Consider the following 225,827-nt stretch of genomic DNA (forward strand, 5'->3'; position numbering starts at 1 on the left):
CGCAAGCATCCGCAGCAGGAGTTCCTGCAGGTGGATACCACCAACATCCTGTTCATCTGCGGCGGCGCCTTCTCGGGGCTCGAGAAGATCATCTCCGCCCGGGGACGTTCGACCTCGATCGGCTTCGGTGCATCGGTGCTCGCGCCGGAGGACCGCCGTACCGGCGAGATCTTCCGTCACGTCGAGCCCGAGGACCTCCTGAAGTACGGCCTCATCCCCGAGTTCGTCGGCCGTCTGCCCGTCGTGGCGACGCTCGAGGACCTCGACGAGACCTCGCTGAAGAAGATCCTGACCGACCCGAAGAACGCGCTGGTGAAGCAGTACCAGCGCCTGTTCGAGATGGAGAACATCGAGCTGACCTTCGCCGATGAGGCGCTTGGCGCGGTCGCCCGCAAGGCGATCGAGCGCAAGACCGGCGCGCGCGGTCTGCGCTCGATCCTCGAGGCGATCCTGCTCGAGACCATGTTCGACCTGCCGGGCCTGGAAGGTGTGGAGGAAGTAGTGATCTCCCGCGAGGTAATCGGGGGGACGGCGCGCCCGCTCTATATCTACGCCGATCGCTCCGATCGCCCGGTGGAAAGCAGCACCATGGCCTACTAACTCGACCGAACTAAACCACGGTGCCTTACATCATCCGACCCCTTCACCAGTTGTTTGTCCCCTCGTTACTGCGCGGGGCTTCGACGTCGATGTCAAGGAGACATGACCAGATGGAAGATTTTCTTAGTATAAGAGGAGTGAAGCATGGGTGAGGTTATTCGATTTGCTCCAAAGTCCGAGCGGGAGCGAACTCGGCTTATTCGAGAAGCCCGAGCGATCTACGACAGTGTCTTTCCGCCATCTGTCCGCGAGCAACCGGACGATGTATCCGCAAGCCATATGCTCATCGGTGCAGAAGTCGATCGCAGCGATGGAGTTCTATCATGATCGCGATCATCGCCGTGCTCTGCAGTTTGTCTTCTCCAGCAAATTGCCACGAGCAGACCGTCACCACCTCGAACTTCGCTGACGTCTCGATGCAATCCTGCCTGATGGGCGCACCGCAGCTCGCCGACTGGATGAATCAGCATCCGAGCGAGCGCCTTGCGGCATGGCGCTGTGTGTTCGGTAAAAAGGATGGCAGGGGAGCTTAGGAGCCCTAGGTCGTTTTGCTCCTAAAAAGACTCTGCGCGCGATGGCGAGGAGCAAATTTGCCTCGATCCGGGTAGGCCTTGAGGAAAATCCGCCAGGATGGGATGAGATGAGCGCGACCGAGTCCGAGCAAAGCAGTCATGATCAGTTTTTCAGAGCGGAGCGCGGTATTCGCCGTTGGCGGCGCGCCAGGCGGTCACATCAGCGAGAGACGTCGATCACCACCTGAGCGCCGGCCATGACTTCTTTGACTATCATTATGCTTCACTCTCCTTCGACAGTCGCGGGACAGGGGACTTCCGCTATGACCGTCAGGTCGATCGCCGCGAGCGCTTTCTCCCTCGCTGATGTGGCCTTGTCACCCCCGAGAAACGCGGTGGCCTGTACGGGGAGGAATTGCAGGGTTTTCAGCCCAATGGAGCCCAGCACAGCCGCAAGGTACGGCGTGAGAAAATCGGGCTGGTTGGCCCGGTCGCCGGTGAAGACACCACCGGAAGCGATGCCGATGAACACCGGACGATCACGGCCGCCTCGACTTCCTCAATGAGCATTTCGGAAAGATCCAGCGACCCCTTCAGCGGGGCCGCCAACGTGGCTGGCGACGACAGGGTACTCGCATAGTCGGGCGCGGCGTGCGGCAAACGGGCAGCCGCAAAATCTCGCCGGCTGATGCTCGCGCCAGGTGCGACCTCTAGGATCTTTTTGACGATCGCCCCCGAAAGCTGGCGGCTGTGCGACTCCGGGCGCGGGCTGCAATCAATATGGAGGATGCTCTTCATAATCTACTCTCCTCGGTCAGTGCCGTCACTTCGAGTCCGCGCTGCACCGCCGGACGCGCGAGGCCGCGGTCGAGCCACGCCTGCACATGGAGAAAGCGGTTGAAGCCGACGAGATCGCGTGCTTCGTAAAAGCCGATCAGGTTGCGCACCCGGCCGAGCAGCGAAATATCGGCGATGCTGTAGTCAGCGCCCATCACCCAGTCGCGGTCCGCGAGCCGTTCGTCGAGGACACCGAGCAGCCGCGCTGATTCGGCTGCGTAGCGGTCGCGCGGGCGCTTGTCCTCATAAGCCTTACCGGCGAATTTGTTGAAGAAGCCGACCTGGCCGAACATCGGCCCGACTCCGCCCATCTGCCACATCACCCACTGGATCGTTTCATAACGGGTGTTTGGATCGGCCGAGATGAATTGTCCGGTCTTGTCGGCGAGGTAGAGGAGGATCGCGCCCGATTCGAACAACGCGAGCGGCGTGCCGCTCGGCCCATCAGGGTCGTAGATTGCGGGAATCTTTCCGTTGGGGTTGAGTGCGAGAAAGGCCGGGTCGCGGGCTTCGTTCGCCATGATGTCGATCCGGTGCGACTCGTAAGCAAAGCTCGTTTCCTCAAGCATGATGCCGACCTTCACCCCATTGGGCGTGGGCGTAGAAAAGAGTTGCAGCCGATCGGGGTACTGCGCCGGCCAGCGCGTAAAAATTGGATGATCTATTGTCACGTTCTTCCTCCTAGATGAATGGGCCGAGCTGGGCCGGGACATCGCCGAATCCTCCACTTGGATGCGCGTTGAGCTGGCCCGCAGGCGCATCCAAAAAAGCAGGCAGCGATACGGCCGCGGTACACGCTTGTTTGCGATAGGCAGGGGGCACCCTGTGGATCCCCTCGGCGTCGCTGCATCAGTCGCTCATCGAACCGCCTCATCATGCGGCCTCACGAAACTTGGGCCGCAAGCGCCTGGTGGATCTGTGCGACTACCGCCTGCGCCTTCGCTGTTTCTTCACGGACGAACTCGGATGATCGTCTTCCCGCTGATCCGCCTTGTCGGATTGAAAGCGGCGACGGCCTCGTCGAGGGTCGCGATGTTGCCGATATTTGTACGCAGTCGTCCGTCCCGTACCCGCTTGACGATCTCACTCAGTTGGGCGCGATCGGACACCAGAACAAAGTCGATCGCCAAGCCGTCGGCGGGCCGCGCCTCGGTCGGCCCGGCGATAGTTACCAGCGTTCCTCCGGTTCGAATCAGGTCGGCGGACCGCTTCCCGATGTCGCCGCCGATGACGTCGAAAACCAGATGGACTCCGCCGACGTCTTCGAGAACGTCGTTCTCGAGGTCGACGAACTCCTGCGCGCCGAAGTCGAGCGCCTTCTGATGGTCGGCAGCGCGTCCGGTGCCGATAACGTAGGCGCCGGCCTCACGTGCGAGTTGCGTCACCATCGAGCCGACTGCGCCGGCCGCGCCGTGCACGAGAACGCTCTGCCCCGCCTGAAGGCGGCCGTGCACGAACAGTCCCTGCCACGCGGTCAAGCCGGGCATCGCCACGGCCGCACCCACTGAGAAGTCGACGTCGCCCGGAAGCGGCGCGAGGTTGCGTGCCTCCACGGCCACATACTCCGCCAAGGTGCCGCTGCGGTACGAGTCAGAGAGACCGAACACTCGTTGTCCCACCGACAGTCCGGTCGTGCCATAGCCGAGAGCGGTGACAACACCCGCCAGCTCCTGGCCGGGAATCGTCGGCGACCGGTCACGGTCGAGCCGATCGGTCCAGGTCGAAGGCCACGTCAGCTCACCCGAGGTGAATCCGGACGCATGAACCTGAACGACGACGTCGTTTATCGCTGCCTGCGGCTCGGGTCGCTCCACCAGCTTCATCCCGGCCGTTCCCCCAGCCTGGTCCGTCACAACGATCGCTTTCATGGGAATTGCCTCCTCGGTCATTTGTCTCTTTGCTGGATATGTTCCGGCGATAATCTGCGCTTCCATCCGGATAAAGCGACGCCCAAGACAGCGACGATCCTCACGACACTGTTCCCTGTATTGGTGAACCGGTAGCGTTCGAGCTGTCGCACGTGCTGTTCCCCGTCGTGTCGGTTTGCGGATTGCGTGCACCGAGAACAGTGAACAGGGTGGCGACGACGGCGAGCCCGCCGTATCCGAGCGCGATCTGCGGTAGCGAGAACGTGTTGGAAAGTTGGCCGGAGATGAGGCTGGGGAAGGCGGCGCCGCTGTAGCAGAGAAGGTAGATCGCGCTGAAGATGGGTGGCCGTTCGGCCAGGGTGCTGCCGTGCAGCAGGCCGCGTGTGGCGGCGCTGATGGCGATGCCTTGGCCGGCGCCGGCGACTATGGTTGCGATGATGAACAACATCAGCGTGCTGGCGGCGATCGCAATGCTGATGCCGATCATTCCGGCCCGGAAGGTGATCATACCGACGCGTTGGGCTACCGCGGATGTGAACCGCCCGCCGATGGGGGCGCCGAGGACGCTGGGGATCATATAGGCGGCGAACACCAGTCCGAGGATCAACGGGCTCCTCGTGTGGAGTTGATCCTCGACAAGCACAGGCATGAACGGTTGATAGAAGCCCCCGCTCGCCCAGGTGGCTAGGAACACCGCCGCCGCGACAGGGAGCAGATGCCTGACCCGAGCTGGTACGCTGACTCTGGGAAGCAGCGATCGCCAAGCGCCCGGCGTCGGAGTTGCTGTTTCCGGACTGATGACGTCGAGTGCAGCAGAAGGTAATAGGAAGCAGACGCAAACGAGGTAGATGAGGTCGCGTGCCCAGGGGCCGAACCGGACCAAGGCGCCGGAGGCGACGGCACCGACAGCGACGCCGAGCATCGGTCCTTGGCTGGAGACGAAAGACGCTAGCCATTCTGGTCTGCTGGGTGCGGCATCGACGATGTAGGAGGTCAGGCTGCTGCCGGCCAGCCCGGTACCGATGCCCACGATGAGCCGACCGGCCAGTAGGGTGCCGATATCGTGCACATTCAGCAGCAACAGACAGCCCAGCAGCAGAAGGCTGAGGCTGGTGATCGCAGTGAGTCTCCGGCTCAGATGATTGGACAGCCGTCCCAGCACCAACATTGCGGCGATGGTGCCGACTGCGTAGGCGACGATGGCCATCGAGATGCCGGCGTTTTTGAACTCGTCACCTGCCGGGTAGATGTTGTAAAGGGGGATTGGAGCGGCCGCCGCGGAAAACGAGACCACCAGGGAAAATACCGCAGATAAGAATGCCAGCCGGGGCGTTGCGCCCCGGTGCGCCCGGTTGATTACTGGTGCCAAGTTTTGCATCGAGCCGCGCATTCGTCGTTTTCCGGAGAATTCGTGCGCACAGATCCAAAATCTCCGACTAGTTGGTTTCACTAGGCGGCGGTGATCGTCGACGCCAAGCTGAAGGCGACACTGAGAGGTGCTGTGGCTCACATATGTCAGGCGGGGCTATCGCACCGCCGTCCCTTGGTTATTGTCGATCAGGTACCGCCATCGTCCATCCGCGCCGCGGCGCACGACATCGCTCGCCGAGCCTCCAAGATGCATGTGTTTGCCGTTGGGATCTGTGCCATCAATTAACCAGTCCTGCACGATCTGAGCGATATCGCCGGGAACGAACACATGGCGCGCCTTGGCCTTCAGCGGCAGACCATGCCTGAGATCGCGCTCGAGTCGGGCGGCGATCTCGGTGTGATCAGTGATGGTTCGTCCGTCATTTGCGATGAACACGGCCTCTGGGTCATACAATGCCATCATCGCGCTGACCTTGCCGGAGTGAAATCGCTCGAGCAGCGATGTGACACTGCCTTCGGGTTCAGTAGGGAGCGGATAGGAGTCGGACATCAGGGTCTCCTGTTCGTATCGGCTGAAACGCTTGCCCTGGGCGTTACTCGATGAAATCTGGGACAGTGACTCTCATTGGTCGCAGCGCGGGACGAAAGTTTCCAATGGCCGGTACTTATAGTTTCCATAGCGGCGCGGAATTGTGCGGCGACAGTCCTCACTTCCATTCAAAAATCAAGGCAAGTTGCTCAGGCCCCGACGGCGTGATGCCGCGCGGCGAGCGGCAATAACGATTGTCTATCGATTCGATGAAGAGTGGTGATTTCCCTCGGCGGTAACCGCCACGGTGTGAGCCCGCACTCCATCCCGACTTCTCGACGAAGAGAGCGCACGCAACGCACTCGTCACCGAGCAATTGATCCGTCTTCAGCGACCGCGGCGCCGTCGCTTCGGCTTACGACGGCGCTCGCGCCGCCAGCCGTATTGCCGTGTAATCGGCTAGTAGAGCTACCATCCCGATAGCCGACCGCAGCGCCGCGCAGCCGGCAAGATAGCCGCGAGAGTACCGGCAACAGTGGTGCGCGGGCGAGTCCTCGCGGATAAACGCGGCGCAAAGCTCCTGCAGCGGCGCTCAGTCGTTTCGATAACGGTCGGCTATCAACTCCATGGCGCGAGGTAATTTTCCTTTCCATCATCATGGATTCAATCTTCGATCCATCGTCGCCTGTATTTGGGTTGCGTGCACGTAAGAGGATAACATGAGCAGCCTCAAATTTCTGGGCGTAACGGTCGTTCTTTCCGCGCTCCTGCGACGCGTGGCATGGGAAGTTTCAGAGCCCGCCGCGCCCGCAGCCGCGGACCCGCCTTCTCCATCTATTCGAACGATGGCCGCGGATACTCCGCGTACGGGATGGTCTCGCGGGTACCACTCGGCGACGTGTCGGGATTGCATACGTTCGTACGGCCGCATCGCCGAAGACACACAGCGGACGTCAAGCGCTACTGAACAGGAGTTCACATCACGCACAATCACCCCGAATGTTATCTGATCGTGACGGCGCGGGTGGCTGGCTTCTGCGGGGCTCACTTCTGCCCGCGGCAACTGCTTTGCCGGTGTTTGGCGCCACTGCACCTATGTCGGGTAGCGCATCGCCAAGTTTTCTGGAATTGCTTGGTCCGAAGGGCACCTGGCTGAATCAGCGCTGGCGGTGATACGCGGGTTCGTCGGGATCGTGCAAGATCGGCGTCGAGACCAACGGCACGATCCTGCCTCAGCACGGACTCGACTGGACCTGCGTCAACCCGAAAGCGGGCGCCGAGCTCGTGCTGCGGCGCGGCCACGAGCTTAAGCTGGTCTATCCGCGGGAGAAGGCGATGCCGGATGCTTTCGAGGGCCTCGCCTTCGAGCACTTCTCGCTGCAGCCGATGGACGGGCCCGAGATCGGCGAGAACACGGTGCGCGCCATCGACTATTGCCTGCGTTATACGCAATGGCGGCTCAGCGTGCAGACGCACAAGACGCTCGGGATCAGATGAGCGGGCATCAAGACAGGACAGGCACATGGACGTATCAGCGATCGATGAACGCAAGGCGCGTGCGCACGCCTGGTTCGAGCGGCTGCGCGACGACATCTGCGCAAGCCTCGAGCGGCTCGAGGACGACGCACCGGCCGCGCTCTATCCGAGCGAGGCTGGCCGTTTCGTGCGCACGCCCTGGCAGCGCACCGACCACAGCGGTGCGCCCGGCGGCGGCGGCCTGATGTCGATCATGCAAGGCCGCCTGTTCGAGAAGGTCGGCGTGCACTGCTCGACCGTGCATGGCGAGTTCGCGCCGGAATTTCGCGCTCAGATCCCGGGCGCATCCGAGGATCCGCGCTTCTGGGCCTCCGGCATCTCGCTGATCGCGCATCTGCGCAATCCGAACGTGCCGGCCGTGCACATGAACACGCGCTTCGTCGTCACCACCAAAGCCTGGTTCGGCGGCGGCGCCGATCTCACTCCCGTGCTCGACCGCCGGCGCACGCAGGACGATCCGGATACGCTCGCCTTCCACGCCGCGATGAAGGAGGTGTGCTCAGGGCCGAACGGCGTTGCCGACTACGACAAGTACAAGAACTGGTGCGATGAATATTTCTTCCTGCCGCACCGGAAAGAGGCGCGCGGCATCGGTGGCATCTTCTACGACTGGCAGGACTCCGGCGACTGGGAGGCCGATTTCGCCTTCACTCAGGACGTCGGCCGGGCCTTCTTGAAGATCTATCCAGAAATCGTGCGGCGCAATTTTACGGCGCCGTGGACCGAGGCCGATCGCGGGGAGCAGTTGATCCGCCGAGGACGCTACGTCGAGTTCAACCTGCTCTACGACCGCGGCACCATTTTCGGGCTCAAGACTGGCGGCAATGTGGATTCGATCCTGTCGTCGCTGCCGCCAGAGGTGAAGTGGCCGTGACGATGATGCCGCCTTTGCCGCGTGCCATGCTGATCGACATGCTGACACCATCCTGTCGGCCTATGGCCGTCCCGAGATCGCCTGTAACCATGTCGCCGCCGAGTGCGCCGAGGAGTTCGGGCGATCCCGCCACGACAACCGTTCGTTGGGACATCGCCAACTGTTCTGGACCACTGCGCTCGTTGCCTGGCAATCGGCCAACATTGCTGCTCGGCGAATCCTTGCAGAGACGCGGCGCGCAGCCCCTGCGCTCCAGGCGCCATCAGTCATTTCGATAACGGTCGGCTATCGACTCCATGGCGAGGTGTGATTTTTCTTTCGACCGTCATGGACTTAATCTTCGATCCATCGTCGCCCGCTCTTGTGATCGGGCCGAAGCCGGCGTTCCGTTGAAGGATCGCAGGCCAGGAAGTCCGACATGCAGATCAAAGAGACAATTGGCGTTTCATTCCCCGGCTCTGTCGAAAGCCTGCCGCTAGAGGATATCGTCGTGCTCGTGGATGGTGCCGGCGTCGCGCTTGGAGTGCAGCGTGCGTTCAGCGCAAGGGCAGATCGCGTGCGCGATGGCGGTGGCGGCCTCATCGCGAGGTGCGTGGAGATCCCGCTCGTCGGGTCCGACGGCGAAGTCTGGGGATTTTGTGCCGCGCCAGTCCGCGGTCCGACGCGCGAGGTGTGGTCGCCGCTGGCGGGCGGGCGAAGGTGAGCGCGATGCCAGAGGCCATCGTGGACAAAATGCAGGAGGCAATCTCGCGAGGCGCGCTGCTTAGCCGACAGCTCCTCGACGCTGCGCGACCGCGTCCCACGTCCATCGAGGGGGTTGTCGCAGGCGGTCGCCTTGCAGCGATAGCGGGTCCGCTTGATCGGGCGTTGCGTCCGGACATCGCGGTCCGCACCCAGATCGCCCCTGACTTATGGGCCTTCAATGCCGACCCGGAAGAGCTGTACTTCGCTTTGCTCAACCTCTGCCGAAACTCGGCCGATGCTATGCCGGACGGCGGCGTGATCACCGTCGCGGCGCGGAACGTCGAATCTTCCTCTAGCGCGGCACGGGAATTCGTCGAGATTATCGTCGCCGACGACGGGGTCGGCATGCCCGAGGAGGTCCTGTCGCAGGCGTTCACCCCTTACTTCACGACAAAGGCCGCCGGCAGCGGCACAGGCCTCGGACTCGCCCAGGTCCGGCGATTCGCCGAAGGGCGAGGCGGTGCGATCGGTATAGAGAGCGAGCGAGGTGCCGGCACGCTGGTGCGCCTCTTTCTCCCGCGCGTCGCCGATGCGGCGGTACAGAGCAGTATCGTCGGCACGGAGATCGCGTGCGCGCCGTCACTCAACGGCAGAATATTCCACGTCGTCAACACGGCGTCGGGCTGCGCCGATGTCGTAGCGGGCGCGAGCGCCTGGAGACCGGTTCAGCGATGAAGCTCATGATCCCGCCCGGCCGCCTCGACCGTCCGGTCGACCACGAGAAGGACCACGTGCTCGGCCCCGCCGCCGCCGAGATCACGCTCGTCGAATACGGCAGCTACGCGTGCCAGCACTGCAGGGCTGCCAACGAGCGCATTGCGCAAGCGCGCGACCAACTCGGCGACCGCGTCTGCTACGCCTTCCGCCATAGGCCGCTCACGGACAACAGCCTTTCGTTTCGGGCCGCCGAGCTCGCCGAGCTTGCCCAGACGCCCGAAGCGTTCTGGTCCGCGCACATCAAGCTGATGACGAGGTCGATGCAGCTCACAGAGGCCGACCTCTTCGCGGTGGCCGCCGACCTCGGCGTGAACGCCGACTTTGTGCTCGGCGACAGCGACGCTATGCGGCGCGCGAGGGCGAGGGTGGAGGCGGACATCGCAAGCGCGCGCGCAAGCGGCGTGAGATTCACGCCGACTTTCTACATCAACCGGCGGCGCTACGACGGGCCGTGGGATGAGAGCTCTCTCGTCGATGCGATGCTTGGCACGCTCGGCCACCGCGTCCGTACGGCAACCCTGGACTTCGCGAGCTGGGGCCCGTCCGCCGGCTTTTTGCTCGTCCTCGCGACCGTGGCGGCGATCGTCTTGACGAACTCGCCGATCAGCCCGGCCTTCGAGGCGCTCTGGCGCCAGGAGCTCGGCGTGAGCCTAGGCAATGCAATCTTTCGGATGTCCATCCTTCATTGGGTCAATGACGGCCTGCTGACGGTGTTCTTCCTCGTCGTGGGCTTGGAAGTGAAGCGCGAGATGACAGTTGGCCACCTCGCGAGCCGCCGCTCCGTCGCGCTTCCGCTTGCCGCTGCGCTCGGCGGCATGGTCGTGCCGGCGCTTCTGTATGCGCTGGTCATTCCTGCGGGGCCGTGGTCGCGCGGGTGGGGTATTCCGATGGCGACCGACACCGCGTTCGCGATTGCCTTGATCGCCGTGATGGGCGTCCGAGTCCCCGTCGAGCTACGCATTTTCCTTACCGCAGCGGCCATCTTCGACGACATCGGTGCGATCGTCGTCGTCGCCGTGTTCTACTCTGGCGAGATCCATCCGGCCTATCTTGCCGCGGCCGCGGCTGTTGTGGTTGCGCTGGCGCTGCTGAGCCGATCGAAGGTCTACCTTCTCTCACCTTACCTCCTGTTGGGCGTCGCGTTGTGGGCTTTCGTCTACATGGGCGGCCTCCACGCTACGCTGGCCGGCGCGGTACTTGCGCTGTTCATTCCGACGCGGCCGCCCGCTGACTTGGCCGCCCTGATGACGCAAGCGAGCACCATCATCGCCTCCGAGGCCCGACATGAGGGCGAGGTGCTCAGGCACGGCCCCTCCACACCGGCACTGCACGCGCTCGATGCGATCTACGACAGACTTGAATCGCCCGCCGATCGGCTGCTACGGCGCGCCGGCGCGCGGTCGAGCTACGCGGTGCTTCCGATCTTCGCGCTGGCTAATGCGGACGTGACGATCGACCCGGGCGTCCTCGTTGGGCATGGCTGGCTGATGGCCGCGATCGTCGCCGGCCTCGCCATAGGAAAACCGCTCGGCGTCTTCCTCGCGGCCGCCGCGGCAGTGCGCGCGGGCATATGCGTCAAGCCGGCGGAGTACACGTGGCGGCAGTTGGCCGGGGCGGGAGCCCTCGCTGGCATTGGCTTCACGATGTCCCTCTTCATCGCCGGGCAGGCGTTTCCAAGCGCCACCGACTTCTCGGCCGCCAAGATCGCCGTGTTCGCCGCGTCGATTCTTTCGGCGGTCGTCGGGACTGCTCTGCTCTGGGGCGCTTCGCGCCAGGAGCTTTTCGAAGAGGCGCCGCAGAGCGCCGGCGTGCAAGTATCATAACCGGCTGGCGCGGAGCTATGCCCGACCGTGAACTGGAGGTTTTCCGATGATTCTACCCACCGGTGCGACAGTAGCATTCGCCGATGGCGAGACGGTCGGACTGTTCCACAATACGGGCGTGAAGCCTTGGGTGCACTTGATGGAGATCACGGCGGCTCCGCCTGCGCCCGTCTACTCAGGCTCGGGTGCGCTATTACACCGGATCTGCCAACCCCCATGGCAGGCGGCCCGTCGAGGCGGCTTCGCGGCCGCGACGGCCGCGTTCCTGAGCAAGCTCAGCCCGGACGGAACCACAGAACACCTGTCGTTGTCTGCGACCCCAGGCCCCCGGGGAGATGCGCAGGCACTTCCACAGCGATGTGAAGGAGGTTGAACATGACCCAGGTATATTTCCACTGCTCGAACACGAACAAGGTGTTCGTCGATCGCCGCGGCACCGTGGTGGAAGATCTTGCTGAGGCGCGCGATCACGCGACCCGTGTCGTACGATCCTTAACCGGCGAGCGCAGCCTCGAGGATTGGCGTGACTGGGTCCTGCATGTCAGCGACGACCAGGGCGATGAGCTCTTCGTTGTGCCATTCACTTTCGTGCTCGGTGAGCCGAATTGAGGTCGCTATGGTCCGGGCGATTCTTTGAGCCAAAGGTCCCACCTAGAAAGCAGGCAGTTGGGGCACCGCGAAGGCATCTCTTCAGCCTCGGCACCGCAAGGTCAATGAAAGCGCGCATCTTGGTCGGGGGAAACCTCGATCCCGTCAGCGAGCTGCGGGACCAGGCGCCCCGCAACTCAGCGAGCCATTGGGGCTCGTGATCAAGATCATTGCCGCGCTCCACAGTCTGTCTTCTTCTGCAAATTGGCACGAGCAGGCCGTCACCCCCTCCGGACTTCGCTGACGTCTCGATGCAGTCCAGCCTGATGGGAGCCCGCTCATCGGATGAAGTACCATTCGCCCGAGCGCCTTGTTGGCGTGGCGCCGTGCGATCGGCGAACAGGACGGCAGGGAGTTCAGGGTGAAAGCGATCGCTTCTCATGGCGAAAGTGGCCGATGCACTGGGATATGCATTTGCCACGATTTGTCGAGATATGGACTGCTTTACTCGCATCGATATCCCTCGTCGGATACCATTTTTCCTAGCGGATGGAGACAGCTTCCCAACTGCTTGGCCCCGGCGCGCCGTCCCTTCGCCGTGGGTCCCCGCGGCCGGTTCTTCCCTCCCGAGGACCGGCCGTCCCCTTCAGGCCCGATAGGGACGGCGCCTGAGCGGACCCAGGCACGGCGGCTCCTTGGATCGGAAGTCCCAATCGTTGAGCGCAAACTGGACGGAGATTTTGCTCTATAACCTATGATCATTCCTTTTCCGCCGTGCTTGCTCGCCTACGCGAGGAACGGCGCTACCGCATGTTTGCCGATTTCGAGCGCATCACAGGTCGTTTCCCGAACGCTACATGGCATTCTCCGGACGCCCGCGCAGGGGACCCGCATGGGTGCTGGCGCGGGCGGCCGTATCGACGCCGAGCCCCGCGAGCGCTGCGCGGCCTTAACCCATCCGGCTTGCGAGAGGTTTGCTATGCGCTTAAGCCGAGATGCAGCTTGACGCGCCCGACACGAATTGCGGCCGAGTGCTCGAGCTGGGCAGGCAAACGCGCCCGACAGCTTTGGTTTCGGGCGGTTGGGGCATGTTCGGGCTTTGCAACTCGTTTCTCTGAAATCGTATGCGGCGTTCTGGCGGTTTGCCAGCTATGCTGGTTTCCCAAGAACATAAAGTCGTCATGCTAGGTAGCGGATTCAGATTGGCCTTTGCTCTTCCACGGTACGGCGCGCAGCCTTCAATATCTCCTCCGCACCTTGCTGAAGAAGTTTGTGCCCGAGACTTCTGCCTATTGCATCGGCTTGATCGGCCAGACCTACGCTTTCATCGGCAATCTTCGTTTGGCCGTCCGGATGAGTCACCTGTCCTCGAAGTGTTAATGTGCCGGCGAGCCATGTGGCAGAGACCCCGACGGGTAGGCTGCAACCCGCATCGAGACTTCTCATTAATGCGCGCTCTGCATCCACTTCGGCGCGCGATTGCCGATCTTCAATCTCTTGAAGCAGCGCTATGAGCGCCGTATCCTCTTCGCGAGCTTCGACCGCGAGAGCCCCTTGGCCGACTGCGTACGGGAAAACATGCGCGTCTAAAATCTGTGAGGCCTCATGCAGCAACCCTAGCCGGGACAAGCCCGCCGCTGCCAATAGAGTCGCGTCTATTCCCTCTCGGTTCTTTGCCTTACGCAGCCTTGGAGAAACGTTCCCTCGGATGGGTCGAATATCCAGACCATTGCATAGAGCGAGAAGTTGAGCCTTGCGACGAATTGATCCAGTGCCGACGCGCAGCCCCGGTCGTAGCTGATCTAGTGTAACTCCGCAAATCGCGTCGCGAGGATCCCCTCTTTTGGGAACGGCTGCCAATACCAAACCGGGCTGCAATTTTGTCGGAAGATCTTTGAGGGAATGAACGACCAGGTCAACTTCGTTGCGTAGAAGCGTGTCTTCACTCTCGTTCGTGAATGCACCGATGCCGCCAATCTGCTGAAACCCCGACCGTCGATCTTTATCGCCAACCGAACTAATCAAGACCGTTCGTACCTCAGCGGCCGGTTCGACGCTACGAATAAGATCGGCGACGTGATTGGCTTGCCAGCGGGCCAAATCACTTCGCCTGGTACCGACCCGAATTTCCACGATCAAACCTCTTGCTTCTTGAGTGGTTCGCCGACTTCTGGTGCTGCGCAAGTAGCTATAAAATCGGCACCTGCTCGTTTAGCTGCACGGCAGAACTCCGGTGCGGTAGTCTTTGCATGAGCATCTTCCCTCGGATCATATTTCATCAATTCACTGTCGTCCGAAACGGAGAAGTAGGAAATAGGAGTCCCGGTTCGACGAGAATGGAGTTTGCGCCTTTGGATACAAGTGCGCCGATGCGTCCATGCATCCTTTCGAGTCGAAGGGGCGATCCGAAACGCCGGACGTGAGCTGCCGCCACGTGTGTTCAGAACGGAACGATAAGGGTAGTGGAACGATGATCGAAATATCATGTGCGGGACCACGCTACCCAAGAGAACCCTCAGTCGTCAGAGCCATAGCCCTCGATCAGATCGCGTCGCTTCTGATTACCTCCACGCAGTGTGTCATGAACGCGCATATTCGTCTTGACTCGCGGATATCCGGGTGAGTCAGTAGCCCCAGCTCATCGTTGAGCTCTTTGATCTCGGGGCGCGCTATTTGAATGGATGCATTGACGTGGAATAGGTTGGTGTTTTCGCGTAATCCGCTGGAACGTTCCAAAGCGTTGCGACATACCAGGCGGTCCAAGCAACGATCAGCAGGCTCAGCACCCACACCCAAACGGGGATCGGCGAGGGCGATTCGGCCCGGTGCGGCTCGAACGGCTCTTCGGCTCCAAACGCGTTGACCATGAAGCGCAGCGTACCGTGAACGACCGCCCCATCGCCAAGCCCGCTGACCGTGATCCCGGGGCCGTTACGGACCTGGAATCGAAGGCGTCGGACGCCGACCTGGCCGGTGGCGTCCTGGGCCTCGATGCGGAGGCCGTGCTCGCCGTCGGCAAGTCTCTTGGTGTCGAGCGCTATCTCTGTCGGTGGCCGCTGATCGGTGACGGGATCGGGCGCTTCGTCGAGGTAGATGCGGATGCGCGGGTCGGACACGTGTTGCATTCCTCTACCGGTCGGCATGCAGGACGCGATATTTTGGATGATTGGCATCCCGTTCGCCGGGGTCGATGAGCATCCACAGCGCCGCCACGATGCAGCTGAGGGTCACGAGCCCAGCCCCGCCCGCCACCAGCACGTTGCCGAGAAGTGGGCCGGCAAGACTATGATCGCCGGCGCCACCAGCGGTCGCAGGCGCAGTGCACAGGTAGCCAAGCGCCGAGAGTATCCAGGCGGTAATCGTATCGGTCATCATCGCCTCCTATTTGTTGGCGCGGAGCTTCGTGATGTCGGCGGGCGTCACCAACGGCCCTTGGTTACCCCATGAAGTTCGCTCGTGATTGATGATATCGGCTATCTGCTGATCAGAGAGTCTGTCGGCGAACGGCGGCATCTCTACCTCGTACTTCTGGCCGTTGATCGCCTTGCCACTAAGCCCGCGCAGCACGGTGGTGATGTGTTCGGCAGGGTCAGTGGCATTAACGACCTGATCGCCCGCAAGTGGCGGAAATGTGCCCGGCACGCCCTTACCCTCGGCGCCGTGACAGGCGGCGCAGTTGTCGGCAAAGAGCTTCGATCCTTCCGCGGCATCGAAACTCGGTGCAGGGGCCGCTACCGGCGAGACCTGTTCCGGCGACGTTGCCTGCTTCTGCAGTGGTTCGTTGGCTCGGGCCGCGACGACATCAGCCGCGCTGATCAAGGCACCACGATTGCCCCACGAGGAGCGCTCGTGGTTGATGATATCGGCGATCTGCTGATCAGCCAATTGATCGGCGAACGCTGGCATCTGCGCTTCATATTTTTGACCGTTGATCACCTTTCCGCTAAGTCCGTGCAGCACCGCGCCAATGTGAGCCGTGGGATTTGCGGCGTTAACCATGGGATCTCCGGCGAGCGGCGGAAACGTTCCCGGCACACCCTTGCCTTCCGCGCCGTGGCAGGATGCGCAGTTGTCGGCGAACAATGCTGCGCCCTTGGTGGCATCAAACCCTAGGGGTTCGCTCGAAGGACCCAAAGGCGCGGCGCCGGACTGCGTCGGAACGAGCGCGGGCTGCTTCAGCGACAACAGATAGGCCGCCAGCGCCTTGCCGTCGTCGTTGGGGACGACGACACCGCCTGGCGCGAACTGCGGCGGCAATGGCACCGCTTTCTCTCCGGGAGGTAATTTGTCCACAACCCTGAACAGCCAGGGAAAGGCCGGCATGATTGATTGCGGCACCACTGCGCGCGGCTGATAGAGATGGATGTACTGCCATATGCTGCTCGATTGCCGCGTGCCGATATTGCTCAGGTCGGGACCGGTGCGCTCCGAACCCAGCAATTCAGTGGTCTGGTAGGCATAATCGCCCGGCGCAGACGGACGGCCAAAGGGTTTATCTCCGGAGAGCGGACGTACTTGCTGGGTATGGCAATAGAAGCAGCCTTCCGAGACATAGACATCACGGCCTCGCGCCTCAAGTGGCGTGAGTGGCTTAAGGCCCGGCGTCGGAGGTACCTTCGATAGCCAGATCCCCGGCAGCACGCCCATAAGAATCGCTAATCCAGCGTAGATCAGCGTTGAACCGCCAGAAATTGCCAATGACCTGTTCATGCCGACACCGTCTTGGCTGCGGCAAGCTCGGCGTAGGACCTACCGTAGGTCATTGTCCAGACGTTGAAAGCGAAGACGAGATGGCCGGCGAACATCAGCGAGCCGCCGACGGAACGCCACAACCAATATGGCGCGGCATCTTCGACCGACTGGATAAAGGTGAGTCCTCGAAACCAATCGAGCCCCTGAATGGTGCCGGCGGCCGACAGCGCCGCAACGTAGATGACAACACCGACGGCAGACAGCCAGAAATGGATGCCCATGGCCAGGTTGTAGGGATACTTGCCGGTGGCGCGCGGCAACAGCGCATAGATCCCGCCCCAGATCGCGAAGGTGACGAAGCCATACATCGTCAGGTGCGAGTGCCCTACGGTGTAATTGGTCAGATGCCAGAGCTGCTGCAGCGAGCGGAATGCCTCGAGTGTGCCTTGCGTTGAACCCAGTAGATAGCCGTAAACGCCGACTAGGATGAACATCGCGGGCGAGCGATATATCCATTCGTGAGTCCCCCGGAAGGTGAGAAGGAAGTTCGCGGTGCCGCTCAGCACCGGAACCAGCATGGCCACGCTGAAGACGATGGCCGTAGTCTGCAGCCACCATGGTAGTGGACTGAATTCAAAATGATGAGCGCCGATGATCGGATAGAAGATGAGATTGGTCCAGAATGCAAAGACGCCGAGAGAATACGAATAGATCGGACGGTTCAGGAGCTTCGGCAGCGCATAGTAGGACACACCAAGCGATAGGGGTGTGAACCATAGTCCGACAGCGTTATGCATGAAGAAGGCCTGTACCGCGACCTGGCCCAGTCCGAACTGGTACCACGGCAGCATCGACACCACGACCATGACAATCGTCCACAGCGTGCCCCCGATAGTATACCAGTTGGAAATATAGATATGCTCGCCTTCCCGGTGCTCGACAGTGGCGATCATATTCAAGACCGCGGTGATCAAGCCAAGTCCAAGGATTACGCGAATCCACCACAGCCATTCGCGATACTCCTGGCCGTAGGTGAAGCCGAGATCGAGTGTGACCGTGCCCAGTACCGCGGCGAGATTAAGGAGTGCAAGGCTGATCCATGCGAGGCGCTCGCTGTAGAGCCTCGCGCCGGAACTACGCGCGGCGACGAACAGCGCAAGCCCGATCAGCGCCTGGCTCGCCCACGCATAAAATGTTCCGCTGGTGTGAATCGCACGCAACCGTCCGAACGACAGCGCCGGCGTGGTCGCGAAATCGGGATAGGCGAATTTGAAGCTGACTAGGAGTCCCACGGCTGTGCTGAATACGAGCCAGATTGCCGCCGACGCCACGTAAGCGGCGAACACCCGCGCCAGAACGCGGTCATCCGGAGCGCCTGTGCGAAGTGGAATGGCCGCAGCGCTGTCTGACATCATCCGCCTCTCCGTCTTCTCGGCGACGTTGTCCAGTTCGTTGCTTTGCACATCGAGCCTCCCGGCTTCACAATCTGGTATCGAGTCTGGGTGGCGACACTGAAAGTTTTGGTACGACGATGTTTTCGAGAATGATCTTGCAACGCCGGCGACGGAAATCACCTCTGGCCATAGAGTCGATAGACGATCGTTATTGCCGCCGCCGCGTGACGCTGTAGCGAGGAATGCCACCAGCCGAACCTGCGGAGATTTCGTTGACGCCCTTGGACCAATCGAGGTTCCGGCGTGCGTCGCGCGGGCGGGGCGGCGAGTGGGGGCGGTCCGCGATTGAAGCAGGCCAAGTCCGGCATGCCGGTCCGCGACGTCGCCGGGGCGTATGACTCAGTGGCGAAGACTTCCGCCGCTTCTTCGGTTGTGAGCACGACGGAACGAAGCTAACCGGCAGTTGCCTTTTGGCGAATGCCACCCAATCTCCGTGGCCGCGGCGACTCCCTCTTGCAGTCTGGGATGAAGAGTGCTGGACGCTCGGACACCGATTGGGGACCTCTGAGCAATGGGTTTGTTATACGATAAAGTCGAGCGAGGCAGGCAATCGGCCAACCTGCCAAGCGCTCAAATCTCTGGCGACGCGTCGCCACCGTTCATCAACCGCCGCGGCGGGGCATCGGAGTTGATAATCGGTTTGCGCAGCACTTCCTCTCGCTACGGCGCCGGCGCTCAGACCCTCCATTGGCTGACCGTCGTGCTGGTTCTCGCCGCGTATGTGCTGAGTAGGGGCGACGGCTATTCGCTCTATTCCGCCGCCGCGGACGGACTCCGCAGGATTCACGAGACGCTCGGAGTGCTGGTCTTCATGGTCGTCGTGCTGCGGCTGCTATGGCGGCTGATCGACAGCGCGCCCGCGAAGCAGCGGACACCGCGATGGAGGGCGGCGGCCGCTAAACTCGTCCAGTTCGCGCTTTATGTGCTCCTCATCGCGATTCCAGCAACGGCGGTGCTCGGTACCTGGCTCGAGGGGATTCCCGTCACCCTTCCCGGATTCGACATCGCCCCCCAGATCGCGAAGGCGCATGGACTGGGGCAGCTGATCATGGAAATACATACCACCCTCGGCAACGCTATCCTCTGGGTCGCCGGCGTGCATGCAGCCGCGGCCCTCTTCCACTACTTCTATCTGCGCGACGAAGTCTTTCAGTCGATGGCTCCGGGCTCGTGAATGATTAGTCCTGTGCCCCCTTCGACATGCATTCTTGCGGGGACTACGGGACTGTACGCATCGCGTGCGAAGGGAGTTGCTCGCTGATTGCCACCAATGCAGATAGCCTCCGGACTCAGCCGACGACCTTCCGACAGATTGCTGGCGAGCCGCGTCGAGAGCACCGGCCGCGATGATTGTCTTATCATCTGCCTTTTCACGCGGTGGAGACCTCTGGCGTGGGCATCGAAACGATAACTGACGATAATTGGCTAAATCGTCTCCCGTGTGATGCAATACTCATCGGCTTGCAGACGCCCTAATGGCACGGCCCTTCGTCGCGAGCCGCAGTCGGAAGTGAGCGAATTCCCTACCTGCAGGATGGCTTCGAGGAGATCGGAAATTTGAAGCTGAGCTTCACCCCCTACAGCAATCCCGGCAATTTCGTGCGTCTTGCCGCAAAGCTGGTGCCTTTGCTTTGGGGTTCGACAGCCTTCGCCTTCGCGCTTGGTCTATTTGGGACGTTCGTCGCGCCACCCGACTACCAGCAAGGCGAGACGGTGCGCATCATGTACGTCCACGTCCCAGCCGCCTGGATAGCGATGCTTGCCTACACGTTCATGGCAGTGTCTGCGCTCGGATCCCTAGTTTGGCGTCATCCACTCGCCGATGCAACTCAAAAGGCGGCTGCGCCGCTGGGCGCAGCTTTCACTTTCATCTGCCTCGTCACAGGCTCCCTGTGGGGCAAACCCATGTGGGGCACATATTGGGTCTGGGACGCACGGCTCACCTCCATGTTGGTTCTGTTTCTCATCTATCTCGGTCTGATCGCGCTCTGGCAAACGATCGAGGACCCGAGTAGGGCGGCACGAGCGGTTTCGATCATGACCTTGGTAGGCTTCATCAACATTCCGATCGTGAAGTTCTCGGTTGATTGGTGGAATACTCTCCACCAACCGGCTTCGGTTCTCCGGATGGAGGGTTCGGCGATTGCTGGCTCGATGTTGTGGCCACTAATCGTCATGGCGCTCGCATACACGCTTCTGTTCGCAACCCTCCACGTAATGGCGGTCCGTAACGAGATCATGCGACGCCGAGTACGGCGGCTTGCGATCACGCTGGCGGCCGCGGGCGAACCCGCGATGGCTCGCATGCTGGTTGCCGAAGTAGCCTCCTGAGCAGATCATCGTGCTGCATGGTGGATTCATCACGGCGGCTTTTCTGGTGACGGGCACCATTTTGGCCGGGATGATCGCGGCGGTCCTCATCGACTATCGCGTTCAGCTCCGGAGCTTGCGACGCCTGCTACCTGATCACTCGGATCCGAACAAACGCGCATGAGCAAAATTCCAGCCTCGATTCACCTCCCATCGAGCGCCGCGGCCCCTCGACGCGCGCTCGCCCGGCTGTGGGTGATTATCCCGCTTCTAGTCTTCTTCGGAATTGCGGCATTACTCTTGGTGCGGCTCGGCGCCGGAGACCCATCGCTCGTGCGCTCGGCCCTAATCGGCAAGCCAGCACCGCAGTTTGCGCTGGAGCCACTTGATGGGCTTTCGACGTCCGGTCCACCTGGCTTGTCGAGCGCGGATCTGCGGAGGGGACACGTGACCATCGTGAACGTCTTCGCGTCATGGTGTCTCGAGTGCCAGGAGGAGCAAGGGGCGCTGATGGCGTTGGCCAGCGACCGGACGTTGCAGCGACAGGGGGTGAAGCTTGCTGGCATCGTCTACAAGGACGTTCCCAGAAACGCGCTAGCCTATCTCGCCGCCAACGGGAACCCTTTTGCGCAGGTTGGCACTGACCGGTCCGGCCGAACGGGGATCGATTTCGGGGTCTATGGTGTCCCCGAGACCTATGTGATCAAGGGCGATGGCACAATCGCCTACAAGCTGGTTGGTGGCATCTCGGACGCAAGCCGACCTGGCTTGATGGCCGCAATTGCCGAGGCAGAACGTCCATGACGACTGCCTTACAAGCTGCCCTACTTACATTATTCAGGAGTGAACGATCGGACCATGGAAGCGCACACCCAGAAGCAGTCCGATTTTCAAGAACAGCGGATGCCCGACAACGTGGTGCGTTGCGCAGTAGCGAAAACGGACGGAGGCCTTGAAACGTGCTGTGGGCCGTCTTTGCAATGATGACGTCCGCGGTCGTGCTGGCGCTGGCCCGGTCGCTCTCTGAGCGGTGCGAGAGCTTTGGCGCTCACGATTCCGACGTGGATTTCTATCGCGGCCTTCTGGCCGAGGCGGATGATGACGTCCGCCGCGGACTCGTAGCGCCCGAGGATGCCGTGGCGACGCGTGCCGAGATCGAACGCCGGCTGCTCGCGTCACTCGACTCGCCGTCGGAGAGCCGGCTGCGCGCGTCGCGGCGCTGGCAGCCGAGGCGCGCTGCTGCAGCCTTGGCGATCGTCCTAGTGCTGCCACTCGTCGCGCTCGCGTCATACCTCAAGGTTGGCGCTCCCAGCCAGCCTGACATGCCGATCGCATCGAGGCGCACGGGTGGGGACGTCACCCTCGCTGCCGCCGTTCCTGACATCCACGCCGGCCACGCCCGGGCTGACATCGCAGCGCTTCCTCCGGAGCTGCGGAGCGACGCGATCCGCGGGATGGTGGGAGGGCTCGCCGATAAGCTCGCGAAGAACGGCCATGACCTTCGGGGATGGCTGCAACTGATTAGGTCTTACGTCGTATTGGGTGAACGCCAGGAGGCCGAGGCGGCCGTCGCAAGCGCACGTGCCCAATTAGCAGGCGATGCGCAAGCTGCAGCGCGCATCGATGAACTCGTCAGGCAGCTTGGTTTGAAGGGGTAGACGTTGACCAGAAAGGGCAGGCGCCTCGCTATCATCAGCGCAGCGGGCTTCACTTTAGCCATCGCAGCAGGGCTCATCCTGTTTGCGTTGCGTGATAGTATCGTCTTCTTCTACGGGCCGACCGAGATAGTCGAAAAAGCGCCGCCGCGAGGAACCCGTCTGCGCATCGGCGGCCTGGTGAAACCTGGCTCACTTACCTATGGTGGATCGTCGACTGTTGTCTTCGCAGTGACCGACCTGAAGCACGACATCAAGGTTAGCTACACTGGATTGCTGCCGGATCTCTTCCGTGAAGGACAGGGCGTCGTGGCCGAGGGCACGGTGGAGGGACCAGGCCTCTTTCAGGCTGATACCGTGCTCGCCAAACACGACGAGCGATACATACCCAAGGATGTAGCCGACAAACTTAAGCAACAAGGCACTTGGCGGAACGAAAGATCCGCGCGAGCGCAATAGCGCCGCCTTCCACGAAACATCACAACCGATGGGAGCGAAAGGATGATCGTCGAAACCGGACACTACGCACTCGCTCTGGCTCTCGCCGTCGCGTTGCTTCAGTCAGTTCTGCCGCTCTGGGGGACCCGTAGTGGTGATTCTGGACTCGCTTCCATTGCGGTCCCGGCTGCAATCACTCAGTTCCTGTTGTTGGGTTATGCGTTCGCGGCACTGACTTACGCCCATGTGGTGTCCGACTTCAGTCTCCTGACAGTCGCCGAGAACTCGCTCACCACCAAACCACTTGTGTACAAAATCGCCGGCGTCTGGGGCAATCACGAAGGATCCATGCTGCTTTGGGTTCTGATCCTCGCGACATTCGGAGCGGCAGTGGCGATTCTCGGGCGCGGCATGACGAAGGAATTGCGCGCCGATACGCTAGCGGTCCAAGGCTGGATCTCCCTTGCTTTTCTCTGCTTCATCCTGTTCACCTCCGATCCCTTCGTGCGACGGTTTCCGGCACCTTTTGAAGGCCAGGACCTCAATCCGCTGCTTCAAGATCCGGGCCTCGCGATACACCCGCCGCTTCTTTACCTCGGTTATGTCGGTTCCTCGATCGTGTTCTCATTTGCGGTGGCGGCGCTGATCAGCGGCCGACTAGACGCCGCTTGGGCCCGTTACGTTCGGCCTTGGATACTGATTGCCTGGATATTTCTAACGCTTGGCATCGCCATGGGCTCGTACTGGGCCTATTACACCCTAGGCTGGGGCGGGTTCTGGTTCTGGGATCCGGTCGAGAACGCGTCGCTCATGCCCTGGCTTGCGGGTACCGCGCTCGTGCATTCGGCTGCCGTCATGGAGAAACGCGAAGCCCTCAAGATCTGGACGCTGTTCCTGGCGATACTTACATTCTCACTATCACTGCTTGGCACATTCCTGGTGCGCTCGGGGGTGTTGACCTCCGTTCATTCCTTCGCCAGCGACCCGGCGCGCGGCGTCTTCATCCTGGTCATCCTGACCGTGTTCATTGGCGGTTCTCTCTCGCTTTATGCCTGGCGCGCACCTTCCCTGAGCCAGCGTGGTCTGTTCGCGCCCGTTTCACGCGAGAGCGCGCTCGCGGTCAACAACCTGCTGCTGACCACCTGCTGCGCTACGGTCCTGACTGGCACGCTCTATCCGCTCGCGCTCGAGGCTCTGACCGGGGACAAGATCTCGGTCGGCGCACCATTTTTCAATTTGACGCTCGGTCCGCTGGTAGCGCTGATCGTTCTGCTGATTCCGCTTGGTCAGTCGCTCGCCTGGAAGCGTGGCGACCTGCTCGGTGCGGCGCAACGGGTGACGGTCGCGGCCTTGGGGGGCCTCGTCGTCGCCCTTGTGCTCGTTGCTATCATCCGAGGCGGCCCCGTCCTCGCCCCGGTCGGTCTCGGCCTCGCGCTCTACCTCATCGTCGGTTCGTTCGCCGATGTGGCGTCGCGTATCTGGGCACGTGGGCAGCCCGCTCGGGTGATGCTGGCCCGAGCGGTCGGGCTGCCGCGTTCCGCCTGGGGGGCGGCGATCGTTCACGCTGGCCTTGGCGTGACACTCATGGGCTTGGCGGCGACCGGTTGGGGCGTGGAGCGGATCGCGACTGTCAAGCTAGGCCAGGGGATCGATCTCGGCCCCTATCAGGCCACCATCGAGAATCTTCGATCGCGACAGGGCCCGAACTATTCCGAAGTCCTGGCCCATACGGTCATCAGCCGAGGCGGCGCGGCCGTGGCCACCGTCGAGCCCGCCAAGCGTAGCTTTCCTGCACGACAGACCGCCGTCACCGAGGCAGGCATCGTGACGCTGGGTTTTGACCAGATCTACATTTCGCTCGGAGACCAGCACCCGGATGGCTCAATCGATGCGCGCATGTTCTGGAAGCCGCTTGTGACAGCCATCTGGATCGGCGCCGTCATCATGGCGTTCGGAGGGATTGTGTCGTTGTCCGATAGACGCCTCAGAATCGGCTTTGCGCGCCGCGCAGCTCGCGTCCGCCCCGCCGCCACCCCCGCAGCGCCGCAGCCCGCCGAATGACTTCGCTTTGTCGCATTATTCTGCTTTCGATCGTACTTGCAGGCCTCGCGCCCAGCTCGGCAAGGGCGGTGCAGCCAGACGAGGTTCTGCCCGACACGAAACTTGAGGCACGCGCGCGCGCTATTTCCGGCGGGCTGCGCTGCTTGGTCTGCCAAAACGAATCGATCGACGATTCGAAAGCAGAGCTCGCGCGGGATCTCCGACTGCTGGTGCGCGAACGACTTAAACTCGGCGAGAGCGACGAGCAGGTCCGCGCCTTTCTGGTAAAGCGCTATGGGAACTTTATCCTGCTGAAACCACCACTCAACTTGGAAACCGCCTTCCTCTGGGGAATGCCCGCTTTGATGCTCGCAGCGGGCGGCATCGCTCTCCTGTTCGGTTTGCGCCGCCTGCAGTCCACGCCGGCAGCGCCCTTAAGTCAAGCCGAGCGGGATCGGCTCGCGGCTCTGTTGGACACCGATACTCTGTTATAGGCATTTCCTGAGGGTCAAGCCGCCTCAACTTCGGAGACGTACGGAGTCGTTCCACGGCAGCGACCCCCGAAGCATCTCTTTTCGCTGCATGCGCTCGTCATTCTCCCGCGCCGCGAAGTGCTGCGGCTGCGGCGATTGGGGCGAGGGCGATGGATGCGAGGCCGAGCGCGCTGAGGACCAGAAAGGGCGTCAGAAAGGGCACTGTGCCACTCTGCGCCGACGAGACACCGAAGATCAGCACCGGTACGGTTAGTGGCACGACCAGGATCGACAGCAAAAGACCGCCGCGCCGCAGCGTCACGGTTAGGGCTGCACCGATTGCTCCTAGAAAGGTGAGAGCCGGCGTGCCAACCAACAACGTTGCTGCCACCGCCCTGAGCGCCGGGCCGTCCAAATCCAACATCAGGCCAAACAAAGGCGAGAGTACAACGAGCGGCAGCCCCGTGACAAACCAGTGGGCCACGCACTTCACCAGAACAATGAGTTCTAGGGGCGCCGGCGATAGCAACACCTGGTCCAGCGAACCGTCCTCGTGATCCGCCTGGAAGAGACGGTCAAGGCCCAATAGACTCGCGAGGAGCGCTGCTATCCATAGAATGGCTGGACCGATGCGCGACAGCAAGTGCAGGTCAGGTCCGATCGCGAAAGGTACGATCGTCACGAGACTGAGGAAGAAGACCAGGCCGAGAACCCCGCCTCCACCGATGCGGCGCGCCAGCATGAGGTCGCGAAGAAAAATGACAAGGAGAATACGGCTCATGGCCTCCGTCCGGCGTCACTATCGCGTCGAGACCGCTCCGGAGAAATCGGCAGAGGGGCGAGACCTCTTCTCTCCCGACCTCGACGGCTACGGGGGTAAAGGTTGCACCCCAACGGCACGACCCTCACATCGCTCCGAGCCTGACTTGGATTGTCTCCGGCAGACCGAGTGGTTCGTGGGTCGCGGCGAGCATCAATCCTCCGCTTCCTAGATGGTCGGCCACAATAACCTTCAGCAAGGCGCGTGCGTGCTGGTCGAGCGCGGTTAGCGGCTCGTCGAGCAGCCATAGTGGGCGATCGGCAATCAGGAGTCGGGCCAATGCGACACGGCGACGCTGCCCCGCGGAGAGATAGCCGACAGGCAGATCGAGAACGTGGGCTAACTCCATACGGTCCAGCGCCTCTAACGGGGTTAGCCGACCTCGGCCCAAAATTCCCAGCCCGATCTCGAGGTTTTCGCGGGCCGTCAACGCCGATTTCAGCCCGTCGAGATGGCCCACATAGTGGAGGCGCTCTGCCAGGGGCGCGGAATCCATGGCTTCGGACTCCACCCATGACATGCGGCCAGATCCCAGTGGCAAGAAACCGGCGATCGCCCGCAAAAACGTGGATTTTCCTACGCCATTGGGACCCGTCACTTCGGCGATTTCGCCCGAGCCCATTCGCAAAGACACGCCGCCGAACACCACGCGCTCGCCGCGCGCGACGGAAAGATCCTCGATCAGGAGATTGCACCGCTGCGTGATGTTCATTTTCATCTCCAGTTGCCCGTTGTCCCATTCGGATTGTTTTCGAATGCCAGGTTGGAGGGCCTATCGAAATGAACGATTCTGGATCAACGTGTTCGACCGAAAGGCGGCGCCGTTGGGGAGAACCGCTCAAGACGATGAGGAAGTTCAGTTCTTCGGCGCTGCCCACTAGAAGGATGCGAGCCCGATTGTGAACGTCGGCAGCAAGATATGCCACGTGATGACCCATGCGAACTGGCCACGTGATAGAAAGACTGAATTCGAGCGCATCGCCTCTCTTGTCCGGAAGCGTGTCGAAAATCGGCGGGTATGCCCTCAAACGGCTTTCTTTGGATGGTCGAGCGTCCCAACTTGGCTGCCTCTGCCGCAACCTGGGACACGCGACGCCTTCCCAGCATGATCTGCGCCCCCGGGTAGCCCACGCCCCTTCGATGCATAGTCCGGGGGGAGGCAGTTGCGAAGGCGACGCTCCCAAGTACGGCTCTCAGGCAAGAGAGAGGGTGTCCCAGGTCTCAACGAGCGCAGCTGTGAGTTCCGCTATCTGGTTATCCCCGTGATATGGCGACGGCGTGATGCGCAGACGCTCCGTCCCACGAGGAACGGTCGGATAGTTGATCGGCTGGATATAGATGGCGTGGCGCTCTAGAAGGCGATCGGCTGCCGCCTTGCACAATTCCGCATCGCCGACAATCACAGGCACGATGTGAGTTTCGGTCGGGAGGACCGGAAGCCCGGCGGCTCGGAGCGCCCGTTTCGTTGCAGCGGCTTGCCGCTGGTGTGCTTCGCGCTCGGCAGACGAATGCTTCAGATAACGAACTGACGCACGGGCTGCGGCAGCAATTGGTGGAGGGAGTGCTGTCGTGAAGATGAATCCGGGCGCGAAGCTGCGCACCGCGTCGCAGATCAATCGCGACGCCGAGATATAACCGCCAATGCAGCCAAATCCCTTGGCGAGGGTACCCTCGATCACGGTCACGCGGTGCATCACGCCATCACGCTCGCTGATCCCGCCCCCGTGAGCGCCGTAGAGACCGACCGCGTGAACCTCGTCGAGGTAGGTCATCGCACCATACCGGTCCGCAAGGTCGCAGATGGCGCCGATCGGGGCCACATCGCCATCCATTGAGTATATGGACTCGAACACGACAAGCTTAGGGCGGTCTCCCGCCTCGCGCAGCAACGCCTCAAGGTGACAGAGATCGTTGTGGCGAAAAATCCGCTTTTCGCAACTTGATTGACGGACGCCTTCGATAATCGAATTGTGGTTGAGTGCATCAGATAAGACCACGCAGTCTGGGATCAGCTTACCGATCGTCGAGATGCTGGCCTGGTTCGATACGTAGCCAGAGGTGAAGACGAGGCTCGCTTCCTTACGATGCAGGTCAGCAAGCTCGCCCTCTAAATCAACCAAGGGCGAATTATTTCCGGCGATGTTGCGCGTTCCGCCCGCTCCGGCGCCGCAGCGGTGTGCCGCTGCGGTCAGCGCGCTCACGACCTCCGGATGCTGTCCCATGCCGAGATAGTCATTTGAGCACCAAACCGTGATTTCTGTAACGGTTCCGTCAGACCGGCGCCATTTGGCGGCTGGGAAGCGGCCAGAGATGCGTTCGATGTCGGCGAAGACGCGATAACGCTGCTCCCCGTGCAGGCGCTCCAGAGAGTCGTGAAAATGACGTTCGTACCCTTGGGCCACGCAATCGTTATCGTCCGTCGCGAACGTCCCGTCGGAGGACGTCAACGCTCTTTGTCCCGACGCAATATCCACACACAAATGGCTATTACCGACGCTTACGTGCGTCGGATGCCTTCCTTGCCGCCTTGCCGATACGTCCAGATCGACCATCTCAATCACTCCTGACCGTAGCTCGACCATAGCTCATCACGCAGAGCACTTCGCACTCGTCTCAGTTATAATTTGCATGACCCCCGGTTATGGTCGGGCGCCGCCTGAGGCAGCTCATAAACACAGAGCGGTCCGAACTGCGGTCGCGCGACTTTCGACGGCAGGCACGGTTGGATGAAGCCTGAGGGACGCCTCACGGTCATGGCCGAAGCATGAGCGCGGTTATGCTGCTGCTCGATCCTCTTTGTCGGCCCCACGCATGAGGATCCTGAGCGCGTCATCCGGCAGCGGCCGCTGCAATGCCTTGGCCTCGTCCCACGGTGCGCGCATCCAAACAAAGCATCCTCATCACACGGCTTGGTCAGGTAGCAAATGATGCCATCAGCCAACGCACGAGCCCGAACGCTGTCGTCGAGGTAACCGCTCAGGATCGTTGGAACGGCATAGCCCGATTCCACCAACCGACGATGCAGCTCAATCCCGGTCATTCTCGGCATATGGGCGTCCACGATCAGGCAGGAGGTATTGCGAATTTTTGGGCAGGACAAAAAGCCAGCGCGGAGGGGAAAGCCTTGACCGTGAACCCCCGCGATTTCATCAGACGCGCTATAGCCTCGCATCGATGATCGAGATCAGGGTCTCCGTAGGCAATTCGGCCGCCTGCATCTTTCAAGAGGAGCACTGCGCATGGTAGTGCTCCTGGTGGGCGGGCAGCGTGAATTGAAAAATGGCACCTCGGGGCAGATTGGCGGTCACCCACAACTGCCCCCCATGGGCCTCGATGATCGACCGGCAGATCGACAGCCCCATCCCCATCCCGTGCACCTTGGTCGTAAACTGCGGTTTGAATATCAGATCGGTAGCGCTCGGCTCGACACCCTTCCCCACGTCTTCCACCGACACCATCAGACTGCCGGAGTCGTATACTTTAGACCTTAAGGAAAGTACCCGGTCCCCAACTTCAGTGGCCATTGAATCGATCGCGTTGGTGATCAAATTCACGAGCACCTGCTGCAGCTGAACCTGGTTGCCCTCTATCGGTGGGAGCGATTGGTTGTAGTCGGTTTGAACCGCTACCCGATGCGTCTGCAGGTCGTCGCGCACGAGCGCCAGAGCTTCGCGGATCAGATTGTTGACGTCGAGCAAGGTCCGGGTTCGCGCATCTCTCTTGAAGAGCGTCCGAATATTCTCGATCACCGCGTCCGCACGGTGCCCGTTGTTCACGATTGCCTGTAATGCGGCTTTGGCCTCATCGATGTTGGGCGTCGCGCGATCAAGCCAGCGCAGGCTCGTACTGGCGTTCATAATCATCGCCGACAATGGCTGCTTGATCTCGTGCGCAACGGTGGCTGCGACCGCATCCCCCGTCAGCAGACGCACCTCGCGCTCGCGGCGTTGGGCAAGGACTGCGCGCAGCAGTTCACCGTATAGCATCGTCACTTCTTTCATCAGGATGAGCAGCACAAAGCTGCCGGAAAGCACGCCGTAAATTCGCCCGGCATACCAGCCGACGCTAAAGCGGTACGGCATAGGAAAGGCGGTGAGGGCGATCTCAATGATGTATGCGAACAAGACCAACATCAGCCAGAGATCGAGCACCGAGCGGTGCCGGAGCCATAGCAAGACAAGCGCGACGACGAATAATGCCGCCATCGGTCCGATCGCGTAGTACCAGAGATAGGAAACCTCCGCCGTGTCGAGCATGATGCGCGGGAGAAGCGCATGGCCTGCTGTAACGAAAACTGTTGCGCAACAGACGAGCGCAGTAACCGATCCGAGAGCCGCAAGGATCCTCGCACGAATGGAGCGTGACGACAGCCACTCCATCGGATCGGCATCCTTCAGTAGTATATAGACGATCGCGAACAGGGCGAAGCCCACGTGCGACAGGACATAGAGCCAAACCGTACTCTGGAGGCCGCCGCCAAGGCCGCCCTCCGGCGCCAATACGCCTGGAAATGTGAGCGTCCAAGGAATTGCGATGAGCGCCGTCAGGAAATAGCCATTCGCCAATGCGAGGAGCGCATGCGAGCGTAGGACGGAAAACTGCGCGAAGAGCAGGGCTGCGGTGATAGAGTCGATGACGAAAATCGCAGTGCCGTAGGCGGGTATAAAGGCGTCAACCCGCCTCAGTGGCAAGCCCGAGAGCGGGCCTGCCACGATGACAAAGACAAGGAGCAGCACTAGCACAACGCCAAGCGCGAACCGCCTTTGAGCGACGCTGGGCGAAAGATTCGAGAGTACATGCTCATGCGCCTGTAATCCGGCCGCCGACCTTTCCATGAACATATTCGCCTCACGTCGAAAGCCCGCGATGGGCGGCAATTTCGAGTTCGCCGGCCTCTAATTCGAAGTCAGACTTCCAGAATGTGGTGCCTTTCCTACCCACCAGTTGCCCGACGAGATCGTCCGATCTCACAAGCCCGAAGTCGCAGGGCGTCTCGACCACAGTCTAATGCCAGCGATCACCTTCGCCAATGCCGGCACGACGCGAGTGCAATTGAGCGATATGGACGTCTCTCTGACCTGACCCCGACCGATGGGTTTATGGGTACACGGCCTAGCACCTGAGCTTCGCTTTCCTCACTTTTACGAGTATACCGGCAACGTGAATTGGAAAACGGCGCCCCGCGGTACGTTGGCAGCCGCCCACAGTTGCCCCTGATGCGCCTCAATTATCGAACGGCAAATGGACAGCCCCATTCCCAAGCCGCTCGCTTTGGTTGTGTAGAAAGCGTCAAACACCCGCTCGGTGTTTTCGATAGTCAGCCCGGGGCCCGAATCCCGCACCGCCACGAGCACACCCTCGGAGCCGTCTTTCCCAGTGCTTATCATCAATTCTTTCGGTCCTTCTCTTGTTCGGCTCATCGCCTCGGCGGCGTTAACGAACAAATTGAGAAGAACCTGCTGGATTTGGACACGATCGCCCTGCACGGCCGGTAGGCTCTCGGCAAGCTGCGTCTGAACGGAAATGCCATTCTTCGACATCTCGCCGCTCGACAACGCCGCGATCTCTAGCACTGTTGAATTGATATCCAAGCTGTCCTTTCGTGGAGGCGACTTTTTGACGAGAGCGCGGATCCGATCAATGATATTGCCGGTTCGAAAGCCGATCTTGACGATCTCAGCAAGTGCCAGCTGGACTTCCTCCAGATCTGGCGGTTGAGCGCGAAGGAAGTTCAAAGCGGCGTTGGCGGAATTAATTGATGCCCCGATCGGCTGGTTGATTTCGTGAGCAATTGAAGCCAACAGCTGCCCCATCGTTGCGACCCGGTTGGCATGTGCGAGCTCATTCTGTACTTCGCTATACCGCCGCTCGCTCTCTCGCACTGCCGCTTCCGCTCGCTTGCGATCGGTTAAGTCGAGCACGAAGGCGACGCCTTCATCTGACTTTTCTTCGAAGGTCGCACCTCCAACTAATACGGGGACGCGATCGCCATTCTTATGAAAATACTCTTTCTCATACGGCTTCGCAGTTCCAGTCGTCTCTAATTCTCTGACCCGTCGCTCGTCGGCGTTGCGCCACTCGGCAGGCGTCAATTCTTTCCACAGAAGACGGCCCGAAACGAGATCGTCGCGGCCGTAACCCACAATTCGGAGAAAGGCCTCATTAGCATCAATGATCCGGCCATCAAAACTCCAGATGAATATCCCGATAATGTTGGCGTTGACCAAGCGCCGGATCTTCGCTTCCAACCCACTGGCCAATGCCCGCAAGGCTGTTTCCGCCTGTTGGCGGGCGGCGATTTGCAATTTGAGGTCTTCAATGGACTCGACGGTTTGGTACGCTACGGAGGCGAATTGTCCCAAGGTGTTCATGATCCTTTCATCTTCCGAATCGAACTTGCGGCGCTCGCCGTGCGTGATCGCCCATATTGTCCCGACAGCCTTGCCCCCGATGTAAAACGGGACGAGCAGGCACTCTTCCGCCGCCGGCGTTATCGGGATGAAGTATGGGTAACGCAGCTCGAAGTGTCGGAACAACAATGTACGGTTTTGATCGAGCACGTCGCCGCAGGGCCCGAAATCGCGCGGCGTCCCGCGGCCAATATGCCGTTTCCATTCGCCCGCAATAGCTGGCCAATAAAACCGTTTCCCACCATCATCCTTCGTTAGCAAACTGAGGCCGGAAGAATCACACTGGGTGACGTCGAGAATTATCTCCGCCAGTGTCTGAAGGATATTAGACGGTGACTCGACAAGCGCGCCGGCCAGCGCTACGAGCGCGCGGTTCTCCTTCTCGTGGTCGGGTGGACGCCACGGGCGACGACGCAGCTCCTCTGTGCAAAGGATCGCTTCTAGAGAAACCGCACCAGGGGGTACTGAGGCCTCGACAGGAAAGTAATTTGTCGATTGGGTTGTCTCGATCATGGTTCGCCTCCGTACGGCGAAAGCGCGCCGAGCAATTGATGAACGTCCCAGGGTAAACGACGTGTCGGTTACCCCGTCATCACCGCCGAACGCTTTAGAGGCGTGGTGGTTCCGATACAGCGAAAACAACTATTCTCGCCTCCAGGCTACAGGAAAGTCGTTTGAGTGGGCAGCATAAACAGTGATCCGAAGGATCAAGGGAACGAGGTTAACCTGATGAAAGGTGACAGCCCAAAAGCAAATCGTTCCCAACAAGATGCTAGTCACGGAGGCCTGCCTAGGGGCGCGGCGATCGAGAAGTCTCTCTCCGCGGGCTGGAAGTGGTCAGACTCTCACGCCGCAAGCCCGACCTGCCCCGTGGTTCGGCTATTGAGTTTGTGCCGATCTCGGGACGCGGAATGGTGCCGCGGTGCGCCGCGGCGCGACGCGGTGGAACGTTTTGAGGTGAGTGTAGCGCCGGCAGTCAAGTGTCCGCAGCGCTGGCGCGACCATAAATAACAGCGCGACACCGAAGCCACGTGGTGGAAGCGCTTCGCCGCTTCGAAGAGTTTGCGACCGAGATCTTGGCTGTGATCGCCAAGAATCCCGACTTGACCCTGCTGGAGACGATTGCTGAGCTGCGCAAGCGGCGCTTCGGCCAGCCGCAGTTCGCTCTGTCGTTTTCTCGACCGCCACAACATCACCCTCAAAAAAGTCCGCAAGCCGCCAAACTTCAGCGAGCAGATGTCGCGCGAGCAGGCCGACGTCGGATACCAAAACTGACGCCGGCAATCCCTAGTCACTGCGCCGTGTTAGTTCGAGAGGACGTCATTCCGGGTGGGCATCAATTTCATGACCCTTTGTTTCTTTCGCACTAAGGCACCCACGATTAACCTAGTCTGTGCGTAGTCAATGAGACCAACTGCGCACGAATGCTGGCATCGCTTCATTCGGCGACATACAGCTGGTCAGAGGAGAGCGATCATGAGACGTACAGTACTAGCACTTTCCACCGTCCTCGGCGCTGGCGCTATTGCAACCGCAGTCTTCGCACAGCAGCCGCAGCTTCCACCACCCGACGATTGGCACGCTACCAGTCGCTATCTTCCTGAATACACGAAGGATGGCGACCTTATTCTGCCGAAGAACTTTCACGAATGGGTTTATGTTGGTTCGCCACTGACGCCAAATTTTTTAAATCCCCCTCAAGCAAACTTCCCAGAATTTCATAACGTCTATATCGAGCCTGGTTCTTACGATATCTACAAGAAGACAGGCGTCTTCCCTGAAGGAACAATCTTCGTCAAAGAACTGCAGCTCATGCAGCCCGCCACTCATCCGGACGGTTCGAGAACCGAGCCATCGGGGAAAGGATTCTTCCCGGGCGCCTTCAACGGAGCGGATGTGACCGTCAAGGACACCAAGAGATATCAAGCTACCGATGGCTGGGGTTATTACAACTTCAACCATCATGAGCCCAAGGCGGCCACCGCCAAGGTCCGGCCGATCGAGGAATGCGCCTACTGCCACATTGCAAGTGCGAAACGGGATGACGTATGGACGCAGTTCTATGTGTTGCTCGACCAGGTGCCGGTGCCGCCCGGCCAGACCATTAAGAAGTAGGGAGAGCTGCGATGAAATTCCTCGGAAGTGCGGCCGTGGCGTCTGCGTCTTTCGTCGTCGTGACCGTCGGGTGCCTTGTCTCGCAGCCCGTAGATAGCAAGCCCGCCCCTGCGCAGGAACAACTTGTTGATGCAGCAGGCAACATGCATATCCCGAAGGACTACCGAACCACCTACGAATTTCTTGGGAGTTGGTCTGTCGCAGGTGATAAGGGCGCTAAGGAGATTCACGCCGTCTACGCTTCGCCAGGAACTGCGGCGGCCTATCGCACGACAGGCAAATTCCCCGAACGTTCGATCTTCGTGAAGGAAGTTTACGCCACGGCCACTTCGGATATGACGACTGGGACGGTAAGCCATCAAGATATCCTCAAGGGCTGGTTCATGATGGTGAAGGACAGTAAGAACAGCTACCCCGATAATAAGCTGTGGGGCAATGGTTGGGGTTGGTCTTGGTTTGACGCGGGTGACCCTGTGAAAACGACCTCAACGAACTTCCGCTCAGATTGTCTAGGCTGCCACATCCCTGCCAAGGAGACCGACTGGATCTATGTGCAAGGCTATCCCGGACTGAAGAAGTGACAGTTCGTTAGCGAGCTGCTCGAATGTTACGCGTGCAAAAAACGGACCGGATGCAGAAAAAAGGTAGAGCCATGGAGTCCAGCAAAAGGCGCGGCGGATGCATTTGTGGATCGATGATGATCTTTGTGGTGTCGTTCTCGGCACCTCAAGGGAGTCTAGCCGCCAATCCACCTGCCGAGAAGAAAATCACAAAGCAATTCCTTACCTCGGGGCAGGTGGACCTCGCACGAGAGGTGGTAACGCTGCCGCTTCATCGTGGGCGTCTTTCTTCGGGAGAAACTGTTTGGTTCGTGCTTACCGACGTAAGTGATTTTGCTACTTCAAAAAAGATGGGGCTCACATGGGCGCCGAGTCTCGCTAAGGCCAAGGACCTGACGAGCACGCGGGTCGCGGAAATGGACGCCGCGGGTAACTTCACGTTCAAATCTGGCCGGATCGATTTCTCGCCGTCGCAGACGTTAGTGGGGGGCGAGGCGCCCAATTTTTTTCCTCCTAAAACGGCCCGAGCCGGGTCTGTCGGGGATGCACACTACAGCCCATTGGTTCGGGTGACGAACGATAAGGACGTTGTCTTTAATGCTCCGGTCATCGCGTTCGACGTCGGGCCCGAGAAAATCGCGTTCTGCAACGGCAGTCCTGACTACTCTGTCGTGACGGACTCCGTGGCGAGCATCTGTCCTGATAAGGGCACTGTTGACTTGAAACTCCGGTTCGGCTTCGCGAACGGCAAGCACCTGCGCTACCTTAGCTTTGACGCAAACTCCGAGGAGTCGGCCACCCTCGAGTCGTCCACCTTTGCGCCGGCTGAAAGCGACATTCTTCAGAGCGGCGCGATAGAGGTGATCTATACGATTGTGAACGGCAAGATGGGTGCGAAAGATCCGAACCGTCAAGGGCTCGACAGCGCCCTCAACGGAGAGGGGCCCTCGCTCGACATCCTCGCGCACTTCACAGAGATCAGCGCCGGATATTCTCCGATGTGGGACGTACGACTGGCCGAGTGGACCAAGGAAGCTATCTCGAAGGATCAACGGAAACTGATCACTGACGGCGATGATCTCGAAGCCAAGAGTGCGTCAGGTTTACTTGTGAGCCCTGCGGGGGGGCCGGTAAAGACGACGGGGAATCTGGTGAATTGCCCGGTCGTAGGCTTCACGAATGAATAATCTCCTGGCCACATAAGTGCGCTCCCTGTTCATGCGGGGAACGCAATCGGTCTCTCAGCCACTGACGCTTCCTTCCCACGTCGATGCGAGTTTGATGAGTACGCGCCCGTGGTTCACCTTGCAGGCGCGGCGTGGCAATCATTTCATCAAGTGCGACGGGGGGACGACTCGGATGGTCAAGGGAGCGCCGGGCTGATGAAAGCGCGGTAACCACCGATGACGCGTTCTTTCCTAATGGCCATCACTCCGAGGGCATTCGCGCAGATCGATCCGCGTGTGGAAGAGCATGTCGCAAAAGCGATGGGATTGAGGGTGGAACCGACCAACCGGCATGGCGTTGCGCTGTACGAGCTTGCAGGCGTCCTCGCGGCCGTTCGCGATGGAACATATCGGCGTCACCGCTAAGCGCCCCGACGAGTGCGGCCAAAAAATTGGAGGAAGCGCGGTGATACGGAACGAGGGGTTCAGCCGGCCCCCAGAGTTTCTTTCTGGTGGCGGCGAAATGGGTGCGCTCATGCGTGCCCATGACTGGACGCAGTCGCCATTGGGGCCACCAGCGCAATGGCCTGATTCGCTAAAGATGGCCGTAAGCATCTGCCTCAACTCGCGGTTCCCGATGGTGCTTTGGTGGGGGCCGGAGTTTATAATGCTCTACAACGATGCTTGGCGGCCTATACTCGGTGCGGCGAAGCATCCGATGGGGCTCGGCAGGGCGGGCATCGAGACCTGGCCGGAGATTTGGGACATCATTGGTGAGCAGCTTGGCAGCGTATTGAAGCGGGGGGAAGCAACCTGGTCCGAGGACCTGCTGCTTGCGGTGGATCGCTACGGCTATCTCGAAGAGGCATACTTCACGTACTCATATAGTCCCATCAAGGCCGCCGATGGTCGCGTCGGCGGCGTGTTCACCGCGGTCAGCGAAACGACAGAGCGGGTTCTCAGCGAGCGTCGAATGCAGATTTTGCGCGAGCTGGCCGCAAGGACCGCAGAATCGAAAAGCGTCAGGGAGGCATGCCGTACCTTCGCCGAGGTCCTAGGGGAAAACAACCCGGAAATCCCTTTCGCCCTCTTATACTTGGTTGATGACGATGGCCAGGGCGTCTCACTCGCGGCTTCTGCCGGTCTCCAAAGGTCGAACTATCATCCGGCTCGCCATCTCGCGTTAGATGGGAATGACGGGTGGTCCATTGCGCGGGCGGTGCGCCGCGGTGAGCCGGTTCTGCTCGACGATCTACATTTGCGTGTTGCGGCGCTGCCTGCGGGTATTTGGCCTGAGCCGACGACGCAGGCGATTGTCTTGCCGGTGGCGAAATCGGGCCAGCATGCCGGCGTGACCGGTGTACTCATTGGCGGAATCAATCCCCGCCGGGCACTAGACATCCGCTATCGACGGTTTTTCGATCTGGTGGCCGCGCAGATGGCCACGGCGGTCGCCAACAGCCGCGCCTACGAAGAGGAGCGCCGCCGGTCGGAGGCTCTCGCCGAAATCGATCGCGCTAAGACCGCCTTCTTTTCCAACGCGAGCCACGAGTTCCGCACGCCGCTGAGCCTGATGCTCGGTCCGCTCGAAGATTTGCTGGTGCGCCATCCGACGGCGGACGCGATCGTCTCCGAGCGGCGCGACCTTGAGATCATGCACCGCAATGGCCTGCGGTTGCTCAAGCTGGTCAATACGCTGCTCGACTTCTCCCGCATAGAGGCGGGCCGTATCCAGGCGGTCTACGAGCCGGTCGACTTGGCTGTCTACACGGCGGAAGTCGCCAGTAATTTCCGCTCGGCGATGAGCCGGGCGGGTCTGCGTTTCACCATCGATTGCCCGCCTCTCTCCAGCCCCGTCTACGTCGATCGGGATATGTGGGAGAAGATCGTCCTCAACCTCGTGTCGAACGCCTTCAAGTACACGTTCCACGGAGAAGTCGCAGTGGCGCTTCGGGCCGCGGGGCCCTCGGTAGAGCTAGTCGTCCGTGACACCGGGGTGGGCATCCCCGAGCCCGAGCTTCCGCGGCTTTTCGAGCGCTTCTATCGCGTCGAGGGCCAGCAGGGCCGCACGATGGAGGGGACCGGAATCGGGCTAGCGCTCGTGCAGGAACTCGTCAGGCTGCACGGCGGCACGGTGTGGGCGCAAAGCGTTCTTGGGCGCGGCACAACCTTCACGGTGACGATCCCGACGGGCACCGCCCACCTCCCGAGAGAGCGGATCGGCGGCGAGCCGACGACGGCCCCGACGGGGGGCCAGGCGGAAGCCTTCGTCGAAGAGGCCTTGCGCTCGCTCCCCGGCGGTATAGCCGCACGCGAGGTTGTGATCGAAAAGGAACTGATCAGTCCGCGCCGGGCCGTTGCTGCGGTCGAACGTGCCACGGTGTTGGTTGCCGACGACAACGCCGATATGCTGGAGTATGTAGGGCGCCTGCTGGCCGGGCGCTATACGGTGGAGGCGGTTCCGGACGGCCAGGCGGCGCTCGACGCCGCCCGCGCGAGGCGTCCGGACCTCATCCTCACCGATGTGATGATGCCGCGGCTCGACGGGTTCGGCCTCCTTCAAGCGATCCGTAGAGATGATGCTCTTCGCGATGTGCCGGTAGTCCTGCTTTCGGCGCGTGCTGGCGAGGAAGCGAAGGTTGAGGGACTCGAAGCAGGCGCCGATGACTATCTTCTGAAGCCGTTCAGCGCCCGCGAGCTGATCGCCCGCGTCGATGCAAACCTGCAATTGGCGCGGCTCCGGCGCGAGACCAGCGAAAGCGAGCGGCGATACCGCCAAACGCAGGCTGAGCTTGCTCACGTTACTCGGGTGATCACCCTTGGAGAGTTAACGGCCTCGATCGCGCACGAGGTGCAACAGCCGCTCGCCGCCGTCGACAACGGTGCCCTGGCCTGTCGAAAATGGCTCGACCGCGCAACTCCCGACTTGGACGAAGCGCGCGGCTGCTTGGATTTGATCATCAAAGCTAACAATCGGGCGAGTGAGGTGATCCGGCGCATCCGGACGCTCGCGAAAAAGGCTGAGATTGAGAGAGTAGCGCTCGGCGTCAATGACGTCATCAGGGAGGTCGTCGCGCTGGTGCAGGGTGAATTAACCGGCCACCTGGTTTCGTTGCATTTGGAGTTGGCCCCCACCCTGCCCACGATCATGGCGGATCGGGTCCATTTGCAGCAGGTGATTATCAACCTGGTGATGAATGGTATTGAAGCCATGCAATCGATCACGGATCGACCGCGCCAACTGGTGATCCAATCCAGCCAGGAAGAGACACAACAAGTGCACGTAAGTGTGACGGATTGCGGCGTCGGGATCTCCACCGAGAATGCGGGGCGGCTGTTCGAGGCCTTCTTCACCACAAAGTCCAGCGGCATGGGTATGGGGCTCTCAATCTGCCGTTCGATCATCGAAGCCCACGGTGGCCGGCTGTGGGGCACTCCAAACGTACCCTTCGGTGCCACGTTTGAGTTCACGCTGCCGGTGAATGCTGACCACGCGGCATGAGGTTGCGCGGGTACGCGCCATCCAAAAAAACGGCCGGGGAAGTCGCGGCTTCCACTTGGCAACGATTTATGGCGCACACGCCGTGAGGCTGCCGCGCCGCACGCCACAGTCACCGCGGGGCGCCGTCAGGCGGCGTTTCTCCGCGGCAACTTCCAATGCGGACGGACGAAGTGGCATGTGTAGCCGTTCGGATAGCGTTCCAGGTAATCCTGGTGCTCGGGCTCCGCCTCCCAGAAATCGCCAGCGGGCGAGAGCTCGGTCACAACCTTTCCCGGCCACAGTCCAGAGGCCTCGACATCGGCAATGGTATCCTCGGCGACGCGGCGCTGTTCCTCGCTCGTATAGAAAATCGCCGACCTATAGCTTGTACCTCGGTCGTTTCCCTGCCGGTCGGGCGTCGTCGGGTTGTGGATCTGGAAGAAAAACTCCAGCAGGTCGCGGAAGTTCGTCTGGCTCGGGTCGAACATGATCTCAATCGCTTCCGCGTGCGCGCCGTGGTCGCGGTACGTGGCGTTCTTGACGTCGCCGCCCGAGTAGCCGACTCGTGTCGAGACGACGCCAGGCAAGCGCCGCACCAACTGCTGCATTCCCCAGAAGCATCCCCCTGCCAGCATCGCGCGTTCTGTAGTCGCCGCCATGGTCAAGCCTCCTGCTTTGCGGAGAACTTCACGTACTCGCCGTACCTCTCGCTCTCCAACGGGTTGCGGTGGACGAACCTCAAGCAGGCCGGGTTCATGCAGTACCTCGGCCCGTGGACGCGCGGCCCATCCGAAAAGACGTGACCAAGGTGGCTGTCGCCGTGCCTGGACGAACCTCGGTCCGTGCGCGTCATGCCGTGCGGACTGCCGACGTTCTCGACGACGTTCGCGGCCTCGAGGGGCCGCATTGTCTTTTTGACAGCGGCGTAATGAGAGACAGCGCGGATCATGTCAGCGCGCCCGGCATGAAACAACGAATGTGCGGTTCGTCGGTCATCTGAAAACCGGAGCTATACCACACCCATACCAACGTGCTACGGTCCAAGTTCGGGTCGGTCACGAGGGCATCGTCCGGAACATCGACCCACTCGGTATCGTCCTTCTTAATGTCCTGACCCTTGGAGGCGGCTCTATAGAGCTCGGCGGTCTTGGGCACCAGAACCCTGTAGTGGCTCTCCTTCTTGTTTTGAGTGGCCCATTCGACGTCGCGCAGATGTAGGGCGTCGGAGCCGTCACAGCAGGGACCAGACTTACTACGGAGCTTGGCAAACCACGGGTTCAGCTCCGGGTGCATCGCATCATGACCGTAGGAAGCCGGCAGCGTCATCGTCCACGGTAGCGCGATAATCAGCGTGCACATGACGATCAGGTAACAAGCCAAGATGAGAGGACCGTAGTTCTCCGTGGGGGGAACACTCGACACTACGGTCCCCTTCATCCGGCCTTGCCAAAACCGGCTCCTTTGGATTGGGGGCGTCGGGGTGGAGTCAGTCTTGGGGGCTTCAATCATCCAATCACTCGGTTACACGAGTCTCCGGATAGTGCAGAAGCGAACGGAGAAACCGGCGTTCCTGTAGAGTGAAGTCATGCGACAGCTTGCAATCAGCTTTCGCGTCGATCAAGAAACGAAGCCCGCCGAAACCACGTCGACGTAGAGACCAGCCTCCATGTTGTCCCAGTAGTCGTTGGCAAATGGCGCTCGGTCCTGTCAGTTTGCGGGAGCGGTACTGCTCAGGAGTCAACTTCGAGACCGCTTCGGGTTTTTCCCTGTAGGTCGGCATTCGCGATACTCCTTGTTCTGCATCGAAGATAGGCGCTGGGTCGTCAACCGTCCAATCACCTCCGGCTATCGAAACGATGCCATGAGGATCGCCAGTGGAGGTGCTTCAATCTGCCGGAGCCGATTCACTTGCCCAGGAGGCGGGTCTGACGTTGCTAGAACAGGACTTGATCGACGCCGTCGTCGCCGGCGTTGCGCGCGGGACGGTGTACTCCCTGAGGCCTGCGACTCAGCCTCGTCGACCTGATTCAAGAATGCGCTTGCACGCGGATACGTACGCGAGCCCCGCCTCGATCAGCGACAGTTTCCGCGTCGAGCGGACCAGCATGTTGAGGTGCGCGTCCAGATCAGCGACCTTCCGACTGATGGTCGGTAGGGGACGCCGAGCCGCCGGCCCGCCGCGGAGAGACTGCCGGCTTCGGCCGAGGCTACCAAGATCGACATCCCTTCGAGCCGGTCAGGTAGCGCATCCCAGACCTGGAAAACGAGGTGAGGGCGCTCCGCGCCGCCGGCTCCTCGCCGGTCAGCGCGGCGAATCGGGCGCGGCTGAGGACGAGGTCCGGGACACGTGACATTAGTGCCCCCGATCGGTGCTCAGCCGATGACCTGCTGTTATCGATTGCATGATCAAGAAACATGATCGCTGGGGCGCGACGCGCCCTAGGCTGGCTGAGACGGCCGGCGTCAGTGACGGCCCGCATCGTCACCAACCGAATAATCGTTTGCGGTCTACAGTAGAAAGATCAAATGCCCCGTATCGCCATTCCGAAACGCGAGGTTGCCCCGCGGAGTCCAAGCTGATCCTCGACAACGTCGACAAGATGCTGGGCTTCGTGCCCAACCTGCATCGCCTCATGTCGATCAGCCCGAACGCACTCTCCGGCTGGGCTACCCTAATGGGATCGCTTGCGAAGACGCTGGACGTCAAGACGAGAGACGAAATCGCGCTGGCGGTGTCGGAGGCGGATGCGACTACGCGAACGTCCCATATGTCGATCGGCAGGCGTACCGGTCCAGGACAAATGCGAGCCGTTTCTGGACGGCTCGAATACATGGTCTGCTTTACTTAGGAGAACTATCATGACAAAGCGTTCGCTTCTGATCGCGGCAGCAAGCTGCTTCATTGTCTTTGCACCGGCAGCATACGGGCGCTCGGCGTACGACGGCTCCTGGGACCTTGTCTTCGTGACGCAAAGAGGAACCTGCGATTCCAGTTACAGCTTTACTGTCGATGTGACCAACGGAATCGTCACGCATCCCAATCTCGTGAGATTTCGAGGCTACGTCGCAAAATCCGGCGCGGTTCGCGCTTCGGTGACGGTCCAAGATAAATATGCCGCGGGTGCGGGCAAACTGTTCGCAACGTCCGGTCAGGGGACCTGGAGCGGCCACTCAGGAACGGCGCGATGCTCGGGCTACTGGACGGCGCGACGCAATTGAAGGACGCAACGGCGTCACGCGTCCGGAGGCGACTGTGGCGCGAATGCTGGCAGCGCCAAGCCATCTTACCGAGAGAGGAGCGATTCCTCGGTGAAGTGGAGGAGGCCGTAATGAAATGACATTTCCCAGAATACTAGGCGACGTTGCAGTCCTGCTCGGTTTGCTCTCAACCGGACTCGGCGGGACAATGCGGTTGGAGAAGCCTCATAACCAGATCATGAGCGCGCCCATCTGTTCTGGTGAATCTGCGCCTCTCGATACTAACCGGCTAGCTCTGGTGATTGGCAATTCAACCTATCCCGATGCCGACTCTCCTCTTCCCCAAATGACACGAGATGCGGAAGGTTTGACAAATGCTCTTCGCAAAGACGGCTTTCTGGTTGACGCCCTTGACAATGCGACTCGTCTCGACATGACCTGCGCAATTGATCATCTAAGGGCAAGCGTACATTTGAACTCAATTGTGTTAGTCTACTTCGGAGGTTACGGCGTCCAATCTGACGGACAAAATTACTTAATCCCAGTAGATGCGAAGATCTGGAGTGAAGAGGATGTTCGTCGCCAAGGCGTAAGCATTGACCGTCTCCTTTCGCAACTCGAGACTTCCGGAGCGCGCGTCAGGCTCGTAGTCATTGAGGCCTCACGCCGCAATCCTTATGAGCGACGCTTCAGGACTTACTCACACGGACTTGCGCCCATTCAAACCGGTGAGAACGCGCTCATCCTGAGCTCAGCAGCGCCTGGCCAGGTCGTCGAAGACCCGGATGAACTACATAGTCAGCTGATGACCGCTCTTCTTACGCAGATGGATTCATCGAAGGCGATCGAGGAGGTCTTCAACAACACCCGAAACGCAGTGATGGCTGCTACTCAGGGCCAGCAGATTCCAGCTGTGTCATCTACGTTAACCGAGAGCGTTAATCTTTGGCCGGCGCGGAGCGACGCTCCCGTGTTCTCGGTCCGCTCAGCAGCTAGCGGTCGGCACGAGTGATCAAACAGATTTCTGCCCTCCAAAGATCAAAGGTCGAGGCTGACTTCCCATGGCGGTCGCCGCTCAATCGTCTCCGCCACCTCCAACGCCACTGGCGCCGTCCGATATGATGACGCCGCATCACTGAAGATTATTTTTCGCGTTTTATGAGTATCCCTCCGGCGTCGGCCGCCTTGTGTAGTTTGAGAGGCTGCCCGAGGATTTGACCTTAAGTCTAGCTTTAAGGTCACGTGGCGAATGCAGGTCAATGTGTTGGGCGCCGAGCGTCGGCGGCGATGGAGTTACGACGAGAAGGTTCGCCTTGTCGAAGAAACCTTGCAGGCTGGCGAGACGGTCTGCGGCGTCGCGCGCCGGCACGGGGTGGCTCACAGCCTGCTGTTCACCTGGCGTCGACAAGCGCGCCAGGGCCGACTGGGCGGAGATTCTGTGCCAGCTCTCGTTCCCGTCGAGATCACGCCCGTGGCGGCCCCGATCTCGAGCGACGCGCCACAACCGGCGTCTTCGCCGCCTGCGCAGCGTGCAAGGGCTGGAATCATCGAGATCGAGCTTGGCGGCGGCTGTCGCGTTCGCGTTGACCGTGACGTGGACGTTGAGGCGCTGCAGCGAGTTCTTGAGCTGCTGCGGCGACGATGATCCCGATTCCGAGCGGCGTCAGGGTTTGGATCGCCACTGGCCACACCGACATGCGTCGCGGCATGCGAAGCCTGGCTCTTACAGTTCAGGAGATTCTGAAGCGCGATCCGCACGCTGGCGATCTCTACATCTTCCGGGGCCGCCGCGGCGATCTGGTCAAGATCCTCTGGCATGACGGATTAGGCATGTCGCTCTACGCCAAGCGTCTGGATCGCGGTAAGTTCATCTGGCCGTCGGCGTCGGCCGGCGCGGTGTCGATCTCTGCGGCGCAGATGGCTTACATGCTCGAGGGCATCGATTGGAGGAATCCGCAACTAAGCTGGCGGCCGCAGAGCGCGGGCTGAACGAAGAAACTACGGATGTAGGCATTTTGGGGAGTCCCAACGCGTCCAACTTGTGATTCACTGCGTCGCATGGATGATGATCGCGACGCTGTTCCGAATGACGTTGCCGCCCTGAGAGAGGCGCTGGCGGTCGAGCGCGCGAAGGGTTTGGAGATCGCCGCCGAGCTCGCGGTCGCCCGCGCGAAAGCGTCGGAAGACGAAGCGCTGATCGCCCAGCAGCAGCTGCAGATCGCCAAGCTGAAGCATCAGATCTATGGGCAACGGTCGGAGCGTTCGGCGCGGCTGATCGAGCAGTTGGCGCTGACGTTCGAAGAGCTGGAAGCCGACGCCACTGAGGACGAGCTTGCGGCGGAACGAGCCTTGGCGAAGACGACGACGGGACGTGGATTTACGCGCAAGCGCGCTGAGCGCCAGACCTTCCCTGAGCACCTTCCCCGGGAGCGGGTGGTGATCGAAGGACCTACGGCTTGTGAATGCTGCGGCAGCAATCGCCTTCGCAAGCTCGGCGAGGACGTGACGCGCACGCTGGAAGTAGTGCCGCGGCAGTGGAAGGTGATCGAGACGGTCCGGGAGAAGTTCTCCTGCCGCGATTGCGAGAAGATCAGCCAGCCGCCGGCGCCATTCCATGCCATCGCCCGGGGATGGGCCGGCCCGAGCCTGTTGGCCATGATCATGTTCGAGAAGTTCGGCCAGCATCAGCCCTTGAACCGCCAAGCCGAGCGCTATGCCCTGGAAGGGGTGCCGATCGCGCTATCGACCATGGCCGATGCTGTGGGGGCGGTCTGTGCGTCGCTGGATCCCCTGCTGCGCCTGGTGGAAGCCCATATCATGGCAGCCGAGCGCCTTCATGCTGACGATACGACGGTGCCGGTCCTGGCCAAGGGCAAGACCGACACGGGACGATGCTGGATCTACGTTCGGGACGACCGGCCGTTTGGGGGCGCGGGCCCACCAGCAGCGATGTTCTACTACTCACGCGACCGCAAGGGTGAGCATCCGCAAGGGCATCTGGCCCGGTATGCCGGCATCCTGCAGGCCGACGCCTATGACGGGTACAACCAGCTCTATCTGGCCGGGCGCCAGCCCGGACCGATCCGGGAAGCTGCCTGCTGGTCGCATGGAAGGCGCCCATTCTTTGCCATGGCTGACATCGAAGAGAATGCGCGGCGCAAGGGTGCCGGAAAGAAGGAAATCCCGCTCTCTCCGATTGCGATCGAGGTTGTGCGGCGGATCGATGCGCTGTTCGAGATCGAACGCTCCATCAATGGCAGGAGCCCCGAAGGGCGTCTGGAGGTGCGACAGACGCTGAGCCGGCCTCTGGTCGAGGATCTTCAGGTCTACATGCGCGAACAGTTCGCCAAACTGTCTCGTGGGCACGATCTGGCCAAGGCGTTCAACTACATCCTGAAGCGATGGACGAGCTTCACGCTGTTCCTGGAAGATGGACGCGTGTGTCTCTCCAACAATGCCGCCGAACGGGGCTTGCGAGGTATCGCTCTTGGACGGAAGTCCTGGCTGTTCTGCGGATCTGATCGCGGAGGGCGGCGCGCCGCAGCCATGTACAGCCTCATCGTCACGGCGAAAATGAACGGCATCGACCCGCAGGCCTGGCTCACCGATATCCTCGCTCGCATTGCCGCCCATCCGGCTCATCGGCTGGACGAACTTCTGCCCTGGAATTGGACGCCGGCATCAGCACTCTCCGCTCGAGCGGCATGACCACGCACGTCAACAACGTCCATCACGTCACCACCATCACCCAGGTCGCGAAAGACCTCGGCGAAGACGAAGATTGGCTGTGGGACATCGCCAACGAAATGGAGATCGAGGACGGCGTCATCTGGGTCTATGGCGTCGGAGAAGACGGCATCCAGGCGTTCACCGACTTCGGAATCGAAAACCTCATCGAGCTCATCAGGTTCTACAAAGAGAACCCTGGACTGCTCAAGCGGTAACCCTGCGGCCTACGCCGAATGGATACTTTTATGATCATCTGTTCCTGCAATTTCCTCAGCGACCGCGATGTTCGCCAAGCCGTGAAGACGGCTGACGACGCGTTGCGCAACGCCAAGCAGGTCTATGGACGCCTTGGCTGCAGCGCCGAATGCGGCCGCTGCGCGCACACCATCAGGACGATCATCGACGAGGCGTACAGGGAATGTGCACTAGCCTGTCAGGCCAGCCGCCTGCATCGACCGGACCATGGATAGCGCGCAGAATGAGCCCAAATTCGTGCCCACGGCGCCTAACTTCCGTGGATTTGCTGGATAGATACCTCTCGGTTTCGTGCCCAGAGAATGCCTGCCTGCTTGTTCTTCCTCGGAATCGTTCTAAACTTGAAGGCCAAGACCCGGCCTCAAGTCTTGGAGTTCATCATGCAGGGCGACCCCAAAGTCATCGAGTATCTTAACAAGGGACTGCGTCACGAGCTCACTGCGATCAATCAGTACTGGCTGCACTACCGGTTCCTCAACAATTGGGGCCTGCTGGAGATGGCCAAGGTCTGGCGCAAGGAGTCCATCGAAGAGATGGAGCACGCCGACAAGCTCACCGACCGCATCATCTTCTTCGACGGTTTCCCGAACATGCAGGTGCTCGATCCCCTGCGCATCGGCCAGAACGTCAAGGAGATCATCGAGTGCGATCTCGCCGCCGAGATGAGCGCGCGTGCCCTCTATCAGGAGGCGGCGACCTATTGCCACGGCGTCAAGGACTATGTCACGCGCGACCTGTTCGAGAAGCTGATGAGCGATGAAGAACATCACATCGATTTCCTCGAAATCCAGCTCGACCTGATCGGTCGTATTGGCCTCGAGCTCTACACCCAGAAGCATGTCGGTGGGCTCGAGACCGAAGAGCACTGAACTTTCGTGCCGTCCACGGCAACCGGAGAAGTATGGCCCAGTGAGGGGTAATCAAAAACGCTGACCGAAAACGCGCGCCTTCGATTTTGCGCGACGAAGGTCGCTTTCACCCGACCGGTAGCCGAAGGTCTTTCAGTATTCCTCCGTACTAGCGTAGAGCTGAGCAGGTCCATGGGCCCACAAACGACCCTATGCGTAAGATTGGATGAGATATCGCAGGTCTGCTCGGTGTGGGGAAAGGCGGTAGCGCTCCAGTGACTCGTACCCCCGATATTTCGAATATGTCGATCTGCCAACCACGACGAACTTTGCAGTTGGATCTCTCATTGTAAGCCATTGATCTCTAATGATCGGATTTTGGCTCAGTTGGAAAAAATCTTTTGTAAAATCAATGATCGTATCGTGTCTCGGCCACAGCGGCACGAATACCTCTTCCCGGCGCAAACACCGGATCCAGCTTTCGCTCCGGCTTGGATCGGTAGACGACCTGTGCGCGTTCGACGAATTCCGGAAAGGTGGTGCCGTCTGATGATTTGGCATGCTCAAGAGCGTCCACGAACGAGCGCGGCGCGTCCACTGCAGCCTTGTTGAATCGGACGCTGAAAAAGCTCTGAAAGCGTTGCGGCAGATCAATGGCGACCCGTGCAAGGGAAAGGTGCGGTTCGCCATCTTCGCGATAATTATTCCAGCCGCCCGCCTGAAGAAGGCGATCATTCCTGTAAAAATAAAATCCCTGCCGGCGAGCGACCGAGCCGCCGCCGAGCTTGTAACAAGCTTCCTTTGTCCTCGCTGGCCATATGTGCGCGTGGCACGCCAGGTCTCCGACCTGCGGAATGGCGACGTGAAACTCCTTCGGATATTTTCTCGATCCAGGATGGGAGTAATTGAAGGGATCCAGAGGTGTGACCTTGAAGTCTGGGCTGACCTGGCCTGTCTGAACGTTGAGTGTATTGACGAGTATCTCCAGTCTGGGCTTGTCACCGGTCAAAAATCGGTGCAATTGCAGTCCAAGGTGCACCGTCAGTGTGTTGCGGATGCGCTGAATGTAAGCGTCCACGCGACCGCTTGCTTTTCTGAAGTCGCGGACCTGATCCCATCGCACGATCGTGCCGTGCGACAAATCGAAGCCGTTCAGTGCGACGTCCAGCGCCTCGTCGGCAAACTGGCCGGATACGACGTCGCATTGCCAGCCGCGTCGAGCCTCTTTTGCCTGCCATCGCCGACCGACCGCTATGCTACGGTTGGCTCGCGAAATCACAGTGAGATTGTCTGCCTGGCTGAGGGAAGCAGCTTTCAATCCCATCCCGTACATGCCGAGGTCGCCGGTCTGGTAAGTCCTTTGCCCTCCGAATTTCATGGCGCGATCAATCTCGGCATCATTCATGCCGCGGCCATTGTCCACCACATCCAGACTGTGCAGTTCGTTATCTGTACGGACAAAGCGGACGAGAACGCGCTTCGCGCCGGCATCTATTGAGTTATCGATGAGGTCTGCGAGCGCGGCTTCCAGGCTGTAGCCAATATTCTGGAATGCATCGACGACCCTTGCGTCTGGCTCGATAACCTTTTGCCCCGTGATGGGCACATCCTCAATCCATACCCTTGAATCCACTCAATCCCCCCTTGAAATCCCGTTTCCAATCAACATTGTCGGTAATTCAGACATCCGATAGCGCTGGCATCGTCTGATTCTTGAAAAAGTTGTGCCGCTGTCAGTATCGATCAATTGTTCTCAGGACATGTAATGCTGTTCGAAATAACGGTGAGCAAGCTTCCCGGTAAACTGATCGAGGTTGTCCTGAATAGTCAGGATACGACACTGTTGCTTGCCGCCGTTAGCCGGGCCACGCAAGCCGCGTCCCACCATCTGCATGTACAGGGACGGACTGAAGACCGGCCGTGCAATGACAATCAAGTCAGTTGCGGGCGCATCGAACCCCGTCGTCAGCGCCGAGTGATTGCAGAGCACCCTGACGTCTCCGCGTCGAAACCTGTCGATGAACCAGCGTCGGGAGCTTCTGTCGGTTTCTCCCGACACTGCTGCTGCCGGAATTCCGAGCAAGGTCAGTCGCGCAGCAAGACGGTTTGCATGCGCAACCGAAGTTGCAAAGATCAGGATCGATTGCTCAGACGCCGCTGCGACGGCCGACAGAATTCGATCATTTCGCTCGGGATCATTTCCGAGCCTTTCCATTGCGGACTCGGGCAGTCGGTGAAATGTCTCGAGGCTGCGGATTTCGTCCGGCGTCAGCTCGAACCGGTCGCTCATGTCCAGTCGAGTGTATTTGAATCGCGCAAGTACACCTTGCTCCTGAAGATGTTCGAACAATGTTGACTGCGTCTTTGGGATCAAGCGTTCATCGAAGCGCCGCGCGAGCTGTTTGGTTTCTTCCTCATTGAGACCGCGGAATGGTGTTGCGCTCAGTCCCACGATCGGAGGCTCCTGCACTCCGTCTGTTCGATCTGTGTTCAGCCAGCGAAGAGCACCGGTATATGATGGAGTGAGAGCGTGGTGACATTCATCGATCACGAGAAGTCCCGGGTCGCCCGCCCAGGCCAGGCTGCTGCCGACTGTGCGAGAGCTCAACGTCTGGATCGAGGCTACGATGACCGTCGGCTCGCCTGGCCGGGATGGGCTCGGATTTGCTTGCCCGCCCCAGAATCGTATCAGTCTTAGCGTCTCACCCTGGGATCCTCGGTTAGGCCAGAGCTGGCGGAAGCACTGGACGGCCTGTTCGCAAAGCTCTTCGGACTGCGCGATCCAGAGGACAAGGCGATTTGGGCTGGTGGGAGCCAGAACGCGCGTTACGGCAACCTCGGCAACGACTCTGGTCTTGCCGGCTCCGGTTGGCAGGCTGACAACACACCGGCGCCGCTTCGCAGCTGTGTCAGCAAATATGCCATCGAGGCTGGCTGCGACGTCTTCCTGAAAATCATGCAACGGCTTGAGAGGAAACGGTCCCGGGACCGAGAGCTCCGGTTCGCTGCGACGATTCGGGGGTGTAGCAAATTCGGGCGGAAAACCCAGGGCAGCAACAAATTCTGTGGCCGCCTCAGAACCCCAGCGCGATGGTGGATCAAGTCCTTCCGCGTTCATTGCATCCCGAATTGCCTGGCGCGTAAGGAGGGCTGGGCCGAAGAGGGTGACCGCCATGCGAGCGAGCTCTGTGGGCGAACCTTTCAGTTCGGCAATAACATCTGGCTCGAACAATCCCAGTATGGGGCTGGTCCCACCAGTCGCGGCGAGCAAGCGAGCTGGAAGGTCGGGCTTTGCTGCAACGAGACGTCGACGTGCTGCCGGTCCCGAGAGACGCATGCGGTCCATGGCGCTGTTGTCGCGGATCCAGCCAAGTGCGGTCGCGCCGTCTGCCAACTTTAATCAGCACTGTCACAGGGATGGATCGGTCGATGATTCCTCGTTCACTCTCGGACTGGAGGCGACCGTAAAAAAAATTCCGTATAAGTTCAACGTCGGCTCTACGTCTAACAGAGCAAAGATGGAGGAGTTTTGCAAAACGGGGCTAGCTCAAAACTTTTTCGAGGCAACGAGCAACCAATTTTACAACACGGTCGTCGTGCCCGCATTGACGAACTTCAACGAGTGTCTAAGACTTGAGAATGAAGGGCTTAGAATCACGCACCAGGAGCAGGCGCCTAGATCTGTTTTGATTTTCGGAGAAATAACGAAGAGCACGTTGAACGCAACATTGGATGTCGTGGAATACGACAAGGATCGAGTGAGTTGTGCCACTCCAAACTTCTCTGATCAGTCGGAAGCCATCGGCCCGGGTGATCCGACAAGAGAGATCAAGCGAAATTTCACCATAACTTGTGTCCGCACCCCAATCGAGGAGGACGGCAAGAAGACCTACCCGCCGACCAAAATTGGCATCTCAACCTCCGTTGGGCCGTACACGGTCAGTCTCATTGAGGATCAACTCAATGGTTTCTTTCTGGCAAGCGAGGCTAAGGCCAAATTTGACGATGCAATACGCCAGCTCGGTCAAGCAAGGATCAACGCTGACCTGTTGCTAGAGCGCATCAAGAAGGCCAACGTGACAATGCAGCGCTTCTACAATGGCGATCCAGGTGGCGACTCCGCCGTAACGGGCCCACGGCGGAATTGTGAAGACCCCAACGCGTACGCGAAAGCCGTTTGCGGCAACAAGAGGGTCTTCCTTAGTCGTATCGCCGCTTCAGGGGGAGGACGATGTGGGTACGATCATTGGAACCTTGCTTGTCTCGATCTGGATCAATCGCCTCCAAGCGCAAGGGCCGCAAGCATTCCTCCGGGACCATCTGAAGCAGTAGCAGCTGCAGTGGCGGCGCAGGCAATCGCAGCCGAGACAGCTGCGTCACGACCGGCTCAATAGAAGATCGCATTTGTGCTCCCTGAGCAGGCATGCGTCGTTCGGGCGCGTCCTCGTCCCTTGTGGGTCAGAATGCGACTTGGCGGCGAAGGCCACTTGCGGTGCAAGCCGGACCATCAATGTCCAGCTTGACTGGCTATTGACGGTATCGTGCGGAAATCGGCGAGGGGCCAAGAGGAGGCCGTTCGGACTTGGCATCTGTCTACTGCGTCGATTGACTCCGATACTTGCCGAAGTTGCCATCCCGCCGAGTCGAGCAAATTTTCCTGTGGACTCAAGACCGAAAAATTAGGGCGGGCATACCGTCGGGATTTGACCGTCAGCTTTGAGAATTTGTGCTTGCAAATCAACGCGGAAATATCTTCGTAAATGATTGAGTGGGAGTAGGGGGAACGGCTGCTACCGCGTGGTTTGGCGTAGGTTTGGGTCGGGCAGTTCTCCACTTCCTTCATCGCCGGGCACTGTCCAAAACTGTGACTTCCACTTACCTGATCGCGGTAGGTCTTTCATCCTGCTTTCGCCAAGTGGGTATTGCGGCGCGTTGCAGCGTACAGAAAGGTCGGAGCTTGGTGGTCCCAAGCATCAGTTGAAGGAAGGCAGCTCTTGGCGCAAACCGGACGCTCGGCCGGTCCCGCATGTCTCAGAAGGGCGAAGCCGAAATGATCGGTTCGCAGACCGCCGGGTGTTGATGCCCTAGTGAATGGCCGCCACCGCGGTTATGGCCAAGAGAACGATTGTTACGAGCGCACCTGAAACATAAAGAATGGTTCTGATGCTGCCGCCTTTGGCGGCGTTGCCGCCGCGCAAATAGACAGCAACGTGGATCAGACGAATTGCGATATAGATCCATACGAGCGTTGCAAGCGTGGCGGGTCCTACCCCCACCATCATAGCCAGTACAGCCGGCACGACAAAAGGCGTCAGCGCCTCCACCGCATTCATGTGGACGCGATCAATCCGGTAGAGCAAGTTGTCGTCATTCGCCGGCAGGACAGGTCCAGAGAGTGCGCCGGCCCTGCCTTTGGACGATCCTGAATAGACCGCCAGCAAAATTGACAGGAGGCAAAGGACAAGCACTCCGACAATGCTAAGCGAGTAGGCTGCCATACGGACCTCCGCAATGACGATCACTTCGCATGGGACACGCGAGCATCATGCCTCGCGGGCAATACGCTCGGCGTACCGTTTCAGATAGAGCGGCCAACCCTGATCACCCTCAACGCCGTCGCGCACGCCTTCCCAACCTTCGCCATGACGTTCGAGATGGCGGTGCTCCAGTTCCAATCGCGTCCGGCTCGGCGTCTCGGCGATGAACCGCACCTCCCACTCACTGGTCTTGTCGGGATCGGTTTCGATTTGCCAGCGCGGGCTGATGTCCCAGCTTAGAACCACGCGATCTGGCGGCTCAAAAGCCAACACACGCGCCCAGCGACACTCGCTGCCATCGACACCCCTATCATAAACGTGACCCCCAACCCGAGGTTCGAACACGGTCTCTGCGATGGGGACGGAGAGGAGATTGTGCTCGCGAGGTTTGAAGCTGCCGAAGTCTTCAGTGAAGACCTTGAACGCGCGCTCGATTGGCGCTTCGACCACGACAGATTGTTTGATGGGCGCGGCCGATACACGTTTACTCATCGCTGGTCCTCCACTGATTTTTCGACGGCCACTTTGTAAGCTGCCAGTGTGCTGCTCCAGAACTGGTCCAGCCAGGCGCGCATCTGGCCGAGCCCTGTTGGATCGATGTGATAAATGTTGCTGGCCCCCTTTGGTTCGGCACGAACCAATCGAGATTCACGCAGCACCTTCAGATGCTGGGAGACGGCTGACTGGGAGACCGTGAGCTCTCGCGTAAGCTCAACGACAGTGCGAGGCCGAGCGCCCACCAGTTCGAAAATACGTCTGCGAGTGGAATCGCCCAGAGCGGCCAATTGCACGCTGTCTTTAGCCATGGCTGGTCGATGTCCAATCATCAGTTTATACTAATGATTAGCGTAGACTGATGATTGCGTCAAATGGAGATTTAGCCAAGCTTTCGCATACCGATCACAGGCAGGTCATGATCCGGAACTTCGCCACGCCCGCGCCGCAGCGGCGACGACGGCGAGCGTGGCTTTGGTGCCGTCCGCCTCGCCTTTCTCGAAGTCGCCTTCGGTCTGCGCCATCGAGTTCGTGACGTGCGCGAAGCAGACGATCGAGTTGCCGCTCGTCGTACCGAAAGCGTAGAGGGCCGCGGCCTCCATCTCCACGGCGAGCGTCCCCAGATTGCGCGCTCGCGCGATCGCCGCTTCAGTCTCGCGATACGGAGCATCTGTCGTCCAGGTCGAGCCGCGATGCAGTTTCTCCGGCAGCGATTGGCTCGCCCGCTCGACGCGATCCAAAAGCGATACGTCAGGTGCTGCAGCGAAAGTCGAGCCAGGCAGGTAGTGATAACTCGTCCCCTCGTCGCGCAGCGCGCGGTCGATCAGGACGAAATAGGGAGTCGGTCCGATGGGATTGATCTGGCCCGCCGAGGTGACGCTGATGAGCAACCGGCAGCCCGAAGCGAAGAGCTGTTCGGCGACCAGGACGGCGAAGGGGGCGCCGACCGCGCAGCCGACAATTCCGACCTCGCCGATGCCGTCGAGATCGAAGGCCAGAAGCTCGGTGTGATAGCAGGCCCAACCTTCGTGGATGCGGCCGGTGTCGGTCCGCTTGAGGTGACGGACGACGTCACCGTCCGGATCGAGCAGGCAGATTTCGGGCACTGCGACAAGCGGCAACTGCCTCTGCCGGCGCGCCTCCCTTAACAGGGATTCAGGCCGGAACACCGAGGGCGCCTTGTGATCCTTGATGCCGACGATTGGCCACGCGGGTTCCGTGCGATGAGGCTGATCATCCATGATGCACCTGACGAGTTTGTCTCAAGCCGCGGATTCGATCGGCAGGCCTGCGGCCTTCCACTCCGGGTAACCGTCCTCAAGACGGCGAATGCGATAACCGCGCGCCCTTAGCGCCGCCACGGCCTCGAACGAAAGCACGCAATAGGGCCCGCGACAGTAGGCGATCACTTCACGGCCTTTCGGCAACTCGCTCAAACGTCTTTCCAGTTCGGGCAGTGGAATGTTGAGCGCCCCCGGTAGATGGCCAAGGGCGAACTCATCGTCGGGCCGCACGTCGAGCAACGTAACCAGGTCGTCCCGCAATCGCGCGACCAGATCGTCACGCGAGACGGGCTCAAGCGCATCACGGGCCTGGAAGTAATCGGTCACAACACGACCGATCTCGGCGACATTCCGTTCACCGACGCGCCCCAGCGCTTTGATCAGCGTGACCACTTCGGCATCGCCGGCGAGACGATAGAGGATGTGTTTGCCGCGACGCTCGGTCTCGACGAGACGCGCGCGCCTCAAGATCTGCAGGTGCCGCGACGTGTTGGCGAACGTCACATGTGCCCGAGCCGACAGTTCCTCGACGGTGCGTATCCCCTGCGCAAGGTGCTCCAGGAGCTCAAGACGGTGAGCATGGCCGAGCGCCTGCGCCACTTGGGCAAGATTTTCATAGATGGCCTGTTTTGGTCCCGAGCTTGACACGACGCTCCTTCAATATATCATTCAGCAGATCGATTGAATGTATCTATCGTTTCTTGCGAGGGAGTGCAAGTCCATGATTCTTCGCCAGTTCTTGCATAGCGATCCAGTCGGTATCTCCTACCTTTTCGGCTGCGGCGGCAAGGCCGCCGGCGCGGTCGTCGATCCGGTTGGCGATATTCAGCCCTACCTGCAGGCCGCCGACAATGCCGGCATGCGGATACATTTCGTCATCGATACCCATGTCCATGCCGATCACCTGTCGGCGGGCCGCGCGCTCGCGGCCGCAGCGGGAGCCGAGTACGTGCTCTCGACGGAGGCTGGCGTATCGTTCCCGTACAAGGCAGTGAGAGACAGGGAGGTTCTTCCGCTCGGCAATGTGTCGGCGACGGTGATGCACACGCCTGGTCACACGCCCGAGCACATCTGCGTCCTTGTGACGGACCGAACACGCGCCGACGAGCCGTGGTTCGTATTAACCGGACACACCCTCATGGTCGGCGATCTCGGCCGCACCGAACTTGCGGCGAGCGCGGAGGAAGGCGCGAGGCAATTGTTCAAGAGCGTGCGAAGACTGAAGGAGCTCCCCGACTACGTCGAGGTGCTGCCGGGCGCCTATGCGGGCTCGGTCTGCGGTCGCCGCCTGAGCGGCAAGCCATCATCCGCAATCGGCTTCGAGAAGCGGCACAATCAGGCGTTTAAGATCGAGGACGAAGCCGAGTTTGTCCGGTTCATGGTCGCCGAGATTCCGCCGGCACCACCGGAAGCCGCGAAGATCAGGGCGGCAAACTCAGGCACGGCCACGGCGGCGGCCTGATCTCATGGCCGAGGCTGTAAGCGGTCCACAGACTGCTCCGTCTGTCCGACTGGGGCTGAAAGAGAACTGGCCGCAGTTCGCCTTGCTTGTCCTGATCAACGCCTTCGTCGGCGGAATGGTCGGAATCGAGCGGACGGTCGTGCCGCTGATCGGCTCCGAGGAGTTCAAGATCAGTTCGACGACGCTCGTCGTTTCCTTTATTGTCAGTTTCGGCGTAGTGAAGGCCTGCGCCAACCTGGTCTCCGGCCAGCTTGCCGATGCTTGGGGACGCAAACCTGTTTTGATCCTCGGCTGGCTCGTCGGGCTGCCGGTGCCGTTCATGATCATGTGGGCGCCGAGCTGGGGATGGGTCATCGCAGCAAACGCCCTTCTCGGCATCAACCAAGGTCTTGCCTGGTCGATGACCGTGATCATGAAAATTGATCTCGTCGGGCCGAAGTCGCGAGGGCTTGCCGTCGGCCTGAACGAGTTCGCCGGCTATCTTGCGGTCGGCGTGACCGCCTTCCTCACCGGATATCTTGCGTCGGAGTACGGGCTGAGGCCGGCGCCGATCTACCTTGGCGTAGCCTACGCCGTCCTTGGCGCCGCTCTGTCGATTCTGCTGGTGCACGATACCCGGGAACACGTCCGGCTGGAGACTGCGGCGCATGCGCGTCAAGCGTCTCCGCTCAGCTTCCGGGAGATATTCGTCCTCACGTCGTTCGGAGATCGCAATCTGTTCGCCGCTTCGCAGGCCGGGCTTGTCAACAATCTCAATGATGGGATGAGCTGGGGAATCTTTCCCCTGTTCTTCGCGTCGTTCGGCCTCCACGTCGATCGCATCGGCATACTGAAGGCCGTCTATCCGGCGACCTGGGGCATCCTGCAGATCGCCACCGGCCCTCTTTCCGATCGGTGGGGCCGCAAGGGACTGATCGTGGCCGGCATGTGGGTGCAGGCCGCGGGCTTGTTCCTGACCGCCGCAACAAACCGTTTCGAATGGTGGCTTGTCGGCAGCCTGCTTCTCGGGCTCGGCACCGCCATGGTGTATCCGAGCCTGATCGCCGCCGTATCCGATGCCTCGCATCCAAGCTGGCGGGCGCGCTCACTCAGCGTCTACCGCTTCTGGCGCGATCTCGGCTACGCGATCGGGGCGCTGTCGGCCGGCATCATCGCCGACCTGTTCGGCATGGCCTGGGCGATCGGAACGATCGGCGCTCTGACCTTCCTGTCGGGGGCGATCGTATTCGTCGCCATGGAGGCCAGACCCGGAGCACGACAATGAGCGAGACTTTTTCAGGACGCTGCCTCTGCGGGGCGGTGCGTTTCGAGGCGCGAGGCCGGCCGAAAGGAGTCTTCTGGTGTCACTGCGATAGCTGCCGCCGCCATTCCGGTGCCCCTGTCAGCGTGTTTGTCGGGTTCGAGAACGACGCTGTCACGGTGATCGAGGGCACCATTACCACGTTCAAATCATCGCCGAGAACCACACGCGGCTTCTGCTCCCGCTGCGGCTCGACGCTGACCTGCGCTACCGTGCATTTTCCGACGGAGACGCACTACCACGTCGGCGCCTTCGACCGGGCGTCGGAGCTGCAACCCGGCAAGCACTTTTTCGCCAATGAGCAACTGCCATGGCTGCGGCTCAACCACACGCAGGAAGAAGACAAGTGACGGCGACGATGCGGCAGATCTATCTCGATTACAACGCGAGCACACAGGTTGATCCAGCCGTGGCGGAGGCGATGCGGCCATTCTTGGACGACGCGTTCGGCAACCCCTCCAGCGGCCATTGGGCCAGCGCGCCGGCGAAGGCCGGGCTGGATCGTGCGCGCAGCCAGGTCGCCGCGCTCCTCGGTGCCTCACCTGACGAGATCGTATTCACCAGCGGCGGCAGCGAAGCAAACAATCTGGCAATCAAGGGAGCGTTCCTTGCGCTGAACCGCCAAGGGGCGCACATCATCACCTCTGCAATCGAACATCCCGCTGTTCTTGCTCCCTGCCGGTTTCTCGAGCGGCTCGGCGGTTCGGTCACATACCTTCCGGTGGATCGAACAGGGCTGATCGATCCTGAGGATGTGTGCCGCGCCATTACGCCACAGACGCTGCTGATCAGCATCATGCACGCCAACAACGAAGTCGGTACCGTCCAGCCGCTCGCGGAAATCGGCGCGATCGCGCGGCAGCATGGAATCCGCTTTCATACCGACGCAGCGCAATCGGTCGGGAAAATCCCAACCAAGGTGAATGAACTCGGCGTCGATATGCTGACGATCGCCGGTCACAAGCTCTACGCCCCGAAAGGCGTCGGTGCGCTTTATGTCAGGCGAGGCATTGAACTTGAGCCGTTGATCCACGGTGCTGGTCACGAATCGGGCCGGCGCGCCGGAACCGAGAGTGCCCTGCTCGCAGTTGGGCTGGGGACGGCCTGTGCGATGGCGGCAGACCTTGTACCGATGAACCGCATTGAGGCCTTGCGCGATCGCTTATGGCAGGCGCTGCAGGACAGGTTCGGCGAAGGCGTTACGCTCAACGGCCATCCCACGCGTCGCTTGCCCAACACCCTCAACGTATCGTTCGTTGGCAGAATAGGCGCGGACATCTTGGGGCAGTTGCGTGATGTCGCAGCATCGACGGGTTCGGCGTGCCATTCGGGGAAGATCGAACTCTCACCGGTTCTCGCGGCCATGCGCGTGCCCGAGAAGATCGGAATGGGAGCAATCCGCTTCAGCCTGGGAAGGCAAACGACAGTCGACGAGATCGACCAGGTGGTCGCACGCCTGGCCGCGAGCGCGGCGGTCTGATCGTCTACCGCTTCATCGCCAGCACAAGAGCTGGTTGGCTCGCGCCATCCTCCACAAGGTGGATGTCCATGCCGGCACGTTCGAGCGCTGCGGATACGTCGACCAGCGCGGGAAAGCTGTAGATTTCCGGCGGGAAAGACGCGATGGCTTTCGAGTCTGCGTTCGTCCGGAACAGCAGTCCGAGACGGCCTCCCGGCTTCAGCACGCGCGCGATCTCCCGCAGCGACGTCTCGACGTCTTTCCAGAAATAGAGCACGTGGACGCACTGCGCCTTATCGAACACGCCGTCAGGAAAAGGTAGCGATTCCACTCCAGAGTGGACGACTTCAACGCGAGCGGCTTCGATGAGGGGCCGGGTCCGTTGCTCCGCGATCTCGACCATCAGCTCAGAAGGGTCTACCCCGACGATGTGGCCCTGAGGAGCTCGCGCAGCCAATTCCGTCAGGCTGCGGCCGTGGCCGCATCCCACTTCTAGAATATGATCGGCCTGCTCAATGCGGAGCGCATCCATCACGCGCAAGTTCTGGCTCCAGGTCTCGCGGGCCATGATGAAGGCAATTAGCCGGCCCAACAGGCCTCGCGCATTTCGCGCGTGTTCGGCGATAAACTGCGGACGACGCATCTGCCTTCCCTTGGACTCAACAACCTCATGACAGAATGCCTTAGCTCTGCAGAAGCGGCTCGCCGAAAATGAAATGCGGCTAGTCGTTTTTGAAAACACTATCATAGATCAATGCGTTGGACGCCGTCTGAGGCGGCGCGTCCCGCGGCGGGCTGGCTGCTTGCGGAGTGGGCAAAGTACCGCTTCGGCATTTTCCGAACATTAGCCGGCGATTACGATCCGCCAATGCAGTCCGCTATGGATCACGAACCGAACTGGCGGGTGGGCGGCTCTTGAATGCGGAGCGGACTTGTATGGCTGGCGCACTTAAGGGGGAGGAGCGGCGCCTGGACCGAATGTGTCTTCCTGATCTCTGACGGTATCTGAAGCTCTGTGCCAGTGCGAGCTGCGTTAGTCCTGATTACGCATGGGGCGCGCCATCCAGTCGATAGACTCCGATAGGTAGCGGAATTGCTAGTGCTTGTGAGGAGCAAAATTTTCCTGTGAATTCAAGACCACAAAATTGCGGCGGGTATACCGTCGGCATTTGTCCGTCAGGCTTGAAGAATTGTGCTTGCAAATCAACGACGATACGCTGTCCGAAATGATAGAGTGGGAGTGAGGGGCGGTGGCGTTCAATCTCGACTAACGCTCCGGGAAGGCGGCGCCGCGTAGATCATGGGATTTGGGGTATTCATCCATCGATCGGACTCGATCTACGATGACAGCCCAGCTGAACAATATCAATTTCCCAGTCAGTATCTCCGTCGTGTTGAAGCCTGCATCGGTGATTGGATAATCTATTACGAACCGAGCAAGGTAGCCGAGACGCGCGGCTACTTCGCGATAGCTCGGGTTCAGCAGGTTATCCCCGACCCCGGTACTTCGGGGATGTATCTCGCTCTGATCGAACCCGGAAGCTATCTGGATTTTGCCAATCCGGTCCCCTTCAACGGGCCGACAGGTCCAGTTGAGCGCGGTGTCCTCAATGAACAGGGACGAATTTCAGGACGCGCTCAGTCGGCCGTCCGTCCAATCTCTCCCGACGATTTCAACAGAATATGCGAACGTGGTCTCGCGGAGAATGCGCCGATGCTGCCACGGCGCGATGGTGACATCCGGTCGTTCGATCTCAACGAGAATCAGGTGCCATTTGCGTTCGAACAGCAACGCGACCGCGTTAGCCTGACGGTGTCGAGAGTTTTGCGTGATCGAGTTTTCCGCCGCATCGTGCTTCGCGCCTATGATGAGCGCTGCGCGATCACCGGGCTGAAGCTCATCAATGGAATGGGGCGTGCGGAAGTTGCGGCTGCTCACATACGGCCAGTTGAAGAAAACGGGCCAGACATCATCAGCAATGGCATAGCTCTTTCTGGCACCGCGCATTGGATGTTTGATCGTGGCCTCATCAGCTTGGCGGACAATTTAGAGATTTTGATCTCGCGCCAGACAAACGATCTGGACGGGGTGCGGTCGATCATCAACAAGACGGGCCACGCACGAGCGCCTCAACGGATATCGGATCGCCCACATCCACATTTCCTAAGGTGGCACCGTGAGTATTGCTTCAAGCAATAGGCTCATAGTGCGTAGGGTGGATTGCCGCTAGGCGTAATCCGCCACATATGGCGGGTTACGCTTTTCGCTAACCCGCCCTGCGGACCCTAGCCGGTGGCGCCAAACGTCCCATAGGGCGCGGTCAGCGAACTGTAGGACGGGCTCTTGATGATGTTGTGCAGGTTTCTGCGGCGGGCGCCCATGTTGCCGCCGTCATAGAGCGGGAAACACATGGCGTCGTTCATCAATTCCGCCAGCGGGTGCATGTCGGTGTAGCTGTCGACGCCGACCAGCCGCATGGCGTCATAGACGACGTCGACGCAGGTCTCCGAGCAGAACACCTTTGTCATCACGGCAAGTTCGTGCTCTTTGCCTTTGGAAAGATCGTATTGCTGGCAGGCTTTCCAGGTCAGGTAGCGGCATGCCTCGATCTTCATCTTCATGTCGGCGAGCATGTAGCCCACGGTCGGATATTCGATGATCGGATGCGGGCCGGAGCGGGCGTCGCTTTTCGCAAATTCGACCGCATGGTCGAAGGCGGCGCGCATCACGCCGACGCAGGCCGCACCGATCAGCGCCGCGGTCCAGGCAAAATTCGTGGAGACGATCTCGATGCCGTCGCCCGGCTTGCCGATGATATTGCCAGCGGGAACGCGGACATTCTCGAACTTCATGCGCGGCGATATCGTGGCCCGGTGTCCGGCCGTGTCGAGAATTCCGGTCACCTTGACGCCCGGCGCGCTGCCGGGGACCATGATCACGGCGAGGGATTCCTGGGCGTTCTTGTTCGGGTCGGTGCGGCAGACCACGGCGTAGAGATGGCAATTCTTGCCGTCCCAGCCGGTGCCGTTGGTGGTGTAGTGCTTTTCGCCGTTGATGACCCATTCGTCGCCCTCGCGAATGGCGAAAGTCTTGACGCCGTAGCGCGGGTCGGGCGCGTCGAAATTTGCGCCGCCCGTCACCTCGGTGAAGGCGAGTGCGCCGAGCAGCGATCCGTCCCTGATGAAATCGGGAAGGAAGCGGCGCTTCTGCTCGTCGGTCCCGAACATGATGATTGGCTTGACGCAAAGCCCGGTCCCGAGCATCGCGCTGGGGACGTTGACGTCGACGACGCACAATTCCTCCGCGGCGACCGCAAAGTCGAGCGTCGAGATGTCCATGCCGCCGACATCCTGCGGAAACAGTCCTTTGACGAATCCCGCGTCCACCGCCTGCTTGTGGAACGGACGGATGGCATAGAAGCGGTCCTCGGGCTTGGCGTGCTTGCGAATCGTCGGACGGACGTCCCTGAGGACACCGTTGGCGAAGGCGCGCGCACCGTCCCGCAGGGCGATTTGATTTTCGTTGAGCCTGAAATCGATAGCCATCGCGACCTCGCAAGAATGATTGAATGCACCATTCTTGCACCGCGACGACGCGTGTTCTTGGCGAGGAGGGACAAAATAGTTGACTGGGAGCGCACGGGTCGCTCGGGCGGGGTCGGCGCACCGCGCAACTAAAGCGTCGTGGCGTTTAGTTGAATCGCGTGTCCGCAGGCTCCGTTCACCTCTCCCCAGCGGGGAGAGGTCGATTTTCGCCTCGCGATGCGCAGCATCGTCGAGTGCAAATCGGGTGAGGGGGTGCTGAGCAACGTGAGACCGTAACCCCTCACCCGGATTGCTCTGGACGATGCTTCGCATCGCCATGCGCAATCCGACCTCTCCCAAGGGAGAGGTGGATTCCGATGCCGCGCCAACTTAACCTATTCTCATCACGGTTTAGGCAACGATCGAGGCGAGCGAGTTGCGATATCCTATCCGGTCTATTGCCTGGAGCGGTACTCGCGAGGAGAAAACCCAAAGCGCTGACGGAAGCTGCGATTGAAGTGTGAGATATCGCGAAAGCCCCAGCGGAACGCGACGTCGGAGATACGCGATTGGTCCGACGCTTCGAGATCGCCGGCGCAACGCACCAGTCGCCGTTCCAGAACGACTTGCCCGAACGATTTGTCGCTCTCCTCGAACACCCGGTGCAGATAGCGGACGGAAATGCCGAAATGCGCAGCGACCGACGATGCGGCGAGCTGCGGATCGGCCAAATTCGTCTCAACGAACTTCATGATGGCGGAGAACAGCCCGCGCCGCACGGATTGAGGCTGGCCCATTCGGGCTTCCTCGGTGGCCCCCAGCGCCAGCGCCGTCAGATTGACGAGATCGCCCGCAAGCGTCTCCACCGCTTGCGCCGGCAAGTCACCCCTCTGCATCGCGATGGATTTTAGAAAGCCGACCGTGATCTCGCCCAGGGCATGCTTATCAGACACGCAGATGCCGGTCGAACAGTCGGGCTTCTGCAACAGAGGTCGCAGCATGTGTCGCGGAATCCGGAACGAGAACACGTTCCAATCGTCCATGAAGTCCAGAAAGTAGGGCCGGGTCGAGTCGACGACCGCGAACTGGTTCGGCCCGACGATCGTCTCCCGTCCCTCGGTCTCGTAGCGGCATCGGCCGCTCAATTGAAGATTGACGAAATAGACCTCCTGCGATGCCCTGCGGATCTCGGCATCGCCCCTGATGACGTGATGCGCCTTCGACTGAACCGTCGTGACGTTGATTGTCGAAAGCGGATAGGCCGTGACACGGCTGGGGAAGCGGGCGGCACCTTGCGCTCCGGGCCGCTCGGGCCTGAGCGTCACAAAGGCTTCGCAGAGGACCTCGCGCCAATAGGCAAACTGGTCGCGGTCGGGCAACTCTTCGGTGTTCCAGATCTGCATCAGATCACCCCTACGGACGCGATCGTTGCGACGACAGGCAAGGTCGGCGAAACGATACCCTTGCAACTGCTCCCGGCGGCGGGAAAGACTAACCCTTGCCTCGAAATGGGCAAGTGAGACGGAGACGAGAAACGGGGAATTCTTCCGTGTGTTTCGAGAGGCCGGGCAGGTGACGCTTGCCGCCCTCGCTCTTCGCGCCACGGCGGACAAGTCGCTAGCGCGCCTTACGAATTTCGCGTCATCTTCTCGAACTTCTTGATCAGCCGCTCGCGCTTCAGCCGCGACAGCTTGTGGATCCAGAACAGGCCGTTGAGCTGATCGATCTCGTGCTGGTGGCAGACAGCGCGCAAGGCTTCCGAGTCCTCGGCGTGCATGTTGCCGTCGACGTCCTGATAGCTGATCCGCACGCGCGCGTGGCGCTCCACCTCGTCGTTGACGCCGGGCATCGAGACGCTGCCTTCCCGGTGCATGATCATCTCGTCCGACAGCCATCCGATCTCGGGGTTGACATAGGTCCGCGCGCCGTCCTTCTCGCCGAGGTCGAGCACCACGACCCGCAGGGGAACGCCGATATGCGGCGCCGTGATCCCGATCCCCGGTACGGCGTGCATCGTCTCGAGCAGATCCTTGGCCAGCTCTCGCAGCGTCTCGTCGAACACGGTCACGGGGCGCGCTGGCATTGCAAGCCGGGGGTCGGGATAGCGGACAATCGGGCGGACGGTCATGCTCGGGCTCGCTTCAATGAGCTACGAAAGGTGCTGCCAGAACGGCGAGCATGCCAAAGCTGGCGATGTTCCAGAACAGGGAGCGGACGAGCGGGACGCCGGATATGTAAAGCGCCGAGTAGCCGATGCGCCCGCCAAGATAGGCAATCGATCCCCAATAGGTCAGCCCATTGTGAATGCCTGCGACGTGAGCGATCAGGATCGCGGCGACAAAGAACGGAAATGTCTCCATGTAGTTGCGGAAATTTCGGTTGATGCGGCCGGGAATGGGCTTGAGCGGCGGCATCTCGACGTCGCGCGGGCTCGCGGCCCATCTGAGGCCGTACTGCACGTTGGCGGCTTGCGCGGCGGCGACAAGCTGAAAGAAGCCCCAGACGATGGTGGCTGCCAGCATCGAAAGTTCGAAGTCGATCCCCATCCTGTGTCCCTTCGAAGGTGCGGCCAGCCAGCACAAGGTCAACCTGCTTGCCCCGTCAGCCCGATCAAATCTCAGCGCGCGGCAAATTGCGACATCAAATGATCGGGTGCAGGGCGCACCGTGCGCCTGCATCAAGTCCTCGACAAAGGAACCCTCATGAAAATCGTCGTCATCGGCGGCACCGGCCTGATCGGCTCGAAAGTGGTCGCCATTTTGCGTCAGGGAGGCCACGAGGTCGTCGCCGCTTCACTCAAGAGTGGCGTCAACATCATCACCGGCGAGGGGCTGAAGGAGGCCATGGCCGGCGCGCAAGTGGTGGTCGACCTCGCCAATTCGCCCTCGTTCGAGGACAAGGCGGTGCTGGAGTTCTTCCAGACCGCCGGCCGCAACATCTTTGCGGCTGAGGCCGCAACCGGCATCCGGCACCATGTCGCGCTCTCCATCGTCGGGAGCGAGCGGACGCCCGAGAACGGCTATTTCCGCGCAAAAGTCGCCCAGGAGAAGCTGATCGAGGCCTCCGGCATTCCCTACACCATCGTGCGCGCGACCCAGTTCATGGAATTTCTTGGCGCGATTGCGGGCTCGGCCACGCAAGGCAACATTATCAGGATGTCGCCCGGTCCGTTCCAGCCGATTGCGGCGGAGGACGTTGCGGCGGTGGTCGCCGACGTCGCGCTTGCCGCACCGCGCAACGGCAAGATCGATATCGCAGGCCCCGACCGCGCGCCGTTCGACGAGATCGTTGCCCGCTATCTGAAGGCGGTCGGCGATCCCCGCAACGTGGTGCGCGACCCCGACGCGCTGTATTTCGGCGGAAGGGTCGGGGAGCATTCGCTGGTGCCGACCGGCGAGGCGCGTCTCGGCCGCATCACGCTCGACGCATGGCTCAGCCAGGCGCGGACGAAGGCCTGAGGTTTGAGGCCTGACGGCATCAATCTCGTGAAGCATCAAGAGCTTCGTGCCGTCGGGCAAATCGCCGCTATGCGGGTTGGCGCGGTGGAGGCGAGCGGCCGCCGGCTACTTTGCATGGGGTTGTTTTCGATGTTTTTGTTGCAGGGGGCTCGGGCGAGGTCCAAAAATTCGCTTTACGCGAAACGCGGAATATCGTATGGATGTGTTGTTCAGGGCCCGTTGAGCGGTGGCCTCAAAGATTCTTGTTTCTTCGCCATGCTGATGTCGGTTGCGGCAGTTCCCGTTCGTCTTTCATTCAGACAGACTTTGACGGGAGACCAGGAATGACCCCTTCCCCTTATCGCTGGGTGATCGTCGCCGCCGGCGGCTTGCTTGGCTGTGTCGCCATCGGCGGCATGTTTTCGCTGCCGGTGTTTTTGCAGCCGATTGCCAAGGACACCGGCTGGTCGGTGACCGGCGTCTCCAGCGCAATGACCATCGGGTTCCTCGCGATGGCCTTTACCAGCATGGCCTGGGGCACGCTGACGGACCGGTTCGGCCCGCTGCCGGTGGTGCTGACGGGATCGACGGTGCTGAGCCTGAGCCTGTTCCTCGCAAGCCATGCGACCTCGCTGATCGCGTTCCAGTTCATCTTCGGCCTGCTGGTCGGCGCCTCCTGCGCCGCGATTTTTGCGCCGATGATGGCGACGGTCACCGGCTGGTTCGACACAAATCGCGGCCTTGCGGTCTCGCTGGTGTCGGCCGGCATGGGCATGGCGCCGATGACGATGGCGCCGTTCGCCGCCTGGCTCGTCTCGGGGCATGGCTGGCGCACCTCGATGCAGATCGTGGCGCTGGTGGTCGGCGCCATCATGATCCCGGTCTCGCTGCTGGTGCGTCGTGCGCCGGCGCTCGCGGCCGCGCAAGCGGCGCCGGACACGGGCGGCGCGCTGCAAGCGGAGATGTCAGTGGGGGAGGCGCTGCGCTCGCCGCAATTCATCATCCTGCTCGCGACCAACTTCTTCTGCTGCGCCACGCATTCGGGCCCGATCATCCACACCGTCAGCTATGCCGTGAGCTGCGGGATCCCGCTGATCGCGGCGGTGACGATCTACAGCGTCGAGGGGTTTGCCGGCCTGTTCGGCCGCATCGCCTTCGGCCTGCTCGGCGATCGCTTTGGCGCCAAGCGCACGCTGGTCGCGGCCCTGCTGGCGCAGGCGTTCGGCGCGCTCTCCTACGTCTTCGCGCATCAACTTGCGACGTTTTATTCGGTCGCGGCGGTGTTCGGCTTCATCTATGCCGGCACCATGCCGCTCTATGCCGTGCTCGCGCGCGAAAACTTTCCGCTGAAGATGATGGGCACGGTGATCGGCGGCACCGCGATGGCCGGCAGCCTCGGTATGGCGACGGGGCCGCTTGCCGGCGGCCTGATCTTTGATGCGTTCTCCAGCTACGCCTGGCTCTATATCGGCTCATGGGCGATGGGGCTCGGCGCGTTCCTGATGGCGATGACGTTCAGGCCGTTTGCGAAACCGAAGGAGGTGCCGGCGCCTGTGCCGGCGTGAATGGCGCGCTTAGAGAAGCTTCTCGAAGAACAGATCCGGATAGGGATCGTCGTTGAAGCGCGGAATCTCGGTCCAGCCGGTGGTCCGGTAGAGCTGGCCGGCCTCCGGCAGCGCGCTGTTGGTGTCGAGCCGCAGCACCGCGATGCCGAGCTCTCGCGCTGCATTCTCTGCAGCGTCCATCAGACGTTTGCCGAGCCCGAGGCCGCGCGCCGACGGCGCGACCCAGAGACGCTTGATCTCGGCGTAGCCATAGTCCGTCCCCTTCAGTCCGACGCAGCCGAGCGGCATTCCGTCCGACATCGCCACGATAAAGGAGCCACGCGGCCGGACCATGTCCTTGGCGTCAGGGTCGCGCGACAGCTTGACGTCAAAGCCCTGTTTGAAGCGGCGGGCGAGCTCGGCATAATATTCGCCGAGGCAGTAGCGCGCCGCGGGCGCGCGCGGATTGATCTCGTCGAGCGTGGTCCTGATGTCGCCGAGCGCGGACGCGATCATGTCCATCGCGGCCAGCAGCGCCTCGCGCTTCGCATGGCGGGCGAGCAGGGTGTCGGCCTGCGCATTGGAGATCGCCTCATACGCCTTGAACTCGGCGGCGCCGGCCCGCGTCAGCGTCGCCACGCGGCGACGCGCGTCGTCGGCGTGTGCGGTCGTCTCGATCATGCCTTCGTCTTCGAGGCTGCGCAGCAGGCGGCTCATCAGCCCGGAATCGAGGCCGAGATAGTCGCGGATCTCGGCGACGTCGGAACGGCCGTGGCCGATCGCATTGAGCACGCGCGCAGCACCGAGCGGCCGGCCGCGCCCGAGGAACGAATGATCGAGCGCGCCGACCGCTGATGTGACGGCACGGTTGAAGCGGCGGACGCGGGAAACGGGGTCGAGCATTTATCTGACTTTAGTCAGATAAAAAAGTCTGTCAATGCGTGCGGCATTCTGGTCGTCGCCCGTTCAAAGTTTTGCCTGAGAGATGGCTTAACTCCCGCGTACCCGGCATTTCCGCCGTCTGGAGTTCCCCTCAAAATGCCGTCTGCCGATCGTCCGGCCACCCGGCTCGCGACGCGTCTGTCGTTTCTCGTCGCCGGTTTTGGCATCGCCTGCTGGGCGCCGCTGGTGCCGTTCGCCAAGGAGCGGTTGGCGGTCGACGACGGCGTGCTCGGCCTGTTGCTGCTCTGCCTCGGCATCGGTTCCGTCGCGGCGATGCTGCTGACGGGCGTGTTGAGTGCGCGCTACGGCAGCAAGCCGATCATCATCGCTGGCGGGCTTGGGCTCGCCGTCACCCTGCCGTTCCTCGCCATCGCAAGCACGCCGATCACACTCGGTCTGACCTTGCTCGCCTTCGGCGCCGCGCTCGGCTCGATCGACGTCGCCATGAACATCCATGCCGTCGAGGTCGAGCGCGCAGCGGCGAAGCCCCTGATGTCCGGCTTCCACGCGCATTTCAGCATCGGCGGCTTCATCGGCTCGGCTGCGATGACCGCCTTGCTGTCGCTGCACTTCGATGCGCTCGCGAGCAGCCTGATCTGCGCAGGCTTGATGGCGATCGCGATGCTGATCGCCTGGCCGCGCCTGCTGCAAGCGGCGCAGGCGCAGGAGGGACCGCTGTTCGTGCTACCGCACGGCATCGTGCTGCTGCTCGCAGCCCTCGCCGCCATCACGTTCCTGGCGGAGGGGGCCGTGCTCGACTGGGGCGCGCTGCTCATCGTTGGCGCTGATCTCGTGAAGGAGGCGCAGGGCGGCACCGGCTACATGCTGTTCTCGATCGCGATGACCGTGGGCCGGCTCTTTGGCGACGCCGTCACTGCGCGCGTCGGAGATCGGGCGACGCTGGTCTGGGGAAGCCTGCTGGCGATCGCAGGGTTTGTGCTTCTGCTGCTTGCGCCGGTCGCGGCGCTCGCCATGGCCGGCTTCGTGCTGATCGGCCTCGGTGCGTCGAACCTCGTGCCGGTGCTGTTCCGTCGTGCCGGCACGCAAACCGCGATGCCCACCGGCCTCGCGGTCGCTGCGATCACGACCGCGGGCTATGCGGGCATCCTGCTAGGTCCAGCCGGCATCGGCTTCGTCGCCAAGATCGCGGGGCTCGCAACGGCGTTCTGGATGCTCGCCGCGCTCTTGGCCCTGGTCACGTTATCGGCGCACATCGTAGCGGCGGATCGGCCCGTGCGCGACCGATCGCCGTCGATGTCGTGATGATCTCAGAGCGGCAGCGGCGCGCCGGCCTGTTCCTTGACGATGTAGTCGGCGTACCAGTCCGGCCAGTTTTCGTCATGCTTGCCGCCGTTGCGCTTCTCGTGCTCGCCATGGGCGACGGACGCGCGGCGCATCGCAGCCGCCAGATCCCTCGAGGAGGCGAACGCGGTCTCCTCGGCATCGATGCGGCCGGGCAGCCGCGTCGTGATTTCCTGGAGCAGCCAGCCATTGCCGTCGGGGTCGCTGAACGAGGCGTAGGTGCGGTAGGTGCTACGCTCCGGATCCGGACCGCTGACGCGGCGGCTGCCGGAGAGGAAGGGCTCGTCTGTGCCGGTGTGCACGGTGCTGTCGGGGTGGAAGAGTTCGCTGATAGCGACCCCGCGTGCAAGCAGATCGGCGCGCGCCGCCGCGATATCGGAGACGATCAGGTACAGGCCTTTCGCCGAGCCGGGGGCCGCGGCCGTGACATTCTTGCCGAAGATGACGGAGGCGGGCGAACCCGGCGGGGTGAACTGGATCACGCGCCAGTCGTCGCCGGCGGCAAAGTCGGCGTCGAGCCGCCAGCCGAGCTTGGTGTAGAACGCCTTGGCCCGATCAACGTCGGACACGGGGATGACTGCTATCTCGAACTTGAAATCGATCGCTGGTTTCTTGGTCTGGGTGGACGTGGTCATGGCTGTCTCCTTGATGTCTGGGAGCGCGGCGTCACCAATGCGCCGCCGATCCGATGGGCGCAGAGTTAGATTGCTTCGCTCGGCAAGCGAATACGCGCCGTTCGACAGACACTCTTCCGCATCGCGAGCGAATGCGGGCGCCGGTTCCGGCGTCCATTCAGACGAGCCCGAGTTCCTTACGCGCCTTCCGCGTCAGCTTTGCGACCACCAGGGCATGGGCCTGTCCGAGATAGGCCGCGAGTTCGGCATCGCTCAGGGCATCATTGTCGGTGAGCTGCACCCATTTGGCACGGGCGAGATAAGGCGCCGGGCGTGCCAGGCCCTGTTCGATCAGGAGCGCATAGGCCATGTTCGAGGTCTTGAACATGAAGCCGCCGGACCGCTCGACGAAGCCGCCGGCGAGCGCGAACATCTTGCCGCCGACCTTGAACACCGACGTGCCATCCCACTGGATCACCATGGTGACGGCGGGAAGGCGCCGGCAATGAGCTTTGAAGGTCTTGGGATTCATATCGCCGCTTGTGGTCTGGGATCAGCGAACCATTGTCCGAACCTGCGGACGGCGACAAGTGCGAAAAGCATTGTGAGTTGTGCCGGTCCGTCGAGCGGCTACCATCCCGCCCAATGGTTGGTGACAAGGGGGAGGCGACATGAGTGAGCAGACGCGCGTGGTGAAGGGATCGGATCTGTTTGTTGCGGCGCTCGAGAACGAAGGCGTCGACCGCATTTTTGGCGTGCCCGGCGAGGAAAATCTCGACCTGGTCGAGTCCTTGCGCAACTCCAAAATCAAATTGATCCTCACCCGGCACGAGCAGGCCGCCGCCTTCATGGCCGCGACCCATGGCCGATTGACCGGCAAGCCCGGCGTCTGCCTCTCGACGCTCGGTCCCGGTGCGCTCAATCTGTCGACGGGGGCGGCCTACGCTTATCTCGGCGCCATGCCGATGATCATGATCACGGGCCAGAAGGCGATCATGAGCAGCCGGCAGGCGCGCTTCCAGATCGTGGACGTCGTCGCCTCCATGAAGCCACTGACAAAATTGGCGCGGCAGATCGTGAGCGCCTCGAGCATCCCGACCGTGGTGCGCGACGCGTTTCGTGTAGCGATGGAGGAGCGGCCGGGTCCGGTGCACCTCGAATTGCCCGAGGACGTCGCGGGGGAGGAGGTCGCGCCGGCGCCGGTCGTGTCGATCCATCCGATCGAAATTCCCGTCGCCCATCGCGCCGCGCTCGACCGCGGCGCCGAGATGATCTTGGCGGCAAAACGTCCGCTGGTGATGATGGGCGCTGCGACCAGCCGGCCGCGATCGACCCACGGCATCGCAAGCTTCGTGCGGCGCACCGGCATTCCCTTCTTCACCACGCAGATGGGCAAGGGCACCGTGCCCGGCGGCACCAACCTCTATATGGGCACGGCGGCGCTCTCCGAGCGCGACTACGTCCATGAGGCCATCGATGCCGCCGACCTCATCGTCGCCATCGGGCACGATGCAGTCGAAAAGCCACCCTTCATCATGGGCCCGTCGGGTCCGAGGGTGATCCATGTCAGCTATACGCCTGCGAGCGTCGAGCAGGTCTATTTCCCGGACGCGGAAGTCATTGGCGACGTCGGGCCGAGCCTTGAGCAGCTCGCCGATCGTGTCGAAGGCAGGCTGCCCAATGCCGCCGCGCTGTTGCCGCTGCGCGAGCAGATCCTCGCGCATATCGCCGATCGTGCCACCGAGTCCCGCTGGCCGCCGACGCCGCAACGGATCGTGCACGACGTCCGCCAGGTCATGCCGGAGAACGGCATCGTCGCGCTCGACAACGGCATGTACAAGATCTGGTTCGCGCGCAACTACCGCACCCGCGTCGCCAACACGCTGCTGCTGGACAATGCGCTCGCCACCATGGGGGCCGGCTTGCCGTCGGCGATGATGGCCGCCATGCTCTATCCGGAACGACGCGTGCTCGCGGTTTGCGGCGACGGCGGTTTCTTGATGAACAGCCAGGAGATGGAGACGGCGGTTCGGCTGAAGCTCAATCTCGTGGTGCTGATCCTGGACGACGGTGCCTACGGCATGATCCGCTGGAAGCAGGCAGTGGATCATTTCGCCGACTTTGGCCTGACCTTCGGCAACCCCGACTTCACGCAATATGCGCAATCCTACGGTGCCAAGGGCCATCGCATCGCGACGATCGACAGTTTTGTGCCGACGCTCGATGCCGCTTTCACGAGCGGCGGCGTGCACCTGATCTCGATCCCGATCGACTATTCGGAGAACGTGCGGGTGCTGGTCGACGAGCTGCGGGCGCACGAGAAATGGTCGGAGTGATCCGCAGGGCAGGGTCGCGACAAGTCTCTTGCGCATGGCACGAGTATCGCGGAAGGTCGCGCTCCGGAAAGTGATCGAACAGGAATCGAAATGACCCGCGTACGCTGTATCACCGAGATGGGCATGGGCGTCGACGTCCATGGCAAGGACGCGACGAAAGCGGCGAAGCGTGCGGTGTCTGACGCCATCCGCCATTCCAGCCTCGGCTTCTTCCGCATGATCGGGAAGACCGCGAACGACATGTTCGTGGATGTCACGATCGCGGTGCCCAATCCGGAAGCGGTCGACAAGGACGCCGTCGCCAAGGAACTTCCTTACGGCACGGTGACCGTCAACGCAGTCAAGGGCGGGCTGGAGATTCCCTCGGCTCCGGAACAGGGCAATGATCCCATCCTCATTGCCAACGCCGCCGTCATCGTCAGTTTCGACAAGGACTAGTGTCCCGTGTCCGCTAGCGATGTGACGTTGCTCGACCGGCCGATCTGGAGCGCGTTGACGACACGGCAGAGTGGTCTTGCGCTTGGCGGTGCGAAGGCACGACGTTTTCCGGCCGAGATCGGGCCCTTCGCCGACATGGCCGACATGTCGCAAGCAAGCTTTGCCGCGCTCGGCGAACTGATGGCACCGTCCGAATATGTCGTGCTGTTCACGCCGGACAAGGTGAGCGCGCCCGCCGGCTTCAAGGTGCTGCTCGCCAAGAGCGGCGAACAGATGATCGGTACGCCCGCCGAGAGCGCGCTTGATGGCGTCGAGATCGTGACGCTGGGTGCCGATGATGTTCCGGCCATGATGGCGCTCGTCGAGCTGACCAAGCCCGGCCCGTTCGGCACGCGCACGCACGAGCTCGGCACGTTTCTCGGCATCCGCGACGGCGGCGAGCTCGTCGCGATGACCGGCGAACGGATGAAGCCCGGCAACTTTACCGAGATGACGGCCGTCTGCGTGAATCCCTCGCACCGCGGCCGCGGCTATGCGCAGGCGCTACTCTCGGCGGTCGCCCGCCAGATCGTCGCGCGCGGCGAGATTCCCTTCCTGCACGTGTTCTCCGACAACACCTCCGCAATCGCGCTCTACAAGCGGCAGGGAATGGAGATCAGACGTAGCCTGGAAGTGACGGTGCTGCGAAAGGAGAGCTGACGGCAGAGCGGGCTTCCCATCGGCAAAATTCACGCTATATCCGTTGCAACGAATCGTGGGGAGCAGACGCAATGGACGCCAAGGTCGCCGATTTTTCCGCCGTACGGACGGCGATGCAGCGCTACGTCGATCAGGAGATCATTGCGGGCGTGTCCTGGGCCGTGCTGCGCGGGCGCGACGTCTTCGATCAGCAATGCGTCGGATTTGCCGACCGTGAGGCCAATATGGCGCTGCGGCCCGACCATATCTTCCGCGCCTTCTCCAATACAAAACTCGTGACCACAATCGCGATCATGCTGCTGGTCGAGGAAGGTCGCATCGGCCTCGACGATCCGGTCGAGAAATTTTTGCCGCAGCTCGGTAATCGCAAGGTGCTGAAGGAGGGGGCGGCGAGCCTCGCCGATGTCGAACCGGCAAAGGGCTCGATCACGATCCGCCAACTCCTGACGCACACGGCTGGCCTCAGCTACGGCATCTTCGATCCGGGCACGGTGCTGTTCAAAGGCTATAACGAAGCCAAGGTGCTCAATCCGCTGACGCCGCTCACCGACATGATCGACGGGCTCGGGGAGCTGCCGCTGTCCTATCATCCGGGCGCGTCCTGGGAATATTCGGTTGCGACTGACGTGCTCGGCCGTGTCGTCGAGGTCGCCTCGGGCAAACCGCTCGATGCCTTCTTCAAGGCGCGCATCTTCGAGCCGCTGGGCATGGTCGACACCGGCTTCTGGGTGCCGGAAGCACAGCAGGGAAGGCTGGTCGCCTATTATCGCGGCGCCGACGTTCTCGATCCGATGAAGCCGGGCCTGTGGCGGATCGACGACCTGCCTTATCCGCAAGCCTATCGCCGGCCGTTCCCGCGGCTGTCGGGCGGCGGCGGCCTGGTCTCGACGTTGCCCGACATGCTCGCGCTGGTGCGCAGCCTGCTGCCGGGCGAGGAGCGCCTGCTCAAGCCCGACACCATTCAGGCGATGATGACGAACCAGCTTCCCGCCGGGCAAACCATACGTTTTGTCATGCTCGGGCCAATCCCCGGCAAGGGCTTTGGTCTCGGCGGTGCCGTGACCTACCAGCCGGGGCCGTTTGATCCTGCGAATTCGACCGGCGAATTCCAGTGGGGCGGCGTCGCCGGCACGCATTTGTGGATCTGCCCGCAGGCCAATACGGCCGGGGTGCTGATGGCGCAGCGCCAGATGGGCTTTTGGAATCCGTTCTTCTTCGAATTCAAGCGCCTGGCCTACCAGGCCGTCGGCGCCTGAAAAAAATCTGAAGCCCCCGCGAATCCTGCTCCGTCGTCACGGCCTCTTACCGGGTGAGGCAATCAGCCTCGGCTTTGCGGGGGGGTTGATGGCGTTCGTGGCGCTCGCGCCGGTCGAGGCCAATGCGTTCCTAGCCTTCAACCACGCGGTCGAACGCGGGGATGGCGTGATCCCGCCAAAAAATCGCGAGCAGATCTCGCTCGCGGTCGCATTGACCACGCAGTGCGCGACGTTCACACGAGCGCGGTAGCGAAGGTCGGCGCCGCGCGTGAAGAGTTGGCCGAAGCTGCGTTGAGCGCCGCGGCCGTGCGGGCCGACGGCACGCTCGGACAATGCATTGCTCGCGCTGCGTGGAAGAAACCTAAGCTCGCATCCTGCGTCCCACCGCGGCCCACGCCGTTCGCCCCGTGCCGGGCCAGATGGGCTTCGGAACCCTAGCCAAAAAAATTAAACCGATCGGTTGACAGTTGGCACCAGGCGCCTATGTTAAACCACATGGTTGAACAATCCGCCCATCTCGACGCCGTCTTTCACGCCCTCGCGGATCCGACGCGGCGGGCCATGCTTGGTCATCTGGCTGAGCGGGAACTCACGATCGGGGAACTCGCGACCCCCTTCAGCATGAGTTTCGCCGGCGCTTCCAAGCACGTGAAGGTGCTGGAGAACGCGGGCCTCGTGACGCGCACGATCCGCGGCCGCACCCATCACTGTCGTCTCCAGGCTGCGCGGCTCGCGGAGGCCGATGCGTGGCTCAGGCGTTATCAGCGCTTCTGGACCGAACGGCTCGACACGTTGGAAGCCCTGCTGCGCGCCGAAGACGAGGCCAAAGGCTCAAGCAAGGGATCAAGCAAGGCAACAGCCAGGAAGAAGTGAGGAACCAAACCATGGACATGAAGACAAAGCCCGAAGCCTATGGCGAGCTGATCGAACCGAGAACGCTGAGGATTCAGCGCCTGTTGCCGGGACCAATCGAGCGCGTCTGGGCCTATCTCACCGACAGCGATCTGCGCCGCAAATGGCTGGCGGCCGGCGCGATGGAGCTGATGGTCGGTGCGCCCTTCGAGCTCACCTGGCGCAACGACGAGCTCAACGATCCCCCGAGCAAGCGGCCGGACGGCTTTCCTGAGGAGCACCGGATGCAGAGCCAGATCACGGAGCTCGATCCGCTGCGCAAGATCTCGATTGCCTGGAGCAACAGTGGCGACGTGACTTTCGAGCTGGAGCCCAAGGGCAAGGGCGTGCTGCTCACCGTAACGCATCGCCGTCTGCCCGATCGCGCGACCATGCTCAAGGTCGGCGCCGGCTGGCACATGCATCTGGACATCCTGGTCGCGCGCGCTTCGGGCGAGGAGCCGGCGCCGTTCTGGGATGGCTGGGCTCGGCTTGAGAAGGATTACGACCGGCGTCTGCCGGCCTGACGATAGGCACCCAAGACCACAACAAACAGGAGGTTGATCATGCAGACTCATGTCGTCTCGGCGCAGCAGTGGGAAGCCGCACGCCAGCAATTGCTGGTGAAGGAGAAGGAGATGACGCGCGCGCGTGACGCGCTGGCGGCCGAGCGGCGGCGGATGCCGTGGCTCGCCGTGGAGAAGAGCTACGCGTTCGACGGGCCCAAGGGCAAAGCGAGCCTGCTGGACCTGTTCGAGGGCCGCCATCAACTGATCGTCTACCGCGCGTTTTTCGAGCCCGGGGTGTTCGGCTGGCCCGAACATGCCTGCCGCGGCTGCTCGATGGTCGCCGACCAGGTCGCCCATGTCGCCCATCTGAACGCCCGCGACACCACGCTCGCCTTCGTCTCGCGCGCACCGCAGGCCGACATCGCGCGCCTGAAGGCGCGGATGGGATGGGAGATTCCCTGGTACACGGTCACCGACAGTTTTGACGCCGACTTCGGCGTCGACGAATGGCACGGCACCAACGTGTTCTTCCGCGACGGCAGCAAGCTCTATCGTACCTATTTCATCAACAACCGTGGCGACGAGCAGATGGGAGGCACCTGGAACTACCTCGACATCACGCCGCTCGGCCGGCAGGAGGTGTGGGAGGACTCGCCGGAAGGCTATCCGCAGACGCCGACCTACAAGTGGTGGAACTGGCACGACAGCTATGTCGAGGGTGCTGCGCCCGACAAGCGATGGGTCGAGGTGTCGGACGCCGGCGAGGCGGCGTTCCGCAAGGAGCAGGCGAGCGCAAAGTCGTGAGCAAGAGAGCCGCGATCGACGCAGCGCATTGGCTTCGCCTCGCGGCCGCGCCGACCTTTGCGATCATGGCATTGCTGACGGCGGCGTTCGGCGGATCGGCGGATGCGTTGTGTTCGGCCACCGGCGCGTCGCTGCTCGGCGGAATGGTGCCAATGTATCTGCTGATGACCGCGTTTCATGCGGCGCCGTGGCTGAAGCTGATCGGCAGTCACGCCAGGACATCTCAAGTCGGCAAGAATCCGGCGTGAGATCAAGGACGGCGGTGTCCATTGAGGACGGGAGGATTGGCCTCCCGTCCTCTGTTTGCGTCAGTCCTTCCACGGATCGAATTCGCCTTCGCCGGCCATGGCGACGGCGAACGGCCGCAGCGTGTGCAGGACCCGCACCGTGCCGGCGTGCTGCGCGAGCACGTCTGGCAAACGGCGATAGGCCATCGGGCTCTCGTCGAGGTCGGCACCGATCAGGGTGACGCCACGCTCGTTCAGCCATTGGTCCATTTCGGCACGGGTGAAGCGCCGCTTCGCCTCCTTGCGTCCGAACAGGCGGCCGGCGCCGTGCACGGTCGAGTAGAGCGAAGCCTTCGCCTCGGGGCTGTCGACGCCTTCGAGGATCACGGCGTCGTCGCCCATGGAGCCGCCGACAAACCCCTTCTGGCCGGGGAAAGCCGGCGTCGCGCCCTTGCGTACCACCCACAGGTCACGCCCATCGTGGGTCTCACGCCAGGCGTAGTTGTGGTGGTTGTGCACTGATACGGTCACGCTGCCGCCGATGATCTGGCGGACGCGCTCCACCACCCACTCGCGGCCCGCATAGGCATAGCGCCCGGCGAGCTGCATCGCCGCGATGTAGCGGCGACCGAGCTCGGAATCCTCGTCGACGACGGCGGGCGGAACGTTCATGCCGTCCTTGCCGCCGGCGGCCTTGAGGTAGCGTGTCGCGGATGTATGCCCGAGACCGCGGCTTCCGAAGTGGACGCCGATCCAGACGCGGCCTTCCTCGTCACGCATCAGGTCGACATAGTGATTGCCGGACCCGACGGTGCCGAGCTGGCTTACGGCCTTCTGCCGATAGGCCTCCATGTCGCTCTCGCGCCAGGCATCGCCATCGTCGAACAGCGCATGCTCGGCACGCTCGGCGTTGGCCCGGCCGACGCCGAAGGAGATCGTCTTCGCGACGTCGCGGATGATCGTGGGCACGAGGCCTGCGATCTCCTCGAAGCGCGTGTCGAGGCGCGCGGCCATGTTGCCGCAGCCGATGTCGAAGCCGACGCCGGAGATGCTGATCTGCTTCTCATAGGCGATGACCCCGCCGACCGGCTGGGCATAGCCGAGATGGCCGTCGGCGCAGATCACGCCGGATACGACGTTGCCGACTGCCATGCAGTTGCGCATCTGCGCGACGGTCGCATCGTCGTGCCCGCCGAAGACCTTGAGCGGCGCGTTCTTGAACCGCTCCTCCTGCGGACGGAGGTTCGCGATCTCGCTCGCGGCCGCGCTGGTTTCGCGGGCCAATTGCTCCTTCCGCGCGGCATCCCGGTAGAGACACCAGGCGGGCTGGCCGCGTCCTTCGCCGACGCGGGACTCCGGATCGATGCCGGCGGCGAGGCACAGCTCGCGGGCACGTTCCTGGTGGGGATCGGGTCGTCGCATGATCTTGCTTCCTGGTTCACAGCCCGCACGGCATCGTAGCCGGTTCGCGCGGGTCATTTCAAAAAACGTCGGGGAGTTCCCGGGCGCGGTGTTCCGCGCCCGGGTCGTTGTTGCTGCGCATCAGTGCTGCGTCGTCTCCGACGCTCCGATCCAGGCGACCACGGCCTCGGAGAAGCCGTTGACCCGGGTCCAGGCGCCGTAGCCGACGCCGTACTGATACGAGGCCACGTTCACCATGGTGCCGCGCGCCTTGGGCTCGGGCACCTGGTCGTGGCTCTGCTCGTCGGTGAAGACGATGAGGCGATCGCCCTTGCGGTCGATCTCCGTCACCGCCTTGCCGAGATACGTCCCGCCATGGGGCTGCGAGTTGATGATCGCGTCCCGCAGTGCGAAGCCGCGGCGGGGAGGGACCTTCACCACCTCGTTCGAGAAGGTGAAGATCTCGACCTCGTCGCAGACCTCGCGGGCCAGGATCGCAAGACCGCATGCGGCCTCGGCGCGCGTCATCTCCGACTGCGCGGAGAGGGGCGCGAACATCGAGCCCGACACGTCGATCAAAAGCCGGGTGCGGCCGGGAAGCCGCACATGGTCCTTGACCGACTTCAGCATCGCAGCCTCGAGCTCGGGCTCGAAGTCCGGCGCATAGCGCGCCGCCGTGATGAAGCGATAGGGCAAGATCCGATCCGTCCGCATCGCCTCGATCGCGTCCGCGATCATCTTGCGGGGCACCTCCGCCTTCTGCATTAGGCGCAGGTTGCGCAGCAGTGCCATGCCGCCGAGCTTGCGCTCAGCGATCAGCCGCTCAAAGGTGTCGCGCTTGCCCTTGCCGGCGGAGAGCGAGACCTCCCAGGTGTCGGGGGAGGCGAGCTCGCCGTCGACGAGCTGCTTCCACACCTTCTCCTGCGCGGCGTCCTTCGGCTTGGCGTGGACCAGGAACAGCACGTCCCTGATCCGCACCGCGCCGTCGCGGTCGTACTTCGCGAGCTGATAGGCATCGAACTTCGTCAAGGCCCGCGCGAGGCCCTTCTTGATCTGCGCCGAGACGGGCTGACGCTTGCGCTGCTGCATCGGGCCGAGCGCATCCGCCCAGTAGATCGCAAGCAGCTCGGTCATCTCGTCGGGACGCTGGATCACCTGGGCCAGCGTGTCGGCAACGAGGGCACGATGCTTCTCGCGGCGCGCCATCTCGCGGACCACGAGCAGGGGCGCGTGCCGCAGCTTCATGACCTCGCGCGCCTCGATCGCCATCTGCGCGACGCGCTCAGGCGCAACCTTGGGCACGAGCGCCTTGATGCGGTCGGCAATCGCGACGCCGTCCTCGTAGAACTGGTCCTCCCAGAGGAGGCAGTTCATCAGCGCGCGCTTCAGCTCCATCTCGGGCGTGAAGCGCTTTGCGCGTGCGCCCTCACGCGTGAAGGCGCGTACGATCTTGTTGAGCCTGACCATGACGGCCTCCTCTGGGTTGATTGATGATACGAAATGGACGCCGGGGAACAGGCGAGGCTGGACCGCCCTTGCGGGCTTGTCGCACGCTCTCCCGCTGAGCTACGGACCTAACGTCCGGGAGGACTCGAACCTCCGTCCTTGCGATCCCGAAGTAACAGCACTCTTCACCACCGGCAAAGGACACGATCCGGGAACAGGCGATTGCTGAGATCCAGCCGGTAACACCGGCCGGAAAGCGCTCTAGTCCACTGAGCTACCGGTGCATGGTACACCGGGCGGGATTCGAACCCGCGACCTCTCGCGTTGCAGGCGAAGTAACAGCGATCTTCACCACGGATCGTGATTGCGTTGGCGGGGAACGGACGATGCTGTTGCTGCCCTTGCGGGCGATCCGCCTTGCGGCGTGCGGGACTCGAACCCGCTCGGCGCTTGCGCGCCTTTCCCACGAAGTAACAGGCATCTTTCACCACCGCCATGCCGATGCTTTGGCATTGACCTTGGCATCGACAATCGAAGGGCACGCTGGGGAACGGTTGATATCGGCTTTTTGGGATGGCGCGCAGCCACTTTGCTTCAGTGACCCGCCTTCCATCGTGCGAAGTATTCGAAATCTTCACCACCAGCGTCGGTTGAGCCGCGGATGCGGCAAACCGGATTTAAGAAATTGTTGTCGCGGCGCTGTCGACGCGCCGCCATTCGCGAACCCTTGAGAGTTCGCTCTGCCATCGGTGTCCGGCTCATCGCCTCGTTCCCTCCGGCAGGCCCCGCGCGCTTGGGCACGCGCCTCTCCAGCGCGAGCCCCGGGATCCGGGTCTCCCGTTCCGGCAATGCTGCCGGGCAATTCGGTTGCGCCGCGCGGGAAGGCAACAAAAAACCCTCCGGAGCGGCTGGCTCGGGAGGGTCCGTGAGAAGCGGACTGTCGATCTCGCGTATCAGGCGAGATCGCTCCCATGAGCCGGGCATGCGCTATCGACCGGCCGAAGGCCGTTCGACAGACGTGCAATTCTTTCGTAGCGGTGGTTCATGGCTCGGTTCATGTTCGTCACGCGCGAACGGAAGTGTTCGCGAGGGCGGGGGACATACGCCCGCGATTTGCGGATGTCAAGCACAGGTTGAAAGACGAGAAGCGCGATGCCGAACTATCTCGGCCTGGATGGATTTCGTTTTGGCTGGGTTGCGGCCTGGATCGACGATTGCGGCGATCACGGATTTGACTATTCGCCTGGCCTCACGCGCCTGCTCGCAATGCCGCACGGGCGCGCGATGATCGACATGCCGATCGGGCTGAAAGCGAGCGGCTATCGCATCTGCGATCTGCGAGCGCGTGAACTGATCGGCCCGGCGGTTTTCCTCGGCGCGCGTCGCGATCTCTGGACGTTTCCGGACATGACGGCGGCGAACCGGCACTACTGGCAGAACGGCGACAAGGGCGTGTCGAGCCAGCTCTGGAATATCAGGGAGAAGATCAGGGAGGTCGATGCCGTCATGACGCTAGAGCGTCAGAACACGATTGGAGAGGCGCATCCGGAATTGATCTTCTGGAATCTCGCGGGCGAGCGCAAGCTCGAGCCAAAGACGTCGGCCGCCGGACGCGAGCAGCGTCTCGAGCTGCTAGCTGCGCGCGGTTTCGCCAAGGTCCGGAAATGGCTGACGCTGCGCCACGGCACCGGAATTGGCCGCGACGATATCATCGACGCCTGTGCCTGTGCGGTCGCCGCGCGCGACAGCACGCAGCGCATCGGCGGCGACGAGATCGATCCGCGGGGGTTGCGGATGGAGATCAACTACTAAAGCGCGATGGCTTTAGGTTGAATCGTCATCGCGCTTTTGCTCTTTGTTTGAGCATGATCTCCGCGCAAACGCGTCCCGCGTTTGTCGCGAGGGAAAACCGCTGCACACTTTTCCGGATCATGCTCTAGGCCGGGAAAAATCGGCAGTTTCTTGAGCGCGAATAGGAACTGTGCCTGCAAAGCCGCGTTTGATACTTGCACCGCGAGGATGGTGTTGAGGGACAAACGCTATGAACGACGCCAGCCAATTGGCGACGGCAATGATCGCGCTCACATTCACGGCCGTGCTGCTGATCACGGGACAATGGTTCGTGGACTATCGGCTGCAGCGCGAGGCGAGAACTCCGCTCACCGCGATAACGACACTGCCGCCGTAGCGGCTGTCTCACTCGCCGCGAAAATAATCCGGCTTGCCTATCGTCCAGGTCTCGCCCCAGAGCTGGCCGCCGCCGCCGCCGTCGACGGTGAGCGTCTCCCCGGTGATGAACTTGCCCGACGGCGCGGCGAGATAGACGCAGGCTTCCGCGATGTCGAACGCGGAGCCGACGCGCATCATCGGATTGGAGCGCGGATAGGCGGCCCGCGCCGCGCTGGTATAGACGTTCCAGCCCTCGGTCTCGATCGCGCCCGGTGCCACGCAATTGACGCGGATGTCGAGCGGAGCCCATTCGACGGCGACGGCGCGCGACAGGCCGATCACGCCGGAGCGCGCAGCGATCGAATGCGCGATGCCATAGAGTCCGTGGGTCGTGACCACCACGATGTTGACGATCGCGCCGGGACGTTTTGCATCGCGCCAGCGCTGCGCTGCCGCCTGCATCATGTACCAGGTCCCGTTCAGATTGGTGTCGATGACGGCGTTCCAGCCCTTCACCGAGAAGTCGATCGCGGGTTGCGGAAATTGGCCGCCGGCGCTGTTGACGAGGCAGTCGACACGGCCATGTTCGCCCCACACCGCATCGAACAGCGCCTTGACCGCATCGGGATTGCGAATGTCGGCAACATGCGCAGAGGCCGTGTCGCCAAGCCGGGCAGCGAGCGCATCGAGCTTGGCCTGGTCGCGACCGACGAGGACGACATGGGCGCCGAGCCGGGCAAACAGGAGCGCAATCGCCCGTCCGATGCCGCCGGCGCCGCCCGAGACGATCGTCACCTGATCCTTCAGCGCGTCCGCAGCATAGACGGTCGGATGCGCGGCGAGCTCATCGTCGCTCAGGCCCACCTTGGCTTGGTCTTCATCCACGCGCGATCCGGCCTTGTGTCGTCCCTCAACCCCCCTAGATTAGACGCCTGCCAACAACGAAGCCAAGGTCCTGATGCCCGATCTCTCCGCCTTTCCCATCACCAAGCGCTGGCCGGCCAAGAATCCCGAACTCCTTCAACTCTATTCCCTGCCGACGCCGAACGGCGTCAAGGTCTCGATCATGCTGGAAGAGATCGGACTGCCCTACGAGGTCCATCTCGTCGATTTCGGCAAGGACGACCAGAAGACGCCAGAGTTCCTGTCGCTCAATCCGAACGGAAAGATCCCCGCGATCCTCGATCCGAACGGCCCCGGCGACCAGCCGCTGCCGCTGTTCGAGTCCGGCGCGATCCTGCAATACCTCGCGGAGAAGACCGGCAAGCTGCTGCCGCAGGATGCAGCGCGGCGCTGGCAGACGATCCAGTGGGTGCATTTCCAGATGGGCGGCATCGGGCCGATGTTCGGCCAGGTCGGCTTCTTTCACAAATTCGCGGGTAAAGATTTTGAGGACAAGCGTCCGCTGAAGCGATACGTGGACGAATCCAGGCGGCTGCTCGGCGTGCTGGAGGTGCATCTGAAGGGCCGGCAATGGGTCATGGATGACGAGTACACCATCGCCGATATCTCCATGCTCGGCTGGGTGCGCAATCTCATCGGCTTTTACGGCGCGCGCGATCTCGTCGAGTTCGATCAGTTCAAATTGGTTGCCGCCTGGCTCGAACGCGGGTTGGCGCGTCCGGCGGTGCAGCGCGGGCTGAACATTCCGAAGCGGCCAGGAGGGTAGGGGATCAGCTCAGCGCCTTGTGCGTCATATAGAGCGCCATCAGCGCGACGAGCCCGATCATGATCCGGCGCAGCACCGATTTGCTGACGCCATTGGCCATGCGCGCGCCGAGGTCGGTTCCGATCCAAAGGCCGGCAAGAATGCCGATGATGGCCGGCCAGCCCACCATGAGCCCCTTGCTCCAGTAGATCCAGGCCGCCGGAATATTGGTCGGGATCACCGAGAAGATGAGGCTGACGAGTTGCGCCTGATGTTGCGGCACGCGCAGGCCCGCGGCCAGGCCAACCGTGATCGCGAGCCCGCCGCCGATACCCATGAAGCCGGAGGAAAAGCCGGCCAGCGTGCCGATGAGGAACAGGGCGAGCCAGGGCAATTCACCGAGATTGCGGGCCTCGCTGCTTCCGTCCTTGCGTTCGCGACGCAGAACTAGTGCTGCGATCAGGGCAACGAGATAGACGACATAAGTCCATTGCAGGACCTGGTCGGACACGGCCGCGGCCGCGTAGCCACCGCCCGCGCCACCGACAAGAAATCCGATGCCGATCCAGACAATCCACTGCAGCGGGCTGCGGTTGCCGCTCTGCCAGTAGCGGCGCACACCGGCGAGGCCCGTTGGAGGCACCTGAGCAATCAGCGACGTGCCCTGGGCGACGTGTTGCTCCGCGCCGAGCAGCAATACGCAGAAGATGACGAGGCCGCCGCCCGGGCTCGTGCCCATGAAGCCCGATGTCAGCCCTCCGACGAGACCGACGCCGGCGCTTGCAAGCAGTTCAGGGATAGCGGACATCGCTCACGTCCTCGTCCGCTGCCTGGCGACCGGCTTCGTCGTGCGAAACCCGTCGATCACGCTGCCGACCGCCACCATGCAGGCCTTGACGTCGAAGTCCTGACCCCAGCACTTTTGCAGAACAAATCCCTGGAATATTGCGATCAGGATCCGGGCGATCGCGTCCGCACCGACGTCGCGCTTGAACAGGCCATCGTGCTGGGCGCGTTCGACCAGCGCGACGATGACGGCGCGCGGCATGTCGATGCCTTCGACGACGCTGGCACGGACGCGACGGTTGCGCAGGGCTTCGGCCCAGCCATGGATGCCGACGCGCCGCCGCGCATCGCCGGCGGGATCGGTGAGCCATTGCGCATAGACGTCGATCAGTGCGCGGAGTCCGTCCAACGGATCGCGCGCAGCCTGCACCACCGAATTGAGCACGGCCTCGCGACGGTGCCGGTCGTCGGCGAGTGCCTCGATCAGGTCGTCCTTGCTCTGGAAGTAGAGGTAGACCGCGCCATGGCTCAGGCCCGACCGCTTCACGATGTCGGCCATGCCGGTCTGGTGAAAGCCGTCTTCGGAGAAGCAGGCGAGCGCCGCGTCGAGAATCTGCTGGCGGCGGCTTTCGCGCTTCTGGTCGCTGATCTTGGGCATGCCAGGCGCTTCTTAAATAACTGACAATTCGATCGGTGTTGCCCCAAAGGACCAGCAAAGCAGAGACGTAGTCCTAAAAGAAAACTGATCGATCAGTCATTTTATCGAGACATGAGCCCGGCGTCAAGCCGGGTCTCCACCAATCAATGCAGCACGTCGTCTTGCAGCCAGCGGCAAAGCGCAGCCGACGTCTCGGCCGGCCGCTCCATCGGCGCCATGTGGCCCGCATTCTCGATCACAGCCAGCTTGGTGCCCGGAATGAGCGCGGCGATCTCCTCGTGCTGGGCGAGCGGGCTCCACTGGTCCTGACGGCCGACCAGCGCCAGCGTCGGGCACACGATGTCGTGAAGGAATCCGCGCGGGTCGGGCCGGTTGAGCAGAGCCTGGATCTGGCGCTCATGCTGCTCGGGCGTGGCGCGTAAGACCATCGACTTCATGCCTGAAAGCAGCGCCTGGTCGTCCTTGTGCGCGGGATCGAGCATGCCGGGCAGCCAGCGATCCGCGAGCGCGCCCATGCCGCTGTCGTAAGCAAGCCGGACGAGCTCGGCGCGCTTCTCGACCTCGCCCTCGCGTCTGACGTGGATGCCCGTGTTGAGGAGCCCGAGGCCTACGATGCGGTCCTTGCCCTGGCGCACCATTTCGAGTGCGACGCGACCGCCCATGGAGTGGCCGATGGCGATGAGTGGCCCGGCGACTTCGCTCAGCGCTTTTGCGGCCATCGCTTCGATCGACGACTCCCTGGAGAAGTCGGCGACGACGACAGGCGCGAGCTGGGCCAGACCGGCGTGCTGTCCCGCCCAGACCTGCGCGTCACAGAGCAGGCCCGGCAAAAGTGCTATCGTCGGTTTCACGTGGATCATCCCTTCAGAACAGGCGTCCGCCGTTCGGCACCGGCTTGCTCGGCTGCACCAGCACGACCTTGCCGTTGGCATCGGGGAAGCCGAGCGTCAGCACCTCCGACACGACGGGTCCGATCTGGCGCGGCGGAAAGTTCACGACCGCCGCGACCTGCTGTCCCACCAAACTGTCCAGCGGATGGTTTTCCGTGATCTGCACCGAGCACTTGCGCACGCCGATCGTGGGTCCAAAGTCGATCCACAGCCGCCACGCCGGTTTGCGCGCCTGGGGAAACGGTTGCGCATCGACGATGGTGCCGACGCGGATGTCGACGCTGAGAAACTGGTTGAAGTCGATGGTCGGCGCGGCGCCGGCCGCAGAATCATGGGTGACGTGCATGGATGTCGTCTCGCGAATTCACAGGATGTTCGGCGAATATTGTGGGACGAACCGGAGTTTCGTACAACGCCATATCCAGCCTTAGCCGCATGCGCGAGGAACGACCCTTGGAACGACCTTTGGCCACCACGATCTACGGCATCAAGAACTGTGACACCATGAAGAAAGCGCGCGCCTGGCTCGATTCACACGGCGTCGCCTACGATTTCCACGACTACAAGGCCGCGGGCGTCGAGAAGGACAAGCTCAAGCAGTGGAGCGACAAGCTCGGCTGGGAAACGCTGCTCAACCGCGCCGGCACCACCTTCAAGAAGTTGTCCGATACCGATAAGGAAGGTCTCAACGAGAAGAAGGCGCTGGCGATGATGGTAGCGCAGCCATCCATGATCAAGCGGCCGGTGCTGGAGGTCGGCGGCAAGCTGCTGGTCGGGTTCAAGCCTGACATCTACGCGAAGGAAATCGGCGCCAAGGACACCGGCAAGGCGCGCAAGAGCTAGCTCAGCGGCTAGTTCAGCTCGACGATTTCGGTCGCAAGGCCCGCAACGGTCGGTTCGGCGAATTCGATCACGTCGGCGGCGTCGATGCGGCCGGGCGAACGATGGAAGAGATCGCGCTCGATCACCGCGCGCAGCTTCGGCCGCGGCACCGCGTCATTTCCGCGCATCAGATTCTTGATCTCGAAGCCGCCGTCCTCGCAAAAGGTCTTCAGCGACGCGATGATGTGGCTGACCTTGTCGTCGGTCATGAATGGCAGCAGCAGTCGCTCATAGGCGACGACGCGCCCATAGATGTCATCGACGTCTGCGACGGTGTAAACGGGAAGCCTACGTGTCACGCACGCATGATAGATCGGCATGACCATGGGCGCGAGGCTCGCGCCGAGATACTGGTCGAGCCGGCGGCCCTTGCCGGGATGCCCGAAGGCGTTGGAGACGCGGGCGCCGTCGCTCTGAATGGTAATGCTTGGCGGGGCAGAGGATGGATCGACTGTGCAATACACGAGATCGGACAGCTCTTCCTCGAGTCGCGCCGGTTGATACTCCCAGACCGCCGGCACCTTCTGGTCGCGCGCATAAAGTCGCAGCCACGTGTTGAGGAGATCACGCTGCCTGATCGATTTGACAACCGTGGGTGTGGCGCTTTCGAAATCCAAAGCAAAATTCCCGGCGAATAAAAACGCGCGCATTATCGTTCGTGCGTGAAAATATTCTATGAAGGCTGGCGCGGGCCGGGAAAGACCGTTAACGACAGCTTGATGAGCGGCGCTTTGCGAACCGGTCAGCGGGGCAGACGCAACGTCTGACGTCTTCGACTAAGGGCGCATGCGCGCTCCGGACGGCGGTTTGCTTTGCCCAGCTTTCCACCTTGCCTAACCCCCGTCACCTCCGGCATATTCCGCCGCCATAGGCGGCGTTCCGGGACGGGCTCCAAGGCCTGCGGAAAGCCGAGAGCCAATTAACGAAAGCCGCGCGCGACCGCGGTCGTGCGGGCAGGGGGAAATTTGTTTGGCTGATGAGTTCATTCTCGAAACGGAAGGCCTGACCAAGGAGTTCGCGGGATTTTTCGCCGTCCGCGACGTTGCGCTCAAGGTCCGCCGTGGCAGCATTCACGCGTTGATCGGCCCGAACGGGGCCGGAAAGACGACCTGCTTCAATCTGTTGACCAAGTTCCTGAAACCGTCTGCCGGAAAAATCCTGTACAAGGGGCAGGACATCACCGCGACGGCGCCGGCCGACGTCGCGCGCATGGGACTGGTGCGCTCGTTCCAGATTTCGGCGGTATTCCCGCATCTCACGGCGCTCGAGAATGTCCGCGTCGCGCTCCAGCGCCAGCATGGCTCTTCGTTCGACTTCTGGCGCTCCAAGTCGGTGCTCAACCGCTTCAACGCCCGCGCGCTGGAATTGTTGAACGACGTCGGCCTGAGCGAGTTTGCCAATACGCCCGCGGTCGAAATGCCCTATGGACGCAAGCGTGCGCTCGAGATCGCGACTACGCTGGCGCTCGATCCGGAAATGATGCTGCTGGACGAGCCGATGGCCGGCATGGGGCACGAGGACATCGACAAGATCGCCGCGCTCATCAAGCGCATTTCGGCGAAGTACACGATCCTGATGGTCGAACATAATTTGAGCGTGGTGGCCAATCTCTCCGACATCATCACCGTGCTGACGCGCGGGCAGGTGCTGGCGCAAGGCAACTACGCCGACCTCTCCAAGGACGAGCGCGTCAAGGAAGCCTATCTGGGAGCCGGTCATGCCTGAGACTGCGATCGCCGAAGCGCCGGCGACAAGGGGCGGCTCGACGGGCGGCACCATCCTCGAAGTCCGCAACCTGGAAGCCTGGTACGGCGAGTCCCACATCCTTCACGGGATCAATTTCGACGTGAGGGCGGGCGAGGTCGTGACCCTGCTCGGGCGCAACGGCGCCGGCAAGACCACGACGTTGAAGTCGGTGATGGGCATCATCGGCAAGCGCACCGGTTCGGTGAAATTCAACAACCAGGACATCATCCGCACGTCCTCCGACAAGATCGCGCGGATGGGTATCGCCTTTTGTCCCGAGGAGCGCGGCATTTTCGCAAGCCTCGACGTGCGGGAGAACCTCCTCCTGCCGCCGACGGTGCGCGCAGGGGGACTGTCGCTCGACCAGATCTTCGAACTGTTCCCGAACCTGAAGGAGCGCCTTGGCAGCCAGGGCACAAAGCTCTCAGGCGGCGAGCAGCAGATGCTGGCGATCGCGCGCATTCTGCGGACCGGTGCGAGCTTCCTGATGCTGGACGAGCCGACCGAAGGACTCGCGCCCGTCATCATCCAGCAGATCGGTCACACCATCGCGCGGCTCAAGAAGGAAGGTTTCACGATCCTTCTGGTCGAGCAAAACTTCCGCTTCGCCTCGACCGTTGCGGATCGCTACTACGTCGTCGAGCACGGCAAGATCATCGACGGATTTTCCAATTCGGAACTGGCGGCCAACATGGACAAGCTGCACACCTATCTCGGTGTGTGAGCCGTACAGGCCGCCTGAAGAAAAACTACTAAAGGGATATTGGGGAAGCGGATCATGAAGCACAGTATTTCGGCCATGTTGCTTGGCACCGCCTTGGTGTTTGGCGCGGCAGGCGGCGCAGTCGCGCAGGACAAGAACATCAAGATCGGCGTGCTCACCGACAATTCAGGGCTCTATGCCGACCTCGGCGGTCCGGGCTCGACCGTCGCGGCACAGATGGCGATCGAGGATTCCGGGCTTGCGGCCAAGGGCTGGAAGCTCGATCTGATCTCCGCCGACCATCAGAACAAGCCGGACATCGGCACCACGATTGCGCGACAATGGATCGACGTCGAGAAGGTCGACATCTTCATGGACGTGTTGAACTCCGGCGTCGCGCTGGCGGTCAACAACGTCGTGAAAGAGAAAAACTCGATCATGATCAATACCGGCGCGGCGACGTCCGACCTCACCAACGCGCAGTGCTCGCCGAACACGGTTCACTGGGTCTACGATACCTACATGCTGGCCAACAGCACCGGGCAGGCGCTGGTGAAGGCCGGCGGCGACACCTGGTACTTCCTGACCGCCGACTACGCCTTCGGCCATGCGCTCGAGCGCGACACCGCCGCGGTCGTGGTAAAATCGGGCGGCAAGGTGATCGGCACTGTCAGGCATCCGCTCAACACCGCCGATTTCTCCTCGTTCCTGCTGCAGGCGCAGGCCTCGAAGGCCAAGATCATCGGCATGGCGAATGCCGGCGGCGACACCACCAACACCATCAAGCAGGCGGCGGAATTCGGCATCGTCTCGGGCGGCCAGAAGCTTGCGGGCCTGCTTCTGTTCATCACCGACGTGCATGCGCTCGGCCTGAAGGTGGCGCAGGGGCTGAACTTCACCGAGACCTTCTACTGGGACATGAACGACGGCACCCGCGCGTTCTCCAAGCGCTTCTCCGGGCGCATGAAGAACAAGGCGATGCCCTCGATGGTGCAGGCCGGCGTCTATTCGGGCCTCATGCACTATTTCAAGACGCTGGAGGCAATGGGCGGCAATCCGCATGACGGCGCCAAAGTCGTGGCCAAGATGAAGGAGATGCCGACAGACGACGCGCTGTTCGGTCAGGGCACGATCCGTGCCGACGGCCGCAAGCTGCATCCCGCCTACCTCTTCGAGGTCAAGAAGCCCGAGGAATCCAAGGGGCCCTGGGACTATTACAAGCTGATCGGCACGACCCCGGGCGACCAGGCCTTCCGGCCGCTGTCGGAGAGTGCTTGTCCGCTGGTGAAGAAGTAAGACCAGCCGCGCCAACAGGCGCGGCCTGGTAAAATGGCATAACGGGACCGGGTACGAGATCGATCGATGCAGGCTCTCTACGCACAGTTACTTGTGGGACTGATCAACGGCTCGTTCTACGCGCTGCTGAGTCTCGGGCTTGCCGTGATCTTCGGCATGCTCAACATCATCAACTTCGCCCATGGCGCGCTCTACATGATGGGCGCGTTCGTCGCGTATTTTCTGCTCAACAACGATTACCTCAGTATCGGCTACTGGCCAGCGTTGATCATCGCGCCGATCGTGGTCGGCATCTTCGGCATGATCTTGGAACGGACCATGCTGCAATGGCTCACCGGGCTTGATCATCTCTATGGCCTGTTGTTGACGTTCGGTATGGCTCTGATCATCCAGGGCGTGTTCCAGAACTACTTCGGCTCGTCCGGTCTGCCCTATGCCATTCCCGACCAGCTCAGGGGCGGTATGAATCTCGGCTTCATGTTCCTGCCGATCTATCGCGGCTGGGTCGTTATCTTCTCGCTTGTGGTGTGCCTTGCCACCTGGTTCCTGATCGAGAAGACCCGGCTCGGTGCCTACCTGCGCGCCGCGACCGAGAACCCGACCCTGGTGCGGGCTTTCGGCATCAACGTGCCGCGCATGATCACGCTCACTTACGGCCTCGGCGTCGGCTTGGCCGCGCTCGCCGGCGTGCTCTCGGCGCCGATCAACCAGGTGCGGCCGCTGATGGGCGCCGACCTCATCATCGTCGTGTTCGCGGTGGTGGTGATCGGCGGCATGGGATCGATCATGGGCTCGATCATCACGGGCTTCGCGCTCGGCGTGATCGAAGGCCTGACCAAGTATTTCTACCCCGAGGCCTCCAACACCGTCGTGTTCGTGCTGATGGTGCTGGTGCTGCTTGTGAAGCCAACGGGACTGACGGGAAGGGCGGCCTGATATGACCGTAGTAACCGACAATACTTTGAAGGCGCCGCCGCGCGCGATGCGCGACGAAATGATCGTCTTCGTGGTGATGGCATTGCTCCTCGCCTCGGTGCCCTTCACCGGCATCTATCCGTTCTTCGTGATGCAGGCGCTGTGCTTTGCGCTTCTGGCCTGCGCCTTCAACCTCCTGATCGGTTATGGCGGTCTGCTCTCCTTCGGCCACGCGATGTTCCTCGGCACCGCCGGCTATTGCAGCGCGCATGCGCTCAAAGTGTGGGGACTGCCGCCGGAGCTTGGCATCCTCGTCGGCGTCGCTGCGGCTTTCGCGTTGTCCATCGTCACAGGCTACGTTTCGATCCGCCGCCAGGGCATCTACTTCTCGATGATCACGCTGGCGCTGTCGCAGCTGCTCTACTTCATCTATCTCCAGGTGCCGTTCACCCACGGCGAAGACGGCATCCAGGGCATTCCGCAGGGCCATTTGCTCGGAGTGTTCGATCTCTCCAAGCCGACGGTGCTGTACTACGTCGTGCTGCTCGGCTTCCTCGGCGGCTTCCTGCTGATCTACCGCATCATCAACTCGCCGTTTGGCGAGGTGCTGAAGGCGATCCGCGAGAACGAGCCGCGCGCGATTTCGCTCGGCTATCGCACCGACCAGTACAAGTTTTTGGCCTTCATCCTGTCGGGCACGCTGGCCGGCTTCGCCGGTTCGTTGAAGGTGTTCGTGGCGCAAAATGCTTCGCTCACCGACGTGCACTGGTCGATGTCGGGCGAGGTCGTGCTGATGACGCTGGTCGGCGGCCTCGGTACCATCTTCGGACCCGTGGTCGGCGCCTTCGTCATCATCGCCATGCAGCAATATCTCGCGAGCTTCGGTCAGTGGGTGACGGTGATTCAGGGCGCGATCTTCGTGATCTGCGTGCTCACATTCCGCCGCGGCGTGGTCGGCGAAATCGCGCATTACTTCCGCAGATCATTGTAGTTCGTTGATTTAATTAATAAAAAACACATCAGCAAAAGCAGTGGATGACCCGGTCCTGCGGGCGTGAGGTGGCACGCGCGCGGGCCGAAAATGGTCTATGACAGTTCAGTGACAGTCCTTCCGGACCGGCCAATCTCAAACCGGCAGTTATTCCCATGATGCGATGGTTTCGCGCCTTTCTTCCTAAGGAGGAACGGTTCTTCGATCTGTTCGACCGCCACGCCCAGACCGTGATCCAGGGTTCCATCGCACTCCAGGGGATGCTGAACGGCGGCGAGGAGACCCCGGTCTACTGCCAGCGCGTCAACCAGTTCGAGAACGACGCCGATAACATCACCCGTGAGGTGCTCACTGCCGTCCGCCGTACCTTCATCACGCCGTTCGACCGCGGCGACATCAAGAACCTGATCACGTCGATGGACGACGCCATCGACCAGATGCAGCAGACCGCAAAAGCCGTGATGCTGTTCGAGGTCCGTACCTTCGAGCCGCCGATGCGGGAGATGGGCGGGCTTTTGGTCGAATGCGCCAACCTCGTCGGGCGCGCGCTGCCGCTGATGCAGGCGATCGGTCCGAATGTCGCCATGCTGACGGCGATCACGGAGGAACTGACGAAACTCGAGGGCCGCGTCGACGATCTCCACGACATCGGGCTGAAGGAGCTGTTCCTGAAGCACCGCGACGGCAATGCGATGAACTTCATCGTCGGCGTCGAGATCTACGACCATCTCGAGAAGGTCGCCGATCGCTTCGATGACGTTGCGAACGAGATCAACAGCATCGTCATCGAGCAGGTTTAGGGCAGGGATCGCATCGTGGACGCTGCGTTGGGTCTTCCCATCCTGGTCGGCCTGATCGCCGTCGCGCTGCTGTTCGACTTCCTGAACGGCCTGCACGACGCTGCCAACTCGATCGCGACCATTGTCTCGACCCGCGTGCTGCGGCCGCAATTCGCGGTGTTGTGGGCCGCGTTCTTTAATTTCGTCGCCTTCCTGGTGTTCGGGCTGCACGTCGCCCAGACCATCGGCACCGGCATCATCGATCCCGCGATCGTCGACGCGCAGGTGATTTTTGCTGCCCTCGTCGGTGCCATCGTCTGGAATCTCGTGACCTGGGCGCTCGGCATCCCTTCGTCGTCCTCGCATGCGCTGATCGGCGGGCTGGTTGGCGGCGGCATCGCCAAGGCCGGGATCTCGGCCGCGGTCTGGAGTGGACTGTCCAAGACCGTGCTCGCGATCGTGCTGTCGCCGCTGGTCGGCTTCCTGCTCGCGATGGCGCTGGTTGCGATCGTGTCCTGGGCCTCGGTGCGCTCGACGCCGTTTGCCGTCGATCGCGCCTTCCGAATCCTGCAATTCGCCTCCGCCTCGCTCTATTCGCTCGGCCATGGCGGCAACGACGCCCAGAAGACAATGGGCATCATTGCGGTGCTGCTCTATTCGCAGGGTCATCTCGGCAACGAGTTCTCGGTGCCGTTCTGGGTCGTCTTGTCCTGCCAGGCCGCGATGGCGCTGGGCACGCTGATGGGCGGCTGGCGGATCGTCCGCACCATGGGCCTGCGCATCACAAAGCTGACGCCGATGCAGGGCTTTTGCGCGGAAACCGGCGGTGCCGCGACCCTGTTCATGGCGACCTTCCTCGGGGTTCCCGTCTCGACCACGCACACCATTACCGGTGCGATCGTCGGCGTCGGCGCCGCCCGCCGCGTCTCGGCGGTGCGCTGGAACGTCGCGAGCTCGATCGTCTATGCCTGGGTGATCACGATCCCGGCCTCGGCCATCGTCGCCGCGCTCACCTTCTGGGTCGTCCAGGCCTTCCGCTAAACAGGCCTTCCGCTAACAGGTCCTGCGCTAAACAGGTCTTGTGCTAAGCAGGCGCCGCGCTGATCAGGGGATCTCCGGGGTGGAGTTCGGCCCCGAAAATCCCCATATGGGGGAGGCCGCTGGCCCTTGATCGGGCCGATTTTCCCTGCCAAACGCTCCCCCCATGTCCGACACCACCCTTGCAACCGAATCGCCGGCCCGTTCCCCGCTTGCCGCTGAAGTGGCACGGCGGCGCACCTTTGCGATCATCTCCCACCCGGACGCCGGCAAGACCACCCTGACCGAGAAGCTGCTGCTGTTCGGCGGCGCCATCAATCTCGCCGGTCAGGTCAAGGCCAAGGGCGAGCGGCGCAACACGCGCTCGGACTGGATGAAGATCGAGCGCGAGCGCGGCATCTCGGTCGTCACGTCAGTGATGACCTTCGAGTTCGAGGGGCTGGTGTTCAACCTGCTGGACACGCCGGGCCACGAGGACTTTTCGGAAGACACCTATCGCACACTGACGGCGGTCGATTCCGCCGTGATGGTGATTGACGCTGCCAAGGGCATCGAGGCGCGGACGCGAAAACTGTTCGAGGTCTGTCGCCTGCGCGACATCCCGATCATCACCTTCATCAACAAGATGGACCGCGAGAGCCGCGACACCTTCGAGCTTCTGGACGAGATCGAGAAAACGCTGGCGCTGGACACCACGCCGATGACCTGGCCGGTCGGCCGCGGCCGCGACTTCCTCGGCACTTATGATGTCCTCAATGGCGGCGTGCGCCTGCTCGAAGGCGGCGGCGCCAAGACCGGCGCGGCGCAGCAGATCGAGATCGAGGAGCTCGGCAAGCTCAATGCCAATCTCGACGTCTCCGCGGTGAAGGACGAGCTCGAGCTCGTTACCGAGGCCTCCAAACCGTTCGAGCTGGAGGCGTTTCGCGAGGGCCACCTGACGCCGGTCTATTTCGGCAGCGCGCTGCGCAACTTTGGCGTCGGCGACCTCCTGGAAGGGCTCGGCAAGTTCGCGCCCGAGCCGCGGGCGCAGGAAAGCAATTTGCGCAAGGTCGAAGCCACCGATCCCCGCATGAGCGCCTTCGTGTTCAAGATCCAGGCGAACATGGATCCGAACCATCGCGATCGCATCGCCTTTGCGCGGCTGTGCTCCGGAAAACTCAGCCGCGGCATGAAGGCCAGGCTGGTGCGCACCGGCAAGAGCATGCCGCTGTCCAGCCCGCAATTCTTCTTTGCCCAGGACCGCTCGGTGGCGGACGAGGCTTTTGCCGGCGACGTCGTCGGCATTCCCAATCACGGCACCCTGCGGATCGGCGACACGCTGACGGAGGGGGAGGATTTCACCTTTGTCGGCGTGCCGAGCTTTGCGCCGGAAATCGTCCGCCGCGTGCGGCTGACCGACGCGATGAAGGCGAAGAAGCTGAAGGAAGCGCTTCAGCAAATGTCGGAAGAGGGCGTCGTGCAGGTGTTCCGGCCACGCGACGGTGCGCCCGCGCTGGTCGGCGTCGTCGGCGCGCTGCAGCTCGACGTGCTGAAGGCGCGGCTGGAGGCCGAATACGCGCTGCCGGTCGAGTTCGAGGTGAGTGAGTTTCAGCTCGCGCGCTGGATCTCGTCCGACGATCGCAAGAAGCTCGACACGTTTGTCGCGGCCAACACCTCCAGTATCGCCGATGATGTCGACGGCGATCCCGTCTATCTCGCCAGGAACGAATTTTATCTCGGCTATACCAGGGAGCGCGCCGAGGGCATCGAGTTCGCCAACGTCAAGGACGTCAAGAAGAAGGCGGGCTAGGGCCCGGAACGCGCTGATGTGAACGGCGCCCGGCTTGACGCCTGCGCGGCGATGCCCACGTGATGGGGCATGTGGCGCGGCATTCTCATCATTCTCGCGTTGGTGGTCACGATGGCCGGTGCCGACGCGCAGCGCCGGCAGATCAATCCGATCCCGTTTTCCCACGAGCCTTGCAGCGTTTTGGACAACCGGCCGTGCACGCCGTCCTATTGCAGCGTGCTCGAGCACGGCCCCTGCATCCCCGAGATCGACTATCCCTACGGCCAGAACCTGCAGCTCACCGTCCAGACCGCGCCGTCGCCGGATGAGCGCGCCAAGTACCAGAAGCCGGATCACGATCTCGACACCATCGGCGATCTCTTCGCCGAACTGCGCGCCTGCTGGTCGCCGCCGCCGGAAGACAGCGCGCGGCAGGGCATGCAGATGGCGGTGCGCTTCAGCTTCAACAGAACGGGCGGCATGATCGGCCCGCCGCGGGTGACCTACGCGACGTCGGGCGTGCCGGCCGATACGCGGACCACCTACCTCAACGCGATTAACTCGTCGCTCAAGGCCTGTCTGCCCCTGAAATTCACCGACGGCCTCGGCGGCGCGCTCGCCGGGCGGCCGATTGCGATCCGCTATGTCGACAACCGCGAACTGGGAAAGCCGACGGCGAAGCCATGAGCGGGAATCGCGCATTGCCGGGTACAGCCTGGAAGTGATACCCGATAGAGCGGGAGCGCAACGTATGGGGAGGACGTCGTGGGTCTGTCGGTGATGATCCTGGGGCTCGTGCTTTTTTTCGCAGCCCACAGTTTGACGACGAAGCGTGAGGCGCGGGCCCGGGCAATCGCTGGACTGGGCGAGGGCACCTACAAGATCCTGTACTCGCTGGCATCGCTGGCGGGCCTTGCGATGATCATCTGGGGCTTTGCCAATTATCGTGCGACGGGATGGATCGACGTCTGGTATCCGCCGAAGGCGATGAAACATATCGCGGCAGCGCTGATGCTGCCGGCCGTCATCCTGGTTGTTGCTTCCTACATCCGCGGTCGCATCTACGCGACGCTGAAACATCCGATGCTGGCCGGCATCAAGCTGTGGGCGGCGGCGCATCTGCTCGCCAATGGCGATCTCGGCTCCATCATCCTGTTCGGCTCGTTCCTGGGCTGGGCCGTCTATGACCGGATTTCGCTGAAGCACCGCACGGACGCCGGCGGGCCGCCGATTCCGGTTGGCGGCGTCACCAACGACCTGATCGCGGTTGCGGTCGGCGTCGTGGCCTATCTGGCATTGGCCTTCGCCTTCCATCCCGTCGTGATCGGGGTTCCCGTCGTGGGAGCCTAGACAGCCGATCGGCGCAAGACGGCATCCGGCGTTCGTGCACGGACAACGACAACAACAAACCGAGAGCATTCCGATGGACTGGTCGCAGCCCGAGATTCCCCCGATGCGGTTCGAGACGCGGTTCGGCGATCGCGTCGTGCCGGCCTTCTGCGAGCGGCCGGGAAACGTCTGGGCGATGATCGCGGATGCAGCCGCCCGCAATCCCGACGGCGAGGCGCTGATCGCGGGCAGCGTCCGGCTGACGTGGCGCCAGGCGGTGGAGCGGGCGGCGCGGATCGCAACCGGCCTTCGAAAGCTCGGCCTGCAGCGCGGCGACCGCGTCGCCATCCTGCTCGGCAATCGTATCGAATTCCCGCTGATCCTGTTTGCGGCCGCGCATGAAGGGCTCGTGACGGTGCTGCTCAGCACGCGCCAGCAGAAGCCCGAGATCGCCTACGTGCTGACGGACTGCGGCGCAAAGATCCTGATCCATGAGGCGGCTCTTGCCGAGCGCCTGCCGGATACGCGTGACGTGCCCGATGTCGTGCATCGCATCGCCATCGACGATGACCCAACTCTGTCGCGCTTCGCGGTGCTTGCCGACAATGCGCCGGCGCCCGCGCCGGTCGAGGTCGGCGAGGAGGATACCGCGATGATCCTCTATACGTCGGGGACGACAGGAAAGCCCAAGGGCGCGATGCTCGCCCACTGCAACATCATCCATTCCTCGATGGTGTTCGTCTCCTGCCTGCAATTGACGGAGGCAGATCGCTCGATCGCGGCTGTGCCGCTCGGCCATGTCACCGGCGTCGTCGCCAACATCACGACCATGGTCCGCTGCGCCGGCGCGCTGATCATCATGCCGGAGTTCAAGGCGGCAGAATATCTCAAGCTCGCCACGCGCGAGCGCGTCACCTACACCGTGATGGTGCCGGCGATGTACAATCTCTGCCTGCTCCAGCCCGACTTCGACAGCTACGACCTCTCGAACTGGCGCATCGGCGGTTTTGGCGGCGCGCCGATGCCGATCGCGACCATCGAGAAGCTGGACGCAAAAATACCCGGCCTGAAGCTCGCAAATTGCTACGGCGCGACCGAGACCACGTCGCCCTCCACGATCATGCCCGGGGAGTTGACGGCACGCCACATCGACAGCGTCGGTTTGCCCTGTCCGGGCGCGCGCATCGTCGCGATGGATGCTGATGGCCGCGAGCTGCCGCGTGGCGAGATCGGCGAGCTCTGGATCCAGAGCGCCTCCGTCATCAAGGGCTACTGGAACAATCCGAAGGCCACCGCCGAAAGCTTTACCGCCGGCTTCTGGCACTCCGGCGACCTCGGCTCGGTCGATGCCGACAATTTCGTCCGCGTGTTCGACCGGCAGAAGGACATGATCAACCGCGGCGGCCTCAAGATCTATTCCGCCGAGGTCGAGTCCGTGCTGGCCGGCCATCCCTCTGTCGTCGAGAGCGCGATCATCGCAAAGCCGTGCCCGGTGCTGGGGGAGCGCGTTCATGCAGTGGTGGTCACGCGCGAAGCCGTTGCCGCCGAGGCGCTGCGTGCCTGGTGCGCCGAGCGGCTGTCCGACTACAAGGTGCCGGAGACCATGCTGCTGACCGCCGAGCCGCTACCGCGCAACGCCAATGGCAAGGTGCTGAAGCGGCAATTGCGGGAGCTGCTGGGGGCCTAAGGGCGCGGTCGGAGTTCCAGGCGCGGGGGTCCGGCGGGAGGGTTAACGCCTTGATGGACCTCGCTTTGCCTTGCCACCGCCATATGGTTAGGGTATCGCCGCCGCCACGCGGGAACGGGTTTTCTGACGCGAGATTCCAGCGCGCGCTCCCGACCGGGGATGGGATTAGCTTAAGTGTCTGAATTATTTGACGAAGTCGACGAGGAAGTACGTCGCGAACAGCTCAAGAAGCTGTGGGACAAGTATTCGATCTATCTGATCGCCCTGATGGTGCTGATCGTCGCGGCCGTCGGCGGCTGGCGCGGCTATCAATATCTGGAGGCCAAGAAGGCCGCCGAGGCCGGTGCGGCCTTCGAGAAGGCCGTCGAGCTGTCCGACCAGGGCAAGCATGCCGAGGCCGAGGCGGCCTTCACCGAGCTCGCGGCCAAGGCGCCGTCCGGTTACCGCACGCTGGCGCGCCTGCGCGCGGCCGCCGAGATTTCTGCCCGCGACCCCAAGGCCGCGGCGAAGATGTATGACGACATCGCGGCCGATCGTAGCGTCGCCGGCGAGCAGCAGGCGCTCGCAAAGATCCGCGCCGCCGGGTTGCTGCTCGACACTGCAGGCTATGCCGACATCCAGCAGCGACTGGAAGCATCAACCGCGTCGGCTTCGACCTTCCGCCATACCGCCCGTGAACTGCTGGCCCTGTCGGCCTGGCGCAATGGCGACACGACCGCGGCCCGCAAATGGCTGGATGCGATCGCCGAGGATGGCGAGACGCCGCCGAGCATGCGCTCGCGCGCCGAGGCGCTGCAGGCGTTGCTGCCGGCGGTTGCCAAGAGCTGATTGAGAGCTGATGGCCCGAGATAGCTGGACGAGACACCAGATGCGCCGCACGCCACGTTTGATCGCAGCCGCCGTCCTGATCGCCTTCTCGGGCGTGCTGGGCGGCTGCTCCAGCGGCGGGTTCGATCCCAGCGATCTCATGGACTGGCTCGACACCAAGAAGAAGCTGCCCGGCGACCGCAAGCCGGTCTTCCCCGAGGGCGTGCCGGGCCTTGAGCAGGGCGTGCCGAAGGACCTCTACAAGGGCGCACAGCAACAGCCGGACCAGCCGCCCGTGGATGCGGCTGCCGTTCCGCCGCCCGCGCCGACCGCCAAGTCGGCCAAGGGCAAGAAGTCCAAGCAGCCGGCCACCGCCGCCGTTGCGCCGGCCGCGGCGCCTGCGGGCGAGGCGGATGGCGAGGTCCAGCCCGATGCAGCGCCGGCTCCGGCCGCGCCGCCGCCGAAGCAGAAGATCGTCCGCCGGCGCACCACTGCGCCGCCGCCGGATCAGACCACGCAGCCGGCGCAGCAGACCCAGACCACGCAGCAGCAGTCGCAGGGAGGATTCCCGGCCCCGTTGCCGAGCGGCAGCTTCTCGCGCTGATATTTTTCATTGCATTGACAGGCGCGTCCCCGGCGGCGCACGAATGACTGATGTCCTTTACCGTCGCCATCATCGGCCGGCCCAATGTCGGAAAATCGACGCTGTTCAACCGGCTGGTGGGGCAGAAGCTCGCGCTCGTCGATGATCTGCCGGGCGTCACGCGCGACCGCCGCGAGGGCGAGGCGAGGCTCGGCGATCTCGATTTCACCATCATCGACACCGCAGGGCTCGACGAGGGCGCCAAGGGCTCGCTGACCGCACGGATGCAGGAGCAGACGGAGACTGCGATTGCGCAGGCGGACGCGCTGTTCTTCGTCATCGACGCGCGGGCCGGCCTCACGCCGACCGACCGCGCCTTCGCCGATTTCGCCCGCCGCGCCAACAAGCCCGTGCTGCTGGTCGCCAACAAGAGCGAGGGCAAGCACGGCGATGCCGGCGCCATGGAAGCCTTCGCGCTCGGGCTCGGCGATCCCATCCAGGTTTCCGCCGAGCATGGCGAAGGGATGGGCGAGCTCTACGACGCACTGAGCCAGATCATGCCGGAGCCCGCCGAGGATGAGGCCGATGACGACGAGCCCATGTCCGAGGAGGAGGCGGCGAAGCGTCCCATTCGGGTTGCGATCGTCGGCCGGCCCAATGCCGGCAAGTCGACGCTGATCAATCATCTGCTCGGCGAGGAGCGTCTGCTGACGAGCCCCGAGGCAGGGACCACGCGCGACTCCATCGCGGTCGAGATCAACTGGAAGGGCCGCGATTTCCGCGTGTTCGATACCGCGGGCCTGCGCCGCCGCTCGCGCATCGAGGAGAAGCTCGAGAAACTCTCGGTGGCCGACGCGCTCCGCGCGGTACGCTTTGCCGAAGTCGTCGTGCTGATGATGGATACGCAGAACAAGTTCGAGGAGCAGGACCTGCGTATCGCCGACCTGATCGAGCGCGAGGGACGCGCGGTCGTGCTTGCCGTCAACAAATGGGACCTGATGGAGAGCAAGGGCGGCGGCGCGATCTCGAACTTGCGCCGTGATGCCGACCATTGGCTGCCGCAGCTCAAGGGCGTGCATGTTGTCGCCGTCTCCGGCCTGATGGGCGAGGGCATCGATCGTCTGATGACGGCCATCCAGGAGGCTTATGCGATCTGGAACCGGCGCGTGCCGACCTCGGCGCTGAACCGCTGGTTCGAGCAGGCCATCCAGGCCAATCCGCCGCCCGCAGTGTCGGGCCGCCGGCTGAAGCTGAACTACATCACCCAGACCAAGGCGCGTCCCCCGAGCTTCGTGCTGTTCTGCTCGCGCGCGGATGCCGTGCCGCAGTCCTATTTGCGCTATCTCACCAATTCCATGCGCGAGACGTTTGAGCTTCCGGGCACGCCGGTGCGCATCACGCTGCGCGAGAAGGCCAATCCCTTCGCGCACAAGCGCAAACGGCTGTCGTGAGCGGAGACGCCGGTCGGGCGATCGCCGGCGATGCGCCGCCGGTCAAGCGCGGCGCGGTCGCCTTCATCTTCGTCACCATCCTGCTCGACATGCTCGCGCTCGGCGTGATCATGCCGATCCTGCCAAAGCTGGTGGAGAGCTTTGTCGGCAATGACACCGCGCAGGCGGCGCGCATTTTTGGCGTATTCGGCACCGCCTGGGCGCTCATGCAGTTCGTGTTCTCGCCGGTGCTCGGCGCGCTGTCGGACCGTTTTGGCCGGCGGCCGGTGGTGCTGCTGTCGAACTTCGGGCTTGCCGCCGACTATGTGCTGATGGCGCTGGCCCCGTCGCTGGTCTGGCTATTCGTCGGCCGCGTGATTTCCGGCATCACGTCGGCGAGCATTTCCACCGCCTTTGCCTACATCGCCGACGTGACGCCACCGGAGCGGCGCGCGGCCGTCTTCGGCAAGATCGGCGCGGCGTTCGGCGCGGGCTTCGTGTTCGGGCCCGCGCTCGGCGGCCTGCTCGGCGACATCGATCCGCGGCTGCCGTTCTGGGCCGCAGCCGCATTGAGTTTTGCCAACGCGGTTTACGGCCTGCTGGTGCTGCCGGAATCCCTGTCGGCGGAGAAACGCGCGCCGTTCCGCTGGCGAAGCGCCAATCCGATCGGGGCACTGAACCTGCTGCGCTCCAACGCGGTGCTTGCGGGATTGTCGGTCGTCAATTTCATCGCCCAGGTCGCGCATGTGGTGCTGCCGTCGACCTACGTGCTCTATGCGACCTATCGCTATGGCTGGGATTCCAAGACCGTCGGGCTGACACTCGCGATGGTCGGCATCTGCGCCATGGTGGTGCAGGGGCTCGCGATCGGGCCCATCGTGCGCGCGCTCGGCGAGCGCAAGGCGCTGCTGCTGGGCTTAAGCTGTGGCGCGATCGGTTTTGTCATCTTCGGCTCTGCGCCGACCGGAGCGCTGTCTTGGCTCGGCATTCCCGTGATGTCACTGTGGGGCGTGTCGGGCGCGGCGATCCAGTCGCTGATGACCCGGCTCGTCGCGCCCGATCAGCAGGGGCAGCTCCAGGGCGCGACGTCGAGCGTGCAGAGCGTGTCGCAGCTCGTGGGCCCCTTCCTGTTCACGCTCACATTCGCCTATTTCATCGGCGGCAGCGCGCCGCTGCATCTGCCGGGCGCGCCGTTCCTGCTGGCGGCCTTGCTCATGGTGGTTGCGGTGGCGATTGCGATATGGACGTTGGCTGATCACCGTCATTCCGGGCTGGTGCGTTAGCACCAGACCCGGAATCTCGAGATCCCACAATGCGCAATTGCGCATTGGGGTTCGATGCTCCGCATCGCCCCGGGATGACCGCTACGCGGTCACTTCTTGACCAGCGGGCAGTCGCTGGCCTCGAGCGGCTTGGCCGCGTCTTCAGGCGCGATGGTGGCGACCAGCTTGTAGTAGTCCCACGGGCCCTTCGACTCTTCCGGTTTCTTCACCTCGAACAGATAGGCCGGGATCAGGCGGCGGCCGTCGGCGCGCAGCGGGCCCTTGCCGAACAACGGATCGTCGGTCGGCAGCTCCTTCATCTTGGCGACCACCTTGGCACCGTCGCGCGGATTGCTGCCCAGCGCATCCATCGCCTTCAGGTAATGCAGGATCTCCGCATAGAGGCCCGCAACCGTCATCGACGGCATCGATCCCTTGGGCGAGACCTTCTGGAAGCGCTTCGACCATTCGCGGGTCCCATCGTTGAGATCCCAATAGAAGGATTCGGTGAAGGTCAGGCCCTGCGCGGTCTTCAGCCCGAGCGAGTGCACGTCGTTGATGAACAGCAGAAGTGCGGCGAGCTTCTGGCCGCCGGCGACGATGCCGAATTCGGCGGCCTGCTTGATCGCGTTGGTGGTGTCTCCGCCCGCGTTGGCAAGGCCGATGACCTTGGCTTTGGAGGACTGCGCCTGAAGCAGGAATGAGGAGAAGTCCGACGTATTGAGCGGATGCTTGACGCCGCCGAGCACCTTGCCTCCGGTGGCCGTAACGACGGAGCTGGTGTCGCGCTCAAGCGCATGGCCGAAGGCATAGTCTGCGGTCAGGAAGAACCAGCTGTCGCCGCCGGCTTTCGTCAGCGCCTTGCCGGTGCCGTTGGCGAGCATGTAGGTGTCATAAGTGAAGGACACGGTATTGGGTGTGCAGGCCTTGCCGGTGAGGTCGGCGGTGGCTGCGCCCGAATTGAGCAGCACCGAGTTCTTTTCCTTGACGAGGTTGCTCACCGCGAGCGCAACGCCGGAGCTCGGCGTGTCGGCGATTGCGTCGACCTTGTCGGCGTCGATCCATTGCCGGGCGATGTTGACGCCGATGTCAGGCTTGTTCTGGTGGTCGCCGCTGAGAACCTCGATGGTCCAGCCCTTCGCCTTCATGCCGGAATCTTCGACGGCCATCTTCACCGCAGCCACCGAGTTCGGGCCGCCGATATCGGCATAGAGGCTCGACATGTCGTTCAACACGCCGATCTTGATGGTCTTGTCTTGAGCGGAGGCCGAGGTGGCAAAGCCGAGGCCGGCACAGGTCAGGAGCGCGGCGTAGCGCCACGCGTGAGTCTTTTTCATTGTGTTTCCTCCAAACGTTGATGCCGGGACGACTCTCTTTGATGGAGCCTTTGACCTGCGGCGCGATCGGTTACGACCTAGCTGTTCCCGATAGCCTGTCCAAATGCTTGCGGCAATGCGCTAATCGTAGCGGTCCGGGATAGCGGTTAACTCTTCCGGTCGGCTGCCTGGCGCAATTTTCAGGAACCCGCGCATGTGGGCGGGCGGTCACACGACCAGTATGCGGACACCTACGCCGGCGGGCGGAAGCTCATCAGCGTCCGGGTCTTGTAGTCGTAGAACTTTCCGGTCTCGGTCCAATCCGGCGCGCACATCGGCACAATGAATTCGGCGACCTGTTCCGGGGTGTCCAACGTCGTCGGATCCTCGCCCGGCATCAGCGTGGCGCGCATGCGGGTGCGGATCGGGCCGGGGTTGAACAGGTTGATGCGCAGTTTGGTGCTTGCAGTCTCCTGCGCCCAGGCGCGCGCCAGCGTCTCCAGCGCGGCCTTGGAGGCGGCGTAGGGACCGACATAGGCGGTCGCCTTGTTGGCGGCGCCCGATGTGATGAATACCGCGCGGCCTGCATCGGACTGCTTCAGCAGCGGATCCATGCAGCGGATGAGCTGGAAGTTCGCGGAGACGTTGACCGCCATCACGTCGTTGAAGGTCTTGAGCTCGATATGGCCGAGCGGCGAGGAGGGGCCGAGCACGCCGGCATTGCCGATGAGGATATCGAGCTTGCCGTAACGTTCATGCAAGCCGGCGCCGAGCCGCGCGATGCCGTCGGAATCGGTGAGGTTGAGCGGCACCAGCGTCGCGCTGCCGCCGTCCTTGCGTATCTCGTCGTCGAGTTCCTCGAGCCCGCCCTGCGTGCGCGCGACCGCCACGATATGCGCGCCGGCTTTCGCGAGCGCGAGTGCGGTGGCGTAGCCGATGCCGCGCGAGGCGCCGGTGACGAGAGCGATGCGGTTGGCGAGGGGTTTTGTCATGGCGGGGTTTTACAGGCGTGGACGGCCGGGACAAGCCCCTACGCAACAGTCATTCCGGGCGCGGTCCGCAGGACCGAACCCGGAATCCAGAGCTTACAATACGAGATCGAGATCCCGGGTTCGATGCTTCGCATCGCCCCGGGATGACGGCTGCGCTGTCAGCTCGCCTCAGCCAGCAGCGACAATTGCCGCGGCTGCGGCTCGACCTGGGTCCGGTCGGTGAGGTGGGTCGGATAGGCGCCGGTGAAGCAGTGATCCGAGAATTTTGGATTGGCCGGATCGCGGCCGGGCTCGCCCATCGCGCGATACATGCCGTCGATCGACAGGAAGGCGAGCGAGTCCGCGCCGATGATCTCGCGCATCTCCTCCAGCGAATGGGTCGCAGCCAGGAGGCCGTCGCGATCGGGCAGGTCGATGCCGTAATAGTCGGGATAGAGGATCGGCGGCGAAGCGAGGCGGAAGTGCACCTCGGTCGCGCCGGCGTCGCGCATCATGCGCACGATCTTCTTCGAGGTCGTGCCGCGCACCAGCGAGTCGTCGATCAGGATGATGCGCTTGCCCTCGATCGCGGCGCGGTTTGCCGAGTGCTTCATGCGCACGCCGGATTCGCGGATCGCCTGCGTCGGCTGGATGAAGGTGCGCCCGACATAATGGTTGCGGATGATGCCAAGCTCGAACGGCACGCCGGAATGCTGGCTGTAGCCGACCGCGGCGGGCACGCCGGAATCCGGCACCGGCACCACGACGTCGACCGGCACGTGGCTCTCGCGCGCGAGCTGCGCGCCAAAGGCCTTGCGCACCTCGTAGACCGAGCGGCCGTGGACGATGGAATCCGGCCGCGAGAAGTAGATGTATTCGAAGATGCAGGGCCGCGGCGCCATCGGCGGGAACGGCTTGTGGATGTCCTGGCCGTTCTCGTCGAACACGATGACTTCGCCGGGCTCGATGTCGCGGACGAAGCGCGCGCCGATGATGTCGAGCGCGCAGGTCTCCGACGTCAGGATCGGGCAGCCGTCGAGATCGCCGAGCACCAGCGGGCGAATGCCGCGCGGATCGCGCGCGCCGATCAGCTTCTTGTTGGTCAGCGACACCAGCGCATAGGCGCCTTCGATGGCGCGCAGCGCATCGACATAACGTTCGATGAAGCGGCTGCGCTTGGATTGCGCGACCAGGTGCAGGATCACCTCGGTATCGGTGGTCGACTGCATCATCGCGCCGTTCCTGACGAGCTCGCGGCGCAGCGTCAGGCCGTTGGTGAGATTGCCGTTATGGGCGACGGCGAGGCCGCCGGCGTTCAGCTCGGCGAACAGCGGCTGCACGTTGCGCAAAATGGTGGCGCCCGTGGTGGAGTAGCGGACATGGCCGACCGCGACACTGCCGGGCAGGCGGTCGATCACCTCGCGGCGGGAGAAGGTGTCGCCGACGAGGCCGAGGCGGCGCTCGGAATGAAAGCGGTTGCCGTCGTAGGAGACGATGCCTGCGGCTTCTTGGCCGCGGTGCTGAAGGGCGTGAAGACCGAGGGCGGTGATGGCGGCGGCATCGGGATGGCCGTAGATGCCGAAGACGCCGCATTCCTCGCGGAGCGTATCCCCCTCCAGATCGTCCTGAAGCTCGATTGCGGCTGGGCCCAAGGACCCGTTCAAGTCGAGATTTAGCTGGGCGTTCCGGTCAGGGTTTTGCATCTCGTCCTTCTCGCCTCTGTTCGGGCTCAAATCAACGCGCCGCAGGTTTCTCGATCAGCTTCTTGAGGCTGTCACGAGCCGGTTTACTGTAGCCGTCGCTGCCGCCCGAAGGCTGCTGCTCGGAATCAGCTTGGTCATCATCTGGTTTGTTTTTCTTGAATCTCTTCAAGATGGTGTTCTCGGGGTCGTCCGGCAAGAGCGACTTGAGCCATTCTCCGGTCGAATCGAGCACCGTGCGGGACTTTGCGCCGCGGACCCAGTCCGGCTGCTGCTTGTCTGGAACCAGCCAGATGAAGAACTGGTAAGCGACCACAACGATCAGGAGGCCTCGGGCGAGGCCGAACAGGAACCCGAGCGTGCGGTCCAGCGCGCCGATCCGGGAATCCAGGATCATGTCGGAGATGCGCACCGTGATCACGGAGACCACGATCAGCGTGCCCACGAACACGCCGGCGACCACCACGACGCTCGCCACCGTGTCGTTGTTGAAATAGGTTTTTGCCGTCGGCAGCAGCTTCGAGAACGAGTACAGCGTGACGATGGCGGCTGCGCCCCAGGCCGCGATCGACAGGATTTCGCGCATGAAGCCGCGAACCAGGGCCAACAGGCCGGACACGAGCATGACGCCGAGCAGGATCAAATCGAGGATTGTAATCGGCATCGGCTGGTCTGGTCCGCTCGTACTCTCAAAGGCGTTTTGCGAATCGGCGTTCTGGCCGCCGCCCTAACTGACGGGCAGACGGCGGTCCCGGCAAGGCCGGAGCCACGCAATCCCATGCTGCTTTTGTGCCGGCTGTATAGCGGCGGGGGCGGGCAACGTCACCTCCACCTAGCCCTCTCCACGGCGGAATCTCGCGGGTGTGGCATTTTTCTCGGTCTGGGCGCCGGATTCGCCCCTGCGGGAGCCGCGGGCGGCAATCTCGGCCACCAGGGTGGTCAGGCTGCCGATGGCGTTCAGGGACAGCCCGGCGTCGCCGCCAGCCTCGCCCCGGGCCGATTCGGGCAGGATGGCGCGGCCGAAGCCGAGCTTTGCCGCCTCCTTCAGCCGTGCGGCGGTCTGGGCCACCGGCCGAACCACGCCGGAGAGCGAAATCTCGCCGAAATAGACGGCATCGGTCGGTAACGGCGCGTTTACCAAGGATGACACCAGGGCCGCTGCAGCGGCGAGGTCCGCCGCCGGCTCGTTGATGCGCAGGCCGCCGGCGACGTTCAGGTAGACATCGTGGCCGGACAGCTTGACCCCGCAATGGGCCTCCAGCACCGCCAGCACCATGGACAGCCGGCTCGGGTCCCAGCCGACCACCGCACGGCGCGGCGTGCCGAGCGAGGTGGGCGCCACCAGCGCCTGCAACTCCACCAGCACGGGCCGCGTGCCCTCGATGCCGGCAAACACCGCCGTGCCGGGGGTGCCGAGATCGCGCTCGGACAAGAACAGCTCGGATGGGTTGGTGACCTCGCGCAGGCCCAGGCCCGTCATCTCGAACACGCCGATCTCGTCGGTCGGACCGAAACGGTTCTTCACGGCGCGCAGGATGCGGAATTGCTGCGAGCCTTCGCCCTCGAACGACATCACCGCGTCGACCATGTGCTCGACGACGCGGGGGCCGGCGATCTGGCCGTCCTTGGTGACGTGGCCGACCAGGATGATGGCGGCGCCGGTCTTCTTGGCAAAACGGATCAGCGCCTGCGCCGAGGCACGCACCTGTGTCACCGTGCCGGGTGCGGATTCCACCGTGTCGGTCCACATGGTCTGGATGGAGTCAATCACGATCAGCCGGGGGACCGCACCCTCGGACAGCGTGGAGACGATGTCCTCGACCGACGTCTCGGCCGCAAGCTGCACCGGCGCATCCGACAGGCCGAGCCGCTCGGCGCGCAGCCGCACCTGCGCGATCGCCTCTTCGCCGGAGATATAGACGATGCGATGGCCGGCGCGCGCCAGCAGGCTGGTCGCCTGCGTCAGCAGCGTCGACTTGCCGATGCCGGGATCGCCGCCGACCAGCAGCACCGAACCGCGCACAAAACCGCCGCCGGTGACGCGGTCGAGCTCGGTCATCCCTGAGGACAGGCGCGGGGCATCCGGGCTCTTTCCGGAGAGGCTCTCCAGCGCAAACGTCCGGCCCTTGCGCTTGGAGCGGATCGACACCGGCACGCTGCCGCTCGTGTCCTCTTCGGCGAGCGTATTCCACTCGCCGCAGGACTCACACTTGCCCTGCCAGCGGTTATAGGCCGCGCCGCAGTTCTGGCAGACGAAGGAGAGGGTGCTTTTGGCCATCGGGGGTCTGTGCGCGAGTCGCGTTTTGTTCAGGTGTGCTGATAGCACGGATACACCGATTGTTAGCCGTAAGTCGGCGCACCGGGATCTGCTTTGCCAAATGTTAGCGGACGCGGGGCCAACCTCGGATCAATTCGGGGTGGCGAAAAAATGTCGAGGCTTTTGAGCGTTTTGATTGCCGCAGGGCTAGCCTGCGGTCTGCTCGCGTCGTCTGGCGGGGCGATGGCCGGCAGCGCCGAGCTCAAGGTCGTCTTCGTCAATCCCGGCAAGACCGGTGAGGTCTACTGGGACATGGTCTCCGGGACCATGAAGGCCGCCGGCCGCAAGCTCAACATGAATGTCGAGGTGCTCGTAGCCGAGCGCAACTTCCGCACCATGCAGGAGCTTGGCCTCAGTGTCGTTGCCCGTGCGGACAAGCCCGATTTCCTGATCCTGTCCAACGAGGAATCCGCGGCCGTGCCGGTCCTCGAAGCGGCGGAAGCCGCCGGGATCAAGACCCTGTTCTTGTCGAACACGCTGATCGGCGCTGATGCGGCCCGGCTCGGGCCGCCTCGCGCGAAGCTGAAGATGTGGCTCGGCGACATCACGACCGATCTGCAGACCGCCGGCACGCGCATGGCGAATGCGCTCATCGACGCTGCGCGCAGCGAAAAATGGCAGAGCCCGGACGGCAGGATCCACATCCTCGGCATCGGCGGCGACGAAATCACGCCGGCTTCGATCGCCCGCAATGCCGGGCTCGACCTTGCCGTGGCCGCAGCACCCGACGTGGTGGTCGACCGCATGCTGTTCGCCAACTGGACGCAGTCGGAGGCCGAGCAGGTCACCGCCAATTATCTGGGCTGGGCCGTGCGCAAGGGCATCCGTCCCGCAGGCGTGTGGGCCGGCAACGATCCGATGGCGCTTGGCGCCATCAAGGCGGCGGTGGCCGCCGGGCTCGAACCGGGCAAGGACCTTCAGATCGTCGGTCTCAACTGGTCGGAGGACGCGCTGCGCGAGATCAAGGCGGGGCGGATGCTCCTGACGGACGGCGGTCATTTCCTGCTCGGCGGCTGGTCGATGGTGCTGTTGCGCGACTACGCCGATGGCTGCGATTTCGGCGCCGTCTCGCCGCATGTGCAGGTCAAGACGTCGGCGATCACGCGCGACAATCTTGCCTCGGTCGACACCCTGATCAAGACCCGCGCCTTCGACCAGATCAACTTCGCGCGTTTCAGGGCCAAGGCCGGCGCTTGCGGCCAGTATGATTTCTCGATCGCCGCATTGATCGCCTCCATGTCGCCGAACGGCGTCCGGGCGTCGAACGAATGACGCAGGACGACGCGACAACCGGATCTGCGCCGCCCGCGCGCACCGCGGCGGTCGCGCCGCGCTCGGTCATCCGTTCGATGATCTGGGCGACCGTGCCTGCACTCCTGCTGGTGCAACTGCTCGCCTCGGCCGGCATCGAGGTGTCCAGCTTCCTGTCGCAGATGCGCCAGCTCGACGCCCGCATCGCCCGGGCGGCCGAAAGCCGCGCGCACCTCATTGCAGAACCGCTGTGGAAGCTGCGCTATGCGCAGGTCACCAACGTGCTCGGCGAGATCCTGCACGATGAGGCGATCTCGGCGGCGATCGTCTATGACGATACCGGCGCCGTCGTTGCCCGCGTGCCGGCACAGTCGGCAACATCAGGCACCGCCGTGGTGTCGCGCCCGATCGACTACAGCAATGGCAACATCACGGTCCAGGCCGGCCGCATCGCGATCGCCTATTCCTACGGTGCGATCTATGCGGAGACGGGCAAGGCGCTGGCGCGGCTCTTCGTCGCCGGCCTGCTCGCGACACTGGTGACGCTGCTTGCGATGCGGATCTCGGCCAACGCCTTCATCGGCAAGCCGCTTGCGGCGATGATGTCGGCGATCCAGCGCAGCAAGCGCGACGGCCGGGCCTATCAGGCCGACATCTCCTCGACCAACGAATTCGGGCAGTTGGCGCAGGCCTTCAACGCCATGCAGCACACGACGTCGGATGCGCTGGAGCAGCTCCGTCATCTCGCCTGGCACGATCCGCTGACGGGATTGCCGAACCGGAGGTCGCTGACCGAGCGGCTGGCGATCCTGGGCCGGACCGCGCGCACCCACGATGCGCTGATTTCCTTCTGCTTCATCGATCTCGACGATTTCAAGGGCATCAACGACACATTTGGCCATGACGCGGGTGACCGGTTCCTGGTGCACATCGCGGGTGTCTTGCGCGGTGCGGTCGATGAAAACGACTGGGTCGCCCGGCTCGGCGGCGACGAATTCGTCGTCATCCGCCCTGATGTCGCCGACGAGCAGGCCGCACACGCGTTCGCCGCGCGATTGCTGGAGGCCATCTCCGAGCCGATCCGGCTGCATGACAAGCAGGTGGTGCCGCGCGCCTCGATCGGGCTTGCGGTGCGCCGTGCCGACGATCCCGAACTGTCGCATCTTCCGGCGCTCGCCGACATCGCGCTCTACCACGCCAAGAGCAAGGCGCCCGGCACCATCGCGGTGCTCAACGAGGAGCTGCAGCGCGACTATCGCCGTCGCCGCGAGCTCGAGCTCGCGATCCCCGCCGGCTTTGCCGCGTGCGAGTTCGAGGTCTGGTATCAGAGCCAGGTCGATCTCGACACCAGCGAGGTGATCGGCCTCGAAGCGCTGATCCGCTGGCGTCATCCCGACCTTGGCGTCATTTCGCCCGCCGAGTTCCTGCCGCTGATCGAGCGCAGCGGCAACGCCTCGCGGCTCACCAATTATGTGCTGACCGACGCCTGTCACGCGCTCAACCGCCTTGCGGCCGCGGGCCGGCCGGAGATCCGCATCGCCATCAACCTGCCGCCGTCGGAGTTGGCGGACCAGTCCTTTGCCGACCACATGCAGGAGACCTGCGACCGTCTCGGTGTTGCGCCATCGTCGCTGGAGCTGGAGATCACGGAAGGCTCGCTGATCAACAACATCGCCAGCGCCTCCGAGACGCTGCGGCGGTTGCGTGCAATGGGAGCGACGATCGCGCTCGACGATTTCGGCACCGGCTACAGCTCGCTGGCGCATCTGCGGCGTTTTCCGCTCGACAAGGTCAAGATCGACAAGGCGTTCATCAGCGACATCCCCGACAGTGCCGAGGACAAGGCGATCGTCGGCGTCATCGCCTCGCTCGCCGGCACGCTGGACCTGACGCTGGTGGCCGAAGGTATCGAACGCGCCGAGCAGGCGCAGGCGATGACCGAGATGAGCGTGCGGTACGGGCAGGGCTATTTCTATCAGCGTCCGCAGCCGCTGGACGCAGTGCTCAAGCTGCTTGCGGACGGGCGGGCGGTTGCGGGCGGGACGTCCAGGGTGCTCGCGGTGAGCCCGTCCCTGGTGCCGGAATTGTGGGTGCCTGAACCGGCCGAGTGAGTGTATCCGGGCGCCTACGAATTTGTCGCGGACCACAGCAGCGACAGGCCCGCGGCCAGCATGATGCCGTCCATCACCAGGCGGAACACGTCAGGCTTCAGACGCAACACGAAGCGTTTTGCGATGAAAGCGCCGAACATCAGCGATGAGCCCGCGATCAGGCCTTTGACGAAGACATCGGCGGTCAGCGCGCCGAAGCGCTCGAAGGTCACTGACTTCGAGAAATAGAGCCCGAGCGAGGCGGCGGCTTCGGTTGCCAGGAAGGCGCCCTTGGTCAGGCCGTAAAACAGGAACAGCGGCACGCTGAGCGGGCCGGTCGAGACCACGATGCCGGTGAGATAGCCGATGATCGCGCCGCCGATCGCGAGATGCCAGAGGTTGGCTTTCAAATTGTGCCGCGCAAGCCAGTGCCGCACCGGCACCATGGCGATGAGAAAAATCCCGATCGCGAGATCGACCGCGCGCGAGGGCAGCGCGAGCAGGGTGCGTGCGCCGAGCGCGGCGGCCGGAATGCCCGTGACCGAATAGGCCGCGCAGGCCTTCCAGTCGACCTCGCGCCACCAGGCCAGGATGCGCGAGAAGTTCGCCATCACCGAGGCCACCGCCATGATCGGCACGGCCTGCTTCGGGCCGAACTCGTAGATCAAGACCGGCATCAGCATGATCGACGAGCCGGTCCCGACGATGCCGGAGATCGTGCCGGCGATCAGGCCGACGGTGAGGACGAAGAGGAAGGCCAAGGGGAGGGCTCCGGGAATCGGCCGAGTGTAGCCCAATCGGCGGGCCGGGCCTCCCCAGACGCCTCCCCGCGACGCTGCTGACAGCATGTTGGCAGCAGGCCTCGGCTACGACCATCTCCTGCCAATTGTTGGACGGAGGGACCAGATCATGCCGGTCGAGGGAAGCTGCCATTGCGGCGAGACGGTTTTTGAGGTCAGCGAGGCGCCGGAAGGCGTGACACGCTGTACCTGTTCGCTGTGCGCCAAGCGCGGTGCCCTGTGGGCTTATTACAAGCCGGCCCACTTCCGCCTGCTGTCGCCGCCGGAAAACGTCAAAACCTATCTCTGGGGCAGCCGTACCGTAAAACATCACTTTTGCGCGGGCTGCGGCTGCGGCACCTATTCGGAGTCGCCGGACTGGTCGACCGGCAAGCCCGACTTCGACAATCCGAAGGTTGCGGTGAACGCACGCCTGTTCGACGATTTCGATCTCGACGCGGTGCCGGTCAACATGATCGACGGCAAGAACCTCTGGTGAGAACGCAGCCTCGGACGTTGCCGGAGCGGCCTTGAGCAGCCAGGTGAAAGCTGATTTGTTGCTGCCATCAGGGAGCCGGTGGGAGAAGCCAATGATGCGCCTTCTGTTCCAGACGATGTTCGCGGTCTGCCTCGCAGGTGCCGCGTGCTTCAACGCTGCGCACGCCCAGTCGAAGCCGAAGGTCACGACGCTGGGGCCGGACTTCCCCAAGGCGGTGATGTTCGTCGGAAACAGCTTCTTCTATTATAATAACGGCCTGCCCGGGCACGTCACATACCTCGAGAGGGCTAACGATCCCGCCAACAAGGCGAGCTACCGCAACACCATGGTGACGATCGGCGGCTCCGGCCTCGACTGGCACGACATGGAGAATCTGCTGCGACCCAACGGCATCGGCGCCTATTCCTTCGACGAGCAGAACAACGTTGTCTTCAACAAGCCCGGCAAGCAGTACGAAGCCGTCGTCATGATGGACTGCAGCCAGTGCCCGATCCACCCGCAATTGAAGGGCGCGTTCACCGAGTTCGCGAAGAAGGACAGCGCGATCGTCCGCGCCCACGAGATGCGGCCGGTGCTCTTCATGTCCTGGGCCTATGCCGACAAGCCGGAAATGACGGCCGAGCTGGCCGAGGCCTATACGGTCGCCGGCAACGACAACGATGTGCTGGTGATCCCCGCGGGCCTTGCCTTCGCGCGCGTGCGACAACTTCAGCCGGAGCTCAATTTGTATGCGCCGGACAAGCGGCACCCGAGCGCCGCCGGAACGTATCTGGCGAGCTGCGTGACCTATGCCGCGCTGACGGGGCGTTCGCCCGTCGGCAACTCCTATAACGTCGCCCTGGATTCGGAGACCGTGCAACTCCTGCAGAAGGCGGCCTGGGACACGGTGCAGGAGTATTACGCGCGTTAATTCGTAGGCTGATTAGTCATCGGGCCGCGCGTTGTGCGGGCCCGTTGGCTAACCCACCCAACGGCATCAACGCTGTCTCAGCACGATCCACGCCGGTGCGTGATCGCTGGCGCCGTCCTCGCCGCGAATGGCCTTGTCGACGCCGGCCTTGATAAGTCGTGGGCCAAGCGCCGGGCTGAGCAGGAGATGGTCGAGCCGCAGGCCCGCGTCGCGCGGCCAGCGGTTCCGCTTGTAGTCCCAGAATGTGTAGATGCGTTTTTCCGGATGAGCCTCGCGGATCGCATCGCACCAGCCCTGCGCAACGAGTGAAGCGTAGGCCGCGCGACTCTTCGGCTGGATCAGCGCATCCTTGTCCCATGAGCGGGTCGGATAGATGTCGAGCGGCGTCGGCGCGACATTGTAGTCGCCGGCGAGCACGACCGGCAGGTCCTGCTTGATGAACGTTCTTGCGTGGCGCTTCAGCCGCGCGAACCAGGCGAGCTTATGGTCGAATTTCGGTCCCGGCTGCGGGTTGCCGTTCGGCAGGTAAATGCTGGTGACGATGACGCCGCGCACGGCGGCTTCAATGTAGCGCGCCTCATGATCGCTGCGGTCGCCGGGCAGTTCGGCGCGGGTCAGGATCGGCTCGGCGTTGCGCGCGAGAATGGCGACGCCGTTCCAGGTCTTTTGGCCGCGCCACACCGCGCCGTAACCGGCCTTCTCAATCGCGGCATGCGGGAATTCGGCGTCGGCCGCTTTCAATTCCTGGAGCGCGACGACGTCAGGCCTGGCTGCGCGCAGCCAGCGCAACAGATTGGGCAGGCGGCGATTGATATTGTTGATGTTGAATGTTGCGACCTTCATGGGATGCGCATCGCTCGCGCCAGCCTGCAAGAACGTGGTCGACGGGATGAAGGGGTAGGCGCGATCAGGTCGGCAGCGGCGGCGGGTTCGTCGGCTGCTCCACCGGCGGTGGTGGAGGCGGCTGCTCGGCCACAGGCGGCTCGGTTGCCGCGGGCGGTGGCGCGACGGCGGGCTGATCGAGCGGCTCCGCATTGCCGCCCTTGTAAACGCGCGCAAAGCGGCGGCCGAGACTGGTCAGCACCTCATAGCCGATAGTGCCGAAATGATGCGCGAGCTCGTCGACGGTGATGCCTTCGCCGAGCAGCGTCACCATGTGGCCGCGACGTGCGGCGTTCGGCGGCAGATCGGTGATGTCGATCGCGGTCAGGTCCATCGAGACGCGGCCTGCGACCGGGCAGCGCTTGCCAGCGACGATGACCTCGGCGCCGCGGGTGCCGTCATTGGCGCTCGCGGCGCGGAAATAGCCGTCGGCATAGCCCGAGGCGATGATCGCTAGCCTGGTCGGGCGGCGCGCGGTCCAGGTGCCGCCATAGCCGACGGTCTCGCCGCGCTCGACATTGCGGATCTGAACGATGCGGGCCTTGAGATCGACGACTGGTAGCATCGGGTTGTCGGCTTCCGGCGTCGGATTGACACCGTAGAGCGCGGCCCCCGGCCGCACCATGTCGAACTGGAACGACGCGCCGAGGAAGACGCCGGAGGAATTGGCGAGGGAGGCCGGCACGCCGGCGAACTCGCTGGCGATGCCGCGGAAAGCCGCGAGCTGTCTTGCGTTCACGGTGCTGTTGAGCTGCTCGGCCGCGACGAGATGGCTCATGGCCAGCGTGATGCCGTGGTCGCCGGCATTGATGCGCGGGATGATCGCCTGCGCCTCTTGCAGCGTCAGGCCCAGCCGGTTCATGCCGGTGTCGATATGAACAGCGGCGCCGCCGGACCAGCCGGTGCGGCGGCAAAACACGTCCCATTCGGCGAGCTCGTTGAGGTCGCCGATCACGGGACGGCAGTCGATCTTGGCGTAATGCTCGCCGGTGTTCTGGAAATAGCCGCCGAGCACGTAGATGGTCGACGTCGGCACGGCGGCGCGCGCCGCGCGCGCTTCCTCCAGATTGGCGACGAAGAAGGTCCTGCAGCCGGCCTTGTTGAGCGCGCGGGCGACCGGCTCGATGCCGCAGCCATAGGCGTTGGCCTTGACCACGGCGGCGCATTCGGCCGGCACCGCGGTCTTCTCCAGCTTGCGCCAATTGGCGATGATCGCGTCGAGGTCGATCGTGAGCACGCCGCCGAAGGCTGCGAGCGCGGCCGCCTGATTGGCCTCCGCCGACAACAGGTCGGCCTGCGGGATGGTTTTCGGGTCGGACGCGATGTTCATGCCGCCGTTTTACGCGTCGGAGCGGCGGCGTTCAACCCGTGGAAAAGCTCAGTAACTGCGATCCGGCAGATGACCGTCATGGGTGAGGTCGCCGAAGCGGGTGACCGAGGAGTCGAAGTGCAGCTCGACCGTGCCGGTCGGGCCATGGCGCTGCTTGCCGATGATGACTTCGGCCTTGCCGAGCGCGCGCTCCATGTCGGTCTGCCACTTGGTGTGCTCCTCGGTGCCGGGGCGCGGCTCCTTCATCGCGAGGTAGTACTCCTCGCGGAACACGAATAGCACGACGTCGGCGTCCTGCTCGATCGAGCCGGATTCGCGAAGGTCGGAGAGTTGCGGCCGTTTGTCGTCGCGGGATTCGACCTGACGCGAAAGCTGCGACAGCGCGATGATGGGAACGCTCAGCTCCTTGGCCAGCGCCTTGAGGCTGGTGGTGATCTCGGTGATTTCCTGCACGCGGCTGTCGCTGGAGCGCTTGCCCGAGCCCGAGAGCAGCTGGATGTAGTCGATGACGATGAGGTCGAGGCCCTTCTGCCGCTTCAACCGGCGTGCGCGCGCCATGAGCTGGGCTATCGAGAGACCGCCGGTCTCGTCGACATAGAAGGGCAGCGACTGCAGTTCGATCGAGACTTCGCGGATCTTTTCGAAGTCGGCCTCCGAGATGCCGCCGCGGCGGATCGAGGAGGAGGGGATGCCGGTGCGCTCGGCCACGATACGGGTGGCGAGCTGGTCGGCCGACATTTCGCAGGAGAAGAAGCCGACGACGCCGCCATTGATAGCTTTTGAGGTGCCGTCGGCCTGCAATTCGGGAACATAGGCTTGGGCAACGTTGTAGGCGATGTTGGTGGCAAGCGAGGTCTTGCCCATGCCCGGGCGGCCGGCGACGATGATCAGGTCGGAGTGCTGCAGACCGCCCATCTTGGTGTCGAGATCGCGCAGGCCCGTCGAGATGCCCGACAGCTTTCCGTCGCGCTGGAACGCCTTGGCCGCGAGGTCGACGGCGATCGTCAGCGCCTGCGAGAATTTCTGGAAGCCGCCGTCATAGCGGCCGGATTCGGCGAGCTCATAGAGCTTGCGCTCGGCGTCCTCGATCTGCGCGCGCGGCGCAAAGTCCACGGGGGCATCATAGGCGACATTGACCATGTCCTCGCCGATGCCGATCAGGTCGCGCCGCAATGAAAGGTCGTAGATGGTGCGACCATAGTCCTGCGCGTTGATGATGGTGGTGGCTTCGGCGGCGAGCCGCGCAAGATATTGCCCGATGGTCATGCCGCCGACGTCGGTATCGGCCGGCAGGAACGTCTTCAGGGTCACCGGGGTCGCAATCTTGCCCATCCGAATCAGGCTGGCGGCGGTCTCGTAGATGGTCTGGTGCAGCGGCTCGAAGTAATGCTTCGGCTCGAGGAAGTCCGAGACCCGGTAGAAGGCGTCATTATTGACGAGGATCGCACCCAAAAGGCTCTGTTCCGCCTCGATATTGTGCGGCGCGCTCCGGTAGGCGGGAGTTCCGGGATCGGGCGCGAGTTTGAGGACGGTCGAATCGGTCAGGGCCATGGCGGGAGCGTGCTTAGCAAAGTTTTATGGGCAATGCGGGGCGGCGATAAAGCGCCGCCTGCATGCAAAGCGAAAGCGAAAGCTCGCCGCTATCAACCGCTCAGTAAAAAATGGTGGATGATTAGCGGTTGCAGCACGCGCGATGCTTGACGGAATTTTGCGGAATTGGGCCTGCGGCCTTGATCCCGCTCAAGCCGCGCCACGGAAAGATCCGGATGCTGTGAACCTAATATGTCGGCGCGCAGACTTATTTGAAGGCGCGCCGCTGGGATCGCCGGCCTGCCTTCGGCTCCGGATCCGGGTTCAGATGAGCAGAAGGTAGACCAGCGCAACCAGGGCAGCGCCGACGCCGGTGAGGATCAGGGCGTAGTCGGTGCGGAGGTCGTCCTGCACATCGAAGGAGGTTTGGGTCTTCTTGGTCATGGGCAGAGGTCTAGGACAAAGACGACCGGCCTAATGTGAAGCAGATCACAGACGTCAGTTTTCTTTGGGTATCTTTTAGGCGGAACGGAAAAGGCGGTCCGGGTGTTGGTCCGGGCAAACCGCCAAGAGGCGACAAGAGGCGAGGCGAAACAGGCGATGCGGCAGGAACTCCAGATATGGCGAAGCGACGCAGGCAGCCGCCTCTGGCTGTCGGCGCTGGTCGCTGCCATGGAGGAGGCTGCGCAGCCCGAAATCCGCCGCCAGGGCGTTCCGGCCGAGACCATTGCGCAGCTTCGCGTGCAGCTCGCCCTTCCGGCCTCGCTGCGACTCTACCAGGCGGCGGCTTCACACCTCCGCCACTAGACCCTTTTCCGTTCCGATGGAATCGGAACGGGGCTCTAGATTCTTGTTTTGACGCGTTTTCTTGACGCGAACCGGTATCCACTTGGCTCGAAAACGCTCTAACCCCTATTCACCGGCGAGCTTCAGGGACGGCTTGCTGCCGCGTTCCAGCCGGCGCAACCGCGCCTCTTCGTGGCCGATATAGTCGCGCGTCACAGGCACCACGCCCTGCCGCCTGGTGAGCTGGATCTGGAAGTTCATCATGGCCTGCTTGCGGAACGTCATCTCGCAGGCTGCGAGATAGAATTCCCACATAAGCGCGAAGCGCTCGTCGTAGAGCTGCACGGCTTCCTCGCGTCGCGCGATGAAGCGCTCGCGCCAGGCCTTCAGCGTCTCGGCATAGTGCAGGCGGAGGATCTCGATGTCGCAGACCAGGAGGCTGGCGCGCTCGATCGCGGGCGTTACTTCCGAAAGCGACGGGATGTAACCGCCGGGGAAGATGTACTTTGCGATCCAGGGATTGGTGGAGTCCGGCCCCTGCGAGCGACCGATCGAATGCAGCAGCATGATGCCGTCATCGGCGAGAAGCTCGGCGCAGCGCTGGAAGAAGGTGTCGTAGAACGTGACGCCGACATGCTCGAACATGCCGACCGAGACGATACGGTCGAAGGGGCCGTCCACGTCGCGATAGTCCTGGAGTTTGAATCGGGCGCGTTGCGTCAGGCTTCGTTCCGCCGCGCGCGCGCTCGCGACCTGCAACTGCTCGGTCGAGAGCGTGATGCCGGTGACGTCGGCGCCGGCGATCTCGGCGAGGTAGAGGCAGAGCCCGCCCCAGCCCGAGCCGATGTCGAGCACGCGCTGGCCGCGCCTGACCAGGAGCTTTGCGGCAATGTGCCGCTTCTTTGCGAGCTGCGCGTCGTCGAGCGAGGCTGCCGGCGTCTCGAAATAGGCGCAGCTATATTGCTTGTCGGCGTCGAGGAAGAGGGAATAGAGCCGCGCGTCGAGATCGTAGTGATGCGCGACATTGTGCCTCGACCGGGAACGCGGATTGAATTGGCGGATGTTGCGCATGACGTAGCGCAGCCACCAGTTCGGCTTGGCCCAGTGCGGCAATACGCCGGGTTGGTCCAGCAAAATTGCCAGCGCATCAGCGATGGTGCCGTTCTCGACGACGAACTCGCCGTCCATGAAGGCTTCGCCGAGGCCGAGCTCGGGATTAAGCAGGATCTTTCGCTGCGCGTCCTGGGTGACGAAGCGGACCGCCACCGGCGGGCCGGTGCCGTCGCCGCAGGTGAAACTTGCGCCACTTGCGGTCGTTACCGTCATCGATCCGCGGCGAATGAATTGACAAAGGAAACTCCGCAACAAGCGGTCCATCGAACTCACCTATCGAGCGAACCCGAAAAGATGCGACAAACCCGGCCGTCTTTCCCGACGCCCCAGGACGGAAAAGGTTCCTATGCGTCCGCATGGAGGCTATGCCCGATGACCGCTACTGCGTTGTGTTCAAAGCGGATATTCGCAAATCGCAGGATCAAATTGTTGCGTGATGAGCCTGCTTCCATTCACGCCACAATCGGCTAAAAGGTGACCCGCCGCGGCGCCGCCTCGCGGGCCGGATTGACGGAAATTCAGTTGGAGATGATGGGAATGTCGAGCCGAGCGCTCAGCCTCGCGACGGTGTTGCTTCTGATCGGCTTCGGCGCGGTCGATACCGCGCTGGCGCAGGCGCAGAACCTCGAGGCTGGCAAGACCCCGTCCCAGCTCTTCGCCCAGACCTGCAATGTCTGCCACAAGAGCCCGCGCGGCCTGTTGAAGACGGTGGCGCCGGGTTCGCTGCCGAGCTTCCTGCGCCAGCACTACACGACGAGCTCCGACATGGCCGGCGTGCTCTCGTCCTATCTCGTCTCCAACGGCGCGACCGACACCCGCTACCAGGCCAAGGACGCCAAGGACTCGAGCAAGGGCGGGAAGGACAAGGAGAAGGAAGTCAATTCCAGCGCGACCCAGCAACCCTCGCCCGAGCACGCCGGCCGTCGCCAGCGGCCGGGTGCAGAGGGCGCGAAGCCCGAAGGTGAGGGAGCTGCAGCCGGTCAGAAGCGCGCGGCGCGGCCGAGTGAGGAGGGCGCGAAGGACGGGGCCAAGCCCGAGGGGCAGGCGACCAATGAGCGCGGCCCCGACGGTCGCAAGAAGAAGATGAGCAAGCGCGGCAAGCCGGATGCCGACGAGGCGCCCAAGGCGGACGCTGCGAAGGATGCTCCCGCGACGACCGAGCCGTCGTCGGCGGACAAGAAGGACGAGCCCAAAAACGAGCCCAAGAGCGAACCGAAGAGCGAGACCGCCAAGGTCGATGGCTCCGGTGACAAGTCGTCCGGCGACAAATCTTCCGGCGAGAAGCCGGCGGCGCCGGAGAGCAAGCCCGACACGGCGGCCAAGCCGGAGAGCAAGCCAGAGAACGGTGCTTCGCAGTCGGCCAAAACCGAACCGGGCAGCACCGAGACTCCAGCAGCGCGGCCCGATCCGATGCCTGCAGTGACGCCGGCCCCGCCTGCCGCGGCCAAGCCCGCCGAGCCGCCCGCCGCCAGTGCTTCTGGCTCCGAGCCTGCTCCGGCAAAGCCGCAGGAGACGCCGCCTGCGGTAACCGCCACCGCGCCGCCGCCACCGCCACCGCCCGCGGCTCCCGCCGGGCCGCCGGTCCCTCCGATTTCGCAATAAGCACCCGCAAAGGAAACGAAGGCCGCGGTAACGCGGCCTTTTCGCTTCTTGACCGAGTTTAGAGTATTGCTCTAGAGTAATACTCTAGGAGGGGCCGATGTCGCCGACCATGCGTGACGACCTGCTGGCCGCCGGGCTCGCGATCTTCGATCGTGTTGGCTTCGAGGGCGCGACCGTGGCGGCGATCCGGGAGCGGGCGCGCGCATCCAACGGCAGCTTCTTCCACGTCTTCGCATCGAAGCAGGAACTCGCGGGCGCGCTGTTCATCGAAGTGCTCCGCCACTACCACGCCGCCATCCTCGCCGCGCTCGATCCGGCACCCGGCGCAACGGAGGGCATCGACCGCCTGATCCGCGCCCATCTCGGCTGGGTCGTGACCAGCCGCCGCGAGGCGCGCTATCTGTTCGAGATCTCGCGCAATGAATGGGGCGACGACATCCGCGATGTCCAGCGCGCGCACAATGCGCGGCTTGCCGAAGGCATCGAGCGCTGGCGTGCGCCCCTGATCGCGTGCGGCGATCTCTTGCCGATGGTGCCGGTGATGTTCATCAGTCAGCTCATCGGGCCGGCGCAGGTGTTTTGCCGCGCCTATTTGTCGGGACGCGACCGCACAGATCCGCGCAATGAAGCCGATACGCTGATTGCCTGCGCCGTCCGTGCGCTGGTGCCGCCCGACCGCATCACAGCAAGCAACAACAAGAAAGGAGCCGCGCCATGAGAACGGACACCGACCCCGGCTTTGCCGAGATCGCCGAACGCATTCACAGCAATGTCGGCCGGCAGGGGTTCATGAACCTGGTCGGTGCAGAGCTGTCGGAGCTTGCGCGCGGCGAATGCACGATCGCGGTCGAGCGCCGGCCGGACCTGTTGCAGCAGCACGGCTTCTTCCATGGCGGCGTCACCGCCTTTCTGGTCGACAATGCCACCACGATCGCAGCGGCCACCTCGCGCGGCCAGCCGGCGCTGACGGCGGAGTACAAGCTCAACCTGCTGTCGCCCGCGGTCGGCGAAAAACTGATCTGCCGCGCGCGGGTGATCAAGCCGGGGCGCCAGGTCTCGGTCGTCGCGGCCGACGTGTTCTGCGTGACCGACGGTGTCGAGAAGCACACGGCGACCGCGCTGGCCTCGATCGCGATGCTCAACGAGGAGGTCGGCGCGACAACGAAAAGCCCGGCCGCGTGAACGGCCGGGCTGATCCCTCAAGTCGTCATTGCCGGGCTCGACCCGGCAATCCATCGATCAAAAGAAAGGCTCTCTTTCCGAATGGATGCGCGGGTCAAGCCCGCGCATGACGAGTATGGCGCTACTTCTCGGTCGCTTCCGCGGCCGGAGCCGGCTGCACGTCGTCGTGGTGGGCTTCCGGATCGAAGAACTCGCCGGCAGCGGCAATCGCTTCGGCAGCGGCGTCGCGGTCCTCGTTGCGGGTCGAGATGTCCTCGCCGCGGTTGATGCGCTCGGCCTCGTCCTGGCTGCGCGCAACCGTGACGGTGACCTCGACCTCGACCTCGGGGTGAACGGCGACCGTGATGGCGTGCTTGCCGATGGTCTTGATCGGCGCGTCGAGCTGCACCTGCGGACGGGACAGCGAGACACCGTCGGCTTCGAAGGCGGTGACCACGTCACGCACCGTGACCGAGCCAAACAGCTGGCCGGCCTCCGAGGCCTGGCGGATCACGATGATGTTCTTGCCCTGGATCTTCTCGGCGACCTTGGACGCCTCGGCCTTGGACTGAAGGTTGCGGGCCTCGAGCTCGGCCTTCATGCCGTCATACTTGGCGCGGTTGTCGGCAGTGGCGCGCAGCGCCTTGCCGCGCTTGAGCAGGAAATTGCGGGCATAGCCGTCGCGAACCTTCACGACTTCGCCCATCTGGCCGAGCTTGTTCACGCGTTCCAGCAAAATGACTTCCATAATCGTTCTCCTTTTGAAGTGGTCTGAGTTGGTTGGTTGTTCGAAGGTGGACTTAAGGGGTCGGTAGCGGCGGCGGTTGCGACCGGTTGCGCAAATAGCGTTCGCGGAAGCCGAACACGGCATCCGCAAGTCCGAGGATCACCATCGCCAGCACGGGCCATCCGAAAACGACGACCATCGCGTAGGTCGAGCCGAGCCAGAACGCCCGGCTCTTCAGCGCGAGCGTCAGCGTATGCAGCACCGCAAAGCCGGTCAGGGCATAGGCCAGCATCAGCGCCGTCGAGAGGATCTGCGCGATCATCGCGACGAGACCGCTGGTGAAGCAGAGCGCGATGGCGACGCAGAGCACCGCGAGCGTCATCGGCGGCAGCGCAGCGCTCATCATGTCCGGCCAGGGGCGGCGCAGCCGGCCCGAGGTCGCCGTCACCTTGGCGCTGAGCCAGAGATTGAGCGTCAGCGTCATCATCGACACGATCGTGGCCGCGGCCGGCGCGATCTTGACCAGCGCGTCGACGAATTGATCGGTCTCGCCGGTGATCGGCGAATCGCTGGCCCTGAGGATGCGCAGCAGGCCGCGACGCAAGGTGCTGGTGATGCTGTCGGCGTCGGTGCCGAGCGTGAGCAGCGCGGCCATCGTCGTCAGCGTGGCAAAGCCTGCGATCCAGAGCAGGATGCGACCGAGTGGGTACCATTCGATCTCGGGTTCGGCGGACGCGGTGCCGTTTGCCGGCACGTCCACGGGGCGGCCGAGCAGCACGAGATGGCCGAGCCACCAGGCGGGCAGTGCGATGGTCACGGCAAAGGCGATGCAGTAGGGCAGGCCGAAAAGGGCCCCGAGCCCAATCGCGGCGGCAATGCCGCCAAAACTCGCGGCGAGCGGGCCCCAGCCGATCGCGGCCACCATCAGCGGCAACGGCGCGAGATAGAACAGGACGAGCGAGATCAGCGCGCCCGAGACGATCGAGGCGAACATCAGGGCCGACGCGGCGCCGGCGATCAGGGCTATGAGTCCAAATACCATCATCAGCTGTCCCGCTCCCTTCGAGCGGTTAGAGGCCATCAGCCCCAACCATCGGCAACCGGACGACCCGGAAGCCTCTTGAGTTCAAGAAAGTGTCGATCGGCGGCTCATCGCCGCCGATCGAAATCGTCGTATCAGCGGATCACGTAGGGCAAGAGGCCCAGGAAACGCGCGCGCTTGATGGCGCGGGCGAGTTCACGCTGCTTCTTGGCGGATACGGCCGTGATGCGGCTCGGCACGATCTTGCCGCGCTCGGAGACGTAACGCATCAGCAGCTTGGAATCCTTGTAGTCGATCTTCGGCGCGTTCGGACCCGTGAACGGGCAGGTCTTGCGGCGACGGAAAAACGGACGGCGGGCGCCAGCTTCAGCCATTGTTCTTACTCCTCGTCCGAGGTGGTGGTTTCAGCTTCTTCGCGGGGACGGCGCGGGCCGCGATCACCGCGGTCGCCACGGAAGCCGCCTTCGCGGTCGCCGCGGAAGCCACCCTCACGCTCGCCGCGGAAGCCGCCGCCACGGTCGTCACGCTCGCGATCGCGATCCGTCTTGCGCATCATCGCCGACGGGCCTTCCTCGAGCTCCTCGACGCGGACGCTGAGATAGCGGATCACGTCTTCGCTGATGCGCTCCTGGCGCTCGATCTCGGCGATCGCCGCGGACGGCGCGTCGATGTTGAGCAGCACGAAGTGCGCCTTGCGGTTCTTGTTCATGCGGTAGGTGAGGGAGCGAACGCCCCAATTCTCGGTCTTGGTGACCTTGCCGCCGAGACCTTCGACGATGCCGGTCATCTGCGTCGTCAGCTCTTCGACCTGCTGCGGGCTCGCGTCCTGGCGCGCGAGGAAGACATGCTCATAAAGAGGCATGGTTGTCCTTTCCTAGTGTTGGCGCGTCACCCGGCGGCAAGCCCTTCGAGGCCTTCGGAAAGGACTCGGGATAAGCTCAGAAGGCGGAAGCACGGGACGACGGGCCGACTGGCCCTGCCACATCAAAATCAACATGTGAGTTTGCTGAGACCGTCCGTTCAGCTCCCGGCCGGGATCTGCGGATGGCGCGCTTTATACGGATTTTGGCCGTCTTGGCAAGGTTCTGGGACCAGGTTTTGACCCCCGGTGTTTCCTGGTGGCTCCCGGGGGCCCATCCATTGCCAACGGTTCAAAATTACCGGCTTGCATTATTTGTTTGTATGACATACAAAGAATGCAAGGGAGGGCCCCATGGCGGCCAAGACGATCCAGGCTCCGTTGGAAGGGCAGGCCGGCGATCCCAAGCACGCGGCCCGCGCCACCCGCTCGGCGGGGCGCAAGATGCGGTCGCTGCTGCTCGATGCGGCAAGTCCCCTGTTCAAGGAGCGGGGGCTCGCCGGGACCTCGATTTCCGACATCGCGACCGCGGCCGACGCGTTCCCGAGCCAGATCACCTATTACTTCCGCACCAAGGAAGCGCTGTTCGTCGAATGCGCCTGCCGTGATCTTCTCTATCTTGCCCGCACCACGGAGCAGGCGGCGCTGAAGGCGCATACGCCACGCGACTACACGCGCGCGCTCGCCGAAACCGTAACGGCAACCGATTCGGTGGCGTTCTTCGCCGAAGCGCTGACGCTGACACGGCGCCGGCCCGATCTGGCGCCGCTGGTCGAGCGCACCATCGAGCGGCTGCACAGCGAAGGCGCGCGCGCCTATGCGAGCCAGGTTGAGCGCCATGGCTGGCGATCCCTGCGCGCGCCCGACGAGAGCTCGCGGCGGTTCTGGGCGGTTGCGATCGGCGTCATCCTCGAAGGCTACGCCATGGGCCGATCGCCCGACCAACTATGCAGCGAGCTGCTGCGCGTGCTGGGCGACCAGGCGCGAGCGGATAAGACGACCACCAATGAAGGCGCCCGCCTGCGTCTCGTGGACGATCCCAATGCATCGACATCAACGCCATCGGACGGGGAGAGCTGAGCCATGACCGCGCTTCGCATGCGAGCCCGCGATTTCCTGAGCGAGGACGAACTCGTCGCCGTGCGCGAGCGCGTGACCTGGAAGGGCGTCGCGCTGATCGCGCACGCCTGGGCGCTGATCCTGGGCGCGATCGCGCTGGTGGCGTGGTGGCCCAATCCGCTGACCTATCTGCTCGCGGTCGGGATCATCGGCTCGCGCCAGCTGGGCCTTGCGATCCTCATGCATGACGGTGCGCATGGCTGCCTGTCGGCGAACGAGAACACCAATTTGACCCTCAGCCAGTGGTTCTGCGCCTATCCCATTTTTGCGGAGACGCGCGCCTATCGCCGCTATCATCTGCAGCACCACGCGCGCACGCAGCAGGAAGACGATCCCGACCTCGTGCTGTCGGCGCCGTTCCCGATCACCCAATTGAGCTATCGCCGCAAGTTTATCCGCGATCTCACCGGGCAGACCGGCTATCAGCAGCGCAAGGCGCAACTGCTCAATGCGCTCGGCCCGAAGGAGTGGCCGCTGACGCAACGCGCCGCGCATTTCTGGCAAAAGCTCGGACCGCAATGCGTCGTCAACGCGATCCTGTTCGCGAGCCTCGCGGCGCTAGGGGTCTGGTGGGCTTATCCGCTGCTCTGGCTGGTTCCGCTCCTGACCTGGCAGATGGTCATCACGCGCATACGCAACATCGCCGAGCACGCCGTCGTCCCCGACAGCAGCGATCCCCTGCGCAACACCCGCACCACGCACGCCAACTTTCTCGAGCGTCTGTTCATCGCGCCGTACTACGTGAACTACCACCTCGAGCATCATCTGCTGTTCTACGTCCCCTGCTACAACCTGCCGTGCGTGCACCGCATCCTCAGCAAGACGCATGCTGATCGCATGGAGGTGCAGCCGAACTATCTGGCCGTGCTGCGGCTCGCGACCGGCAAGCCGAACCAGGAGGATCGCCCGGGACAGCTGGCGAGCAGCGCCCGCCGTGCGCGGGCAGGGGCCGAGGTCGGCGCGGATCAAAAGGCGGGCGGCTTCTAGCCCCCCGTTTTACCCGCCCCGGTAGGGTTCGCGGCTTGACATCCCGGCCCCGGTCAGTGTCTTACGGCCCCCTCTAGAGCATATTGTGGAACCAGGAGCTCGTGCCGGGCGTAAAGCGGCTGGCGGGTTTCGAGACAGGTCCGGCTCAAACAAGCCAGGGAGCGCCGATGACGGCAGCATTCACATTTCCGGGGCAGGGGTCCCAGGCCGTCGGCATGGGCAAGGCCCTGGCAGACGCGTTTCCCGCCGCGCGCGCGGTGTTCGACGAGGTCGATGCGGCGCTCGGCGAGAAGCTGACGGCGATCATCTGGGACGGCCCGGCCGAGACCCTCCAGCTCACCGAGAACGCCCAGCCGGCGCTGATGGCGGTCTCGCTCGCGACCTTGCGCGTGCTCGAGTCCGAGGCTGGATTTTCCGTGGGGCGGGACGCGGCTTTTGTCGCGGGACACTCGCTCGGCGAGTATTCGGCGCTGGCCGCCGCCGGAAGCCTGACGATTTCGGACACCGCGCGCCTGCTGCGCACCCGGGGCCTTGCGATGCAAAAGGCGGTGCCGGTCGGTGCCGGCGCCATGGCCGCGCTGCTCGGCCTCGATTACGAGGCTGCGATGGAGGTCGCCCAGGAGGCCGCCCAGGGCCAGGTCTGCCAGGCGGCCAATGACAATGGTGGCGGTCAGGTGGTTGTCTCCGGCGACAAGGCCGCGGTTGACCGCGCCGTCGAGATCGCCAAGGGCAAGGGCGCAAAGCGCGCCATGCTGCTGCCGGTGTCCGCACCGTTCCATTGCAAGCTGATGCAGCCCGCCGCCGACGCGATGGCGGAAGCGCTGGCCAGGGTCACGATCAAGGCGCCCGCGGCGCCGCTGGTGTCGAACGTGCTGGCGAGCGCCATCACCGATCCCGACGAGATCCGCCGCCGTCTGGTCGAGCAGGTCACGGGCACCGTGCGCTGGCGCGAGTCGGTTGCCTATATGGCCGGGCAAGGCGTGTCGCGCTTCTTCGAGATCGGCGCGGGCAAGGTGCTCACGGGCCTCGTCAAGCGCATCGCTGATGGCGCCATCGGTGTCGCCGTCGGCGGTCCGAACGATATTGCCGCCGCAAAGGATGCATTGGCCGCTTCGAAACAGGCCTAGATTCGTGTTTTGACGCGTTTTCTTGAAGCGAACCGGTTTCCACTTCGCTGGAAGACGCTCTGGAGGAGTTTTCGATGTTCGATCTGACTGGCAAGAAGGCGCTCGTCACCGGTGCGACCGGCGGCATCGGCGGCGCGATCGCGGCCGCCTTGCACGCCCAGGGTGCCACGGTAGCGATTTCGGGCACGCGCAAGGAAGTGCTGGACGAGCTCGCCGGCAAGCTTGGCGAGCGCGCCCACGTGCTGCCCTGCAACCTCTCCAAGGCCGACGAGGTCGAGGCGCTGGTGCCCGCGGCGGAAGGCGCGATGGGTCAGGTCGACATCCTCGTCGCCAATGCCGGCATCACCCGCGACAATCTCTTCGTGCAGTTGCGCGATGAGGATTGGGAAGAAGTCATCAACGTCAATTTGACGGCGACCTTCCGCCTGGCGCGCGCCGCCACCAAGCTGATGATGCGCAAGCGCTTCGGTCGCATTATCGCCATCACCTCGGTGGTCGGTGTTACCGGCAATCCGGGGCAGGGCAACTACACCGCGTCGAAGGCGGGATTGATCGGCATGATCAAGACGCTCGGCGCCGAATACGCCAAGCGCGGCGTCACCGCCAATTGCATCGCGCCCGGTTTCATCAAGACGCCGATGACGGATGCGCTCAACGACAAGCAGCGCGAGACGATTCTGACCAAGGTTCCCGCCGCCCGGCTGGGGACCCCGGAGGATATTGCGGCTGCGGCCGTCTATCTGAGTTCGAACGAAGCAGCCTATGTCACGGGTCAAACGATTCACGTGAACGGCGGAATGGCCATGATCTGAGCTGCCCGGCAGGGCGGGCGGGATGCGGCAAACAGCCGTTTCCGGAGCGAATTGAGGCTTGTAGTCAAGGCAGTTGAAGTATGGTAACCGGACCTGCAACGGATGGGCAAAGAACGCCATTGCAGGTTTTGGAAACCCTGTATATTGGCGGTGCGGAGCCTTGGCCGTCGTTCGCCAGGCCCTGCATCGGCTAGGTGGGGCCAACCAAAGTTCGTACGCGATTGCGAAGGCAGTTTAACGACCTCGACGGCTCGTATCGTCCCGGGGGGTCGGGTCAAGGGAAAAACACGAGGTTAAGCGATGAGTGACATTGGCGAGCGGGTTAAGAAGATCGTGGTCGAACACCTTGGTGTTGAGCCCGAGAAGGTTGTCGACGCTGCGAGCTTCATCGACGACCTCGGCGCCGACAGTCTGGACACCGTCGAGTTGGTGATGGCGTTCGAAGAGGAATTCGGTTGCGAGATTCCGGACGACGCTGCGGAAACGATTCTCACCGTCGGCGACGCCACGAAGTTTCTCGAAAAGAACGCGAAGAGCTAAGGCTCTCATTTCGCGGTACAACATGGAAACCGGACGGACCGCAGGAACGCGGTCCACCGGTTTCTTGTTATCGGCCGTGGATTTTTTGAACCGGAGTTGAGGTATGAGGCGGGTTGTCGTCACGGGCCTCGGCATGGTGTCGCCCCTTGCGTGTGGCGTCGAGCCGACCTGGAAGCGCATCCTCAATAGCGAGAGCGGTGCACGCAAGATCGAGTCGTTCGACGTCTCCGATCTGCAGACCAAGATCGCCTGCAACGTGCCGCGCGGCGACGGTTCCAACGACAGCTTCAATCCCGACCAGTGGATGGAGCCGAAGGACCAGCGCAAGGTCGACGACTTCATCATCTTCGCGATGGGGGCGGCGAAGCAGGCACTGGACGATGCCAACTGGCATCCCGAGAGCGAAGAGGACAAGTGCGCGACCGGCACCATGATCGGCTCGGGTATCGGCGGCCTCAACGGCATCGCTGAGACCGCGATCCTTTTGAAGGAGCGCGGCCCGCGCCGCGTCTCGCCGTTCTTCATTCCGGGTCGACTGATCAATCTCGCCTCCGGCTACGTCTCGATCGAGCACGGGCTGAAGGGGCCGAACCATTCGGTGGTGACGGCCTGTTCGACCGGCGCACATGCGATCGGCGACGCGGCCCGTCTGATTGCGCTCGGCGATGCCGATGTGATGGTCGCGGGCGGCGCCGAATCGCCGATCAGCCGTATCGGCATCGCCGGCTTCAACGCCGCGCGTGCGCTGTCGACCGGCTTCAATGAAACGCCCGAGAAGGCCTCGCGCCCCTACGACAAGGACCGCGACGGTTTCGTGATGGGCGAGGGCGCCGGCGTCGTGATCCTCGAGGAGCTCGAGCACGCCAGGCGCCGCGGCGCCAAGATCTACGCCGAGGTGATCGGCTACGGCCTGTCGGGCGATGCCTATCACATCACCTCGCCATCGCCCGATGGCGACGGCGGCTTCCGCAGCATGTCGGCCGCGCTGAAGCGTGCAGGGCTGACGCCGTCCGATCTCGACTACATCAACGCGCACGGCACCTCGACCCCGGTCGGCGACGAGATCGAGCTCGGCGCGGTGGAACGGCTGCTCGGCAACGCAGCGTCCAAGGTCGCGATGTCCTCGACGAAATCGTCGACCGGGCATCTGCTCGGTGCGGCCGGTGCGATCGAGGCGATCTTCGCCATCCTTGCGATTCGCGATAACATCGTGCCGCCAACGATCAATCTGGATAACCCGTCGGTCGACACCGCCATCGATCTCGTGCCGCACACGGCCAAGAAGCGCGAGATCAACGTGGCGTTGTCGAATTCTTTCGGATTTGGCGGTACCAATGCCTCGGTGATCGTCCGGCGCCTGGCCAACTAGCTTGCGCTTGCAACGAATCCACCGTTTTGCCTTATTCGGCGATAGTCATAGTCGTGGGCGTGAATTTTGGCAGGGCAAGCGCAGCGGGAGCGCTGGTCAGGCCGCAATTGAACCGGCAGGATTCAGGTTGCTTCGATGAGTGAAAGGCCGCCCATTTCGCCCCGGAGTCCGCGTGCTGCGCTGGAGCCTGAGCAGGTGCCCCCGCCGCCGAAGCGGTCGGACCGCGCGCGCAATCCCTTCGTGGTCGTCGGCAACGCCATCATCACCATTCTCCTGATCGCGATGCTCGGGGCCGGCGCCGTCTATTATTACGGCCGGCAAATCCTGGAGACGGCAGGTCCGCTGAAGGAAGACAAGATCGTCAACATTCCCTCGCGCGCCGGCAAGCGCGACATCGCCGATACCCTGAACAAGGAAGGCGTCACCGACGTCAATCCATGGGTCTTCATCGCCGCCGTGTTTGCGCTGAAGGCGAGCTCGGACCTCAAGCCGGGCGAATACGCGTTCCAGAAAAATGCAAGCCTGCGCGACGTCGTCGCCACCATCGTCGAGGGCAAGGTGGTGCAGCACGCCGTTACGATTCCGGAAGGCCTGACCTCCGAGCAGATCGTGGCGCGGCTGTCCGAAAACGACATCTTCACCGGCAGCGTCCGCGAAGTGCCGCGCGAGGGCACGCTCCTGCCCGAGACCTACAAGTTCCCGCGCGGGACGACGCGCGAGCAGGTGATCCAGCGCATGCAGCAGACGCATAAGCGCGTGCTGGCCGAGATCTGGGAGCGCCGCAGCCAGGACATTCCGATCAAGTCGCCGGAGCAGTTGGTGACGCTCGCCTCGATCGTCGAGAAGGAGACCGGCAAGCCCGACGAGCGCAGCCGCGTCGCCGCCGTCTTCACCAACCGCCTGAAGCAGAAGATCAAGCTGCAGTCCGATCCGACCATCATCTACGGCCTGGTCGGCGGCAAGGGCACGCTGGGCCGTCCGATCAAGCGCAGCGAGATCACCCAGCCGTCGCCCTACAACACCTATGTAATCGACGGCTTGCCGCCTGGGCCGATCTCCAATCCCGGCCGCGCCTCGCTCGAAGCCGCCGCCAATCCGGCCCGCACCCGCGACCTCTATTTCGTCGCCGACGGCAGCGGCGGCCATTCGTTCACGGAAACCTACGACGCGCACCAGAAGAACGTCGCAAAGCTGCGCGCGATGGAAAAGCAGATCCAGAACGACACCGTGGAGCCCGCCGACGACGCACAGGCGCCGGCAGCGGCCGTGCCCGCACCGGCCGATAACCCGCCGACCGCAACGACGCGGCCGACCCAGCAGAAGAAGCCGCCAGCGGCGCGGCCCGCCACCAATCCGCCCGCGCCGGCGCGGCAGGGCGCCGTCCAGACCACGCCGCCGGTGGTCCAGCGCTAGGCGCAGGGCCGCCCGCGGGCTTTCGCGGATTCCACTTTCCTGCAAAAAAGTCTTAAGATTCGCATGCCTTGATGGCCTTTGCGAATCTCATCTGTCCGGAGAAGCTCACCCGATGGCGCTGTCGTCCATGACCGGCTTTGCCCGAAGCCACGGTGCGAGCGGGCCTTACACGTTCGAATGGGAATTGAAGTCGGTCAACGCCAAGGGCTTTGACCTGCGCGTGCGGCTGCCGCAGGGCTTTGACGAGGTCGAGGCCCACGCCAAGAAGCGCGCCGGCGAGGTGCTGTCGCGCGGCACGGTCTACGCCAATCTCAACGTCAAGCGCACCAACGCGGCAGCGACGGTGCGGATCAACGAGGACGTGCTGAACGCCGTGCTGAAGGTCGCGGCCCAGTTGTCCGGCAGGGTCGACGCGGTGGCGCCGAGCATCGACGGCCTGCTGTCGATCAAGGGCGTGATCGAGGTCGCCGAGCCCGAGAGCAACGAGGACGAAGACAAGGCGGCGCGTGCCGCGGTTGCCGAAGCCTTCGACAAGGCGCTCGCCGAGCTCGTCGAGATGCGCAAGCGGGAGGGCACCTCGCTCGGACAGATTCTCATCCAGCGCGTGGACGAGATCGAGGGTCTGGCCAGGAAGGCGGAGGCTTCGCCGGGCCGCAAGCCGGAGGCGATCAGGGCGCGGCTCGCCGAGCAGATCGCGACGCTCCTGGATACGTCCGATCGCTTCGACGCCGACCGGCTCACCCAGGAGGCGCTGATGATCGCGACCAAGGCCGACATCCGCGAGGAGCTCGACCGCATCGCCTCGCACGTCGCGCAGGCGCGCGAACTGATCGGCAAGGGCGGCCCGATCGGCCGCAAGCTCGACTTCCTGGCGCAGGAGTTTCATCGCGAGGTCAACACCTGCTGCTCGAAGTCGAACGACATCGAGCTGACCAACACGGGGCTTGCCATGAAGAACGTGGTTGAGCAGTTCCGCGAGCAGGTCCAGAATCTGGAGTGATCGATGACTATGGGCGGTCACGGATATGACGGTGTCGAGCGGCGCGGATTGATGTTTGTGCTGTCGTCGCCCTCGGGCGCGGGCAAGACCACGCTGTCGCGGCTTCTGATCGAGCGCATGGGCGGGCTGAAGATGTCGGTCTCGGCGACGACGCGGCCAATGCGCCCCGGCGAGGTCGACGGACGCGACTATCTGTTCGTCGACAAGCCCAGCTTCGAGCAGATGGTGAAGCAGGACGAGCTCCTGGAATGGGCGACCGTCTTCGACAACCGCTATGGGACGCCGCGGAGCCCCGTCGAGGCCGCGCTGTCGGCCGGCCAGGACGTGCTGTTTGACATCGACTGGCAGGGGACCCAGCAATTGCGCGAGAAGGCCCGCGCCGACGTCGTCAGCGTCTTCATCCTGCCGCCGTCGGCCGCCGATCTGGAAAAGCGGCTGCACTCGCGGGCGCAGGATTCCGACGAGGTCATCCGCAAGCGGATGAGCCGCGCCAGCCACGAGATGAGCCACTGGGCCGAGTACGACTACATCGTGATCAACCACGACGTCGACGAAGCATTCGCCGAGGTGCAGTCGATCCTGAAGGCCGAGCGTCTCAAGCGCGAGCGGCGCGTTGGACTTGTCGGCTTCGTGCGAAATCTGCAGAGCCAGTTGCAAGGTTAGGCTCAAGTCGAGGCTCGCTCAGCCGCGGTCCTTCCTTCGCCAACCGTTCCAAGATTTCGGTGATGATGTTGATGTCGACGGCATCGTCGGTCTCGTCTGTCTTGGCATCCGTCTTGGCATTTGTCTTGGCTTCCGTCCTGGCTTCGGTCATCTCCGCCTCAAGCTCCGACAAGACCTCGTCGAACGCGATCGCCGCTGTCTCCGCGTCATCCATTGCGTGAATGCCGTTCTTGACCGCGAGGGCGGCGTCCTTCACGCGAATGTCGGTTGCCTCGCTCGCGGCAGCGGCGTCGCGCTTCGGCTGCGGGGGCTGCGGGAGCGCGAAGGAGAAGTCGAGCGGCTCCGGCCGCTGCAGCTGCTTGAGCCGCTGCAGCCGCTGCGAGCGCGGGGCGGCGGTTGCGGCTGCTTCTGCCCACGGCGCGCGGGCGTTGTCGGCCGGCGGCTCCCAATTGACGCGGCGGCGCGTGCCGTCATGCGCCAGGGTTCGCATGCGGGAGCCGGCGAAGCGATAGATCACGCTGCCGATGATGCCGGCGAGTGCCAGCGCGCCGCCGATCACCAGGAACAGCATCTGCAGCGAGCCCGTCGGCTTCTCGGCGGGAGCGTCCGCCGCCGCCGCCGTCACCGGCGCGGCGGCTGCGGTCGCAGGCTTTGGAGCGGGGCGTACGTCGGCCGGTTTCGTTGCGGGCGCGACGGGCTGCGGGGCGGGCGCCACTGCGGTGGAGGCGTCAGGCCAGCGCGTGTTGAGGGCGGGCTGTTCGGCACCGTCCGGAGCGACCGGAGGTTGGCCGGCGACGGGCTGAGCCGCGGCCGTATTCGGCGCCGGAATCGATGCCGTCGTATCCTGCGCGGTGCGGACTTGCGTCCATTCGGCGCGCGCGTCCTGCACCGAGCGCGGGGCGGGCGCATCGGCCTTCTGTGTGCCCTGCGCGGTCTCTGTGGTCTTCGTGCCCTCGGCGCGCAGATACCAGCACTGCCGCTTGGTGCCGCGCTCGACGCGGTAGTACCAATGCTGGCCCTCGGGCGCCGTCTTCTTCGGCGAGGCCAGGCAATCGTCGGCCGCATTGGCAGCGGCGCTTGGCGCGGCCGGAGCGCTCGGCGCATTCTGCGACACCGCCGTCAGCGGTGCTCCCGCCAGCACGCTGGCGAAAAGTGCGGATATGAACTTTGCGGTTCGGTTGCCCATCCTGGTCTCCCGGTTACGCCTTACGCAACACCACGTTACGGGAGCCAATCTCGTCAAAGACTTGGGTGGCAATGAGCCCCAAATCCGGAGAGGATGAGGCTTAAATCGGGCCTCCGCGACGATTGTTCCGCCGTGAAAATTGCTAAATCTTCGCTGCGATTATCGCTCGGTCGAAGTCCATGTTCCCGAGCATCCGGTTGGCGCGGCGGAAGGTTCCGGAACCGCTTTTTCCCCAAATGCACAGCGCCTATCGTTTGGGGCGCTCGCGCTGTAAGCTCTGTCCCGCGATGTCGTTTGACGGAGCACGGCCATGACCCTTCAAAATCAGGCCCTTCAAAAACAGCCCGACACGAGCCGCCCCGACGACCACGCGATGTGGGCGGCAGCAGGCGAAGAGTTCGTTCTTCTCGATACCGTTCAACCGCCTGCCCGGATCGAAATGGCCCGGGAGCGGATGCTGCTGAGCCGGCTCTATCTCGGCCTGATCCGCAGCATCAACGACGACTATGGCGCGGACTTCGTCAGGCAGAACGACAGCGCCACGTTCCGCACCATCGGCATATACCTGTTCCTGCGAACCGCGATGTGCTCGCCGGTGCGGGCGAGCACGGTGGCACAGGCGCTGAAGCTGCCGCGCCCGACCGTGCTGAGGCGGCTGGATGAGATGATCAAGCAGGGCTATGTCGAGCGGATCGGAAACGCCTATCGCGTGACCGACAGGGTCAATATTCCCGATCTGCAGCGGCGGCTGCAGCAGAGGATCGACATGATTTTGGAGACGGCGCGTGAACTTTCCAGGCTGAGGGACGCCGGCGGCGCCGCGCATTGAGCGCGACTGAACCGAGACGTCGTTTCCGCCGACCAAACCGGCATGCGCTTGCCCATTCTTGTTTTGCAACTCCTCGTCGCTTCAGCGAGCGTGTTCAACGTGATCCGCTTTCGGCTCGACAACCTCTTGATCGAGAGGGGGGCTGAGCTCGACCGTCTCACCCTCGCGGGGCTGGCCGTGGCTGCCATGTCGACGGCCGCTGTGCTCGTTCTCTGCTGGCGCGTGACGGCACTGACTCCGCTGCGTGCGGGACTTGCGCTTGTGCTGATCGGGTTGACGGCTCTTTCCGGTGTCGCACCCGGGATGATCGAAACCCGCGTCAGGGCCGTGGAGCATGCCACGCGCGAGGCCGAGCAACAGCAGCGGGAAGACGCATTCGCGCGCGAGCTCGCTCAGTGGACCGCTGATATCGACAGACGCGCGGCCGCGGCTCGGCCGCTCGAACCCGAGCAAGCCTGGTCGTTTGTCGATTGCATCGCCAGTGCAGGCTACCGGAACGACGGAGCCAATCCTCCCAGCGCCCAGGCCCTCGAGCTCTTGCACAGGGCGCTTGCCGCGGGCCTGATCGACGTCAATGCGGCGGTGCCGGGTCACCGGCTCAAGGACCCGGCGCCGCGGCCGCTGTTCTTGCAGTTCTACACGGAGCGCGTTGCGCCGGTGCGCAACGTGCTGGCGCGGCAGGACTGGGAGATCATGCGCGAGCTCGCCGCTGGTGGCGCCGATCTTGCGTTGCCCGACGCGGCGCCGCTCGTCGCGGACCTTGCAAAGACTGTGGTGCCCGGGCCGTCGCGGTTCGTCAGCTTGAAATAGCTTCGGACGCGTGCGGCCCCGACGCCGTCGCCGTCGGATCAGTTCTTCAGCACGATGCGGCCAACCACCTTGCCGGCGCGCAGTTCATCGATCCATTTCTGGACGTCGGCCATCGGCTCCTCGCGCATCGGGGGCGGCTTGATCTTGCCGGCGCGGGCGAGCGCCATCAGCTCGTGGGCCTCAGTGAGCGTGCCGACCATAAAGCCTTCGACGGTGAGGCGCTTGTAGACCCACTGCACCATCGGCAGCGTGAACTGGCCGCCCATCAGGCCCGACACCACGACCTTGCCGCCGCGGGCGGCGACCGCGACCGCAAACGCCATCGACTTCTCGTTGCCGGCGAAATCGACGACCTCGTCAAAGCCGCCGTCGGTCTCCTTCAGGATGCGGCGGATCACTTCGGGCTCTGCCGGATCGTAGGCGTTCGCAGCGCCGTTCTTCAGCGCAGTCTCGCGCGCGGCCGGGCTGAGATCGGCAACCGTGATCGGCTGCTTAAACATGGCTTGCGCGAATGACAGCCCCATCATGCCGACGCCGCCAAGCCCGATCAGCAGCAGATTGCGCTGGCGCGGACGGTCGACGAGACGCTTGAGCGCGCCATAGGCAGTTACGCCCGAGCACATCAGCGTCGCGGCCTGGTTGACGGGCAGGGGATCGTATTCGAGGAGATATTTTGCGTCGGGTACCAGCACATGGGTGGCAAAACCGCCGTCGATGGAGACGCCGAGAAAACGCTGCTTGGCGCAGAGATTTTCGTCGCCGTTCTTGCAGTCGCGGCACTGGCCGCAGCCGATCCACGGAAACACCGCGCGCTTGGCCCCGATGAGTCCGGCCGGAACGTCTGCACCCACCTCTTCGACGACGCCGGCGATCTCGTGGCCGAGCGTGAAGGGCAGCGTCATGCCGCGCGTGGTGTCGAGCTTCTTGCCGCCGCCGAGATCGGCATAGCCGTCCTGGATGTGCAGGTCGGAATGGCACAGGCCGCAGCGCTCGATGCGCACCAGCACCTCGCGCCCTTGCGGCTTGGGTGTATCGACGATGGTCTCGCACAGCGGCGCATCGAACTTCACCAGAGACTGCCGACGCATCAACGCCATTTTCCTTCCTCCGGAATTTTTTAGGCTTCAGCTAGTTTGAGCTTTCGCGTCGTATATCCGCCAATTCACGCGCCATGGCAACAAAGCCGGAGACCGGAATGGTCTCCGCGCGCCGCGTCGCATCGACGCCGGCGGCCTGCGCCAGCCGCGCCGGATCGGCCTGCAGCGACTTGAGGCTCTGCCGCAGCATCTTGCGGCGCTGGCCGAAGGCCGCTGCGGCGACCTGTTCGAGCAGCCGGCGATCGCAGGGTTCAGGTGCGGCGCGCGGCACGAGGCGCACGACGGACGAGGTGACCTTCGGCGGCGGCACGAAGGCGGACGGCGAGATGTCGAACAAGATCTTTGTCTCGGCGCGCCAATTGGCGAGCACGCCGAGACGGCCATAGGCGTCTTCATCCTCGCGCGCGACAATGCGCTCGGCGACCTCGCGCTGGAACATCAAGACCATCATCTCGTACCAGGGCGGCCAGGGCTCAGCCGTGAGCCAGCCGATCAGGAGCTGGGTCGCAATGTTGTAGGGCAGGTTGGCGACAATCTTCGCCTTGACGCCGCCGAGCAGCGGCCGTGGGTCGAACGTCATGGCGTCCGCATGCACGATCTCGAGCCGCCCCGGATAGCGCGCGGAAATATCCTTCAAGGCCGGGATCGCCCGCTCGTCGTGCTCGATTGCGATGACGCGGGCCGCGCCCAGCGCCAGCAGCGCGCGGGTCAATCCGCCGGGACCCGGACCGATCTCGACGATGGTCGCGTCCTCGAGGGGAGCTGCCGCGCGCGCGATGCGTGCGGTCAGGTTGAGATCGAGCAGAAAATTCTGGCCGAGCGATTTACGCGCCGACAGGGCGTGCTGGCGGATGACCTCGCGCAGCGGCGGGAGGTCGTCGATCGCGCTCATCAGGTCTTGGCAGCCGACATGCGGCTCGCAAGCTGGAGTGCTGCAATCAGGCTTGCAGGGTTCGCCTTGCCGGTGCCGGCGATGTCGAAGGCGGTGCCGTGATCCGGCGAGGTCCGGATGAAAGGCAGGCCGAGCGTGACGTTGACCGCATCGTCGAAGGCCAGCGTCTTGATCGGGATCAGCGCCTGGTCGTGATACATGCAGACCGCGCAGTCATAGGTCTCGCGCGCTGCTTCGTGGAACATGGTGTCCGCCGGGAGTGGCCCCCTGGCTTCGATGCCTTCGGCGCGCAGCAGCTTGATCGCCGGCGTCACGATGGTCTGCTCCTCATGGCCGAGCGAGCCGTCCTCGCCGGCATGCGGGTTGAGGCCGGAGATCGCGATGCGGGGGCGTGCGATGCCGAAATGCGCCTTCAACTCGGCTGCGACGATGCGCACCGTCGAGGCGATCAGCTCCGACGACAATTGCGCCAGCGCGTCGCGCAGCGACAGATGGATGGTCACGGGCACCACGGCGAGCGCCGGCGACCACAACATCATCACCGGCTGCGGCACGCGGCCGTCGCGGCCAACTTCTCGTTTTGTCGCGTTTTCCTGACGCGAACCGGCTCCCGCGAGCTCCGCCAGAAATTCGGTGTGGCCGGGATGGCGGAAGCCGGCCCGGTAGAGCACGCTCTTGGCGATCGGATTGGTCACGACGGCCGCGGCGCGCCCCTCGACGACGTCGGTGACGGCCTGGCGGATAGAGGCGAGCGCGGCAGGCGCGCTCGTGTCATCGGGCCGGCCGGGCTCTGCGGTGGCCGTCACTCCGATTGCAACCACGGGCAGGGCATCGGCGAAGGCGGCTGCCGCTTCGTGGCTCGGCACGGTCGCGATGCGGATGTCGGCGCCGAGCGATTTGGCGCGCCGCGCGATCACCGCCTCGTCGCCGAGCAGGTAGAAGCACGGTAGATTCAGCTCGCGCCGCTTGCGCCATGCTGCGATCGCGATGTCGGGGCCGATGCCGGCGGGCTCACCCAATGTCAGCGCGAGGGGCTTTGCGGAAGGCTTTACGGAAGAGGGCCTGGCCATCAGCGATTGCGATATTCGATCATCGCCGCCTTGCGGATTTCATCGAGATACGCCTTCTGCGTCTTCTCGTATTTCTCGACGTACATCTTCTCGCGGATCTCGCGCTTCTTCGGCGTGTCGATCATGGTCGGCTTGCGCGAGCACAGCACTACCATCTCGATGCCCTGCTTGGTCACCTCGGGCGGGGTGAGATGGCCGACCGGCGTGTCGTCGAGCACCTTGCGCAGCGGCTCCGGCAGGTCCGCGGTGGTCTTGGTCACGCTGTCGCGGATCGCGGCGTTCGGCGTCGAGCGGAACAGGGAGTTGGCTTCGTCGCAGCTCCCGACGCGCGAACGGTAGAGTTCGGCTTCCTTCTTGCGCGCCTCGAGCGAAGCGTCGGACGAGCCGCGCGGCACCACCAGCACGATCGGCTGCATCTTGTACTCGAAACCCTCGACCTGGAGTTTCTCGCCGTTCTCGGCCTGCACCTTGTCGGCAACGTCCTTTTCGCCGACCTGCAGGCGCTCCTTGTAACGGCCGCGCACGAGGCTGGTCCAGACCATCTCCGCGCGCATACGGCTCTTCAGCGTTTCCGGGCGGATCCCCTTGACCTCGAGCGATTTGGTGAGCTGGTCCGTGGTGATCCGCATGCGCGAGGCCATGCCGGAATAGGACCCGTCGACGTCGGCGGGGCCGGGATCGACGCCGTATTTCTTGCCTTCCTTGATCTTCACCTTGTCGTCGATCAGCTCGTTGATGATCTCCTGGCGGCCCGGCTTCTTGTGCGTTACCAGTTCGTCCAGCCTGCCGCGCTGCTCGATGTCGAAATCGGTGATCGGCTCGCCGTTGACCATGAGCACGATGTTCTGCGCCCGCGACGGCGCCGTGCCGCCGATCAGCAGCAATCCGGCGCCCATGGTCAAGGCAAGGGCGAAGCGGAGGATGTGGTGCACTGGCGATCGGGTCGTCATCTTTGTCGCTCGTATGTCAGCCAGGGTGAGTTGATCTTGCGATCGGAGAGCTCCCGGGGCCGGGGCGTCATACGCATCACTACTGCATAAAGCCGCTGGAACTGCCCGTCGCCGCGGCCGAGGAGGTTGCCAATGTCCGTAGGCCGAACTGGAACATGAACGCGTGGCTCAATGTCGGCGGGGTCGTTCCGGCGGTGTAGCTATAGGAGGTTACATAGTTCGCTGCCAACACGAAGCAATCGTCGACGTAGCCGGCGCCGACCACGTACTGGTTGATCTTGTTGGCCTCGAGGTCCCAGCGCGCCGAGCCCTGGACCACCCAGTTGGCAGCGACCTTTAGCGAGCCCGAGGTGAGGATGCCTTCGCGCCGCGTCAGATAGCCGAGCTCCGGCTGCGCCGCGTAATTGCCGTAGATCATGCTGACTGACCAGCGGTCGAAATTGGCGCGGCCTTCGGCCTCGAAGCGCTGCACGTTCCAGGTTTGCTCGTCGAGCCGGGTGCGGACGCTGAACGTGTAGGTACGGTTCGGCGAGTAGTTCACGCGCGCGACGTAGTCGGAGCGCGGCTTGTCGAGTCCGGAGTTGAGGCCGGTGTTGATCTCGTCCTGCACCGCGAAGGAGTTCAGGCCGAAGAGCTGGTAGGACTGGCCGAACAGGACGTTGACCGAGCCGCCCTTGTCGAACTGCGTGGTGGCCTGCACGCCGACATTGGCGCGGCCGCCGCCCTCGACGCGGTCGTAGCCGGAGAACTTGTCGACGCTGAACAGGTTGCTGGCGTCGAACACCATGCTCTGCGCGTCCTCGTTGGGAAGCTTGCCGGCATAGGTTTCGTTCGGCCGGATGATGACTTGCGCGATCGGCTCGAGGGTGGTCGTGCCCCACGGCTGAACGTTGATGAAGGGATAGCGGTATTCGAGGCCAACCGTCGGCATCAGCCGCATCGCCTGGGTGTCGCCGACCGGCAGATAGTTCGACACGCCCGGCTGGTTGGAGACCGAGGAGTTGATGGCGTCGGCGCGCAGGCTCGCGAACGGCGTCCAGATCTCGCCCAACGGATCGGTGAACGATTTGCGCCACTGCGCCTCCGCCGTCAGGCGGGTGTAGGTGCCGGGGAAGCCGCGCAACAGGCATTGCGAGGGAGTGCGCGCGAGCGGATCGGCCGACGTGGTCGTGCACAGGCTGTTGGTGTTGGCGAGCGTCGTGATCGGATCGAACACGGCGGTCTCGCGCGACAGGTTGAGGAAGTTGGTCTTGTAGCTGAACTCGCCGCCGAAGACGGGGTAGTTGAGCACGTTCGAATAGTCGAGCACCGGCCAGACGACCGGCACCTGGCTCTGGTTACCCGAGAAGCTCAGATAGTACATCGTCCGCACGTCGAAGAAGCTGCGGTTGCCGACGCCGGTCAGATAGAGCTGCGACAGGGCTTCCGTCGGCAGCAGCAGGAACGATGAGAACGGGTCGCGGTACTGGGCCAGGCGGTAGTCCGACATGAAGTAGTAATCGGAGAGCAGGACACCGTCCCAGCCCCAGACCCATTTGTCGTTCAGCGCGAACTGGCCCCTGGTTTCGACGCCGCCGCGGAACTGGCGGTCGCCGGGCAGTCCGGAGAACGCGCTGCGATCGAGCTGGTCGATGCCATAGGCGCGGATCGAGTACGCTCCGTCCATCAGGCGCTGGCGGAATTCGGCCTGGAACAGCACGCCCTGCTTCGTCGTGATGCGCGGGTTGAGCGTGAGGTCGTAGTCCGGCGCGATCGCCCAGTAGAACGGGACTTCGACGCCGTAGCCGAACGTGGTCGTGCTCGAGGTGAAGCCCGGCATCAGGAAGCCGGTCTTGCGCTTCACGGTCGGATCGGGCGTCGAGAAATACGGCATGTAGGCCAGCGGCACGCCGAAGAATTCGAGCTGCGCCGCCTCGAAATACAGCATCTTCTCCTGCTGGTCGTGGATGATGCGGGCACCCTTGACCTGCCAGAGCGGCGGCTTCTTGGGATCGTCCTTACAGGGCGCGCAGGCCGTGTAGACGCCGTTCTCGAACACCGTGTAGTTGCCGCTGGAGCGGTCGGCGCGGGTCGCCGCCATCCGCGTCTGGTCGGCGGTGTCGACGCGCAGCGAATCAACGAAGCCGTCACGGTAGTCGTCTGACAGATCCATGATCTCGGCATAGGTGATCTTGCCGTCGGCATCCGTCATGCGGATGTTGCCTTCGGCATGCAGCCGCTTGGTCTTCTGGTCGTAGATGACCTTGTCGGCCTCGACGCTGGTGCCGTTGTAGAACATCTGGACGTTGCCGACCGCCGAGACGCGCGAGTTGTTGTAGTCGTAGTCGACCTCGACCGCCTGCACGAGCATCTGCCCGTCATTGGCGGCCTTCGGCGGCTTGGGACGCGGCGGCAGCGGATTGTAGGTGAAGCTCTGGGCGGCCGCGGGCGTCACGGTCGCGAGATCGGCCAGCCCGGCCAGCGCCAGCGCGGCCAGGAACGCAACCAGGACCTTGCTCACAGGCAAGCCGCCATCGTTCGCGCGCACCTCGGTGCGCCGCGCCAACGCAGACACGAGCCCTCGTCGGACGGCAGTCACTAACCGTCCTCCTGATAGAGCAAGGCCAAAAAGCCGGTGAGGCCGCCCACCACAACGGGCAACCACGCCGCAGCGATCGGATGCATCAACTCAGCCTTGCTCAAATCCTCAGTAACTTTGGACAGAACGTAGAGCAGAAACCCTGCGCCCACGCCACTCAAAACCATCTTCTGCACGCCGCCCATCCGGAAGAAGCGCAACGACACGGAGGCCGCCAGCATCACCATGGCTGCGAGCAAAAACGGCTGCGCCACAAGCTTGTGATACTGGAGTCGATATCCGGCTGTCGCGAAGCCCGAGCTTTCCGAGGAGCGGATGTAGCTCGGTAGTTGCCAAAAGGACACAGTTTCGGGTGTGGAAAAGCTGTTGCGGACCTGCGCCTCGGTGAGTGCGGTCGGAATCGCCATGCTGGCCTGATCCACCGGCGGCGCATCCAGCGCGTAGCGGCGGACGTTCTTGAACAGCCAATGGCCGTCCTCGAGCGTCGCCTCGCGCGCCTCGATCCGCTCCTTGAAGTGGAAGTCCGTGTCGAAACGGAACAGCGTCAGGCCGGTCAGGCGCACGCCCTGCTTCTCGCTGCGCGCGGCGTTGATGATCACCTGGCCGTCATTGGTGATCTGGTTGAGCCAGAAGCCCGAGGCGTCCTGGATGCCGCCGCCCGGCGTCGAGCCGAACAGCTCGGCCTCCATGCGCTTGGACAGCTCGCGCAGGTTCGCCGACATCGGATTGTAGGCGACGGTGGCGATGAAGCCGATCAGGAGCGCGCTGCCGAGCGCGGGCGAGATGAACTGCCAGGCCGAGATGCCGGCGGCGCGCGCCACCACGAGCTCGAGCCGCCGGGACAGCGCGAGATAGCAGGTCATGGCGCCGATCAGCATGCAGAACGGCGTCAGCTTCTCCAGGAGTTGCGGAACGCGGAACAGCGAAGTCTCGGCAATCGTGATCGCGGAGGCGTTGGCAAGACCCGAAGTCTTGCGCACCATCTCGATGTAGTCGACCAGCACGAGCAGCACGAAAATGCTCGCGAACACGCCGAGCGCGTTGATGACGAAGCGGCCCGCAAAATAACGGCCGAGCGTGTTGGTGAGCATGCTCATGCGGTCACCGGCCGGCCGAACAGCCGCGCGATGCGCGCGTTCGACCTGTTGATGGCCTCGAGCAGCGCCGGCGGCGGCTCGACCACGATGCCGGCGACGATCATCCAAACCCCGCCGCCGATGGCGGCGAACAGCATGGCGTACTGGATGAGGGGCGCGACCGGCGATTTCACCGCCATCACCGAGCAGGCAAAACCCGCCATGCGCAGGCCGAACACCGCCAGAATCGAGCCGCCGATCGAGAAGTTGCGGCTTTGGCGCGTGGTGCGCGGCGCGCCGAGGAAGGCGAAGGTCAGCGCGGCGAAGGCGAACGGATACAGCGGCGCCATGATGCGGTCATGCAGCTCCGAGCGGAACTGGCCGGGCACCTGCTTGTAGACCGGGTCGTCCTCAGATGGAGAGAACAGCTCCCAGAGGTAGCGCTCGCGGATGCCGAGCGTGACATCGTGACCCTGGTTGGAGAATTTCGACATGTCGAAGGCGTGGCGGCTGAAGGTCACCAGCGCCGGGTCGCGCTTGCCGGTCTCAAAACGCTGCAGATTGCCGTCCTCGAGCACCAGGAACGATCCGTTGCCGCTCTTCACCACGGTGCCGCGCTCGGCGACGATCGAGTTGCGCTCCTTGGAATCGCGGCGGTCATCGATGAAGATGCCGGCCAGCACGCCGCCGGGCTGGCGCTCGCGGATCCGGATCGTGAGGTTCTGGTCGAGCTGGGCGAAGCGGCCGGGCTGCAGGATGTTGGTGAGCACGTCGGCGGTGATCTCGGCGTCCCACTGCTTGATGCGGCGCATGCCGTCGGGGGCGAGATAGGCCGCGATGAAGGCGACCAGCAGCGCCACCACGCAGGTGGCATAGAAGAACGGATAGAACAGCCGGAACGGCGAGAAGCCGGCGGCATTCATCACGATGATCTCGGAATCGGTCGCGAGCTTGTTCAGCGTGTGCGAGATCGCGATCATCAGCGCGATCGGCGAGATGATCAGGATGAGCGCCGGGATCACGAGACCGGTGATGCCGAGGAAGGTCAGGATGGTCTGACCCTGGCTCGTCATCAGGTCGATGCCGCGCAACGCCTGCGTAATCCAGATCACGCCGGTGAGGCTGACCAGGACCAGCGCAAACGACGCCAGCGTCGTGCGGAAAATATACCTGTCGATCGACCCCATCTGCGACCGTACGTGCTCCAACCCCAACCGGACTTCGCGCTATCCGACCCATCCCCGAATGGGGATCCCCAAGGGCCGATTCACCGCTCTTCCACCGACTAATCTCTCACTACCATCCCTTTGATCCGTCAACAAAATGGCTGCCCCATGGCACCGTTAGGATATGGTTAATATTTCCCTCGTTGTGGCCTTGGCGCCACGGGCGGCGCTTGGCATTGCCCGTCCGGTCGGGCCATAGTGCGGCAAGATCAGTGAATCGCGGTTCAGGAAGCCGCTGCGGCGCCGTCCGCAGGCGGCAAAAAAGCCCCGTCTTTTGGAGGAGTTATCCATGTCCGACGCCGTCAAGGTCGGCTTCGTCCCGTTTTCGACCGCCCCCCGGGGCATTCTGGTGGCGTTTTGTGACGATGGTCTGAAGTTCGGCCCGGCGACATCAAACGTGCTGGGGGCGGCGACCGATCTCGTCAAGCGGGCGGCCGCGGCGAGCCAGTTCAAGGGCAAAAGCGGCGCAGCCCTCGATATCCTGGCGCCGGAGGGGTTGAAGGCCTCGCGCCTGATCGTGATCGGCACCGGCAAGGCTTCCGCGCTCAAGATCAACGATTTCCTCAAATTCGGCGGCGTTGCGGCCGGCAAGCTTGCGGCCGGAAATGGCGGCATGACCATCATGGCCGAACGGCCCGATGGCGCCATGACCGGCGAGCAACTGGTCGCGATCGGCTCCGGCCTGCGGCTGCGCGCCTACAAGTTCGATCGCTACAAGACCAAGAAGAAGGACGGCGAGGAGGGCGCTCTTCGCGCCGACGTCTCGCTCGCGGTCGCCGACGTTGCCGCTGCGAAAAAAGCCTTTGCGCCGGCGAGCCATGTCGTCGACGGCGTGATCATCGCGCGCGACCTCGTCAACGAGCCGCCGAACGTGCTTTACCCCGAAGAGTTCGCGAAGCGCGCGAGCCAGTTGCGCAAGCTGGGCGTCGCGGTCGAGGTTCTCGACGTCAAGGCGATGCACAAGCTCGGCATGGGCGCGCTGCTCGGTGTCGGCCAGGGCTCGGCGCGGCCGAGCCGCACCGTGATCATGCGCTGGAACGGCGGCAGGAAGGGCGCGGCGCCCGTTGCCTTTGTCGGCAAGGGTGTCTGCTTCGACACCGGCGGCATCTCGATCAAGCCGGCCGGCAGCATGGAGGACATGAAGGGCGACATGGGCGGGGCGGCCTGCGTTGTCGGCCTGATGCACGCGCTTGCCGCGCGCAAGGCCAAGGTCAACGCGGTCGGCGCCATCGGTCTGGTCGAGAACATGCCCGACGGCAACGCGCAGCGGCCCGGCGACATCGTCACCTCGATGTCGGGCCAGACCATCGAGATCATCAATACCGACGCGGAGGGCCGCCTCGTGCTCGCCGACGTGCTCTGGTACGTGGCCAAGAAGGTGAAACCGAAATTCATGGTGGATCTCGCCACGCTCACCGGCGCCATCATGGTCGCGCTCGGCACCGAGCACGCCGGCATGTTCTCCAACAATGACGAGCTCGCCGAGCGGCTGTCGAAGGCGGGGGCGGAGAGCGGCGAAAAGGTCTGGCGCATGCCGCTCGGCCCCGAATACGACAAGCTGATCGATTCCCAGTTCGCCGACATGAAGAACACCGGCGGGCGTCATGGCGGCTCGATCACGGCCGCGCAGTTCCTGCAACGCTTCGTCGACAACACGCCCTGGGCGCATCTGGACATTGCCGGCACCGCGATGGGCGCGCCGAAGACCGACATCAACCAGAGCTGGGGATCGGGCTATGGCGTGCGGCTGCTCGACCGCCTGGTCGCCGACCACTACGAAGGCTAAAGCATGATCCGGACCCGAAGGGCCGCGTTTGCGCAAAGTGCGCAGCGGTTTTCCCTCGCGACAAACGCGGAACGCGTTTGCGCGGAGATCATGCTCAAACAAAGAGCTAAAGCGCGATGACGATTCAACCTGAAGGCATCGCGCTTTAATGACCGAAGTCCTGTTCTATCATCTGCAAAACATGTCGGTGGAGAACGTCCTGCCGCCGCTGCTCGAGAAGTCGCTCGAGCGCGGCTGGCGCGTCGTCGTGCAGTCGACCTCGCCGGAACGCGCCGATGCGCTCGACGCGCATCTGTGGACCTATCGCGACGACTCGTTCCTGCCTCACGCGACATGGCGGGTTGGCGATGCGGCGGATCAGCCGATCCTGCTCGCGATCGAGGAGGACAATCCCAACGGCGCCAATGTCCGGTTCCTGATCGACAACGCCGCGCTGCCGCAGGATCCGCAGAGCTATGAACGCATGGTGCTGCTGTTCAACGGCGACGACCCTGATGCCCTGGCCCTGGCGCGCACCGCCTGGACGGATTGCAAGACGCGGGGATTTGAGGTCACCTATTGGCAGGCCGACGAGCGCGGCCGGTGGCAGCGGCGGGATTAGCAGCGCTTGGCAATTAATGATAATTTGGACTTTTCGGGCGAACCTAGCCAAAGAGCCACGGTCGTGCCGCAAAGGGATGTTGGGACAATTGGTTAGGGCTGGACCTTAAGCGGGGATCTGAGTTTATCGTGCGACATCAAAAGCTTCCCTCGACGCTGATCCTGGCGTTGGCTGCCGTTGCGCCGGCTCTTGCAGGTTGCGCCGGCGGCTCCGACCTGCTGTCGAAGGATGCCGAATGGTTCAACAAACCGACCCGGCTGTTCATCAAGAACATCTCGATCGACGCGCCGCCGCTGACGCCTGAAAAGCCCGTTACGGCCGACGATCTCGTCAGCGCCGATGGCGCCTGTCCCGGCATGGCGCCGCCGGGCGCACCCGCTGACGCCAATGCGTCGAGCGCGCCGGCGCCGTCAGGCGGCACGGTCGCGCTCGGTCACACCGAATGCGACGTGGTGCGCGGCATCGGTGCGCCCTCGAGCGTCAACCTGTCCAATGATGCGGGCGGCCGGCGCGTCGCTGTCGTCACCTGGGTGACCGGCCCGCGCGCCGGCATCTACACCTTCACTTCGGGCCGCCTGTCCTCGATCGAGGGCACGCCGGAGCAGCCGGCAGCGCCGAGGGCCAAGCCCAAGCCGAAGAAGAAGCAGACGGGCTGAGGGGGCAAGGGAGATCGCTTATGCGCATGTTCGTCTCGCCGTGCCGCAAGCTATTCTGTTCCAGGGCAGCTATCGACGTCATTCATGGACAGGTTTGACGGGCAATCTTCACACGAACTGAAGCCTGTCGTCCGGACCTTTTGGCACGGGCCGTTTTCCCCCTATGAGGCGCTTTGTCTGCTCACCTTCGCGGCCGCGGGAATCCGCGTTGAATTGTTTGCGGACCATTCGATCGCCGGGCTGCCGGACGGGGTCGTTCTGAGAGATGCCCGCGAGATCATCGACGACGATGTCTCGTTCTACAAACATGAATTCGACGGGCCGAGTCCGTCGCTTCATTCCAACTATTTTCGCTATGCGCTTCTTGAAAAGGTCGGCGGCTGGTGGGTGGACGCGGACGTGATGTTCGTCGGCACGGCGCTGCCCGTGACGAGCAGTTTTGCCGCGCATCAGACGGATGACGAGATAAACGGCGCGGTGCTGGGTTTCCCGGCGGGCGAACCCTTGATGCGAGCGTGCCGGGAACGCACCGAGACCAGGCGCGCCGATGCACGGTGGGGCGAGGTCGGTCCAAAATTGCTGACCGAGCTCCAGCCGGAATTTGCGCCAAGCCTCCGGCCGGCTGCGCGCGATGTTGCCTATGCGATAGGACCCGAGGAGTTCGAGAAGTTTTTGCTTCCTGAGGCGACCGAAGAGATCGAGCGCCGCACGGCCGAATCGACGTTCGTTCATCTCTGGAACGAAATGTGGCGGAGAGCCGGAATACCCAAAAACATCGCACCGCCGCGCGGAAGCTGGCTCGATCTTATGTTCGAGCGGCATGAATTCCGGCCCGAATGGTCCAACCGGCTTGAGGCGGATCACATCCAGCGCTGGGCGGCGTTGCGGCGCGATCGTGACCATGCCGGCCACTGGAATCACGTCCATTACCAGGAGCTCATACGCCTGCGTGCACAAGGGCCTGTAGCCGATGACCAGAATGCAGGAAGGCGGGGGATTCTTGCACACCTCCTGGCGCGATTGAGGTCAGACGGCAAACGGTGAGAAGACGCTGACAACACATGATCGAGAGCTTTCGATCACAGTCATGCCGTTGATGACGCCTCGTCGAACTGCGCGCTCGCCTCGAGCCACTGCTCCTCCGCGCGCGCCAGCGCGTCCGCCGCATTGGCGCGCGCCTTGGACAATTGCGCGGCCTGCTTGGGATCGCGGGTAAAAATGTCGGGCAGGGAGAGCGCGGTGTCGATCTTGGCGATGATCTCGGTGATGCGTGCGATCTCGGCCTCGGCCTCGGCAATGCGCTTCTTCAGCGGACCGCGGCCGTCGCCCTTGTTGCGTTGAGGCTTGTCGTTGCCGTTGCCGTTGCTGCGCTCGCGCGGGCTCGCTTCCGTGCTGCGCGCCGACAGCACCACGCGCCGGTAATCGTCGAGATCGCCGTCGTAGGTGGTCACGGTGCGGTCGGCGACCAGCCAGAGCCGCTCGGCACAGGCCTCGATCAGATAGCGGTCGTGCGAGACCATGATGACGGCGCCGGGAAAGTCATTGATGGCTTCCGCAAGTGCGGCGCGGCTGTCGATGTCGAGATGGTTGGTCGGCTCGTCCAGGATGATCATGTTGGGGCCGAAAAAGGTGGCGAGCCCCAGCAGCAGGCGTGCCTTCTCGCCGCCCGACAATTTGCCGGCCGGCGTGTCGGCGGCCTTGCCGGAGAAGCCGATCGCGCCGGCGCGCGCGCGGATCTTCGATTCCGGCGCTTCGCCCATCAGCTTGCGGACGTGATCATAGGCGGAGGCGTCGACGTTCAATTCGTCGAGCTGGTGCTGGGCAAAATAGGCGATCGACAATTTGTCGGCGCGTGTGACCCCGCCGGAGAACGGTGCGAGCTTGCCTGCAAGCAGCTTGACCAGCGTCGACTTGCCGTTGCCGTTGGCGCCCAGCAGCGCGATGCGGTCGTCATTGTCGATGCGCAGGGTGACGCGGCTGAGCACAGGGCTCGCCGGGTCGTATCCGACCGTGGCGTTGTCGACGGCGATGATCGGCGGTGACAGCGTCTTCTCCGGCGGCGGAAAGCTGATCTCGTGCACCTCGTCGGTCACCAGCGCTGTGATCGGCTTCAGCCGTTCCAGCATCTTGACGCGGGACTGGGCTTGGCGTGCCTTCGAGGCCTTGGCCTTGAAGCGATTGACGAAGGCCTGCAGGCGGGCGCGCTCGGCTTCCTGGCGCTTGAGCTGCTTGGCGTCGAGCATTTCGCGCGCGGCGCGCTGCTCCTCGAACGAGGAGTAGGAGCCGCGATAGAGCGTGAGCTTGCCGCGCTCCAGATGCAGGATCTGGTCGACCGAGCTTTCCAGGAGATCGCGGTCGTGGCTGACCACGATCACGGTGCGCGGATAATGGGCGAGGTGATCCTCCAGCCACAGCGTGCCTTCGAGGTCGAGATAGTTGGTGGGCTCGTCGAGCAGCAACAGATCGGGGGCCGCAAACAGCGTGGCCGCAAGCGCCACGCGCATGCGCCAGCCGCCGGAAAACTCGGAGCAGGACCGCGCCTGGTCGCTCGCCGAAAAGCCGAGGCCGCTGAGGATCGCAGCCGCGCGGGCAGGGGCCGAATGCGCGTCGATGTCGACGAGGCGGGTCTGGATCTCCGCGATGCGGTGCGGATCGTGCGCGGTCTCGGCCTCGTGCAGCAGTGCGTCGCGCTCAAGGTCGGCCTTCAGCACGACAGCAATGAGGCTTTCCGGTCCGTCCGGGGCTTCCTGCGCGAGGCTGCCGACCCGCCAGCGCGGCGGCAGCGTCACGCTGCCGGACTCGGCCGCGAGCTCGCCACGGATCACCTTGAACAGCGTCGACTTGCCGGTGCCGTTGCGCCCGACCAGGCCAACGCGCGAACCGGGCGTGATCTGCACGGAACTCTGGTCGATCAGAAGGCGTCCGGCGAGCCGGACAGAAAGGTCGGTGATGGACAGCATGCGGCCTTGTCACCGCAAGGACGTGCAAACGCAACCGGTTTTAGTTGTTGCGACCGCCGTCCCGGTCGCGCTTCCGGAGCTCGTTCAAAAGGTGCTCCAGATGCGAGGTCAGATGGGGCTCGGGCCGAAGGCTCTGCTGCAGCCGTTCCCCCACGGCGTCGCAGATCGATCGGCAGGTCCGCCGGTCGATTTGGTCGCTGTCATTGGCGAAGAAGCCAGTCATCGTCGGGGTTCCAGGGCTTCAGTTACGTCTCCCTACCAAGTCCCTGACCGCGAATTGGTTTCGCCCCCGGTGCGGGGCTGCTTTGCGTTCTCGTCGAGATTGAACGAACTTCTTGATGTGTCCAAAAACGAGGCCCCGGCGGGGGCGCGCCGGGGCCTGCTCTTGGACACAACTCTTGGAAGGTGCTGACGGGCTCAGTAGCAGCGGTTGATCATGCGCCAGCGGGGTCCCCAGGGGGTCGGGACCAGCCGGCGGACATAGCAGCCGCCATAGCCGTATGAGACGGGGCCGCCGACATAGAAGCGCGGTGCGCCCCAGCCCCAGCCGCCGCCGTGCCCGTGCCAGCCGCCGTGCCAATGGGCGGACGCGGCCGTAGGCGCAAGCGCAGCGGCACCCAGCGACACCGCGGCGATCGCAGCAAGCGAAAGTTTCCTGAACATGGTGTTCTCCTCAAAACTGCCGGCGCGGGGCTATCGCGTCGATGGAATGGCCGCCGAAACGCTTCCATAGGGAAGGATTGCGTTTCGATGGCCCAAACCTTAGGCCCGGGACGCTGAACCGAACCCTGACGGAGCCTGCAGATTTGGTTCATCTGCGTGAAATTATTGTAATTCCACGCCGTTCCACGCCCCCTTGGCCCGCGGCGATACGCCCGTGGGAGCCGTTTTGGGGTCGCTTGCCGTTCGCCGATGGCGCCGATATAAGCCCCGCAACTCCTCCCCACCGCTATTTCTCTCAAGGACAAGATCATGGCGATTGAACGCACCTTCTCGATCATCAAGCCCGACGCGACCGCCCGTAACCTGACTGGCGCGGTTAATGCCGTGATCGAAAAGGCGGGCTTGCGCATCGTCGCCCAGAAGCGCATCCGCATGACCAAGGAACAGGCCGAAACCTTCTATGCCGTGCACAAGGCGCGCCCCTTCTTCGGTGAACTCGTCGAGTTCATGACCTCGGGCCCGGTCGTCGTGCAGGTGCTGGAAGCCGAGGGCGCCATCGCCAAGTACCGCGACGCGATGGGTGCGACCGATCCGTCCAAGGCGGCTGACGGCACCATCCGCAAGCTCTATGCGAAGTCGATCGGCGAGAACTCGGCGCACGGCTCGGACGCACCGGAGACCGCCGCGATCGAAATCGCGCAGTTCTTCTCGGGCAACGAGATCGTCGGCTGATTGATCAGCCGTCGCGCTTCAAGACGACGGGACGAAAGGAAGCATTGTGAGCTGGCTTTTGCAGATCTTCGATCCCGCCACGATCGGATCGTTTTTCACCCAGTTTCGCAATGAAATGGCTGAACCGACCTTCTGGGTCGCGGTCGGCAAGATCATCTGGATCAACATCCTCTTGTCCGGCGACAACGCGCTGGTGATCGCGTTGGCGTGCCGTGGCCTGAAGCCGCGGCACCGGCTGTGGGGCATGATCTTCGGCGCCGGCGCCGCAGTCCTGCTGCGCATCATCTTCACCGGCATCGTCGCGAGCCTGATGGCGCTGCCGTACCTCAAGCTGGTCGGCGGCCTCGCACTGATCGTGATCGCCGCAAAACTCCTGGTGCCGGAAAACGAGGACGAAGACGACGTCGAGTCGGCTTCGCATCTCTGGCAGGCGATACAGATCGTCGTCGTCGCCGACATCGTCATGAGCCTGGACAACGTGATCGCGGTGGCCGCCGCTGCGAACGGTAGCGTGCCGCTGCTGGTCCTCGGCCTTGCCATCAGCGTGCCGCTCATCGTGGCCGGTGCCGCGCTGATCATGGCGCTGCTGGCAAAACTGCCGGTGCTGGTCTGGGCGGGTGCTGCGCTGCTCGGCTGGATCGCGGGCGAGGTGATCGCGACCGATCCGGGCGTCGAACCGAAGCTGCACAGTCTGTTCGACGGTCCGCTCGGCGCCTCGCTGGATTCGATGTTGGCCGTGCTGCGCATTCCCCCGCAGTTCGGCCATGGCGGGGCGGGTGCAGAGTACTTCTGCGCCGCGCTCGGCGTGATCGTGGTGCTGGTCGTCGGCTACATCTGGCGCCGGCGCAGCCTCAGCCTGGCGGCGCTGGAAGCTTCCGAGCGTCACGCCAAGGCGTCGGCGGAATAGCCGGCGCGTCGGAGCGCGGATGCGTTCAGGCTCGATCGGCTAGGATTCCCGCTCCACGTCGTTCAGGAGCCACTGCTCGAACACACGAGCCGCCGGATTCGACTCATCACTTGCTGCTATGAGGTAGGGATCGAGCGGCCGGGTCAGCGTTGGCAGGACATGGCACAGTCGTTTCGACTCGATGTCTTGAGCCACCAAACTGGCGGGTCCAACAGCTATTCCCAATCCATCTGCCGCCGCTCGCAAGGCGAAATCGAGATGATCGAACCGCATTTCGTCGGCGGGATGGATCCCTTCGCCTCCGGCGAACCTGAGCCATTCGCGCCAATCGTTGGCTCGCGTCTCGCTATGAAGGAACACATGTCCTGTCAGGTCGTCGATACTTTCGACGGGTCTTGCGTCCAGTAGCGATGGTGCTGCGACGAGATATGCCTGGTCGGCCATGAATGGACGTGGCTTGAGATCGGACGGCCAACCCGTCTTCGTCCGGCGGATGATAACGTCGAAGCTGTCGCGGCTTAGACGTGCAGGTGCTTCGGCACCTGTGAAGATTTGCGGCGCGACGTGAGGATATTTGCGGATGAAGCTCGGCAGTTGTGGGATGAGCCACCGCGCCGCGAAACTTGCCCGCACGTTGATGCGCAGGCTTGAAACGGAGGAGAGGCGGGCGACGGTGGCAGCTGTTGCCGCGATGCGTTCAAGCGCTGGCGCAAAGCCTGCGAAAAGCTGCCGGCCGACGGGTGTCAGGACTATTTGACGAGTCTCCCTGACAAACAGCTGTGCGCCAAGGTGCTCTTCGAGCAGCTTGATTTGGCGGCTGACGGCCCCATGAGTGACCCCCAATTCGGTCGCCGCGAGTGTGATGCTTGCGTGTCTGGCCGCGGCCACGAAGGCTCGCACCGCATTCAACGGGGGGAGGCGGATGTTGGTCATGTGTGAGTTTCCCTCATGCATACATCCCAGATTTACTCGCTTGTCGCCAGTGCCTTCTCTGACTATTCCCGTTGAATGTTCTTGGATTCTCTTACAGAGATTGCCCGAAGCGGAATGCCGATGGCTGAAAAAATTGAACTTGTCCTGTTTGATATGGACAACGTTCTATGCACCTACGACGCGCATGCCCGTGCTTCCCGCTTGGCCGAATTCTCTGGCGGTACGGCGGCGGACATCTATCGAGCCATCTGGGGGAGCGGATTTGAGCGGTTAGGCGACAACGGTACGCTCTCGCGTCAGGAATATCTCAGGGCGTTTGGCGAGCGGATCGGCCATGCTCTCAGCCTAGCCGATTGGCTCGAAGCCCGTCGCGTGTCGATGACGCCCGATCCGGCGATGCTGGAGATCGCCGAGCGCTTGCGCGGGTACGTCGATGTGGCCGTTCTCACGAACAACACGGAGTTGGTCGTGGATCACATCGATGTTCTCTGCCCAGAACTCCGGCCGCTGTTCGGCTCGAGGCTGTATGCATCGGCTCGATTTCGTGCGGCGAAGCCTGATGTCGCCTGCTATCGGCGATGCCTCGCCGCGCTCGGCGCGAGACCGGAAGCCGTCCTGTTCGTCGATGATCTTGCGGAAAACGTCGCGGGAGCGAGAGAGGCTGGTCTTCACGGCCATCATTTTAGGTCCGTCGAGGGGCTCCAGACAGAGCTGAAGCGCCATGGGCTGCTTTTCTCGGGGGGCTAGGGATGTTGTTGCGGCAATGTTGGGCCATGTCCACAGACGAGGCGCTCGATCTGATCGACTCCGATCCCTGGGCCCTTCTGATGTGCAACGGCACGGATGTCCCGCACGTGACGGCAATTCCGCTTTTGCTGGACCGAAGTCGCGGTAAATTAGGGACCTTGGTCGGCCATGTCGCCCGGAGCAACCCACAGGTTTCGTCGATCAATGACGGGGCCCGCGTCCTGACCCTGTTTCAGGGGCCGCGCACGTACGTGAGTCCAAGCTGGTATCCGGCCCGTAACATGGCGCCGACCATGTATCACGTCATGGTCGAGGCCGAAGGCTGCATCTCGCTGCAAGACCGGGAAACAACCCGTCAATCGATCGACCGTCTGACGAGGCGATATGAGACAGGCCGTGCCGAGCCATGGACGATGGAGGAACTGCCGCAAGAGGGCATCGGCCGGCGGTTAAGAATGATTGTCGGATTTGAGGTGACGCTAACGAGCCTGAGAGGCAAAGCCAAGCTCGGTCAGGACGAGCCGCAAAGTGATGCCCTGTCTGTGGCCTCGAAGCTCGCGGCCTCGGGCATATCCAGTGATCGGCGATTGGCTGCTTGGATCAGGGAAAAGAATTCCTGAACGCGTCCGGCACCTTTGCTCTTAGTGCCTCACGATCGAGCCGGCGCGGCCGATCAGGCGGGCGAGCTGCTTGAAGCGGCCGCCGACGCGGTCGGCGACGAGGTCGCCGAGCCGGTGCTCGAACACCAGCATCAGCTTGCGGCCCTGGCTGCGGAAATGCGTGGCCGGCAGCACGCCCGGCCGCGCCGCGGAGATCAGATGCGCGACGCGAAACGCAGCGCCCAAAAGGCGCGCTCGTTCGAGCTGGACCGGCGTCAGAAGCTCCTGCATCGTCGGCGGCGGCTGGTTCTCCTCGCTCAAGCCCGCATAGCGGTAGAACACCGACAGGCCGACGAAGGCGCGCTCCTGGTGGTCGATCGCCCCGAAATTGCCGTTGACCACGAGGCTCAGCGTCTGCTCGCCGCGATGGTCGGGGTGGACGCGCCAACCGATGTCGGACAGCAGGCAGGCGGTGTGGCGCAGCCGGCGGTCTTCCTCGGTCTCGCGCAGCTTGACCACGCGCACGAAGCGGTCGGTCCATTCGATCAGCTCGCGGGCGTGTCGCGCCGAGCGTGATAGGAGCTGGTTCAACTCCTCCGCGGCGCAGATCAGGCCGTCCTTGGCACGCTCGGCCTCCGACAGCTTCTCGTGCAACAGCCCCTCGCGCACGCCGAAGGTCGAGAACACGATGGTCTTCGGCTTCGCCACCCGGATGATGTGCTCGAGCACCAGCGCGGCATAGGTGAGGAGCGGGCGGCGGGCGTCGGCGACGACCTCGATGTCGGCGAGCATGTTGCTCGCCGCCAGCCGCCGCAGGCGCCGCACGAAGTCGAGCGCTTCGGCGGCCGGTATGGAATAGCCGTGCATGACCTGGAGCGGATAGCCGCTCTGGATGATGTGGATGCGGGCAAGCGCGCGCCAGGTGCCGCCGACCGCGTAGAAGGTGCGGCCATGGCCGGCCTTGAGCTGCGCGACGTCGGCGAATTCCTCGCGAACGATGCGGTCGGCACGCTTGAGCGATTTGTGCGCGAGGTCCTGCAAAGCGAGGCCGCCGAGCGGCAGCGTGACGCCGCTGCGGACGCTGTTCCTGTGCACCTCGATCAGCTCCAGCGACCCGCCGCCGAGGTCGCCGACGATGCCATCGGGATGATGGATGCCGGAGACCACGCCAAGCGCCGACAGCCGCGCCTCGCGCGGGCCGGACAGGATCTCGATCTTGACGCGGCAAATACGCTCGGCCTTCGCGATGAAATCCGGACCGTTCGAGGCATCGCGGCAGGCGGCGGTCGCGATCGCGTAGACGCGGCCGACCTGCATCACCCGGATCAGCGCGTTGAAGCGCCTGAGCGAGGTCAGCGCCTTGTCGACGGCGTCGGGCGCGAGCAGGCCGGTGCTCTGCACCTCGCGGCCGAGGCCGCACAGCGTCTTCTCGTTGAAGATCGGAATCAGGCTGCGCGCGAGCGCCTCGTAGACCACGAGACGGACCGAGTTGGAGCCGATGTCGACGACCGCGACGCTCGCGCCGCGCTTGCGCGGTCGTGTCACGACGACAATCCCTGATCAGGATTGATGACGTTCATTCCGGCGCGTGAGGCGGCGCGGAGAGGATTCCTTGAGCGACTTTCCACGGCCTGACAGACTCGGATTCGTCATGAAGTAATTGTGCACGTTGAACGGCTCTTCGCCCTTCGCGGCCTTCATACGCGTTGAGGACCCATCCGGCAACAATTGCCAGCTCTGCTCATTGTCCTTGAGATTCGCGACCATGATCTGCTCGAGAACCTGCTGATGCACCGTGGGATTTTGCAGCGGACAGAGCACCTCGACGCGGCGGTCGAGGTTCCGCGGCATCATGTCGGCTGACGAGATATACACAGCCGCTTTCCCGCCCGGCAGGCCCTGGCCCATGCCGAAGCAATAGATGCGGCCGTGCTCGAGGAAGCGGCCGATGATCGACTTGACGCGGATGTTCTCCGACAGGCCGGGAATGCCCGGCCGCAGGCAACAGATACCGCGGACCACCAGCTCGACCTGGACGCCGGCCTGCGAGGCCTCGTAGAGCGCATCGATGATGTCGGGGTCGACAAGCGCATTCATCTTCATCCAGACCGCGCCGGGCCGGCCGTGCTTCGCATGCGCGGTCTCGCCCTGGATGTGCTCGATGATGCGCTTGCGCAGCGTCAGCGGCGACACCGCCATTTTTTCGAGGTCGCTCGGCGCCGCATAGCCGGTGATGAAGTTGAAGACGCGGGCGGCGTCACGGCCGATGGTCGGGTCGGAGGTGAAGTAGGAGAGGTCGGTGTAGATGCGCGCGGTGACCGGGTGGTAATTGCCGGTGCCGGTATGGACATAGGTGGTGAGGCTGCCGCCCTCGCGGCGCACCACCATCGAGAGCTTTGCGTGCGTCTTCAATTCGAGGAAGCCGTAGACGACCTGGACGCCGGCCCGTTCGAGATCGCGCGCCCAGCGGATATTGGCCTCTTCGTCGAAGCGCGCCTTCAGCTCGATCAGCGCCGTGACCGACTTGCCGGCCTCCGCGGCCTCGGCGAGCGCGCGCACGATCGGCGAGTTGTTGGAGGTGCGGTAGAGCGTCTGCTTGATGGCGACGACGTCGGGGTCGCGCGTCGCCTGCTGCAGGAACTGCACCACGACGTCGAAGGACTCGTAGGGGTGGTGGACGATCAGGTCCTTCTGCCGGATCGCGGCAAAAATGTCGCCGCCATGCTCGCGCACTCGCTCGGGATGGCGCGGCACGTAAGGGGTGAATTCGAGGTCGGGACGGTCGAGCCGCGTGAGTTGCGACAGCTCGTTCATCGCCTGCACCCCGTCGACCAGGAACACCTCGTCGTCGGCGGCCGACAGCGCGTGCTGAACGAAGAGCCGCAGCTCTTCCGGCATCTTGGCATCGATCTCGAGCCGGATCACCGATCCGCGGCGGCGGCGCTTCAGCGCGGTCTCGAACACGCGGACGAGGTCCTCGGCCTCTTCCTCGATTTCGATTTCGGAGTCGCGGATGATGCGGAAGGTGCCCTGACCGCGCACCGTGTAGCCCGGGAACAGGCGATTGATGAACAGGCTGGTGGCCTGCTCCAGCGAGATCAGCCGCACCACGCCTTCCGCCGGCATGCGGATGAAGCGGTCGATCTTGCCGGGCATGCGGATCAGCGCGTTCATCGCCTTGCCGTCGGCGGCGCGCGTGAGCTGGAGCGCGATGGTGAAGCCGAGGCTCGGGATGAACGGGAAGGGATGGGCGGGATCGATCGCCAGCGGGGTCAGGAGCGGGAAAACGTTGTGGAGGAAGTAGTCCTCGATCCAGGTCCGCTCCGCCTTGGTGACGTCCTTGCCGTCCACCAGCACGATGCCGACCTCGGCGAGCGTGCCGCGCAGGTCACCCCAGATCGCCTGCTGGTCGCTGGCAAGCTGCGAAACGGTACGGTTGATCAGCGCGAGCTGCTCGGACGGGGTCAGGCCGTCGGGGCTGCGCTCGGCAATGCCCTCGCGCACCTGGGCCTTGATGCCGGCCACGCGGACCATGAAGAACTCATCAAGGTTATTTGCCGAAATCGACAGGAATCGTACCCGCTCCAGCACGGGGTGGCTGCCATTGACCGATTCCTCCAGCACGCGACGATTGAAGTGCAGCCAGGAGAGTTCGCGATTGATGAACCGTTCGGGGCTCTTGGCAATCGCCGGGACGCCAGTGTCGACGTGTTCTTTTTCTTTTATTTCAATGGCTTGCGCGGAGTCCATGAGAAGTCGATCCATCGTCTTACACCTATCTTGCGTCTTATGCGCAAAACCGGCGAGGAGCATGTGTTAGCGCGATGACGTTTCGATGACATTGAGGTTCCGCCGCCGCGTCGCGTCAAGCGCCCCGCGATGGAGGGCGACGCCCCGGTGGATCAAACGTTCCGGAGCAGTTCGACCGCCAGCGCCCGGGTGACCGGGCGACCCTGACGCAGCGCCTCGCTGTCCAGGAGCTCCACCGCCTGCCGCGCGGCGGCCTGGGAGCGCTCCAGGCGGGTGGCGAGGTAGCTGACGACGCTCTCATCGATGCTCAATTGACGGTCGGCGCAGAATTTGACGATCAGGGCACGGAACAACTGGTCGTCCGGCGGTGACAACGAGACCGTCGGCACGGCGCGCAAGCGCGAGCGCAGGTCGCGCAATTCGATGTCGAGCGCGGCCGGCAGCTCGCGTCCCGTCAGCAGGACATAGGCCTCGTCCTCGCGCGCGAGGTTGAGCAGGTGGAACAGCGCGCGCTCGTCAAACTCCTTGGCCTTCAGGTCCTCCACGACCAGCGCGCCGGTGGCGAGCGTGCCGGGGACGGTCGCGGGCGTCAGCGCATTGGCGGTGGTGGACCGTGCGCCGGCTTTCTCGGCCCAGATGGCGGCGAGGTGGCTCTTGCCAGAACCTTCCGGGCCCGCCAGCCACATGATCCGGTTCGGCCATTCCGGCCAGCCGTCGATCAGCGCCAGACCGGCGGCGTTGGCAGGGCCTTCCAGAAAATTGTCCCGGCTCAGGCTCTCCGCATGCGGGAGGGCGAAGGCCAATTGACGGGGATGAACGCGGCCTGCCACGCTTTGCTTGCTCCGTGCCGGGTCCAACCGGTCCTGTTCGATTGCCTTCAGGCGTTACGCCCAATGAGTTGGCCTTTTGCGGGGCCGATCCGGTTTCTTTGCCGGACGTCTATTTGGCCTCGATCGCACTCATGTGCCGCAACCATTCGACGAGGTAGAGCGACACCGAGGAGAGCGTGAAGACCGTCACGAAGCCCATCAGGATTATATCATAAGGCCCCGGCTTGAAGCCGAAGGCCAGTGCCGCCAGCACCAGCGCCGCGAAAGCCACCTGGGCCACGGTGTTGAGCTTCGACACCATCGACGGCTTCATCGCCACCGGCCGGTCGAACAGCCAGGACACGATCACGGCCGCGACGATCATGATGTCGCGCGACACCACCAGGATCACGATCCAGCGCGGGATCGCACCCCAGATCCCGAGCGCCATGTAGATCGAGACCAGCAGCATCTTGTCGGCGAGCGGGTCGAGCAGGGCGCCGAGCTCGCTCGTCATGTTGAAGCGCTTGGCCAGGAAGCCATCGATGGCGTCGCTGATCCCGGCGATCAGGAACACCGCGAACGCAATCTCCATTTGGCTGGAAACGATGGCCCAGACGATGATCGGGACCAGCATGATGCGGCCCAGGGTAATGATGTTCGGAATACTCACGCGGTGCTTCCCGGCAACCGGTCTGACCTCGAATCCGGTCCTTTGCAGGCCGAACCGGTTGATATCTACATAGTACGGCCCCGGGCGCTATGCGAGCCATTGCGCGTCCCCTGAAATCGACGTAACCAGCCGCAACCCCACTGGAAATCGGGCATGACCGACCGCAAAAACGGCCTTACCTACGCCGATTCAGGCGTCGATATCGATGCGGGCAATCGCCTCGTCGACCTGATCAAGCCGATGGTGCGCGCCACCGCGCGGGCCGGCGCCGATGCCGAAATCGGCGGATTCGGCGGCCTGTTCGACCTCAAGGCGGCCGGATTCAGGGATCCCGTCCTGGTCGCCGCGACCGATGGGGTCGGAACCAAGGTCAAGATCGCGATCGAAACCGGCCTGCACGGCAGGATCGGCATCGACCTCGTGGCCATGAGCGTCAACGACCTCGTGGTGCAGGGCGCCGAGCCACTGTTCTTCCTGGATTATTTTGCCTGTGGGAAACTCGATCCGGAGGCCGCCGCGGCGATCGTGGCCGGCGTGGCCGAGGGCTGCCGCGAATCCGGCTGTGCCCTGATCGGCGGCGAGACCGCCGAGATGCCCGGCCTCTACAAGGACGGCGACTACGACCTCGCCGGCTTTGCGGTCGGGGCCGCCGAACGCGGTACGCTGCTGCCCCGCAAGGATATCGCCGCCGGCGATGCGGTGATCGGGCTCGCCTCGTCAGGCGTCCATTCCAACGGCTTCTCGCTGGTCCGCAAGATCGTTGAACAGTCTGGGCTCGGCTTCGCGGCGCAGGCGCCGTTTTCGCCTGTCATGACGCTCGGCGGCGCGCTGCTCGCGCCGACGCGGCTCTACGTGAAATCCTGCCTGCGCGCGATCCGCGAGACCGGGGCGGTGAAGGGCCTCGCCCACATCACCGGCGGCGGCTTTACCGACAACATTCCGCGCGTGCTGCCAAAACATCTCGGCGTCGGCATCGATCTCGCAAACCTGCCGGTGCTGCCGGTGTTCAAATGGCTGGCGGCGCAAGGCGGGATCGCCGAGCTCGAAATGTTGCGCACCTTCAACTGCGGCATCGGCATGATCGCGATCGTCGAACCCGACGCCGTCGAAAAGGTCGTCGCGGTCTTCGAGGATGCCGGCGAGGGCGTTGCCGTGCTCGGCAAGGTGATCCCGGCCGAGGGCGAGGACCGCGTCGTCTATAACGGCAACCTCGACCTGGCGCTGTAGGACCCATGAAGCGCCGCGTCGCCATTTTGATCTCCGGCCGAGGCTCCAACATGGCCGCGCTGATCAAGGCAGCGAGCGCGCCCGATTTCCCGGCCGAGATTACGCTCGTGATCTCGAATAAAGCCGATGCGCCCGGCCTGGAGCGGGCGAAGGCAAGTGGCGTCAAAACGCTGGTGATCGAGAGCAAGCCGTTCGGCAAGGACCGCGCCGGCTTCGAAGCGGTGCTGCAGGGCACGCTCGATCAGCACGGCATCGAGCTGATCTGCCTCGGCGGTTTCATGCGGCTGTTCACGGCCGAATTCACCATGGCCTGGTACGGCAAGATGCTCAACATCCATCCCTCGCTGCTCCCGTCCTTCCCCGGTCTCGACCCTCACGGCCAGGCCCTGCGCGCCGGCGTCAAACTCTCCGGCGCCACCGTGCATTTCGTGATCCCGGAGACCGATGCCGGCCCGATCGTGATGCAGGGCGCGGTGCCCGTCAGCGATCACGATACGGCGGACACGCTTTCAGAGCGCATCCTCGAGGTCGAGCATCGCATCTATCCCGAGGCGCTCCGCCTGCTTGCCCAAGGCAAGGTGCGAATCGAGGGCGACGTCTGCAGGACGGCGGGAAGCGGGGCGTCGGAGAATTTTCTGATCTCGCCGGTCGTCATCTGACCGCGTCTGGTTGTTAGGCTGCTCCGAATCCATCGAGGTACCATGATCACGCTCTATGGCTCCGGCCCTAATTTCGGACTGCCAGACGCCAGTCCGTTCGTGACCAAGGTCGAGACGTTGCTGCGGATGTCGAAACTGCCGTTCGAAAAGGCGCTGATGAGCTTCTCGAAGGCGCCTAAGGGCAAGATTCCATATATCGAGGATGACGGCCGTTTGCTCGGCGATTCCACCCTCATTCGCTGGCATATCGAAAAGAAATACGAGATCGATTTCGACCGCGGCCTCACCGCCGAGCAGCGTGCCGTCGCGTGGGCGTTTGAGAAGATGGCCGAAGACAATCTCTACTGGGCGAGCGTCTACTTCCGCTGGATGGTGGAAGCGAACTTCCGCAAGGGGCCCGTCAATTTCTTCAGGAGCGTCCCTGCGCCGGTCCGCCCCGTGGTCGTCTCAATGATCCGCCGCCGGCTGCGCAAGACGCTGCACGGTCAGGGACTCGGGCGTCACTCCCGTGACGAAATCACCGCGATCGGAATACGTTCGATCGATGCGATGGCCGGCTATCTCGGCGAAAAGCCGTTCTTCATGGGTAACGAGCCTGCCGGCATCGACGCAACGATGTTCGCGTTTGCGATTAGTGCGATTTGTCCGCTGTTTGACTCGGACCTCCAGCGGGCCGCTTCCGGTCATGCCAATTTGCGCCACTATATCGGCCGCATGGCCGCGCGGTTCTATCCGGAACTCAGCGAGATCGCGGGCTGCACAGCAGTGGCCTGAATTCGACAAGGTCTGAATAAGATTTGCTGGCAAGGCGCATTGGCTGTCCGCCAACCTGTGGCAGCGGAACCACAGCGCTGGGCAATCGCCCCATCCGCGGGAGTTCAACCGATTGACCCCCTGTGCCAGTTAAGCGCAAATCGCGTCGTCCGGCGCGGATGGTCATGGTTTTTCGCGCCGTCATGAGCGTCGGGATTTTGTCGTCATGCGCAGTGCGCGGCCGTCGGGAACAGGGCGGATGATCGGGCTGGGCCGGCTCCGCCGGATCGCGGCTGCGCTCGTGCTTGCCGTTGGGGTCGCCCTCGCATTGGGCGCAGGGCCGGCCTTCGCGCAGAGCCCGACGCCAACGCCGACCCCGACGCCGACACCAACGCCGTCTCCGACCCCCATCCCGACGCCGACGGCGACCAACTTTGAGCGCTCGATCGGCAACACCACGCTCGACCTCGGCTCCAACTTCCTGGAGCGGCTGGGCAACCAGGCCTCCAACGGGTTCAACCGCACGATGCGCAACAATCCCGGCGGCGGCGGCGCCTCGTCGGAGACCGAAGCGCCGCGCTATCGGACCTGGTTCGAGGGCTACGGGATTTCCGCCCGCACCGACGCGCAGGGCGACTTCGTCGGCGACAAGCGCAAAACTTTTGGAGGCGTGGCGGGCTTTGGCGCGCGGCTCGCGCCGGGCGTCAATATCGGCTTCTCCATCGACCAGAGCCGCACCGACGTCGACGTGCCGCTGGCGCTGCAATCGGCAACCCTCGATTTGACGCAGATCGGTTTCAACGGCTCGATCGACAAGGGACCGTGGACCTGGGCCTTCGCGGCCGTGCACGGCTTTGGCAATGTCCGCTCCAGCCGCGACACCGGCCTCGGTCTGGCAACCGCGCGCTACCGCGCCGCGATCGACGGCGCGCTCACGGAAGTCAGCTACTACTGGACGCAGGACCAGGCGCGTATCGTGCCCAAGGGCGCGCTCGAATATGTCCGCGCCACCAGCGCAGCTTTCAACGAAGTCGGAGGCCTCGACCCCATGGCCGTCGGCTCCACGGCACTGGCGCGGGCGCGCGTCATGATCGGTGCCGAGGTCGGCCGCTATTTCATCTTCGATCAGAAGATTTTGGACCTGTCGGCCTATGGCAAGTTCGTCGACAATTTCTACCAGGACCTCGGCTCGATCCAGGTCAGCCTCGGCGCGCAAAGCATCGTGGTGCCCGGCATCGGCGAGAGCCGCTACGGCATGGATGCCGGCGCGTCGGCCTCGCTCAGCCTGACCAACACCGCGCGGCTCTACGTCAATTACGACACCAAGCTGCGCAGCGAATTCCGTTCGCACCAGGGCACGGTCGGCTTCGAGTACAAATGGTAGGGCGGTTGCGTCGGGCCCCTTACGTCGGCGCCGTGGCGATATAGCCGGTCAGGCCGACACTCTCCCTTGCCGCCGCCATCATCGGCACCAGCGCGTTCGGATGGATGAACTCGTCGCGGAAGCACGGATAGGTCTTGGGGTCAAAGATCTTCTTCAGCCAGTCGACCACGATCTTGTGCCGCTCGGATGAGCGGAACTCCTTGTGATAGGTGAGCCAGAGATCGGCATGGTGGCTGGCGCCGAGGTCGACGGCGACGAGCGGCGCGCCGAGCGCGATCGACACCGTCGGCAGGAAGCCGATGCCGGCGCCGCGCTCCACCGCATAGAGCACGCCGATCGAGGAGTTGGTCTTGATCCCGACGATGCCTTCCAGCGACTTCAGTCCGAGAATGCGGGCATAGGCGGTGTCGTCGACCTGCGGGGCGCTCTGCTTGACGATGCGATGGTTCTTCAACTCGGCGAGCGTCGCCGGAACGCCGTGGAGGCTTTCGTAGCCCTTCGAGACGAAGGGATAGATGTGCAGCCTGCCGAGCTTGGCCACGATCAGGTCCGGGTTGGTCGGTGGCTCGAGCTGGATCGCGATATCGGACTCCAGCCGCGCAACGTCGGCCTGCTCCATCGCACAGCGCAGATCGACGGTGATCTTGCGATAGGTCTTCTGGAAATCGATCAGCCGCGGCAGGATCCAGAAATTGCCGGGACCTTCGGTCACCGCGACGCGGACCGTGCCGGCTGTGTCGTTCGAGGAGCGCGAGGCGCGTCGAAACACGTTAAAGGCGTGACGCTCCATCAGCGACACGTCCGATATCATCGCCGTGCCTTCGTCGCTCAGCGTGAGCCCGCTTTGATCGCGCAGGAAGAGCTTGCAACCGATACTCTCCTCGAGCCGGTCGATCCGGCGCATCAGCGTCGTCGAGGTGAGGCCCAGCTCTTCGGCGGCATTGCGGAAACTTTTATATTTTGCACAGGCTAAAAACAGCTTCAAATCATCCCAGGACGCATCCAAGGACTCTTCATTTCGGTGCTGCATCATCGCAGCACCCCGTTGCAATAGTTGCTGCATACGCTTGATCCTTACCCGCTAAGCTCTCGACCGTAACGGGATGGGGAAACGATAGATGCGCAATATGGGTATGGAAAGGGGCTCGTTTGCCGCAAGGCATGAATTTGACGCACTGCCGCTCAGCGCCGACGTCGAGGTCCATTGTGCGCAATACTCCGAGCTCGCGTCCCTCGCCGATATGGCCCACCGGCTCGTGCCCGGCGTGCGGATCGGGGAACCGGAGCTCGCGCGCTACTTCACGTTCGATCCCCAATGCCTGCTGACTTTCAGCCGCAAGGGCACGTTGGTCGGTGGCATGGCATTTCTGTACCTCAACAGCCTCGGCCGCGATGCGCTGCTGCTCGACGAGATCTGCCTGACCGAGCCCGACACACGTTGTCTCGCGTCCGGCGATGAGGAGGTTTCGGCGATCTACATCTGGGCGATCGCGGCCACCGGTCGCGGCATCGCGGGGCTCGGCAAGGCTGCCGCGCATCTGAGGCAACCGCGATTTCGCAGCGCAGACTGCTTCGCCCAGCCGTCGACGGCGGCAGGGCGTGACATCATGAAAGCGACGGGATTTGCGCCTATCCCAAGCTTCCAGCCCGACCTCTGGTGTTACGAGCGGCCCTGGAATCGACAGCCAGTGCGCGTGCCGGGCTCGGTTCTTGCAGCAAGGAGTTTTGCAGATGCACGGCACTAGAATTCCGAATGCCAAACCGGACTCCCGCGCTATCACCATCCGCATTGCGCGCGATCCCAGCGACCTCATGCTGGTCACCGCCATTCGCTCGGCTGTCTATCTCGCCGAGCAGGACTGTCCGTTCGACGAGGAGTTCGACGGCAACGATCTCGTGGCCGCGCATTTCATCGGCTTCGTCGGCAACGAGCCGGCGGGTTGCCTGCGGGTGCGCTTCTTCGGCGAGTTCGCCAAGGTCGAGCGCCTTGCGGTGCGCCACCAGTACCGGCGCTCGCGCGTGTCGTTCAAGCTCGTGCAGGCGAGCGTCGACTACGTGAAGCGCAAGGGCTTTCGCAAGATCTACGGCCAGGCGCAGGACCGGCTGGTCGATTTCTGGGCCCATTTCGGCGCCAAGCCGCTCGGCCACAATCGCAAGATCACCTTTTCCGATTTTTCCTACACGGAGATGGTGCTGGAGATCGAGCCCGGGCCGGACGCCATCACGCTGGACAGCGATCCTTACGTGATTATCCGTCCTGAAGGCGACTGGGACCGGCCGGGCGTGCTCGACGCCTCGGCGGGGCGGGCGGTGACGTCGCCGCTGCGTAACATGTCCGTCGCCGGCCGTTGAAATTGGTGCAACACAAGCAAGCAAATGCTGGTTTCCCTTCACAATGATCCGCCGATCCTGGTCTGCGCCGATCTGCAGGTCGAATATCTGACCCCCGGGCGTCGCCACGTCATCCTCGAGGGCGACGCCGCCACCTCGCGCTGTCTCGAATTGTTGACGCTGTGGCGCGATAATCTATGGCCGGTGATCCACCTCAAGCGCATCGCGCAGGCGGCCTGGTTCAATCCGGCATCCAAGCTGACCGACTGGATCGGCGACTTGAAACCGCGGCCGGGCGAGATGACGTTCGAGCATCCGCTGCCGTCGGCCTATAGCTCGGCGCGCTTCGTCGACTACACGTCGAACATCAAGAACTTCCGTTGCGTGCTGGCGGGCTTTTCCCTCGACGAGACCATGCTGGCGACCGTTGTCGACGGCTTCCACCGCAGCCACCGCTATCAGGTGGTGGGCGATGCCGTTGCGTGCCGGCATCCGGGTCACGGAGATGCGGCCGCCTACAAGCAGGCGGTGATGAATGTGATCGGCAATTTTGCTAATGTACAGGCAAGCGCCGAGCTCCTCAGGACCAGCGGCGCCATCGCAGTGTAACAAGCCGCCGCCGGCGACGGCTGGCGACCGGGATGGATGGGAAACTTGTCTCGGGGGCAACAGCTCGAGGAACTGGTGAGCGATCTGTCGCTCGCCGTCGAGAGGGCGCGTCGGCTCGGCCTGCTGACAACCGTCTATCTCCTGTCCATGGCGCTGGTCGAGGTGCGCGAAGCAGCCGAGGCCGACAACGGCGACGACGATGACGGTACGGCCTGACGCGCGATGATCGCGCTTGAGCTCATTGCTTGCGCATGATCTCCGCGCAAACGCGTTTCCGCGTTTGTTCCGGATCATGCGCCAAGAGGCCGCATTGTCGCCATTTCGTGCAACGCAGATGGGCGTTTGCCGCCGATGAAATGCCGTTGCAAGTTGCGCGTTGTCGCAATAGCCAAGATGGCGATGCTCTCTCCAGACGAGTCTCGCGTCCGTCCGACGACGCGAGGGCTCAAGGAACGCCCGCAATGACCCTGCTGCCGAACTCGCAAGAAGCCCGCGACGTTGCCTATCAGCTCCACGCCTACACCAATGCGCGGTCCCACCAGCAGGCGGGTCCCCTGGTGATCGAGCGCGGCGAGGGGCCTTACGTCTTCGACGCGGCCGGCAAGCGCTATCTCGAGGCGATGGCGGGGCTGTGGAGCGTCGGGCTCGGCTTCAGCGAGAAGCGGCTGGTCGATGCGGCGCACCGCCAGATGCAGGCGCTGCCGTTCTACCACACCTTCGCCTCGCGCTCGCACGGGCCCTCGATCGACCTCGCCGAGAAGCTCGTGAAGATGGCCCCGGTGCCGATGAGCAAGGTGTTCTTCACCAACTCCGGCTCGGAAGCCAACGACACCGTTCTGAAGCTGATCGCCTATCGCTCGAATGCGCTGGGCCAGCCGCAGCGCAAGAAGGTGATCAGCCGGCTGCGCGGCTATCACGGCGTCACCATCGCGTCGGCGAGCCTCACCGGCCTGCCGAACAACCATCGCTCCTTCGACCTGCCGCTGCCGAACATTCTGCACACGGGATCGCCGCATCACTACAAGGACGCCGCGGCGGGCGAGAGTGAGGAGGCCTTCGCGACGCGGCGCGCCGAGGAGCTGGATGCGCTGATCCAAAAGGAAGGGCCGGACACGATCGCCGCCTTCTTCGGCGAACCGGTGATGGGCGCCGGCGGCGTCATCGTGCCGCCCACGACCTATTGGGAGAAGATTCAGGCCGTCCTGAAGAAGTACGACATCCTGCTGGTCGCCGACGAGGTGATCTGCGGTTTCGGCCGCACCGGAAAGATGTTCGGCTGCGAGACCTACAACATCAAGCCCGACGTGCTCGTGGTCTCCAAGCAGATCACCTCGAGCTATTTCCCGTTCTCGGCGATCATCATGAACGACTGCATGTTCGAGCCGATCGCGGACGAGAGCAACAAGATCGGCGTGCTCGGCCACGGCTTTACGGCCGGCGGTCATCCGGTGGGGGCGGCCGTCGCGCTCGAGAATCTCAGGATCATCGAGGAGCGCAATTTGGTCGCGCATGCCGCCGAGATCGGCGATTACATGCAGGGCCGGCTGCGCACACTCGCCGACCATCCGCTGGTGGGTGAGGTCCGCGGCATCGGCCTGATTGCCGCCGTCGAGCTCGTGCTGGACAAGACTCGGAAGGTCGCGGCCGCCACGCCCGGCGCCCTCGGCGGCGTCGCGAGCAAGCTGCTGCTGGAGCGCGGCATCATCTCGCGCAACATGCTTGATGCGCTCGCGATCTGCCCGCCGCTGATCGTGACCAGGGCGCAGGTCGACGAACTCGTCGATGGGCTTGCCGGCATGCTGGATGACCTCAAGCCCGAGGCGGCGAAGCTGACGCCGGCGGCGTAGGGGAGGCCGCTCTGTAACCGCCGTCATCGCAAGCGTAACTCTATCACCGTCACCCTGAGGTGCGAGCCGCGGTGCGCAGCACCGCGAAGCGAGCCTCGAAGGGCGACGGCCGCACTGGCTGCAGCGGGGGCCGTTCATCCTTCGAGGCTCGCCATGCAGCGCTCCGCGCGCCGCATGGTCCGCACCTCCAGCGACAACGGCTGCGCCGTTGCGCGGGGATGACGGTGAGAGTGTTGTGGCGCCTACGCCCGTTGAACCCCAACCACGCGGCCTTTCTCGATCGCAAGCGCGAGCTCGCCGCGCTTGAGCTTGAGGGCGGCGTCGCCAAAGAGCTCGCGGCGCCAGCCGCGCAGCGCGGCCACGTCGGCGTCGTCATCGGCCGCGATGGCCTCGAGGTCGTCGACGGTCGCGATCACCTTGCTGGCGACCGCGTGGCGCTCTGCTGTCATCCGCAGCAGCACCTTCAACAGCTCGACGATCGCCTGACCGTTGGAGTTGTTGCGCGGCTTCTCCAGCTTCGGCAGCTTGGTCAGGTCGCGCGCCAGCCCGCGCTGCACGGCGGCGATGATGTCGGCGCCCCATTTGGACTTTTCAAAGCCCTTCGGCACCGAGCGCAGGTGGGCGAGCTTCTCCACCGTGTTGGGCGCATGGGTGGCGATATCGCTGATCGCCTCGTCGCGCAGCACGCGGCCGCGCGGCACGTCGCGGCTCTGCGCCTCCTGCTCGCGCCAGGCCGCGACCTCCATCAGGACGGCGAGGTCCTTCGGCTTGCGCACCCGCGTCTTCAGCCGTTCCCAGGCGCGCTCGGGGTGGAAGTCGTAGGTGCGGGGCGAGGTGAGGACCTCCATCTCCACGCTGACCCAGTCGCTGCGGCGGCGCTTCTTCAAATCGGCGTCGAGCGCCGAGAACACGTCGCGCAAATGCGTGACGTCGGAGACCGCGTAGTGCATCTGCTCCTTGGTCAGCGGCCGGCGCGACCAGTCGGTGAAGCGGTGGGTCTTGTCGGGGCGATGTCCGGTGACCTTCTCGACGAGCTGGTCGTAGGCGATGCTGTCGCCATAGCCGAGCACCATGGCCGCGACCTGGGTGTCGAACACCGGGTGCGGGATGATGTTGGCCCGGTGCCAGATGATCTCGATGTCCTGGCGCGCGGCGTGGAACACCTTCAGCACGCTTTCGTTGCCCATCAGCTCGAAGAACGACGTGAGGTCAATGCCCTCGGCCAGCGAGTCGATGACCACCGCCTCCTCGGGGCTCGCCATCTGCACCACGCATAGGAGCGGGTAGTAGGTGGTCTCGCGCAGGAACTCGGTGTCGACGGTAATGACGGGGTGCTTGGCCAGGCGACTGCAGGCAGCGGCGAGCTCAGCGGTGGTGGTAATCAGATCCATGAACGGCCCATGACACGTATATCAGCCGTTCTGCCGAAAGCGCTGTGATGTCAAGGGGGTTGGAGCAAATTCGAGCCTTGAATTTCAAGTGGAATCGCGAGCGCGACCGCTTTTGGGCCACGAAATCCTACTCGTAGCGGATCCGCTGCGGGGGTTTTCGCGCGCAGGGCAATGCCACCACGACCACGCACATGGCGAGCATCGCCAATCCCAAGAACTCGAATACCAACAGGTCCACGGCAAATCCCCCGGAAACATCGTGAAACTTGTCCGGGGTGAATTGAGGGTCTGTTAATTGTCGTGGTTACCGACGCCCCGGGGGGAGCGAATGGTGGACAAGGGGTTAATGCGGGCCGCCCCGGCGACCCGCGGTCTGGTCCCCGGTCGGACCTCACCAGGTGTACCGGGCGACCGCCCTGCCGATGACGGTGCGCCGGGTGGAGGAAATCTCCGAATCGATGCTGCCGCCGAACGAATAGCCGTTGCGCCAGGCAATCTCGGCCACGCCGGTGAGCAGAGCGGCATCGTGCGCTTGGCTCGCGCCGTTTACGACGAAGCCGGATTGCGGCAGCGTCTGGAATGTCGCGAATGCCGTGCGTGCGGTGTCGAAATTGTGCGCCCAGGCGCCGCGCCCGCGAAGCGTCACGACAGCATCGCCTGAGACGTAGGATCGATCCGCACGCAAGCCGAGCTCGCTGCGCGAGTCCGTGACGTCCTTGCCGCCATAGGCGAGCGCGAACGTATTGGCGCCGCTGATCGTTTGCTCGCTGAAGCCGGGCAGGAACAGCGTGGTCGCTTGTCCCGCGACATAGGGCGTCAGCGCGGCCCAGGACAGTTCGTAACGATGGCCGGCTTCGATGCGGGCCGACAGCGCGTTGGCGGTGAAGCGGCCCTGGAGCCGGTCGACGCCGCCAATGGTTACGGTACGGTCGGTGGTGACGTCCTGCCAGCCATAGGCCAACGCGCCAGCGAGATAGGTCTGTCCAAAATTGTGGCGGGCGAAAGCGCCGGCCTGGAACAGATCGGAGCGGCCGCCGCCGAGACCGCTGTCGAGGTTGAAGCTGGTCCCACCGCCGCCGAGCGCGAAACCGACGACCGTGTCGGGCGAGAGACGATAGTCTGCCCCTGCGGCGACCCCATAGGCGTGGCTGTTCGTCGCGTGAGAGCCGACGACGGCGTTACCGTCCGCATTCTGTGCGCCGCCATAGCCGGCCGCCCACACGTTCCAGCGTGCGGCGGCGTCAACAGCGCCGACCGGGCCTTTGTGCTGAATGGAGGCAAACGCATCGCGCGCCGTGCCCTGACGTCCGGTGCTGCCTGCATCGGCATACGACAGGACGCCGCCGCCGGCTCCGGCATTGCCGAGATGGCCGAACGGATCGAGCAGCGTAGCGACAAAATTGCTCATCGCATCGAAGCTCGTCTGCTGGACGCCGGTTGCGTGCTCACCCGAGGCCTGCGTGAGCGCGTTGTTGAGACTGGCGCCGCTTGCCCCGAGCAGGGCATTGAATGCCGCCGGCGGGTTCGCTCCGGCCGTCAGGGCATTGTCGATTCCGGCCGCGACATTGCGCTGGTTGATGGTCGCCCCCGATAGCGATGGCGACAACAGGCCGGGATCGAGCGTGAGCAGCACGCCGGTGCCGTTGTAGGTGAGGTGCGGATTGCGGGCGAGGCCGGTGCCGCTGAGCAAGACGGTGTCGAACGTGCCGCTGACGCCGCCCGCGCCGGTCATGATGGTATAGGTCGTCGTCGACGACACGCGGCTCAGCACTTGTACCGAAACGGTGCCCGCGATTTGCGCGGTGCCCGTCACTGCCGTGCTGGTCGCGCTCGATCCTGAAACCTGCACGAGATAGGTCGAGGCACTGCTCATGACGAGGCTGCCCTGGACGTTCAGCGTGCCGGTGCCATTGAAGCCGGGCGCAAGAATGCCGTCAAACATGTGGATGGTACCGCCGACCGTGCCGTCGCCCGCCAGCGTGCCTCCGGTCTGCACCAAGAAGGCCGTGGCGTTGGTGAGCGAACCGGTCACCGCGAGCGTGCCGCCATTGATGAAAACGTTGCCCGTGAAACCGCTGCTGTCCGCGGTCAACCGTGTAACGCCGGCGTCCTGGATGATCTCGCCGTTGCCCGCCAGCTGGGGGCCAAAGGCGTAGTTTGACGAGGTGTGATTGAATCGGATGGCGCCGCTTGGTGTCACCAACGGCGCGAACTGGACCAGGGAAGCGTTCAGGATGCCCGGCGCCACCGCTGTCTGCCCCGAGCCAGCACCGATGTCGATTTCTCCGAGGGCGGTGCCAGTCCCGACGTTGACGACATTGGAGGTCACCGTCACCGAACCGCCGTTTGCGATTGTTAGATAATTGAGGCCGCCGCAGCCATTAGCGCCGAGCGTAAGTGCGCCCGTCAGCAGGGACGATCCCGTGCCGCTGACCGTCAGCGAACCATGACCGCCGGACTGAAAGCCGAGAATGGTGACGCCGGCCGTCATGGTGGCGCCATTGGTGATCGAAACGCTGCCCTGCGCCTGTCCGCCGATGATCAAGGCGCCCGGCACGTTCCAATTTGAGCCGGTGCCATCGACGCTGGCCGTTCCGATTCCGATGCCACCGACAATTGCGCCGGCGTTGTTGGTGACCTGGCCGCCATTGGAAATGGTCAGGCTGCCCGTGCCTGAGGCTCCGACAAGCAGTCCGCCCGAAGTCGTGAATAAGGAGCCGGAGCCACTGACCGTCAGGCTGCCGTTTGCGCTGCTCGTGAGATCGCCGAGATAGGCATTGACGGCGCTGACGCTGCCGCCCGAGAGAACCTGAAGCGTGCCGCTGCCGGCGCGGCCGATCGAGAGATCGCCGGTGTTCGTCCATGTCGAGCCGGCGCCGGTGACCGTCACGCTGCCCGTGCTGCCGGCCTGAAAACCGAGCGCCGCAGTGGTGTCAGTCAAGGTGCCGCCATTGCTGATCATGAGCTGACCAGTGCCTGCGGCACCGATGAAGGTCGACAATGCGTGCGCTGCGCCTCCGCTGATGACAACCGGGTTGGGCGACGTCTGGTCGATGGTCACTGTGTCGGTGGCGTTTGGCACCGCGACCGGATTCCAGTTGCCGGCGGTGAACCAGTCGGACGAGGCCGCACCCGTCCAGACCGGATTTGCACCCATCGCGGGTTGAATGGAGAGGACGGCGGGCAGCGCCGTCGATGCCAGCAGCAGTCGAAGCAAACGCGCGCGCGAGCCCCTCATCCGCAGCGGATCGTGCGAACCGGCAATGGAGGGGGAGAAAGGATGGGCCGGTCGCCGCGCGCTCTTCGAGATCATCTGCAATTCCGTCACTCAATTCCAGCAGGCACGGGTCGAAGCCCGTTTCATGTCTGTTTGGCGGAAGGCGCGCACAAATGACAGGTCGAGAAACGCGTCGTTGCGAAATCGGAAATGACGGGAAATGAAACAGGAAATCGCAGGAAGGACGAATGCGCGCCTATGGCCTGAAGCGACGGCGAACGGTCACGCGCCCGATGATCTCTGCTGAATCGGCCCTTCCGCGCGTGACGCGGGAGACATGATCTCGTCGATCCCTGTCGCCATAGGCATCGCGTACAGTTGCAGATTCGGCTGCCGGCTCATCTCAAGCACTTGATCCAGTGTAGCCACTCCGCGAGCTTGCCGTCCGATCCCGACGTCAAGGTCGTGGCCTCGAGTGACCGCGCGCGCGCCTCGCGCGGCGTGAGACCGAATTGTCGCTGAAAGGCGAGCGCAAAGCTGCGATAGTGATTGAAGCCGTGCGCTTCGGCGATCGCTTCGATCGACTGCCCATTGTGTGCAGGATGACTCAACGCCGCACGTATCGAGGACAGGCGCTTTCGCCTGATGTAGGCGGCGACACCACCGTAGGCTTCGAAGAGATAACCGAGATTGCGGCGGGTCATCCCGAACCGGCTGGCAATGCTTTCCGGATCGAGGTCGGGATCGAGGATGTGGGCGTCGATGTGCGAGCAGATCCGCTCGGTCATGGCTATCCGGACGCTGCCGGCCTGCTCTTCGCGAACCGTGCCGTTGAGGGCGGCGGCAGCCAATTGCACGGTGGCCGGTATGACCGATTGAACCTGATCCAGCCGCATCCCGGGCAAACGCGCGTGAAGGCTTATGAGATGATCCCTGAGGAGCACGGCAAGCGGGTCGGTTGACGGCAGATGCTGCAGGTTATGATCGTCCGGCGACTTGAGATGAGGGCTAAGCAGGTGGCGCGGAAAGAACAGGGTCAGCGCCTCAATGTCGCTGCCAACCCTGTCGATTGGCTGGGCCATGTCAAAGACCAGAATGTCGCCGGCACGCGCCGTCACACCGTTGTCGCGCGGCCCGTTCCAGCCTTTGCGGTAGGCCTGCACCATGAACATGTCCATCCCGTCGCGTCCAATGCACGCGCGGGAGCGGCTCCAGTCCTGGGAAGGTACATCAAAGTCGGCGAGGAGAACGTTGCCGAGATGCCAAAAGTCCGCTCGGACGTCGAAGGCTTGCGGACATTCTTTCTGCGCGCGCAGGTCGTAGTGGCGGCTGATATGCTCTTGCCAGACAGTGAAAGCCTGCTTTCCCGGGAGACCACGCGTGTCGAGGACCGAATGAGGGATGCCGCCGTCTGAGTGCTCTGTCATGCCCGGACAATTTCCAACTGCTTCGAGCAGTTAGTGTCTTTCCGCTGCGGCGCCAAACCATCCATGCCGCGAGTCGATCCTGCAAAACCATTTGCCTGCCGCAAATTGATACCGGTCCGCCTCGGCAAGCGCTTGGACTGGCCGGCACTGTTGTTCCACGGCAAGCAAGTGGACATCGTATGCGTGGCAACTGTTGCAACAGGGCGACACGAAAATGCCGAGCGGAGAGTTGCGTTTTGACGTCCTCTACGTGACCTGGGCTGCCGGTTCGGCTGCGCTCCGACAAACTGAAGCCGACGGACTATTCGCCGCGCCGTCTTTTCGCGTCTTCGCGGACGTCCGACGGTGTCGCGGCGTAGCGGCGGCGGAAGCAGCGATTAAAGTAAGATTGGTCGCCGAAGCCCGCCTCGAACGCGATTTCGCCCACCGCACGATCAAAATGGCGTCGATCTGTCAGCAATTGGTATGCTAGTGCCAGCCGCTGCGCGAGCACGAATTCGGAAAAACTCGAACCATCGGCTTCAAGCAGGCGGCGTACGTAGCGGGGCGAAATCCCTTGGCGCGCCGCAACAAGCTCGGCCGAAAGATCGCGCTGTACGAGATTGCGGGCGATGTCTGCTTTGATCGCGTGCAGCCTTGCAGCACGAACGCCGCGCTCCTGAGCAAGAGCAACGGCGTCTGGCGTGCCTCCCGCAGCGACGATGACAAGATCGGTCAAGTGCGTGGCGACGCTCTGCGCCAACTGTTCGGTCGACAAGGTCGAGGCGTTCTGCAGCACGGCCACATAGCCGGACAATAGCTGTAATGCGTCGGTGGGCTCTATCAAGGGGCGGGCAAGTGCGGCGTCGAGATCGGCAAGATGGGGCCTTATACGCTCGCGCGACACCGCAAGCGTCAGGAATCGGCCGTTATTCCGGATCGTGCAAACGCTCGGGTCAGTGCCGGAGACCAGAACCGCGTTACCAGCACCGATGGTGACCTCGCGTCCGAACTGCGCAATTGTGCCAACCCCTCCCGTCACGATGGAGAACAGGAAATTGTCGGGTCCGCCGGCGGCAGTTTTGCGAGTCATCCGGTAACTCGCATCGGATCGTGAACCACAAGCGACGCCAAGACCCGGCAGTCCGCGAAGCGTCACGTCTGCATGAAACGGGGCGTCATTGAGCGGTTCGATTTCAAAACGCGCGACGGTATGGCCGTAAACCTCGCGCCACATTGCCAGTCGCTTTTCGACCGGGAATGCGTCCGTGGTCACATGCACGGGAGCGAATGGGGAGGCCGAATCCTGAGAAGTCAGGTATGGGGCCGAGGAGTTCGTTCGATGGGAAGGACTGTCGGGCATCAATGTGTTGTGCCGATCGGGCTAAAAGCGGTTCAGAACTGCCGGCAATTTCCGCCTCTTTAGCCCCCTTCCTTTCGTCTGGTCTAGACGTGATCCGGTGGCAGGTCCCCCTTGGAGCTCGATTTGGGCAAGAAGACCTCGGCTGCCGTGTTCGTTCTGAGTCAAACTCGGACCTTGCGGCTTAGGCCGTCATGTTCTTCGCTTCTGCGGCAGCGTGCCAGGAAAGGAATTTTCAGGAAGAGACTTTGGAAGTTTTGGGAAATATGCGGTCGGGCCCACTGGACTCGGCGCAGGTGCCAAGGCTCGAAATCGGGGGCTGACTGGCTCTGGAATCGTTTCGGCGCCCCAGGTTCTGGGGCGCCGACGTTTTCTCCATCGTGCTCGCGTAAGTTTAAGGCAGCTTCAGCGCCGTCTCGGCATTGTACGGCCTGAGCAGCTCGTCGGCGGCCTTCTGCGCGGCGACGAGTGCGTCCTTCGGCTGCTTCTTGCCGTTCAGGACCAGCATGACCTCGTCTTCGAGCGTCTTGCGCACCGGCACGGTCTTGTAGGTCGCAAACCAGGGCTTTGCGACCTCGAGCTGGTCGACCGCGGTCTTGGCGTCGGGGTTCTTGGCCAGGAACTCGACCATCTCAGGCGTCTTGTAGGCGGCCATGTTCGGCGCAAAATAGCCGGTCGCCCGGCTCCACCAGCCGCTCTTTTCGGGCGAGGTCATCCACTTGATCAGCGTCCAGGCGGCCTTCTGCTTGTCGGCCTCGAGGCCTGCCGGAATGATCAGCGATGCGCCGCCGATTGGCACGGCATTGCGGACGTTGCGCGGAATGAACGCGACCTTGTAGGGGAACTTTGCGTTGTCACGGACATAGGTGAGCGAGCCGGTCGAGAGCATCATCATCGAGGCGTTGCCCGAGATGAACGATGTGCTCACGGCCGGACCGGGCGTCGCGCCGGGTGCATGCACCTTGTGCTTGGCGATGAGGTCGCTCCACCAGGTGAGGGCGCCGAGCATCGAGGGCGTGTCGTAAAAGACCTCGCCGCCGAACTCCTCGTTGTAGTAGCGCCCGCCATTGGACATGGTGAGCGTCTCCATCATCCAGCCGCAATAATCATAGGCGCAGGGGATGGCGATGCCCCAGCGGGTGACCTTGTCACCGTCGCGCTTGGTGAGCTTCTTGGCCCAGTCGGTCACTTCGGCCCAGGTCTGCGGCGGCTTGTCCGGATCGAGTCCGGCCTCCTTGGCGTGCTCGGCGTTGATGTAGAGCAGCGGCGTGGAATTGTGGAAGGGAACGCCATAGACCGAGCGGTTGATTACGGCATTGCCGTGAAGCGCCGGAAAGAACTGGCCGAGGAATTGCGCCTTGGTGGTGCCATCAGCCGCGATCAGCGCATCGAGATTGGTGAGCTCGTTCTCGATCTGCATATCCAGCAGGAAGTTCGCCGACATGATCACGGCCGCGGGCGGCTTGCCGGCCTTGATCGCGGCGCGGGTCTTGATCAGCGTTTCGTCGTAGGAGCCGGTGTAGACCGCCGTCGCCTTGATGCCGGGATGGGTCTCGTTGAACTCCCTGATCATTGTGCCCATGTCGCGGGCGAGCTTGCCGTCGACGGGGACGGGAAAGAACAGATCGATTTCGCTCGGGCCTTCGCCGGCGAGGGCAGGAAAGGCGAGTGCCCCGGCCATGGTCAGGCCGAGCATGAGCCTGCGCGAGAACAGCATCGGAAAATCTCCTATTTGATGCCTGAGGTGACGAAAGAGCTGATGAAGCGCTTCTGGAAGATCAGGAAGGTGACGAGCAGCGGAGCGATCACGATCAAGGTGCCGGCCGCGATCGTGCCCCAGGCCTGCGTGCCTTCCGCCGTTTGGGTGAAGACGGACAGGCCGACGGTCAGCGGCCGCTTCTCCGGCGAGTTGATCACCATCAGCGGCCAGAGGAAGTCGTTCCAGTGGCTGGTCACGGAGACGATGGCGAAGGCGGAAAAGCTCGGCAGCGACAGCGGCACATAGATGTTACGGATGCGCTGGAAGACACTGGCGCCGTCGATCAGGGCGGCGTCCTCGAGCTCGGTCGGAATGGCCTCAAAAGCCTGGCGCATCAGGAAGGTGCCGAAGGCCGAGGCGAAGAACGGCATCATCACGCCGGTGAGCGTGTCGTAGAGGCCGAGTTTTGCGACCAGCGTCAGGTTCGGTACGATCAGCAGGACCGGCACCAGCATGAGCTGCATCAGGAACAGATAGAAGATCAGCGTCTTGCCGGGGAACGACAGCCGGGCGAAAGCGAAACCTGCGAGCGTCACCGTGACGAACTGCACGAGCAAAATGCCGGTGCAGATGATCGTGGTGTTGAGGAAGTAGCGCGGAAAGTCGCCGATCTCCCAGGCATCCCTGATGTTGTCGAGCGTCGGTGTGAGGCTCGGCATCAGCTCCGCCATGCGGTTGATGCCATCGGATGCCGGGCGCAGCGTCGCCACGCCCATCCAGAGGAAGGGGATCAGCCAGATAGCCGCCAGCAGCACCACCAGCGCAAAACCGAGCTTTGGCGTGATCTCGCCGCGCGTGGCGAGCGGCGCGTCCTTGAGCAGCCGGTCGAACAGCTTCATGGCCCGCCCTCCCGGTTCGCGAGGGAGCGGAAGGAGAGCGCGGTGAGCGCCATCAGCGCCGCGAGCGTCAGCAGCGTCGCCGCCGAGGCCTTGCCGATGTCGTAATGCTCCACGGCCTGCTGATAGACGTAGAACAGCACCAGGTTCGTGGCGTTCGACGGCCCACCCTTGGTCATGACGAAGACGTGGTCGACCTGGGTGACCGCATTGAGCGTGGCGATCACGATGACGAACAGGAAGGTGGGCTTGAGCTCGGGCAGGATGATGTGGCGGAAGCGCTGCCAGGGTCCGGCGCCGTCGAGATGGGCCGCCTCCGTGACATCCTCGGGCACGGCCTGGAGCCCAGCCAGGAAGAAAAGCATGTAGTAGCCGGCGTTCTTCCAGATGGTGATGACCATGATCGCTGATAGCGCGATGTCGGGGTCGCCGAGCCAGTTCGGCAGCACCGGAAGCAGGCGGCCGATATAGTGGTCGAGCAGGCCGACATTGGGCAGGAAGATGAACAGGAACAGCGCCGAGGCCGCGACCATCGGGATCAGCACCGGCATGAACAGCGCCGCGCGCAGCGCGCTGGTCACGGCGTTGGTGCGCGACAGCGCCAGCGCGAACACCAGGGCGAGCGCGATGCTCGGGATCGCGGTGCCGACGGCGTAGATCAGGTTGTTGATAACAGCGCCGGCAAAAGCGGGATCAGCCAGCACCGCGTTGATGTTGTCCAGGCCGACGAAGCGGAGCGGCGCTTTGGGCGTGGAGCGCGCGTAGAGCGCATCGACGAAGACGCGTCCCATCGCGCCATAGGTGAACAACGCGAGGAAGACCAGCGAAGGCAGCAGCAGGAGCCAGGCCGGCAACGAGGCCTTGAAGCCGCTGCCGAACCTCTGAAGGACGTTGAGGCGCGGCGGCGCTGACGTCGTGACGGCGAGACGGGTTGGTTCGGCCAGACTCATCTCATCGCGCTGCAAAGTTGAGCGCATAGTCGCGGTCGTCCATTCCTTCGGGGGCCTCGAAGGGGAATCGCAGACTCGTGTCGAGGAAGTCGTGGCTGTGCACGACCAAATTCTCTCCGTCGATCAGCACGACGCCATAGGCCGGCGGCTCGTGGCTCGCCAGATGATCCGCGGCCTTCGGATCGAGCTCGAACCAGACCTGGTGGTTGGTGCCGCGCAGGGTGGAGAACGGAATCTTGCCGTAGCTGCCGAAGATCGGCCGGTGCACATGGCCGAAGAAGAGATGGCGGATGCGGGAACGGTAGGGCGCGATCACCTCGGCAAACTCAGCGCTCTGCGCCAGCGCGATCTCGTCCATGGCGTGCACGCCGACCGGGAAGGGCGGATGATGCATGAAGACGACGAACGGCATGTCTGATGGCGCAGCGGCAAGCGTGCTCGCAAGCCAGCCAAAACGCTTGGCGCACATTTCGCCGGCGTGGCTGGTCTCGTCCAGCGTGTCCAGGAAGACGAACAGTCCGTGCTCGGTGGTGCGCGTGCCCTGCACAAAACCGTTGGGATCGCGCGGCGCGGACCTGAGCCCGTCGAGGCAGGCGACGCGACGGTCGTGATTGCCGACCATGGCGATGTAAGGAATTTTCAGCGCGGCCATCGCCTCCGCGAAATCCGCGTAAGCCGCAGGATCGCCCCAATGGGTGAGATCGCCGGTCACCACCACGAAGGCGGCATCGGATTGGTGCTTGTTGATGTCGGCGATGGCGGCATCGAGCCGGGCGCGCGGATCGAGCCCATAGAGCTTCAGTCCCGGGCCCGCGATATGCGTGTCGGTGAGGTGGATGAATTTGAAGGGCATGGCTGCGTGTCAGTACCTTGGGAGGACGGTCGCCTCCGGCAAGACGGCCCGCCAGCCGGTTAGAGTGCGAGTGTTTCAGTTTGATGACAGGGGTTGCCGACGCCGCAAATTGTTGGGCAGAAGGGTGTGTGGGGTCAACCGGGTCGTCTCGCGTTGCGGTATCGTGCGCGCAACACGAGCAAGTCAGCGGCAAGTGTCGCTTTATGTCCCGCAGAACGTCTGAAGCACCCGCTGATCCGGCAGCGGCGGATCGGCGTAGGCGGCAAACTCCGGCTGGTCGTCGAACGGTTTTGCCAGCACCTTCACGAGTTCCTCGAACGGCGCGTAGCCGTTGTCGCGCATCGCGGCCTGGATCACCGCTTCGACGCGGTGGTTGCGCGGGATGAAGGCGGGGTTGACGGCATGCATGGCGGCACGTCGTTCCGATGCCGATTGCGGCTCCGCGGCGAGGCGCGCGCGCCAGCGGCCGGCCCATTCGTCGAAGGCTGCGGGCTCCATGAACTGCGCACGGACGTCGGCGGCGTCGTCTGCGGCGGCGTCGCCAAGCTTGCGGAAGGTGAGGGTGAAATCGGCGCCGTTCTTCGCCATGGCGTCGAGCAGGTCCTGGATCAGCGCCTCGTCGCCGTCGCGCTCCGTGAGCAGGCCGACCTTCTTGCGCAGGCCGGCCTGATAGGCGGCGCTGAACTGGTCCGAGAACGCGCCGAGGATGTCCTGCGCTTCGGCAATCGCCTTCTCCTGCTCGTCGGAGAACAGCGGCAGCAGGCACTCGGCGAGCCGCGTCAGGTTCCACAGCGCGATGCGCGGCTGGTTGGCATAGGCATAGCGGCCCATCTCGTCGATCGATGAGAACACCTGCGCGGGATCGTAGGAATCCATGAAGGCGCAGGGGCCGTAGTCGATGGTCTCGCCGGAGATGGAGCAGTTGTCGGTGTTCATCACGCCATGGATGAAGCCGACCAGCAGCCAGCGCGCGACGAGATCGGCCTGCCGCGCGACAACGCCGGCGAGCAGGGCATGATAGGGGCGCTCGGTGCCCACGAGCTCCGGATAGTGCCTGGCGATGACGTGGTCGGCGAGTTGTCGGATCGCGTCGGTGTGGCGGCGGACGGCAAAGAACTGGAAGGTGCCGACACGGATGTGGCTCGATGCGATGCGGGTCAGCACGGCGCCCGGCAGCGCGGTCTCGCGCACCACATGCTCGCCGGTGACGACGGCGGCGAGCGAGCGCGTGGTCGGAATGCCCAATGCAAACATGGCTTCGCTGACGATGTACTCCCGCAAGACGGGCCCGAGCGCGGCGCGGCCATCGCCGCGGCGGGAGAACGGGGTGGGGCCGCTTCCCTTGAGCTGGATGTCGCGGCGGACGCCGTCCTTGTCGATGACCTCGCCGAGCAGGATCGCACGGCCGTCGCCGAGCTGGGGAACAAACTGCCCGAACTGGTGGCCGGCATAGGCCATGGCGATGGGGTCGGCACCGTCTGGCACGCGCTTGCCGGCGAGGATTTCGGCGCCCTCCGCCGTCTCCAGGAGGTCCGGATCGAGCCCGAGTTGGAGGGCCAGCGGCCGGTTCAGCTTGATCAGCCGGGGCGCGGCCACAGGGGTCGGCGCGACGCGGGCGAAGAAGCTGTCCGGCAGCGCCGCATAGGAGTTTTGGAAGGGGAAATGGACCGTCATGGGCTCAAAGATAGGCGTGGAACGCGGATCGGCAAAGGCTCTGGCTGCCGGTGGCTAAAAATGGTCCGTTCGGGCCCAAAACAGGCCTTTCCCTTGGTTGCCGCCCCCGGTCTCGTCGGGTAAACCCTGCCGCAACTTCGGACCGGCTGTTTCGGCCGTCCGATTCGATCCTCCGACATTGAATTTGGGACGACCATGCATCGCTACCGGTCACATACATGCGGCGCGCTCCGCGAGAGCAACATCGGCGAGACGATCCGCCTCTCGGGCTGGGTCCATCGTGTCCGCGACCATGGCGGCGTGCTGTTCATCGACTTGCGCGACCATTACGGCCTGACCCAGTGCGTGGTCGACCCGGACTCGCCGGCGTTTTCGCTCGCCGAAAAACTGCGCTCGGAATTCGTCGTCAAGATGGACGGCAAGGTTCGCCGCCGCCCCGAGGGAACCGACAATGATGACCTGCCGACCGGCAAGGTCGAGGTCTATGTCGCCGAGATCGAGGTCTTGGGCCCGGCCGGCGACCTGCCGCTGCCGGTGTTCGGCGACCAGGAATATCCCGAGGATATCCGGCTGAAGTACCGCTTCCTCGACCTGCGCCGCGAAAAGCTGCACCAGAACATCATGACGCGCGTGGCGATCATCGACTCCATGCGCCAGCGCATGAAGGGGCAGGGCTTCTTCGAGTTCAACACGCCGATCCTGACCGCGTCCTCGCCGGAGGGCGCGCGCGACTTCCTGGTGCCGTCGCGCATCCATCCCGGAAAGTTCTACGCGCTGCCGCAGGCACCGCAGCAGTACAAGCAGCTCCTGATGATGTCGGGTTTTGACCGCTACTTCCAGATCGCGCCCTGCTTCCGCGACGAGGACCCGCGTGCCGACCGTCTGCCCGGCGAGTTCTACCAGCTCGACGTCGAGATGAGCTTCGTCACGCAGGACGACGTCTTCGCGGCGATGGAGCCCGTCATCACCGGCGTGTTCGAGGAGTTTGCCAAGGGCAAGCCGGTCACCAAGGGCTGGCGGCGGATTCCGTTCGCCGAGGCGCTGCGCAAGTACGGCAGCGATAAGCCGGACCTGCGCAACCCCATCGAGATGCAGGACGTCTCCGAGCATTTCCGCGGCTCCGGCTTCAAGGTTTTTGCGCGCATGCTCGAAGACCCCAAGAACCAGGTCTGGGCGATCCCGGCGCAGGGCGGCGGTTCGCGCGCCTTCTGCGACCGCATGAACTCGTGGGCGCAGGGCGAAGGCCAGCCCGGCCTCGGCTACATCATGTGGCGCGAGGGCGGCGAGGGCGCAGGTCCGCTTGCGAACAACATTGGGCCTGAGCGCACGGCGGCGATCCGCGCGCAGCTCGGCGTGAAGGAAGGTGATGCCGCCTTCTTCGTCGCCGGCGATCCCGACAAGTTCTGGAAATTTTCGGGCCTCGCCCGCAACAAGGTCGGCGAGGAGTTGAACCTCACCGACAAGGAGCGGTTCGAGCTCGCCTGGATCGTCGACTTCCCGATGTACGAGTACAACGAGGACGACAAGAAGGTCGACTTCTCGCACAACCCGTTCTCGATGCCGCAGGGCGGTCTCGACGCGTTGAAGGGCCAGGACCCCCTGACCATCAAGGCGTTCCAGTACGACATCACCTGCAACGGCTACGAGATCGCCTCGGGCGGCATCCGCAATCACGTTCCGGAAGCGATGGTGAAGGCCTTCGAGATCGCCGGCTATGGCGAGCAGGAAGTGGTCGAGCGCTTTGGCGGCATGTACCGCGCGTTCCAGTACGGCGCGCCGCCGCATGGCGGCATGGCGGCGGGCGTCGACCGCATCGTGATGCTCCTGTGCGGCACCACGAATTTGCGCGAGATCTCGCTGTTCCCGATGAACCAGCAGGCCATGGACCTCCTGATGGGCGCGCCCTCGGAAGCCACGACAAAACAGCTCCGTGAGCTGCACGTCCGGGTGAACTTGCCGCAGAAGTGACGCGCTCTTCGCCTCTTCTGAGGCGTGAGCGAGCTATCCCAACGTCGTCATGCCCGGGCAGAAGCGCGAAGCGCGTCTTCGCGCTAGATGTCCCGGGCATCCACGTTTTTGGCGCGGCACGAAGAACGTGGATGGCCGGGACAAGCCCGGCCATGACGGGGACGGCGCCGTCCCCTACAACCCCGTCGATGCCTCGATCCGGAATTGCGCCAGCGCGACCATCGGCTCGGCATTCAGCGCATCCAGCAACTGCATCACCGGCACCTTGCCGAGCGGCGTCAGCTTGATGACGAGGGTCTGGCCTGAGGTTTCGACGAAGCGGGCGATGGCTTCGACGGCGGCAGCGACATCGGGATTCGACCCCGCGATCCCCTCGCCATTGGTCTTGATGATCTCGATGATGGCGCGGCGGGCCGCGTCACGGCTGACGTTCTGAATCCTTGCGAATTGCGCGACCGCAAGGTCGACGCCGCCATTGTCGCGCAGGCTCAGCTCGATCGCGCCGGCCTCGATCTGGGTCGCCTGCTGCATCGCCTGCGCCGGATCGGCCGAAAACACTTCGCGTGGGACGTTGCCAAGCGCGATGCGGACCTGTGCCTTCAGGATATTGCCGAGGTCGATGGTCGCGGGTGCGAGCACGAAGGCGCTGGAGGATTCGGTCCAGGCCGCGCCGAGATCGACGTTGAGCGCCAGCTTGTCGATGCCGGCCGCGATCAGCGGCGTCAGCGCCGGGTTGGCCGGGTCGGTCGGCACGACCATTTTCGCGACAAAACTTGCCTTGCTCGGGATTGAACCTACGAGCTGGCCCCAGCTCAGGCTGAGCGTGTCGATGTTGACCGTCTTGTTGGTGGTCTTGAACGGCGAGACGACGCCCTTGATCTCCGCACCCTCGAGCACGCGGAACACGCCGAGCACCGCGTCGGGCGTGGGTTTTTGCGCCGGATTGGCGAACTGGGCTGCCCAGCGCATCAGGTTCGCCGTGTTGAAGGATTTGAGCGCAAAACGCTCCATCCTGACCTGTCCCTGCGGCGAGGGTGCATCGAGGCCTTCGAGTGCGATTTCGCCCTGGCCGTATCTGATGGCTCTGAGCTTGCCCACGCCTTGCGGCGTGCTGATCGACGTCGTGCCGATCGCGGCCTTGCCGACGCGCAGGCCTTCATAGAGGCCGGCGAGCTTTTCCAACATCTCGCGGGATTGCGCCGGCGTCGGCGGCGTCGACTGATCCTTCGGCAGCAAGGCCAGGATCTCGGCGAGGCGGAATCTGGAGGGTTGCAGGGCGATGTCGTCGATGCTGAAGCCGTCGATCTGCGCTCGCACGCCCTGCGCCGACGTCACCACATAGGTGCCCGTCGAAACCTGCCGGTACACGCGGTGGAAGCTGTCATCATTCGCCTTCTGCGGATCCAGCACGGCGGCGACCGCCGTCGCGTCAAATTCGTTGACGATCACGTTGGTAAGCTCGCCAGTCAGCTTGTCGGGCCGGCCCGGCTGCTGCACGTTGAAGCTGAAGGCCGCGCGGTCCATCTTCGCCGCATCAAATTTGCCGCGGTTGATCTTCTCGATCGCAAGGCCGGAATAGGTGATGTCGCCGCTGCCCGGGCCGCTGGAGCCCGGGTTGACGGCAATAATGATGGTCGGCGCCACCACCGAGGACGCCGTCACGCCCATGAATTGCTCGAGCACGAACCGGTACACGTCGATCAGGGAGTCCGACGCGGGCGCGCCTTGCGTGCGCATCGGGCCGGAGAAGTCGTGCAAAATGATCTGCGGCGCCTTGTAGGCGGCCTTCAGATTGGTCGCGCCGGCGGCGCCCTCATACGCGAACTGGGTATCCGACAACTCGATGCTGTCGGCCGAGACCCTGGTGTCGTCGATCTGGCGGACGCCGGTCGCCTTGATGCCGGCGATCTTGACGCTGGTCTGCGCGCCGCGCTCGACGGCGATGTCGTCGATGGTGAGCGTCCGGGTCGCGAGGTCGAAGGCGACCTTGCCGTGGCTGGCCTTGCCGCCGCCAGCACGAAGCTGCTCGAAGGCGGCATCGACCTCGGCCGCGGCGCGGTGCTGGACGTACGCGTTGAAGCCGAACCATCCGCCGCCTGCGATGATGGCCAGCGCAATCAGGCCGATCAGAATGCGTCTCATTTGGTCAGCTCCGGTTGCCGCTCTTGCGTCGAGCAACCTGCCATATTCGCAATCGCTTGGCCGGTCCAGAGAAAGCTATGGTTTTCAAGCGTTTGACGGTGTGGTCTGTTGATGGTCGCGCAATCGGATGTTGCCACCAAGCCGTCGGCCGTGCTTCATCCGGTTTCCATGACCCGGAATACAGGTTGCCTGCCGGTCGGGTCGGAGAAAAAGGTTTTGAGGCCGGAAACGCGAGGCGAGATTCCGCATGTCGTCCTATTCTGAAGATCTGCATTCGGCTGCACTGGCCTACCACCGTCTGCCGCGGCCCGGGAAGCTGGAGATCCAGGCCACCAAGCCGCTCGCCAACCAGCGCGACCTTGCGCTGGCCTATTCGCCGGGCGTCGCCGCCGCCTGCACCGAGATCGCCAATAACCCGGCGGAGGCGGCGTCGCTGACGACCCGCGCCAATCTGGTCGCCGTGGTCTCCAATGGTACCGCCGTGCTGGGTCTCGGCAATATCGGTCCGCTGGCGTCCAAGCCGGTGATGGAAGGCAAGGCGGTCCTGTTCAAGAAATTCGCCGGCATCGACGTCTTCGATATCGAGATCGCGGCCGACACGATCCAGCGGGTGGTCGAGACGGTGGCAGCGCTCGAACCGACCTTCGGCGGCATCAATCTCGAGGACATTAGGGGTCCCGAATGCTTTGAGATCGAGGCGCAGCTCAAAGAGCGGATGAAGATCCCGGTCTTCCACGACGACCAGCATGGCACCGCGATCATCGTCGCGGCCGCCGTCACCAACGCGCTGCGGCTGAACGGCAAGAAGCTGTCGGATGTGAAGATCGTGGCGTCGGGGGCAGGGGCGGCTGCGATCGCCACGCTCAACCTGCTGGTCTCGATGGGCGCGCAGCGCAAGAACATCTGGGTCTGCGACATCGACGGCCTGGTCTATGACGGCCGCAACACGCAGATGGACCGCTGGAAGGCGGTCTATGCCCAGAAGACCGACAAGCGGACGCTGGCCGACGTGATCGGCGGCGCCGATATTTTCATCGGACTGTCGGCACCCGGCGTGCTCAAGCCCGAGATGGCGCAGGCGATGGGCGAACAACCGTTGATCATGGCGCTCGCCAATCCCACGCCGGAGATCATGCCGGAGGAGGCGCGGAAAGCACGCCCCGACGCGATGATCTGCACCGGGCGCTCCGACTATCCGAACCAGGTCAACAACGTCCTCTGCTTCCCCTTCATCTTCCGCGGCGCGCTCGACGTCGGTGCCACCGCCATCAACGAGGAGATGAAGCACGCCGCCGTCGAGGCGATCGCGCAGCTCGCGCGCGAGGCGCCGTCGGACGCCGTCGCGCAAGGCTTTGACAGCGGCGAGACGCAAGGGTTCGGGCCGGGCTCGCTGATCCCGAGCCCGTTTGATCCACGCTTGATCCTTCGCATCGCGCCGGCCGTCGCCAAGGCCGCGATGGAATCGGGCGTTGCGACGCGGCCGATCGCCAATTTCGACGATTATGCCACCCAGCTCACGCGCTTTGCCTTCCGCTCCGGCCTCGTCATGAAGCCGATGTTCGCCAAGGCCAAGACCCAGCCGGTGCGGGTGATCTACGCCGAGGGCGAGGACGAGCGCGTGCTGCGCGCCACGCAAGTGGTGCTGGAGGAGAAGCTGGCGCGGCCCATCCTCGTGGGACGTCCGACTGTCGTCGAAGCGCGCATCAAGCGTTTTGGCCTCTCCATCAAGGCCGGCAAGGATTTTGACCTCGTCAACCCCGAGGACGATCCGCGCTACCGCTCCTATGTGCAGTCCTATGTCGAGGTCGCCGGCCGCCGCGGCGTCACGCCGGAAGGCGCGCGCACGGTCGTGCGCACCAACAACACTGTCATCGCGGCGCTCGCCGTCATGCGCGGGGAGGCCGACGCCATGCTGTGCGGCGTCGAGGGCCGCTACATGAGCCATCTGCGCCATGTCCGCGAGATCATCGGCTTCTGCCCGGGGATCCACGAATATGCGGCGCTGGCGCTGATGATCACCGCCAAGGGCGCGCATTTCATCGCCGACACCCAGGTGCGGCCGAACCCGAGCGCCGAGGAGCTCGCGGAAGTGGCGGCGCTGGCGGCGATCCACGTCCAGCGCTTCAATCTCAAGCCCAAGGTCGCCTTCGTGTCGCATTCCGATTTCGGCAGCTACGACACCGATTCCTCGCGCAAGATGCGCCGGGCGACCCAGCTTCTCCAGGAGAGGCATCCCGAGATCGAGGCCGATGGCGAGATGCAGGCCGACACCGCCCTGTCGGGCGTGGCGCGCAAGCTGGTCCTGCCGCATTCGAACCTGGAAGGCGAGGCCAACATCCTGATCATGCCGACGCTGGATGCGGCCAACATCGCCTATCAGACCATCAAGGTGCTGGCCGACGCGCTGCCGGTGGGCCCGATCCTGATCGGCCCGGCGCGCCCGGCGCATATCCTCACGCCCGGTGTCACCGCGCGCGGCATCCTCAACATGACCGCGGTTGCCGTCGTCGAAGCCCAGGAACGCGCCGCGCGCCAGCAGCCGACGCTGTTCACGTAAGCTTCGTGTCAGGACTTTCCCTCGTCCCGCAAGCGGGGCGAGGGAACACGTTTTCCCAAGACGATAATTCAGCGCGATTTCAACAACGCTTCCAGATTTCCCTATTTGAGATTCCGGATTTCCCTGTTTGAAAAGGTCCGGGGAACCTTCATAATCGCTCCCGCGTCCCGCCGTAAAAGCCTGAGCCAAGAGGCCGACCATGCCAGCGTTCGTTACCTTCGGGCGAATCCTGTTCGCCGTGCTGTTCATCTACACCGGCGCGACAAAACTGTTCGCTATTCAGGCCACAGCGGATTTCATCGCCACCAAGGTCACCGTGCCCGAGATGGTCACGCCCTACACCCAGCAGGTGGAGCAGGCGACCGGGATGACGACGCCGCAACTCCTGGCGATTGCGATCGGAGCGCTCGAGATCATCGCAGGGTTGATGATCGCGCTGAATTTCGGCGTGCGTCTCTTCGCGATGCTCCTCATCATCTACGTCGCCGTCGCGACGGTCCTGTTCTACGATTTCTGGAATCAGGTGCCGCCCGAGAACGGCAAGATGCTGGTGGACGCGCTGAAGAACCTGTCGATCATCGGCGCGCTGTTCATGATCATGGGCTATGGCCGGGCAACCCGCCCCGTGGAAGCCGCCTACGGCGACGTATAGGGGCGCTCGTCTCCAATATCATGCATCCGGCTGCACCAATTTCGATGGTGCGGAGACCAGGAACAGCTTCAGCGGGACGCAGGCCGGGATGTTCTTGTTCCGCGGTCGGCTTCCTGTAGGTTGGTGTTCCATTGCTTCCGCACGTATGAGTCGATCTCACGATTTTCGATTCGCTTTGGTTTCGTTCTGGAATGGGCTTGCGAGGGCCTCGATGTTGCCTGCTGCCCGTTTGTCCAAGCTGCCTGCCGTCTCGTCTTCCGGTCTGAGCCTCGCATGCGCCGTAACCCTGTGGCTGGCGGGCAGTGGAGCCGTGCTTGCGGCCTGTACGCCGACGACGTCGCCGACCATCCTTCAAAATGGGACGGTCACCTGCTCGGGCGCGACGACCAACCAGAATGGTCCGCAGGGTTTTGGCACGGGGTTCGAGACCGGCCTGACCATCAACGTGCTCACCGGCGCTTCGGTGACCGGCACGAACAACGGCATCTATGCCGCCGGCGCGACCGTGAACAACGACGGCGCGATCGTGGGGACGGGCGGCTCCGGCGTCGGCGTCAGTCAGCTCGTTCTGAACAATACCGGAAGCATTATCGGGCGCACCGGTGTCGGCGGGTTCGACGTCACCGTCACCAATTCCGGCACGATTACCGCGACCGTCAACTACGGTGTCACCGGATTGACGGCTTCCGTTGTCAATAGCGGGACCATTCAGGGCCCGAACGGCGTGACGGGTGGCACGGTTTCGGTCGTCAACACAGGCTCCGTGCTCGCGACCTTGTATGCGGTGCGCGGCAGCACCGGCGACGCCGCGCTGGTCAATTCTGGGACGATCCGTGGCGGCGACGGTTCCGTCCAGGCCCTCAACACCGTGACCGTCACCAATTCGGGCACGATCTCGGGCAACAGCAACACTGTCTTTGCCAACATCGTCGACGTCACCAACTCCGGCCTGATCGAGGCGCGAAACGCCGCCGCCTGGGCGATCGTGGCCAACAGCAAGATCACGCTCAGCAATACCGGCACCGTGACCGGCGGCGTCCAGGGTGCGCCGCAAGCCAATCTGATCAATTCCGGCAGCATCACCGGCAATTTTGCCGGCGTCTACGTTGGCATCCTGACCCTGAACAATTCCGGGACTATTTCCGGCCACACCGGCATCATCGCTGATGGTCTCGGCGCGGGCTACGGCACGAGCATCGTCAACTCCGGCGCCATCACGGGTGCCACGGTTGCGATCCAGTTGACCGGATCCGGAAACACGCTGACGCTGGCGCCTGGTTCGGTGATCTCGGGCACCGTGCAGGCCGGCGGCACCGACACGTTCCAGCTTGGAGGGGCAGGGGCGGCAACGTTCGACATCAGTAAGTTCGGCGGTGCCGCGCAATATCAGGGCTTTTCGACCTTCAACAAGGTTGGCACATCGGTCTGGACGCTCACCGGCACCAGCACGTTTGCCGGTCCGATCGACGTCAATGGCGGCACGCTCGCGGTCAACGGCGACCTGTCATCCGTCGGCAGCGTCAACGCCAATCATGGCGGCACGCTTTCGGGCGTGGGTACGGTCATGGATGTTGCGGTCAACAGCGGCGGCGCGCTGGCGCCGGGCAACGCCGTCGCCGGGAGTTCGCTCAACATCGCCGGCAATCTCGCCTTCGCGTCCGGCGCGATTTACCTGGTGCAGATCAACGCTTCAGCATCCTTCGCCAATGTCACGGGCGTCGCGACATTGGGCGGCGCGACGGTGAATGCAAACTTTGCTGCAGGCAGCTACGCGCCGAAGCAATTCCGCATTCTTCACGCTGACGGCGCCGTGTCCGGTACCTTTGCGACTGGCGTCGTCAGCAACGTCTCGAATTTCCAGACCGCGCTGAGCTACGGCACCAACGACGTCTATCTCAGCCTCGCGCTGAACTACAATCTGTCGGGCGCGCTGAACGGCAATCAGCAGGCGGTCGGCAATGCCTTGACGAGCTATTTCAATGGCAACAACGGTTTACCGGTCGTCCTGGCCCAGCTTTCGCCTGCCGGGTTGACGCAGGCCTCCGGCGAACTCGGCAGTGCTTCGCAGCAAGCGACGTTTGCGGCGATGGGCCAATTCATGAGTCTGCTCACTGATCCCGCGATCGGAAGCGATCGGAGTCCGGGTTCGGCTGCGGGCGCGATCGGCTTCGCCGCCGAGAGCGATGAAGCTCACCGATATGCGGCCGACCGGCGGTCCGACGCTTTCGCGATGTTCGACAAGGCACCGTCGCGCGCTGCCTTTGTGCCGGGCTGGAGCACGTGGGCGTCCGGCTTTGGCGGGTCGCAAACAACGCGCGGCAATAGCACCGTCGGCTCGAACGATACCACCAGCCGCATTTTTGCCGGCGCTGTCGGTGCCGACTACCGGTTCTCGCCGGAGACGCTTGCGGGCTTTGCGTTGGCCGGCGGCGGCACCGGCTTTGGCGTCGACGGTCTTGGCTCCGGCCGCTCCGATCTGTTCCAGGTCGGCGCCTATGTGCGCCACGTGGCCCAGGCGTCCTATGTCTCGGCCGCGCTCGCCTATGGCTGGCAGCACGTCACGACCGATCGCACAATTGTCGTCGCCGGTGGTGATCGCCTGCATGCCGAGTTCAACGCCAACGCCTATTCGGGCCGCGTTGAAGGCGGCCATCGCGTCGTCGCGCCATGGATGAATGGCCTCGGCGTCACGCCTTACGGCGCTGTCCAGCTTGCCGCCATCACGTTGCCGGCCTATGCGGAAACCGTGCTCGCAGGAGTGGGTGCATTCGCGCTCGCCTATGCGGCCAAGGCGGTGAGCGATACACGCAGCGAGCTTGGTTTGCGGACCGACAAATCCTTTGCGATGTCGGATGGCGTGCTGACCCTGCGCGGCCGGCTCGCCTGGGCACACGACTTCAATCCGGACCGGTCGATCGCGGCGACCTTCCAGGCGCTGCCCGGCGCAAGCTTCGTCGTCAACGGCGCGGCGCAGGCAACCGACTCCGCGCTGGTGACGGCGGCGGCAGAGAAGACCTGGCAGAACGGCTGGACGGCGATCGCGACGTTCGAAGGCGAGTTCTCAAGCGTCACGCGCAGCGTTGCGGGGAAGGGCGTCGTACGCTACGCGTGGTAGGCCTCGAGGACGCGATGCGTTTACAGGTGTTACGCGAATCTCATTGCAATGTTTGCTCTGGAGCGGCCAGACCTGCAGTGCTCGACGCCGGATACAGACAGGCCGGTGCGCTCTTTGCGAATTGGTGTGAACTCCTATTCACACACCATGGCGTAAACGCCACAACTGATTGGCAAAATTGGCTTCGCTGCCGGGACGGAATGACTCCCGGCTTGTTCCTGCACGCCCGATCCGACTAGGTGGGACTCGTGCCGTCACGCCGGTTGCGTTGGCGGCGAGAGTGGGGGCTGGGACTTGAGCGAGTTGAGACTGCCGGTTGTTGCGCGCGCGGCCGCGCTGTTGTGTGTTGCGCATGTCGTCACATCGGTTGCAACGCCTGCGACCGCTGCGGATCTGCCGATCAAGGCGCCGCTGAAAGCCGTCCCCGTCGCAAGCTGGACGCAATTCTACGTCGGCGCCGGTCTCGGCTTCGACTTCGGAACGGGGCAATCGAGCCTGGCGCCGATTGGTGGGCCGGCCGCATTCAACTTCACGGGCTTGCAGGGGGCCGATCTCGGATTGTCGGCCTTCGCAGGTTTTGACGTTCAGGTCGGCCCGCAATTCGTGGTCGGCGGCTTCATCGATTATGATTGGTCGCGCCAGAAATCGGCGGTCTCGATCTCAGTCTTCGGGTTCGACTTCACCGCGTCGATGCCGTCGCTCGACCAGGGTTGGACCATCGGCGGTCGCGCCGGCTTCCTGGTGACGCCGGACGTCCTGCTCTATGGCCTCGCCGGCTATAGCGAGATGAGGCTCAACAATTGGGGCATCACCTTCACGAACCCCGGTCGACCGGACTTCGCGGTGCAGGAGGCCAAGCTGACACCGCACGGCTACACCGTCGGTTTCGGTGCGGAGTATCGCCTCACCAACAATGTCTCGCTGCGCGGCGAATATCGCTATGTCGGGCTCGGCAGCACCACGACGGTCGACACTGTCAACGGCGCGGTCTGGACGACAGATTTGTCCGAACATGTCGTTCGCGTCAGCGCGGCCTACCGGTTTGGACAGTTCGGCTCTGCTACGCCGGCGCCCGCACCGGCGGCGCCGGTGCGCGATCCAGCGTGGACCGGCTTCTATGTTGGTGCGGGCATCGGTGGCGACGCCATCGCGCCGCATGTCGCGGGTACGATCACCGGCGGGCTCGATATCAAGGGATCTGGCCTCGGCGGTGCCGATGTCGGCGGCACCTTCATGGCCGGCTACGACCGTCAGGTCGCGCCGAACTGGGTCGTCGGCATATTCGGGCTGGTCGACGTCGCCACCAATGGCGGCGCTCGGATCAGCGCGGCTGCCGTCGGCGGCGATGCCCTGACGTCGGATCTCGCTGCCGTGAAGTGGGGTTGGACGGTGGGCGGCCGCGTCGGCTACCTCGTCAGGCCTGATACGCTCGTCTATCTGCTCGGCGGCTACAGCGGCACGACGCTGCATTCCGTCGCATACGGCTTCGCCGGCATCACCGGGACCGGCCCGACGCCGGAATATCGTGGCGCCACCTTCGGCGGCGGTTTCGAGCGGTTCTTTACCGACACCATCTCGGCTCGCGCCGAGTATCGCGTGACGCATCTGGACACGCTCGACAATCTGGTCGCGCCGAACTTCGACACGCTGAGCGCGGGCGGCACGGTGCATACGCTGCGCGCCGTGCTGTCCTATCACCTGCCGACTCGGTAAGTGGCAGTCCGCCACAGGCGCCGTGGACACGGCTTCCTGCGACAAATTTCGGCAGCTTCCTGAGGTTGTGCTGTGTTGCCCTGGCAACACCGGGCCGGAATTAGCATTGTTTCTGGATGTTGCTCTCCCGCACCTGTGGGAACTTCGGCATATTCGCAGCCGATAGGACCAAAATCACAGCTTGATTCGTTGCAGGTGGGCCGGGTGGACAGGGCACTTTTTCGATTTTGCGGGTTGGCAGTCTGTTTGACGGCCATCGTTGGGTCGACCGGTCAGGCGCAGGCGCAAGCCTGTACGCAGACCGGCACCAACCAGACCTGCACCAATTCCGTCTTTCTCAACAATGCTGCCGCGGCCGGCATCAGCGATACCAATACGGTGACGGTCACCAATACGGCGACCGGAACCATCGGCATCCTGGGCACGGGCCAGAACGGCATCGAGACCATCGCGGGCGCGGCCAACGTCACGAACAACGGCGCCATTGCGGGAGCGACGGCGATCCTCGGGCACACCGACGCCGTCGTCACCAATACAGGCACCATTTCGGGGAATACCACAGCGATCTCGGCCCTGACTGGAAAGGCAACCATCGACAATTCGGGGTCGATCTCCAGTGCGGGCATCACCATCACCGGGCAGACCGGCATCAGCCTGACCAATTCCGGCACCGTCACGTCAACGGCAGGTGCCGCGCTGGTCTCATCGGGTAACATCGGTGTCACCAACAGCGGCACGATTTCCTCCAATTCCTTCACCATTTTCGGCAACGGCAACATCACGGTCGCCAACACCGGCACGATTTCAGGCCGCAATGCAGGCATCTTCGCCAACAGCGGAACATCGACGCTGAACGTCACCAATTCCGGCCTGATCTCCACCAACAACGGCATCACCATTGGCGGCAACGGCACCACGGTGAATGTGGTCAATTCCGGCACGATCCGCGACACCGGGACGGGGACGGCGATCGTCACCTCGAAAAACCTGAACCTGTCGAATTCCGGCACGGTCACGGGCTTCAGCGGGGTCACCGCGACCAATCTGACGCTGAACAACACCGGCACGATATCAGGCACGAACGTCGGCATTATTCAGAACGGCACCGGCAACATCTTCAACGCCGGCACGATCAGCTCGACCAACTTTGCGCTCATCGCCTCGAACGGGGCCAGCGTGACCAACACCGGCGCGATTACCGGCGGCGTCAGGGGCCTGTCGGCGAACGGGGGCGGCACCTTCGTCAATTCGGGGAGCATCACCGGCGGTCAGTTCGCGTTCAGCAGCAACAGCGGCTCGGCCAGCCTGACCAACTCCGGAACGATCTCGAGCCCGCAGACGGCTATTCTCTTCGCCGGCAGCAATGATCTGCTGACCTTGCAGGCCGGCTCGCGCATCATCGGCGCCATCCAGCTCGGCACGGCGGATACCGTCAATTTCGCCGGCGGCAACCACAATCTGACCTTCAATTCGCTGACTGGCGCGACCGTGACAGGCACGACGCCGTTTGCGGTCTCCGGCAACCAGGCGGCCGCGATCGACACGACGCCGTTCGCAGCCCAGGGACGCACGCTCAACGATTTCAGCCGCGAAGCCGCGGGCGCAATTCCGCTGATTCCGGCCGGCACGTCGCCTGGAAGCGGACCGCTGGCGTACGCGGCGCCCGATCCATCGTCGCGCGTCAATGATGCCTTCGCCGCGATTCCCGGCGTTGTTGCCGGTGCGAACGACGCCATGGTCTTCAAGAACCCGACGGTCGTCTATGAGGACGGCAGCGCGGTGTGGGCGCGCGGCTTTGCCGGCCAGCGTATCCAGCAGGCCGACGGTCCGCTGTTCCGGACCGCGAACCTGTTCTATGGCGGCATGATCGGCGGCGACATCCGGGTGCGGCCCGACCTCAGGATCGGCGTCTTTGCTGGCGTCGGCCAGACCCGCACCAGCATCGACTTCTCCGGCGGTCTCAACAGCGACGTGACTTTTGGCGGCCTCTACGCCCAGTATGATGCCGGCGCCACCTTCCTGCGCGCCGTGCTCCAGGCCGGCGGCTCGAACAACTTTACGACCCGCACCATCAACAACAACCTCGTCGCCGGCGGTCTGGAGACCGCGACCGCTTCGTTCAACGGCTGGTACATCAATCCGGAGCTGACGATCGGCCAGCGCGTGGGGCTCGGCAACCTTGCAGGTGGAAGCTACACGCTGACGCCGACGTTGCGCCTGCGTTATCTCTACGGCTCGTATGACGGCTACACCGAGAACGGCTCGACCGCGAACCTGACCATGGGAAGCCGTTCCGTGAGCACGGTGGAGGAGCGGGGCGAGTTGAAGCTGACGCGCACGGTGACATTCTCGCCGTCGAGCCAACTGGCGAGCAGCATCTATGGCGGCTTCCTCGGAACGCAGCGCGCCGGCGACAGTGCGATCAATGCAGCGCTGCTCGGCCAGGCCATTCCGTTCGCGGCCCCCGGGCCGGCCAATGTCTGGGGCGGTTTTGGCGGCCTCGGCCTGGAATGGCGCACGCGCAACGTCACGCTGTTCTCGACCGCCGAATATCTCGCACTGTCTGACAACAGCGCGCTCGTGAGCGGCCGCGCCGGGCTGCGCGTCGGGTTCTAATTCAGCTCAGCGAGCTGCCGCCGCAGATCACGAGCTGCTGCCCGGTGATGACCGCAGCGTCGCCCGAGAGCAGGAACGCCACCGTGGCGGCGACCTCGTCCGGGCGGATGAAGCGGCCGATCGGCGGCAGTTTTGGCGCGACACCGGCGCGCGTCGGATCCTTCAGCATCGGCGTTTCGGTGGCGGCCGGCGCAACGACATTGACCGTGATGCCGCGCGGTGCGAGCTCCATGGCGAAGGACCGCGCCAGTGCCACCAGCGCCGCTTTCGTGGCGGCATATTGCCCGCGGCCCGCTGCGCCCGATGCCGTGCGGCTGCCGATGAAGACGATGCGTCCGCCGTCGGGCAGGCGCGGTGCCAGCGCATCGGCAAGCCGTTCGGCGGCATCGACATGCAGCCGCCACATCGCCGCGCCGTCGTCATGGTTGAGGTTGCCGAGCTGACCGACCTTCAAAACGCCCGCGGCATGGACCAGGGCGGTCGGCGCGATATCAGCGACGGCGCTCGCAAGCGAGCCGACGTCGCCGAGATCGATCGGCAGGTGGTCGAACGCCGGATGGTCTGATGGCGCGGGGCGGCGGCTGATGCCGGTGACGCGCCAGCCATCACGCAGCAGGCGTTCGACGATCGCCGCGCCAATCCCCGAGCTCGCGCCCGTCACCAGTGCGTGGGGCCGTCCGGCCATTGCCTCAAGTCCCGGCCGCGCGCGCGACCCACGGCTCGGTCACGCGAACATGCTTGATCGCCCGGCGGTGGAAAGTGAAGGCCATGTGAAGTGCGCCGTCGGCCGTTTGCTTGATCGAGGGGTATGACAGCTCCCGGTTTGTCTGGTCGCGGGAGTTGTTGGTCATGCAATGGCCGTCGCCGGTCTCGACATTGCGCCGGGTCCAGCTTTGCCCGCCATCGGTCGAGACCGCCAGCGTCATCGGGGCGCGCGGTGTCCCCCAGAATGCGGTGCGCCCGTCCGTCTTGCTGCCGTCGCCGGCGAGCACAGGCGGCAGCTCGTCCTCGATCTCGTCGTAGAGCGAAAGGCGGCGGCCGGTCGCTTCATTCGCGCTGATGTCGTTGAAGACCAGCGCGAGATGGCCGTTGTTCAGCCGGGTGAACTGGATCGAGGAGTTGTTGTTCGGAAGTTCAGTTGCGACCGGTGCCGACCAGGTGCGGCCATGATCGCTCGATCGGCTCTGATGGATGTTGTCGGCCCAGCGGCTGCGAAACAGTGCGAGCAGCGAACCGTTGTCGAGTCGCGCGATGCACATATGCACGCAGCCGCGGCTTCCGGGCACCTCGACGTCGCGCCAGGTCTTGCCTGCATCTGAGGAGATCTTCACCGCGCTGGTGTCCTCATCGCCGTTCCATTTCTGTCCCGGCGTGCTGTGACAATAAAACACCGGAAGCAGCCAGTCGCCATTGTCGAGCACCACGATGGGCTGCCGGATGAAGGTGCCGCGACCATGTTGCTCGGCGAACAGCGTCTCGATCGGGCCCCAGCTGCGGCCATGGTCACGCGACACGCGTTTGCGCACGAAGGCAGTGTCCTGGTTTCCGGCAAGCTGCGCCGTCCACATCAGCCACAGCGTGCCATCAGGGGCCGGGAAGAGCACGGGGTTTTGCTCGGAGCGGCGGGAGTCGTCCGACAGCTTTTCGGCCGGCGACCATTGCGTCGAACCGCGGGGCAGGCGGGAGAAATAGACGGAGATATCCGACATGCCTTCCTGTGTGCCGCCGAACCAGACGCAGCCGAGATCGCCATTGGCAAGCGGCATCAGATTGGCCGCGTGGTTCTGCACGCAGGGTGACGGAATGAAGGCGTCGAACCTATCAGGGTCGCCAGTGGCCGGGCGCACGACGCCGTCGGCCGCGATCTCGATGTCCGCGATCATGCCGAGGTCCTTTCCACGAGGGCGTCGGCTGGCGCGGCTGGCGGAGCCACGCGCTCGCGGCCGAGCACGAGCCGCTCGATCGCCATCACGACCAGGGGCGTTGCCGCCGCGATGTACATGTTGTCGATGCCGAAGGGGTTTCCGAGCACGTACCAGACCGTGGTCGAGATGGCCGCGCCGATCAGGCCGGCAGTCGCGCCGCGGTTGCTGGCAAACAGAGGCAGATAGAAGCCCATCATCGCGACGATCGTGATCGACAGCCGCAGCGCGCGCGTGAAGAACGACAGCTTCAGGATCTCGGGGATGAAGAACACGAACACCAGCGGCACGATGCCGATCACGATCGAGAACACGCGGGTCATCTTCAACTCGCGCTCCGGCGTCGGCTTCCAGTAGGGGACATAGAAGTCGCGGACCACGAGCGAGGCGATCGCGAGCGCCACGGTGCAGACGCTGACGAAGATCGAGGCGACCAGCGAGGTCGTCACGAAGGCGGAGGCCAGCGGCGGCATCTTCTCCAAAAACACCGGCAGCGCGTAGAGGCTGTTCATGTCGGGGTAGAGGAACTTTGCCGCAACCCCGATCATGGCGAGCAGGAAGCCGAGCGGCAGGCAGAAGGCGGCGGCATAGAAGGTCGCCTTGCGGGCGTCATCGGCTGATGGCGTCGAGGAGATCGCCTGCACGATGAACTGCGTCGAGAAGATCGCGCCGACCGTGCCGAACGTCCAGGCGAAGATGGTCGAGAATCCGATCTTGCCGTCCCAGGTGAAATAGTAGGCGGGCAGCTTTGCCTGGATCGGGGCGATCCCGCCGGTCATCGACATCGCCACCGCGAAGATGACGAGAATGCCGACAACCTTGATGGCGCTGTGCAGGATCGTGACCCAGGCCACGCCCTTCAGCCCGCCGAACACGTAGTAGAAGGTGCTGACTACTGCGATGATGCACATCGCAACGGGCAGGCTGATATGCAGCGAGGTGGCAATCGCCGCCGCGCCGCTGACATAGTTGCCGACATTCACGAGCAGCAGCGCGTAGATCATGATCACCGATACGGTGAGCATGGTCGACTTGCCGTATTTCTGCGCGATCGCGGCCGAGATGGTGTATTCGCCGGAATTGTAGAGTTTTTTGACCATCAGCAGGCCGAACAGCAGGAAGCCGATCGAGGCGCCGAGCACCGCCCAGCCGGCGGCCATGCCGGACTGAAACGCTTCCTGCGCCGTGCCTACGGTCGACTTGGCGCCGACGAACTCGGACATCATCAGCACGCCGACGACGACGGCAGGCATGGCGCGCGCGCCGGTCATGAACTGATCGCTCGTCCTGCTGCGCAGCTTGAACGTGAGCCACGACGTGAAGGCGATGTAGGCGGCGATCATCGTGACGATGAGCGTGCTCTCTCCATTGAGGATGGCTTGCATCGATGGTGTTTCCTCTGGTGACGCGGACGCGGTGTTGTGAGGCCCGCTGTGCCCGGTTGCGTCCGATTGTTGCTTGATCGGAATGCGAACAAATGTTGTGAATGTTATTAAACCTGCCGGGACGCCCCCAGTCAAGCGCACGGGTTGCGGCACCGCTGGGGCGCGCGCCATATCGGGCGCTCATTGCTGGAGTGCCCCTCTCGTCAGGGGCTTGAATCACTGTTCGGCAGTTGTGTTCAAGATGCCCGGCCAGGAAGCGCTTTGGTCGCGCTGCACCCGAAAGCGGACTCGTTGTGCTTAACTTGAGAGCTTCGGCTCTTGGACCCGTTGCAGACGTTGGGTCGCGTCTGGTGGACCGTTCCCGTTGCTGTTTGGGCCCGATACGATAGTCATAGACTTGGAGAATTCGGTGAGACGACGCAATTTCATGACGGGCCTGGGATTTGCAGCTGCGCTGCCTGCGATGTCTCGCGCCAAGCAGGGGGCGCCGGTCATTGGCTTCCTCAGTCCGCGCTCACGGAGCCGTACAATGCCGCAGCGCGCACCACGTCTTCTCACCTCGACCTTTCCGGTCGTCGCGCCTCTCGGCTTCATGCTCCTCGCACTGATTACGGAGGCGCATGCACAGACACGCGGCGGATCGGACTCGTCACTGCCCCTTCTCGACCTGCTCTACCTCGTTGTCGTCGAGCCGCTCTTGCCGCTGCTGGCCGGCGCCATCCTGTTCATGTGGACCCGTTCCCACCTGATCGCTGCAGGTCTTTCCGCCCTCGGCTTCGGCGCGTGGGGTGCTGTGTACTTCTCTCGCTTGTCAGTCGACGGCCCCTTGTCGGGCGCGCTCTACGGATTGGGTTTCGACGGCGTCACCAGCGGGTTGATGGCGTTGGCCGGCAGCGGCTACGTGCACCTGATCGGAGCGGAGGCGCGACGCCTTGGAACGGAGCGGACGGCAATCGTGCACGCCGTCGGCATCGCCTTCGCGGCAACAGCCTTTGGTCTGCTCCTCGTGACGCATGGCTCGGACAAGGTCGGGATCGGGCTCTATCTCGTCATGCTCGCGTGGTCGCTCGGGGCCGCCTATGCGACCGGCAGCTTCGGCGGTGTCGTCGCCACGATGGCGTTCGCGCTGGTCGCCATGGTGCATGGCATCTGGGGCGCCGCAATCGCCAGCGGTGTCCGCGACGCCGGCCAAGCCTATCTCGCGATCTTCTACGTGCCGCCGTTGCTGGTGCCCGTTGTCGCGACCGCCGCCTTTGGCAGGTGGCTCGGCAGCGCCCTCCGAGCGCGCAAAAGCCATGGGCGACCAGGATAGGTGGGCCGCGCGGATCGGCTGTTGGCCCGAATGCGATGAAAAGCGCGTTGCTCGCGCCCGGCGTTAACCATCGCTAACGGTTCCGGTCTGAGCGAAAGTCACTTCGAGGTTTCTTAAATTTTGCTGCTTACCTCTTCCGGGCATGGCGATGCCGGGAAAGAAATATGGGTAAGCGAGCCAAACGCGGAAAGGCGGAAACGCTCGCACTGCCAATGATCGCGAGAGTTGCAATTGGCGCCGTGGCCGTCGCTGCATTGGGGTATGGTTTGCTGTCTGGCCCGGCGAGCGTACAAAAGCCGTCCGCGCCCCAAGCCAAGGCGTCGTCAACTCCGGTTTACGTGTCAACTCCGGTTCATGCATCAGCGCCAGCTTCGGCTCCGATTCCCGCCCCGGCGCCTCTGGTCGAACCGCCAAAAGCCGCTGACGGTCCCGGCGTATTTGTCCGGCAGGTGGTTGACTATACCAGCCGCCAGACGCCGGGCACCGTGATCATCGATACCAAGAACACATTCCTTTATTTCGTGCTGAACGACACGCAAGCACTGCGCTATGGCATCGGTGTTGGCCGCGAAGGTTTCACATGGTCCGGTGAGCAGACTGTGGCCCGTAAGGCCGAATGGCCGGATTGGCATCCGCCTGCGGAGATGGTCTCGCGTCAGCCTTATCTGCCGCGGTTCATGGCAGGTGGCCCCGGCAACCCGCTCGGCGCACGGGCGATGTATCTCGGCGAGACCGAATATCGCATTCACGGCACCAACAAGCCCGACACGATCGGGAAGCGGGTTTCGTCCGGCTGCATCCGGCTGACCAATGAGGACGTCGTGGACCTCTATGAGCGGGTGAAAGTCGGAGCGAAAGTGATCGTGCTTCCGGCAACCGCTGCCCGTCGACCATCCCAGGGAGCGCCGTCCGACGCCGCTTTCCGGTTGCCGGACCCGGCATCGCCATCGAACCGGCCCTTGGCAGCGAACGCGCAGATGCTGTCATCTGGACCGAAGATCGCCGGGGTCCAGTAATTCAATCCTCCGTCCTCGGTCAGACGTGTGCGTTTTGCTCACCCGCTCATCCGCGCGGCGTTCGTCAGCAGCTTTGCGACGCGCAGCACTTCCGGCAGCGCTGATTTTTCAAACGTCTTCACGTCCATGCGGTTGGCATCGACGGTGAGACTGACGCCCGCGACGATGGATTTGTCGGCGCCGAACACGGGGGCGGCGAGGGTGCGCAGGCCATAGGCGTTTTCGCCGTCCGAGACGGCAAAACCCTGCTTGCGCACCTGATCGAGCCGCGCCAGCAAGGCCTTCAGATCCGTCAGCGTGCGCTCCGACAGCTTGATGCGCTCGGTGGCCTCCAGCCGCGCGATCTGCTCCTCCTTGGGCAAGCCGGCAAGGATCACCTGGCCGAGCGCGGCCGCATAGGCCTTGATGCGGCTTCCCGGACGGCGGTCGATTTTGTGGCGGTCGAGACCGGTCGAGACGCGCGCGAGATAGACCACGTCGCTGCCGTCGAGAACGCCGAGCGAGGCCGCATCGCCCAGCGCCGGCACCAGCTCGCGCAGCAGCGGTTCGGCCTGGCCGCGCAGATTGCCGGCGCTGAGCGCGGTGTAGCCGAGATCGAGGCATTTCAGGCTCAGCCGGTAGTGGCGGGATTCATTGGCGTGGAGGTAGCCGAGCTTGACCAGCGTCTGCACGAGACGGAACGTCGTGCCGCGGTCCATCTCGGCGCGTTCGGCGATTTCCGTGATCGTCAGCTCGAACTCCTGGGCCGAAAAACTCTTCAGCACCGCGAAGGCTTTGGCCACCGAGTTCACGAAATTCTTGGGATTGTCGGCGGGTGAGACAGTCTTGGCCAAGGCTCGTTCCTCTCATCGGGCGGCGCGTCGTCTCGCGATGGAAAGAGTTGGAACTTCTCGCGAATCCGCGCTCATCTTCGGCAGGTCCGGCAAGCAGGGACGCAGCCCTGCTGGAAAGGCTTGGGTTGTTCGCTTGACGGCTGCGATGACGAAGCTTATCAGCTTCGCAAGATTTGACAACAATTGTTCGGATACCGATCCAAAGCTAATCCAGTGGATCGGCCGGATGCCAATGGAGGAGCTTCACCGTGGATGTTCAGCCCAAAGGCGTGTTTTGCGCGGCGTTGACGCCGCTGGATGCCGATCTTGCGCCCGATCATGCCGTATTCGCCAAACATTGTCGCCATCTCCTCAGCGAAGGCTGTGACGGCATCGCATTGCTCGGCACCACGGGTGAGGCGAACTCGTTCTCATCAAGCGAGCGCAAGGCGCTGATCGAGAGCGTCGTCAGCGCAGGAATCGCGCCGTCGCAACTGCTGCCGGGGACAGGCGTGGCGGCACTGACGGAAACCGTGGAGCTGACGCGGCATGCGTTGTCGCTCGGCGTCACCACCGTCGTGATGCTGCCGCCGTTCTACTACAAGGACATCACCGAGGAGGGGCTGTACGCTTCCTACAGCGAGGTCATCCAGCGTGTCGCGGATGCCAGGCTCAAGGTCGTGCTCTATCACATCCCCCAGATGTCGCATCAGCCGATCCCGCACGCGGTGATCGCGCGGCTGCGCGCGGCCTATCCGGACACGATCGTCGGCATCAAGGATTCTTCGGGCGATTTCGCCAACATGACGGCGATGATCGAAAAGTTTCCGGGCTTTGCGGTGCTGGCGGGCGCCGATCCGCTGCTGCTGCCGCTGCTCAGGAAGGGCGGCGCCGGCTGCATCACTGCGACCTCGAACCTGGTGGCGCGCGAGCTCGCTTACGTGTTCCGTCACTACAACGACGATGACACAGCACTTGAGGCGGCGCAGAACCGCATCATCAAGGCGCGCGAGCGGGCGTCCCAGTTCGCGCAGATTGCGACGCTCAAGACGTTGCTGGCGCAGCAGACCGGCCATGCCGGCTGGCGCCGGCTGCGGCCGCCGCTGCTGCCCTTGTCGCAGGAGAATGCCGACAAGCTGTTGGCTGCGGCACCCCAGAAGGAAACCGTGTGAGGCCATCGCTCCGCCTTCTCGCCGACGATCTGACCGGTGCGCTGGACACGGCCGCCGAGTTCGTCGGCGTGTGCGGCGCGATCGGCGTGACATGGGCGGAGGCGCTGCCCTCGCGACGTCCAGCCTGCCTCGCGGTCGATACCGGCACGCGCGAGCGCGACAAGGCTGACAGCGTTGCGATCGTCGAGCGCCTGGCGCCGCTGCTGGCCGACGGGGCGATCGCCGACAACGGCGACGCAGCGATCGCCTACAAGAAGGTCGACAGTCTGTTGCGCGGCGCCTGGGCGGCCGAGCTCGGCGCGTGCCTGCGAACGGGGCCGTGGACGTCCTGCATCGTGGCGCCGGCTTTCGCCTATCAGGGGCGCCGCACCATCGGCAGTCAGCAATATGCGCGTGCGCAGGACGGGAGCTGGTCGCGGGTCGGCGACAATCTGCTGGCGCAGCTCGCAGCCGAAGGTCTTGACGCGCGGCCAGGGCGGTTCGACACCGATTTGCCTGCCGGCATCAGCGTCTTCGACGCGGAGAGCGAAGATGATCTCGATCGCATCGTCGCGATCGGACGCAGCACCCGGCAGCCGGTGTTGTGGTGCGGCAGCGGTGGGCTCGCCGGCGCGCTCGCGCGCGGCAGCGATGCGTCCGCGTCGTCGGTCCTGCGCAAGCCGGTCCTCGGGCTGTTCGGATCGGACCAATCAGCGACGGCGGCGCAGCTTGCGGCTTGCGCCGACGCCGTCATTGCACTTACGGAAACGGGCCAAGACAACTCTGGAGACCACAATGCCGGCCTGGTTCGCCGCAAGCTCGGTGCGGAGCTCGGTGCGGATGGCGTTGCGCTGGTGAAGTTCGACCTCGCGACCGGCCTGTCCCGGGGTGAAGCGGCGCGCCGCATCGCGCGCGGCCTGACGTCGCTGACGGCGGCGCTGGGGCCGCCGGGCACGCTGATCGTCGCGGGTGGCGAAACCTTGCGGGCCGTCTGCACTGCGCTCGGCGCGCGGGCGCTCGAGGTGACCGGGCGCATCATGCCCGGCCTGCCGTGCTCGATCATTCGCGGCGGCCGCTGGGACGGCGTCGCTGTCATCTCGAAATCCGGTGCCTTCGGCGCGCCGAACTTGTGGCGCACGCTGTTGCAGGACAATCAATTGATCATCGAAAGCCAACACACATGACCCATCCGCATCTTGCCATCACCATGGGCGATCCCGCCGGCATCGGTCCGGAGATCATCATCAAGGCCTGCGAGAAGCTGCGGTCGCGGATCGAGACCGGCGATCTCAGGCTGCTGATCATCGGTAGCGGCGCGGCATTGAAGAATGCGGCAGCACAACTTGCCGTGAAACTCGATATCCCCCAGGTGCACGCCGCGGACAAGGAATGGCCGAACCTGTGCTTCCTCCAGGCCGATGACGAGGGGGAGCCGATCAAGCCCGGCGTCCTGACAGCCGATGGCGGCCGCTTCGCCTTCAAGGCGGTGGAGCAGGGCGTGCGCCTGACGCAGGCGGGGCGGATCGGCGGGATCGTCACTGCGCCCCTCAACAAGGAAGCGCTCAACAAGGCCGGCTATCATTATCCCGGCCATACCGAGATGCTCGCCGAGCTCACCGGTGTCAAAGGTTCGGTGATGATGCTCGCCCATGGCAACATGCGCGTCAGCCATGTCTCCACCCATGTCGCGCTCCAGGACGTGCCGAAGCGGCTGACGCCGGAGCGTCTGCGCTATGTCATCGATCTCACTGACAAGGCGCTGCGCGGGCTCGGTCTCGAGAAGCCGAAGATCGCCGTTGCCGCGCTCAATCCGCACGCCGGCGAAGGCGGCCTGTTCGGACGGCAGGATATCGACGTCTCGGAGCCGACCATCGCGAAGGCGGTTGCCGACGGATTGAACATCGTCGGCCCGGTCCCGGGCGACACGGTGTTCGTAAAACTGCGCGCCGGCCAGTACGACGCCGTGATCGCGATGTATCACGACCAGGGACACATCCCGGTCAAGCTGCTCGGCTTCGAGGTCGATCCCGCCACCGGCCGCTGGCAGGAGCTGTCCGGCGTCAACATCACGCTGGGCTTGCCGATCATCCGCACCTCGGTCGACCACGGCACGGCCTTCGATATTGCCGGCAAGGGCATCGCCAATGAGCGCAGCATGATCGAGGCGATCGAATATGCCGAGCGCCTTGCCGCCGGCAAGGCGCGCGCCTGACATCTTTTCGGAAACGAGAGCCAAAACGAAAATCATGACCAATCTGTCTGCAGCGATCCAGCTCATCAGCCCCGAAGTGATCGAATTCGGATCCGGCACCATCGCGGCGGTGGCGCGGTTCGCGCGCGAAAAGGGCGTGCGGCGTCCGCTCGTTGTGGCCGATGCCTTCAACGCCGCGCGTGTCGATGTGCTGGCGCTGCCAGGCGAGGTGACCGTGTTCGGCGAGGTCAAGCCGGAGCCCGATGTTCCCAATCTGGAGAAGGCGCTCGGTGTGGCGCGCGCGGCCCGGCCGGATCTCGTGATCGGTTTCGGCGGCGGCAGCGCGATGGATCTCGCAAAACTCGTCGCCGTGCTCTGCGCCAGTAATCAGAAGCTTGCCGATGTCGTCGGGCCGGACAAGGTGGCGGGCCGCGCCGTCGCGCTGGTCCAGGTGCCGACGACGTCGGGCACCGGCAGCGAAGGCGGCATCCGCGCGCTGGTGACGGATCCCGCGAGCCGCAACAAGCTCGCCGTGCAGAGCCGCTTCATGCTCGCCGATCTCGCCGTCGTCGATCCTGACCTCACCATGAGCGTTCCGCCGCAGGTGACCGCGGCGACCGGCGTCGATGCGCTGGCGCATTGCGCCGAGGCCTTCACCAGCCGCAAGGCGCATCCGACCATCGATCTCTACGCGCTCGAAGGCGTCAGGCTCGTCGGCCGCTATCTCCCGCGCGCGGTCAGGGATGGCACGGACCGCGAAGCGCGCGCGGCGCTGTCGCTGGCTTCGCTCTATGGCGGCTTCTGTCTGGGGCCGGTGAACACCACGGCCGGCCATGCCGTGGCCTATCCGCTCGGTACCCGTCATCACATCGCCCATGGTCTGGCCTGCGCGGTGATTTTTCCACACACGCTGGCGTTCAACATGCCGGCGGTCGAGGCCAAGACGGGCGCCGTGCTCGAGGCCCTCGGTGCTCCCGCGACCAAAAATCCTTCGGCCGCATTCGATGCCGCCTACCGCTTCTGTGCCGATCTCGGCATCGAGATGCGGTTGTCCGCGCTCGGCGTGCCCAGGGATGATCTTGGCGCCATGGCCGATGAGGCCCATGCCATCCGCCGCCTGCTCGACAACAATCCGCGCGATCTCGGGCGTGATGCGATCCTGAAGATGTATCAGGCGGCGATGTGAGCGGGCCAGCGGGTTTGCGCAGTGTATTTTGCGCTATGATGGCCGATTTGTCGGGCCTATCAATGGCTTCGTGAAATCCGCAAGGTGCGGCAGCAAGTCGGCGTCTTCTACTTTGCATGGGGTTGTTTTCGAGCTTTTGTGTCTGGCGGCCCCGTAGGCCCTCGCAAAAGCGGGCGCGTCTACCCCCGCCGCCACGGCGTCACGGTCACCTCATGCGCCGCATCCAGCATCTGTGGCGCGCCGGGCTTCAGCCCATGCGAGGCGAGCACCTGATGCGGCGTGCGCTCGGGAACGCCGACGAAACAGCCTTCGCCGCCGGGCAGGCGCACATGGGGCGCTTCCGAGAGCCAGAACGTGTCGTAGCGGTCCATGAACATGTCGAACACGACGGGGCCGCCGATGACCGCGACCATGCCGGAGGCGACGCCGGCGAAAGCCGCCGCCTCCTCGAAGGGAGCGCCTTCCGGATTCCACAGGGTCGCGTTCGGCATCTCCGGATCGACCGCGAGGGATGCGATCTTGCGCGTCAGGATGATGCGCCTGCGCCTGGGCGAGTTCGGCTGCTGCTCATGGGAACGACGGCCGTGCACGATCAGCGCGGCACGATCGAGCGCGGATTCGAAGAAGCGCTTGTCGCCTTCGAACACCAGGGTTTCAGGCATGATGTGGGACGGATCGGCCAGCATGCCGTCCGCGGAGACGATGACGTAGCCTTCGATCTGAAACGACAATGATTTCGGACTATTCGGAAACCGTCGTCACGACGCTGTTGACCGGACGTTGGCTGACGGTCGGTAGCTTGACGTCCTTGAGCAGATCCTGGTCGTATTCAGGGAGCGTCGCGACCGGCGACTTGGCCCGCATCGCCACCACCTTGTAGCCGCCGGCCTTCAGCTTCTGGAGCAGGGCTGGCAGCGCTTCGGCGGTATGCTTCTGGAAGTCGTGCATCAGGATGATGCCCTTGCCCTTGCTCTCGAGCTTCTTCATCACGGTGTCGACGACCTTCTCGGGCTTGGAGGCCTTGAAGTCGAAGGAGTCGAGGTCGCAGGAGAAGATCGCGATGTTGCGGTTGCCGAGATAGGTGACCATCTCCGGCGGATGCTGGAGCGCGGGGAAGCGGAAGAACGGCGACGGCGAGACGCCGCCGAGGGCCCATTTCACCGCGGCAAAGCCCTTCTCGATCTCTTCCTTCTTCTGCTGCTCGGTGAGCTTCTTGTTGTTGAGATTGGCGTGCGACCAGGTGTGTGAGCCGACGGTGTGGCCGGCCGCGTAGACCTGCTTCAGGATCTCGGGCTCGTAGGTTGCGTGCTTGCCGATCGGGAAGAAGATGCCGGTGGTGCATTCGTCTGCCAGCGCCTTCAGCACCGCGGGCGTGTTCTTCGGCCAGGGGCCGTCGTCGAAGGTCAGGACGACCTCATGGTCTTTCAGGAAGTCGAGCTCCTTGAAATGCTCGAAGCCGAAGCCGGGACCGCCGGTCGTGTCGATCTCGACGGTGCGGGCAACGCCGAGTGCACCTTGGGTGGTGCAGGCCGCGCGTGCGGGTTGCGGCGGCTGCTTTGGTGCGGCCGGTGCGGCAGCTGCGGCTTGCGGAGCTGGCGCTGCCGCGGGTTGCGCCGCCGGCGCTGCGGCTGCGGGCGGCGCGGCTGCAGCCGCGGGTTTGGCGGCCGGCGTCTGCGACCAAGCCGCGCTTGCCATCGCCACCGTAACAGCGCTTGCCAAAATCAGTTTTGCCGCAACTCGCATGGTCGTTGTCCCCATGGATTGATCCCGTTGTTCGGCCGCAGCTTTTTGCCCCTGGTCGAACCTGTCCCGCCCACGAATATCTTGTCTTGATCCTAACCTAGATGGTGGGCCATCGCCAATGCAACGGCCGTTTGCGACCGGATGCGAATTGTGCCCAGTCCTCTCGCATCAGCTGGCGGCGAGCGCCTTGGCGACCGCTGTCTTGACCCGCGTGTCGGTCGGATCGATCGCCGACGGAAACACCTCGGCGATGTAGCCGTCGCGCCCGATCAGGTATTTGTGGAAGTTCCAGCGCGGAACCTCCTTCGGCCGCGCCTCGGCGGCCCATTTGTAGAAGGGATGCGCCTTGGGACCGACCACAGTGGTCTTGGCCGCGATCGGGAAGGTAACGCCGTATTGGTGGTGCGCGGTCTCCGAGATCTCGGTAACGCCGCCCGGCTCCTGGCTTCCGAAATCATTGGAGGGCACGCCGATGATCGTCAGCCCGCGCTCGCGGAACTCGTTCCATAGCTCCTGCAGGCCGGCATATTGCGGAGTGTAGCCGCAGAGCGAGGCGGTGTTGACGATGATGAGTGGGCGTCCGGTGAAGGCAGCCAAGCGGATGTCATCGCCGGAGAGCGCGGGGAAGGAGAAGGCGTAAGCCGGGATCCGGCTCATCGCCGCGTTCTGTGCGAAGGTAGGTGTCGCAGCCGGTGCAGCCATGGCGGCAAGCGCTGCGGTGACAAAACCCCTGCGGTCCAACATGGCGATCTCGTCCCCAGATTGATCTGGAGACGCATCCTAGCGCGCCCTATGGGGCTGTGGCGCTCAACAACGCGTTATGCCAGGCCTGATCGCTCTAGCGCAGGCGGACGATGAAATCGGTGCCTTCGCCGGTCTCGCCCTGATTGATGCCCTGGTCAGACACGATGATCGAGCCGCCCGTGGTCAGCATCTCGTTGATCTTCGCCATGGTGTCGGCGGGGACCTGGATGCGGTCCAGCGCCTCGGCCGGGCTGTTCGGCACGATCACGGGCTTTGCTGCGACCGGGATCACGGCGGCGGTCATGCGCTGTCGGCGGGCGGTGCGGCCTTCGTCCTCGCGCTCGGCCGAGCGGACGTTCACCGGCAGCGACACCACGGACCAGTGCAGGGCGTTGGAATCCGCCTTGTCGACCTCAGCGGTGAACACATGCGTGCCGAGCGGCCGGTCGCTCGCCGCAATGGTCACGGGCACGTCGAACAGCGGCGCAAAGTTTTGCCGCACATAAAGCTTGGAATCCTTGCGGCTGATGAACACGGCGATCTGGCCGGCGCGCTTCGGCGGCTCCGGCTTAGCGACCGGTGCCGGATCGGCGACCCGGGTCTGATCCTTCCTGGCGTCGGTCGCGTCCGGCTGGACCGGTGCCGTGGCGGTCGCTGCTGCGTCCGGCTTCTTCACCTCGAGGGCTTCGGCCTTTGCGCGTTCAGATTTGGCGGGCTCCGATTTGGTCGCGTCAGCCTGTGCGGTCGTGGGCTCGATCTTGTCGGCGGGCTTTTCAACCGAGGATGTTTTCGGCGCGTCCGCGGTGTCCGCCGGTTTTGCCTCGGCGCTCGCAACGTCGGCTGGCTTGGCGATTGCTTCGTCGGTCTTGGCCGGAGCCTCGGCCGCCTGCGGCTTGACCGCGTCGGATGCGTCTGCAGTTTTGGTGCTCTCCGCTTGAGGAGCGTCTTCGACAGAAGCCTTGTCGATCGGCATGTCCGCGCGCGCCAGCGCATTGCCGGTGGTCGCATCCGACACCACGTGGCCGACGCTCGAGCGCAGCTCGATGAGCGGCTCGGCGCTCGCGCTCTTGATCTCGGCGCCCTTGTCGGCCTTGTCGGCGACGTTGGTCTGCGGCTCGATGCTGGCGGCGGGCTGCGGCGGCACGCGCAGCGTTGCGAGCAAGGGATGGGAGAAGCTGTGCGGCGACATCTCGCCGGGCGCAACGACTACGCGCGCGCCCATCTTGGTCCAGTTCCACATCTTCACAGCGAACGCCATCGGCATGCGAATGCAGCCGTGCGAGGCCGGATAGCCCGGCAGTACGCCCGCATGCATCGCGACACCCGACCAGGTGATGCGCTGCATGTACGGCATCGGCGCGCCGCTATAAATGTTGGAGTGGTGGAATTTGTGCTTCTGGATGACGCTGAACACGCCCATCGGCGTGGAGTGGCCCTTCATGCCGGTCGACACCGGCGACTCCGCAAACACGCCGTTGGAGTCGTAGACCGTGACCTTCTGCCGCTCGATCGAGACGGCGATGACGAGCGGCCCTTGCGGCTTGGCGCCGGTTTCCTTTTCCGCGACGTCCTTTTTCGACACCGCGTTGCGCTTGCGCGCCTTCGGCCGTTGCATCTCGGGGGACGGCTGCCGGGAGTAGTAGGCGCCGGCGGAGTAGTCAGGCCAATAATACAGGGCAGCTTCCGCGTGGCCCGTCGTCCCGAACGCACCTGCCGCGGTGAAAATGGCGAGCCGCCACAGCCGCGTCGTTGCAGCAGGAAAACCGGGCCCGTTCACGCCAATCATTCTCGAATCCATGAAGTCAATCAGTGGTTAGTTGTTGCAGAGGGGGTACGCGTTCACCAGTGAAGCGGTTCACAGTCAGCTACTTTTGACCAAGCCGTAGCAAAAAAGCCTCACATTGCGGTAAACGGCGGCCGCCCGGGAACTGCCTGCCGCCTTCCTGGCCGGGCCCGGCGCACCTACATGCCGAAGGCGTCTTACCGGAGAATTTTATGTCATCCAGTTTCCTCGGCCTTCGTGACATCAGCTTGAAAGGGCTCGCTTTATTCCTGTTGCTCCTGGCCGTGCAAAGCGCCGCCTCGGCCGCGGACGAGCCGGACCTGATCTTCCGCCGCTCGACGGTGTTCAAATGGGTGAGCCCGAACGACAAGCTTGCGACCTATGGTCTCGACGACCCCGAAGTCGAGGGGGTGGCCTGTCATTTCACGGTGCCGGAAAAGGGCGGCTTCAAGGGCTGGCTGGGCCTGGCGGAAGAGGTCTCGGACGTCTCGCTCGCCTGCCGCCAGATCGGTCCCATCAAGTTCAAGGAGAAGATGGAGCAGGGCGACGACATGTTCCGCAGGCGCCGCTCGCTGTTCTTCAAGAAGATGCAGATCGTGCGCGGCTGCGATGCCAAGCGCAACGTGCTGGTCTATATGGTCTATTCCGACAAGCTGATCGAGGGATCGCCGAAGAACTCGACTTCGACCGTGCCGATCATGCCGTGGGGTGCGGCGGACGCGAACGTCCAGAAGTGCGGAGATTACTTCACGCAGTAGCGATCAGGCGCGGGCCGGCGCACGATGCGTGACGGCTGCCGCGCGCGGCTTGGCGAGGCGCGAGCCGGTCAGCCGCACGAACATCTGCGGCGTAGCCTCGTAAGCGCGCTGCGCCTGCAACGCCATTGCAGTGGAATAGGTCGATCTCGGATTGCCGCGATCCACGGGCTGGTCCGTGTCGCGCGCCGTTGCGCTCTTTCCCGCCATCATTTTGGCCATCCCTCAAACTGCGAGCCCGGTTTTCCGGACTTGTTGGTGTCGAAGGCTTCGGTCGTCGCCGAGACATCCCCGGTTCAGCGCGACCAATCCTTCGTTTGCGTTTCTTTTGCGCATAGAAACGTAAAATGCCGATGAAGCCCGTGAATCTCCGAGATGACGGCGCGGTATCCACAGCCTCCTAATGTTGCATCGGAACCGATTTTTGGCCGCGCGGGGGCGGAGCGACGCCCCCTGAAATGATTGGCTTTTTTCAGCCAATGTTTCGTCGGCAGAGGCGCGACGAAACAATTCTCACGAAGATGAAACCATTTTCCGCTTTTGGCGCATCACGGCCGAAACGGCCCATGGTTATCACCGCCGCAACGACAACGGCGCCACGCCGTCCGACCGAACCCGGAGACCGTCATCAATGCGCGCGCTCAGCTTCATCCTCGCCTTCGGCTTTGTGCTCGCCGGCTCCTCGCTCGCCGGCTCGGCCGACAGCGGGCTGCCGGGCGTCGGCACCTTCGCCTACAACGGCGCTCCGATCGCTCCGTCCCAGGCGATCGTGGTGGCGTCGCGCTTCTGATCGGAACAAGAAAATCAGGCCATCATGCTTCATCGTTTCTGCGCCGCGGTCTTCGTTTCCCTCCTGACGATCAGTTCAGTCCAGGCGCAGGTGCGCTCTCCCAACCGATTACCGGACCCGCGTGGCGAATTCGTGCGCCAATGCGCGCCGCACATGCTCGGGCGCTGGGAGCATCCTGAAGAGGTTTGCGGCTGCCTGCACGACCATGCCGCGGCGGTCGTCGAGGATCACGATCTGCGTGAGGCGCTGTTGCGTGGCATCAGCGAGACCGGCGTGCCGACCATCGAGACCGATTGGGTGCCGCCGTCCAAGCAGAGCGAGATCGGCCCGACCTTCACGAAGATCGCCAAGCCGACGCTGCAGTGCATGTTCGACCCCGCGAAGCAGTAAGCCTCAGTCATTTGGTCTTCGGGCCAATCCTCGGCACGCAGTTGCGCGTCACAGTGATGCCGCTTTCCGTCATCTTTGCGCCGCGTACTTCCTTGACCTGTCCCGCAGGGCAGGTGCCGTCATCGACGAGCACGCGCTGGCCAAGCCGCAAATTGCGAATGTCCTGTTCGCGCCCGACCGTCTGGGCGTGCGCCGACGATGTCGCGAGCGCCGCGAGCAGGGCGGTCAGGCAAAGTGAGCGAACAGCGAGCATGGTGCGGGGCTCCGGGAGCGATGCCGCAATCTAGGGGCCTGCCAGCGATTCTGATAGTCAGCCATCGTCACCGCCGCCGCGCGCTGGCGCGCAAGGCGATGAGCGATTCCTTTGCGAGCCTCTCGGCCGCGGTCACCAGTTGCGGAACCTGATGCCCCGAAAATCCCAGCACGAAGCCGGGCAGGGGCCGCGCGCGGCTAAACGTGTCGGCAAGCAGCCAGCCTTCGGCGCCGGCGGCTTGTTTCGCGCGGGAGGCAACGACGAGCTCGACCGCCGGATCGAACCGCGCGACGAGATGCAGGCCCTGCGAGGGTACCGGAACCGACAAATGTCCGTCGGACGCGTCCTGCAACGCTGTGGCGAGCGCATCGCGTGCCTCGCGATAAAGCTTTCGCACCCGCTTGAGGTTCGCCGCGAAGGCGCCCGAGTTCAGCATATCGGCGACGGCGCTTTCCATCAGCGTCGCGGGAAAGCGGTCGAGCGCGGCGCGCGCGGCCGCGACCTGGCCGATCAGTTGCTCCGGGACTGCGCAATAGCCGATGCGAAGACCCGGAAACAGCGTCTTGGCAAAAGTGCCCATGTAGATGACGCGCTGGAGACGATCGATCCCGGCGAGCGACATCAGCGGCGCGCCGTCGTAGCGGAACTCGCTGTCATAATCGTCTTCGAGCACGAAGGCGCCGGCTTCCCTGGCCCAGTCGAGCAGTTCGAGCCGCCGCGTCATCGACATCTGCACGCCCAGCGGAAACTGATGCGACGGCGTGACATAGGCGGCGCGCGCCGATGTTGCGGCCGTGCGGCCCCTGGCGACGCGCAGGCCGTGCTCGTCCACGGGCACGGAGACGGCGCGATAGCCGCAATGCGCAATGGTTTTCCGCGCAGTCGGGTAGCCGGGGTCTTCGCACCAGACCTGGTCGTTGGGCTTGAGGATTGCGCTCAGCACGATGCGCAGCGCGTGCAGCGTGCCTGACGTCAGCATGATCTGCTCGGGATCGCAGCGCAGGCCCCGCGCCGACAAGAGGTGATCGGCGATCGCGACCCGCAGCTCGCGGCTGCCGCGGGGATCGCCATAGTGCAGATGCTCGTCGCCAAAGGCGCGCATGCGCCGGCCGACGAAGCCGCGAAAGCGTTGCAGCGCGCGCTCGTCGATATGGGTGCAGCCGAGCGCGAACGCGCCCTGCCGGGGTGCCTCGACCGTGACTTTCGGCTTTCGCGCTTCGCTGGCGCGCGCCGGGATCCGCGCGGCGACGAAGGTGCCTGATCCTACCGTCGCCTCCGCAAAGCCGTCGGCGATCAGCCGCTCATAGGCGGTGACGACGGCGTTGCGCCGAAAACCCGTCTGCTTGGCAAGTGTCCGCGACGGCGGCAGCGGCTCGCCGGGCTTCACCAGCCCGCCGACAATGATCTCGCAGAGCGCCTGGTACAGCCGATGCGCCGAGGAGGCGCCCTGCGTGATGTGCGCGCCGGTGAAATCCAGCGGCAGCTCGGCCTTGCCCGGCGACGTTCCAAAATTGGTTGAAATAGTTTGCATGGAATTGGAACTATCGCAGACCAAATCGAACGCTACAACTGGCTTCAAGATCGAAAACCCGACAGGAGTCAGCCCGTGTCCGACGGTGAAAACCTCGCGTCCTATCCGACCTCATCGCGCAACCAGGTGAAGCGGCGCCACGACCGCGGCTTCTACGATCACGAAACCGTCCACCGCATCCTCGACGCCTCGATGATGTGCCACGTCTCCTATGTGATCGACGGCCAGCCCTATTGCACGCCGACCTTCTTCTGGCGCGAGGGCACAAAGCTCTATTGGCACGGCTCGAGCGCCAGCCGCATGCTGCGCAACCAGTCGAGCGGGCAGCGGGTTTGCCTGACCGTCGCCCATCTCGACAGCCTGGTGCTGGCGCGCTGCGGCTTCAACCATTCCGCCGACTATCGCGCGGTGATGGCGTTCGGCTCGGCCTATCTCGTCACGGACCCCGAGGAGAAGGAGCGTGCGGTCATCGCCATGGTCGACCGCTTCTTTCCGGACCGCACCGCGAGCCTGCGTCAAAGCAACACGCAGGAGATCAAGGCGACGTCCTTCATCGCCATGGAGGTCGAGGAAGCCTCGGCAAAGGTCCGCGCCAAGGGTGTGGCCGATGACGATGAGGACTACGAATTGCCGATCTATGCCGAACGCATTCCGGTGCGCACCGTGCTCGGTGCGCCCGAGCCTTGTTCGCGGCTGTTGCCCGGCGTTACGCGGCCCGAGACGTTGAATGGCTACAGGGAAGGCCGACTGCTCGAAGATGCATTGCGGGATGCCTATTTTCTGCAGTACCCGGCGGGATGAAATCGGATAGCTTGCGGCCTCCCAATAACGAGAAAAGACCGATTGGAGCAGCCGCATGGATGCCGATACGCAGCAAAGGATCTTGGACGCCGTCGATGCCGGCTTCGAAGCCCAGCTTGCGACCACAAGCGATTTCGTCGCGATCCCCTCGACCCGCGGTGCCGAGGGCCCGTGCCAGGACATGATCGGCGATCTCCTGCGCGAACGCGGCTACGAGGTGGACGACTGGCATATCGATGTCGATGACCTCAAGGACCTGCGCGGCTTCGGCCCGATCGAGCACGATTTTTCCAGGGCGCGCACCGTGGTCGGCACCTATCGCCCCAGGAGCAACGGCGGCAAATCGCTGATCCTGCAAGGACACTGCGACGTGGTGCCGGCGGGCCCGCTGGACCTCTGGGAGACGCCGCCGTTTTCGCCGGTCGTCAAGGACGGCAGGATGTATGGTCGCGGCGCCTGCGATATGAAGTCCGGCACCATCGGCGCGCTTTACGCACTGGACGCGATCAAGGCCGCGGGCCTTCGGCCGACGGCGCGGATTCATTTCCAGTCTGTCATCGAGGAGGAGAGCACCGGCGTCGGCGCGCTCTCGACGCTACAGCGCGGCTATCGCGCCGATGCCTGCTTCATTCCCGAACCCACTAACGGCAAGATGGTGCGGTCGCAGGTCGGCGTGATCTGGTTCCGCCTGAAGGTGCGCGGCTATCCCGTGCACGTCGCGCATGCCGGCTCGGGCTCGAACGCCATCATGGCCGCCTATCACCTGATCCAGGCGCTTCAAAAGCTTGAAATCGAATGGAACGAGCGCGCCAGGCAGGACCGCCACTTCAAGGCGCTCAACCATCCCATCAACTTCAACCCCGGCATCATCAAGGGTGGCGACTGGGCCTCCAGCGTGCCGGCCTGGTGCGAGGTCGACTGCCGCATCGCGGTGCTGCCGGGCTGGTCGGTGGCCGACCATCAGAAGGAAATTTTGGCCTGCGTGTCGGCCGCCGCCCGCAATCACGGCTTCCTCGCCAACAATCCGCCCGAGGTCGAGTGGTCGGGCTTCTTGTCGGAAGGCTATGAGCTGACCAACTCGGCTGCCCCTGAGGCGGCGTTCGGCAAGGCCTTCAACGCCGTCTATGGCGGTGCCGTTGAGGACCTCGTCTTCACCGCACTCACGGATACGCGCTTCTATGGCCTCAACTATGACATCCCGAGCCTCTGCTTCGGCGCTGGTGGCGCCGAGATGCACGGCTTCAACGAATATGTGGACCTGGAGTCGCTGAAGAAGTCGACCAAGGCCACTGCGCTGTTCATCGCGGAGTGGTGCGGGGTGGAGAAGGCGTAGGGCTCGCCGCGCCATTCTCACCTGTCGTCCCGGACAAGCGAACAAAGAAAGCGCTGATCCGGAGCTCATAACCCCAGGGAGAAGTTTGGCGAAGACTCGTGATTGTCAGCCGCGCACGGCAACTCCTCCCTGTGAGTATGGGTCCCGACCTTCGCCGGGACGACACCGAGTGTGTGGCGCAATCAATTGCTTTAAGCTTAAAATAAAGACTGTTCCGCCGGCTGCGACGGTGGCAGACTATGCCCGGACCACCGAGTCCGCGAGGGAATAGCGATGCGCGATTGGGACGATGCCTACGCCAACTCGGCTCACGTGCCGGGCTCGGACAAGCTGCCGGCGTTGTGGACGGAGCGGGCGGCGGCCTATCGTGCGGCGCTCAAATCCTTCCAGCCTGAAATCGCCTATGGGCCGGGCGAGCGGCAGCGGTTCGACCTGATCCTGCCCGACGGCGACAGCAAGGGCCTCGTCGTGTTCGTGCATGGCGGCTACTGGATGCGGTTCGACAAATCGTTCTGGACCGATCTTGCCGAGGGCGCGCGGCACCATGGCTGGACGGTCGCGCTGCCGAGCTACACGCTGACGCCGGCCGCGCGCATTTCTGACATCACCGCCGAGATCGCCGCTGCCATCGCCGTCGCAGCAGCACAGGTGTCAGGCCCGATACGGCTAGCCGGCCATTCCGCCGGTGGCCATCTCGTCACGCGCATGCTCTGCGACGATGGTCGCCTCGAACCCGCCGTCTACAACCGCGTCGCATCGACGCTGTCGATCAGCGGCCTGCATGATCTGCGTCCGCTCTTGAAGACCAAAATGAACGACACGCTCGGCATGAGCCTTGAGGAAGCAACGCTGGAGAGTGCCGCGTTGCACATGCCACGCGGACCATCGCCGCTCACGGCCTGGGTCGGCGGCAGCGAGCGCCCCGAATTCATCCGCCAGGCGGAGCTGATGGCGAACGTGTGGACCGGTTTCGATGTGCTGACGCGACTCGTCGTCGAGTCCGGACATAACCATTTCACCGTCGTTGACGGGCTGAAGGATCCATCCTCCGCCATCACGAAGAGCCTGCTGGGCCTCGATTGACGGCGGGGCAGGGATCGGAGGACGTATCATGACCAATAGCGGCTACGATCCCGCCAGCGAAGGCGCCGAGACCGATTTCGCCAAAAAGATGTCGTACGGCGACTATCTCCAGCTCGATGCGCTGCTCGGCGCGCAGCACCCGATCTCGGACGCGCATGACGAGATGCTGTTCATCATCCAGCATCAGACCTCGGAGTTGTGGATGCGCCTTGCGATCCACGAGATCAGCGCCGCCCGCCGCGCGATTGCGCGCGACGAGGTGCCGCCAGCGATGAAGATGCTCGCCCGCGTCTCGCGCATCTTCGAGCAGTTGAACAATGCCTGGGACGTGCTGCGCACGATGACACCGAGCGAGTATACGCATTTTCGCTCGCGGCTCGGACAGTCCTCGGGCTTCCAGTCCCACCAGTACCGGCTGATCGAATATCTCCTCGGCAACCGCAACCATGCGATGCTAAAGCCACATGCACACGACGCGGACGTGATGGCCTTGCTCGAGGCGGAGCTCGCCACGCCAAGCCTCTATGACGAGGTGCTGCGGCTCGCCCACCGCAGGGGACTCGAGATGCCTGCGACCGTGCTGGCGCGGGACGTCCGCAACACCCATCATTTCGACGAGGGCGTATTGCAGGCGTGGCGCCGCGTCTACGAGGCGCCGGAATCCAACTGGACGCTCTATGAGCTTGCCGAAAAGCTGGTCGACTTCGAGGACTACTTTCGCCGCTGGCGCTTCAACCATGTGACAACGGTGGAACGCGTCATCGGCTTCAAGCGCGGCACCGGCGGCACCGGCGGCGTCAGCTATCTCAAGCGCATGCTGGAAATCGAGCTGTTTCCCGAGCTCTGGCGCGTGCGCACGATCCTTTGAGCTGTAGCCATGACCGAGACCCGCCTCCGCGTCTACGACGATACCAAAGCGCTCTTCCATCTGCCTGATGGCATCATCTATCTCGACGGCAACTCGCTCGGTGCCTTGCCGCTGGGCGTCGCCGACCGCGTCGCGCATGTGATCAGGGCAGAGTGGGGCGACGAGCTCATCCGCGCCTGGAATACCGCCGGCTGGTACGTGCAGCCACGCCGCGTCGGCGACCGCATCGCCCGCCTGATCGGGGCCGAAGCCGGCTCGGTGATGATGGGCGATACGCTGTCGCTGAAGGTCTATCAGGCGCTCGCGGCCGCGCTGGACATGAACGCAGGGCGAAGGGTCGTACTGTCCGACACCGGCAATTTTCCAACCGATCTCTATATGGCCGAAGGGTTGATCGCGACGCTGGGGCGCGGGCACCAGCTGCGCCTGGTGGCTCCGGAGCAGATCGAGGCCGCGCTGTCGGAGGAAATCGCCGTCCTGTATATCACTGAGGTCGATTACCGCACCGGCCGCCGCCACGACATGGCAAAGCTGACGGCGAGGGCGCGTGCGCTCGGCATCGTCACGGTGTGGGACCTCGCGCATTCCGCCGGCGCACTGCCGGTCGATCTCGCAGGTGTCGGTGCGGATTTCGCTGCGGGGTGCACCTACAAATATGTCAACGCCGGCCCCGGTGCGCCGGCCTTCCTTTACGTCGCGCCGCGCCACGGCGATCGCGCGCGGGCCGCGCTGTCGGGCTGGATGGGCCATGCAAAACCGTTCGCCTTCGATCTCGGCTACCAGCCTGCCGGCGGCGTCGAGCGCATGCGCGTCGGTACACCGCCGGTGCTGGCGATGGCGGCGCTCGAAGCCTCGCTCGATATCTGGGACCGCGTCGATATCGGGGAGGTTCGCGCCCGTTCGCTGGCGCTCGGCGACCTCCTGATCGCAGAAATCGAACGTCGCTGCCCGTCCCTGAAGCTGGTGACGCCGCGCGTGCACGAAGAGCGCGGCTCGCAGGTTTCGTTCGCCTTCGATGGCGGCTACGCCGCCATGCAGGCCCTGATCGCCCGTGGCGTGATCGGCGATTTCCGCGCGCCCGACATCATGCGCTTCGGCATCACGCCGCTTTACATTGGCGAGGCCGAGATCATCCGGGCGGCCGAGATCATCGAGGAGGTGATTTCCGGTGAGGTCTGGCGGCGGCCGGAATATCAAGTCGTCAATGCGGTGACGTGAGCGCAGATGCGGATTCGCGGGATGGCAAAGCGACTTGTCCGCCGTAGCTCGAAGAGCGAAGGCGGAAGCGTGCCCCCACTTGCTGCCAATGCGTCGGCTCCGTTTCTTAGTGGACAGACGATTGAGGCTGATTGATCGAAGCCCGTTGCGGCAACGGAAGACGGGGATCGGCCGCGCGGAGGGTTTCGATCGCGCGATAGGACATCCAGATCAGGTTGAAGGCCTGCGCATAGTCCCGCTCGGCAAGCCGGTTGGCAGCTTGGGTAACGATCGGTCCGCAATGTTCCAGGCCGGCATACTGCGCAGCGTTGGCCTCGAGATAGGCAGAGAGCGAGCGCAGGGTTGCTGCGAGCATGTCTCCGATCATGTTTTCCGAAGCCTGATGATCGAGCACCGGGTTCGGGATCGGGAAGCTACCAGGCATGGTCCGAAACGGCTGCTCGAAACCTTGCGACTGCAGGCGCATGAGCAGCGGCATCAAATTGCCGAGCAGGCCTGCAAGCTGCTGAATGTCGGACGAGCGCTGCTGCGACCCAGTTGTGGCAAAAGGATTGGAATCTGACATGAGCGATCTCCTTCGGAGGAAGCGTGAACATGCGCGACCGCCGCCTGTGGCGGCGGTCGCCGATTGCCGTCGGATCTGCGGCGAATTGCAGTCAGATCATCCGCTGCTGGCCATAAGACTGAAGGTTACCGATGACCTGAGGAATGATGCCCATCAGCTGCCGGGTTATGTCGGCGACATCCTGCTGCGTCAGTTGTCGCTGCTGGCCAAAAGCCGTGGGACCGCCGAACGCCGCCTGGAATTGCGGCGCACCGAACTGCGACCCCCAAGTTTGCGCGGGAGAGGCCTGTGCCCCCCAAGTCTGCGCCGGATGGCCGGAACCGAATTGACCGAGGCCTGTGAATTGACCGAAACCAGCGCCGCCGTGCATGGCGGAGTGCTGCATATAAGGCTGGCTTTGCAGCATTCCCACGATCTGAGGCACGATGGGCAGGATCTGCCGCACGACCTCGTTCACATCCTGCGGGCTTAGCTGCCGCGGCGACTGGCCGAAGGCCGCATAGCCCATTCCTCCGAACGGAGTTTGCGCCTGGGCAAGGATTTGAGGCAGCGCCGGTACGAGCTGCCGCACGACCTCGCTCACATCCTGCTGCGAAAGCTGGCGCTGTTGTCCACCCCACTGCTGACCCCATCC

At 63.5% G+C, this 225,827-nt stretch carries 218 protein-coding genes and 5 pseudogenes (1 of these 223 running past the window's edge); 125 read left to right on the forward strand and 98 right to left on the reverse strand.

Annotated features, from left to right (window positions below):
- From JQ632_RS06610 to JQ632_RS06615, 3 genes are all read left to right on the forward strand, one after another.
- The coding region (locus JQ632_RS06610; protein ID WP_212401489.1) for an AAA family ATPase at positions 1-600 on the forward strand (600 nt) is incomplete at its 5' end.
- 144 nt (positions 601-744) lie between these two features.
- The gene (locus tag JQ632_RS39300) at positions 745-927 is read left to right on the forward strand and encodes a hypothetical protein (protein WP_249151491.1); all 183 of its coding nucleotides are present in this window, start codon (positions 745-747) and stop codon (positions 925-927) included.
- Positions 924-1,133 (forward strand): hypothetical protein, encoded by a 210-nt coding sequence (locus tag JQ632_RS06615; protein WP_212401490.1) that lies wholly within the window; start codon positions 924-926, stop codon positions 1,131-1,133. The genes JQ632_RS39300 and JQ632_RS06615 overlap by 4 nt, the downstream gene beginning before the upstream one ends.
- A 262-nt stretch (positions 1,134-1,395) precedes the next feature.
- Here the strand turns inward: JQ632_RS06615 and JQ632_RS40010 are convergent, their stop codons facing one another.
- From JQ632_RS40010 to JQ632_RS06645, 6 genes are all read right to left on the reverse strand, one after another.
- Positions 1,396-1,644: a hypothetical protein gene (locus JQ632_RS40010; protein ID WP_212401491.1), complete on the reverse strand. Its 249-nt coding sequence runs from the start codon at positions 1,642-1,644 to the stop codon at positions 1,396-1,398.
- The gene (locus JQ632_RS40400; protein ID WP_212401492.1) at positions 1,539-1,910 is read right to left on the reverse strand and encodes an NAD(P)H-dependent oxidoreductase; all 372 of its coding nucleotides are present in this window, start codon (positions 1,908-1,910) and stop codon (positions 1,539-1,541) included. The genes JQ632_RS40010 and JQ632_RS40400 overlap by 106 nt, the downstream gene beginning before the upstream one ends.
- Positions 1,907-2,620 carry a glutathione S-transferase N-terminal domain-containing protein gene (locus JQ632_RS06630; RefSeq protein WP_312015574.1) on the reverse strand — a complete coding sequence of 238 codons (714 nt, stop codon included), beginning with the start codon at positions 2,618-2,620 and terminating at the stop codon, positions 1,907-1,909. The genes JQ632_RS40400 and JQ632_RS06630 overlap by 4 nt, the downstream gene beginning before the upstream one ends.
- Before the next feature lie 279 nt (positions 2,621-2,899).
- Positions 2,900-3,817, reverse strand: coding sequence for an NADP-dependent oxidoreductase (locus tag JQ632_RS06635; protein ID WP_212401494.1), 918 nt, complete (start codon positions 3,815-3,817; stop codon positions 2,900-2,902).
- A gap of 100 nt (positions 3,818-3,917) precedes the next feature.
- A complete protein-coding gene (locus JQ632_RS06640) occupies positions 3,918-5,207 on the reverse strand; it encodes an MFS transporter (protein ID WP_212401495.1) in 1,290 nt (429 codons plus the stop codon).
- 135 nt (positions 5,208-5,342) lie between these two features.
- On the reverse strand, positions 5,343-5,738 hold the full coding sequence (locus JQ632_RS06645) for a DUF4440 domain-containing protein (RefSeq protein WP_212401496.1): 396 nt from the start codon (positions 5,736-5,738) through the stop codon (positions 5,343-5,345).
- Positions 5,739-6,917: 1,179 nt separating this feature from the next.
- Here JQ632_RS06645 and JQ632_RS06650 point away from each other — a divergent pair.
- From JQ632_RS06650 to JQ632_RS40235, 7 genes and pseudogenes are all read left to right on the forward strand, one after another.
- Positions 6,918-7,214, forward strand: a pseudogene (locus JQ632_RS06650) (7-carboxy-7-deazaguanine synthase); the annotation flags it as partial.
- Between the two features lie 25 nt (positions 7,215-7,239).
- On the forward strand, positions 7,240-8,127 hold the full coding sequence (hemF, locus tag JQ632_RS06655; protein WP_212401497.1) for an oxygen-dependent coproporphyrinogen oxidase: 888 nt from the start codon (positions 7,240-7,242) through the stop codon (positions 8,125-8,127).
- Positions 8,128-8,545: 418 nt separating this feature from the next.
- Complete coding sequence (locus tag JQ632_RS39310) at positions 8,546-8,830, forward strand: hypothetical protein (RefSeq protein ID WP_249151497.1); 285 nt, start codon at positions 8,546-8,548, stop codon at positions 8,828-8,830.
- 5 nt (positions 8,831-8,835) lie between these two features.
- A complete protein-coding gene (locus tag JQ632_RS06660) occupies positions 8,836-9,546 on the forward strand; it encodes an ATP-binding protein (protein WP_249151500.1) in 711 nt (236 codons plus the stop codon).
- On the forward strand, positions 9,543-11,411 hold the full coding sequence (gene nhaA / locus JQ632_RS06665) for a Na+/H+ antiporter NhaA (RefSeq protein WP_212401498.1): 1,869 nt from the start codon (positions 9,543-9,545) through the stop codon (positions 11,409-11,411). Before JQ632_RS06660 ends, nhaA begins: the two co-directional genes overlap by 4 nt.
- A 375-nt stretch (positions 11,412-11,786) precedes the next feature.
- Positions 11,787-12,020 (forward strand): DUF6894 family protein, encoded by a 234-nt coding sequence (locus JQ632_RS06670; protein WP_212401499.1) that lies wholly within the window; start codon positions 11,787-11,789, stop codon positions 12,018-12,020.
- Between the two features lie 726 nt (positions 12,021-12,746).
- Positions 12,747-12,869: pseudogene (locus JQ632_RS40235) on the forward strand (5-aminolevulinate synthase); the annotation flags it as partial.
- Between the two features lie 327 nt (positions 12,870-13,196).
- Here the strand turns inward: JQ632_RS40235 and hemC are convergent.
- The 5 genes from hemC to JQ632_RS06695 all read right to left on the reverse strand — a co-directional run bounded on the left by hemC (position 13,197) and on the right by JQ632_RS06695 (position 18,154).
- Positions 13,197-14,132 carry a hydroxymethylbilane synthase gene (gene hemC / locus JQ632_RS06675; RefSeq protein WP_212401500.1) on the reverse strand — a complete coding sequence of 312 codons (936 nt, stop codon included), beginning with the start codon at positions 14,130-14,132 and terminating at the stop codon, positions 13,197-13,199.
- A 536-nt stretch (positions 14,133-14,668) separates the two neighbouring features.
- Positions 14,669-15,115 carry a cytochrome C gene (locus tag JQ632_RS06680; RefSeq protein ID WP_212401501.1) on the reverse strand — a complete coding sequence of 149 codons (447 nt, stop codon included), beginning with the start codon at positions 15,113-15,115 and terminating at the stop codon, positions 14,669-14,671.
- Between the two features lie 13 nt (positions 15,116-15,128).
- On the reverse strand, positions 15,129-15,371 hold the full coding sequence (locus JQ632_RS06685) for a hypothetical protein (RefSeq protein WP_212401502.1): 243 nt from the start codon (positions 15,369-15,371) through the stop codon (positions 15,129-15,131).
- A 9-nt stretch (positions 15,372-15,380) separates the two neighbouring features.
- The gene (locus JQ632_RS06690) at positions 15,381-16,709 is read right to left on the reverse strand and encodes a c-type cytochrome (protein ID WP_212401503.1); all 1,329 of its coding nucleotides are present in this window, start codon (positions 16,707-16,709) and stop codon (positions 15,381-15,383) included.
- Positions 16,706-18,154, reverse strand: a complete 1,449-nt coding sequence (locus tag JQ632_RS06695; protein ID WP_312015575.1) for a cbb3-type cytochrome c oxidase subunit I — start codon at positions 18,152-18,154, stop codon at positions 16,706-16,708. Before JQ632_RS06695 ends, JQ632_RS06690 begins: the two co-directional genes overlap by 4 nt.
- 502 nt (positions 18,155-18,656) lie before the next feature.
- On the opposite strand from JQ632_RS06695, the gene JQ632_RS06700 reads away from it, so the two are divergent.
- The 8 genes from JQ632_RS06700 to JQ632_RS06735 all read left to right on the forward strand — a co-directional run bounded on the left by JQ632_RS06700 (position 18,657) and on the right by JQ632_RS06735 (position 25,082).
- Positions 18,657-19,319, forward strand: a complete 663-nt coding sequence (locus tag JQ632_RS06700) for a cytochrome b (protein ID WP_249151503.1) — start codon at positions 18,657-18,659, stop codon at positions 19,317-19,319.
- A gap of 383 nt (positions 19,320-19,702) precedes the next feature.
- Positions 19,703-20,476: a heme ABC transporter permease gene (locus JQ632_RS06705; protein ID WP_212401504.1), complete on the forward strand. Its 774-nt coding sequence runs from the start codon at positions 19,703-19,705 to the stop codon at positions 20,474-20,476.
- 10 nt (positions 20,477-20,486) lie between these two features.
- Positions 20,487-20,639 (forward strand): heme exporter protein CcmD, encoded by a 153-nt coding sequence (gene ccmD, locus JQ632_RS06710; protein WP_312015576.1) that lies wholly within the window; start codon positions 20,487-20,489, stop codon positions 20,637-20,639.
- Positions 20,636-21,259, forward strand: a complete 624-nt coding sequence (locus JQ632_RS06715; protein WP_212401505.1) for a DsbE family thiol:disulfide interchange protein — start codon at positions 20,636-20,638, stop codon at positions 21,257-21,259. The genes ccmD and JQ632_RS06715 overlap by 4 nt, the downstream gene beginning before the upstream one ends.
- A gap of 155 nt (positions 21,260-21,414) precedes the next feature.
- A complete protein-coding gene (ccmI, locus tag JQ632_RS06720; RefSeq protein WP_212401506.1) occupies positions 21,415-22,113 on the forward strand; it encodes a c-type cytochrome biogenesis protein CcmI in 699 nt (232 codons plus the stop codon).
- A gap of 3 nt (positions 22,114-22,116) precedes the next feature.
- Positions 22,117-22,569: a cytochrome c maturation protein CcmE gene (gene ccmE, locus JQ632_RS06725; RefSeq protein ID WP_212401507.1), complete on the forward strand. Its 453-nt coding sequence runs from the start codon at positions 22,117-22,119 to the stop codon at positions 22,567-22,569.
- A 42-nt stretch (positions 22,570-22,611) separates the two neighbouring features.
- A complete protein-coding gene (locus JQ632_RS06730) occupies positions 22,612-24,609 on the forward strand; it encodes a heme lyase CcmF/NrfE family subunit (RefSeq protein WP_212401508.1) in 1,998 nt (665 codons plus the stop codon).
- Complete coding sequence (locus JQ632_RS06735; protein WP_212401509.1) at positions 24,606-25,082, forward strand: cytochrome c-type biogenesis protein; 477 nt, start codon at positions 24,606-24,608, stop codon at positions 25,080-25,082. The genes JQ632_RS06730 and JQ632_RS06735 overlap by 4 nt, the downstream gene beginning before the upstream one ends.
- 97 nt (positions 25,083-25,179) lie before the next feature.
- On the opposite strand, the gene ccmB is transcribed toward JQ632_RS06735, so the two are convergent.
- The 7 genes and pseudogenes from ccmB to JQ632_RS06765 form a co-directional block, all read right to left on the reverse strand.
- Complete coding sequence (gene ccmB / locus JQ632_RS06740) at positions 25,180-25,842, reverse strand: heme exporter protein CcmB (RefSeq protein ID WP_212401510.1); 663 nt, start codon at positions 25,840-25,842, stop codon at positions 25,180-25,182.
- Between the two features lie 124 nt (positions 25,843-25,966).
- Positions 25,967-26,593 (reverse strand): heme ABC exporter ATP-binding protein CcmA, encoded by a 627-nt coding sequence (gene ccmA, locus JQ632_RS06745; RefSeq protein ID WP_212401511.1) that lies wholly within the window; start codon positions 26,591-26,593, stop codon positions 25,967-25,969.
- A gap of 481 nt (positions 26,594-27,074) precedes the next feature.
- Positions 27,075-28,433 carry a 5-aminolevulinate synthase gene (gene hemA, locus JQ632_RS06750; protein WP_212401512.1) on the reverse strand — a complete coding sequence of 453 codons (1,359 nt, stop codon included), beginning with the start codon at positions 28,431-28,433 and terminating at the stop codon, positions 27,075-27,077.
- A gap of 222 nt (positions 28,434-28,655) precedes the next feature.
- A pseudogene (locus tag JQ632_RS39315) lies at positions 28,656-28,769 on the reverse strand (SOS response-associated peptidase); the annotation flags it as partial.
- A 59-nt stretch (positions 28,770-28,828) separates the two neighbouring features.
- Positions 28,829-29,053: pseudogene (locus JQ632_RS40240) on the reverse strand (hypothetical protein); the annotation flags it as partial.
- A gap of 49 nt (positions 29,054-29,102) precedes the next feature.
- Positions 29,103-30,722: an MASE4 domain-containing protein gene (locus JQ632_RS06760; protein WP_249151505.1), complete on the reverse strand. Its 1,620-nt coding sequence runs from the start codon at positions 30,720-30,722 to the stop codon at positions 29,103-29,105.
- 300 nt (positions 30,723-31,022) lie between these two features.
- A complete protein-coding gene (locus JQ632_RS06765; RefSeq protein WP_212401513.1) occupies positions 31,023-32,804 on the reverse strand; it encodes a GAF domain-containing sensor histidine kinase in 1,782 nt (593 codons plus the stop codon).
- Between the two features lie 521 nt (positions 32,805-33,325).
- Between JQ632_RS06765 and JQ632_RS06770 the strand changes: the two genes are divergently transcribed.
- The 5 genes from JQ632_RS06770 (at position 33,326) to JQ632_RS06790 (ending at position 39,634) form a co-directional block, all read left to right on the forward strand.
- Positions 33,326-33,661 carry a hypothetical protein gene (locus JQ632_RS06770; protein WP_212401514.1) on the forward strand — a complete coding sequence of 112 codons (336 nt, stop codon included), beginning with the start codon at positions 33,326-33,328 and terminating at the stop codon, positions 33,659-33,661.
- Positions 33,662-33,767: 106 nt separating this feature from the next.
- Positions 33,768-34,406, forward strand: coding sequence for a cytochrome P460 family protein (locus JQ632_RS06775; protein WP_212401515.1), 639 nt, complete (start codon positions 33,768-33,770; stop codon positions 34,404-34,406).
- Between the two features lie 11 nt (positions 34,407-34,417).
- Entirely contained in the window at positions 34,418-34,987 is a 570-nt protein-coding gene (locus JQ632_RS06780; protein WP_212401516.1) for a cytochrome P460 family protein, read from the forward strand.
- Positions 34,988-35,010: 23 nt separating this feature from the next.
- Positions 35,011-36,153, forward strand: coding sequence for a hypothetical protein (locus JQ632_RS06785; protein WP_249151507.1), 1,143 nt, complete (start codon positions 35,011-35,013; stop codon positions 36,151-36,153).
- Between the two features lie 646 nt (positions 36,154-36,799).
- Positions 36,800-39,634: an ATP-binding protein gene (locus JQ632_RS06790; RefSeq protein ID WP_212401517.1), complete on the forward strand. Its 2,835-nt coding sequence runs from the start codon at positions 36,800-36,802 to the stop codon at positions 39,632-39,634.
- A 125-nt stretch (positions 39,635-39,759) separates the two neighbouring features.
- Here JQ632_RS06790 and msrA read toward each other — a convergent pair whose 3' ends face one another.
- Genes msrA through JQ632_RS06805 form a run of 3 tightly spaced genes read right to left on the reverse strand, consistent with a single transcriptional unit; the run spans position 39,760 to position 41,050 of the window.
- Positions 39,760-40,272 (reverse strand): peptide-methionine (S)-S-oxide reductase MsrA, encoded by a 513-nt coding sequence (msrA, locus tag JQ632_RS06795; protein WP_212401518.1) that lies wholly within the window; start codon positions 40,270-40,272, stop codon positions 39,760-39,762.
- 2 nt (positions 40,273-40,274) lie between these two features.
- A complete protein-coding gene (locus tag JQ632_RS06800; protein WP_212401519.1) occupies positions 40,275-40,562 on the reverse strand; it encodes a peptide-methionine (R)-S-oxide reductase in 288 nt (95 codons plus the stop codon).
- Complete coding sequence (locus JQ632_RS06805) at positions 40,559-41,050, reverse strand: hypothetical protein (RefSeq protein ID WP_249151509.1); 492 nt, start codon at positions 41,048-41,050, stop codon at positions 40,559-40,561. Before JQ632_RS06805 ends, JQ632_RS06800 begins: the two co-directional genes overlap by 4 nt.
- Positions 41,051-42,015: 965 nt before the next feature.
- Here JQ632_RS06805 and JQ632_RS39330 point away from each other — a divergent pair.
- The 9 genes from JQ632_RS39330 (at position 42,016) to bfr (ending at position 47,664) form a co-directional block, all read left to right on the forward strand.
- Positions 42,016-42,462: a hypothetical protein gene (locus JQ632_RS39330; protein ID WP_249151511.1), complete on the forward strand. Its 447-nt coding sequence runs from the start codon at positions 42,016-42,018 to the stop codon at positions 42,460-42,462.
- A 10-nt stretch (positions 42,463-42,472) separates the two neighbouring features.
- Positions 42,473-42,832, forward strand: a complete 360-nt coding sequence (locus tag JQ632_RS06815) for a hypothetical protein (protein WP_212401520.1) — start codon at positions 42,473-42,475, stop codon at positions 42,830-42,832.
- A gap of 217 nt (positions 42,833-43,049) precedes the next feature.
- Complete coding sequence (locus JQ632_RS06820; RefSeq protein ID WP_212401521.1) at positions 43,050-43,823, forward strand: caspase family protein; 774 nt, start codon at positions 43,050-43,052, stop codon at positions 43,821-43,823.
- 237 nt (positions 43,824-44,060) lie between these two features.
- Entirely contained in the window at positions 44,061-44,456 is a 396-nt protein-coding gene (gene tnpA / locus JQ632_RS40405; RefSeq protein WP_157348915.1) for an IS66-like element accessory protein TnpA, read from the forward strand.
- Positions 44,453-44,800, forward strand: coding sequence for an IS66 family insertion sequence element accessory protein TnpB (gene tnpB, locus JQ632_RS06830; RefSeq protein WP_157348914.1), 348 nt, complete (start codon positions 44,453-44,455; stop codon positions 44,798-44,800). The genes tnpA and tnpB overlap by 4 nt, the downstream gene beginning before the upstream one ends.
- Positions 44,801-44,869: 69 nt before the next feature.
- Positions 44,870-46,519: an IS66 family transposase gene (gene tnpC, locus JQ632_RS06835; RefSeq protein WP_212401522.1), complete on the forward strand. Its 1,650-nt coding sequence runs from the start codon at positions 44,870-44,872 to the stop codon at positions 46,517-46,519.
- Positions 46,516-46,755 (forward strand): hypothetical protein, encoded by a 240-nt coding sequence (locus JQ632_RS06840; protein WP_212401523.1) that lies wholly within the window; start codon positions 46,516-46,518, stop codon positions 46,753-46,755. The genes tnpC and JQ632_RS06840 overlap by 4 nt, the downstream gene beginning before the upstream one ends.
- A 30-nt stretch (positions 46,756-46,785) precedes the next feature.
- A complete protein-coding gene (locus JQ632_RS06845; protein ID WP_212401524.1) occupies positions 46,786-47,010 on the forward strand; it encodes a bacterioferritin-associated ferredoxin in 225 nt (74 codons plus the stop codon).
- A 165-nt stretch (positions 47,011-47,175) separates the two neighbouring features.
- Positions 47,176-47,664, forward strand: a complete 489-nt coding sequence (gene bfr / locus JQ632_RS06850) for a bacterioferritin (protein WP_212401525.1) — start codon at positions 47,176-47,178, stop codon at positions 47,662-47,664.
- A gap of 388 nt (positions 47,665-48,052) precedes the next feature.
- On the opposite strand, the gene JQ632_RS06855 is transcribed toward bfr, so the two are convergent.
- Both JQ632_RS06855 and JQ632_RS06860 read right to left on the reverse strand, forming a co-directional pair.
- On the reverse strand, positions 48,053-49,249 hold the full coding sequence (locus JQ632_RS06855) for an ATP-binding protein (protein ID WP_212401526.1): 1,197 nt from the start codon (positions 49,247-49,249) through the stop codon (positions 48,053-48,055).
- A 147-nt stretch (positions 49,250-49,396) separates the two neighbouring features.
- Positions 49,397-50,818 carry a DEAD/DEAH box helicase gene (locus tag JQ632_RS06860; protein ID WP_212401527.1) on the reverse strand — a complete coding sequence of 474 codons (1,422 nt, stop codon included), beginning with the start codon at positions 50,816-50,818 and terminating at the stop codon, positions 49,397-49,399.
- Between the two features lie 160 nt (positions 50,819-50,978).
- Here JQ632_RS06860 and JQ632_RS06865 point away from each other — a divergent pair, with 160 nt between their 5' ends.
- On the forward strand, positions 50,979-52,037 hold the full coding sequence (locus JQ632_RS06865; RefSeq protein ID WP_212401528.1) for a hypothetical protein: 1,059 nt from the start codon (positions 50,979-50,981) through the stop codon (positions 52,035-52,037).
- A 690-nt stretch (positions 52,038-52,727) separates the two neighbouring features.
- Here JQ632_RS06865 and JQ632_RS06870 read toward each other — a convergent pair.
- The 5 genes from JQ632_RS06870 to JQ632_RS06890 all read right to left on the reverse strand — a co-directional run bounded on the left by JQ632_RS06870 (position 52,728) and on the right by JQ632_RS06890 (position 55,606).
- Entirely contained in the window at positions 52,728-53,141 is a 414-nt protein-coding gene (locus JQ632_RS06870; RefSeq protein ID WP_212401529.1) for an MAPEG family protein, read from the reverse strand.
- Between the two features lie 45 nt (positions 53,142-53,186).
- Positions 53,187-53,672: an SRPBCC family protein gene (locus tag JQ632_RS06875; RefSeq protein WP_212401530.1), complete on the reverse strand. Its 486-nt coding sequence runs from the start codon at positions 53,670-53,672 to the stop codon at positions 53,187-53,189.
- On the reverse strand, positions 53,669-53,986 hold the full coding sequence (locus tag JQ632_RS06880) for a helix-turn-helix transcriptional regulator (protein WP_212401531.1): 318 nt from the start codon (positions 53,984-53,986) through the stop codon (positions 53,669-53,671). The genes JQ632_RS06875 and JQ632_RS06880 overlap by 4 nt, the downstream gene beginning before the upstream one ends.
- Before the next feature lie 105 nt (positions 53,987-54,091).
- Entirely contained in the window at positions 54,092-54,916 is an 825-nt protein-coding gene (locus tag JQ632_RS06885; protein WP_212401532.1) for a nucleoside phosphorylase, read from the reverse strand.
- 21 nt (positions 54,917-54,937) lie between these two features.
- The gene (locus tag JQ632_RS06890; RefSeq protein WP_212401533.1) at positions 54,938-55,606 is read right to left on the reverse strand and encodes a metalloregulator ArsR/SmtB family transcription factor; all 669 of its coding nucleotides are present in this window, start codon (positions 55,604-55,606) and stop codon (positions 54,938-54,940) included.
- Between the two features lie 73 nt (positions 55,607-55,679).
- Between JQ632_RS06890 and JQ632_RS06895 the strand changes: the two genes are divergently transcribed.
- The 4 genes from JQ632_RS06895 to JQ632_RS06910 are packed head-to-tail and all read left to right on the forward strand — an operon-like array spanning position 55,680 to position 59,200.
- Positions 55,680-56,420, forward strand: a complete 741-nt coding sequence (locus JQ632_RS06895; RefSeq protein ID WP_212401534.1) for an MBL fold metallo-hydrolase — start codon at positions 55,680-55,682, stop codon at positions 56,418-56,420.
- A gap of 4 nt (positions 56,421-56,424) precedes the next feature.
- Positions 56,425-57,684: an MFS transporter gene (locus JQ632_RS06900; protein ID WP_212401535.1), complete on the forward strand. Its 1,260-nt coding sequence runs from the start codon at positions 56,425-56,427 to the stop codon at positions 57,682-57,684.
- A complete protein-coding gene (locus tag JQ632_RS06905; protein WP_212401536.1) occupies positions 57,681-58,070 on the forward strand; it encodes a GFA family protein in 390 nt (129 codons plus the stop codon). The genes JQ632_RS06900 and JQ632_RS06905 overlap by 4 nt, the downstream gene beginning before the upstream one ends.
- Complete coding sequence (locus JQ632_RS06910; RefSeq protein WP_312015577.1) at positions 58,067-59,200, forward strand: cysteine desulfurase family protein; 1,134 nt, start codon at positions 58,067-58,069, stop codon at positions 59,198-59,200. The genes JQ632_RS06905 and JQ632_RS06910 overlap by 4 nt, the downstream gene beginning before the upstream one ends.
- Positions 59,201-59,204: 4 nt before the next feature.
- On the opposite strand, the gene JQ632_RS06915 is transcribed toward JQ632_RS06910, so the two are convergent.
- Positions 59,205-59,822: a class I SAM-dependent methyltransferase gene (locus JQ632_RS06915; protein ID WP_212401537.1), complete on the reverse strand. Its 618-nt coding sequence runs from the start codon at positions 59,820-59,822 to the stop codon at positions 59,205-59,207.
- A 657-nt stretch (positions 59,823-60,479) separates the two neighbouring features.
- On the opposite strand from JQ632_RS06915, the gene JQ632_RS06920 reads away from it, so the two are divergent.
- Positions 60,480-61,379: an HNH endonuclease gene (locus JQ632_RS06920; RefSeq protein WP_212401538.1), complete on the forward strand. Its 900-nt coding sequence runs from the start codon at positions 60,480-60,482 to the stop codon at positions 61,377-61,379.
- An 86-nt stretch (positions 61,380-61,465) separates the two neighbouring features.
- Here the strand turns inward: JQ632_RS06920 and JQ632_RS06925 are convergent, their stop codons facing one another.
- From JQ632_RS06925 to JQ632_RS06940, 4 genes are all read right to left on the reverse strand, one after another.
- Entirely contained in the window at positions 61,466-62,725 is a 1,260-nt protein-coding gene (locus JQ632_RS06925) for an acyl-CoA dehydrogenase family protein (protein ID WP_212401539.1), read from the reverse strand.
- A gap of 434 nt (positions 62,726-63,159) precedes the next feature.
- Complete coding sequence (locus JQ632_RS06930; RefSeq protein ID WP_212401540.1) at positions 63,160-64,107, reverse strand: helix-turn-helix domain-containing protein; 948 nt, start codon at positions 64,105-64,107, stop codon at positions 63,160-63,162.
- A gap of 224 nt (positions 64,108-64,331) precedes the next feature.
- The gene (locus JQ632_RS06935) at positions 64,332-64,832 is read right to left on the reverse strand and encodes a peptide deformylase (RefSeq protein ID WP_212401541.1); all 501 of its coding nucleotides are present in this window, start codon (positions 64,830-64,832) and stop codon (positions 64,332-64,334) included.
- Between the two features lie 13 nt (positions 64,833-64,845).
- Positions 64,846-65,250: an MAPEG family protein gene (locus tag JQ632_RS06940; RefSeq protein ID WP_212401542.1), complete on the reverse strand. Its 405-nt coding sequence runs from the start codon at positions 65,248-65,250 to the stop codon at positions 64,846-64,848.
- Between the two features lie 156 nt (positions 65,251-65,406).
- On the opposite strand from JQ632_RS06940, the gene JQ632_RS06945 reads away from it, so the two are divergent.
- Together JQ632_RS06945 and JQ632_RS06950 are read left to right on the forward strand one after the other, a co-directional pair.
- Positions 65,407-66,162, forward strand: a complete 756-nt coding sequence (locus JQ632_RS06945) for an SDR family oxidoreductase (RefSeq protein ID WP_212401543.1) — start codon at positions 65,407-65,409, stop codon at positions 66,160-66,162.
- A gap of 323 nt (positions 66,163-66,485) precedes the next feature.
- Complete coding sequence (locus JQ632_RS06950) at positions 66,486-67,706, forward strand: MFS transporter (protein WP_212401544.1); 1,221 nt, start codon at positions 66,486-66,488, stop codon at positions 67,704-67,706.
- 9 nt (positions 67,707-67,715) lie between these two features.
- Here the strand turns inward: JQ632_RS06950 and JQ632_RS06955 are convergent, their stop codons facing one another.
- Positions 67,716-68,588, reverse strand: coding sequence for a bifunctional helix-turn-helix transcriptional regulator/GNAT family N-acetyltransferase (locus tag JQ632_RS06955; protein WP_212401545.1), 873 nt, complete (start codon positions 68,586-68,588; stop codon positions 67,716-67,718).
- 135 nt (positions 68,589-68,723) lie between these two features.
- Here JQ632_RS06955 and JQ632_RS06960 point away from each other — a divergent pair, with 135 nt between their 5' ends.
- Positions 68,724-69,890 carry an MFS transporter gene (locus JQ632_RS06960; protein ID WP_212401546.1) on the forward strand — a complete coding sequence of 389 codons (1,167 nt, stop codon included), beginning with the start codon at positions 68,724-68,726 and terminating at the stop codon, positions 69,888-69,890.
- Positions 69,891-69,895: 5 nt separating this feature from the next.
- On the opposite strand, the gene JQ632_RS06965 is transcribed toward JQ632_RS06960, so the two are convergent.
- Positions 69,896-70,564 carry a VOC family protein gene (locus JQ632_RS06965; protein ID WP_212401547.1) on the reverse strand — a complete coding sequence of 223 codons (669 nt, stop codon included), beginning with the start codon at positions 70,562-70,564 and terminating at the stop codon, positions 69,896-69,898.
- A gap of 157 nt (positions 70,565-70,721) precedes the next feature.
- Entirely contained in the window at positions 70,722-71,075 is a 354-nt protein-coding gene (locus JQ632_RS06970) for an MmcQ/YjbR family DNA-binding protein (RefSeq protein WP_212401548.1), read from the reverse strand.
- A gap of 139 nt (positions 71,076-71,214) precedes the next feature.
- On the opposite strand from JQ632_RS06970, the gene JQ632_RS06975 reads away from it, so the two are divergent.
- From JQ632_RS06975 to JQ632_RS07015, 9 genes and pseudogenes are all read left to right on the forward strand, one after another.
- Complete coding sequence (locus JQ632_RS06975; RefSeq protein ID WP_212401549.1) at positions 71,215-72,879, forward strand: acetolactate synthase large subunit; 1,665 nt, start codon at positions 71,215-71,217, stop codon at positions 72,877-72,879.
- A gap of 90 nt (positions 72,880-72,969) precedes the next feature.
- Positions 72,970-73,317 carry a Lin0512 family protein gene (locus tag JQ632_RS06980; protein ID WP_212401550.1) on the forward strand — a complete coding sequence of 116 codons (348 nt, stop codon included), beginning with the start codon at positions 72,970-72,972 and terminating at the stop codon, positions 73,315-73,317.
- A gap of 6 nt (positions 73,318-73,323) precedes the next feature.
- A complete protein-coding gene (locus tag JQ632_RS06985; RefSeq protein ID WP_212401551.1) occupies positions 73,324-74,016 on the forward strand; it encodes a GNAT family N-acetyltransferase in 693 nt (230 codons plus the stop codon).
- A gap of 71 nt (positions 74,017-74,087) precedes the next feature.
- Entirely contained in the window at positions 74,088-75,272 is a 1,185-nt protein-coding gene (locus JQ632_RS06990; RefSeq protein WP_212401552.1) for a serine hydrolase, read from the forward strand.
- A gap of 88 nt (positions 75,273-75,360) precedes the next feature.
- Positions 75,361-75,710: pseudogene (locus JQ632_RS06995) on the forward strand (carboxymuconolactone decarboxylase family protein).
- A gap of 57 nt (positions 75,711-75,767) precedes the next feature.
- Complete coding sequence (locus JQ632_RS07000; RefSeq protein WP_212401553.1) at positions 75,768-76,145, forward strand: helix-turn-helix transcriptional regulator; 378 nt, start codon at positions 75,768-75,770, stop codon at positions 76,143-76,145.
- 11 nt (positions 76,146-76,156) lie between these two features.
- Positions 76,157-76,690 (forward strand): SRPBCC family protein, encoded by a 534-nt coding sequence (locus JQ632_RS07005; protein ID WP_212401554.1) that lies wholly within the window; start codon positions 76,157-76,159, stop codon positions 76,688-76,690.
- Between the two features lie 39 nt (positions 76,691-76,729).
- Positions 76,730-77,476, forward strand: a complete 747-nt coding sequence (locus JQ632_RS07010; RefSeq protein ID WP_212401555.1) for a thioredoxin family protein — start codon at positions 76,730-76,732, stop codon at positions 77,474-77,476.
- Positions 77,410-77,724, forward strand: coding sequence for a hypothetical protein (locus tag JQ632_RS07015; protein WP_409363470.1), 315 nt, complete (start codon positions 77,410-77,412; stop codon positions 77,722-77,724). The genes JQ632_RS07010 and JQ632_RS07015 overlap by 67 nt, the downstream gene beginning before the upstream one ends.
- A 60-nt stretch (positions 77,725-77,784) precedes the next feature.
- Here the strand turns inward: JQ632_RS07015 and JQ632_RS07020 are convergent, their stop codons facing one another.
- A complete protein-coding gene (locus tag JQ632_RS07020) occupies positions 77,785-79,125 on the reverse strand; it encodes an RtcB family protein (RefSeq protein ID WP_212401557.1) in 1,341 nt (446 codons plus the stop codon).
- Positions 79,126-79,245: 120 nt separating this feature from the next.
- A complete protein-coding gene (locus JQ632_RS07025) occupies positions 79,246-80,571 on the reverse strand; it encodes a TROVE domain-containing protein (RefSeq protein ID WP_212401558.1) in 1,326 nt (441 codons plus the stop codon).
- Between the two features lie 1,131 nt (positions 80,572-81,702).
- On the opposite strand from JQ632_RS07025, the gene JQ632_RS07030 reads away from it, so the two are divergent.
- Both JQ632_RS07030 and JQ632_RS07035 read left to right on the forward strand, forming a co-directional pair.
- The gene (locus JQ632_RS07030) at positions 81,703-82,362 is read left to right on the forward strand and encodes a DUF429 domain-containing protein (protein WP_212401559.1); all 660 of its coding nucleotides are present in this window, start codon (positions 81,703-81,705) and stop codon (positions 82,360-82,362) included.
- A 229-nt stretch (positions 82,363-82,591) separates the two neighbouring features.
- Complete coding sequence (locus JQ632_RS07035; protein ID WP_212401560.1) at positions 82,592-82,738, forward strand: hypothetical protein; 147 nt, start codon at positions 82,592-82,594, stop codon at positions 82,736-82,738.
- Positions 82,739-82,746: 8 nt separating this feature from the next.
- Here the strand turns inward: JQ632_RS07035 and JQ632_RS07040 are convergent, their stop codons facing one another.
- Positions 82,747-83,604: an SDR family oxidoreductase gene (locus tag JQ632_RS07040; RefSeq protein WP_212401561.1), complete on the reverse strand. Its 858-nt coding sequence runs from the start codon at positions 83,602-83,604 to the stop codon at positions 82,747-82,749.
- Between the two features lie 73 nt (positions 83,605-83,677).
- On the opposite strand from JQ632_RS07040, the gene JQ632_RS07045 reads away from it, so the two are divergent.
- Positions 83,678-84,388, forward strand: coding sequence for a glutathione S-transferase family protein (locus JQ632_RS07045; protein ID WP_212401562.1), 711 nt, complete (start codon positions 83,678-83,680; stop codon positions 84,386-84,388).
- A 4-nt stretch (positions 84,389-84,392) separates the two neighbouring features.
- Here JQ632_RS07045 and JQ632_RS07050 read toward each other — a convergent pair whose 3' ends face one another.
- The 4 genes from JQ632_RS07050 to JQ632_RS07065 form a co-directional block, all read right to left on the reverse strand.
- Entirely contained in the window at positions 84,393-85,175 is a 783-nt protein-coding gene (locus JQ632_RS07050; RefSeq protein ID WP_212401563.1) for a sulfite exporter TauE/SafE family protein, read from the reverse strand.
- 3 nt (positions 85,176-85,178) lie between these two features.
- A complete protein-coding gene (locus tag JQ632_RS07055; RefSeq protein ID WP_212401564.1) occupies positions 85,179-85,811 on the reverse strand; it encodes a TetR/AcrR family transcriptional regulator in 633 nt (210 codons plus the stop codon).
- Between the two features lie 143 nt (positions 85,812-85,954).
- Positions 85,955-86,662, reverse strand: coding sequence for an alpha/beta fold hydrolase (locus tag JQ632_RS07060; protein WP_212401565.1), 708 nt, complete (start codon positions 86,660-86,662; stop codon positions 85,955-85,957).
- Between the two features lie 13 nt (positions 86,663-86,675).
- Positions 86,676-87,047, reverse strand: a complete 372-nt coding sequence (locus JQ632_RS07065; RefSeq protein ID WP_212401566.1) for a tRNA-binding protein — start codon at positions 87,045-87,047, stop codon at positions 86,676-86,678.
- A gap of 119 nt (positions 87,048-87,166) precedes the next feature.
- Between JQ632_RS07065 and JQ632_RS07070 the strand changes: the two genes are divergently transcribed.
- On the forward strand, positions 87,167-87,544 hold the full coding sequence (locus tag JQ632_RS07070) for an ArsC family reductase (RefSeq protein ID WP_212401693.1): 378 nt from the start codon (positions 87,167-87,169) through the stop codon (positions 87,542-87,544).
- 8 nt (positions 87,545-87,552) lie between these two features.
- On the opposite strand, the gene JQ632_RS07075 is transcribed toward JQ632_RS07070, so the two are convergent.
- Positions 87,553-88,233: a PAS domain-containing protein gene (locus tag JQ632_RS07075; RefSeq protein WP_212401567.1), complete on the reverse strand. Its 681-nt coding sequence runs from the start codon at positions 88,231-88,233 to the stop codon at positions 87,553-87,555.
- Positions 88,234-88,552: 319 nt separating this feature from the next.
- Between JQ632_RS07075 and JQ632_RS07080 the strand changes: the two genes are divergently transcribed.
- The 15 genes from JQ632_RS07080 (at position 88,553) to JQ632_RS07150 (ending at position 103,938) form a co-directional block, all read left to right on the forward strand.
- On the forward strand, positions 88,553-89,308 hold the full coding sequence (locus JQ632_RS07080; protein ID WP_212401568.1) for an ABC transporter ATP-binding protein: 756 nt from the start codon (positions 88,553-88,555) through the stop codon (positions 89,306-89,308).
- The gene (locus JQ632_RS07085) at positions 89,301-90,053 is read left to right on the forward strand and encodes an ABC transporter ATP-binding protein (protein WP_212401569.1); all 753 of its coding nucleotides are present in this window, start codon (positions 89,301-89,303) and stop codon (positions 90,051-90,053) included. Before JQ632_RS07080 ends, JQ632_RS07085 begins: the two co-directional genes overlap by 8 nt.
- A gap of 54 nt (positions 90,054-90,107) precedes the next feature.
- Positions 90,108-91,328: an ABC transporter substrate-binding protein gene (locus JQ632_RS07090; RefSeq protein WP_212401570.1), complete on the forward strand. Its 1,221-nt coding sequence runs from the start codon at positions 90,108-90,110 to the stop codon at positions 91,326-91,328.
- A gap of 66 nt (positions 91,329-91,394) precedes the next feature.
- Positions 91,395-92,264: a branched-chain amino acid ABC transporter permease gene (locus JQ632_RS07095; protein ID WP_212401571.1), complete on the forward strand. Its 870-nt coding sequence runs from the start codon at positions 91,395-91,397 to the stop codon at positions 92,262-92,264.
- A 1-nt stretch (position 92,265) separates the two neighbouring features.
- Positions 92,266-93,234, forward strand: a complete 969-nt coding sequence (locus tag JQ632_RS07100; protein WP_212401572.1) for a branched-chain amino acid ABC transporter permease — start codon at positions 92,266-92,268, stop codon at positions 93,232-93,234.
- 155 nt (positions 93,235-93,389) lie between these two features.
- Positions 93,390-94,034, forward strand: a complete 645-nt coding sequence (locus JQ632_RS07105; RefSeq protein WP_212401573.1) for a DUF47 domain-containing protein — start codon at positions 93,390-93,392, stop codon at positions 94,032-94,034.
- A gap of 15 nt (positions 94,035-94,049) precedes the next feature.
- Positions 94,050-95,054: an inorganic phosphate transporter gene (locus JQ632_RS07110; protein WP_212401574.1), complete on the forward strand. Its 1,005-nt coding sequence runs from the start codon at positions 94,050-94,052 to the stop codon at positions 95,052-95,054.
- A 163-nt stretch (positions 95,055-95,217) separates the two neighbouring features.
- Positions 95,218-96,840, forward strand: a complete 1,623-nt coding sequence (locus JQ632_RS07115) for a peptide chain release factor 3 (RefSeq protein WP_212401575.1) — start codon at positions 95,218-95,220, stop codon at positions 96,838-96,840.
- 69 nt (positions 96,841-96,909) lie between these two features.
- Positions 96,910-97,506: a hypothetical protein gene (locus JQ632_RS07120; protein WP_212401576.1), complete on the forward strand. Its 597-nt coding sequence runs from the start codon at positions 96,910-96,912 to the stop codon at positions 97,504-97,506.
- 78 nt (positions 97,507-97,584) lie between these two features.
- Positions 97,585-98,169 (forward strand): NnrU family protein, encoded by a 585-nt coding sequence (locus JQ632_RS07125; protein WP_212401577.1) that lies wholly within the window; start codon positions 97,585-97,587, stop codon positions 98,167-98,169.
- Between the two features lie 73 nt (positions 98,170-98,242).
- A complete protein-coding gene (locus JQ632_RS07130; RefSeq protein WP_212401578.1) occupies positions 98,243-99,835 on the forward strand; it encodes a class I adenylate-forming enzyme family protein in 1,593 nt (530 codons plus the stop codon).
- A gap of 174 nt (positions 99,836-100,009) precedes the next feature.
- Positions 100,010-100,663, forward strand: coding sequence for a tetratricopeptide repeat protein (locus tag JQ632_RS07135; RefSeq protein WP_212401579.1), 654 nt, complete (start codon positions 100,010-100,012; stop codon positions 100,661-100,663).
- A gap of 40 nt (positions 100,664-100,703) precedes the next feature.
- Positions 100,704-101,246: a hypothetical protein gene (locus tag JQ632_RS07140; RefSeq protein ID WP_212401580.1), complete on the forward strand. Its 543-nt coding sequence runs from the start codon at positions 100,704-100,706 to the stop codon at positions 101,244-101,246.
- Positions 101,247-101,296: 50 nt separating this feature from the next.
- Complete coding sequence (gene der / locus JQ632_RS07145; protein ID WP_212401581.1) at positions 101,297-102,676, forward strand: ribosome biogenesis GTPase Der; 1,380 nt, start codon at positions 101,297-101,299, stop codon at positions 102,674-102,676.
- Positions 102,673-103,938, forward strand: coding sequence for a TCR/Tet family MFS transporter (locus JQ632_RS07150; RefSeq protein WP_212401582.1), 1,266 nt, complete (start codon positions 102,673-102,675; stop codon positions 103,936-103,938). Before der ends, JQ632_RS07150 begins: the two co-directional genes overlap by 4 nt.
- Positions 103,939-104,027: 89 nt before the next feature.
- Here the strand turns inward: JQ632_RS07150 and JQ632_RS07155 are convergent, their stop codons facing one another.
- The 5 genes from JQ632_RS07155 to radA form a co-directional block, all read right to left on the reverse strand.
- On the reverse strand, positions 104,028-105,254 hold the full coding sequence (locus JQ632_RS07155) for an ABC transporter substrate-binding protein (protein ID WP_212401583.1): 1,227 nt from the start codon (positions 105,252-105,254) through the stop codon (positions 104,028-104,030).
- A 230-nt stretch (positions 105,255-105,484) separates the two neighbouring features.
- On the reverse strand, positions 105,485-106,225 hold the full coding sequence (locus JQ632_RS07160; protein ID WP_212401584.1) for an SDR family NAD(P)-dependent oxidoreductase: 741 nt from the start codon (positions 106,223-106,225) through the stop codon (positions 105,485-105,487).
- Between the two features lie 158 nt (positions 106,226-106,383).
- Positions 106,384-107,907, reverse strand: a complete 1,524-nt coding sequence (gene purF, locus JQ632_RS07165; RefSeq protein WP_212401585.1) for an amidophosphoribosyltransferase — start codon at positions 107,905-107,907, stop codon at positions 106,384-106,386.
- Between the two features lie 31 nt (positions 107,908-107,938).
- Positions 107,939-108,568: a CvpA family protein gene (locus tag JQ632_RS07170; RefSeq protein WP_212401586.1), complete on the reverse strand. Its 630-nt coding sequence runs from the start codon at positions 108,566-108,568 to the stop codon at positions 107,939-107,941.
- A 168-nt stretch (positions 108,569-108,736) separates the two neighbouring features.
- A complete protein-coding gene (radA, locus tag JQ632_RS07175) occupies positions 108,737-110,182 on the reverse strand; it encodes a DNA repair protein RadA (RefSeq protein ID WP_212401587.1) in 1,446 nt (481 codons plus the stop codon).
- Positions 110,183-110,332: 150 nt separating this feature from the next.
- On the opposite strand from radA, the gene JQ632_RS07180 reads away from it, so the two are divergent.
- Positions 110,333-111,493, forward strand: coding sequence for an ABC transporter substrate-binding protein (locus JQ632_RS07180; protein ID WP_212401588.1), 1,161 nt, complete (start codon positions 110,333-110,335; stop codon positions 111,491-111,493).
- On the forward strand, positions 111,490-113,583 hold the full coding sequence (locus JQ632_RS07185) for a bifunctional diguanylate cyclase/phosphodiesterase (protein WP_212401589.1): 2,094 nt from the start codon (positions 111,490-111,492) through the stop codon (positions 113,581-113,583). The genes JQ632_RS07180 and JQ632_RS07185 overlap by 4 nt, the downstream gene beginning before the upstream one ends.
- A gap of 14 nt (positions 113,584-113,597) precedes the next feature.
- Here the strand turns inward: JQ632_RS07185 and JQ632_RS07190 are convergent, their stop codons facing one another.
- Positions 113,598-114,323: a sulfite exporter TauE/SafE family protein gene (locus tag JQ632_RS07190; RefSeq protein WP_212401590.1), complete on the reverse strand. Its 726-nt coding sequence runs from the start codon at positions 114,321-114,323 to the stop codon at positions 113,598-113,600.
- A gap of 148 nt (positions 114,324-114,471) precedes the next feature.
- Between JQ632_RS07190 and JQ632_RS07195 the strand changes: the two genes are divergently transcribed.
- Together JQ632_RS07195 and JQ632_RS07200 are read left to right on the forward strand one after the other, a co-directional pair.
- Positions 114,472-114,840, forward strand: a complete 369-nt coding sequence (locus JQ632_RS07195; RefSeq protein WP_212401694.1) for a GFA family protein — start codon at positions 114,472-114,474, stop codon at positions 114,838-114,840.
- A gap of 91 nt (positions 114,841-114,931) precedes the next feature.
- Positions 114,932-115,750, forward strand: coding sequence for a DUF4886 domain-containing protein (locus JQ632_RS07200; protein WP_212401591.1), 819 nt, complete (start codon positions 114,932-114,934; stop codon positions 115,748-115,750).
- A gap of 66 nt (positions 115,751-115,816) precedes the next feature.
- On the opposite strand, the gene JQ632_RS07205 is transcribed toward JQ632_RS07200, so the two are convergent.
- From JQ632_RS07205 to JQ632_RS07215, 3 genes are all read right to left on the reverse strand, one after another.
- Positions 115,817-116,593, reverse strand: a complete 777-nt coding sequence (locus JQ632_RS07205; RefSeq protein WP_212401592.1) for an exodeoxyribonuclease III — start codon at positions 116,591-116,593, stop codon at positions 115,817-115,819.
- Between the two features lie 64 nt (positions 116,594-116,657).
- A complete protein-coding gene (gene alr, locus JQ632_RS07210) occupies positions 116,658-117,956 on the reverse strand; it encodes an alanine racemase (protein ID WP_312015579.1) in 1,299 nt (432 codons plus the stop codon).
- A 54-nt stretch (positions 117,957-118,010) separates the two neighbouring features.
- Positions 118,011-119,513 (reverse strand): replicative DNA helicase, encoded by a 1,503-nt coding sequence (locus tag JQ632_RS07215; protein ID WP_212401594.1) that lies wholly within the window; start codon positions 119,511-119,513, stop codon positions 118,011-118,013.
- Between the two features lie 579 nt (positions 119,514-120,092).
- Here JQ632_RS07215 and JQ632_RS07220 point away from each other — a divergent pair.
- On the forward strand, positions 120,093-120,299 hold the full coding sequence (locus JQ632_RS07220) for a transcriptional regulator (RefSeq protein WP_212401595.1): 207 nt from the start codon (positions 120,093-120,095) through the stop codon (positions 120,297-120,299).
- 105 nt (positions 120,300-120,404) lie between these two features.
- On the opposite strand, the gene JQ632_RS07225 is transcribed toward JQ632_RS07220, so the two are convergent.
- Positions 120,405-121,655: a cyclopropane-fatty-acyl-phospholipid synthase family protein gene (locus tag JQ632_RS07225; RefSeq protein ID WP_212401596.1), complete on the reverse strand. Its 1,251-nt coding sequence runs from the start codon at positions 121,653-121,655 to the stop codon at positions 120,405-120,407.
- A gap of 273 nt (positions 121,656-121,928) precedes the next feature.
- On the opposite strand from JQ632_RS07225, the gene JQ632_RS07230 reads away from it, so the two are divergent.
- The 3 genes from JQ632_RS07230 (at position 121,929) to JQ632_RS07240 (ending at position 124,175) form a co-directional block, all read left to right on the forward strand.
- The gene (locus JQ632_RS07230; RefSeq protein ID WP_212401597.1) at positions 121,929-122,993 is read left to right on the forward strand and encodes a hypothetical protein; all 1,065 of its coding nucleotides are present in this window, start codon (positions 121,929-121,931) and stop codon (positions 122,991-122,993) included.
- A gap of 97 nt (positions 122,994-123,090) precedes the next feature.
- The gene (locus JQ632_RS07235; RefSeq protein WP_212401598.1) at positions 123,091-123,711 is read left to right on the forward strand and encodes a TetR/AcrR family transcriptional regulator; all 621 of its coding nucleotides are present in this window, start codon (positions 123,091-123,093) and stop codon (positions 123,709-123,711) included.
- Positions 123,708-124,175 (forward strand): PaaI family thioesterase, encoded by a 468-nt coding sequence (locus JQ632_RS07240; RefSeq protein WP_212401599.1) that lies wholly within the window; start codon positions 123,708-123,710, stop codon positions 124,173-124,175. Before JQ632_RS07235 ends, JQ632_RS07240 begins: the two co-directional genes overlap by 4 nt.
- Before the next feature lie 121 nt (positions 124,176-124,296).
- Here JQ632_RS07240 and rplI read toward each other — a convergent pair whose 3' ends face one another.
- The 4 genes from rplI to rpsF all read right to left on the reverse strand — a co-directional run bounded on the left by rplI (position 124,297) and on the right by rpsF (position 126,785).
- Positions 124,297-124,902, reverse strand: a complete 606-nt coding sequence (gene rplI / locus JQ632_RS07245; RefSeq protein ID WP_212401600.1) for a 50S ribosomal protein L9 — start codon at positions 124,900-124,902, stop codon at positions 124,297-124,299.
- 52 nt (positions 124,903-124,954) lie between these two features.
- Entirely contained in the window at positions 124,955-125,926 is a 972-nt protein-coding gene (locus JQ632_RS07250) for a DUF2232 domain-containing protein (RefSeq protein WP_212401601.1), read from the reverse strand.
- A gap of 131 nt (positions 125,927-126,057) precedes the next feature.
- Positions 126,058-126,297 (reverse strand): 30S ribosomal protein S18, encoded by a 240-nt coding sequence (gene rpsR / locus JQ632_RS07255; protein ID WP_011441353.1) that lies wholly within the window; start codon positions 126,295-126,297, stop codon positions 126,058-126,060.
- 5 nt (positions 126,298-126,302) lie between these two features.
- Positions 126,303-126,785, reverse strand: coding sequence for a 30S ribosomal protein S6 (gene rpsF / locus JQ632_RS07260; RefSeq protein ID WP_212401602.1), 483 nt, complete (start codon positions 126,783-126,785; stop codon positions 126,303-126,305).
- 351 nt (positions 126,786-127,136) lie between these two features.
- On the opposite strand from rpsF, the gene JQ632_RS07265 reads away from it, so the two are divergent.
- The 9 genes from JQ632_RS07265 to gmk all read left to right on the forward strand — a co-directional run bounded on the left by JQ632_RS07265 (position 127,137) and on the right by gmk (position 135,812).
- Complete coding sequence (locus tag JQ632_RS07265; RefSeq protein ID WP_212401603.1) at positions 127,137-127,862, forward strand: TetR/AcrR family transcriptional regulator C-terminal domain-containing protein; 726 nt, start codon at positions 127,137-127,139, stop codon at positions 127,860-127,862.
- A gap of 3 nt (positions 127,863-127,865) precedes the next feature.
- Entirely contained in the window at positions 127,866-128,888 is a 1,023-nt protein-coding gene (locus JQ632_RS07270) for a fatty acid desaturase family protein (RefSeq protein ID WP_212401604.1), read from the forward strand.
- Positions 128,889-129,055: 167 nt separating this feature from the next.
- Positions 129,056-130,015 (forward strand): ACP S-malonyltransferase, encoded by a 960-nt coding sequence (fabD, locus tag JQ632_RS07275; protein WP_212401605.1) that lies wholly within the window; start codon positions 129,056-129,058, stop codon positions 130,013-130,015.
- 74 nt (positions 130,016-130,089) lie between these two features.
- Positions 130,090-130,827 carry a 3-oxoacyl-[acyl-carrier-protein] reductase gene (gene fabG / locus JQ632_RS07280; RefSeq protein ID WP_212401606.1) on the forward strand — a complete coding sequence of 246 codons (738 nt, stop codon included), beginning with the start codon at positions 130,090-130,092 and terminating at the stop codon, positions 130,825-130,827.
- A gap of 300 nt (positions 130,828-131,127) precedes the next feature.
- A complete protein-coding gene (locus tag JQ632_RS07285; protein ID WP_008130699.1) occupies positions 131,128-131,367 on the forward strand; it encodes an acyl carrier protein in 240 nt (79 codons plus the stop codon).
- A gap of 103 nt (positions 131,368-131,470) precedes the next feature.
- Positions 131,471-132,736, forward strand: coding sequence for a beta-ketoacyl-ACP synthase II (gene fabF / locus JQ632_RS07290; RefSeq protein ID WP_212401607.1), 1,266 nt, complete (start codon positions 131,471-131,473; stop codon positions 132,734-132,736).
- A gap of 135 nt (positions 132,737-132,871) precedes the next feature.
- Positions 132,872-134,149, forward strand: coding sequence for an endolytic transglycosylase MltG (mltG, locus tag JQ632_RS07295; RefSeq protein ID WP_212401608.1), 1,278 nt, complete (start codon positions 132,872-132,874; stop codon positions 134,147-134,149).
- 112 nt (positions 134,150-134,261) lie between these two features.
- Positions 134,262-135,149, forward strand: coding sequence for a YicC/YloC family endoribonuclease (locus tag JQ632_RS07300; protein WP_212401609.1), 888 nt, complete (start codon positions 134,262-134,264; stop codon positions 135,147-135,149).
- 3 nt (positions 135,150-135,152) lie between these two features.
- A complete protein-coding gene (gene gmk, locus JQ632_RS07305) occupies positions 135,153-135,812 on the forward strand; it encodes a guanylate kinase (RefSeq protein ID WP_212401610.1) in 660 nt (219 codons plus the stop codon).
- Here gmk and JQ632_RS07310 read toward each other — a convergent pair.
- Positions 135,745-136,998: a hypothetical protein gene (locus JQ632_RS07310; protein WP_212401611.1), complete on the reverse strand. Its 1,254-nt coding sequence runs from the start codon at positions 136,996-136,998 to the stop codon at positions 135,745-135,747. The two genes, gmk and JQ632_RS07310, sit on opposite strands and share 68 nt — an antisense overlap.
- A gap of 310 nt (positions 136,999-137,308) precedes the next feature.
- On the opposite strand from JQ632_RS07310, the gene JQ632_RS07315 reads away from it, so the two are divergent.
- A complete protein-coding gene (locus JQ632_RS07315; RefSeq protein ID WP_212401612.1) occupies positions 137,309-137,827 on the forward strand; it encodes a helix-turn-helix domain-containing protein in 519 nt (172 codons plus the stop codon).
- A gap of 90 nt (positions 137,828-137,917) precedes the next feature.
- The gene (locus JQ632_RS07320) at positions 137,918-138,637 is read left to right on the forward strand and encodes a hypothetical protein (protein ID WP_212401613.1); all 720 of its coding nucleotides are present in this window, start codon (positions 137,918-137,920) and stop codon (positions 138,635-138,637) included.
- A gap of 38 nt (positions 138,638-138,675) precedes the next feature.
- Here the strand turns inward: JQ632_RS07320 and JQ632_RS07325 are convergent, their stop codons facing one another.
- From JQ632_RS07325 to lptF, 7 genes are all read right to left on the reverse strand, one after another.
- A complete protein-coding gene (locus JQ632_RS07325; protein ID WP_212401614.1) occupies positions 138,676-139,734 on the reverse strand; it encodes an alcohol dehydrogenase in 1,059 nt (352 codons plus the stop codon).
- 31 nt (positions 139,735-139,765) lie between these two features.
- On the reverse strand, positions 139,766-140,626 hold the full coding sequence (rsmA, locus tag JQ632_RS07330) for a 16S rRNA (adenine(1518)-N(6)/adenine(1519)-N(6))-dimethyltransferase RsmA (protein ID WP_212401615.1): 861 nt from the start codon (positions 140,624-140,626) through the stop codon (positions 139,766-139,768).
- The gene (gene pdxA / locus JQ632_RS07335) at positions 140,626-141,696 is read right to left on the reverse strand and encodes a 4-hydroxythreonine-4-phosphate dehydrogenase PdxA (RefSeq protein ID WP_212401616.1); all 1,071 of its coding nucleotides are present in this window, start codon (positions 141,694-141,696) and stop codon (positions 140,626-140,628) included. The genes rsmA and pdxA (JQ632_RS07335) overlap by 1 nt, the downstream gene beginning before the upstream one ends.
- Positions 141,696-142,646 carry a peptidylprolyl isomerase gene (locus JQ632_RS07340; RefSeq protein WP_212401617.1) on the reverse strand — a complete coding sequence of 317 codons (951 nt, stop codon included), beginning with the start codon at positions 142,644-142,646 and terminating at the stop codon, positions 141,696-141,698. Before JQ632_RS07340 ends, pdxA (JQ632_RS07335) begins: the two co-directional genes overlap by 1 nt.
- Before the next feature lie 79 nt (positions 142,647-142,725).
- Entirely contained in the window at positions 142,726-145,224 is a 2,499-nt protein-coding gene (locus JQ632_RS07345) for an LPS-assembly protein LptD (RefSeq protein ID WP_212401618.1), read from the reverse strand.
- Positions 145,224-146,321: an LPS export ABC transporter permease LptG gene (gene lptG / locus JQ632_RS07350; RefSeq protein WP_212401619.1), complete on the reverse strand. Its 1,098-nt coding sequence runs from the start codon at positions 146,319-146,321 to the stop codon at positions 145,224-145,226. The genes JQ632_RS07345 and lptG overlap by 1 nt, the downstream gene beginning before the upstream one ends.
- Positions 146,318-147,487, reverse strand: a complete 1,170-nt coding sequence (gene lptF, locus JQ632_RS07355; RefSeq protein WP_212401620.1) for an LPS export ABC transporter permease LptF — start codon at positions 147,485-147,487, stop codon at positions 146,318-146,320. The genes lptG and lptF overlap by 4 nt, the downstream gene beginning before the upstream one ends.
- A gap of 328 nt (positions 147,488-147,815) precedes the next feature.
- Between lptF and JQ632_RS07360 the strand changes: the two genes are divergently transcribed.
- The 4 genes from JQ632_RS07360 to JQ632_RS07375 all read left to right on the forward strand — a co-directional run bounded on the left by JQ632_RS07360 (position 147,816) and on the right by JQ632_RS07375 (position 151,613).
- The gene (locus tag JQ632_RS07360) at positions 147,816-149,312 is read left to right on the forward strand and encodes a leucyl aminopeptidase (RefSeq protein ID WP_212401621.1); all 1,497 of its coding nucleotides are present in this window, start codon (positions 147,816-147,818) and stop codon (positions 149,310-149,312) included.
- A 148-nt stretch (positions 149,313-149,460) separates the two neighbouring features.
- Positions 149,461-149,913, forward strand: a complete 453-nt coding sequence (locus JQ632_RS07365) for a DNA polymerase III subunit chi (RefSeq protein WP_212401622.1) — start codon at positions 149,461-149,463, stop codon at positions 149,911-149,913.
- Between the two features lie 167 nt (positions 149,914-150,080).
- Entirely contained in the window at positions 150,081-150,569 is a 489-nt protein-coding gene (locus JQ632_RS07370) for a hypothetical protein (protein ID WP_212401695.1), read from the forward strand.
- A gap of 84 nt (positions 150,570-150,653) precedes the next feature.
- Positions 150,654-151,613: a glycosyltransferase gene (locus JQ632_RS07375; protein ID WP_212401623.1), complete on the forward strand. Its 960-nt coding sequence runs from the start codon at positions 150,654-150,656 to the stop codon at positions 151,611-151,613.
- 41 nt (positions 151,614-151,654) lie between these two features.
- Here the strand turns inward: JQ632_RS07375 and JQ632_RS07380 are convergent, their stop codons facing one another.
- The 3 genes from JQ632_RS07380 to JQ632_RS07385 all read right to left on the reverse strand — a co-directional run bounded on the left by JQ632_RS07380 (position 151,655) and on the right by JQ632_RS07385 (position 154,192).
- The gene (locus JQ632_RS07380; protein ID WP_212401624.1) at positions 151,655-153,529 is read right to left on the reverse strand and encodes an ABC-F family ATP-binding cassette domain-containing protein; all 1,875 of its coding nucleotides are present in this window, start codon (positions 153,527-153,529) and stop codon (positions 151,655-151,657) included.
- 40 nt (positions 153,530-153,569) lie between these two features.
- Positions 153,570-153,752 carry a hypothetical protein gene (locus JQ632_RS39340; RefSeq protein WP_249151513.1) on the reverse strand — a complete coding sequence of 61 codons (183 nt, stop codon included), beginning with the start codon at positions 153,750-153,752 and terminating at the stop codon, positions 153,570-153,572.
- A 194-nt stretch (positions 153,753-153,946) separates the two neighbouring features.
- Positions 153,947-154,192: a sulfur globule protein precursor gene (locus JQ632_RS07385; RefSeq protein ID WP_212401625.1), complete on the reverse strand. Its 246-nt coding sequence runs from the start codon at positions 154,190-154,192 to the stop codon at positions 153,947-153,949.
- A gap of 309 nt (positions 154,193-154,501) precedes the next feature.
- Here JQ632_RS07385 and ndk point away from each other — a divergent pair, with 309 nt between their 5' ends.
- Together ndk and JQ632_RS07395 are read left to right on the forward strand one after the other, a co-directional pair.
- Positions 154,502-154,924: a nucleoside-diphosphate kinase gene (gene ndk / locus JQ632_RS07390; protein ID WP_027535388.1), complete on the forward strand. Its 423-nt coding sequence runs from the start codon at positions 154,502-154,504 to the stop codon at positions 154,922-154,924.
- Between the two features lie 46 nt (positions 154,925-154,970).
- Complete coding sequence (locus JQ632_RS07395) at positions 154,971-155,831, forward strand: TerC family protein (protein ID WP_212401626.1); 861 nt, start codon at positions 154,971-154,973, stop codon at positions 155,829-155,831.
- Positions 155,832-155,870: 39 nt separating this feature from the next.
- On the opposite strand, the gene JQ632_RS07400 is transcribed toward JQ632_RS07395, so the two are convergent.
- Complete coding sequence (locus JQ632_RS07400) at positions 155,871-156,764, reverse strand: LysR substrate-binding domain-containing protein (RefSeq protein WP_212401627.1); 894 nt, start codon at positions 156,762-156,764, stop codon at positions 155,871-155,873.
- 120 nt (positions 156,765-156,884) lie between these two features.
- Between JQ632_RS07400 and JQ632_RS07405 the strand changes: the two genes are divergently transcribed.
- Together JQ632_RS07405 and JQ632_RS07410 are read left to right on the forward strand one after the other, a co-directional pair.
- Complete coding sequence (locus JQ632_RS07405) at positions 156,885-157,511, forward strand: HAD family phosphatase (protein ID WP_249151515.1); 627 nt, start codon at positions 156,885-156,887, stop codon at positions 157,509-157,511.
- Positions 157,512-157,513: 2 nt separating this feature from the next.
- The gene (locus JQ632_RS07410) at positions 157,514-158,131 is read left to right on the forward strand and encodes an FMN-binding negative transcriptional regulator (protein WP_283817656.1); all 618 of its coding nucleotides are present in this window, start codon (positions 157,514-157,516) and stop codon (positions 158,129-158,131) included.
- A 21-nt stretch (positions 158,132-158,152) separates the two neighbouring features.
- Here the strand turns inward: JQ632_RS07410 and ppx are convergent, their stop codons facing one another.
- The 4 genes from ppx to JQ632_RS07430 form a co-directional block, all read right to left on the reverse strand.
- The gene (gene ppx, locus JQ632_RS07415; RefSeq protein ID WP_212401630.1) at positions 158,153-159,655 is read right to left on the reverse strand and encodes an exopolyphosphatase; all 1,503 of its coding nucleotides are present in this window, start codon (positions 159,653-159,655) and stop codon (positions 158,153-158,155) included.
- Positions 159,656-159,670: 15 nt separating this feature from the next.
- A complete protein-coding gene (locus JQ632_RS07420) occupies positions 159,671-161,860 on the reverse strand; it encodes an RNA degradosome polyphosphate kinase (RefSeq protein WP_212401696.1) in 2,190 nt (729 codons plus the stop codon).
- 152 nt (positions 161,861-162,012) lie between these two features.
- Positions 162,013-162,690 (reverse strand): DnaA ATPase domain-containing protein, encoded by a 678-nt coding sequence (locus JQ632_RS07425; protein ID WP_212401631.1) that lies wholly within the window; start codon positions 162,688-162,690, stop codon positions 162,013-162,015.
- 109 nt (positions 162,691-162,799) lie between these two features.
- Positions 162,800-163,342, reverse strand: coding sequence for a CDP-alcohol phosphatidyltransferase family protein (locus tag JQ632_RS07430; protein WP_212401632.1), 543 nt, complete (start codon positions 163,340-163,342; stop codon positions 162,800-162,802).
- A gap of 153 nt (positions 163,343-163,495) precedes the next feature.
- On the opposite strand from JQ632_RS07430, the gene purM reads away from it, so the two are divergent.
- The 4 genes from purM (at position 163,496) to JQ632_RS07450 (ending at position 167,365) form a co-directional block, all read left to right on the forward strand.
- A complete protein-coding gene (purM, locus tag JQ632_RS07435; protein WP_212401633.1) occupies positions 163,496-164,569 on the forward strand; it encodes a phosphoribosylformylglycinamidine cyclo-ligase in 1,074 nt (357 codons plus the stop codon).
- A 5-nt stretch (positions 164,570-164,574) separates the two neighbouring features.
- Positions 164,575-165,228, forward strand: coding sequence for a phosphoribosylglycinamide formyltransferase (gene purN / locus JQ632_RS07440; RefSeq protein WP_212401634.1), 654 nt, complete (start codon positions 164,575-164,577; stop codon positions 165,226-165,228).
- 42 nt (positions 165,229-165,270) lie between these two features.
- Positions 165,271-166,002, forward strand: a complete 732-nt coding sequence (locus tag JQ632_RS07445; protein ID WP_212401635.1) for a glutathione S-transferase family protein — start codon at positions 165,271-165,273, stop codon at positions 166,000-166,002.
- A gap of 238 nt (positions 166,003-166,240) precedes the next feature.
- Positions 166,241-167,365: an autotransporter outer membrane beta-barrel domain-containing protein gene (locus tag JQ632_RS07450; protein WP_409363471.1), complete on the forward strand. Its 1,125-nt coding sequence runs from the start codon at positions 166,241-166,243 to the stop codon at positions 167,363-167,365.
- 19 nt (positions 167,366-167,384) lie between these two features.
- On the opposite strand, the gene JQ632_RS07455 is transcribed toward JQ632_RS07450, so the two are convergent.
- Positions 167,385-168,428, reverse strand: coding sequence for a LysR family transcriptional regulator (locus JQ632_RS07455; RefSeq protein ID WP_212401637.1), 1,044 nt, complete (start codon positions 168,426-168,428; stop codon positions 167,385-167,387).
- Positions 168,429-168,492: 64 nt separating this feature from the next.
- On the opposite strand from JQ632_RS07455, the gene JQ632_RS07460 reads away from it, so the two are divergent.
- From JQ632_RS07460 to JQ632_RS07480, 5 genes are all read left to right on the forward strand, one after another.
- Entirely contained in the window at positions 168,493-169,110 is a 618-nt protein-coding gene (locus tag JQ632_RS07460; protein ID WP_212401697.1) for a hypothetical protein, read from the forward strand.
- Complete coding sequence (locus JQ632_RS07465; protein ID WP_212401638.1) at positions 169,097-169,717, forward strand: GNAT family N-acetyltransferase; 621 nt, start codon at positions 169,097-169,099, stop codon at positions 169,715-169,717. Before JQ632_RS07460 ends, JQ632_RS07465 begins: the two co-directional genes overlap by 14 nt.
- Positions 169,718-169,741: 24 nt before the next feature.
- On the forward strand, positions 169,742-170,305 hold the full coding sequence (locus JQ632_RS07470; protein WP_212401639.1) for an isochorismatase family protein: 564 nt from the start codon (positions 169,742-169,744) through the stop codon (positions 170,303-170,305).
- A gap of 45 nt (positions 170,306-170,350) precedes the next feature.
- Positions 170,351-170,521 (forward strand): hypothetical protein, encoded by a 171-nt coding sequence (locus JQ632_RS07475; protein ID WP_212401640.1) that lies wholly within the window; start codon positions 170,351-170,353, stop codon positions 170,519-170,521.
- Positions 170,522-170,766: 245 nt separating this feature from the next.
- Positions 170,767-172,152, forward strand: coding sequence for an aspartate aminotransferase family protein (locus JQ632_RS07480; protein WP_212401641.1), 1,386 nt, complete (start codon positions 170,767-170,769; stop codon positions 172,150-172,152).
- 242 nt (positions 172,153-172,394) lie between these two features.
- On the opposite strand, the gene rnd is transcribed toward JQ632_RS07480, so the two are convergent.
- From rnd to JQ632_RS07525, 9 genes are all read right to left on the reverse strand, one after another.
- Positions 172,395-173,543 carry a ribonuclease D gene (rnd, locus tag JQ632_RS07485; protein WP_212401642.1) on the reverse strand — a complete coding sequence of 383 codons (1,149 nt, stop codon included), beginning with the start codon at positions 173,541-173,543 and terminating at the stop codon, positions 172,395-172,397.
- Positions 173,544-173,934: 391 nt separating this feature from the next.
- The gene (locus tag JQ632_RS07490) at positions 173,935-176,856 is read right to left on the reverse strand and encodes an autotransporter domain-containing protein (protein WP_212401643.1); all 2,922 of its coding nucleotides are present in this window, start codon (positions 176,854-176,856) and stop codon (positions 173,935-173,937) included.
- Positions 176,857-177,158: 302 nt separating this feature from the next.
- Complete coding sequence (locus tag JQ632_RS07495) at positions 177,159-178,187, reverse strand: helix-turn-helix domain-containing protein (RefSeq protein ID WP_212401644.1); 1,029 nt, start codon at positions 178,185-178,187, stop codon at positions 177,159-177,161.
- Between the two features lie 301 nt (positions 178,188-178,488).
- A complete protein-coding gene (locus tag JQ632_RS07500) occupies positions 178,489-179,403 on the reverse strand; it encodes a helix-turn-helix domain-containing protein (RefSeq protein WP_212401645.1) in 915 nt (304 codons plus the stop codon).
- Positions 179,404-179,920: 517 nt separating this feature from the next.
- Entirely contained in the window at positions 179,921-181,243 is a 1,323-nt protein-coding gene (locus JQ632_RS07505) for an ABC transporter substrate-binding protein (protein WP_212401646.1), read from the reverse strand.
- A gap of 11 nt (positions 181,244-181,254) precedes the next feature.
- Positions 181,255-182,124: a carbohydrate ABC transporter permease gene (locus tag JQ632_RS07510; protein ID WP_212401647.1), complete on the reverse strand. Its 870-nt coding sequence runs from the start codon at positions 182,122-182,124 to the stop codon at positions 181,255-181,257.
- Positions 182,121-183,071: a carbohydrate ABC transporter permease gene (locus JQ632_RS07515; RefSeq protein WP_212401648.1), complete on the reverse strand. Its 951-nt coding sequence runs from the start codon at positions 183,069-183,071 to the stop codon at positions 182,121-182,123. The genes JQ632_RS07510 and JQ632_RS07515 overlap by 4 nt, the downstream gene beginning before the upstream one ends.
- A 1-nt stretch (position 183,072) precedes the next feature.
- Complete coding sequence (locus JQ632_RS07520; RefSeq protein ID WP_212401649.1) at positions 183,073-183,924, reverse strand: phosphodiesterase; 852 nt, start codon at positions 183,922-183,924, stop codon at positions 183,073-183,075.
- Between the two features lie 201 nt (positions 183,925-184,125).
- Positions 184,126-185,598, reverse strand: a complete 1,473-nt coding sequence (locus tag JQ632_RS07525; RefSeq protein WP_212401650.1) for a YdiU family protein — start codon at positions 185,596-185,598, stop codon at positions 184,126-184,128.
- Between the two features lie 195 nt (positions 185,599-185,793).
- Between JQ632_RS07525 and aspS the strand changes: the two genes are divergently transcribed.
- Positions 185,794-187,566, forward strand: coding sequence for an aspartate--tRNA ligase (gene aspS, locus JQ632_RS07530; protein ID WP_212401651.1), 1,773 nt, complete (start codon positions 185,794-185,796; stop codon positions 187,564-187,566).
- A gap of 174 nt (positions 187,567-187,740) precedes the next feature.
- On the opposite strand, the gene JQ632_RS07535 is transcribed toward aspS, so the two are convergent.
- Positions 187,741-189,708, reverse strand: coding sequence for a hypothetical protein (locus JQ632_RS07535; RefSeq protein ID WP_212401652.1), 1,968 nt, complete (start codon positions 189,706-189,708; stop codon positions 187,741-187,743).
- A 247-nt stretch (positions 189,709-189,955) separates the two neighbouring features.
- Here JQ632_RS07535 and JQ632_RS07540 point away from each other — a divergent pair, with 247 nt between their 5' ends.
- From JQ632_RS07540 to JQ632_RS07560, 5 genes are all read left to right on the forward strand, one after another.
- Entirely contained in the window at positions 189,956-192,265 is a 2,310-nt protein-coding gene (locus JQ632_RS07540; protein ID WP_212401653.1) for an NADP-dependent malic enzyme, read from the forward strand.
- A gap of 199 nt (positions 192,266-192,464) precedes the next feature.
- A complete protein-coding gene (locus JQ632_RS07545) occupies positions 192,465-192,917 on the forward strand; it encodes a DoxX family protein (RefSeq protein ID WP_212401654.1) in 453 nt (150 codons plus the stop codon).
- Positions 192,918-193,128: 211 nt separating this feature from the next.
- Positions 193,129-196,032: an autotransporter domain-containing protein gene (locus JQ632_RS07550; RefSeq protein ID WP_212401655.1), complete on the forward strand. Its 2,904-nt coding sequence runs from the start codon at positions 193,129-193,131 to the stop codon at positions 196,030-196,032.
- A 294-nt stretch (positions 196,033-196,326) separates the two neighbouring features.
- Positions 196,327-197,745 carry an outer membrane protein gene (locus JQ632_RS07555; RefSeq protein ID WP_249151517.1) on the forward strand — a complete coding sequence of 473 codons (1,419 nt, stop codon included), beginning with the start codon at positions 196,327-196,329 and terminating at the stop codon, positions 197,743-197,745.
- Between the two features lie 246 nt (positions 197,746-197,991).
- Positions 197,992-200,361, forward strand: coding sequence for an autotransporter domain-containing protein (locus JQ632_RS07560; RefSeq protein WP_212401656.1), 2,370 nt, complete (start codon positions 197,992-197,994; stop codon positions 200,359-200,361).
- A 1-nt stretch (position 200,362) separates the two neighbouring features.
- On the opposite strand, the gene JQ632_RS07565 is transcribed toward JQ632_RS07560, so the two are convergent.
- The 3 genes from JQ632_RS07565 to JQ632_RS07575 are packed head-to-tail and all read right to left on the reverse strand — an operon-like array spanning position 200,363 to position 203,668.
- Complete coding sequence (locus JQ632_RS07565) at positions 200,363-201,046, reverse strand: SDR family NAD(P)-dependent oxidoreductase (protein ID WP_212401657.1); 684 nt, start codon at positions 201,044-201,046, stop codon at positions 200,363-200,365.
- Positions 201,047-201,050: 4 nt separating this feature from the next.
- Positions 201,051-202,244: an exo-alpha-sialidase gene (locus JQ632_RS07570; protein ID WP_212401658.1), complete on the reverse strand. Its 1,194-nt coding sequence runs from the start codon at positions 202,242-202,244 to the stop codon at positions 201,051-201,053.
- Positions 202,241-203,668, reverse strand: a complete 1,428-nt coding sequence (locus tag JQ632_RS07575; RefSeq protein ID WP_212401659.1) for a sodium:solute symporter family protein — start codon at positions 203,666-203,668, stop codon at positions 202,241-202,243. Before JQ632_RS07575 ends, JQ632_RS07570 begins: the two co-directional genes overlap by 4 nt.
- A 529-nt stretch (positions 203,669-204,197) precedes the next feature.
- Between JQ632_RS07575 and JQ632_RS07580 the strand changes: the two genes are divergently transcribed.
- On the forward strand, positions 204,198-204,980 hold the full coding sequence (locus JQ632_RS07580) for a hypothetical protein (protein WP_212401660.1): 783 nt from the start codon (positions 204,198-204,200) through the stop codon (positions 204,978-204,980).
- A 164-nt stretch (positions 204,981-205,144) separates the two neighbouring features.
- Positions 205,145-205,996 carry a L,D-transpeptidase gene (locus tag JQ632_RS07585; RefSeq protein ID WP_212401661.1) on the forward strand — a complete coding sequence of 284 codons (852 nt, stop codon included), beginning with the start codon at positions 205,145-205,147 and terminating at the stop codon, positions 205,994-205,996.
- Between the two features lie 38 nt (positions 205,997-206,034).
- Here the strand turns inward: JQ632_RS07585 and JQ632_RS07590 are convergent, their stop codons facing one another.
- Positions 206,035-206,829, reverse strand: coding sequence for an IclR family transcriptional regulator (locus JQ632_RS07590; protein WP_212401662.1), 795 nt, complete (start codon positions 206,827-206,829; stop codon positions 206,035-206,037).
- Positions 206,830-207,077: 248 nt separating this feature from the next.
- Here JQ632_RS07590 and JQ632_RS07595 point away from each other — a divergent pair, with 248 nt between their 5' ends.
- From JQ632_RS07595 to JQ632_RS07610, 4 genes are read left to right on the forward strand one after another with little or no spacing between them, the layout of a single operon-like run.
- The gene (locus JQ632_RS07595) at positions 207,078-207,980 is read left to right on the forward strand and encodes a dihydrodipicolinate synthase family protein (protein ID WP_312015578.1); all 903 of its coding nucleotides are present in this window, start codon (positions 207,078-207,080) and stop codon (positions 207,978-207,980) included.
- Positions 207,977-209,143: a four-carbon acid sugar kinase family protein gene (locus JQ632_RS07600; RefSeq protein WP_212401663.1), complete on the forward strand. Its 1,167-nt coding sequence runs from the start codon at positions 207,977-207,979 to the stop codon at positions 209,141-209,143. Before JQ632_RS07595 ends, JQ632_RS07600 begins: the two co-directional genes overlap by 4 nt.
- Positions 209,140-210,171: a 4-hydroxythreonine-4-phosphate dehydrogenase PdxA gene (gene pdxA / locus JQ632_RS07605; protein ID WP_212401664.1), complete on the forward strand. Its 1,032-nt coding sequence runs from the start codon at positions 209,140-209,142 to the stop codon at positions 210,169-210,171. The genes JQ632_RS07600 and pdxA (JQ632_RS07605) overlap by 4 nt, the downstream gene beginning before the upstream one ends.
- Positions 210,172-210,205: 34 nt before the next feature.
- On the forward strand, positions 210,206-211,336 hold the full coding sequence (locus tag JQ632_RS07610) for an iron-containing alcohol dehydrogenase (RefSeq protein ID WP_212401665.1): 1,131 nt from the start codon (positions 210,206-210,208) through the stop codon (positions 211,334-211,336).
- A gap of 179 nt (positions 211,337-211,515) precedes the next feature.
- Here JQ632_RS07610 and JQ632_RS07615 read toward each other — a convergent pair whose 3' ends face one another.
- From JQ632_RS07615 to JQ632_RS07630, 4 genes are all read right to left on the reverse strand, one after another.
- Positions 211,516-212,067, reverse strand: coding sequence for a dihydrofolate reductase (locus JQ632_RS07615; protein WP_212401666.1), 552 nt, complete (start codon positions 212,065-212,067; stop codon positions 211,516-211,518).
- A gap of 10 nt (positions 212,068-212,077) precedes the next feature.
- Positions 212,078-213,079, reverse strand: coding sequence for a polysaccharide deacetylase family protein (locus tag JQ632_RS07620; protein WP_212401700.1), 1,002 nt, complete (start codon positions 213,077-213,079; stop codon positions 212,078-212,080).
- A gap of 168 nt (positions 213,080-213,247) precedes the next feature.
- Positions 213,248-213,823 carry a glutathione peroxidase gene (locus tag JQ632_RS07625; protein WP_212401667.1) on the reverse strand — a complete coding sequence of 192 codons (576 nt, stop codon included), beginning with the start codon at positions 213,821-213,823 and terminating at the stop codon, positions 213,248-213,250.
- A 94-nt stretch (positions 213,824-213,917) separates the two neighbouring features.
- The gene (locus JQ632_RS07630) at positions 213,918-215,609 is read right to left on the reverse strand and encodes a L,D-transpeptidase (protein ID WP_212401668.1); all 1,692 of its coding nucleotides are present in this window, start codon (positions 215,607-215,609) and stop codon (positions 213,918-213,920) included.
- Between the two features lie 209 nt (positions 215,610-215,818).
- On the opposite strand from JQ632_RS07630, the gene JQ632_RS07635 reads away from it, so the two are divergent.
- Complete coding sequence (locus tag JQ632_RS07635; protein WP_212401669.1) at positions 215,819-216,364, forward strand: CreA family protein; 546 nt, start codon at positions 215,819-215,821, stop codon at positions 216,362-216,364.
- A gap of 3 nt (positions 216,365-216,367) precedes the next feature.
- Here JQ632_RS07635 and JQ632_RS07640 read toward each other — a convergent pair whose 3' ends face one another.
- On the reverse strand, positions 216,368-216,574 hold the full coding sequence (locus tag JQ632_RS07640) for a hypothetical protein (RefSeq protein WP_212401670.1): 207 nt from the start codon (positions 216,572-216,574) through the stop codon (positions 216,368-216,370).
- A 418-nt stretch (positions 216,575-216,992) separates the two neighbouring features.
- On the opposite strand from JQ632_RS07640, the gene JQ632_RS07645 reads away from it, so the two are divergent.
- Complete coding sequence (locus tag JQ632_RS07645) at positions 216,993-217,151, forward strand: hypothetical protein (RefSeq protein ID WP_212401671.1); 159 nt, start codon at positions 216,993-216,995, stop codon at positions 217,149-217,151.
- Positions 217,152-217,175: 24 nt separating this feature from the next.
- Entirely contained in the window at positions 217,176-217,541 is a 366-nt protein-coding gene (locus JQ632_RS07650; RefSeq protein WP_212401672.1) for a hypothetical protein, read from the forward strand.
- A gap of 7 nt (positions 217,542-217,548) precedes the next feature.
- Here the strand turns inward: JQ632_RS07650 and JQ632_RS07655 are convergent, their stop codons facing one another.
- Positions 217,549-217,794, reverse strand: a complete 246-nt coding sequence (locus JQ632_RS07655; RefSeq protein ID WP_212401673.1) for a DUF6719 family protein — start codon at positions 217,792-217,794, stop codon at positions 217,549-217,551.
- Positions 217,795-217,861: 67 nt separating this feature from the next.
- The gene (locus JQ632_RS07660) at positions 217,862-219,325 is read right to left on the reverse strand and encodes a PLP-dependent aminotransferase family protein (RefSeq protein ID WP_212401674.1); all 1,464 of its coding nucleotides are present in this window, start codon (positions 219,323-219,325) and stop codon (positions 217,862-217,864) included.
- 75 nt (positions 219,326-219,400) lie between these two features.
- Between JQ632_RS07660 and JQ632_RS07665 the strand changes: the two genes are divergently transcribed.
- From JQ632_RS07665 to kynU, 5 genes are all read left to right on the forward strand, one after another.
- On the forward strand, positions 219,401-220,126 hold the full coding sequence (locus JQ632_RS07665; protein ID WP_212401675.1) for a pyridoxamine 5'-phosphate oxidase family protein: 726 nt from the start codon (positions 219,401-219,403) through the stop codon (positions 220,124-220,126).
- A 55-nt stretch (positions 220,127-220,181) separates the two neighbouring features.
- On the forward strand, positions 220,182-221,459 hold the full coding sequence (locus JQ632_RS07670) for an ArgE/DapE family deacylase (protein WP_212401676.1): 1,278 nt from the start codon (positions 220,182-220,184) through the stop codon (positions 221,457-221,459).
- Between the two features lie 273 nt (positions 221,460-221,732).
- Positions 221,733-222,542 carry an alpha/beta hydrolase gene (locus JQ632_RS07675; protein WP_212401677.1) on the forward strand — a complete coding sequence of 270 codons (810 nt, stop codon included), beginning with the start codon at positions 221,733-221,735 and terminating at the stop codon, positions 222,540-222,542.
- A 28-nt stretch (positions 222,543-222,570) separates the two neighbouring features.
- On the forward strand, positions 222,571-223,410 hold the full coding sequence (gene kynA / locus JQ632_RS07680) for a tryptophan 2,3-dioxygenase (protein ID WP_212401678.1): 840 nt from the start codon (positions 222,571-222,573) through the stop codon (positions 223,408-223,410).
- Between the two features lie 9 nt (positions 223,411-223,419).
- The gene (gene kynU, locus JQ632_RS07685) at positions 223,420-224,628 is read left to right on the forward strand and encodes a kynureninase (protein WP_212401679.1); all 1,209 of its coding nucleotides are present in this window, start codon (positions 223,420-223,422) and stop codon (positions 224,626-224,628) included.
- A gap of 106 nt (positions 224,629-224,734) precedes the next feature.
- On the opposite strand, the gene JQ632_RS07690 is transcribed toward kynU, so the two are convergent.
- Entirely contained in the window at positions 224,735-225,193 is a 459-nt protein-coding gene (locus JQ632_RS07690) for a hypothetical protein (RefSeq protein ID WP_212401680.1), read from the reverse strand.
- Between the two features lie 91 nt (positions 225,194-225,284).
- On the reverse strand, positions 225,285-225,827 hold the 3' portion of the coding sequence (locus JQ632_RS07695) for a hypothetical protein (RefSeq protein WP_212401681.1). It continues 207 nt past the right edge of the window; only the last 543 of its 750 coding nucleotides appear in the window; its start codon lies beyond the right edge, outside the window; its stop codon occupies positions 225,285-225,287.

The organism is Bradyrhizobium liaoningense (assembly GCF_018130955.1).
Taxonomy (GTDB): Bacteria; Pseudomonadota; Alphaproteobacteria; order Rhizobiales; family Xanthobacteraceae; genus Bradyrhizobium; species Bradyrhizobium liaoningense_C.

What these genes read in the sequence shown, in the direction of transcription:
- JQ632_RS39300 (WP_249151491.1), top strand. Translation starts at nt 745, where the DNA reads ATGGGTGAGGTTATTCGATTTGCTCCAAAGTCCGAGCGGGAGCGAACT.
- JQ632_RS06615 (WP_212401490.1), top strand. Translation starts at nt 924, where the DNA reads ATGATCGCGATCATCGCCGTGCTCTGCAGTTTGTCTTCTCCAGCAAAT.
- JQ632_RS40400 (WP_212401492.1), bottom strand. Translation starts at nt 1,910, where the DNA reads ATGAAGAGCATCCTCCATATTGATTGCAGCCCGCGCCCGGAGTCGCAC.
- JQ632_RS06635 (WP_212401494.1), bottom strand. Translation starts at nt 3,817, where the DNA reads ATGAAAGCGATCGTTGTGACGGACCAGGCTGGGGGAACGGCCGGGATG.
- JQ632_RS06640 (WP_212401495.1), bottom strand. Translation starts at nt 5,207, where the DNA reads ATGCGCGGCTCGATGCAAAACTTGGCACCAGTAATCAACCGGGCGCAC.
- JQ632_RS06645 (WP_212401496.1), bottom strand. Translation starts at nt 5,738, where the DNA reads ATGTCCGACTCCTATCCGCTCCCTACTGAACCCGAAGGCAGTGTCACA.
- hemF (WP_212401497.1), top strand. Translation starts at nt 7,240, where the DNA reads ATGGACGTATCAGCGATCGATGAACGCAAGGCGCGTGCGCACGCCTGG.
- JQ632_RS39310 (WP_249151497.1), top strand. Translation starts at nt 8,546, where the DNA reads ATGCAGATCAAAGAGACAATTGGCGTTTCATTCCCCGGCTCTGTCGAA.
- JQ632_RS06660 (WP_249151500.1), top strand. Translation starts at nt 8,836, where the DNA reads ATGCCAGAGGCCATCGTGGACAAAATGCAGGAGGCAATCTCGCGAGGC.
- nhaA (WP_212401498.1), top strand. Translation starts at nt 9,543, where the DNA reads ATGAAGCTCATGATCCCGCCCGGCCGCCTCGACCGTCCGGTCGACCAC.
- JQ632_RS06670 (WP_212401499.1), top strand. Translation starts at nt 11,787, where the DNA reads ATGACCCAGGTATATTTCCACTGCTCGAACACGAACAAGGTGTTCGTC.
- JQ632_RS06685 (WP_212401502.1), bottom strand. Translation starts at nt 15,371, where the DNA reads ATGACCGATACGATTACCGCCTGGATACTCTCGGCGCTTGGCTACCTG.
- JQ632_RS06690 (WP_212401503.1), bottom strand. Translation starts at nt 16,709, where the DNA reads ATGAACAGGTCATTGGCAATTTCTGGCGGTTCAACGCTGATCTACGCT.
- JQ632_RS06700 (WP_249151503.1), top strand. Translation starts at nt 18,657, where the DNA reads ATGGGTTTGTTATACGATAAAGTCGAGCGAGGCAGGCAATCGGCCAAC.
- JQ632_RS06715 (WP_212401505.1), top strand. Translation starts at nt 20,636, where the DNA reads ATGAGCAAAATTCCAGCCTCGATTCACCTCCCATCGAGCGCCGCGGCC.
- JQ632_RS06730 (WP_212401508.1), top strand. Translation starts at nt 22,612, where the DNA reads ATGATCGTCGAAACCGGACACTACGCACTCGCTCTGGCTCTCGCCGTC.
- JQ632_RS06735 (WP_212401509.1), top strand. Translation starts at nt 24,606, where the DNA reads ATGACTTCGCTTTGTCGCATTATTCTGCTTTCGATCGTACTTGCAGGC.
- ccmB (WP_212401510.1), bottom strand. Translation starts at nt 25,842, where the DNA reads ATGAGCCGTATTCTCCTTGTCATTTTTCTTCGCGACCTCATGCTGGCG.
- ccmA (WP_212401511.1), bottom strand. Translation starts at nt 26,593, where the DNA reads ATGAACATCACGCAGCGGTGCAATCTCCTGATCGAGGATCTTTCCGTC.
- hemA (WP_212401512.1), bottom strand. Translation starts at nt 28,433, where the DNA reads ATGGTCGATCTGGACGTATCGGCAAGGCGGCAAGGAAGGCATCCGACG.
- JQ632_RS06760 (WP_249151505.1), bottom strand. Translation starts at nt 30,722, where the DNA reads ATGTTCATGGAAAGGTCGGCGGCCGGATTACAGGCGCATGAGCATGTA.
- JQ632_RS06765 (WP_212401513.1), bottom strand. Translation starts at nt 32,804, where the DNA reads ATGATCGAGACAACCCAATCGACAAATTACTTTCCTGTCGAGGCCTCA.
- JQ632_RS06775 (WP_212401515.1), top strand. Translation starts at nt 33,768, where the DNA reads ATGAGACGTACAGTACTAGCACTTTCCACCGTCCTCGGCGCTGGCGCT.
- JQ632_RS06780 (WP_212401516.1), top strand. Translation starts at nt 34,418, where the DNA reads ATGAAATTCCTCGGAAGTGCGGCCGTGGCGTCTGCGTCTTTCGTCGTC.
- JQ632_RS06785 (WP_249151507.1), top strand. Translation starts at nt 35,011, where the DNA reads ATGTTACGCGTGCAAAAAACGGACCGGATGCAGAAAAAAGGTAGAGCC.
- JQ632_RS06790 (WP_212401517.1), top strand. Translation starts at nt 36,800, where the DNA reads ATGCTCTACAACGATGCTTGGCGGCCTATACTCGGTGCGGCGAAGCAT.
- msrA (WP_212401518.1), bottom strand. Translation starts at nt 40,272, where the DNA reads ATGGCGGCGACTACAGAACGCGCGATGCTGGCAGGGGGATGCTTCTGG.
- JQ632_RS06800 (WP_212401519.1), bottom strand. Translation starts at nt 40,562, where the DNA reads ATGATCCGCGCTGTCTCTCATTACGCCGCTGTCAAAAAGACAATGCGG.
- JQ632_RS06805 (WP_249151509.1), bottom strand. Translation starts at nt 41,050, where the DNA reads ATGAAGGGGACCGTAGTGTCGAGTGTTCCCCCCACGGAGAACTACGGT.
- JQ632_RS39330 (WP_249151511.1), top strand. Translation starts at nt 42,016, where the DNA reads ATGATCAAGAAACATGATCGCTGGGGCGCGACGCGCCCTAGGCTGGCT.
- JQ632_RS06815 (WP_212401520.1), top strand. Translation starts at nt 42,473, where the DNA reads ATGACAAAGCGTTCGCTTCTGATCGCGGCAGCAAGCTGCTTCATTGTC.
- JQ632_RS06820 (WP_212401521.1), top strand. Translation starts at nt 43,050, where the DNA reads ATGAGCGCGCCCATCTGTTCTGGTGAATCTGCGCCTCTCGATACTAAC.
- tnpA (WP_157348915.1), top strand. Translation starts at nt 44,061, where the DNA reads ATGCAGGTCAATGTGTTGGGCGCCGAGCGTCGGCGGCGATGGAGTTAC.
- tnpB (WP_157348914.1), top strand. Translation starts at nt 44,453, where the DNA reads ATGATCCCGATTCCGAGCGGCGTCAGGGTTTGGATCGCCACTGGCCAC.
- tnpC (WP_212401522.1), top strand. Translation starts at nt 44,870, where the DNA reads ATGGATGATGATCGCGACGCTGTTCCGAATGACGTTGCCGCCCTGAGA.
- JQ632_RS06840 (WP_212401523.1), top strand. Translation starts at nt 46,516, where the DNA reads ATGACCACGCACGTCAACAACGTCCATCACGTCACCACCATCACCCAG.
- JQ632_RS06845 (WP_212401524.1), top strand. Translation starts at nt 46,786, where the DNA reads ATGATCATCTGTTCCTGCAATTTCCTCAGCGACCGCGATGTTCGCCAA.
- bfr (WP_212401525.1), top strand. Translation starts at nt 47,176, where the DNA reads ATGCAGGGCGACCCCAAAGTCATCGAGTATCTTAACAAGGGACTGCGT.
- JQ632_RS06860 (WP_212401527.1), bottom strand. Translation starts at nt 50,818, where the DNA reads ATGGCGGTCACCCTCTTCGGCCCAGCCCTCCTTACGCGCCAGGCAATT.
- JQ632_RS06865 (WP_212401528.1), top strand. Translation starts at nt 50,979, where the DNA reads ATGCGGTCCATGGCGCTGTTGTCGCGGATCCAGCCAAGTGCGGTCGCG.
- JQ632_RS06870 (WP_212401529.1), bottom strand. Translation starts at nt 53,141, where the DNA reads ATGGCAGCCTACTCGCTTAGCATTGTCGGAGTGCTTGTCCTTTGCCTC.
- JQ632_RS06875 (WP_212401530.1), bottom strand. Translation starts at nt 53,672, where the DNA reads ATGAGTAAACGTGTATCGGCCGCGCCCATCAAACAATCTGTCGTGGTC.
- JQ632_RS06880 (WP_212401531.1), bottom strand. Translation starts at nt 53,986, where the DNA reads ATGGCTAAAGACAGCGTGCAATTGGCCGCTCTGGGCGATTCCACTCGC.
- JQ632_RS06885 (WP_212401532.1), bottom strand. Translation starts at nt 54,916, where the DNA reads ATGGATGATCAGCCTCATCGCACGGAACCCGCGTGGCCAATCGTCGGC.
- JQ632_RS06895 (WP_212401534.1), top strand. Translation starts at nt 55,680, where the DNA reads ATGATTCTTCGCCAGTTCTTGCATAGCGATCCAGTCGGTATCTCCTAC.
- JQ632_RS06900 (WP_212401535.1), top strand. Translation starts at nt 56,425, where the DNA reads ATGGCCGAGGCTGTAAGCGGTCCACAGACTGCTCCGTCTGTCCGACTG.
- JQ632_RS06905 (WP_212401536.1), top strand. Translation starts at nt 57,681, where the DNA reads ATGAGCGAGACTTTTTCAGGACGCTGCCTCTGCGGGGCGGTGCGTTTC.
- JQ632_RS06915 (WP_212401537.1), bottom strand. Translation starts at nt 59,822, where the DNA reads ATGCGTCGTCCGCAGTTTATCGCCGAACACGCGCGAAATGCGCGAGGC.
- JQ632_RS06920 (WP_212401538.1), top strand. Translation starts at nt 60,480, where the DNA reads ATGGGATTTGGGGTATTCATCCATCGATCGGACTCGATCTACGATGAC.
- JQ632_RS06925 (WP_212401539.1), bottom strand. Translation starts at nt 62,725, where the DNA reads ATGGCTATCGATTTCAGGCTCAACGAAAATCAAATCGCCCTGCGGGAC.
- JQ632_RS06930 (WP_212401540.1), bottom strand. Translation starts at nt 64,107, where the DNA reads ATGCAGATCTGGAACACCGAAGAGTTGCCCGACCGCGACCAGTTTGCC.
- JQ632_RS06935 (WP_212401541.1), bottom strand. Translation starts at nt 64,832, where the DNA reads ATGACCGTCCGCCCGATTGTCCGCTATCCCGACCCCCGGCTTGCAATG.
- JQ632_RS06940 (WP_212401542.1), bottom strand. Translation starts at nt 65,250, where the DNA reads ATGGGGATCGACTTCGAACTTTCGATGCTGGCAGCCACCATCGTCTGG.
- JQ632_RS06945 (WP_212401543.1), top strand. Translation starts at nt 65,407, where the DNA reads ATGAAAATCGTCGTCATCGGCGGCACCGGCCTGATCGGCTCGAAAGTG.
- JQ632_RS06950 (WP_212401544.1), top strand. Translation starts at nt 66,486, where the DNA reads ATGACCCCTTCCCCTTATCGCTGGGTGATCGTCGCCGCCGGCGGCTTG.
- JQ632_RS06955 (WP_212401545.1), bottom strand. Translation starts at nt 68,588, where the DNA reads ATGCTCGACCCCGTTTCCCGCGTCCGCCGCTTCAACCGTGCCGTCACA.
- JQ632_RS06960 (WP_212401546.1), top strand. Translation starts at nt 68,724, where the DNA reads ATGCCGTCTGCCGATCGTCCGGCCACCCGGCTCGCGACGCGTCTGTCG.
- JQ632_RS06965 (WP_212401547.1), bottom strand. Translation starts at nt 70,564, where the DNA reads ATGACCACGTCCACCCAGACCAAGAAACCAGCGATCGATTTCAAGTTC.
- JQ632_RS06970 (WP_212401548.1), bottom strand. Translation starts at nt 71,075, where the DNA reads ATGAATCCCAAGACCTTCAAAGCTCATTGCCGGCGCCTTCCCGCCGTC.
- JQ632_RS06975 (WP_212401549.1), top strand. Translation starts at nt 71,215, where the DNA reads ATGAGTGAGCAGACGCGCGTGGTGAAGGGATCGGATCTGTTTGTTGCG.
- JQ632_RS06980 (WP_212401550.1), top strand. Translation starts at nt 72,970, where the DNA reads ATGACCCGCGTACGCTGTATCACCGAGATGGGCATGGGCGTCGACGTC.
- JQ632_RS06990 (WP_212401552.1), top strand. Translation starts at nt 74,088, where the DNA reads ATGGACGCCAAGGTCGCCGATTTTTCCGCCGTACGGACGGCGATGCAG.
- JQ632_RS07000 (WP_212401553.1), top strand. Translation starts at nt 75,768, where the DNA reads ATGGTTGAACAATCCGCCCATCTCGACGCCGTCTTTCACGCCCTCGCG.
- JQ632_RS07005 (WP_212401554.1), top strand. Translation starts at nt 76,157, where the DNA reads ATGGACATGAAGACAAAGCCCGAAGCCTATGGCGAGCTGATCGAACCG.
- JQ632_RS07010 (WP_212401555.1), top strand. Translation starts at nt 76,730, where the DNA reads ATGCAGACTCATGTCGTCTCGGCGCAGCAGTGGGAAGCCGCACGCCAG.
- JQ632_RS07015 (WP_409363470.1), top strand. Translation starts at nt 77,410, where the DNA reads ATGGGTCGAGGTGTCGGACGCCGGCGAGGCGGCGTTCCGCAAGGAGCA.
- JQ632_RS07020 (WP_212401557.1), bottom strand. Translation starts at nt 79,125, where the DNA reads ATGCGACGACCCGATCCCCACCAGGAACGTGCCCGCGAGCTGTGCCTC.
- JQ632_RS07025 (WP_212401558.1), bottom strand. Translation starts at nt 80,571, where the DNA reads ATGGTCAGGCTCAACAAGATCGTACGCGCCTTCACGCGTGAGGGCGCA.
- JQ632_RS07030 (WP_212401559.1), top strand. Translation starts at nt 81,703, where the DNA reads ATGCCGAACTATCTCGGCCTGGATGGATTTCGTTTTGGCTGGGTTGCG.
- JQ632_RS07035 (WP_212401560.1), top strand. Translation starts at nt 82,592, where the DNA reads ATGAACGACGCCAGCCAATTGGCGACGGCAATGATCGCGCTCACATTC.
- JQ632_RS07045 (WP_212401562.1), top strand. Translation starts at nt 83,678, where the DNA reads ATGCCCGATCTCTCCGCCTTTCCCATCACCAAGCGCTGGCCGGCCAAG.
- JQ632_RS07050 (WP_212401563.1), bottom strand. Translation starts at nt 85,175, where the DNA reads ATGTCCGCTATCCCTGAACTGCTTGCAAGCGCCGGCGTCGGTCTCGTC.
- JQ632_RS07055 (WP_212401564.1), bottom strand. Translation starts at nt 85,811, where the DNA reads ATGCCCAAGATCAGCGACCAGAAGCGCGAAAGCCGCCGCCAGCAGATT.
- JQ632_RS07065 (WP_212401566.1), bottom strand. Translation starts at nt 87,047, where the DNA reads ATGCACGTCACCCATGATTCTGCGGCCGGCGCCGCGCCGACCATCGAC.
- JQ632_RS07075 (WP_212401567.1), bottom strand. Translation starts at nt 88,233, where the DNA reads ATGCGCGCGTTTTTATTCGCCGGGAATTTTGCTTTGGATTTCGAAAGC.
- JQ632_RS07085 (WP_212401569.1), top strand. Translation starts at nt 89,301, where the DNA reads ATGCCTGAGACTGCGATCGCCGAAGCGCCGGCGACAAGGGGCGGCTCG.
- JQ632_RS07090 (WP_212401570.1), top strand. Translation starts at nt 90,108, where the DNA reads ATGAAGCACAGTATTTCGGCCATGTTGCTTGGCACCGCCTTGGTGTTT.
- JQ632_RS07095 (WP_212401571.1), top strand. Translation starts at nt 91,395, where the DNA reads ATGCAGGCTCTCTACGCACAGTTACTTGTGGGACTGATCAACGGCTCG.
- JQ632_RS07100 (WP_212401572.1), top strand. Translation starts at nt 92,266, where the DNA reads ATGACCGTAGTAACCGACAATACTTTGAAGGCGCCGCCGCGCGCGATG.
- JQ632_RS07105 (WP_212401573.1), top strand. Translation starts at nt 93,390, where the DNA reads ATGATGCGATGGTTTCGCGCCTTTCTTCCTAAGGAGGAACGGTTCTTC.
- JQ632_RS07115 (WP_212401575.1), top strand. Translation starts at nt 95,218, where the DNA reads ATGTCCGACACCACCCTTGCAACCGAATCGCCGGCCCGTTCCCCGCTT.
- JQ632_RS07120 (WP_212401576.1), top strand. Translation starts at nt 96,910, where the DNA reads ATGTGGCGCGGCATTCTCATCATTCTCGCGTTGGTGGTCACGATGGCC.
- JQ632_RS07130 (WP_212401578.1), top strand. Translation starts at nt 98,243, where the DNA reads ATGGACTGGTCGCAGCCCGAGATTCCCCCGATGCGGTTCGAGACGCGG.
- JQ632_RS07140 (WP_212401580.1), top strand. Translation starts at nt 100,704, where the DNA reads ATGCGCCGCACGCCACGTTTGATCGCAGCCGCCGTCCTGATCGCCTTC.
- der (WP_212401581.1), top strand. Translation starts at nt 101,297, where the DNA reads ATGTCCTTTACCGTCGCCATCATCGGCCGGCCCAATGTCGGAAAATCG.
- JQ632_RS07155 (WP_212401583.1), bottom strand. Translation starts at nt 105,254, where the DNA reads ATGAAAAAGACTCACGCGTGGCGCTACGCCGCGCTCCTGACCTGTGCC.
- JQ632_RS07160 (WP_212401584.1), bottom strand. Translation starts at nt 106,225, where the DNA reads ATGACAAAACCCCTCGCCAACCGCATCGCTCTCGTCACCGGCGCCTCG.
- purF (WP_212401585.1), bottom strand. Translation starts at nt 107,907, where the DNA reads ATGCAAAACCCTGACCGGAACGCCCAGCTAAATCTCGACTTGAACGGG.
- JQ632_RS07170 (WP_212401586.1), bottom strand. Translation starts at nt 108,568, where the DNA reads ATGCCGATTACAATCCTCGATTTGATCCTGCTCGGCGTCATGCTCGTG.
- radA (WP_212401587.1), bottom strand. Translation starts at nt 110,182, where the DNA reads ATGGCCAAAAGCACCCTCTCCTTCGTCTGCCAGAACTGCGGCGCGGCC.
- JQ632_RS07180 (WP_212401588.1), top strand. Translation starts at nt 110,333, where the DNA reads ATGTCGAGGCTTTTGAGCGTTTTGATTGCCGCAGGGCTAGCCTGCGGT.
- JQ632_RS07185 (WP_212401589.1), top strand. Translation starts at nt 111,490, where the DNA reads ATGACGCAGGACGACGCGACAACCGGATCTGCGCCGCCCGCGCGCACC.
- JQ632_RS07195 (WP_212401694.1), top strand. Translation starts at nt 114,472, where the DNA reads ATGCCGGTCGAGGGAAGCTGCCATTGCGGCGAGACGGTTTTTGAGGTC.
- JQ632_RS07200 (WP_212401591.1), top strand. Translation starts at nt 114,932, where the DNA reads ATGATGCGCCTTCTGTTCCAGACGATGTTCGCGGTCTGCCTCGCAGGT.
- JQ632_RS07205 (WP_212401592.1), bottom strand. Translation starts at nt 116,593, where the DNA reads ATGAAGGTCGCAACATTCAACATCAACAATATCAATCGCCGCCTGCCC.
- JQ632_RS07215 (WP_212401594.1), bottom strand. Translation starts at nt 119,513, where the DNA reads ATGGCCCTGACCGATTCGACCGTCCTCAAACTCGCGCCCGATCCCGGA.
- JQ632_RS07220 (WP_212401595.1), top strand. Translation starts at nt 120,093, where the DNA reads ATGCGGCAGGAACTCCAGATATGGCGAAGCGACGCAGGCAGCCGCCTC.
- JQ632_RS07225 (WP_212401596.1), bottom strand. Translation starts at nt 121,655, where the DNA reads ATGGACCGCTTGTTGCGGAGTTTCCTTTGTCAATTCATTCGCCGCGGA.
- JQ632_RS07230 (WP_212401597.1), top strand. Translation starts at nt 121,929, where the DNA reads ATGTCGAGCCGAGCGCTCAGCCTCGCGACGGTGTTGCTTCTGATCGGC.
- JQ632_RS07235 (WP_212401598.1), top strand. Translation starts at nt 123,091, where the DNA reads ATGTCGCCGACCATGCGTGACGACCTGCTGGCCGCCGGGCTCGCGATC.
- JQ632_RS07240 (WP_212401599.1), top strand. Translation starts at nt 123,708, where the DNA reads ATGAGAACGGACACCGACCCCGGCTTTGCCGAGATCGCCGAACGCATT.
- rplI (WP_212401600.1), bottom strand. Translation starts at nt 124,902, where the DNA reads ATGGAAGTCATTTTGCTGGAACGCGTGAACAAGCTCGGCCAGATGGGC.
- JQ632_RS07250 (WP_212401601.1), bottom strand. Translation starts at nt 125,926, where the DNA reads ATGATGGTATTTGGACTCATAGCCCTGATCGCCGGCGCCGCGTCGGCC.
- rpsR (WP_011441353.1), bottom strand. Translation starts at nt 126,297, where the DNA reads ATGGCTGAAGCTGGCGCCCGCCGTCCGTTTTTCCGTCGCCGCAAGACC.
- rpsF (WP_212401602.1), bottom strand. Translation starts at nt 126,785, where the DNA reads ATGCCTCTTTATGAGCATGTCTTCCTCGCGCGCCAGGACGCGAGCCCG.
- JQ632_RS07265 (WP_212401603.1), top strand. Translation starts at nt 127,137, where the DNA reads ATGGCGGCCAAGACGATCCAGGCTCCGTTGGAAGGGCAGGCCGGCGAT.
- JQ632_RS07270 (WP_212401604.1), top strand. Translation starts at nt 127,866, where the DNA reads ATGACCGCGCTTCGCATGCGAGCCCGCGATTTCCTGAGCGAGGACGAA.
- fabD (WP_212401605.1), top strand. Translation starts at nt 129,056, where the DNA reads ATGACGGCAGCATTCACATTTCCGGGGCAGGGGTCCCAGGCCGTCGGC.
- fabG (WP_212401606.1), top strand. Translation starts at nt 130,090, where the DNA reads ATGTTCGATCTGACTGGCAAGAAGGCGCTCGTCACCGGTGCGACCGGC.
- JQ632_RS07285 (WP_008130699.1), top strand. Translation starts at nt 131,128, where the DNA reads ATGAGTGACATTGGCGAGCGGGTTAAGAAGATCGTGGTCGAACACCTT.
- fabF (WP_212401607.1), top strand. Translation starts at nt 131,471, where the DNA reads ATGAGGCGGGTTGTCGTCACGGGCCTCGGCATGGTGTCGCCCCTTGCG.
- mltG (WP_212401608.1), top strand. Translation starts at nt 132,872, where the DNA reads ATGAGTGAAAGGCCGCCCATTTCGCCCCGGAGTCCGCGTGCTGCGCTG.
- JQ632_RS07300 (WP_212401609.1), top strand. Translation starts at nt 134,262, where the DNA reads ATGGCGCTGTCGTCCATGACCGGCTTTGCCCGAAGCCACGGTGCGAGC.
- gmk (WP_212401610.1), top strand. Translation starts at nt 135,153, where the DNA reads ATGACTATGGGCGGTCACGGATATGACGGTGTCGAGCGGCGCGGATTG.
- JQ632_RS07310 (WP_212401611.1), bottom strand. Translation starts at nt 136,998, where the DNA reads ATGGGCAACCGAACCGCAAAGTTCATATCCGCACTTTTCGCCAGCGTG.
- JQ632_RS07315 (WP_212401612.1), top strand. Translation starts at nt 137,309, where the DNA reads ATGACCCTTCAAAATCAGGCCCTTCAAAAACAGCCCGACACGAGCCGC.
- JQ632_RS07325 (WP_212401614.1), bottom strand. Translation starts at nt 139,734, where the DNA reads ATGGCGTTGATGCGTCGGCAGTCTCTGGTGAAGTTCGATGCGCCGCTG.
- rsmA (WP_212401615.1), bottom strand. Translation starts at nt 140,626, where the DNA reads ATGAGCGCGATCGACGACCTCCCGCCGCTGCGCGAGGTCATCCGCCAG.
- pdxA (WP_212401616.1), bottom strand. Translation starts at nt 141,696, where the DNA reads ATGGCCAGGCCCTCTTCCGTAAAGCCTTCCGCAAAGCCCCTCGCGCTG.
- JQ632_RS07340 (WP_212401617.1), bottom strand. Translation starts at nt 142,646, where the DNA reads ATGACGACCCGATCGCCAGTGCACCACATCCTCCGCTTCGCCCTTGCC.
- lptG (WP_212401619.1), bottom strand. Translation starts at nt 146,321, where the DNA reads ATGAGCATGCTCACCAACACGCTCGGCCGTTATTTTGCGGGCCGCTTC.
- lptF (WP_212401620.1), bottom strand. Translation starts at nt 147,487, where the DNA reads ATGGGGTCGATCGACAGGTATATTTTCCGCACGACGCTGGCGTCGTTT.
- JQ632_RS07360 (WP_212401621.1), top strand. Translation starts at nt 147,816, where the DNA reads ATGTCCGACGCCGTCAAGGTCGGCTTCGTCCCGTTTTCGACCGCCCCC.
- JQ632_RS07365 (WP_212401622.1), top strand. Translation starts at nt 149,461, where the DNA reads ATGACCGAAGTCCTGTTCTATCATCTGCAAAACATGTCGGTGGAGAAC.
- JQ632_RS07375 (WP_212401623.1), top strand. Translation starts at nt 150,654, where the DNA reads ATGGACAGGTTTGACGGGCAATCTTCACACGAACTGAAGCCTGTCGTC.
- JQ632_RS07380 (WP_212401624.1), bottom strand. Translation starts at nt 153,529, where the DNA reads ATGCTGTCCATCACCGACCTTTCTGTCCGGCTCGCCGGACGCCTTCTG.
- JQ632_RS39340 (WP_249151513.1), bottom strand. Translation starts at nt 153,752, where the DNA reads ATGACTGGCTTCTTCGCCAATGACAGCGACCAAATCGACCGGCGGACC.
- JQ632_RS07385 (WP_212401625.1), bottom strand. Translation starts at nt 154,192, where the DNA reads ATGTTCAGGAAACTTTCGCTTGCTGCGATCGCCGCGGTGTCGCTGGGT.
- ndk (WP_027535388.1), top strand. Translation starts at nt 154,502, where the DNA reads ATGGCGATTGAACGCACCTTCTCGATCATCAAGCCCGACGCGACCGCC.
- JQ632_RS07400 (WP_212401627.1), bottom strand. Translation starts at nt 156,764, where the DNA reads ATGACCAACATCCGCCTCCCCCCGTTGAATGCGGTGCGAGCCTTCGTG.
- JQ632_RS07405 (WP_249151515.1), top strand. Translation starts at nt 156,885, where the DNA reads ATGGCTGAAAAAATTGAACTTGTCCTGTTTGATATGGACAACGTTCTA.
- JQ632_RS07410 (WP_283817656.1), top strand. Translation starts at nt 157,514, where the DNA reads ATGTTGTTGCGGCAATGTTGGGCCATGTCCACAGACGAGGCGCTCGAT.
- JQ632_RS07420 (WP_212401696.1), bottom strand. Translation starts at nt 161,860, where the DNA reads ATGGACTCCGCGCAAGCCATTGAAATAAAAGAAAAAGAACACGTCGAC.
- purM (WP_212401633.1), top strand. Translation starts at nt 163,496, where the DNA reads ATGACCGACCGCAAAAACGGCCTTACCTACGCCGATTCAGGCGTCGAT.
- purN (WP_212401634.1), top strand. Translation starts at nt 164,575, where the DNA reads ATGAAGCGCCGCGTCGCCATTTTGATCTCCGGCCGAGGCTCCAACATG.
- JQ632_RS07445 (WP_212401635.1), top strand. Translation starts at nt 165,271, where the DNA reads ATGATCACGCTCTATGGCTCCGGCCCTAATTTCGGACTGCCAGACGCC.
- JQ632_RS07450 (WP_409363471.1), top strand. Translation starts at nt 166,241, where the DNA reads ATGATCGGGCTGGGCCGGCTCCGCCGGATCGCGGCTGCGCTCGTGCTT.
- JQ632_RS07455 (WP_212401637.1), bottom strand. Translation starts at nt 168,428, where the DNA reads ATGCAGCAACTATTGCAACGGGGTGCTGCGATGATGCAGCACCGAAAT.
- JQ632_RS07460 (WP_212401697.1), top strand. Translation starts at nt 168,493, where the DNA reads ATGGGTATGGAAAGGGGCTCGTTTGCCGCAAGGCATGAATTTGACGCA.
- JQ632_RS07465 (WP_212401638.1), top strand. Translation starts at nt 169,097, where the DNA reads ATGCACGGCACTAGAATTCCGAATGCCAAACCGGACTCCCGCGCTATC.
- JQ632_RS07470 (WP_212401639.1), top strand. Translation starts at nt 169,742, where the DNA reads ATGCTGGTTTCCCTTCACAATGATCCGCCGATCCTGGTCTGCGCCGAT.
- JQ632_RS07480 (WP_212401641.1), top strand. Translation starts at nt 170,767, where the DNA reads ATGACCCTGCTGCCGAACTCGCAAGAAGCCCGCGACGTTGCCTATCAG.
- rnd (WP_212401642.1), bottom strand. Translation starts at nt 173,543, where the DNA reads ATGGATCTGATTACCACCACCGCTGAGCTCGCCGCTGCCTGCAGTCGC.
- JQ632_RS07490 (WP_212401643.1), bottom strand. Translation starts at nt 176,856, where the DNA reads ATGATCTCGAAGAGCGCGCGGCGACCGGCCCATCCTTTCTCCCCCTCC.
- JQ632_RS07495 (WP_212401644.1), bottom strand. Translation starts at nt 178,187, where the DNA reads ATGACAGAGCACTCAGACGGCGGCATCCCTCATTCGGTCCTCGACACG.
- JQ632_RS07500 (WP_212401645.1), bottom strand. Translation starts at nt 179,403, where the DNA reads ATGTGGCGCGAGGTTTACGGCCATACCGTCGCGCGTTTTGAAATCGAA.
- JQ632_RS07505 (WP_212401646.1), bottom strand. Translation starts at nt 181,243, where the DNA reads ATGCTGTTCTCGCGCAGGCTCATGCTCGGCCTGACCATGGCCGGGGCA.
- JQ632_RS07510 (WP_212401647.1), bottom strand. Translation starts at nt 182,124, where the DNA reads ATGAAGCTGTTCGACCGGCTGCTCAAGGACGCGCCGCTCGCCACGCGC.
- JQ632_RS07515 (WP_212401648.1), bottom strand. Translation starts at nt 183,071, where the DNA reads ATGAGTCTGGCCGAACCAACCCGTCTCGCCGTCACGACGTCAGCGCCG.
- JQ632_RS07520 (WP_212401649.1), bottom strand. Translation starts at nt 183,924, where the DNA reads ATGCCCTTCAAATTCATCCACCTCACCGACACGCATATCGCGGGCCCG.
- JQ632_RS07525 (WP_212401650.1), bottom strand. Translation starts at nt 185,598, where the DNA reads ATGACGGTCCATTTCCCCTTCCAAAACTCCTATGCGGCGCTGCCGGAC.
- aspS (WP_212401651.1), top strand. Translation starts at nt 185,794, where the DNA reads ATGCATCGCTACCGGTCACATACATGCGGCGCGCTCCGCGAGAGCAAC.
- JQ632_RS07535 (WP_212401652.1), bottom strand. Translation starts at nt 189,708, where the DNA reads ATGAGACGCATTCTGATCGGCCTGATTGCGCTGGCCATCATCGCAGGC.
- JQ632_RS07540 (WP_212401653.1), top strand. Translation starts at nt 189,956, where the DNA reads ATGTCGTCCTATTCTGAAGATCTGCATTCGGCTGCACTGGCCTACCAC.
- JQ632_RS07545 (WP_212401654.1), top strand. Translation starts at nt 192,465, where the DNA reads ATGCCAGCGTTCGTTACCTTCGGGCGAATCCTGTTCGCCGTGCTGTTC.
- JQ632_RS07550 (WP_212401655.1), top strand. Translation starts at nt 193,129, where the DNA reads ATGTTGCCTGCTGCCCGTTTGTCCAAGCTGCCTGCCGTCTCGTCTTCC.
- JQ632_RS07565 (WP_212401657.1), bottom strand. Translation starts at nt 201,046, where the DNA reads ATGGCCGGACGGCCCCACGCACTGGTGACGGGCGCGAGCTCGGGGATT.
- JQ632_RS07570 (WP_212401658.1), bottom strand. Translation starts at nt 202,244, where the DNA reads ATGATCGCGGACATCGAGATCGCGGCCGACGGCGTCGTGCGCCCGGCC.
- JQ632_RS07575 (WP_212401659.1), bottom strand. Translation starts at nt 203,668, where the DNA reads ATGCAAGCCATCCTCAATGGAGAGAGCACGCTCATCGTCACGATGATC.
- JQ632_RS07580 (WP_212401660.1), top strand. Translation starts at nt 204,198, where the DNA reads ATGCCGCAGCGCGCACCACGTCTTCTCACCTCGACCTTTCCGGTCGTC.
- JQ632_RS07585 (WP_212401661.1), top strand. Translation starts at nt 205,145, where the DNA reads ATGGGTAAGCGAGCCAAACGCGGAAAGGCGGAAACGCTCGCACTGCCA.
- pdxA (WP_212401664.1), top strand. Translation starts at nt 209,140, where the DNA reads ATGACCCATCCGCATCTTGCCATCACCATGGGCGATCCCGCCGGCATC.
- JQ632_RS07610 (WP_212401665.1), top strand. Translation starts at nt 210,206, where the DNA reads ATGACCAATCTGTCTGCAGCGATCCAGCTCATCAGCCCCGAAGTGATC.
- JQ632_RS07620 (WP_212401700.1), bottom strand. Translation starts at nt 213,079, where the DNA reads ATGCGAGTTGCGGCAAAACTGATTTTGGCAAGCGCTGTTACGGTGGCG.
- JQ632_RS07625 (WP_212401667.1), bottom strand. Translation starts at nt 213,823, where the DNA reads ATGTTGGACCGCAGGGGTTTTGTCACCGCAGCGCTTGCCGCCATGGCT.
- JQ632_RS07630 (WP_212401668.1), bottom strand. Translation starts at nt 215,609, where the DNA reads ATGATTGGCGTGAACGGGCCCGGTTTTCCTGCTGCAACGACGCGGCTG.
- JQ632_RS07635 (WP_212401669.1), top strand. Translation starts at nt 215,819, where the DNA reads ATGTCATCCAGTTTCCTCGGCCTTCGTGACATCAGCTTGAAAGGGCTC.
- JQ632_RS07640 (WP_212401670.1), bottom strand. Translation starts at nt 216,574, where the DNA reads ATGATGGCGGGAAAGAGCGCAACGGCGCGCGACACGGACCAGCCCGTG.
- JQ632_RS07645 (WP_212401671.1), top strand. Translation starts at nt 216,993, where the DNA reads ATGCGCGCGCTCAGCTTCATCCTCGCCTTCGGCTTTGTGCTCGCCGGC.
- JQ632_RS07650 (WP_212401672.1), top strand. Translation starts at nt 217,176, where the DNA reads ATGCTTCATCGTTTCTGCGCCGCGGTCTTCGTTTCCCTCCTGACGATC.
- JQ632_RS07655 (WP_212401673.1), bottom strand. Translation starts at nt 217,794, where the DNA reads ATGCTCGCTGTTCGCTCACTTTGCCTGACCGCCCTGCTCGCGGCGCTC.
- JQ632_RS07660 (WP_212401674.1), bottom strand. Translation starts at nt 219,325, where the DNA reads ATGCAAACTATTTCAACCAATTTTGGAACGTCGCCGGGCAAGGCCGAG.
- JQ632_RS07670 (WP_212401676.1), top strand. Translation starts at nt 220,182, where the DNA reads ATGGATGCCGATACGCAGCAAAGGATCTTGGACGCCGTCGATGCCGGC.
- JQ632_RS07675 (WP_212401677.1), top strand. Translation starts at nt 221,733, where the DNA reads ATGCGCGATTGGGACGATGCCTACGCCAACTCGGCTCACGTGCCGGGC.
- kynA (WP_212401678.1), top strand. Translation starts at nt 222,571, where the DNA reads ATGACCAATAGCGGCTACGATCCCGCCAGCGAAGGCGCCGAGACCGAT.
- kynU (WP_212401679.1), top strand. Translation starts at nt 223,420, where the DNA reads ATGACCGAGACCCGCCTCCGCGTCTACGACGATACCAAAGCGCTCTTC.
- JQ632_RS07690 (WP_212401680.1), bottom strand. Translation starts at nt 225,193, where the DNA reads ATGTCAGATTCCAATCCTTTTGCCACAACTGGGTCGCAGCAGCGCTCG.